This window comes from Candidatus Kosakonia sp. 282A-S69, assembly GCF_029433855.1.
Lineage (GTDB): Bacteria > Pseudomonadota > Gammaproteobacteria > Enterobacterales > Enterobacteriaceae > Kosakonia > Kosakonia cowanii_A.
Genome location: NZ_JAROAU010000004.1, coordinates 1,458 through 232,143 on the forward strand (window position 1 = coordinate 1,458; position 230,686 = coordinate 232,143).

203 protein-coding genes, 1 pseudogene, 1 riboswitch and 1 other annotated feature are annotated in these 230,686 nt (G+C 56.6%); of the genes and pseudogenes, 131 read left to right on the forward strand and 73 right to left on the reverse strand.

Annotation, left to right across the window (positions count from 1 at the left end; translation table 11 throughout):
- Positions 1-345 precede the first annotated feature (345 nt).
- The 12 genes from PU683_RS19730 (at position 346) to deoD (ending at position 11,296) form a co-directional block, all read left to right on the forward strand.
- Complete coding sequence (locus tag PU683_RS19730; protein ID WP_277174345.1) at positions 346-759, forward strand: DNA polymerase III subunit psi; 414 nt, start codon at positions 346-348, stop codon at positions 757-759.
- A complete protein-coding gene (gene rimI / locus PU683_RS19735; RefSeq protein ID WP_277174346.1) occupies positions 728-1,168 on the forward strand; it encodes a ribosomal protein S18-alanine N-acetyltransferase in 441 nt (146 codons plus the stop codon). Before PU683_RS19730 ends, rimI begins: the two co-directional genes overlap by 32 nt.
- An 18-nt stretch (positions 1,169-1,186) precedes the next feature.
- Complete coding sequence (yjjG, locus tag PU683_RS19740; RefSeq protein ID WP_277174347.1) at positions 1,187-1,864, forward strand: pyrimidine 5'-nucleotidase; 678 nt, start codon at positions 1,187-1,189, stop codon at positions 1,862-1,864.
- Between the two features lie 91 nt (positions 1,865-1,955).
- Positions 1,956-3,545, forward strand: a complete 1,590-nt coding sequence (prfC, locus tag PU683_RS19745) for a peptide chain release factor 3 (RefSeq protein ID WP_277174348.1) — start codon at positions 1,956-1,958, stop codon at positions 3,543-3,545.
- A gap of 378 nt (positions 3,546-3,923) precedes the next feature.
- A complete protein-coding gene (osmY, locus tag PU683_RS19750) occupies positions 3,924-4,541 on the forward strand; it encodes a molecular chaperone OsmY (RefSeq protein ID WP_023480446.1) in 618 nt (205 codons plus the stop codon).
- 126 nt (positions 4,542-4,667) lie between these two features.
- Positions 4,668-4,829, forward strand: coding sequence for a DUF1328 domain-containing protein (locus PU683_RS19755; protein WP_023480205.1), 162 nt, complete (start codon positions 4,668-4,670; stop codon positions 4,827-4,829).
- 118 nt (positions 4,830-4,947) lie between these two features.
- A complete protein-coding gene (locus PU683_RS19760; RefSeq protein WP_277174349.1) occupies positions 4,948-6,018 on the forward strand; it encodes a patatin-like phospholipase family protein in 1,071 nt (356 codons plus the stop codon).
- Positions 6,015-6,806: a TatD family hydrolase gene (locus PU683_RS19765; protein ID WP_277174350.1), complete on the forward strand. Its 792-nt coding sequence runs from the start codon at positions 6,015-6,017 to the stop codon at positions 6,804-6,806. The genes PU683_RS19760 and PU683_RS19765 overlap by 4 nt, the downstream gene beginning before the upstream one ends.
- A 249-nt stretch (positions 6,807-7,055) precedes the next feature.
- Positions 7,056-7,835 carry a deoxyribose-phosphate aldolase gene (deoC, locus tag PU683_RS19770; protein ID WP_277174351.1) on the forward strand — a complete coding sequence of 260 codons (780 nt, stop codon included), beginning with the start codon at positions 7,056-7,058 and terminating at the stop codon, positions 7,833-7,835.
- Positions 7,836-7,920: 85 nt separating this feature from the next.
- The gene (gene deoA / locus PU683_RS19775; protein WP_277174352.1) at positions 7,921-9,243 is read left to right on the forward strand and encodes a thymidine phosphorylase; all 1,323 of its coding nucleotides are present in this window, start codon (positions 7,921-7,923) and stop codon (positions 9,241-9,243) included.
- A 51-nt stretch (positions 9,244-9,294) separates the two neighbouring features.
- Positions 9,295-10,518 (forward strand): phosphopentomutase, encoded by a 1,224-nt coding sequence (deoB, locus tag PU683_RS19780; protein WP_277174353.1) that lies wholly within the window; start codon positions 9,295-9,297, stop codon positions 10,516-10,518.
- Positions 10,519-10,576: 58 nt separating this feature from the next.
- Entirely contained in the window at positions 10,577-11,296 is a 720-nt protein-coding gene (gene deoD / locus PU683_RS19785) for a purine-nucleoside phosphorylase (protein WP_277174354.1), read from the forward strand.
- A gap of 157 nt (positions 11,297-11,453) precedes the next feature.
- On the opposite strand, the gene lplA is transcribed toward deoD, so the two are convergent.
- Both lplA and PU683_RS19795 read right to left on the reverse strand, forming a co-directional pair.
- Positions 11,454-12,470 carry a lipoate--protein ligase gene (lplA, locus tag PU683_RS19790; protein WP_277174355.1) on the reverse strand — a complete coding sequence of 339 codons (1,017 nt, stop codon included), beginning with the start codon at positions 12,468-12,470 and terminating at the stop codon, positions 11,454-11,456.
- A 50-nt stretch (positions 12,471-12,520) separates the two neighbouring features.
- A complete protein-coding gene (locus PU683_RS19795; RefSeq protein ID WP_277174356.1) occupies positions 12,521-13,165 on the reverse strand; it encodes a YtjB family periplasmic protein in 645 nt (214 codons plus the stop codon).
- Between the two features lie 118 nt (positions 13,166-13,283).
- Between PU683_RS19795 and serB the strand changes: the two genes are divergently transcribed.
- The 3 genes from serB to nadR are packed head-to-tail and all read left to right on the forward strand — an operon-like array spanning position 13,284 to position 16,902.
- Complete coding sequence (gene serB, locus PU683_RS19800) at positions 13,284-14,255, forward strand: phosphoserine phosphatase (RefSeq protein ID WP_277174357.1); 972 nt, start codon at positions 13,284-13,286, stop codon at positions 14,253-14,255.
- An 8-nt stretch (positions 14,256-14,263) separates the two neighbouring features.
- Positions 14,264-15,646 (forward strand): DNA repair protein RadA, encoded by a 1,383-nt coding sequence (gene radA / locus PU683_RS19805; RefSeq protein WP_277174358.1) that lies wholly within the window; start codon positions 14,264-14,266, stop codon positions 15,644-15,646.
- Positions 15,647-15,675: 29 nt separating this feature from the next.
- The gene (nadR, locus tag PU683_RS19810) at positions 15,676-16,902 is read left to right on the forward strand and encodes a multifunctional transcriptional regulator/nicotinamide-nucleotide adenylyltransferase/ribosylnicotinamide kinase NadR (protein WP_277174359.1); all 1,227 of its coding nucleotides are present in this window, start codon (positions 15,676-15,678) and stop codon (positions 16,900-16,902) included.
- Here nadR and PU683_RS19815 read toward each other — a convergent pair.
- Positions 16,852-17,436: a helix-turn-helix domain-containing protein gene (locus tag PU683_RS19815; protein ID WP_277174360.1), complete on the reverse strand. Its 585-nt coding sequence runs from the start codon at positions 17,434-17,436 to the stop codon at positions 16,852-16,854. The genes nadR and PU683_RS19815 overlap by 51 nt on opposite strands.
- Positions 17,437-17,755: 319 nt before the next feature.
- Positions 17,756-19,423, reverse strand: a complete 1,668-nt coding sequence (ettA, locus tag PU683_RS19820; RefSeq protein ID WP_124969935.1) for an energy-dependent translational throttle protein EttA — start codon at positions 19,421-19,423, stop codon at positions 17,756-17,758.
- Between the two features lie 215 nt (positions 19,424-19,638).
- Here ettA and sltY point away from each other — a divergent pair, with 215 nt between their 5' ends.
- On the forward strand, positions 19,639-21,579 hold the full coding sequence (gene sltY / locus PU683_RS19825; protein ID WP_277174361.1) for a murein transglycosylase: 1,941 nt from the start codon (positions 19,639-19,641) through the stop codon (positions 21,577-21,579).
- A gap of 76 nt (positions 21,580-21,655) precedes the next feature.
- The gene (gene trpR / locus PU683_RS19830) at positions 21,656-21,985 is read left to right on the forward strand and encodes a trp operon repressor (RefSeq protein ID WP_277174362.1); all 330 of its coding nucleotides are present in this window, start codon (positions 21,656-21,658) and stop codon (positions 21,983-21,985) included.
- On the opposite strand, the gene yjjX is transcribed toward trpR, so the two are convergent.
- A complete protein-coding gene (gene yjjX / locus PU683_RS19835; protein ID WP_277174497.1) occupies positions 21,976-22,491 on the reverse strand; it encodes an inosine/xanthosine triphosphatase in 516 nt (171 codons plus the stop codon). The two genes, trpR and yjjX, sit on opposite strands and share 10 nt — an antisense overlap.
- Positions 22,492-22,588: 97 nt before the next feature.
- Here yjjX and gpmB point away from each other — a divergent pair, with 97 nt between their 5' ends.
- Complete coding sequence (gpmB, locus tag PU683_RS19840; protein ID WP_277174363.1) at positions 22,589-23,236, forward strand: 2,3-diphosphoglycerate-dependent phosphoglycerate mutase GpmB; 648 nt, start codon at positions 22,589-22,591, stop codon at positions 23,234-23,236.
- Here the strand turns inward: gpmB and robA are convergent.
- Entirely contained in the window at positions 23,233-24,105 is an 873-nt protein-coding gene (gene robA, locus PU683_RS19845; protein WP_277174364.1) for an MDR efflux pump AcrAB transcriptional activator RobA, read from the reverse strand. The two genes, gpmB and robA, sit on opposite strands and share 4 nt — an antisense overlap.
- Before the next feature lie 217 nt (positions 24,106-24,322).
- Here robA and creA point away from each other — a divergent pair, with 217 nt between their 5' ends.
- The 4 genes from creA to creD are packed head-to-tail and all read left to right on the forward strand — an operon-like array spanning position 24,323 to position 28,358.
- Positions 24,323-24,796: a protein CreA gene (creA, locus tag PU683_RS19850; RefSeq protein WP_277174365.1), complete on the forward strand. Its 474-nt coding sequence runs from the start codon at positions 24,323-24,325 to the stop codon at positions 24,794-24,796.
- Between the two features lie 11 nt (positions 24,797-24,807).
- On the forward strand, positions 24,808-25,497 hold the full coding sequence (creB, locus tag PU683_RS19855; RefSeq protein WP_277174366.1) for a two-component system response regulator CreB: 690 nt from the start codon (positions 24,808-24,810) through the stop codon (positions 25,495-25,497).
- Complete coding sequence (gene creC, locus PU683_RS19860; protein ID WP_277174367.1) at positions 25,497-26,921, forward strand: two-component system sensor histidine kinase CreC; 1,425 nt, start codon at positions 25,497-25,499, stop codon at positions 26,919-26,921. The genes creB and creC overlap by 1 nt, the downstream gene beginning before the upstream one ends.
- A gap of 57 nt (positions 26,922-26,978) precedes the next feature.
- Positions 26,979-28,358, forward strand: a complete 1,380-nt coding sequence (gene creD, locus PU683_RS19865) for a cell envelope integrity protein CreD (protein WP_277174368.1) — start codon at positions 26,979-26,981, stop codon at positions 28,356-28,358.
- Positions 28,359-28,398: 40 nt separating this feature from the next.
- Here creD and arcA read toward each other — a convergent pair whose 3' ends face one another.
- Positions 28,399-29,115 (reverse strand): two-component system response regulator ArcA, encoded by a 717-nt coding sequence (gene arcA, locus PU683_RS19870; protein WP_023480336.1) that lies wholly within the window; start codon positions 29,113-29,115, stop codon positions 28,399-28,401.
- 94 nt (positions 29,116-29,209) lie between these two features.
- Here arcA and yjjY point away from each other — a divergent pair, with 94 nt between their 5' ends.
- The 6 genes from yjjY to thrC all read left to right on the forward strand — a co-directional run bounded on the left by yjjY (position 29,210) and on the right by thrC (position 35,474).
- Positions 29,210-29,350: a YjjY family protein gene (gene yjjY, locus PU683_RS19875; RefSeq protein WP_086870418.1), complete on the forward strand. Its 141-nt coding sequence runs from the start codon at positions 29,210-29,212 to the stop codon at positions 29,348-29,350.
- Positions 29,351-29,746: 396 nt separating this feature from the next.
- Positions 29,747-30,433, forward strand: coding sequence for a tRNA/rRNA methyltransferase (locus PU683_RS19880; protein WP_277174369.1), 687 nt, complete (start codon positions 29,747-29,749; stop codon positions 30,431-30,433).
- 209 nt (positions 30,434-30,642) lie between these two features.
- Positions 30,643-30,711, forward strand: coding sequence for a thr operon leader peptide (thrL, locus tag PU683_RS19885; protein WP_124971581.1), 69 nt, complete (start codon positions 30,643-30,645; stop codon positions 30,709-30,711).
- Positions 30,650-30,767: a sequence feature (Thr leader region), on the forward strand. Its footprint overlaps the gene before it by 62 nt.
- Before the next feature lie 23 nt (positions 30,768-30,790).
- Positions 30,791-33,253 carry a bifunctional aspartate kinase/homoserine dehydrogenase I gene (thrA, locus tag PU683_RS19890; RefSeq protein ID WP_277174370.1) on the forward strand — a complete coding sequence of 821 codons (2,463 nt, stop codon included), beginning with the start codon at positions 30,791-30,793 and terminating at the stop codon, positions 33,251-33,253.
- A 1-nt stretch (position 33,254) separates the two neighbouring features.
- On the forward strand, positions 33,255-34,184 hold the full coding sequence (gene thrB, locus PU683_RS19895; protein ID WP_277174371.1) for a homoserine kinase: 930 nt from the start codon (positions 33,255-33,257) through the stop codon (positions 34,182-34,184).
- A 3-nt stretch (positions 34,185-34,187) separates the two neighbouring features.
- Positions 34,188-35,474 carry a threonine synthase gene (thrC, locus tag PU683_RS19900; protein WP_042713419.1) on the forward strand — a complete coding sequence of 429 codons (1,287 nt, stop codon included), beginning with the start codon at positions 34,188-34,190 and terminating at the stop codon, positions 35,472-35,474.
- A 42-nt stretch (positions 35,475-35,516) separates the two neighbouring features.
- Here the strand turns inward: thrC and yaaA are convergent, their stop codons facing one another.
- Complete coding sequence (yaaA, locus tag PU683_RS19905; protein WP_277174372.1) at positions 35,517-36,290, reverse strand: peroxide stress protein YaaA; 774 nt, start codon at positions 36,288-36,290, stop codon at positions 35,517-35,519.
- Between the two features lie 74 nt (positions 36,291-36,364).
- Entirely contained in the window at positions 36,365-37,801 is a 1,437-nt protein-coding gene (locus PU683_RS19910; RefSeq protein WP_277174373.1) for an alanine/glycine:cation symporter family protein, read from the reverse strand.
- A 299-nt stretch (positions 37,802-38,100) separates the two neighbouring features.
- On the opposite strand from PU683_RS19910, the gene tal reads away from it, so the two are divergent.
- The 3 genes from tal to PU683_RS19925 all read left to right on the forward strand — a co-directional run bounded on the left by tal (position 38,101) and on the right by PU683_RS19925 (position 41,162).
- The gene (gene tal / locus PU683_RS19915) at positions 38,101-39,054 is read left to right on the forward strand and encodes a transaldolase (RefSeq protein ID WP_277174374.1); all 954 of its coding nucleotides are present in this window, start codon (positions 38,101-38,103) and stop codon (positions 39,052-39,054) included.
- 106 nt (positions 39,055-39,160) lie between these two features.
- Positions 39,161-39,748: a molybdopterin adenylyltransferase gene (gene mog, locus PU683_RS19920; RefSeq protein WP_277174375.1), complete on the forward strand. Its 588-nt coding sequence runs from the start codon at positions 39,161-39,163 to the stop codon at positions 39,746-39,748.
- Positions 39,749-39,869: 121 nt separating this feature from the next.
- A complete protein-coding gene (locus PU683_RS19925; protein ID WP_277174376.1) occupies positions 39,870-41,162 on the forward strand; it encodes an MFS transporter in 1,293 nt (430 codons plus the stop codon).
- A gap of 49 nt (positions 41,163-41,211) precedes the next feature.
- Here the strand turns inward: PU683_RS19925 and satP are convergent, their stop codons facing one another.
- On the reverse strand, positions 41,212-41,778 hold the full coding sequence (gene satP / locus PU683_RS19930; RefSeq protein WP_042715340.1) for an acetate uptake transporter: 567 nt from the start codon (positions 41,776-41,778) through the stop codon (positions 41,212-41,214).
- 299 nt (positions 41,779-42,077) lie between these two features.
- Between satP and dnaK the strand changes: the two genes are divergently transcribed.
- The 4 genes from dnaK to nhaR all read left to right on the forward strand — a co-directional run bounded on the left by dnaK (position 42,078) and on the right by nhaR (position 47,481).
- On the forward strand, positions 42,078-44,003 hold the full coding sequence (gene dnaK / locus PU683_RS19935) for a molecular chaperone DnaK (protein WP_277174377.1): 1,926 nt from the start codon (positions 42,078-42,080) through the stop codon (positions 44,001-44,003).
- 85 nt (positions 44,004-44,088) lie between these two features.
- Positions 44,089-45,228: a molecular chaperone DnaJ gene (gene dnaJ / locus PU683_RS19940; RefSeq protein WP_277174378.1), complete on the forward strand. Its 1,140-nt coding sequence runs from the start codon at positions 44,089-44,091 to the stop codon at positions 45,226-45,228.
- Positions 45,229-45,394: 166 nt separating this feature from the next.
- On the forward strand, positions 45,395-46,564 hold the full coding sequence (gene nhaA / locus PU683_RS19945; protein ID WP_277174379.1) for a Na+/H+ antiporter NhaA: 1,170 nt from the start codon (positions 45,395-45,397) through the stop codon (positions 46,562-46,564).
- A gap of 17 nt (positions 46,565-46,581) precedes the next feature.
- Entirely contained in the window at positions 46,582-47,481 is a 900-nt protein-coding gene (nhaR, locus tag PU683_RS19950) for a transcriptional activator NhaR (protein ID WP_277174380.1), read from the forward strand.
- Positions 47,482-47,529: 48 nt separating this feature from the next.
- On the opposite strand, the gene rpsT is transcribed toward nhaR, so the two are convergent.
- Positions 47,530-47,793 carry a 30S ribosomal protein S20 gene (gene rpsT / locus PU683_RS19955; protein ID WP_277174381.1) on the reverse strand — a complete coding sequence of 88 codons (264 nt, stop codon included), beginning with the start codon at positions 47,791-47,793 and terminating at the stop codon, positions 47,530-47,532.
- Positions 47,794-47,882: 89 nt separating this feature from the next.
- On the opposite strand from rpsT, the pseudogene PU683_RS22385 reads away from it, so the two are divergent.
- The 15 genes and pseudogenes from PU683_RS22385 (at position 47,883) to folA (ending at position 65,066) form a co-directional block, all read left to right on the forward strand.
- A pseudogene (locus PU683_RS22385) lies at positions 47,883-48,112 on the forward strand (DUF2575 domain-containing protein).
- 7 nt (positions 48,113-48,119) lie between these two features.
- On the forward strand, positions 48,120-49,061 hold the full coding sequence (gene ribF / locus PU683_RS19960; RefSeq protein WP_277174382.1) for a bifunctional riboflavin kinase/FAD synthetase: 942 nt from the start codon (positions 48,120-48,122) through the stop codon (positions 49,059-49,061).
- A gap of 45 nt (positions 49,062-49,106) precedes the next feature.
- The gene (ileS, locus tag PU683_RS19965) at positions 49,107-51,920 is read left to right on the forward strand and encodes an isoleucine--tRNA ligase (RefSeq protein WP_277174383.1); all 2,814 of its coding nucleotides are present in this window, start codon (positions 49,107-49,109) and stop codon (positions 51,918-51,920) included.
- Positions 51,920-52,420 (forward strand): signal peptidase II, encoded by a 501-nt coding sequence (gene lspA, locus PU683_RS19970; RefSeq protein WP_277174384.1) that lies wholly within the window; start codon positions 51,920-51,922, stop codon positions 52,418-52,420. The genes ileS and lspA overlap by 1 nt, the downstream gene beginning before the upstream one ends.
- Positions 52,421-52,527: 107 nt before the next feature.
- On the forward strand, positions 52,528-52,998 hold the full coding sequence (gene fkpB, locus PU683_RS19975) for an FKBP-type peptidyl-prolyl cis-trans isomerase (RefSeq protein ID WP_023480425.1): 471 nt from the start codon (positions 52,528-52,530) through the stop codon (positions 52,996-52,998).
- On the forward strand, positions 52,979-53,929 hold the full coding sequence (gene ispH, locus PU683_RS19980) for a 4-hydroxy-3-methylbut-2-enyl diphosphate reductase (RefSeq protein ID WP_277174385.1): 951 nt from the start codon (positions 52,979-52,981) through the stop codon (positions 53,927-53,929). Before fkpB ends, ispH begins: the two co-directional genes overlap by 20 nt.
- A gap of 75 nt (positions 53,930-54,004) precedes the next feature.
- A complete protein-coding gene (gene rihC / locus PU683_RS19985; protein WP_277174386.1) occupies positions 54,005-54,919 on the forward strand; it encodes a ribonucleoside hydrolase RihC in 915 nt (304 codons plus the stop codon).
- A gap of 35 nt (positions 54,920-54,954) precedes the next feature.
- A complete protein-coding gene (locus PU683_RS19990) occupies positions 54,955-55,584 on the forward strand; it encodes an alanyl-tRNA editing protein (protein WP_277174387.1) in 630 nt (209 codons plus the stop codon).
- 148 nt (positions 55,585-55,732) lie between these two features.
- On the forward strand, positions 55,733-56,554 hold the full coding sequence (gene dapB, locus PU683_RS19995) for a 4-hydroxy-tetrahydrodipicolinate reductase (protein ID WP_277174388.1): 822 nt from the start codon (positions 55,733-55,735) through the stop codon (positions 56,552-56,554).
- A 456-nt stretch (positions 56,555-57,010) separates the two neighbouring features.
- Positions 57,011-58,159 (forward strand): glutamine-hydrolyzing carbamoyl-phosphate synthase small subunit, encoded by a 1,149-nt coding sequence (gene carA, locus PU683_RS20000; protein WP_277174389.1) that lies wholly within the window; start codon positions 57,011-57,013, stop codon positions 58,157-58,159.
- A 17-nt stretch (positions 58,160-58,176) separates the two neighbouring features.
- Complete coding sequence (gene carB, locus PU683_RS20005) at positions 58,177-61,401, forward strand: carbamoyl-phosphate synthase large subunit (protein WP_277174390.1); 3,225 nt, start codon at positions 58,177-58,179, stop codon at positions 61,399-61,401.
- 242 nt (positions 61,402-61,643) lie between these two features.
- Positions 61,644-61,877, forward strand: coding sequence for a YgdI/YgdR family lipoprotein (locus tag PU683_RS20010; protein WP_042715383.1), 234 nt, complete (start codon positions 61,644-61,646; stop codon positions 61,875-61,877).
- A 129-nt stretch (positions 61,878-62,006) separates the two neighbouring features.
- Positions 62,007-62,537: a glutathione-regulated potassium-efflux system oxidoreductase KefF gene (gene kefF / locus PU683_RS20015; protein ID WP_277174391.1), complete on the forward strand. Its 531-nt coding sequence runs from the start codon at positions 62,007-62,009 to the stop codon at positions 62,535-62,537.
- A complete protein-coding gene (gene kefC / locus PU683_RS20020) occupies positions 62,530-64,392 on the forward strand; it encodes a glutathione-regulated potassium-efflux system protein KefC (RefSeq protein ID WP_277174392.1) in 1,863 nt (620 codons plus the stop codon). Before kefF ends, kefC begins: the two co-directional genes overlap by 8 nt.
- 194 nt (positions 64,393-64,586) lie before the next feature.
- On the forward strand, positions 64,587-65,066 hold the full coding sequence (gene folA / locus PU683_RS20025) for a type 3 dihydrofolate reductase (protein ID WP_139966656.1): 480 nt from the start codon (positions 64,587-64,589) through the stop codon (positions 65,064-65,066).
- Positions 65,067-65,100: 34 nt separating this feature from the next.
- Here the strand turns inward: folA and apaH are convergent, their stop codons facing one another.
- From apaH to lptD, 6 genes are read right to left on the reverse strand one after another with little or no spacing between them, the layout of a single operon-like run.
- The gene (gene apaH, locus PU683_RS20030; RefSeq protein ID WP_277174393.1) at positions 65,101-65,949 is read right to left on the reverse strand and encodes a bis(5'-nucleosyl)-tetraphosphatase (symmetrical) ApaH; all 849 of its coding nucleotides are present in this window, start codon (positions 65,947-65,949) and stop codon (positions 65,101-65,103) included.
- Between the two features lie 3 nt (positions 65,950-65,952).
- Positions 65,953-66,330 carry a Co2+/Mg2+ efflux protein ApaG gene (apaG, locus tag PU683_RS20035; protein WP_277174394.1) on the reverse strand — a complete coding sequence of 126 codons (378 nt, stop codon included), beginning with the start codon at positions 66,328-66,330 and terminating at the stop codon, positions 65,953-65,955.
- A gap of 3 nt (positions 66,331-66,333) precedes the next feature.
- On the reverse strand, positions 66,334-67,155 hold the full coding sequence (gene rsmA, locus PU683_RS20040) for a 16S rRNA (adenine(1518)-N(6)/adenine(1519)-N(6))-dimethyltransferase RsmA (protein WP_277174395.1): 822 nt from the start codon (positions 67,153-67,155) through the stop codon (positions 66,334-66,336).
- Positions 67,152-68,141, reverse strand: a complete 990-nt coding sequence (gene pdxA, locus PU683_RS20045; RefSeq protein ID WP_277174498.1) for a 4-hydroxythreonine-4-phosphate dehydrogenase PdxA — start codon at positions 68,139-68,141, stop codon at positions 67,152-67,154. The genes rsmA and pdxA overlap by 4 nt, the downstream gene beginning before the upstream one ends.
- Positions 68,138-69,424, reverse strand: a complete 1,287-nt coding sequence (surA, locus tag PU683_RS20050) for a peptidylprolyl isomerase SurA (RefSeq protein ID WP_277174396.1) — start codon at positions 69,422-69,424, stop codon at positions 68,138-68,140. The genes pdxA and surA overlap by 4 nt, the downstream gene beginning before the upstream one ends.
- Before the next feature lie 53 nt (positions 69,425-69,477).
- Positions 69,478-71,820, reverse strand: a complete 2,343-nt coding sequence (gene lptD / locus PU683_RS20055) for an LPS assembly protein LptD (RefSeq protein ID WP_277174397.1) — start codon at positions 71,818-71,820, stop codon at positions 69,478-69,480.
- Between the two features lie 195 nt (positions 71,821-72,015).
- On the opposite strand from lptD, the gene djlA reads away from it, so the two are divergent.
- Positions 72,016-72,840 (forward strand): co-chaperone DjlA, encoded by an 825-nt coding sequence (gene djlA / locus PU683_RS20060; RefSeq protein ID WP_277174398.1) that lies wholly within the window; start codon positions 72,016-72,018, stop codon positions 72,838-72,840.
- A 36-nt stretch (positions 72,841-72,876) separates the two neighbouring features.
- Here the strand turns inward: djlA and rluA are convergent, their stop codons facing one another.
- The 6 genes from rluA to araB form a co-directional block, all read right to left on the reverse strand.
- On the reverse strand, positions 72,877-73,536 hold the full coding sequence (rluA, locus tag PU683_RS20065) for a bifunctional tRNA pseudouridine(32) synthase/23S rRNA pseudouridine(746) synthase RluA (RefSeq protein WP_277174399.1): 660 nt from the start codon (positions 73,534-73,536) through the stop codon (positions 72,877-72,879).
- A gap of 16 nt (positions 73,537-73,552) precedes the next feature.
- Complete coding sequence (gene rapA, locus PU683_RS20070; RefSeq protein WP_277174400.1) at positions 73,553-76,459, reverse strand: RNA polymerase-associated protein RapA; 2,907 nt, start codon at positions 76,457-76,459, stop codon at positions 73,553-73,555.
- 146 nt (positions 76,460-76,605) lie between these two features.
- On the reverse strand, positions 76,606-78,963 hold the full coding sequence (gene polB, locus PU683_RS20075; RefSeq protein WP_277174401.1) for a DNA polymerase II: 2,358 nt from the start codon (positions 78,961-78,963) through the stop codon (positions 76,606-76,608).
- Between the two features lie 74 nt (positions 78,964-79,037).
- Positions 79,038-79,733, reverse strand: a complete 696-nt coding sequence (araD, locus tag PU683_RS20080; RefSeq protein WP_277174402.1) for an L-ribulose-5-phosphate 4-epimerase — start codon at positions 79,731-79,733, stop codon at positions 79,038-79,040.
- Positions 79,734-79,871: 138 nt separating this feature from the next.
- Positions 79,872-81,374, reverse strand: coding sequence for an L-arabinose isomerase (gene araA / locus PU683_RS20085; protein WP_277174403.1), 1,503 nt, complete (start codon positions 81,372-81,374; stop codon positions 79,872-79,874).
- 10 nt (positions 81,375-81,384) lie between these two features.
- Positions 81,385-83,085 (reverse strand): ribulokinase, encoded by a 1,701-nt coding sequence (gene araB, locus PU683_RS20090; protein WP_277174404.1) that lies wholly within the window; start codon positions 83,083-83,085, stop codon positions 81,385-81,387.
- 337 nt (positions 83,086-83,422) lie between these two features.
- Between araB and araC the strand changes: the two genes are divergently transcribed.
- A complete protein-coding gene (gene araC / locus PU683_RS20095) occupies positions 83,423-84,268 on the forward strand; it encodes an arabinose operon transcriptional regulator AraC (protein WP_042718368.1) in 846 nt (281 codons plus the stop codon).
- Positions 84,269-84,394: 126 nt separating this feature from the next.
- Positions 84,395-85,165 carry a DedA family protein gene (locus tag PU683_RS20100; RefSeq protein WP_277174405.1) on the forward strand — a complete coding sequence of 257 codons (771 nt, stop codon included), beginning with the start codon at positions 84,395-84,397 and terminating at the stop codon, positions 85,163-85,165.
- On the opposite strand, the gene thiQ is transcribed toward PU683_RS20100, so the two are convergent.
- From thiQ to sgrR, 4 genes are all read right to left on the reverse strand, one after another.
- The gene (gene thiQ, locus PU683_RS20105) at positions 85,159-85,860 is read right to left on the reverse strand and encodes a thiamine ABC transporter ATP-binding protein ThiQ (RefSeq protein WP_277174406.1); all 702 of its coding nucleotides are present in this window, start codon (positions 85,858-85,860) and stop codon (positions 85,159-85,161) included. The genes PU683_RS20100 and thiQ overlap by 7 nt on opposite strands.
- Entirely contained in the window at positions 85,844-87,454 is a 1,611-nt protein-coding gene (gene thiP / locus PU683_RS20110) for a thiamine/thiamine pyrophosphate ABC transporter permease ThiP (protein WP_277174407.1), read from the reverse strand. The genes thiQ and thiP overlap by 17 nt, the downstream gene beginning before the upstream one ends.
- The gene (gene thiB / locus PU683_RS20115; RefSeq protein ID WP_277174408.1) at positions 87,430-88,413 is read right to left on the reverse strand and encodes a thiamine ABC transporter substrate binding subunit; all 984 of its coding nucleotides are present in this window, start codon (positions 88,411-88,413) and stop codon (positions 87,430-87,432) included. Before thiB ends, thiP begins: the two co-directional genes overlap by 25 nt.
- A gap of 29 nt (positions 88,414-88,442) precedes the next feature.
- Positions 88,443-88,543: riboswitch (TPP riboswitch) on the reverse strand.
- Positions 88,544-88,579: 36 nt separating this feature from the next.
- Positions 88,580-90,235 (reverse strand): HTH-type transcriptional regulator SgrR, encoded by a 1,656-nt coding sequence (gene sgrR, locus PU683_RS20120; protein WP_277174409.1) that lies wholly within the window; start codon positions 90,233-90,235, stop codon positions 88,580-88,582.
- 246 nt (positions 90,236-90,481) lie between these two features.
- Between sgrR and PU683_RS20125 the strand changes: the two genes are divergently transcribed.
- The gene (locus PU683_RS20125; protein WP_277174410.1) at positions 90,482-91,660 is read left to right on the forward strand and encodes a sugar efflux transporter; all 1,179 of its coding nucleotides are present in this window, start codon (positions 90,482-90,484) and stop codon (positions 91,658-91,660) included.
- A gap of 163 nt (positions 91,661-91,823) precedes the next feature.
- On the opposite strand, the gene leuD is transcribed toward PU683_RS20125, so the two are convergent.
- The 5 genes from leuD to leuL all read right to left on the reverse strand — a co-directional run bounded on the left by leuD (position 91,824) and on the right by leuL (position 96,690).
- The gene (leuD, locus tag PU683_RS20130; RefSeq protein ID WP_277174411.1) at positions 91,824-92,429 is read right to left on the reverse strand and encodes a 3-isopropylmalate dehydratase small subunit; all 606 of its coding nucleotides are present in this window, start codon (positions 92,427-92,429) and stop codon (positions 91,824-91,826) included.
- 10 nt (positions 92,430-92,439) lie between these two features.
- Positions 92,440-93,843: a 3-isopropylmalate dehydratase large subunit gene (gene leuC / locus PU683_RS20135; RefSeq protein WP_277174412.1), complete on the reverse strand. Its 1,404-nt coding sequence runs from the start codon at positions 93,841-93,843 to the stop codon at positions 92,440-92,442.
- Between the two features lie 2 nt (positions 93,844-93,845).
- Positions 93,846-94,937, reverse strand: coding sequence for a 3-isopropylmalate dehydrogenase (gene leuB / locus PU683_RS20140; RefSeq protein WP_277174413.1), 1,092 nt, complete (start codon positions 94,935-94,937; stop codon positions 93,846-93,848).
- The gene (leuA, locus tag PU683_RS20145; RefSeq protein ID WP_277174414.1) at positions 94,937-96,511 is read right to left on the reverse strand and encodes a 2-isopropylmalate synthase; all 1,575 of its coding nucleotides are present in this window, start codon (positions 96,509-96,511) and stop codon (positions 94,937-94,939) included. The genes leuB and leuA overlap by 1 nt, the downstream gene beginning before the upstream one ends.
- A 92-nt stretch (positions 96,512-96,603) precedes the next feature.
- Entirely contained in the window at positions 96,604-96,690 is an 87-nt protein-coding gene (leuL, locus tag PU683_RS22480; RefSeq protein WP_124971575.1) for a leu operon leader peptide, read from the reverse strand.
- A gap of 479 nt (positions 96,691-97,169) precedes the next feature.
- On the opposite strand from leuL, the gene leuO reads away from it, so the two are divergent.
- The 23 genes from leuO to mutT all read left to right on the forward strand — a co-directional run bounded on the left by leuO (position 97,170) and on the right by mutT (position 124,466).
- Entirely contained in the window at positions 97,170-98,132 is a 963-nt protein-coding gene (gene leuO / locus PU683_RS20150; RefSeq protein ID WP_277174415.1) for a transcriptional regulator LeuO, read from the forward strand.
- A gap of 386 nt (positions 98,133-98,518) precedes the next feature.
- On the forward strand, positions 98,519-100,243 hold the full coding sequence (gene ilvI, locus PU683_RS20155; RefSeq protein WP_277174416.1) for an acetolactate synthase 3 large subunit: 1,725 nt from the start codon (positions 98,519-98,521) through the stop codon (positions 100,241-100,243).
- Between the two features lie 2 nt (positions 100,244-100,245).
- On the forward strand, positions 100,246-100,737 hold the full coding sequence (gene ilvN / locus PU683_RS20160; RefSeq protein ID WP_007373137.1) for an acetolactate synthase small subunit: 492 nt from the start codon (positions 100,246-100,248) through the stop codon (positions 100,735-100,737).
- A 177-nt stretch (positions 100,738-100,914) separates the two neighbouring features.
- Entirely contained in the window at positions 100,915-101,919 is a 1,005-nt protein-coding gene (cra, locus tag PU683_RS20165; protein ID WP_187801305.1) for a catabolite repressor/activator, read from the forward strand.
- Between the two features lie 620 nt (positions 101,920-102,539).
- A complete protein-coding gene (gene mraZ, locus PU683_RS20170; protein ID WP_277174417.1) occupies positions 102,540-102,998 on the forward strand; it encodes a division/cell wall cluster transcriptional repressor MraZ in 459 nt (152 codons plus the stop codon).
- 2 nt (positions 102,999-103,000) lie between these two features.
- A complete protein-coding gene (gene rsmH, locus PU683_RS20175; protein WP_023480357.1) occupies positions 103,001-103,942 on the forward strand; it encodes a 16S rRNA (cytosine(1402)-N(4))-methyltransferase RsmH in 942 nt (313 codons plus the stop codon).
- Positions 103,939-104,304, forward strand: coding sequence for a cell division protein FtsL (ftsL, locus tag PU683_RS20180; RefSeq protein WP_277174418.1), 366 nt, complete (start codon positions 103,939-103,941; stop codon positions 104,302-104,304). The genes rsmH and ftsL overlap by 4 nt, the downstream gene beginning before the upstream one ends.
- A gap of 25 nt (positions 104,305-104,329) precedes the next feature.
- A complete protein-coding gene (locus PU683_RS20185) occupies positions 104,330-106,096 on the forward strand; it encodes a peptidoglycan glycosyltransferase FtsI (protein WP_277174419.1) in 1,767 nt (588 codons plus the stop codon).
- Entirely contained in the window at positions 106,083-107,570 is a 1,488-nt protein-coding gene (murE, locus tag PU683_RS20190; RefSeq protein ID WP_277174420.1) for a UDP-N-acetylmuramoyl-L-alanyl-D-glutamate--2,6-diaminopimelate ligase, read from the forward strand. Before PU683_RS20185 ends, murE begins: the two co-directional genes overlap by 14 nt.
- Positions 107,567-108,925: a UDP-N-acetylmuramoyl-tripeptide--D-alanyl-D-alanine ligase gene (gene murF / locus PU683_RS20195; protein WP_277174421.1), complete on the forward strand. Its 1,359-nt coding sequence runs from the start codon at positions 107,567-107,569 to the stop codon at positions 108,923-108,925. The genes murE and murF overlap by 4 nt, the downstream gene beginning before the upstream one ends.
- Positions 108,919-110,001 carry a phospho-N-acetylmuramoyl-pentapeptide-transferase gene (gene mraY, locus PU683_RS20200; protein WP_023480302.1) on the forward strand — a complete coding sequence of 361 codons (1,083 nt, stop codon included), beginning with the start codon at positions 108,919-108,921 and terminating at the stop codon, positions 109,999-110,001. Before murF ends, mraY begins: the two co-directional genes overlap by 7 nt.
- Before the next feature lie 2 nt (positions 110,002-110,003).
- Positions 110,004-111,320: a UDP-N-acetylmuramoyl-L-alanine--D-glutamate ligase gene (gene murD / locus PU683_RS20205; protein WP_277174422.1), complete on the forward strand. Its 1,317-nt coding sequence runs from the start codon at positions 110,004-110,006 to the stop codon at positions 111,318-111,320.
- The gene (gene ftsW / locus PU683_RS20210) at positions 111,320-112,561 is read left to right on the forward strand and encodes a cell division protein FtsW (RefSeq protein ID WP_277174423.1); all 1,242 of its coding nucleotides are present in this window, start codon (positions 111,320-111,322) and stop codon (positions 112,559-112,561) included. Before murD ends, ftsW begins: the two co-directional genes overlap by 1 nt.
- The gene (gene murG, locus PU683_RS20215) at positions 112,561-113,628 is read left to right on the forward strand and encodes an undecaprenyldiphospho-muramoylpentapeptide beta-N-acetylglucosaminyltransferase (RefSeq protein WP_277174424.1); all 1,068 of its coding nucleotides are present in this window, start codon (positions 112,561-112,563) and stop codon (positions 113,626-113,628) included. The genes ftsW and murG overlap by 1 nt, the downstream gene beginning before the upstream one ends.
- Positions 113,629-113,686: 58 nt before the next feature.
- On the forward strand, positions 113,687-115,159 hold the full coding sequence (gene murC / locus PU683_RS20220) for a UDP-N-acetylmuramate--L-alanine ligase (RefSeq protein ID WP_277174425.1): 1,473 nt from the start codon (positions 113,687-113,689) through the stop codon (positions 115,157-115,159).
- Positions 115,152-116,072: a D-alanine--D-alanine ligase gene (locus tag PU683_RS20225; protein ID WP_277174426.1), complete on the forward strand. Its 921-nt coding sequence runs from the start codon at positions 115,152-115,154 to the stop codon at positions 116,070-116,072. The genes murC and PU683_RS20225 overlap by 8 nt, the downstream gene beginning before the upstream one ends.
- A 1-nt stretch (position 116,073) precedes the next feature.
- Positions 116,074-116,925: a cell division protein FtsQ gene (gene ftsQ / locus PU683_RS20230; RefSeq protein WP_277174427.1), complete on the forward strand. Its 852-nt coding sequence runs from the start codon at positions 116,074-116,076 to the stop codon at positions 116,923-116,925.
- Positions 116,922-118,178 (forward strand): cell division protein FtsA, encoded by a 1,257-nt coding sequence (gene ftsA / locus PU683_RS20235; RefSeq protein WP_023480191.1) that lies wholly within the window; start codon positions 116,922-116,924, stop codon positions 118,176-118,178. The genes ftsQ and ftsA overlap by 4 nt, the downstream gene beginning before the upstream one ends.
- Before the next feature lie 114 nt (positions 118,179-118,292).
- Positions 118,293-119,441, forward strand: coding sequence for a cell division protein FtsZ (gene ftsZ, locus PU683_RS20240; protein WP_007373153.1), 1,149 nt, complete (start codon positions 118,293-118,295; stop codon positions 119,439-119,441).
- Positions 119,442-119,541: 100 nt separating this feature from the next.
- Positions 119,542-120,459, forward strand: a complete 918-nt coding sequence (gene lpxC / locus PU683_RS20245; RefSeq protein ID WP_023480366.1) for a UDP-3-O-acyl-N-acetylglucosamine deacetylase — start codon at positions 119,542-119,544, stop codon at positions 120,457-120,459.
- A 281-nt stretch (positions 120,460-120,740) separates the two neighbouring features.
- Positions 120,741-121,244, forward strand: a complete 504-nt coding sequence (secM, locus tag PU683_RS20250; protein ID WP_277174428.1) for a secA translation cis-regulator SecM — start codon at positions 120,741-120,743, stop codon at positions 121,242-121,244.
- 55 nt (positions 121,245-121,299) lie between these two features.
- Positions 121,300-124,005: a preprotein translocase subunit SecA gene (gene secA / locus PU683_RS20255; protein WP_277174499.1), complete on the forward strand. Its 2,706-nt coding sequence runs from the start codon at positions 121,300-121,302 to the stop codon at positions 124,003-124,005.
- A 59-nt stretch (positions 124,006-124,064) separates the two neighbouring features.
- Positions 124,065-124,466, forward strand: coding sequence for an 8-oxo-dGTP diphosphatase MutT (gene mutT, locus PU683_RS20260; protein WP_277174429.1), 402 nt, complete (start codon positions 124,065-124,067; stop codon positions 124,464-124,466).
- A 24-nt stretch (positions 124,467-124,490) separates the two neighbouring features.
- On the opposite strand, the gene yacG is transcribed toward mutT, so the two are convergent.
- Genes yacG through coaE form a run of 3 tightly spaced genes read right to left on the reverse strand, consistent with a single transcriptional unit; the run spans position 124,491 to position 126,058 of the window.
- Positions 124,491-124,685: a DNA gyrase inhibitor YacG gene (gene yacG, locus PU683_RS20265; protein ID WP_277174430.1), complete on the reverse strand. Its 195-nt coding sequence runs from the start codon at positions 124,683-124,685 to the stop codon at positions 124,491-124,493.
- A 9-nt stretch (positions 124,686-124,694) separates the two neighbouring features.
- Positions 124,695-125,438 (reverse strand): cell division protein ZapD, encoded by a 744-nt coding sequence (zapD, locus tag PU683_RS20270; protein ID WP_277174431.1) that lies wholly within the window; start codon positions 125,436-125,438, stop codon positions 124,695-124,697.
- The gene (gene coaE, locus PU683_RS20275; protein WP_277174432.1) at positions 125,438-126,058 is read right to left on the reverse strand and encodes a dephospho-CoA kinase; all 621 of its coding nucleotides are present in this window, start codon (positions 126,056-126,058) and stop codon (positions 125,438-125,440) included. The genes zapD and coaE overlap by 1 nt, the downstream gene beginning before the upstream one ends.
- A gap of 319 nt (positions 126,059-126,377) precedes the next feature.
- Here coaE and PU683_RS20280 point away from each other — a divergent pair, with 319 nt between their 5' ends.
- Complete coding sequence (locus tag PU683_RS20280; protein WP_277174433.1) at positions 126,378-127,421, forward strand: GMP reductase; 1,044 nt, start codon at positions 126,378-126,380, stop codon at positions 127,419-127,421.
- A gap of 39 nt (positions 127,422-127,460) precedes the next feature.
- On the opposite strand, the gene hofC is transcribed toward PU683_RS20280, so the two are convergent.
- The 4 genes from hofC to nadC all read right to left on the reverse strand — a co-directional run bounded on the left by hofC (position 127,461) and on the right by nadC (position 131,562).
- The gene (gene hofC, locus PU683_RS20285; protein ID WP_277174434.1) at positions 127,461-128,663 is read right to left on the reverse strand and encodes a protein transport protein HofC; all 1,203 of its coding nucleotides are present in this window, start codon (positions 128,661-128,663) and stop codon (positions 127,461-127,463) included.
- On the reverse strand, positions 128,653-130,047 hold the full coding sequence (gspE, locus tag PU683_RS20290) for a type II secretion system protein GspE (protein ID WP_277174435.1): 1,395 nt from the start codon (positions 130,045-130,047) through the stop codon (positions 128,653-128,655). The genes hofC and gspE overlap by 11 nt, the downstream gene beginning before the upstream one ends.
- 9 nt (positions 130,048-130,056) lie before the next feature.
- A complete protein-coding gene (gene ppdD, locus PU683_RS20295) occupies positions 130,057-130,491 on the reverse strand; it encodes a prepilin peptidase-dependent pilin (RefSeq protein ID WP_277174436.1) in 435 nt (144 codons plus the stop codon).
- A gap of 177 nt (positions 130,492-130,668) precedes the next feature.
- Entirely contained in the window at positions 130,669-131,562 is an 894-nt protein-coding gene (gene nadC / locus PU683_RS20300) for a carboxylating nicotinate-nucleotide diphosphorylase (RefSeq protein WP_277174437.1), read from the reverse strand.
- A 129-nt stretch (positions 131,563-131,691) separates the two neighbouring features.
- Between nadC and ampD the strand changes: the two genes are divergently transcribed.
- Both ampD and ampE read left to right on the forward strand, forming a co-directional pair.
- Positions 131,692-132,255 carry a 1,6-anhydro-N-acetylmuramyl-L-alanine amidase AmpD gene (gene ampD / locus PU683_RS20305; protein WP_023480445.1) on the forward strand — a complete coding sequence of 188 codons (564 nt, stop codon included), beginning with the start codon at positions 131,692-131,694 and terminating at the stop codon, positions 132,253-132,255.
- Entirely contained in the window at positions 132,252-133,106 is an 855-nt protein-coding gene (ampE, locus tag PU683_RS20310; protein WP_277174438.1) for a beta-lactamase regulator AmpE, read from the forward strand. The genes ampD and ampE overlap by 4 nt, the downstream gene beginning before the upstream one ends.
- A gap of 15 nt (positions 133,107-133,121) precedes the next feature.
- Here ampE and PU683_RS20315 read toward each other — a convergent pair whose 3' ends face one another.
- The 3 genes from PU683_RS20315 to aroP all read right to left on the reverse strand — a co-directional run bounded on the left by PU683_RS20315 (position 133,122) and on the right by aroP (position 137,021).
- Positions 133,122-134,072 carry a glycoside hydrolase family 43 protein gene (locus PU683_RS20315; RefSeq protein ID WP_277174439.1) on the reverse strand — a complete coding sequence of 317 codons (951 nt, stop codon included), beginning with the start codon at positions 134,070-134,072 and terminating at the stop codon, positions 133,122-133,124.
- Positions 134,072-135,478 carry a glycoside-pentoside-hexuronide (GPH):cation symporter gene (locus PU683_RS20320; RefSeq protein ID WP_277174440.1) on the reverse strand — a complete coding sequence of 469 codons (1,407 nt, stop codon included), beginning with the start codon at positions 135,476-135,478 and terminating at the stop codon, positions 134,072-134,074. Before PU683_RS20320 ends, PU683_RS20315 begins: the two co-directional genes overlap by 1 nt.
- Before the next feature lie 172 nt (positions 135,479-135,650).
- Positions 135,651-137,021, reverse strand: a complete 1,371-nt coding sequence (gene aroP / locus PU683_RS20325) for an aromatic amino acid transporter AroP (RefSeq protein WP_277174441.1) — start codon at positions 137,019-137,021, stop codon at positions 135,651-135,653.
- Between the two features lie 538 nt (positions 137,022-137,559).
- Here aroP and pdhR point away from each other — a divergent pair.
- The 10 genes from pdhR to yacL all read left to right on the forward strand — a co-directional run bounded on the left by pdhR (position 137,560) and on the right by yacL (position 151,764).
- Positions 137,560-138,324: a pyruvate dehydrogenase complex transcriptional repressor PdhR gene (gene pdhR / locus PU683_RS20330; protein WP_023480248.1), complete on the forward strand. Its 765-nt coding sequence runs from the start codon at positions 137,560-137,562 to the stop codon at positions 138,322-138,324.
- A gap of 175 nt (positions 138,325-138,499) precedes the next feature.
- Positions 138,500-141,163: a pyruvate dehydrogenase (acetyl-transferring), homodimeric type gene (gene aceE, locus PU683_RS20335; protein WP_023480311.1), complete on the forward strand. Its 2,664-nt coding sequence runs from the start codon at positions 138,500-138,502 to the stop codon at positions 141,161-141,163.
- A 14-nt stretch (positions 141,164-141,177) separates the two neighbouring features.
- Positions 141,178-143,079, forward strand: a complete 1,902-nt coding sequence (gene aceF / locus PU683_RS20340; RefSeq protein ID WP_277174442.1) for a pyruvate dehydrogenase complex dihydrolipoyllysine-residue acetyltransferase — start codon at positions 141,178-141,180, stop codon at positions 143,077-143,079.
- 202 nt (positions 143,080-143,281) lie between these two features.
- Positions 143,282-144,706: a dihydrolipoyl dehydrogenase gene (lpdA, locus tag PU683_RS20345; RefSeq protein WP_023480442.1), complete on the forward strand. Its 1,425-nt coding sequence runs from the start codon at positions 143,282-143,284 to the stop codon at positions 144,704-144,706.
- 281 nt (positions 144,707-144,987) lie between these two features.
- The gene (traT, locus tag PU683_RS20350; protein ID WP_270221317.1) at positions 144,988-145,719 is read left to right on the forward strand and encodes a conjugal transfer complement resistance protein TraT; all 732 of its coding nucleotides are present in this window, start codon (positions 144,988-144,990) and stop codon (positions 145,717-145,719) included.
- Positions 145,720-145,880: 161 nt separating this feature from the next.
- On the forward strand, positions 145,881-147,305 hold the full coding sequence (locus PU683_RS20355; RefSeq protein WP_277174443.1) for a hypothetical protein: 1,425 nt from the start codon (positions 145,881-145,883) through the stop codon (positions 147,303-147,305).
- A 273-nt stretch (positions 147,306-147,578) separates the two neighbouring features.
- A complete protein-coding gene (acnB, locus tag PU683_RS20360; protein ID WP_277174444.1) occupies positions 147,579-150,176 on the forward strand; it encodes a bifunctional aconitate hydratase 2/2-methylisocitrate dehydratase in 2,598 nt (865 codons plus the stop codon).
- A gap of 167 nt (positions 150,177-150,343) precedes the next feature.
- Positions 150,344-150,667, forward strand: coding sequence for a DUF3289 family protein (locus PU683_RS20365; protein ID WP_277174445.1), 324 nt, complete (start codon positions 150,344-150,346; stop codon positions 150,665-150,667).
- 81 nt (positions 150,668-150,748) lie between these two features.
- Positions 150,749-151,210: a DUF943 family protein gene (locus tag PU683_RS20370; protein WP_277174500.1), complete on the forward strand. Its 462-nt coding sequence runs from the start codon at positions 150,749-150,751 to the stop codon at positions 151,208-151,210.
- Between the two features lie 191 nt (positions 151,211-151,401).
- A complete protein-coding gene (gene yacL / locus PU683_RS20375) occupies positions 151,402-151,764 on the forward strand; it encodes a protein YacL (RefSeq protein ID WP_277174501.1) in 363 nt (120 codons plus the stop codon).
- A gap of 30 nt (positions 151,765-151,794) precedes the next feature.
- On the opposite strand, the gene speD is transcribed toward yacL, so the two are convergent.
- The 3 genes from speD to PU683_RS20390 form a co-directional block, all read right to left on the reverse strand.
- Positions 151,795-152,589 carry an adenosylmethionine decarboxylase gene (gene speD, locus PU683_RS20380; protein ID WP_023480253.1) on the reverse strand — a complete coding sequence of 265 codons (795 nt, stop codon included), beginning with the start codon at positions 152,587-152,589 and terminating at the stop codon, positions 151,795-151,797.
- Between the two features lie 20 nt (positions 152,590-152,609).
- Complete coding sequence (speE, locus tag PU683_RS20385) at positions 152,610-153,470, reverse strand: polyamine aminopropyltransferase (RefSeq protein ID WP_277174446.1); 861 nt, start codon at positions 153,468-153,470, stop codon at positions 152,610-152,612.
- Between the two features lie 86 nt (positions 153,471-153,556).
- On the reverse strand, positions 153,557-153,904 hold the full coding sequence (locus PU683_RS20390; RefSeq protein WP_023480277.1) for a YacC family pilotin-like protein: 348 nt from the start codon (positions 153,902-153,904) through the stop codon (positions 153,557-153,559).
- Positions 153,905-154,048: 144 nt separating this feature from the next.
- Here PU683_RS20390 and cueO point away from each other — a divergent pair, with 144 nt between their 5' ends.
- On the forward strand, positions 154,049-155,614 hold the full coding sequence (cueO, locus tag PU683_RS20395; protein WP_277174447.1) for a multicopper oxidase CueO: 1,566 nt from the start codon (positions 154,049-154,051) through the stop codon (positions 155,612-155,614).
- A gap of 219 nt (positions 155,615-155,833) precedes the next feature.
- Here cueO and PU683_RS20400 read toward each other — a convergent pair whose 3' ends face one another.
- Entirely contained in the window at positions 155,834-158,224 is a 2,391-nt protein-coding gene (locus PU683_RS20400) for a glucose/quinate/shikimate family membrane-bound PQQ-dependent dehydrogenase (RefSeq protein ID WP_277174448.1), read from the reverse strand.
- A gap of 206 nt (positions 158,225-158,430) precedes the next feature.
- Between PU683_RS20400 and hpt the strand changes: the two genes are divergently transcribed.
- On the forward strand, positions 158,431-158,967 hold the full coding sequence (gene hpt / locus PU683_RS20405) for a hypoxanthine phosphoribosyltransferase (RefSeq protein WP_277174449.1): 537 nt from the start codon (positions 158,431-158,433) through the stop codon (positions 158,965-158,967).
- Between the two features lie 26 nt (positions 158,968-158,993).
- Here hpt and can read toward each other — a convergent pair whose 3' ends face one another.
- Positions 158,994-159,656, reverse strand: coding sequence for a carbonate dehydratase (gene can, locus PU683_RS20410; protein WP_187801342.1), 663 nt, complete (start codon positions 159,654-159,656; stop codon positions 158,994-158,996).
- A gap of 107 nt (positions 159,657-159,763) precedes the next feature.
- Here can and PU683_RS20415 point away from each other — a divergent pair, with 107 nt between their 5' ends.
- Both PU683_RS20415 and PU683_RS20420 read left to right on the forward strand, forming a co-directional pair.
- Positions 159,764-160,690 carry an ABC transporter ATP-binding protein gene (locus tag PU683_RS20415; protein ID WP_277174450.1) on the forward strand — a complete coding sequence of 309 codons (927 nt, stop codon included), beginning with the start codon at positions 159,764-159,766 and terminating at the stop codon, positions 160,688-160,690.
- Positions 160,687-161,457: an ABC transporter permease gene (locus PU683_RS20420; protein WP_034813337.1), complete on the forward strand. Its 771-nt coding sequence runs from the start codon at positions 160,687-160,689 to the stop codon at positions 161,455-161,457. Before PU683_RS20415 ends, PU683_RS20420 begins: the two co-directional genes overlap by 4 nt.
- Positions 161,458-161,576: 119 nt before the next feature.
- Here PU683_RS20420 and PU683_RS20425 read toward each other — a convergent pair whose 3' ends face one another.
- Positions 161,577-161,900 (reverse strand): hypothetical protein, encoded by a 324-nt coding sequence (locus PU683_RS20425; protein ID WP_277174451.1) that lies wholly within the window; start codon positions 161,898-161,900, stop codon positions 161,577-161,579.
- A 452-nt stretch (positions 161,901-162,352) separates the two neighbouring features.
- On the opposite strand from PU683_RS20425, the gene PU683_RS20430 reads away from it, so the two are divergent.
- Positions 162,353-163,597 (forward strand): polysaccharide deacetylase family protein, encoded by a 1,245-nt coding sequence (locus tag PU683_RS20430; protein ID WP_277174452.1) that lies wholly within the window; start codon positions 162,353-162,355, stop codon positions 163,595-163,597.
- 4 nt (positions 163,598-163,601) lie between these two features.
- On the opposite strand, the gene panD is transcribed toward PU683_RS20430, so the two are convergent.
- From panD to sfsA, 8 genes are all read right to left on the reverse strand, one after another.
- Positions 163,602-163,982 carry an aspartate 1-decarboxylase gene (gene panD / locus PU683_RS20435; protein WP_277174453.1) on the reverse strand — a complete coding sequence of 127 codons (381 nt, stop codon included), beginning with the start codon at positions 163,980-163,982 and terminating at the stop codon, positions 163,602-163,604.
- Positions 163,983-164,086: 104 nt separating this feature from the next.
- A complete protein-coding gene (gene panC / locus PU683_RS20440; protein ID WP_277174454.1) occupies positions 164,087-164,944 on the reverse strand; it encodes a pantoate--beta-alanine ligase in 858 nt (285 codons plus the stop codon).
- A gap of 11 nt (positions 164,945-164,955) precedes the next feature.
- Entirely contained in the window at positions 164,956-165,747 is a 792-nt protein-coding gene (gene panB / locus PU683_RS20445) for a 3-methyl-2-oxobutanoate hydroxymethyltransferase (protein WP_277174455.1), read from the reverse strand.
- A gap of 108 nt (positions 165,748-165,855) precedes the next feature.
- Complete coding sequence (folK, locus tag PU683_RS20450) at positions 165,856-166,335, reverse strand: 2-amino-4-hydroxy-6-hydroxymethyldihydropteridine diphosphokinase (RefSeq protein ID WP_054802815.1); 480 nt, start codon at positions 166,333-166,335, stop codon at positions 165,856-165,858.
- Positions 166,332-167,729 carry a polynucleotide adenylyltransferase PcnB gene (gene pcnB, locus PU683_RS20455; protein ID WP_277174502.1) on the reverse strand — a complete coding sequence of 466 codons (1,398 nt, stop codon included), beginning with the start codon at positions 167,727-167,729 and terminating at the stop codon, positions 166,332-166,334. The genes folK and pcnB overlap by 4 nt, the downstream gene beginning before the upstream one ends.
- Before the next feature lie 58 nt (positions 167,730-167,787).
- Positions 167,788-168,684, reverse strand: coding sequence for a tRNA glutamyl-Q(34) synthetase GluQRS (gene gluQRS, locus PU683_RS20460; RefSeq protein ID WP_277174456.1), 897 nt, complete (start codon positions 168,682-168,684; stop codon positions 167,788-167,790).
- A 90-nt stretch (positions 168,685-168,774) separates the two neighbouring features.
- Positions 168,775-169,230, reverse strand: a complete 456-nt coding sequence (dksA, locus tag PU683_RS20465; protein WP_007373199.1) for an RNA polymerase-binding protein DksA — start codon at positions 169,228-169,230, stop codon at positions 168,775-168,777.
- A 172-nt stretch (positions 169,231-169,402) separates the two neighbouring features.
- On the reverse strand, positions 169,403-170,107 hold the full coding sequence (gene sfsA / locus PU683_RS20470; RefSeq protein ID WP_277174457.1) for a DNA/RNA nuclease SfsA: 705 nt from the start codon (positions 170,105-170,107) through the stop codon (positions 169,403-169,405).
- Between the two features lie 114 nt (positions 170,108-170,221).
- Between sfsA and PU683_RS20475 the strand changes: the two genes are divergently transcribed.
- Positions 170,222-170,734 (forward strand): DUF6622 family protein, encoded by a 513-nt coding sequence (locus PU683_RS20475; protein ID WP_277174458.1) that lies wholly within the window; start codon positions 170,222-170,224, stop codon positions 170,732-170,734.
- Here the strand turns inward: PU683_RS20475 and thpR are convergent.
- On the reverse strand, positions 170,721-171,254 hold the full coding sequence (thpR, locus tag PU683_RS20480) for an RNA 2',3'-cyclic phosphodiesterase (protein WP_277174459.1): 534 nt from the start codon (positions 171,252-171,254) through the stop codon (positions 170,721-170,723). The genes PU683_RS20475 and thpR overlap by 14 nt on opposite strands.
- A 72-nt stretch (positions 171,255-171,326) precedes the next feature.
- Between thpR and hrpB the strand changes: the two genes are divergently transcribed.
- From hrpB to fhuB, 6 genes are all read left to right on the forward strand, one after another.
- Positions 171,327-173,756 carry an ATP-dependent helicase HrpB gene (hrpB, locus tag PU683_RS20485; RefSeq protein ID WP_277174460.1) on the forward strand — a complete coding sequence of 810 codons (2,430 nt, stop codon included), beginning with the start codon at positions 171,327-171,329 and terminating at the stop codon, positions 173,754-173,756.
- Positions 173,757-173,873: 117 nt separating this feature from the next.
- Entirely contained in the window at positions 173,874-176,393 is a 2,520-nt protein-coding gene (mrcB, locus tag PU683_RS20490) for a bifunctional glycosyl transferase/transpeptidase (protein ID WP_277174461.1), read from the forward strand.
- A gap of 252 nt (positions 176,394-176,645) precedes the next feature.
- The gene (fhuA, locus tag PU683_RS20495; protein WP_277174462.1) at positions 176,646-178,895 is read left to right on the forward strand and encodes a ferrichrome porin FhuA; all 2,250 of its coding nucleotides are present in this window, start codon (positions 176,646-176,648) and stop codon (positions 178,893-178,895) included.
- Positions 178,896-178,944: 49 nt separating this feature from the next.
- Positions 178,945-179,742 (forward strand): Fe3+-hydroxamate ABC transporter ATP-binding protein FhuC, encoded by a 798-nt coding sequence (fhuC, locus tag PU683_RS20500; protein WP_277174463.1) that lies wholly within the window; start codon positions 178,945-178,947, stop codon positions 179,740-179,742.
- Positions 179,742-180,632 (forward strand): Fe(3+)-hydroxamate ABC transporter substrate-binding protein FhuD, encoded by an 891-nt coding sequence (gene fhuD / locus PU683_RS20505; RefSeq protein ID WP_277174464.1) that lies wholly within the window; start codon positions 179,742-179,744, stop codon positions 180,630-180,632. Before fhuC ends, fhuD begins: the two co-directional genes overlap by 1 nt.
- Positions 180,629-182,611, forward strand: a complete 1,983-nt coding sequence (fhuB, locus tag PU683_RS20510; RefSeq protein ID WP_277174465.1) for a Fe(3+)-hydroxamate ABC transporter permease FhuB — start codon at positions 180,629-180,631, stop codon at positions 182,609-182,611. The genes fhuD and fhuB overlap by 4 nt, the downstream gene beginning before the upstream one ends.
- A 221-nt stretch (positions 182,612-182,832) precedes the next feature.
- On the opposite strand, the gene hemL is transcribed toward fhuB, so the two are convergent.
- Positions 182,833-184,113, reverse strand: a complete 1,281-nt coding sequence (gene hemL / locus PU683_RS20515) for a glutamate-1-semialdehyde 2,1-aminomutase (RefSeq protein WP_277174466.1) — start codon at positions 184,111-184,113, stop codon at positions 182,833-182,835.
- A gap of 168 nt (positions 184,114-184,281) precedes the next feature.
- Here hemL and clcA point away from each other — a divergent pair, with 168 nt between their 5' ends.
- Both clcA and erpA read left to right on the forward strand, forming a co-directional pair.
- Complete coding sequence (gene clcA / locus PU683_RS20520) at positions 184,282-185,688, forward strand: H(+)/Cl(-) exchange transporter ClcA (protein WP_277174467.1); 1,407 nt, start codon at positions 184,282-184,284, stop codon at positions 185,686-185,688.
- Positions 185,689-185,769: 81 nt separating this feature from the next.
- Complete coding sequence (gene erpA / locus PU683_RS20525; protein ID WP_023480429.1) at positions 185,770-186,114, forward strand: iron-sulfur cluster insertion protein ErpA; 345 nt, start codon at positions 185,770-185,772, stop codon at positions 186,112-186,114.
- A gap of 41 nt (positions 186,115-186,155) precedes the next feature.
- On the opposite strand, the gene PU683_RS20530 is transcribed toward erpA, so the two are convergent.
- The 3 genes from PU683_RS20530 to mtnN are packed head-to-tail and all read right to left on the reverse strand — an operon-like array spanning position 186,156 to position 188,285.
- Positions 186,156-186,779, reverse strand: a complete 624-nt coding sequence (locus tag PU683_RS20530; protein ID WP_277174468.1) for a TRIC cation channel family protein — start codon at positions 186,777-186,779, stop codon at positions 186,156-186,158.
- Between the two features lie 14 nt (positions 186,780-186,793).
- Positions 186,794-187,594, reverse strand: a complete 801-nt coding sequence (gene btuF / locus PU683_RS20535; protein ID WP_277174469.1) for a vitamin B12 ABC transporter substrate-binding protein BtuF — start codon at positions 187,592-187,594, stop codon at positions 186,794-186,796.
- Positions 187,587-188,285: a 5'-methylthioadenosine/S-adenosylhomocysteine nucleosidase gene (gene mtnN, locus PU683_RS20540; RefSeq protein ID WP_277174470.1), complete on the reverse strand. Its 699-nt coding sequence runs from the start codon at positions 188,283-188,285 to the stop codon at positions 187,587-187,589. The genes btuF and mtnN overlap by 8 nt, the downstream gene beginning before the upstream one ends.
- A 106-nt stretch (positions 188,286-188,391) precedes the next feature.
- Between mtnN and dgt the strand changes: the two genes are divergently transcribed.
- The 3 genes from dgt (at position 188,392) to cdaR (ending at position 192,798) form a co-directional block, all read left to right on the forward strand.
- On the forward strand, positions 188,392-189,906 hold the full coding sequence (gene dgt / locus PU683_RS20545) for a dGTPase (protein WP_277174471.1): 1,515 nt from the start codon (positions 188,392-188,394) through the stop codon (positions 189,904-189,906).
- A gap of 135 nt (positions 189,907-190,041) precedes the next feature.
- A complete protein-coding gene (gene degP, locus PU683_RS20550) occupies positions 190,042-191,478 on the forward strand; it encodes a serine endoprotease DegP (RefSeq protein ID WP_277174472.1) in 1,437 nt (478 codons plus the stop codon).
- Positions 191,479-191,640: 162 nt separating this feature from the next.
- Positions 191,641-192,798 (forward strand): DNA-binding transcriptional regulator CdaR, encoded by a 1,158-nt coding sequence (gene cdaR, locus PU683_RS20555; RefSeq protein WP_023480257.1) that lies wholly within the window; start codon positions 191,641-191,643, stop codon positions 192,796-192,798.
- 130 nt (positions 192,799-192,928) lie between these two features.
- Here the strand turns inward: cdaR and PU683_RS20560 are convergent, their stop codons facing one another.
- The 4 genes from PU683_RS20560 to map form a co-directional block, all read right to left on the reverse strand.
- Positions 192,929-193,318, reverse strand: a complete 390-nt coding sequence (locus tag PU683_RS20560) for a DUF3461 family protein (protein WP_023480393.1) — start codon at positions 193,316-193,318, stop codon at positions 192,929-192,931.
- 120 nt (positions 193,319-193,438) lie between these two features.
- Positions 193,439-194,263 carry a 2,3,4,5-tetrahydropyridine-2,6-dicarboxylate N-succinyltransferase gene (gene dapD, locus PU683_RS20565; protein WP_023480482.1) on the reverse strand — a complete coding sequence of 275 codons (825 nt, stop codon included), beginning with the start codon at positions 194,261-194,263 and terminating at the stop codon, positions 193,439-193,441.
- A gap of 34 nt (positions 194,264-194,297) precedes the next feature.
- Positions 194,298-196,973, reverse strand: coding sequence for a bifunctional uridylyltransferase/uridylyl-removing protein GlnD (gene glnD / locus PU683_RS20570; protein WP_277174473.1), 2,676 nt, complete (start codon positions 196,971-196,973; stop codon positions 194,298-194,300).
- Between the two features lie 153 nt (positions 196,974-197,126).
- Positions 197,127-197,918: a type I methionyl aminopeptidase gene (gene map / locus PU683_RS20575; RefSeq protein ID WP_023480350.1), complete on the reverse strand. Its 792-nt coding sequence runs from the start codon at positions 197,916-197,918 to the stop codon at positions 197,127-197,129.
- Between the two features lie 310 nt (positions 197,919-198,228).
- Between map and rpsB the strand changes: the two genes are divergently transcribed.
- The 20 genes from rpsB (at position 198,229) to tilS (ending at position 221,796) form a co-directional block, all read left to right on the forward strand.
- Positions 198,229-198,954, forward strand: a complete 726-nt coding sequence (gene rpsB / locus PU683_RS20580) for a 30S ribosomal protein S2 (protein ID WP_023480483.1) — start codon at positions 198,229-198,231, stop codon at positions 198,952-198,954.
- A gap of 140 nt (positions 198,955-199,094) precedes the next feature.
- Positions 199,095-199,946: a translation elongation factor Ts gene (gene tsf / locus PU683_RS20585; protein ID WP_023480457.1), complete on the forward strand. Its 852-nt coding sequence runs from the start codon at positions 199,095-199,097 to the stop codon at positions 199,944-199,946.
- A gap of 145 nt (positions 199,947-200,091) precedes the next feature.
- The gene (gene pyrH / locus PU683_RS20590) at positions 200,092-200,817 is read left to right on the forward strand and encodes a UMP kinase (protein WP_277174474.1); all 726 of its coding nucleotides are present in this window, start codon (positions 200,092-200,094) and stop codon (positions 200,815-200,817) included.
- A 150-nt stretch (positions 200,818-200,967) separates the two neighbouring features.
- On the forward strand, positions 200,968-201,525 hold the full coding sequence (gene frr, locus PU683_RS20595; protein WP_023480286.1) for a ribosome recycling factor: 558 nt from the start codon (positions 200,968-200,970) through the stop codon (positions 201,523-201,525).
- A gap of 97 nt (positions 201,526-201,622) precedes the next feature.
- Positions 201,623-202,819 carry a 1-deoxy-D-xylulose-5-phosphate reductoisomerase gene (gene ispC, locus PU683_RS20600; protein ID WP_277174475.1) on the forward strand — a complete coding sequence of 399 codons (1,197 nt, stop codon included), beginning with the start codon at positions 201,623-201,625 and terminating at the stop codon, positions 202,817-202,819.
- Between the two features lie 186 nt (positions 202,820-203,005).
- On the forward strand, positions 203,006-203,764 hold the full coding sequence (ispU, locus tag PU683_RS20605; protein ID WP_023480217.1) for a (2E,6E)-farnesyl-diphosphate-specific ditrans,polycis-undecaprenyl-diphosphate synthase: 759 nt from the start codon (positions 203,006-203,008) through the stop codon (positions 203,762-203,764).
- Positions 203,765-203,776: 12 nt separating this feature from the next.
- Positions 203,777-204,634, forward strand: a complete 858-nt coding sequence (gene cdsA, locus PU683_RS20610; RefSeq protein WP_277174476.1) for a phosphatidate cytidylyltransferase — start codon at positions 203,777-203,779, stop codon at positions 204,632-204,634.
- An 11-nt stretch (positions 204,635-204,645) separates the two neighbouring features.
- Positions 204,646-205,995 (forward strand): sigma E protease regulator RseP, encoded by a 1,350-nt coding sequence (gene rseP / locus PU683_RS20615; RefSeq protein ID WP_277174477.1) that lies wholly within the window; start codon positions 204,646-204,648, stop codon positions 205,993-205,995.
- Positions 205,996-206,026: 31 nt separating this feature from the next.
- Positions 206,027-208,441 carry an outer membrane protein assembly factor BamA gene (bamA, locus tag PU683_RS20620; protein ID WP_277174478.1) on the forward strand — a complete coding sequence of 805 codons (2,415 nt, stop codon included), beginning with the start codon at positions 206,027-206,029 and terminating at the stop codon, positions 208,439-208,441.
- Between the two features lie 116 nt (positions 208,442-208,557).
- On the forward strand, positions 208,558-209,052 hold the full coding sequence (skp, locus tag PU683_RS20625; protein ID WP_277174479.1) for a molecular chaperone Skp: 495 nt from the start codon (positions 208,558-208,560) through the stop codon (positions 209,050-209,052).
- Positions 209,053-209,055: 3 nt separating this feature from the next.
- Positions 209,056-210,084 carry a UDP-3-O-(3-hydroxymyristoyl)glucosamine N-acyltransferase gene (gene lpxD, locus PU683_RS20630; RefSeq protein WP_277174480.1) on the forward strand — a complete coding sequence of 343 codons (1,029 nt, stop codon included), beginning with the start codon at positions 209,056-209,058 and terminating at the stop codon, positions 210,082-210,084.
- A 173-nt stretch (positions 210,085-210,257) separates the two neighbouring features.
- Positions 210,258-210,713, forward strand: coding sequence for a 3-hydroxyacyl-ACP dehydratase FabZ (gene fabZ / locus PU683_RS20635; RefSeq protein ID WP_023480493.1), 456 nt, complete (start codon positions 210,258-210,260; stop codon positions 210,711-210,713).
- 3 nt (positions 210,714-210,716) lie between these two features.
- Complete coding sequence (lpxA, locus tag PU683_RS20640) at positions 210,717-211,505, forward strand: acyl-ACP--UDP-N-acetylglucosamine O-acyltransferase (protein ID WP_023480511.1); 789 nt, start codon at positions 210,717-210,719, stop codon at positions 211,503-211,505.
- Positions 211,505-212,653: a lipid-A-disaccharide synthase gene (gene lpxB, locus PU683_RS20645; protein WP_277174481.1), complete on the forward strand. Its 1,149-nt coding sequence runs from the start codon at positions 211,505-211,507 to the stop codon at positions 212,651-212,653. Before lpxA ends, lpxB begins: the two co-directional genes overlap by 1 nt.
- Positions 212,650-213,246: a ribonuclease HII gene (gene rnhB, locus PU683_RS20650; protein ID WP_277174482.1), complete on the forward strand. Its 597-nt coding sequence runs from the start codon at positions 212,650-212,652 to the stop codon at positions 213,244-213,246. The genes lpxB and rnhB overlap by 4 nt, the downstream gene beginning before the upstream one ends.
- Positions 213,247-213,283: 37 nt before the next feature.
- On the forward strand, positions 213,284-216,766 hold the full coding sequence (gene dnaE, locus PU683_RS20655; RefSeq protein WP_277174483.1) for a DNA polymerase III subunit alpha: 3,483 nt from the start codon (positions 213,284-213,286) through the stop codon (positions 216,764-216,766).
- Between the two features lie 12 nt (positions 216,767-216,778).
- Entirely contained in the window at positions 216,779-217,738 is a 960-nt protein-coding gene (gene accA / locus PU683_RS20660) for an acetyl-CoA carboxylase carboxyl transferase subunit alpha (protein WP_187801378.1), read from the forward strand.
- A 112-nt stretch (positions 217,739-217,850) separates the two neighbouring features.
- Positions 217,851-219,989 carry a lysine decarboxylase LdcC gene (locus PU683_RS20665; RefSeq protein ID WP_277174484.1) on the forward strand — a complete coding sequence of 713 codons (2,139 nt, stop codon included), beginning with the start codon at positions 217,851-217,853 and terminating at the stop codon, positions 219,987-219,989.
- 58 nt (positions 219,990-220,047) lie between these two features.
- Positions 220,048-220,437, forward strand: coding sequence for a VOC family protein (locus tag PU683_RS20670; RefSeq protein WP_187801380.1), 390 nt, complete (start codon positions 220,048-220,050; stop codon positions 220,435-220,437).
- Between the two features lie 63 nt (positions 220,438-220,500).
- Positions 220,501-221,796 carry a tRNA lysidine(34) synthetase TilS gene (gene tilS / locus PU683_RS20675; RefSeq protein WP_277174485.1) on the forward strand — a complete coding sequence of 432 codons (1,296 nt, stop codon included), beginning with the start codon at positions 220,501-220,503 and terminating at the stop codon, positions 221,794-221,796.
- A 25-nt stretch (positions 221,797-221,821) separates the two neighbouring features.
- On the opposite strand, the gene rof is transcribed toward tilS, so the two are convergent.
- A complete protein-coding gene (gene rof, locus PU683_RS20680; RefSeq protein WP_277174486.1) occupies positions 221,822-222,082 on the reverse strand; it encodes a Rho-binding antiterminator in 261 nt (86 codons plus the stop codon).
- Positions 222,069-222,269, reverse strand: a complete 201-nt coding sequence (locus tag PU683_RS20685) for a YaeP family protein (RefSeq protein ID WP_277174487.1) — start codon at positions 222,267-222,269, stop codon at positions 222,069-222,071. The genes rof and PU683_RS20685 overlap by 14 nt, the downstream gene beginning before the upstream one ends.
- A gap of 194 nt (positions 222,270-222,463) precedes the next feature.
- Between PU683_RS20685 and PU683_RS20690 the strand changes: the two genes are divergently transcribed.
- From PU683_RS20690 to nlpE, 3 genes are read left to right on the forward strand one after another with little or no spacing between them, the layout of a single operon-like run.
- Positions 222,464-223,009, forward strand: coding sequence for a YaeQ family protein (locus PU683_RS20690; RefSeq protein ID WP_277174488.1), 546 nt, complete (start codon positions 222,464-222,466; stop codon positions 223,007-223,009).
- The gene (gene arfB / locus PU683_RS20695; protein WP_277174489.1) at positions 223,006-223,431 is read left to right on the forward strand and encodes an alternative ribosome rescue aminoacyl-tRNA hydrolase ArfB; all 426 of its coding nucleotides are present in this window, start codon (positions 223,006-223,008) and stop codon (positions 223,429-223,431) included. Before PU683_RS20690 ends, arfB begins: the two co-directional genes overlap by 4 nt.
- 31 nt (positions 223,432-223,462) lie before the next feature.
- Complete coding sequence (gene nlpE, locus PU683_RS20700; protein ID WP_277174490.1) at positions 223,463-224,158, forward strand: envelope stress response activation lipoprotein NlpE; 696 nt, start codon at positions 223,463-223,465, stop codon at positions 224,156-224,158.
- Positions 224,159-224,207: 49 nt separating this feature from the next.
- Here the strand turns inward: nlpE and proS are convergent, their stop codons facing one another.
- From proS to metN, 6 genes are all read right to left on the reverse strand, one after another.
- Positions 224,208-225,926 (reverse strand): proline--tRNA ligase, encoded by a 1,719-nt coding sequence (gene proS / locus PU683_RS20705; protein WP_277174491.1) that lies wholly within the window; start codon positions 225,924-225,926, stop codon positions 224,208-224,210.
- A 109-nt stretch (positions 225,927-226,035) separates the two neighbouring features.
- Positions 226,036-226,743, reverse strand: coding sequence for a tRNA (N6-threonylcarbamoyladenosine(37)-N6)-methyltransferase TrmO (gene tsaA, locus PU683_RS20710; protein ID WP_277174492.1), 708 nt, complete (start codon positions 226,741-226,743; stop codon positions 226,036-226,038).
- The gene (rcsF, locus tag PU683_RS20715; protein ID WP_277174493.1) at positions 226,740-227,147 is read right to left on the reverse strand and encodes an Rcs stress response system protein RcsF; all 408 of its coding nucleotides are present in this window, start codon (positions 227,145-227,147) and stop codon (positions 226,740-226,742) included. Before rcsF ends, tsaA begins: the two co-directional genes overlap by 4 nt.
- A gap of 107 nt (positions 227,148-227,254) precedes the next feature.
- The gene (locus tag PU683_RS20720) at positions 227,255-228,070 is read right to left on the reverse strand and encodes a MetQ/NlpA family lipoprotein (protein ID WP_277174494.1); all 816 of its coding nucleotides are present in this window, start codon (positions 228,068-228,070) and stop codon (positions 227,255-227,257) included.
- Between the two features lie 40 nt (positions 228,071-228,110).
- Positions 228,111-228,764, reverse strand: a complete 654-nt coding sequence (locus tag PU683_RS20725; RefSeq protein ID WP_042713899.1) for a methionine ABC transporter permease MetI — start codon at positions 228,762-228,764, stop codon at positions 228,111-228,113.
- Positions 228,757-229,788: a methionine ABC transporter ATP-binding protein MetN gene (gene metN, locus PU683_RS20730; RefSeq protein ID WP_277174495.1), complete on the reverse strand. Its 1,032-nt coding sequence runs from the start codon at positions 229,786-229,788 to the stop codon at positions 228,757-228,759. Before metN ends, PU683_RS20725 begins: the two co-directional genes overlap by 8 nt.
- A gap of 192 nt (positions 229,789-229,980) precedes the next feature.
- Here metN and gmhB point away from each other — a divergent pair, with 192 nt between their 5' ends.
- Positions 229,981-230,547, forward strand: coding sequence for a D-glycero-beta-D-manno-heptose 1,7-bisphosphate 7-phosphatase (gene gmhB / locus PU683_RS20735; protein ID WP_277174496.1), 567 nt, complete (start codon positions 229,981-229,983; stop codon positions 230,545-230,547).
- The last annotated feature ends 139 nt before the right edge of the window (positions 230,548-230,686 follow it).

The following is a 230,686-nucleotide window of genomic DNA, read 5'->3' on the forward strand; positions in this document are numbered from 1 at the left end:
CTTACTCTTGTAAGCTCCTGGGGATATTCATCCTTGCCGCCTCGACGCAGCACGAATGATTTTGTGTAACACGTTATTCTTCGCGTTGCCTCATTGTTGGCTGCGTCTTCATACCCCAGTCACTTACTCTTGTAAGCTCCTGGGGATATTCATCCTTGCCGCCTCGACGCAGCACGAATGATTTTGTGTAACACGTTATCCTTCGCGCTGCTTCATTGTTGGCTGCGTCTTCATACCCCTTTCAGCGCTCTTCACCCTATGACAATGACTTTGCCACCTGTGTGTTGATGGCGCATTTTCGACGAGTTTGTTATATTTGCGCGCCTGATACAGGAGTGTTTCACGATGACTTCCCGACGCGACTGGCAATTACAGCAGCTGGGCATTACCCAGTGGACCCTGCGCCGCCCGACGGCGTTACAGGGCGAGATCGCCATTTCGCTGCCCGCGCATGTTCGTCTGGTGATGGTCTCGCCGACGCTGCCTGCATTAAACGATCCGCTTGTCACCGACGTGCTGCGCGCCCTGACCGTAACGGCAGATCAGGTACTGCAACTCACCCCGGATCGCGTCGCGATGCTGCCGCCCGAGAGCCATTGCAACAGCTGGCTGCTGGGCATTGATGCGCCGCTGCCGCTGTCGGGCGCGCAACTCTTGACGCCCGCAGTTGATGAGCTACGCGCAAACCCTGCGGCACGCGCCGCGTTATGGCAACAAATCTGCGAACATGAACACGATTTCTTCCCTCAGCACGACTGATCTGCCCCGCGCTTACGAAATAGAGACCCGGGCGCACGCCTTTCCCTGGAGCGAAAAAACGCTCGCCAGTAACCAGGGGGAGCGCTACCTCAACTATCGGCTGATGGTGGGCAATGAGATGGCAGCTTTCGCCATCACGCAGGTGGTGCTTGATGAAGCCACGCTGTTCAATATCGCCGTCGATCCCGCCTGGCAGCGCCAGGGGCTGGGCCGCCAGCTGCTTGAACATCTGATTCGCGAGCTGGAAAAGCGTGATGTGTTGACGCTGTGGCTGGAGGTTCGCGCCTCTAACCAGCCTGCCATCGCGCTGTATGAGAGTTTAGGTTTTAACGAAGCGACCATTCGGCGCAACTACTATCCCACGGCCCACGGGCGTGAGGATGCCATCATCATGGCGCTTCCTCTGTAATTGAATAAAGGTGATGTAATGAAATGGGACTGGATACTCTTTGACGCTGATGAAACGCTCTTCACCTTCGACGCGTTTGGCGGCTTACAACGGATGTTTCTTGACTATAGCGTGACATTCACCGATCAGGATTTCGCAGAATATCAGTCTGTTAACAAGCCTTTATGGGTGGATTACCAGAACGGCGCGATCACCGCCCTGCAGTTGCAGCATAAGCGTTTTCAGAGCTGGTCCGAGCGGCTGGATGTGCCACCGGGCATGCTTAATGAAGCGTTCCTCAACGCGATGGCAGAAATCTGCGCGCCGCTGCCGGGCGCGGTTTCACTGCTCGACAGCCTGAAGGGCAAAGTAAAAATCGGCATCATCACCAACGGTTTTACCGCGTTGCAGCAAATTCGCCTGGAACGTACCGGCCTGCGCGACTATTTTGATCTGTTAGTGATTTCTGAACAGGTTGGCGTTGCCAAACCGGATCCGCGGATCTTTGAGTACGCGCTGAAGCAGGCTGGTAACCCACACCGCGATCGCGTATTGATGGTTGGCGACACGGCGGAGTCGGATATTCTGGGCGGCATCAACGCCGGGCTTTCGACCTGCTGGCTTAATGCCCATAACCGCGCGCTGCCTGAAGGGATCAACCCGACCTGGACGGTGACGTCCCTGAACGAACTGGAGCAACTCCTGTGTAAACATTGATTGTCTGCACTCAACCGTTGAGTACAATAGCCGCATTTTTCGTCTTTAACGCGGGGCTCAGTGCCGCGCAATTACACAGAAGATCTCAATTATGACGTTGTCTCCTTATTATCAAGAGGTGGCTAAGCGCCGCACGTTCGCTATCATCTCGCACCCCGATGCCGGTAAAACCACCATCACCGAAAAGGTGCTGCTGTTCGGACAGGCGATCCAGACCGCCGGTACTGTAAAAGGCCGTGGCTCCAGCCAGCATGCAAAATCTGACTGGATGGAGATGGAGAAGCAGCGTGGTATCTCCATCACCACCTCGGTGATGCAGTTCCCTTACCGTGAGAACCTGGTCAACCTGCTCGACACCCCGGGGCATGAAGACTTCTCCGAAGATACCTACCGCACTTTAACCGCCGTCGACTGCTGTCTGATGGTGATCGATGCGGCGAAGGGCGTCGAAGACCGTACCCGCAAGCTGATGGAAGTCACCCGTCTGCGTGATACGCCGATCCTCACCTTTATGAACAAACTCGACCGTGACATCCGCGATCCGATGGAGCTGCTGGATGAGGTGGAGAGCGAACTGAAGATCGCCTGTGCGCCGATCACCTGGCCGATTGGCTGCGGTAAGCTGTTCAAAGGGGTTTACCACCTCTATAAAGATGAAACCTACCTTTATCAGACGGGTAAAGGCCACACCATCCAGGAAGTGCGCATCGTCAAAGGGTTGAACAACCCGGAGCTGGATGCCGCCGTGGGCGAGGATCTGGCCCAGCAGCTGCGCGATGAGCTGGAACTGGTGCAGGGCGCCTCCAACGAGTTCGATCAGGAGCAGTTCCTGAGCGGCGCGCTGACGCCGGTCTTCTTCGGCACCGCGCTCGGTAACTTTGGCGTTGATCATATGCTGGATGGCCTGGTGGAATGGGCACCGGCGCCGATGCCGCGCCAAACCGACGTGCGCGAAGTGAAAGCCGACGACGAGAAGTTCACCGGTTTTGTCTTTAAGATCCAGGCCAACATGGATCCGAAGCACCGCGACCGCGTTGCTTTTATGCGCGTGGTTTCCGGGCGCTACGAAAAAGGGATGAAGCTGCGCCAGGTGCGTACCGGTAAAGATGTGGTGATCTCCGATGCGCTGACCTTTATGGCGGGTGATCGCTCACATGTTGAAGAGGCCTACCCGGGCGACATCATCGGTCTGCACAACCATGGCACCATTCAGATTGGCGACACCTTCACGCAGGGTGAGATGATGAAGTTCACCGGCATCCCGAACTTTGCCCCTGAGCTCTTCCGCCGTATTCGCCTGCGCGATCCGCTGAAGCAGAAACAGCTGCTTAAAGGCCTGGTTCAGCTTTCAGAAGAGGGCGCGGTGCAGGTCTTCCGCCCGATTGCCAACAACGATCTGATTGTCGGCGCGGTCGGTGTGCTGCAGTTTGATGTGGTGGTGGCGCGTCTGAAGAGCGAGTACAACGTCGAAGCGGTCTATGAGTCCGTCAACGTGGCAACAGCGCGTTGGGTAGAGAGCAGCGACGTGAAGAAGTTCGAAGAGTTTAAGCGTAAGAATGAGATCCAGCTGGCGCTCGATGGCGGCGATAACCTGACCTATATCGCGCCGACTATGGTTAACCTCAACCTGACGCAAGAGCGTTACCCGGAAGTGACCTTCCACAAAACCCGCGAACACTAATCCCTCTACGGAGCGCGGCAGGCGCTGCGCTCCGGCCTCTTTTCCACCCTGGCGTTTCTTGCGGAAAGTTCTTAAAACCCTCGCTTTTTCTGCCTGTTGCTCGCTTTTTACGCACTCCAACAGGATCTTTGTCGATAGTGATCTATATTTAACAAAGTGATGACAAGGTGTGTGGCCGAAAGTACTGCTCAATGCGTGTTTAATGGTCTTTTATCCACTCAACCCATCACAAGATAACATTAACAACTGCATCAGCGCAGCGATTTGCCGGAATGTGATCGCAACCATTGACGTTGATACGGTGAGTTTCACCGCAGCAGTTGGCAGCTTCTTGCTGCATCAGCCCAAATGGTGGGCAAACATACAGGAATAACATCGATGACTATGACAAAGCTGACTCTTTCTAAAACCCTGCTGGCTATCACACTGGGCTCTGTTCTGACCACGGGCTCTGCCCTGGCGGCGGAAACCACCACGGATAAAGCGCAGAGCACCGCGTCCAGCGCAGGGGACAAAATTGATAGCTCTATGAATAAAGTCGGTGGATTCATGGACGACAGTACCATTACTGCAAAAGTTAAAGCAGCACTGGTCGATCATGAAAGCATTAAAAGCACCGATATCTCCGTGAAAACGGACAAAAAAGTGGTAACCCTGAGCGGTTTCGTCGAAAGCCAGAAACAGGCTGAAGAGGCGGTTTCCGTGGCGAAAGGTGTAGAAGGTGTGGCTTCTGTAAGCGACAAACTGCACGTTCGCGATGCGAAAGAGAGCACTGCAAAAGGTTACGCGGGTGATACCGCTACCACCAGCGAAATCAAAGCGAAGCTGCTGGCCGATGAGAACGTCCCGTCACGTATGGTGAAAGTGGAAACCACTGACGGCGTTGTTCAGTTATCCGGCACGGTAGAATCCAAGGCTCAAAGTGAGCGCGCTGAAAGCATCGCCAAAGCAGTCGACGGCGTGAAAAGCGTGAAGAACGACCTGAAAGTTAAATAAGAGTACGTGAAAATCCGTGCCTGGCGACGTCCGGGCGCGATAGATACTTAGCAGGAAACATCGCGGATGGGCATCCTGAGAGCCCATCATTTGCGGTCGACATTAACTATGGTTAAGGAGAGTTTTATGTTTCGTTGGGGCATTATTTTTCTGGTTATCGCGTTAATTGCCGCCGCACTGGGCTTTGGTGGTTTGGCAGGTACAGCAGCGGGTGCGGCGAAAATCGTCTTCATCGTTGGTATCGTTCTGTTCCTGGTCAGCCTGTTCATGGGTCGTCGGCGCCCGTAGCGTTTAACACGCTTAAACTTCGGTTACATTAAAGCCAGTCCTCGTGACTGGCTTTGCTGTTTCAGGGTCGTAAATATTGCGCTACTTTGTTGTGACGATTGCTTAAAAGGAAAACGAAGTGGGGCAACATATTCCCATCACGCTCGGCAATATTGCGCCGCTGGCACTTAAACCCTTCAGACCGGGACGCCTGGCGCTGGTCTGCGAAGGCGGTGGTCAGCGCGGTATCTTTACCGCGGGCGTGCTGGATGAGTTTATGCGCGCCGATTTTAACCCTTTCGATCTCTTCTTTGGCACCTCTGCCGGGGCGCAGAATCTGTCGGCATATGTCTGTAACCAGCCGGGTTACGCGCGTAAAGTGATTATGCGCTATACCACGCGACGGGAATTTTTCGACCCGCTGCGCTTTGTGCGCGGGGGCAACCTTATCGATCTTGACTGGCTGGTGAACGCGACTGCCACCGAGATGCCGCTGGCGATGGATCATGCCGTACGCGCTTTTGAGGGTGGTAAAGCCTTTTACATGTGCGCCTGCCGCCAGGATGATTATTCGGCAGAGTATTTTGTACCCAACCACCAGACGTGGCTCGATCTGATCCGCGCCTCAAGCGCCATTCCAGGGTTTTATCGCACCGGTGTCGCGCTGAGCGGCGTGAACTATCTGGACGGCGGCGTCAGCGACGCCATACCCGTGCAGGAAGCGGCGCGGCGCGGGGCCGACACTATCGTGGTGATCCGCACCGTACCGTCGCAGATGTACTACACGCCGCAGTGGTTTAAGCGTATGGAGCGCTGGCTGGGTGAAAGCAGCCTGCAGTCGCTGGTCAACCTGGTGCAGCATCATGAGAAGAGCTACCTTGCCACGCAGCAGTTTATTGAATCCCCGCCCGGTAAGCTGCGCATCATCGAAATCTATCCGCCGAAGCTGTTAAAAAGCATGGCGCTCGGCAGCCGTTTACCGGCGCTGCGGGAAGATTATAAAATTGGCCGCCTGTGCGGGCGCTACTTCCTGGCGACGGTGGGCAAACTGCTGGCAGAGTCCCCACCGCTGCTGCGCTATACGCCGGTTGTCGCGCCGACAACGCGCGTGGTGCCCCCTGCCGGGGTGGCAAACGACGCGCTTGACCTGCCGCTGGTGACCGTGCCGGAGGCCAATGATATTTCGCTTAATAACGAGGACAGCGCGTGAGCTTCCGCTTTATCGATACCCACTGTCATTTCGATTTCGCACCCTTTAAAGGGGATGAAGTGGCCAGTATCGCCCGCGCGGCAGAGGCGGGCGTAGAGCGCATCATCGTGCCTGCTATCGCCGCCCGCTATTTTGACCGCGTCTGCAACCTTGCGCAGCAGCATCACGCCCTCTATGCCGCGCTGGGTCTGCACCCGATAGTGGTGGAGGAGCATACCCAGCAGAGCCTCGACCAGCTGGATATGCTGCTCGCCTCCCGGCCTGAGAAGGTGATCGCCATTGGCGAAATCGGCCTCGATCTCTATCGTGATAATCCGCAGTTTGAACGCCAGCAGGCGCTGCTTGATGCGCAGCTAAAAATGGCGAAGCGCTATGATTTGCCGGTTCTTCTTCACTCTCGTCGCACCCATGACAAGCTGGCGATGCAGCTGAAAAAACATAACCTGCCGCGAACCGGCGTGGTGCACGGTTTTGCCGGCAGCCTACAACAGGCGCAGCGCTTTATCGATCTTGGCTACTCTATCGGCGTTGGCGGCACCATCACCTATCCGCGCGCCAGCAAAACCCGCGGTGTGATGGCGCAGTTGCCACTCTCCTCGCTGCTGCTTGAAACTGACGCGCCCGATATGCCGCTCAACGGTTTTCAGGGGCAACCCAACCGCCCTGAGCGGGCGGCAACGGTTTTTGCAACCCTCTGTGAGCTCCGCCCGGAAGCGCCGGATGTGATTGCTCACGCGCTGTTTCACAATACGCAACGGCTCTTCGCACTCCCTGATTCGCGGCTGTAGCGCTTTTTCGTCGGCAGGCAGACTCTCCTGTGTTAAAATTCTCACATTCAAATGGCGTGGGCTTGCCGTGTTATTTTCCCGCGTCGCTGCCTTACTGTGGCGAAATAATTTGATCAATGTCGCGTTGCTGTTATGCAAGTATGAGCAAACTTTTTGCTAACTGTGATGCGTGTCGAAGAGTAATCGTGGGTGAATGTTAGAATACTCACAAAACCGAACTGAAACCGGCACTCTGCCGTCGGAGAGAATATGACTGATTTAACTGCCAGCAGCCTGCGCGCGCTGAAACTGATGGACCTGACCACCCTGAATGATGATGACACCAATGAAAAAGTCATTGCGCTGTGTCATCAGGCGAAAACCCCGGTTGGCAACACCGCCGCAATCTGTATCTATCCGCGTTTTATCCCGATTGCGCGTAAGACCCTGAACGAGCAGGGTACGCCGGAGATCCGCATCGCCACCGTTACTAACTTCCCGCACGGTAATGATGATATCGGGATTGCGCTGGCGGAAACCCGCGCGGCCATCGCCTACGGCGCGGACGAAGTTGACGTCGTTTTCCCTTACCGCGCGCTGATCGCCGGCAACGAGCAGGTCGGTTTCGATCTGGTGAAAGCGTGTAAAGAGGTCTGTGCGGCGGCAAATGTCTTGCTGAAAGTGATTATTGAAACCGGTGAGCTGAAAGAGGAAGCATTGATCCGCAAAGCCTCTGAAATCGCCATCAACGCCGGGGCTGACTTTATTAAAACCTCTACCGGTAAAGTGCCGGTCAACGCCACGCCTGAGAGCGCGCGCATCATGCTGGAAGTGATCCGCGATATGGGCGTTGAAAAAAGCGTTGGTTTTAAACCCGCAGGCGGCGTGCGTACGGCGGAAGATGCGCAGCAGTACCTGGCGATTGCCGATGAGCTCTTTGGTGCCGACTGGGGCGATGCGCGTCACTACCGCTTTGGCGCGTCCAGCTTGCTGGCGAGCCTGTTGAAAGCGCTGGGTCACGGCGACGGTAAAAGCGCGAGCGCTTACTGATGATCGTCTGATGGCGCTGCGCCATCATTAGCCATATTGCCGGGCTGAACCCTTGCCCGGCCCTCTCTATCCTCAGGGGGTTACCTTGTTTCTCGCTCAAGAAATTATTCGTAAAAAACGCGATGGCATCGCGCTGAGTGATGAAGAGATCCGCTTCTTTATCAACGGAATTCGCGATAACACCGTTTCTGAAGGGCAAATCGCCGCGCTGGCGATGACCATTTTCTTCCATGATATGAGCATGCCGGAGCGTGTCTCGCTGACCATGGCGATGCGCGATTCCGGTACCGTACTCGACTGGAAAAGCCTCGATCTTAATGGCCCGGTAGTGGATAAGCACTCCACCGGCGGCGTTGGCGATGTGACATCGTTGATGCTCGGCCCGATGGTAGCGGCCTGCGGTGGCTATATTCCGATGATTTCCGGGCGCGGCCTCGGCCATACGGGCGGCACGCTCGATAAGCTGGAAGCGATTCCGGGCTTTGATATTTTCCCCTCCGACCAGCGTTTTCGCGACATTATCAAAGAGGTTGGCGTGGCGATTATCGGTCAGACCAACTCGCTGGCACCGGCAGATAAACGCTTCTACGCCACACGCGATATAACCGCGACCGTTGACTCCATCCCGCTCATCACCGCGTCGATCCTGGCCAAAAAACTGGCGGAAGGGCTCGATGCATTGGTGATGGATGTGAAGGTTGGCAGCGGAGCGTTTATGCCGACTTATGAGCGCTCAGAACAGCTGGCGGAAGCGATTGTGGGCGTTGCCAACGGCGCAGGCGTGCGCACGACCGCGCTGCTGACCGATATGAATCAGGTGCTGGCATCGAGCGCCGGTAACGCGGTGGAAGTGCGCGAAGCGGTGCAGTTCCTGACGGGTGAATACCGCAATCCGCGCCTGTTTGAAGTGACGATGGCGCTCAGCGCCGAAATGCTCATCTCCGGCAAACTGGCGAAAGATGACGCTGACGCGCGCGCGAAGCTGCAAGCGGTGCTGGATAACGGTAAAGCCGCCGAGATTTTCGGGCGCATGGTGGCGGCGCAGAAAGGCCCGCATGATTTTGTTGAGAACTACGATCGCTATTTACCGACGGCGACCCTGAGCAAAGCGGTTTACGCCGACGATGAAGGGTTTGTCAGCGCGATGGATACCCGTGAGCTGGGTATGGCGGTGGTCTCTTTAGGCGGCGGTCGTCGTCAGGCGTCCGATAGCATTGATTACAGCGTTGGTTTAACCGACATGGTGCGCCTCGGTGAGCAGGTTGACGGCCAACGTCCGCTCGCCATTATTCACGCCAAAGATGAAGCCAGCTGGCAGAGCGCTGCGCAGGTGGTGAAAGCGGCGATAAGTGTGAGCGACCGCGCACCAAAAGAGACCCCGACGGTCTATCGCCGCATAACTGAATAGCGGTATACTGATCTGATCGCTTTTTTTCAAAGCACAAGGTACGGAGAACATATGAAACGTGCATTTATCATGGTGCTGGACTCTTTCGGCATCGGCGCGACAGAAGACGCGGATCGCTTCGGCGACGCGGGTTCCGACACTCTCGGCCACATCGCTGAAGCCTGTGCGAAAGGTGAAGCAGATACCGGGCGCAAAGGTCCGCTTAATCTACCGAATCTCACTCGCCTCGGGCTTGCGAAGGCCCACGAAGGCGCAACCGGCACGATCCCTGCCGGTATGGATGGCAACGCCGGGATCATTGGCGCGTATGCCTGGGCGCATGAACTCTCTTCCGGGAAAGATACGCCGTCGGGCCACTGGGAAATCGCCGGTGTACCCGTGCTGTTCGACTGGGGCTACTTCAGCGATACCGAAAACAGCTTCCCGCAGGCGCTGCTGGATAAGCTGGTCGAGCGCGCTAATCTGCCGGGTTATCTCGGCAACTGCCACTCCTCCGGGACGGTCATTCTTGACCAGCTCGGCGAAGAGCATATGAAAACCGGGAAGCCGATTTTCTACACCTCCGCCGACTCGGTGTTCCAGATTGCCTGCCACGAAGAGACCTTCGGTCTCGATAAGCTCTATGAACTGTGCGAAATTGCCCGCGAAGAGCTGACCGAAGGCGGTTATAACATTGGCCGCGTTATCGCGCGTCCGTTTGTCGGCGACAAAGCGGGTAACTTCCAGCGTACCGGCAACCGTCACGATCTGGCCGTGGAGCCGCCGTCCGCGACGGTGCTGCAAAAACTGGTCGATGAGAAGGGTGGGCAGGTGGTATCCGTGGGTAAAATCGCCGATATCTATGCCAACTGCGGTATCACCAAAAAAGTGAAAGCTACCGGCCTCGACGCGCTGTTTGATGCCACTATCACCGAGATGAAAGAGGCGGGTGACAAGACCATTGTCTTTACCAACTTCGTCGATTTTGACTCATCCTGGGGTCATCGCCGCGATGTCGCCGGTTATGCGGGCGGGCTGGAGCTGTTTGACCGCCGTCTGCCGGAGCTGATGGAGCTGGTGGGCGAAGATGATATCCTGATCCTCACCGCCGACCACGGCTGCGATCCGACCTGGAAAGGCACCGATCATACCCGCGAACACATTCCGGTACTGATCTACGGCCCGAAAGTAAAAGCAGGCTCGCTGGGACACCGCGAGACCTTCGCTGATATTGGTCAGACGATCGCCCGCTACTTCGGCGTCTCTGATATGGAGTATGGCAAAGCCATGTTCTGATGTTTTTGGGCGGGGTCTTTCCCGCCCTCCATTTTCTAACAAGTCAAAGGAAGTAACGATGGCAACCCCACATATCAATGCAGAAATGGGCGATTTCGCGGACGTCGTACTGATGCCGGGCGACCCGCTGCGCGCAAAGCACATCGCCGAAACGTTTCTCGAAGATTATCGTGAAGTGAACAACGTACGCGGCATGCTGGGCTACACCGGCACCTACAAAGGCCGCAAAATCTCTGTAATGGGTCACGGTATGGGTATCCCATCCTGCTCCATCTACACCAAAGAGCTGATCACCGATTTTGGCGTCAAAAAGATCATCCGCGTCGGCTCCTGCGGCGCCGTGCGTATGGATGTGAAACTGCGTGACATCGTGATCGGTATGGGTGCCTGCACCGACTCCAAAGTGAACCGCATGCGTTTCAAGGATCATGACTTTGCAGCGATTGCGGATTTCGACATGGTGCGTAACGCGGTTGATGCGGCGAAGGATCTTGGCGTCGATGCGCGCGTGGGTAACCTCTTCTCTGCCGATCTCTTCTACTCCCCGGACGGCGAGATGTTCGATGTGATGGAGAAGTACGGTATCCTCGGCGTTGAGATGGAAGCCGCCGGTATCTACGGCGTTGCGGCAGAGTTCGGTGCGAAAGCGCTGACCATCTGCACCGTTTCCGACCATATCCGCACCCACGAGCAGACCACCTCCGATGAGCGTCAAACCACGTTCAACGACATGATCAAAATCGCGCTGGAATCTGTCCTGCTGGGCGACAACGCGTAATTCTGCCTGCCGGGCGGCGGTAAGCTCGCCCGGATTTTAACCCGCACTATCTAGTCATCTTTTCCTGCATATCTGAATCTTTCTCTTTTGAAATCAAAAGATAGTGATTGAGAATCTATTCAGACCTGATACGCGCAGCGCCAGCAGGCGTACTGCTTTATCGCACAGCTTGTACGATCCAGGCCGACAGTTCGCGCAGCTCCTGTTGCTGCTGCGGGAAATCCACCCGTAGCGCATCGCACGCCTGCGCCAGCGTATCGGCGCGATAGAGGCAGCCCTGCAAACGCGCCGCCAGCGCTTCCAGCGGTGCCGGGTTCAGGCTGTCGGTAAAGATCTGCGCGCGAGTGATGTGCCCCTTTTCGACATCAAAGTGCAGCTCCACGCCGCCCCAGGTAAAACGTTCATCCAGTAAATGGCTGAACGCAGGAGCCTGACCGAAGTTCCACGCCCAGCTGCTCTGACGGGCAAAGGTCTCGGCAAAGTTCGGCAGGTCCGGGGTGTTATCCGGCGAGATAACCTCGGCCTCGACATATTCGTCATAGTGCTTAAAGAAGGCTTCGGTAACGGCGGCGCAAATCTGCGCATGGGTGATGCCCGGCAGCAGATCGACCAGATTCGCCACCCGGCCGCGCACCGAGGTGATGCCTTTGGCCTGCAACTTCTTCTTATCCGGATTGAGATAGTTCGCCAGCCGGCTGAGATCGGCGTTAAGCAGCAGCGTTCCGTGATGAAAGCCGCGATCCGGCGTTTCGCGATAGGCCGAGCCGGAGATTTTTCGATCCCCCTCGGCGGTCTTCACCACCAGGTCGTTGCGCCCGGAAGCTTCCGCGTTAATGCCCAGCGTTTGTAACGCATTAAGCACAATGGCGGTGGAGACGGTTTTGTCATACTCCGGTTTGCCGGCCATAAAAGTAAAACAGGTGTTGCCGAGATCGTGGAACACCGCGCCACCGCCACTGCTGCGCCTTGCCAGCCGCACGTTATCCTCTTCCATGCGGCGAGTGTTGCACTCCTTCCACGGATTCTGCGCCCGGCCAATCACCACCGTATCGGCGTTGCGCCAGAGAAACAGCACCCGCTGTGTGGCGGGCATCTGGCGGAAAATCGACTCCTCAACCGCCAGGTTAAACCAGGGATCGTAAGAGTCGGAGATAAGAAGACGAAGCGTCGACATAGGCGATATCCTTTCTAAAAAATCAGGGAGCGTACGGGAAGCCGCTGCGGCTACTCTCTCTTTTCCTGCTCATCCTCTTCCGGTACCGCTTTGTTCGCCGTCAGCAGGAAGGGGGATTGCTGCCAGCGGGTGCGTTTGCCCTGCAACAGCGTGCGCGTCAGTACCACACCGATCGCCAGTGAGAGCAGCAGCATCAGACGCAGAATATTGGTGGTGTTATCCACCTGTTTGGCTTCCGTCGCCAGCGTGTGGGTATCCAGCGTTAGGCGCAGGTAACCCAGCGGGCCGCTTTTGCCCTGGATCGGCTCAACGATCTGCTGATTAAAGTAGGCACCCGCTTTTTTACCATCCAGCGCCAGCCGGTCGCGCACCTCAATACTCTCACCGGCGCGCGCTACCAGGTCGCCCTGGGCATCATAGACGCCGGCATCCAGAATGCGGCTCTCTTCCGTCAGCGGGTTTAAGATGGCAGATATGCGTTTTTCATCAGGCGTTTCGGTGCGCATCAGCGGGGTAAGATTGATCGTAACCTGGCGCGCCAGGGTTCTCGCCAGCTCTTCAAACTGCGGATTTCGCTGGCGTTGATGCTTCTGACTGAACCAGGAAGCCCCCTGCATCAGCGCCACCAACAGCGCCAGACAGATAAGGACAATCACGGCGCGATGCAGCCGGAATTTAAGTTTTGCGCGACTCATGTGCCACCTGTTGTAAATTTGATGCTTAATGTTGCCAGAAGCGTTGATTACAAGGTAGCCTCTTGCGTTATTTTCCCCTCCGGTGCTTTCTGGCGCGAACGTTTTTACAGGAGCTTTAATGCCTAACAGTCTGACCTGGTGCGATCTGCCCGATGATGTTTCTCAGTGGCCGGGATTGCCGCTCTCTCTCAGTGGTGATGAGGTGATGCCTCTGGATTATCACGCTGGTCGCAGCGGCTGGCTGCTCTATAGCCGGAGCCTTGATAAGCAGCGTCTGACAACCTATCAGCGCAAGCTGGGTGCCGCGATGGTGATTGTTTCAGCCTGGAGCGTGGATGAGTATCAGGTGATTCGTCTGGCAGGCTCGCTGACGCCGCGCGCAACGCGCCTGGCGCACGATGAGGGCATGGATGTCGCGCCGCTCGGTAAAATCCCGCATCTGCGCTCGCCGGGGCTGCTGGTGATGGATATGGACTCCACAGCGATCCAGATTGAGTGCATTGATGAGATCGCCAAACTGGCCGGTACCGGCGAACAGGTCGCCGAAGTGACCGAGCGCGCGATGCGCGGCGAACTCGATTTTACCGCCAGCCTGCGCAGCCGCGTGGCAACGTTAAAGGGCGCGGATGCTGCTATCCTGCATCAGGTGCGCGAAAATCTGCCGCTGATGCCGGGCCTGGTACAGCTGGTGTTAAAACTGGAAACCCTCGGCTGGAAAGTGGCGATTGCCTCCGGCGGCTTCACCTTCTTTGCCGATTACCTGCGCGACAAACTGCATTTGACGGCGGCGGTCGCCAATCAGCTGGAGATCGTCGACGGTAAATTTACCGGCCAGGTGCTGGGGGATATCGTCGACGCGCAGTACAAAGCAAAAACGCTGAAGCTGCTGGCTGAAGAGTATGAGATCGCCGCGGATCAGACCGTGGCGATTGGCGATGGCGCCAACGATCTGCCAATGATCAAATCCGCCGGGCTGGGCATCGCATTTCACGCCAAACCGACTGTGAATGAGAAGGCGGAAGTGATCATTCGTCACGCCGACCTGATGGGCGTATTTTGTATCCTTTCCGGCAGTATTAATAAGAAGTAGAGGTGAATGTGGCGAAAGCTCCAAAACGTGCGTTTGTCTGTAATGAGTGCGGCGCTGATTATCCGCGCTGGCAGGGGCAATGTAGCGCCTGTCACGCCTGGAACACCATTACCGAAGTGCGCGTGGCCGCTTCGCCAACCGTTGCGCGCAACGAGCGCCTCTCCGGCTACGCGGGGAGCGCGGGCGTGTCGAAGTTGCAAAAGCTCTCCGATATCAGCCTGGAGGCGCTGCCGCGCTTCTCCACCGGTTTTAAAGAGTTTGACCGCGTACTCGGCGGCGGTGTGGTGCCCGGCAGCGCCATTCTGATCGGCGGTAACCCAGGTGCCGGGAAATCGACGCTGCTGTTACAGACGCTCTGCAAGCTCGCCGAGCAGATGAAAACCCTCTATGTCACCGGCGAAGAGTCATTGCAGCAGGTGGCAATGCGCGCGCACCGTTTAGGGCTGCCGACCGCTAACCTGAATATGCTCTCGGAAACCAGCATTGAGCAGATCTGCATGATTGCTGAAGAGGAGAAGCCGCGCCTGATGGTGATCGACTCCATTCAGGTGATGCACATGGCAGATATTCAGTCCTCGCCGGGCAGCGTCGCGCAGGTGCGCGAAACCGCCGCGTACCTTACCCGCTTTGCCAAAACCCGCGACGTGGCGATTGTGATGGTCGGCCACGTGACGAAAGATGGATCGCTGGCGGGGCCGAAAGTGCTTGAACACTGTATCGACTGTTCAGTTCTGCTCGACGGCGATGCTGACTCCCGCTTCCGCACGCTGCGCAGCCATAAAAACCGCTTTGGCGCGGTCAACGAACTGGGCGTTTTCGCCATGACCGAGCAGGGGCTGCGCGAAGTGAGCAACCCGTCGGCCATCTTCCTCAGCCGCGGGGATGAAGTGACCTCCGGCAGTTCGGTGATGGTGGTCTGGGAAGGGACACGCCCGCTGCTGGTGGAGATCCAGGCGCTGGTCGATCACTCGATGATGTCGAACCCGCGCCGCGTGGCGGTAGGGCTGGAGCAGAACCGGCTGGCAATTTTACTCGCGGTGCTGCACCGCCACGGTGGTTTGCAGATGGCAGACCAGGATGTGTTTGTGAATGTGGTCGGTGGGGTGAAAGTGACGGAAACCAGCGCCGACTTAGCGCTGCTGCTGGCGATGGTCTCCAGCCTGCGCGATCGCCCGCTACCGCAGGATTTGGTGGTCTTCGGCGAAGTTGGGCTGGCCGGTGAGATCCGTCCGGTGCCGAGCGGCCAGGAGCGTATCTCGGAAGCCGCGAAACACGGTTTTCGCCGGGCAATTGTTCCGGCGGCAAACGTGCCGAAAAAAGTGCCGGAAGGTATGCAGATCTTTGGCGTGAAAAAGCTCGCCGATGCGCTAAGCGTCTTTGACGACTTATAATTGGCTTATCACTTTTGCAGGAGGCAACGATGTCGTCATTCGACTACTTAAAAACCGCCATTCGCCAGAAGGGCTGCACGCTGCAGCAGGTCGCGGATGCCAGCGGCATGACCAAAGGCTACTTAAGCCAGCTGCTGAATGCCAAAATTAAAAGCCCCAGCGCGCAAAAGCTGGAGGCGCTGCACCGTTTCCTCGGGCTGGATTTTCCGCGTCGCGAGAAAAATATCGGCGTGGTGTTCGGCAAGTTTTACCCGCTGCACACCGGGCATATCTATCTGATCCAGCGCGCCTGCAGCCAGGTTGACGAGCTGCATATCATCCTCGGCTATGACGAAACCCGCGACCGCGCGCTGTTTGAAGAGAGTGCGATGTCGCAGCAGCCGACGGTGAGCGATCGTCTGCGCTGGCTGCTGCAAACCTTTAAGTATCAGAAAAATATCCGCATTCATGCGTTCAACGAAGAGGGGATGGAGCCTTATCCTCACGGTTGGGATGTCTGGAGTAAAGGCATCAAAGCTTTTATGGCGGAAAAGGGCATTACGCCGAACTGGATCTACACCTCTGAAGCAGCGGATGCCCCGCAATATTTGCAGCATCTCGGCACGGAAGCGGTGCTGGTCGATCCCGAGCGCACCTTTATGAACATCAGCGGCTCACAAATTCGTGAGAACCCGTTCCGCTACTGGGAGTACATTCCGACGGAAGTGAAGCCCTTCTTTGTGCGCACGGTGGCGATCCTCGGCGGTGAGTCGAGCGGGAAATCGACGCTGGTGAACAAGCTTGCCAATATCTTCAATACCACCAGCGCCTGGGAGTATGGCCGCGATTATGTCTTCTCCCACCTCGGTGGGGATGAGATCGCGCTGCAATATTCCGACTACGACAAAATCGCTCTTGGTCATGCGCAATACATCGATTTCGCGGTGAAGTACGCCAATAAAGTCGCCTTTATCGATACCGACTTTGTTACCACCCAGGCCTTCTGTAAAAAGTATGAGGGGCGCGAGCACCCCTTTGTGCAGGCGCTTATCGATGAGTATCGCTTTGATCTGGTGATCCTGCTGGAAAATAACACGCCGTGGATCAACGACGGCCTGCGTAGCCTCGGCAGCTCTGTCGATCGCCGTGAGTTTCAGAACCTGCTGGTCTCAATGCTGGAGGCGAATAATATCGACTATGTTCGCGTTGAAGAGGCCGATTACGACTCACGCTTCCTGCAGTGCGTTGACCTGGTAAAACAGCTGATGGGCGCGTAGGGCATTTTCTCTGGCCGGTCTGGCGCATGCGCTCTCTGGCCAGAAACAGCGCAAATGAGAAAGCGTTTTCCAGCGCCTGTGCACCTGCGCCAGCGCGGCAACCGAGCGCAGGTTCACTTTGCGCAGCAGGTTATATTTGTGGGTGCTCAGGGTTTTGCTGCCCAGCTCGCCATAATCAAAAATCCCGTTTTGATATTCACTGTTCATCACATAAGTCAGCAGCGCCCGCTCTTTGCGCGTGAGGGGCAGTGACGGCGGCGTATATTTACGCTGGCGCCAGGGGCGATATTTCAACTGAAGCGGTAATGCATTTATTGCGATGCGCTTTTCAATTTTAAAAAAGGGCTGTAATAAAAAATGCTCGAAGGATTGATCGCCAGACATAATCGTTTTTAACGTCGGCAGCGTGGTAATAATCAGAAAGTGATTATCAAAATCGACTATCGCATCCTCTTCGGCAAGATTAAGTAGCCCCTGATCAACCAGCGCCCGTAGCCCACACGCGAGGAAGCTATCGTCCGTAATGATGTGCATGAGAGGGCTTCCTTTACTGCTTGTTGCGAGGAAGCAAAATGGTAGCGATTGGGTGTAGCGTTATTCAAGATGCGGCTTTTTTAGCGAAAGCTAAAACAGATATTCTGCCGATATTTATTGCACAGTTATTTCTGCTGCGCCTTAGCTCTGCCTGATGCCATTTATTTTTATTTTATTTCTATGGCGAATATAACGAGATGGCTTATTCGGCCTGAATAACAGAGAAACAAAAATACTTTTTTAGCACGGGAAAGAAGAGGAATTTGCTGAGTGTTTGCGGGAAAAGAGAGCGAATGGGTTTCCCCATTCGCTCTGTCTGTTACTTGGTAATACGTTTGTACTTGATACGCTTCGGCTCCAGCGCTTCGGCACCCAGCGTGCGTTTCTTGTACTCTTCGTATTCGGTGAAGTTCCCTTCGAAGAACTCCACTTTACCCTCATCCTGGTAATCCAGAATGTGGGTGGCGATACGGTCAAGGAACCAACGGTCATGGGAGATAACCATCGCGCAGCCCGGGAACTCCAGCAGGGCGTTTTCCAGCGCGCGCAGGGTTTCGATATCCAGGTCGTTGGTCGGTTCATCGAGCAGCAGCATGTTGCCGCCAACCTGCAGCAGCTTCGCCAGGTGCAGACGACCGCGCTCACCGCCGGAGAGTTCGCCAACGCGTTTGCCCTGGTCGGTGCCTTTAAAGTTAAAGCGGCCAACGTAGGCGCGGCTTGGCATCTCGGTGTTGCCGATACGCATGATATCCAGCCCGCCGGAGACCTCCTCCCAGACGGTCTTGTTGTTATCCATCGCGTCACGGAACTGGTCAACAGAGGCCAGTTTCACCGTTTCACCGAGCGTGATCGTACCGGCATCAGGCTGCTCCTGACCGGACATCATGCGGAACAGCGTCGATTTACCGGCGCCGTTCGGGCCGATAATGCCGACGATGGCTCCTTTCGGTACGGAGAAGGAGAGGTTATCGATCAGCTGGCGGTCGCCATAGGCTTTGCACAGGTTGCTGACCTCGACCACTTTATCGCCCAGACGCGCGCCTGGCGGAATAAAGAGTTCGTTGGTTTCGTTACGTTTCTGGTACTCGGTGCTGTTAAGTTCTTCGAAGCGTGCCAGACGGGCTTTGCCCTTCGATTGACGGCCTTTCGCGCCCTGACGAACCCACTCCAGCTCTTTCTCAATGGATTTGCGACGAGCCGCTTCCTGAGAGGCTTCCTGCGCCAGACGCTGATCTTTCTGCTCCAGCCAGGAGGAGTAGTTGCCTTCCCACGGAATGCCTTCGCCACGGTCAAGCTCAAGGATCCAGCCCGCAACGTTATCAAGGAAGTAACGGTCGTGGGTAATTGCCACTACAGTGCCTTCGAAGTCGTGCAGGAAGCGTTCCAGCCAGGCGACAGATTCGGCATCCAGGTGGTTGGTCGGTTCGTCGAGCAGCAGCATGTCCGGCTTTTCCAGCAGCAGACGGCACAGCGCGACGCGGCGGCGTTCACCCCCGGAGAGATTGGCGATTTTCGCATCCCAGTCCGGCAGACGCAGCGCATCGGCCGCGCGCTCAAGCTGTACGTTCAGGTTGTGACCGTCGTGGGCCTGGATGATCTCTTCCAGCTTGCCCTGCTCAGCGGCGAGTTTGTCGAAATCCGCCTCTGGCTCAGCGTAGAGTGCGTAAACTTCATCCAGACGTTTCAGCGCGTTAACCACTTCAGAAAGGGCTTCTTCAACCGATTCACGAACCGTCTGCTCAGGATTGAGCTGCGGCTCCTGCGGCAGGTAACCGATTTTTATACCCGGTTGCGCGCGCGCTTCCCCTTCGATGTCGGTATCAATACCGGCCATGATGCGCAGCAGCGTCGATTTACCGGCACCGTTAAGGCCGAGCACGCCGATCTTTGCGCCAGGGAAGAAACTGAGGGAGATATTTTTCAGAATATGACGTTTCGGCGGAACAACCTTGCCGACACGGTGCATGGTATATACGAATTGAGCCACGGTGGACTTCGCCTCTTTGTTATGAGTAGTGCATTTAACAGCGGAGTGTAGCCGTTTTCGCGCGCTAATCCCAGCCAGCGACGCTCACACTGTTAAATCACACCAGAAAGGTAAAAAAGTGTGCGTAACGTGGCGCGTTACGGGATGCCCGGTTAGCATTAACTCCTGTATGCGGCATGATGCTGTAAAAATGTGACAGATAAGAGGAAAGAGCTGTGCAGAGAGCTAAACATGCCGCCTGGCGGTTAGCGGCGGCCTGCGTGTGTTTGCTGTCTTTCAGCAATGCGGCGCGGGCAGACTCACTGGATGAACAACGCGAGCGGTATGCGCAAATCAAAAGCGCCTGGGACAATAACCAGATGGACGTTGTGCAGCAGCTAATGCCGACGCTGCAAACCTATCCCCTTTACCCCTACCTGCAATACCGGCAGATCACCGATGATTTGATGAGCGAACCGGCGCTCACTGTCACCCAGTTTGTGCAGCAGTATCCGACGCTGCCCGCTGCGCGAACGCTGAAAAACCGCTTTGTGAATGAGCTGGCGCGGCGTCAGGACTGGCAGGGTTTGCTGGCATTTAGCCCGGACAAACCGACGACCACCGAGGCGCAGTGCAACTACTACTTTGCCAAATGGAACAGCGGCCAGGCGGATGAAGCCTGGGCGGGTGCGAAAGATCTCTGGCTGAGCGGTAAAAGCCAGCCGAACGCCTGCGATCAGCTGTTTGGTGCCTGGCGGGCGTCGGGTAAACAGGATCCGCTTGCTTACCTGGAACGTATTCGCCTGGCGATGAAAGCGGGTAATACGCGGCTTGTCACGCTGCTGGCCAGCCAGATGCCGTCCGATTACCAGACTATCTCGTCGGCAATTGTGACGCTCGCCAACGATCCAATGACGGTGATGAGCTTCGCCACCACCACCGGGGCGACGGACTTTACGCGCCAGATGGCGGCAGAAGCGTTTGAAAGCGTGGCGCGACAGGATGTGGAAAATGCGCGGCTGATGATCCCCTCTCTGGTACAGGCGCAAAAACTCAACGAGGAGCAGGCGCAGCAGCTGCGCGAGACGGTGGCGTGGCGTCTGATGGGCAATAGTGTGACCAGCGAGCAGGCGCGCTGGCGCGACGATACGATTATGCGTTCGCAATCCGTTTCACTGCTGGAGCGACGCGTGCGCATGGCGCTCAGCAATGGCGATCGCCGCGGGCTGAATACCTGGCTTTCACGCCTGCCGATGGAGGCGAAAGAGAAAGATGAGTGGCGCTACTGGCAGGCAGATCTTCTGCTGGAGCGCGGGCGTGAAAATGACGCCAGGGAGATCCTGCATGCGCTGATGCAGCAGCGCGGCTTCTACCCGATGGCCGCCGCGCAGCGTCTGGGCGAAGCGTATCAGTTGCAGATTGATAAAGCCGATGGCAACGTCGAACCAACCCTGTTGCAGAGCGCAGAGATGGCGCGCGTGCGTGAGCTGATGTACTGGAAGATGGATAACACCGCGCGCGGCGAGTGGGCGAATCTGGTCTCCAGCCGCAGCCAGCAGCAGCAGGCGCAGCTGGCGCGCTATGCCTTTGAGCAGCAGTGGTGGGATCTGAGCGTGCAGGCGACGATCAGCGGCAAGCTGTGGGATCAGTTAGAGGAGCGCTTCCCACTGGCGTATCGCGATCTCTATACGCGCTATACCGGCGATAAGGAGATTTCACCGAGTTATGCGATGGCTATCTCCCGCCAGGAGAGTGCCTGGAACCCGACAGCGCGCTCGCCGGTCGGTGCGAGCGGGCTGATGCAGATTATGCCCGCCACCGCCACGCATACGGTGAAGATGTTCTCTATCCCCGGCTACAGCAATGCCAGCCAGCTCTTCGATCCGGAAACCAATATCAAGATCGGCACCAGCTATTTGCAGTATGTCTATCAGCAGTTTGGCAATAACCGTATTTTCGCCTCGGCGGCCTATAACGCCGGGCCGGGGAGGGTGCGTAGCTGGCTGAATAGCAGCGGCGGCAAGCTCGATGCGGTGGCTTTTATCGAGAGCATTCCCTTTTCTGAAACGCGCGGTTATGTGAAAAACGTGCTGGCTTATGATGCCTACTACCGTTACTTCCTGCAGGGCGAGAAGCCGACCATCCTCAGTGACGCTGAATGGCAGCGCCGTTACTGATTAGTGTGGTTTATGCTATGCTGCGTACTCATGCACGAGTACGCAGCATAAAACCCCCTTACACGGCGAAAAAACTATGACTCAGCAATCCCCCTATTCAGCGGCGATGGCCGAACAGCGCGAGCAGGAGTGGCAACGCTTTGTTGAGCTGCTCAGACAGGCGTACGACAACGAACTGCATATCCCGTTGCTTAACCTGATGCTTACGCCGGACGAGCGTGAAGCGCTGGGGACGCGGGTGCGTATTATCGAAGAGCTGCTGCGCGGCGAGATGAGCCAGCGCGAGCTGAAAAATGAGCTTGGCGCGGGCATTGCGACCATCACGCGCGGCTCAAACAGCCTGAAGGCCGCGCCGACGGATTTGCGTCTGTGGCTGGAAAAAGCGTTACTTAATGCTCAGCGATAAACGGCGTTATGGAACGGGCTGAGCGCCAGTATCACCGCCTGGTGATAGACGCTTTCGCGGGTCAGCGCCCCGGCGGTAAAGACGCCGATGGCTCCCTCTTTGCGGCCTATCTCATCAATGCCGGTGTAGCGTGACATCACTGGCCCCAGCGCCTCGCCGGCGTTAACATCGCGCAAAATTACCTCCGGCAGCGGCAGCGTTGCCGAGCGGGACTCCCCGGTTAACTCGCCATTTTCAATCACCACCCAACTGAAGGTGCTTCCTTCATCAATACCCGCTTCGATAGCGACCCAAAAATCCGCGTTCGGCTGCGCCGCGCGCGCGTTTCGCACGCGGTTTCGTGCGCCAGTTCGCGTTTCTTCACTGCCGAAGGGTTGTTCCGGGACGCCGCTCTCGACGGAAATAGCGGCAATATGGCAGCATCCTTCGCCGAAAATCTGGTTAAAAGCGTGCAGAATCGCCCGAATTTTAGCGGGATTGGTGGTAGCGCAGACAACTTGGTGCATAATCATCTAAGGCATGTCCGGGAGGAAACTGCTTTCCCATGCGGACTTGAGCCTTCCTCAGAGAATAAATTCATCGCAGTATAATGGATAACAATACATGTTACAGGTATACCTTGTTCGCCACGGTGAAACCCTTTGGAACGCCGAGCGTCGTATTCAAGGCCAGTCCGACAGTCCTTTAACCGATAAGGGCGAAACACAGGCCCGACAGGTGGCGGAACGCGCGAAAGCACTGGGCATCACCCACATTATCACCAGCGACCTGGGGCGTACGCGCCGCACGGCGGAGATTATTGCTGACATTTGCGGCTGCGACGTGAGGCTGGAACCGCGCCTGCGCGAGCTGGATATGGGCGTGCTGGAGCGACGTCATCTTGACTCGTTGACCGAAGAGGAAGAGGGGTGGCGTCGTCAACTGGTCAACGGCACCGCAGATGGCCGCATTCCTGAAGGCGAGTCGATGCAGGAGCTGAGCGAGCGTATGCACGCCGCGCTGGCGACCTGTCTGGAGCTGCCACAAGGCAGCCGACCGCTGCTGGTAAGCCACGGCATGGCGTTGGGGTGTCTGGTGAGTACCATTCTTGGCCTGCCAGCGTACGCCGAGCGCCGTTTGCGCCTGCGCAACTGTTCCATCTCGCGCATCGACTACCAGCAAAGCCCATGGCTTGCGTCTGGCTGGGTGGTGGAAACCGCAGGCGACGTCTCGCATCTGGACGCACCTGCGCTGGATGAGATGCAGCGTTAACGGCGGATAGGGATCAGATACTCGCAGCGGATGTGCGTCGGCGGTTCGCGATCGTTGGCGGCGTTGTGCTGCGGGTAGAAGTGTTCAATATCCTGGCCTTTACGGCGCGTCAGCTGAAGCATCGGCATGCAGGTGCCGTAGACGGTCAGGATAAACTCCTGCAACCCTTCCGGCGCACCATCATAGGAGAAAGCAACATAATCTCCCCCCTCCAGCACAACTGGCTGAGCGTTACTCAGGTAACCATTCGCCTGCTCCGGCGTCAGCGCGGTGGTATAAAAGACTTCCTGCTCGTCATCTTTTTCCTGGCTTGGCCGCGGCTCGTGCAGACCATACAGCTCATCCGGAATGGTTGGCGCATTGCTTAAAAACTCGCGCCAGAACTGGATACGCATCTGGTTACGAAAATCGGAGATCTCCTCCAGCGCGCAGGTGTAACTTTGTGTGGTGCCGATAAGCTTCATTGGCGGCAGCGTGACAAAGTTGTGCGTTGGTAAGGCAAACTCGCCCAGACGCAGCGGCGGTCGAATGCCAAATGAGTTCCAGTCCGGTGAACGGCGATAGAGCGCAGGCGTGACGGCAAACTGTTTTTTAAACGCGCGGGTAAAGGTTTGTTGGGAGTCGAAGCGATACTGTAGCGCGATATCAAGAATCGGGCGGGCGGTGAGGCGCAGCGCGACGGCGGATTTCGACAAACGACGGGCGCGAATATAGGCGCCAATAGCGTGGCCTGTGACATCCTTGAACATCCTTTGCAAATGCCACTTGGAATAGCCCGCTTTTGCCGCCACATTATCTAACGACAGCGGCTGATCGAGATGGCCTTCCAGCCAGGCAAGTAAGTCGCGAATGATGCCAGCCTGATCCATAAATATCCTCTTCCATAGCACAGCAGCGGTGAACGCTTGATATCAGGGAAGGGATAATAGCGGGTTTTAAGAGGTTTAGCATGCAGTGTTTTTTTTGTGCTTGCCCGCGCATTGTGACTGATTTTAATAATAAATTTTGTAAATGGGTGATCTGCAAACAGTTTCTCATATGAAAACTGAATAGTTGCGTAACGTAATATTCAAAAATGGTAACAATATGAAATATATAAAGTTTGTCATTCCTGCTCTTCTGTTGACCTCGTTGGGTTCTGCGCAGGCGGAGCAGATTGGATCGGTGGATACGGTGTTCAAGATTTTCGGGCCCGATCACAAAATCGTGGTGGAGGCGTTCGACGATCCCGATGTGAAGAATGTCACCTGCTATATCAGCCGGGCGAAGACCGGCGGCATCAAAGGCGGATTAGGGTTAGCGGAGGATACCTCCGATGCGGCGATCTCCTGCCAGCAGGTAGGGCCGGTTGAGCTGAGCGATAAAATCAAGAATGGCAAAGCGCAGGGCGACGTCGTTTTCCAGAAGCGAACCTCATTAGTTTTCAAAAAGTTACAGGTAGTTCGTTTCTATGATGCCAAACGTAACGCGCTGGCCTATTTAGCTTACTCCGATAAAGTGGTCGAAGGTTCGCCGAAAAACGCAATCAGCGCAGTGCCGATCATGCCGTGGGGTAAATAAGCAAAGTGTCTATGCCGCAACCGCTGATTTGGCTGGTGGAAGATGAAGCCAGTATCGCTGAAACCTTAATCTATATGCTGCAACAGGATGGGTTTGTCGTCACCGCGTTTGAGCGGGGTTTACCGGTACTGGATGCAGCGGCGCAGCGGTTGCCCGAATTGGTCATCCTTGATGTCGGGCTGCCGGATATCAGCGGCTTTGAGTTGTGTCGGCGTCTGCTGGCGCGCGCGCCCGCACTGCCGGTGCTGTTTCTGACCGCGCGCAGCGAGGAAGTGGATAAGCTGCTGGGTCTGGAAATGGGCGCGGATGACTATATCGCCAAACCCTTCTCACCGCGCGAAGTGTGCGCCCGCGTGCGCACAGTGCTACGCAGGCTGCAGAAAGCGTCGTTGCAGAGCGACCGCATTCGCGTCGGAGAGTTTGAGCTGGATGAAACGGCGGCGGTGATCCTCTGGTGCGGCGAAACGCTGAGTCTGACTCGGTATGAGTTCCTGTTAATGAAAACATTATTGCAGGCGCCGGGCAGGATCTTCTCGCGCCAGCAGTTGATGGACCAGGTATGGTGCGATGGGCAAGAGAGCTTCGATCGTACCGTCGATACCCATATCAAAACGCTGCGCGCCAAGCTGCGCGCAATCAATCCCGAACTTGCCCCCATCAATACCCATCGCGGCATGGGTTACAGCCTGGGGCTGCGCTGATGCGTATCGGCATGCGCCTGCTGCTGGGCTACTTTCTGATCGTGGCGGTGGCCGCCTGGTTTGTGCTGTTTATCTTTGTGCAGGAGATCAAACCCGGCGTGCGTCGCGCGACGGAAGGCACACTGATTGATACCGCGACATTGCTGGCCGAGTTTGCCCGCGAAGATCTGCGCAGCGGGCATCCGCAGGATGGGCGGCTGGCGCAGGCCTTCTCCACGCTCCATCAGCACCCGATCAACGCCCATATCAACGGCATCCACAAAGTCCGCAATGAGTACCATGTCTATATGACTGATGCGAGCGGGCGCGTGGTGTTTGATTCAACGGGCAAGGATGTGGGCGGGGACTACTCGCGCTGGAACGATGTCTGGTTAACGCTGCGCGGGCAGTATGGCGCGCGCAGCTCACCGGCGGTGGCGGGCGACCCGCAAAGCACGGTGATGTATGTCGCCGCGCCGGTGACAGATGCAGGGCGGATCATCGGCGTGGTGAGCGTCGGTAAACCCAATAGCGCAATGGAACCGGTGATAAAACGCAGCGAACGGCGCATATTGTGGGCCGGTGGTGCGCTGCTCGGCATTGCGCTGCTGATTGGCGGTGCGATGGTCTGGTGGATCAACCGCGCGATTGGCAAGCTCGCCCGGTATGCTGATTCGGTAACCGAAGACCGCCCGGTGCCGCTGCCTGAACTGGGCAGCAGCGAACTGCGTAAACTGGCGCAGGCGCTGGAGAGCATGCGCGTCAAGCTGGAAGGGAAAAACTACATTGAGCAGTATGTTTACGCCCTGACTCATGAGCTGAAAAGCCCGCTGGCGGCAATCCGCGGTGCGGCGGAGATCCTGCAGGAACACCCTCCGCAGCCAGTCGCGACCCGCTTCACGGAGAGTATTCTTGCGCAGAATAGCCGTATGCAGTGCCTGGTCGAGAAGTTGCTGTACCAGGCGAAGCTGGAGAACCGTCTGGAGATCGCCTTTGCGCCTGTGGAGATGGCTGCGCTTTTTCAGCAATTGCAGGAGGAGCGAAGCGCGGTGGCCGCGGCGAAGGGGTTGAACATTGCCTGCGAAGCCAACGACGCGGTGGTCGCCGGTGATAAAGAGCTGCTGGCGCAGGCGGTGGGTAACCTGCTGGATAATGCCATCGACTTTACGCCTGCCGGGGGCAATATTGTGCTGCGCGCCATGGAGGAAGCTGACAAGGTGGTGATTACGGTGAGCGACAGCGGCACGGGTATTCCTGACTATGCGCTGCCGCGCGTTTTTGAGCGCTTCTACTCCTTGCCGCGCGGGACTGGGCAGAAGAGCAGTGGGTTAGGGCTGGCATTTGTCCAGGAGGTCGCGCGCCTGCATCACGGCGCTATCACCGTTTCCAACCGTGCGGAAGGGGGGTGTGAGGCTCGTCTGGCACTTCACCCTCACTTCACATAACTTCAAATGCTTCACACATAGCCTCGTTATGCTGCGCGCATCACTAAGGAGAGCGCTATGTTGAAATCCCCCCTGTTCTGGAAAATGGCTACACTGGCAAGTTGCCTGTGTGTATTACTTATCCCGCTGACCACGCTCAGCAGTCTGATTAGCGAGCGCGCCGATTATCGACATGAAGTGACCGATACGCTGCGCCAGAGCAGCGCCGGCTCGCAAAAGCTGATTGGGCCGCTGATCGCCATCCCGGTGACGGAAACCACTGTTTCGCTGGAGAGCAACGGCGAAAATGAACCACCGAAAGAGATACGCCGTAAGCAGAGTTTCATCCGCTTATGGCTGCCGGAATCCCTGATGATCAACGGCAATCAGCAGGTTGAAACACGCAAAATCGGTATCTACGACGGGCAACTCTGGCATAACAACATCGATATTAACGCCGAGTTCGACCCGAAGCGGCTGGATATTAAACCCACGGAAAATGTGACGCTTGGCGAGCCGTTTATCGTGCTGGCAGTGAGCGATTCACGCGGCATTGGCCTGGTGCGGAGCACAAGCGTGAATGGCGAAGCGCTACGCGTCGAGCCAGGGACAGGTTTGATGAGCGATCTGCAGGGCGTACATATGCCGCTGGCGATGGAAAATCTGCAAAAACCGCTCAGGCTGGCGATGTCGTTTAATCTGAGTGGAACCGGTGAGTTTTCCGTAGTGCCGCTTGGCCGCAATAGCGAAATGGCGCTAAAAGGCGACTGGCCGCACCCGGGTTTTATGGGTGATTTCCTGCCGGAGAAGCGTGAAGTGAGCGAGAGCGGATTTCAGGCGCACTGGCAGAGCAGCTGGTTTGCCAACAATATGGACAGCAAAGTGCGCGATACGGCGGTGCTTTCCAGTAAGAACAACCGGGAACTGCCGGCGTTTAGCGTCAATATTGTCACTCAGGCCGATCAGTATCAGCTTACCGACAGAGCGATAAAGTACGCCATCTTGCTGATCGTGCTTACGTTCCTGGCCTTCTTCGTGTTTGAAAGCCTCACCGCGCGGCAGATGCACCCGATGCAATATCTGCTGGTTGGCTTGTCGCTGGTGATGTTTTATCTGGTATTACTGGCGCTCTCTGAGCACACCGGATTTACCGTCGCGTGGATTGTCGCCAGCCTGCTCGGTGCGCTGTTGAATGGTTTCTATCTGCAGGGTGTGATGAAAAGCTGGCGCGCCAGTCTTGGTTTTACCGCTGCGCTCCTGCTGCTTGATGCGGTCATGTGGGGGCTGCTCAATTCTGAGGATAATGCGCTCTTACTGGGAACCGACGTGCTGTTTGTGGCACTGACAGCGGTGATGTTCCTCACGCGTAAGTTTGACTGGTACGCGCTCTCGGCGGCAGGGAAAAAGCGGATCGCAGCAGAGCCTGCGGTGGGAGAGGAGTTACGGCTCTGGAAATAAAAAAAGCGGCGCACTGCGCCGCTTTTTCATTTGCGTTCGTTTATTCCTGCAGATCGCCGCAGAAGCGGTAACCTTCGCCATGAATAGTGGCGATAATTTCTGGCGTATCCGGCGTTGATTCAAAGTGCTTACGGATACGGCGGATGGTGACATCCACGGTACGATCGTGCGGTTTCAACTCACGTCCGGTCATTTTTTTCAGCAGCTCAGCACGCGACTGAATCTTGCCCGGGTTTTCGCAGAAGTGCAGCATCGCGCGGAACTCACTGCGCGGCAGCTTGTACTGTTCGCCGTTCGGACTAATCAACGAGCGACTGTTGATATCAAGCTCCCAACCATTGAATTTGTAGCTATCGACGCTGCGGCGCTCTTCGCTGATGGTACCCAGATTCATGGTACGGGACAGCAGGTTGCGCGCGCGGATAGTCAATTCACGCGGGTTAAAGGGTTTGGTGATGTAATCGTCAGCGCCAATTTCAAGGCCGAGAATCTTATCGACTTCGTTGTCGCGACCGGTCAGGAACATCAGCGCGACGTTCGCCTGCTCACGCAGCTCACGCGCCAATAAGAGACCGTTTTTACCCGGCAGGTTGATATCCATAATCACCAGGTTTACATCATGTTCAGAAAGGATCTGATGCATTTCAGCGCCATCAGTCGCTTCAAAGACATCGTAGCCTTCTGCTTCGAAAATGCTTTTCAACGTGTTGCGTGTTACCAACTCGTCTTCAACAATAAGAATGTGCGGGATCTGCATGTTTGCTACCTAAATTGCCAACTAAATCGAAACAGGAAGTACAAAAGTCCCTGACCAGCCTGGTGCATGTCGAAAATTAACATGACGGCATAACATGACTAAAGTACGTAATTGCGTTCTTGATGCACTTTCCATCAACGTCAACAACATCATTAGCTTGGTCGTGGGCACTTTCCCTCTGAACCCGACAGTGTCAAAAACGGCTGTCATCCTAACCATTTTAACAGCAACATAACAGGCTAAGACGCAAATGACACCCAATAAAACTACTCTTCGTTGACATATATCAAGTTCAATTGTAGCACGTTAACACTTTAGCGAAATTCTGATATCTAGCTGCTAGCTTCTATCACAAATTTTCAATAAACCAAGTAGTTGCGTGCGCTAATTGATAAATAGCCTGAATCCAACACAGGCAGACATTTCTGTATTAAAATGCCAATAATAAACAGAGGGATATGCCCGTTCTGTTAACATCTTAACAGGTAATATTGCTGATAAACAGTTTAGCTTTTTTTAAGCGTAGAGACCGGTCAGATCAGTGATTGGTGTTATGTAATTGTAAATTCGCACCGCGTAATATGTTGATTGATGTCACATTTCTTCCGCGGGCATGAAAAAGAAGGTTTTAATGCAACTGGCAATTGTTCTTGTCTCCCCCGCGCGAGCGGAAAACGTTGGCGCCGCAGCACGTGCCATGAAAACGATGGGCTTTACTGATTTACGTATCGTCGACAGTGAGGCGCATTTGCAGGAAGCTGCACGACGCGTCGCGCACGGTTCGGGTGACATTCTTGATAACGCGAAGCACTACGCCACGCTCGCCGAAGCGCTGGCCGATATTCCTTTCACCATAGCCACTACCGCGCGCAGTCGGGCGAAATTCCACTATTACGCGACACCTGAGCAGCTTGTACCGTTATTACAGGAAAAAAGCGCCTGGCTTAGCGGCGCGGCGCTGGTTTTTGGGCGTGAGGATTCCGGTCTGACTAATGATGAGTTGGCGCTGGCAGATATTTTAACCGGTGTGCCGATGGCGTCAGATTACCCTTCACTCAATCTTGGCCAGGCGGTGATGGTATTCTGCTATCAATTATCTGCATTAATGCAAAGTGCGCCGCAAACCTTTTCTCAGGTTGATAATAACCAGCTAAGCGCATTGCGTTTGCGGGCACATAATTTACTTGAAAAATTAGGCGTGGTTGACGACATCAAAATGGTCGACTGGCTGGATCAGCGGCTGGGCTTGCTGGAGCAGCGCGACACCGCGATGTTGCACCGTTTGCTTCACGATATCGAAAAAAAGCTTATCGAGTAACCGTCTGTAATAAGATTCTTTTATAGCTGAAGATGCTGCGATATCGGCTCCTCATCGCCCTAATCGGGCTGTATACGGCTCCGCTTTTAGCGCAGACGGGAATTGAATAAACGCTGCATAAATAAAAAATAAATTGACTTAAGCAGGCAGATACTTTAACCAATATAGGCATACAGCACAGACAGATAATAATACAGAGCACAACATCCATGGCACGCATCTGCACGATTACCACTATTACAACCATCACCATTACCACAGGTAACGGTGCGGGCTGACGCGTACAGGAAATAATGAAAAAAGCCCGCACCTGAACAGTGCGGGCTTTTTTTTCGAGCAGAAATCAAGGGGTAGAGCATGAGAGTGTTGAAGTTCGGTGGTACATCAGTGGCAAATGCGGAGCGTTTCCTGCGTGTTGCCGATATTCTGGAAAGTAATGCCAGGCAGGGGCAAGTCGCAACCGTACTCTCTGCCCCCGCAAAAATTACCAACCATCTTGTCGCAATGATCGAGAAAACCATCTCCGGACAGGATGCCATTCCCAACCTTAGCGATGCGGAGCGTATCTTCTCCGAGCTGTTGCAGGGGCTTTCAGAAGCTCAGCCCGGTTTTCCGCTCGCACAACTCAAAACTGTCGTTGATGCTGAATTCGCGCAGATCAAACATGTCCTCCATGGCATCAGCCTGCTGGGCCAATGTCCGGACAGCATCAACGCTGCGCTCATCTGCCGGGGTGAAAAACTCTCGATCGCGATTATGGCCGGTCTGCTGGAAGCTCGCGGTCATAACGTGACGGTTATCGATCCGGTCGAAAAATTACTCGCTGTCGGGCACTATCTTGAATCGACGGTCGATATTGCTGAATCCACACGCCGTATCGACGCCAGCCGTATTCCGCAGGATCACATGGTGCTGATGGCCGGTTTCACCGCGGGCAATGAGAAGGGCGAACTGGTGGTTCTCGGGCGTAACGGCTCCGATTACTCTGCCGCCGTGCTGGCCGCATGTTTACGCGCCGACTGTTGTGAAATCTGGACGGATGTCGACGGCGTATATACCTGCGACCCGCGCCAGGTGCCAGACGCCAGGCTGCTGAAGTCGATGTCCTATCAGGAAGCCATGGAGCTCTCCTACTTCGGCGCTAAAGTTCTTCATCCCCGCACTATTACTCCCATCGCCCAGTTCCAGATCCCATGCCTGATTAAAAACACCGGCAATCCGCAAGCACCCGGTACGCTGATTGGGGCCACCTCAGATGATGACGCTTTGCCGGTTAAGGGCATCTCCAATCTTAACAACATGGCAATGTTCAGTGTTTCAGGTCCGGGAATGAAAGGCATGGTCGGCATGGCCGCGCGCGTCTTCGCGACCATGTCGCGTAACGGCATTTCCGTCGTGTTGATCACCCAATCTTCATCCGAGTACAGCATCAGCTTCTGTGTGCCACAATCCGACTGCGCCCGTGCGCAACGCGCAATGAATGAAGAGTTCTACCTTGAACTGAAAGAGGGGTTGCTGGAGCCGCTCGCCGTGATGGAACGGCTGGCGATTATCTCCGTTGTCGGGGATGGCATGCGCACCTTACGCGGCATCTCGGCGAAATTCTTTGCCGCACTGGCACGCGCCAATATCAATATCGTGGCGATTGCCCAGGGCTCCTCCGAGCGCTCGATCTCCGTTGTGGTCAGCAATGACGACGCCACCACCGGCGTACGCGTCACTCACCAGATGTTGTTCAACACCGATCAGGTGATTGAAGTCTTTGTGATTGGCGTCGGTGGCGTCGGCGGCGCCTTACTGGAACAGCTGAAGCGCCAGCAAACATGGCTGAAGAATAAACATATCGATCTGCGCGTCTGCGGCGTTGCCAACTCGAGAGCGCTGCTGACCAATGTGCACGGGCTGAACCTGGATAACTGGCAGGCAGAACTTGCTGAAGCGAAGGAGCCGTTCAACCTGGGCCGACTGATTCGTCTGGTGAAGGAGTACCACCTGCTGAACCCGGTGATCGTCGATTGCACCTCAAACCAGGCGGTGGCCGATCAGTATGCTGACTTCCTGCGCGAAGGTTTCCACGTCGTCACACCTAACAAAAAAGCGAATACCTCATCGATGGATTACTACCATCAGCTGCGTCGCGCCGCAGAGAAATCGCGCCGCAAATTCCTTTATGACACCAACGTTGGCGCGGGTCTGCCGGTTATTGAAAACCTACAGAATCTGCTTAACGCCGGTGATGAGCTGCAACGCTTCTCAGGTATTCTCTCCGGCTCCCTCTCTTTTATTTTCGGTAAGCTTGACGAAGGGATGAGCCTGTCAGAAGCAACAAAAGTAGCGCGCGAGATGGGCTACACCGAGCCGGATCCGCGTGACGATCTCTCCGGCATGGATGTCGCACGCAAGCTATTGATCCTGGCGCGTGAAACCGGGCGTGAACTGGAGCTTGCCGATATCGTGATCGAGCCAGTATTACCCGCGAGCTTCGATGATTCCGGTGATGTCGACAGCTTTATGGCGCGTCTGCCATCGCTGGATGATGAGTTTGCCAGCCGCGTGGCGAAGGCCCGTGACGCCGGCAATGTGCTGCGTTACGTTGGCAACATTGAAGAGGATGGCACCTGCCGGGTGAAAATCGCCGAAGTCGACGGCAACGATCCGTTGTATAAGGTGAAAAACGGCGAGAACGCGCTGGCGTTTTACAGCCACTACTACCAGCCGCTGCCGCTGGTGCTGCGCGGTTACGGCGCAGGTAATGATGTCACGGCGGCGGGCGTGTTTGCCGACCTGCTGCGTACGCTTTCGTGGAAGTTAGGGGTCTGAGATGGTGAAGGTGTATGCGCCGGCGTCTAGCGCCAATATGAGCGTAGGGTTTGATGTCCTTGGCGCGGCGGTGACGCCGGTCGATGGCACGCTGTTAGGCGACACTGTGTCGGTGGAAGCCGCCGATCAATTTAGTTTGCAAAACAGAGGGCGTTTCGCCAGCAAATTACCGAGCGAAGCGCGGGAAAATATCGTTTATCAATGCTGGGAGCTCTTTTGCCAGGAAATTGGCAAGCAGGTGCCGGTAGCGATGACGCTGGAAAAAAACATGCCGATTGGCTCCGGGCTTGGCTCCAGCGCTTGCTCAGTCGTCGCGGCGCTGGTGGCGATGAACGAGTTCTGCGGTAAACCGCTTGATGAGACACGCATGCTGGCGCTGATGGGCGAGCTGGAAGGGCGTATCTCCGGCAGTGTGCATTACGACAACGTTGCGCCTTGCTACCTCGGCGGCATGCAGTTGATGATCGAGGAAGGCGGCATTATCAGCCAGCAGGTGCCATGCTTTGATGAGTGGTTATGGGTGCTTGCCTACCCGGGCATTAAAGTCTCGACGGCGGAAGCGCGCGCCATTTTACCGGCGCAGTATCGCCGTCAGGAGTGTATTGCTCATGGGCGTCACCTGGCTGGATTTATTCATGCCTGTTACTCCCGCCAGCCTGCGCTGGCGGCGAAATTGATGAAAGATGTGATTGCCGAACCCTACCGCATGAAGCTGCTGCCTGGCTTTGAGCAGGCGCGTCAGGCGGTGGCGGATATCGGCGCACTGGCTTGCGGTATCTCCGGTTCGGGTCCAACGCTGTTTGCGTTGTGCGACAAGCCGGATACCGCGCAGCGCGTGGCCGACTGGCTCGGCAAACACTATCTGCAAAATCAGGAAGGCTTCGTTCATATTTGCCGGCTGGACACGGCGGGCGCAAGGGTAGTGGGATAACCAATGAAACTCTACAACTTAAAAGATCACAATGAGCAGGTCAGCTTCGCGCAGGCCGTCACACAAGGGCTTGGCAAAAATCAGGGGCTCTTCTTCCCGCACGATCTGCCGGAATTCAACCTGACAGAAATCGACGAGATGCTGGAGCAGGACTTCGTCAGCCGTAGCGCGAAGATCCTCTCTGCCTTCATCGGTGATGAGATCCCGCAGGAGGCGCTGGAGGCCCGCGTGCGTGCCGCCTTCGCCTTCCCTGCACCGGTAAAACCGGTCGAGAACGACATTGGCTGCCTGGAGCTGTTTCACGGGCCAACGCTGGCGTTTAAAGATTTTGGCGGGCGCTTTATGGCGCAGATGCTGAGCGCTATCAGCGGCGACAAACCGGTCACCATTCTGACTGCGACCTCCGGCGACACCGGCGCGGCCGTTGCGCATGCCTTCTACGGCATGAAGAATGTTCGCGTGGTGATCCTCTATCCGCAGGGCAAAATCAGCCCGCTGCAGGAGAAGCTCTTCTGTACGCTGGGTGGAAATATCGAAACGGTGGCCATCGATGCTGACTTCGACGCCTGCCAGGCGCTGGTGAAACAGGCCTTTGACGATGAAGAGCTGAAAAGCGCGCTGGGCCTTAACTCCGCTAACTCGATTAACATCAGCCGCCTGCTGGCGCAGGTGTGCTACTACTTCGAAGCGGTGGCGCAGCTGCCGCAAGAGGCGCGCAATCAGCTGGTGGTGTCGGTGCCTAGCGGCAACTTCGGCGATCTGACCGCGGGGCTGCTGGCGAAGTCACTCGGCCTACCGGTGAAACGCTTTATCGCTGCCACCAACGCCAACGACACCGTGCCGCGTTTTCTGAAAGAGGGCGAGTGGCAGCCAAAAGCGACGCAGGCGACCCTGTCAAACGCGATGGATGTCAGCCAGCCGAACAACTGGCCGCGCGTCGAAGAGCTGTTCCGGCGTAAAATCTGGCGTCTGAATGAGCTGGGTTACGCGGCTGTGGATGATGAAACGACTAAAGCGACAATCGTTGAACTGAAGGAGAAGGGCTACGTCTCCGAGCCTCACGCCGCAATTGCTTACCGCGCCCTGCGCGATCAGCTCCATCCGGGTGAATATGGCCTGTTCCTTGGCACGGCACATCCGGCGAAGTTCAAAGAGAGCGTGGAGGCGATCCTCGGCGAAACGCTGCCGCTGCCGAAAGAGCTGGCCGACCGCGCGGATCTGCCGCTGCTCTCTCACTCCCTGCCTGCGGATTTTGCGGCGTTACGCCAGCTGATGATGCAAAAAGCGTAATCTTAAACGTCCTCCACCCGTTGGTGGAGGACGCTCTTCGGCTTACTGTTCGTGGCGCTTAAATACCAGCTCGTCTGGCGTTGAGGCTGCCTCATCAAAGACGTACCCTTCGCTGCTAAACTCCGTTAGCTGCTCCGGCTTTGTCAGACGCTGCTCAATGATGTAGCGGCTCATCAGGCCGCGCGCTTTTTTGGCGTAGAAGCTGATAACCTTAAACGTGCCGTTTTTCTCGTCGAGGAACACCGGTTTGATGATGCGCGCATTGAGCTTTTTCGGCTTCACAGCCCGGAAATACTCATCGGACGCCAGGTTAACGACAATCTCATCGCCCTGTTCGGTCAGCGCTTCATTCAGCGTATCGGTGATGATATCACCCCAGAACTGGTAGAGATCTTTGCCTCTCTCATTCTCAAAACGAATGCCCATCTCCAGACGATACGGCTGCATCAAATCGAGCGGACGCAGCACGCCATACAGGCCGGATAGCATGCGCAGATGCTGCTGGGCGAAGTCAAAATCCGCGTCGCTGAAGGTCTCTGCCTGCAGGCCGGTATAAACATCGCCTTTAAACGCGAGTAATGCCTGACGCGCGTTTTCAGGCGTGAAATCGGGCTGCCAGTCGTGAAAACGGGTGGCGTTGAGGTCGGCGAGCTTATCGCTAATCCCCATTAGCTTTTTAATCTGCGGCGCGGAAAGCGTGCGTGCGGTCTTAATCAGCTGTTGAGAGTGCGCCAGCAAGGCTGGCTGGGTGTAGCGCTCGGTTGCCAGCGGGCTCTGGTAATCGAGCGTTTTGGCAGGTGAAATCAAAATCAGCATGCTCACTCCTTGCTGTGTGAGAAATTTCCGCTGACTTTAACAAAAAAATCACCAGGCTTGATCGATAGTTGCGATTACCGAGACGAAGGGGGAAGCGAGTCCCAACTGCCTGGCGCAAGCTGACGCTGAATCTCCGGGTAACGCTGCGGATTAAACACCGGCTCGACGCCGAGCTTACGCTGGCGCAGATAGTCGCCCGCCAGCAGTTTAACCACCGGCGATAGCAGCAGGATGGCCGTCAGGTTAATCATCGCCATTAGCGCCATCACCACATCGGCGATATGCCAAATCAGCGGTACGCTGACTAACGAACCACACAGCACCATTAACACCACGATGCCCCGCAGCAGCAGGAGGTTGCTACGGCTGTTGCGGCCTAAAAAGATCAGGTTGTTTTCGGCATAGAGGTAGTTCGCAATAATTGAGGTAAAGGCGAACAGCAGCACAACCAGCGCGATAAACCCGGCGCTCCAGCTACCTGCAAGAGAGACCATCGCCTGCTGCATCAGCTGAATGCCGATAAGGCTGCTCTCTGCCGGCCCGCTACCTGCCAGCAGCAGCATCATCGCGCTGGCGGTACAGACCAAAAAGGTATCTGTCAGCACACCAATCATCTGCACAATGCCCTGCGCAACGGGGTGGGGCGGGGAGGAGGCTGCCATCGCCGCGGCATTCGGCGAGGAGCCCATGCCGGCTTCGTTGGTCGACATGCTGCGCTGAAACCCGCTGGTCATGGCCTGGCTCAGCGTCCAGGCCATGGTGCCGGTCGCCGCCTCTTGCCAGCCAAAAGCGCTTCTGAAAATGGTGATGAAGACCTCCGGTAGGAGGGTGGCATGCCAAAGGCTGATGCTGAAACTCACCGCGATCCATGCCAGCGCAATCAGCGGTACCATCCACTGCATCAGACGGGAGAGTACCGCCAGGCCGCGCGGCATAAACAGCAGGCAGCCCACCGCCAGCACCAGACCGGTAAGCGTGCCCGGCACCTGCCAGGCGAAGTGAACGGCGCGCGTCGCCACGCTCGATTGTATCGTGTTAAACACCAGCCCGTAGGCGAGGAGCAGGAAGATGGAGAAGAGCACGCCCATCCAGCGCATGCCGAGGCCGCGGGCCATATACCAGGCCGGGCCGCCGCGCAATCGGTTATTGGCATCGCGCTCTTTATAGAGCTGGGCCAGCGCGCACTCGGCGAAGCTGGTTGCCATGCTGATAAGCGCCGCGACCCACATCCAGAAAATTGCGCCCGGGCCACCGGCGGTAAGGGCAAACGCTACACCCGCCAGGTTGCCGCTGCCTAATCGCGTCGCCAGGCTCAGGCAGAGCGCCTGCCATGAGGTGAGGGCGCCAGGCGGCACGCTGCGACCGCTTTTCAGACTTTTGCCAAAGTCGCGGAAAAAACGAAAGGGAACAAACAGGCTGCGAAATGCAAACCAGATACCCGCCGCTGCCAGCAGGTATACCATCAGCGATCCCCACAGGATCTCACTGATAAAAGAGAAAAATTCTGGCATTAACAACCCTCTTGTCGATGCCGGGGAAGGGAACCTGCAATGGCACTTGTATAACTGACTTATCACTTCGCAGGCAATTAATCATGGAGTTTATCATACAATGCCCCCTGCATTGTCTGCGGTTGCGCTGACAGGGCGTCGTGTTATCATCTTGCCAGACCGGTTACATCCCCCTAACAAGTATACTCGTCATACTTCTCGTTCAGGTGCGCTGGCAGCCTTTGCGCCCGACAAGCCATAAAGGCGTCATCGGTCTCGACGTGATTTATTCAGGGTATCGTTTAAAGAGAAACATTATCATGACGGATAAATTGACCTCCCTGCGTCAGTACACAACAGTCGTGGCTGATACCGGAGATATCGCGGCAATGAAGCTCTATCAGCCGCAGGATGCAACAACCAACCCTTCTCTGATCCTCGGGGCAGCCCAAATTCCGGAATACCGTAAGCTGATTGACGAAGCTGTGACCTGGGCGCGTAGCCAGAGCAGCGACCGCGCGCAGCAAGTGGTTGATGCAACTGACCGCCTGGCCGTTAACATCGGTCTGGAAATCCTCAAACTGATCCCGGGCCGTATCTCCACTGAAGTTGACGCGCGCCTCTCTTACGACACCGAAGGCTCCATCGCCAAAGCTAAACGCCTGATCAAAATGTATAACGATGCGGGCATCAGCAACGATCGTATTCTGATCAAGCTGGCCTCCACCTGGCAGGGCATTCGCGCAGCAGAACAGCTGGAAAAAGAGGGCATCAACTGTAACCTGACGCTGCTCTTCTCCTTCGCGCAAGCGCGTGCGTGTGCCGAAGCGGGTGTTTACCTGATCTCCCCGTTCGTGGGCCGTATTCTCGACTGGTACAAAGCCAACACTGACAAGAAAGAGTACGCACCGGCAGAAGATCCGGGCGTGGTCTCCGTGAGCGAAATCTACCAGTATTACAAAGAGCATGGTTATGAAACCGTGGTGATGGGCGCAAGCTTCCGCAACACCGGCGAAATCATTGAGCTGGCTGGCTGCGACCGTCTGACCATCGCTCCGGCACTGCTGAAAGAGCTTTCAGAAAGCGAAGGCGCGCTGGAGCGCAAACTGGTTTACACCGGCGAAGTGAAAGCGCGTCCGGAGCGCATCACTGAAGCGGAATTCCTGTGGCAGCACAACCAGGATCCGATGGCGGTGGATAAACTGGCGGACGGTATCCGCAAGTTTGCCGTTGACCAGGAAAAACTGGAAAAAATGATCGGCGATCTGCTGTAATCACCAGGCGTGGCCGGGCTCCCGGTCACGCTTCTTCTCTCCACTCTGTTTGCCTCTCCCTTCAGCGTGTATCATTCCGTAAACGGTTTTTCGCAACGGAATAATTATGGACACACTACGTATTGGTTTAGTTTCGGTTTCCGATCGCGCCTCCAGCGGCGTTTATGAAGACAAAGGTTTACCCGCGCTTGAAGCGTGGCTGGCATCAGCCTTAACCACCCCTTTTCATATCGAAACGCGCCTTATCCCTGACGAGCAGACCATCATCGAGCAGACCCTGTGTGAACTGGTGGATGAGATGAGTTGTCATCTGGTGCTGACCACCGGCGGAACCGGCCCGGCACGACGCGATGTAACACCCGATGCCACTCTTGCCGTTGCCGATCGCGAGATGCCGGGCTTTGGCGAGCAGATGCGCCAAATTAGCCTCAACTTTGTCCCAACGGCTATCCTTTCGCGCCAGGTGGGGGTGATCCGTAAACAGGCACTGATCCTCAACCTGCCGGGCCAGCCGAAATCGATTAAAGAGACGCTCGAAGGGCTAAAAAGCGAGAGTGGTGAAGTGAAAGTGGCGGGGATTTTTGCCAGTGTACCGTATTGTGTACAGCTTCTTGATGGCCCCTATGTGGAAACCAATCCGCAAATGGTAGCAGCTTTTCGCCCTAAAAGCGCAAGGCGCGAAACTTTATCCTGAAAGTAGCGCTTTCTGACATATGCGATCCCGACGGTGGCGTATTGATATTTTTACGGTATAGTCATTTTTACTTTACATAAGCTTTAAAAATACAATCGTTCACTCTTATCAACGGTTCGCTATGTCACATTACACACGCCCTCTGAATAAACAGGATTATAAAACCCTGACCCTCGCCGCCCTCGGCGGGGCGCTGGAGTTTTACGATTTCATCATTTTCGTCTTCTTCGCCGCCGTGGTCGGGGAGCTCTTCTTCCCGGCTGATATTCCCGAGTGGCTGCGCCAGGTGCAGACCTTTGGTATTTTTGCCGCCGGTTATCTGGCGCGTCCGCTGGGCGGCATTGTGATGGCGCACTTCGGCGATCTGGTCGGGCGCAAGAAGATGTTCACCCTTAGTATTCTGCTGATGGCGCTGCCCACGCTGCCGACCTATGCCTCAATGGGCATTGTCGCGCCGCTGCTGCTGCTGTTGATGCGCGTGTTGCAGGGCGCAGCGATTGGAGGCGAAGTGCCAGGGGCATGGGTATTTGTCGCCGAGCATGTTCCGGCGCGTCGCATTGGTATCGCCTGCGGCACGCTGACGGCGGGCTTAACGGTCGGCATCCTGCTGGGGTCGGTGGTTGCCACGCTGGTCAATACCAGCATGACGCAGCAAGCGATCCACGATGGCGGCTGGCGTCTCCCCTTCCTGCTCGGCGGTGCGTTCGGGCTGGTGGCAATGTATTTACGCCGTTGGTTGCGTGAGACCCCCATCTTCCTTGAGATGCAGCAGCGCAAAGCGTTGGCGCAGGAGCTGCCGGTAAAAGCGGTGGTGTTGAAGCACAAAAAAGCGGTGGTGGTCTCGATGCTGCTGACCTGGCTGCTCTCGGCCGGGATTGTGGTGGTGATTCTGATGTCGCCAGTCTGGCTACAAAAGCAGTATGGTTTCGCGCCCGCTCTGACCTTACAGGCAAACAGCATCGCCACGGTTATGCTCTGTTTCGGATGCCTCGCGGCCGGCCTGTTAGTCGATCGCTTCGGTGCCAGCCGCACCTTTATTGTCGGTAGCCTGCTGCTCGCCGCGGCCAGCTGGCTCTTCTATCACCGCGTGGGCAGCCACCCGGAACAACTCTTTATGCTTTATGGTCTGGTCGGGTTATGCGTCGGCGTTGTGGGCGCTGTGCCCTATGTGATGGTGCGCGCTTTTCCGGCGGAAGTGCGTTTTACCGGCATCTCCTTCTCCTACAACGTCTCTTATGCCATCTTCGGCGGGCTGACGCCGATTGCGGTCACGATGTTGATGAGCGTCTCGCCGATGGCACCAGCCTGGTACGTGCTGGCACTCTCATTAATGGGGCTGGGCTTAGGCATATGGCTGCGTCAGGATCTGCATCACGCCGATAGCGTGGCGGAGACTCCGCTGCAATCGTTATAAAAAAACGGAGCCTGAAGGCTCCGTTTTTTAATGCGCTCACTTAATAAAATCAGTGTTTTTCGCCAATTGGCAGCACGGTGCGGCCAAATTGTTCGTTCAGCACTTCGCCCATCGCCAGGTAGATAGCGCTGGCACCGCAGACGAGGCCAATCCAGCCTGCGATATGGACGATGTTTTCGTTATCCGCCAGATGTCCCACCGCCAGCAGCGCAAACAGCACCGTCAGGCTCAGGAAGACAAACTGCAGCATGCGCGCGCTCTTCAGCGTGCCGAAGAACATGAACAGGGTAAAGACACCCCAGATGGCTAAATAGACGCCGAGGAAGTGGCCGTTGGTCGCCTCCGTCAGCCCCATTTTCGGGAACAACAGAATCGCTACCAGCGTCAACCAGAAAGAACCGTAAGAGGTAAAGGCCGTTAAACCGAAGGTGTTGCCTTTTTTGTACTCAAGCAGGCCGGCAAAAATCTGTGCGATACCACCATAGAAAATGCCCATCGCCAGGATAATGACATCCATCGGGAATAAACCAATATTATGCAGGTTAAGCAGAATAGTGGTCATGCCGAAGCCCATTAAGCCCAGCGGAGCCGGATTAGCCAACTTAGTGTTGCCCATAATTCCTCAAAAGAATCAATTGATAAAGGGGAGAAATAATTACCCCGCGGGCGTTTTCTGCAAGCGGGGCGCGGCATCATAAATAGCGCTACCTGGCCTGTCTATGATCTGAACAGGTGGAAATTAAAAAATTTTTTATTGCCTCCCCCCTTGATGCGCGGCGCGGCGACCCCATCTTGTAGTCAACCGCATTTTGTGGGCCTGCAAAAAAATCAATACAGGGCAGTTGAAACCGTGAGGTTTGCCCTTATTACAGGTTCACAACCAGCTGATGACGAATTTTTAGTGGAGACGTTTAGATGGGTAAAATTATTGGTATCGACCTTGGGACAACCAACTCTTGTGTAGCCATCATGGACGGGGCTCAGGCGCGCGTGCTTGAGAACGCTGAGGGCGATCGCACCACGCCTTCCATTATTGCGTACACACAGGATGGCGAGACTCTGGTAGGTCAGCCGGCTAAACGTCAGGCAGTGACGAACCCGCAAAACACGCTGTTTGCGATCAAGCGCCTGATTGGCCGTCGCTTCCAGGACGAAGAAGTCCAGCGTGACGTATCTATCATGCCTTACAAAATCATGGCAGCCGACAACGGCGACGCCTGGATTGATGTGAAAGGCAACAAAATGGCACCGCCGCAGATCTCTGCTGAAGTGCTGAAAAAAATGAAGAAAACAGCGGAAGATTACCTGGGTGAACCGGTAACTGAAGCCGTTATCACCGTTCCGGCTTACTTTAACGATGCGCAGCGTCAGGCGACCAAAGACGCCGGCCGTATCGCGGGCCTGGAAGTAAAACGTATTATCAACGAACCGACAGCGGCAGCGCTGGCTTACGGTCTGGATAAAGAGACCGGTAACCGCACTATCGCGGTATACGACCTGGGCGGCGGTACCTTCGATATCTCCATCATTGAAATCGACGATGTTGATGGCGAAAAAACCTTCGAAGTACTGGCGACTAACGGTGATACCCACCTCGGTGGTGAAGATTTCGACAGCCGTCTGATTAACTACCTGGTGGAAGAGTTCAAGAAAGATCAGGGTATCGATCTGCGCAACGATCCGCTGGCAATGCAGCGCCTGAAAGAAGCGGCAGAGAAAGCAAAAATCGAGCTCTCTTCAGCACAGCAGACCGACGTGAACCTGCCGTACATCACCGCAGACGCGACCGGTCCGAAACACATGAACATCAAAGTGACTCGCGCGAAACTGGAAAGCCTGGTCGAAGACCTGGTAAGCCGTTCTATCGAGCCGCTGAAAGTTGCGCTGCAGGATGCGGGCCTCTCCGTTTCTGACATCAACGACGTGATTCTGGTCGGTGGCCAGACCCGTATGCCGATGGTGCAGAAAAAAGTGGCTGAGTTCTTCGGCAAAGATCCGCGTAAAGATGTGAACCCGGATGAAGCAGTGGCTATCGGTGCTGCGGTTCAGGGCGGCGTTCTGACCGGTGAAGTTAAAGACGTTCTGCTGCTGGACGTTACCCCGCTGTCGCTGGGTATCGAAACCATGGGCGGCGTGATGACTCCGCTGATCAACAAAAACACCACCATCCCGACCAAGCACAGCCAGGTGTTCTCTACTGCGGAAGACAACCAGTCTGCGGTAACCATCCATGTACTGCAGGGTGAGCGTAAACGCGCCTCCGATAACAAATCGCTGGGCCAGTTCAACCTCGATGGTATTAACCCGGCGCCGCGCGGCATGCCGCAGATCGAAGTGACCTTCGATATCGACGCCGATGGTATTCTGCACGTCTCTGCGAAAGACAAGAATACCAACCGTGAGCAGAAGATCACCATCAAGGCATCTTCTGGTCTGAACGAGGATGAAATCCAGAAAATGGTACGTGACGCGGAAGCGAACGCCGAGTCTGACCGTAAGTTCGAAGAGCTGGTACAGACCCGTAACCAGGGCGATCATCTGCTGCACAGCACCCGCAAGCAGGTTGAAGAAGCAGGCGACAAACTGCCGGCTGAAGATAAAACGGCAATCGAGTCCGCGCTGAGCGAGCTGGAAACCGCGCTGAAAGGCGAAGACAAAGCGGCCATCGACGCCAAAATGCAGGCGCTGGCTCAGGTTTCCCAGAAACTGATGGAAATCGCCCAGCAGCAGCACGCACAGCAGCAGGCAGGCGGCGCTGACGCTTCTGCGAACAACGCCAACGCGGCGAAAGATGACGACGTAGTTGACGCCGAGTTCGAAGAAGTTAAAGACAAAAAATAATCGCCCTTATGCAGGGTAGATAACCAGCACGGGCGTCGGAGTTTTCTCCACGCCCGTGCTCGTATGTTAAGGGGCAGATAAACCGATGGCGAAGCAAGATTATTACGAGATTCTCGGCGTGTCGAAAACCGCCGAAGAGTCTGAGATCAAAAAGGCCTACCGACGCCTGGCCATGAAATTTCACCCGGACCGCAACCAGGGCGATAAAGAGGCCGAAAGCAAATTCAAAGAGATCAACGAAGCCTATAAGGTTCTGACCGATCCCCAGAAACGCGCGGCGTACGATCAGTACGGCCATGCGGCCTTTGAGCAGGGCGGCGGCGGCGGTGGGTACGGCGGCGGCTTTGGCGGCGGTGCCGACTTTAGCGACATCTTTGGCGATGTCTTTGGCGACATCTTCGGTGGCGGTCGTGGCCGTCAACGCGCGGCGCGTGGCGCCGACCTGCGTTACACCATGGAGCTGACGCTGGAAGAAGCGGTACGCGGTGTAACGAAAGAGATCCGCATTCCGACGCTGGAAGAGTGTGACATCTGCCACGGCAGCGGCGCAAAAGCGGGTACGCAGCCGCAGACCTGTCCGACCTGTCACGGCTCCGGTCAGGTTCAGATGCGCCAGGGCTTCTTTGCCGTACAGCAGACCTGTCCACACTGTCAGGGCCGCGGTACGCTGATTAAAGATCCGTGCAATAAATGCCACGGCCACGGCCGCGTTGAGAAATCCAAAACCCTCTCCGTGAAGATCCCGGCAGGGGTGGACACCGGCGATCGTATTCGTCTGAGCGGCGAAGGCGAAGCGGGCGAGCACGGCGCGCCGGCGGGCGATCTCTACGTTCAGGTGCAGGTGAAACAGCACCCGATCTTTGAGCGCGAAGGTAATAACCTCTACTGCGAAGTGCCGATCAACTTTGCCATGGCGGCGCTGGGCGGCGAAATCGAAGTGCCGACGCTGGATGGTCGCGTGAAGCTGAAAGTGCCGAGCGAAACGCAAACCGGCAAGCTGTTCCGCATGCGCGGTAAAGGCGTGAAATCCGTGCGTGGCGGCGCGCAGGGCGATCTGCTGTGCCGCGTAGTCGTAGAGACACCGGTCGGCCTGAACGAGAAACAGAAGCAGCTGCTGCAGGATCTGCAGGACAGCTTTGGTGGCCCGACGGGGGAAAATAATAGCCCGCGCTCCAAAAGCTTCTTCGATGGCGTCAAAAAATTCTTCGACGATCTGACGCGCTAAGCGTCCCGCATCTACTCTCTTTATCAAACCCGGCGTTGCCGGGTTTTTTTTGCCCGCTCGCATGCCTCGGAAAAACAGAGCTGATAAGCAACAATAATCTGTTTTTAACGAAGAGTAACCGGGCGTAAGATAGCCGCCACGACGTTACAGGGAGTGGGAGAATCCGATGAAGTTTTTACACCGTTTTTTAAATAGCGATGCCTCAGGTGGCATTGTGCTGATTTTGGCCGCCGCGTTGGCCATGCTCTGCGCTAACCTCGGCGCGACGCAGGCGCTTTACAGCTCCTTCTTACAGACTCCGGTCCAGCTGAAAGTGGGATCGCTTGAGATTAACAAAGACATGCTGTTGTGGATTAACGATGCGCTGATGGCGATCTTTTTCCTGATGGTCGGTCTGGAAGTGAAATATGAGCTGGTTGAGGGAACGCTCGCCAGCCGCCAGCAGGCGGTATTCCCGGTGATTGCCGCGCTGGGGGGCATGGTCGCACCCGCGCTGATCTTCCTGCTATTTAATGGTCATAACCCGCTGGCAAGCCACGGCTGGGCCATTCCTACCGCGACAGATATTGCTTTTGCCCTTGGCGTGCTGGCGCTGTTAGGTAACCGCGTCCCGCCGGTACTAAAAGTGTTTTTGATGGCGCTGGCGATCATTGACGATCTCGGCGCGATTGTGATTATTGCGCTGTTCTACACCAGCGATCTCTCGACCCTCGCGCTGGGGGTTGCCGCGACCGCTATCGCCGTGCTGGCAATCATGAACGCGCTCAACGTGCGCCGCATCGGTATCTATATGTTAGTGGGCGTCGTGCTGTGGACGGCGGTGCTGAAATCCGGGGTGCATGCCACGCTTGCGGGCGTTATCGTCGGCTTCTTTGTGCCGCTGAAGAAAGAGAATGGCGTGTCGCCGTTACATCAGTTGAGCGATGCGATCAGCCCGTGGGTCGCCTGGCTTATTCTACCGCTGTTTGCTTTTGCTAACGCCGGGGTCTCTCTCAACGGTATGTCGCTCTCCGGCCTGACTGATGTGCTGCCGCTGGGGATTATTGCCGGTCTGGTGATCGGTAAACCGCTCGGCATTTCGCTCTTCTGCTGGCTGGCGCTGCGTCTGAAACTGGCGAAGCTGCCGCACGGCGCGGTGTTTAAGCAGATTATGGCGGTTGGCGTGCTGTGCGGCATTGGCTTTACCATGTCGATCTTTATCTCGTCACTCGCCTTTGGCGATGCCCATGCCGATATGATCGCCTGGAGCAAGCTGGGCATTCTCGCCGGCTCGGTTATCTCGGCCGTGGTGGGTTACTGCTTGCTGCGCACGCGCATTCTCCGCCCGGCGCAGTAACGCAGAGGTAAAGCGCCATGTCATATATCAATTACAACCACCTGTACTACTTCTGGCATGTCTATCGGGAAGGCTCCGTCGTTGGCGCGGCGGAGGCGCTTTACTTAACGCCGCAGACGATCACCGGGCAGATCAAAGCGCTGGAGGAGCGGCTACAGGGCAAGCTTTTTAAACGCAAAGGGCGAGGGCTGGAGGCCACCGAACTGGGTCAGCTGGTATTTCGCTATGCCGATAAGATGTTCGCGTTAAGCCAGGAGATGCTCGATATCATCAACTACCGCAAAGAGGCGAACCTGCTGTTTGATGTCGGCGTGGCAGATGCGCTCTCAAAGCGGCTGGTGAGCGGTATTCTTGATGCGGTCGTACAAGAGGGCGAGCCAATTCACCTGCGCTGTTTTGAATCGACGCACGAGTTGCTGCTGGAGCAGTTAAGCCAGCATAAGCTCGATATGATTATCTCTGATTGTCCTATCGACTCTGCCCAGCATGAGGGGCTCTTTTCGGTGAAGATTGGCGAGTGCAGCGTCAGCTTCTGGAGCAGCAGCCCGGCGCCGGAGCTGACGTTTCCCGCCTCCCTTGAAACGCGTCGGTTATTAATCCCCGGTCGCCGCTCAATGCTTGGTCGTAAGCTGATGAACTGGTTTCATGTGCAGAATCTGCAGGTAGAGATCCTTGGCGAATTTGATGATGCCGCGCTGATGAAGGCCTTTGGCGCGAAACACAACGCCATCTTTGTGGCACCGACCTCTTATGGCGACGACTTCTATGCTGATGCGCGAATGGTGGAGATCGGCCGGCTCGACAATGTGCAGGAGGAGTATCACGCGATTTTTGCTGAACGAATGATCCAGCATCCGGCGGTGCAGCGCATCTGCAATCGCGACTACTCGGCGCTCTTCGCGCTACACCAGAAATGAAAAAACCCGCCGAAGCGGGTTTTTTTTACAAAGCGAACAGCGTAGCGATTAAGCCAGGCTGTTGATACGCGCGGTCAGGTTAGCCTTATGACGCGCTGCTTTGTTTTTGTGGATCAGACCTTTAGCGGCCTGACGATCCACGATCGGTTGCATTTCGTTAAATGCATTCTGCGCAGCGGCTTTGTCGCCAGCTTCAATTGCTGCGTATACTTTCTTGATGAAAGTACGCATCATTGAGCGACGGCTAGCGTTGTGCTTGCGAGCCTTTTCAGACTGAACGGCGCGCTTCTTAGCTGATTTGATATTAGCCAAGGTCCAACTCCCAAATATGATCTTTATGGACAATTCAAAGGCCGGGGAATATGCCCTTTTAGCCTTCTTTTGTCAATGGATTTGTGCAAATAAGCGCCGTTAAGCAACAACGCTCGTTACGTAGTGATGGCGCAGGATTCTAACAGCTTGCGTGTCGCGAATACAGCTTTTCCACCAGAAAAATCGTGCATAACGGCAGATTCTCACCAGAGCCAGCGGTAGCCTGATGAAAAGCGTCTCCTTTCTGGCGCGATAAGGCAATCGCCGGTTAACGTTGCCCGCTGTACAAGGTATAATCCGACGATTTTCACTGTTTTGAGCCAGACATGAAGCTGATACGCGGCATACATAACCTCAGTCATGCACCGCACGGGTGTGTGCTGACTATTGGTAATTTCGACGGCGTACATCGCGGTCATCAGGCGTTGCTACAGGGGCTGGGCGCAGAAGGGCGCGCGCGCGGCCTGCCGGTAGTAGTGATGATTTTTGAACCGCAGCCGCTGGAGCTGTTCGCCGGGGAAAAATCTCCCGCGCGGCTGACGCGTCTGCGCGAGAAGCTTCGCTTGCTGGCCGAATGCGGTGTGGACTATGTCCTCTGCCTGCGCTTTGACAGGCATTTTGCAGCGCTGACCGCACAAACCTTTGTCAGTGATCTGCTGGTCGACCGCCTCGGTGTGAAATTTCTCGCAGTCGGTGACGATTTCCGTTTTGGCGCTGGTCGCCAGGGGGATTTCTTGTTATTACAGAAGGCTGGCGAAAAATATGGCTTTGACGTCACCAGCACGCAAACTTTCTGCGAAGGCGGCGTGCGGGTGAGCAGCACCGCGATTCGCCAGGCGCTGGCGAACGACGACCTGGCGCTTGCCGGGAATCTCCTTGGCCGCCCGTTCACCATCTCCGGGCGCGTTGTCCATGGCGATGCGCTGGGACGCACCATCGGTTTTCCGACCGCTAACGTGCCCCTGCGCCGCCAGGTCTCCCCGGTGAAAGGGGTTTACGCCGTTGAAGTCGCCGGGCTCGGCGATAGGCTGCTGCCGGGCGTCGCCAACATTGGTACCCGCCCGACAGTGGCGGGTATTCGCCAGCAGCTGGAAGTGCATCTGCTGGACGTTGCAATGGACCTCTATGGTCGCCATATAGACGTAGTACTGCGTAAGAAAATACGTAATGAACAGCGTTTTGCTTCCCTCGATGAACTGAAGGCGCAAATCGCCCGAGATGAGGTAGCGGCCCGTGAATTTTTTGGGCTATCTAAACCGGCTTCTTAAGGCCTGGTGGTATTAATCAAACCGAAATACGGAACCGAGAATCTAATGAGTGACTATAAATCTACCCTGAATTTGCCGGAAACAGGGTTCCCAATGCGTGGCGATCTCGCCAAACGCGAACCGGGAATGCTGGCGCGTTGGACTGATGATGACCTCTACGGCATCATCCGTGCGGCGAAAAAAGGCAAAAAAACCTTCATTCTGCATGATGGCCCTCCATATGCGAATGGCAGCATTCATATTGGTCACTCGGTTAACAAGATTCTGAAAGACATTATTGTGAAGTCCAAAGGGCTCGCAGGTTATGACTCGCCTTATGTTCCAGGTTGGGATTGCCACGGTCTGCCGATCGAACTGAAAGTTGAGCAGGAGTACGGCAAGCCGGGTGAGAAGTTTACCGCCGCCGAATTCCGCGCCAAGTGCCGTGAATATGCCGCCACGCAGGTGGATGGGCAGCGCAAAGACTTTATCCGCCTGGGCGTGCTCGGCGACTGGTCGCACCCCTATCTGACCATGGACTTCAAAACTGAAGCCAATATCATCCGCGCGCTGGGCAAAATCATCGGTAACGGCCACCTGCTGAAAGGGGCTAAGCCGGTGCACTGGTGCGTCGACTGCCGCTCCGCGCTGGCGGAAGCGGAAGTTGAGTATTACGACAAAACGTCACCTTCTATCGACGTTGCCTTCCAGGCCGTCGATCAGCAGGCGGTAAAAGCGAAATTTGGCGTTGACACCGTTGGCCCGGTTTCGCTGGTTATCTGGACGACTACGCCGTGGACACTCCCTGCTAACCGCGCTATCTCCCTCTCTCCGGAGTTTGAGTATGCGCTGGTGCAGGTTGATGGTCAGGCGGTGATCCTGGCGAAAGATCTGGTTGAGAGCGTGATGAAACGCACCGGCATCAGCGATTATCGCGTGCTGGCTACGGTCAACGGCGCCGAGCTTGAGCTGATGCGCTTCAAACACCCGTTCCTTGATTTCGACGTTCCGGCGATCCTCGGCGATCACGTTACGCTGGATGCGGGTACCGGCGCGGTGCATACCGCCGGTGGCCACGGCCCGGACGACTACACCATCAGCCAGAAGTATGGTCTGGAAATTGCCAACCCGGTTGGCCCGGACGGTCGCTATCTGCCGGGAACCTACCCGACGCTCGACGGTATTAACGTCTTCAAAGCGAACGATATTATCGTGGCGCTGCTGACCGAAAAAGGCGCGCTGCTGCACGTCGAAAAGATGCAGCACAGCTATCCGTGCTGCTGGCGTCACAAGTCACCGATCATCTTCCGCGCTACGCCGCAGTGGTTCGTCAGCATGGATCAAAAAGGGTTGCGCGCGCAGTCGCTGCAGGAGATCAAAGGCGTGCAGTGGATCCCGGACTGGGGCCAGGCGCGTATCGAATCGATGGTCGCTAACCGTCCTGACTGGTGTATCTCCCGTCAGCGCACCTGGGGCGTGCCGATGTCGCTGTTCGTCCATAAAGATACCGAAGAGCTGCACCCGCGTACGCTGGAACTGATGGAAGAGGTAGCAAAACGCGTCGAAGTTGACGGCATTCAGGCCTGGTGGGATCTCGACCCGCGCGACATCCTTGGCGATGACGCCGACAGCTATGTCAAAGTGCCGGATACGCTGGATGTCTGGTTTGACTCCGGTTCAACTCACGCTTCCGTGGTCGACGTTCGCCCGGAGTTCGCGGGCCACGCGGCAGACATGTATCTGGAAGGCTCGGATCAGCATCGCGGCTGGTTTATGTCCTCCCTGATGATCTCGACAGCGATGAAGGGCAAAGCGCCTTATCGTCAGGTACTGACCCACGGTTTCACCGTCGACGGTCAGGGCCGCAAGATGTCGAAATCTATCGGTAACACCGTTTCGCCGCAGGATGTGATGAACAAACTCGGCGCGGATATCCTGCGTCTGTGGGTGGCATCCACCGATTACACCGGTGAAATGGCGGTCTCCGACGAGATCCTGAAGCGTGCTGCCGACAGCTATCGTCGTATCCGTAACACCGCGCGCTTCCTGCTGGCAAACCTCAATGGTTTCGATCCGGCGAAAGATATGGTGAAACCGGAAGAGATGGTGGTGCTGGATCGCTGGGCCGTTGGCTGCGCGAAAGCGGCGCAGGAAGATATCCTGAAAGCCTACGAATCCTACGACTTCCATGAAGTGGTGCAGCGCCTGATGCGCTTCTGCTCCGTGGAAATGGGCTCCTTCTACCTCGACATCATTAAAGACCGTCAGTACACCGCAAAAGCGGAGAGCCGCGCGCGTCGCAGCTGTCAGACTGCGCTGTATCACATCTGTGAAGCGCTGGTGCGCTGGATGGCACCGATCATGTCCTTCACCGCGGATGAGATCTGGGGTTACCTGCCGGGCGAGCGCGAGAAGTATGTCTTCACCGGCGAGTGGTACGAAGGCCTGTTTGGTCTGGCAGACAGCGAAGCAATGAACGACGCCTACTGGGCCGAGCTGCTGAAAGTGCGCGGTGAAGTCAACAAGGTGATTGAGCAGGCGCGTGCCGATAAGAAAGTAGGTGGCTCCCTTGAAGCGGCGGTAACGCTGTTCGCGCAGCCGGAGCTGGCGGCGAAACTGACAGCGCTGGGCGATGAATTGCGATTTGTCCTGTTGACCTCAGGCGCGCAGGTTGCGGATTATGCCAGCGCTTCTGCGGATGCGCAGCAGAGCGAACTGCTCCAGGGGCTGAAAGTAGCGCTGAGCAAAGCCGACGGTGAGAAGTGCCCGCGTTGCTGGCATTACACCCATGATGTCGGTCAGGTGGCGGAACACGCAGATATTTGCGGACGCTGTGTTAGCAACGTCGCCGGTGACGGCGAAAAACGTAAGTTTGCCTGATGAGTAAACCGATCTTTTCAACAGGGCTGCGCTGGCTATGGCTGGTTGTGGCGGTGCTGATTATCGATCTGGGCAGTAAATACCTGATCCTCCAGAACTTCGCTCTGGGGGAGACGGTCTCGCTGTTCCCGTCGCTAAACCTGCACTATGCGCGTAACTACGGGGCGGCATTCAGCTTCCTCGCCGACAGCGGCGGCTGGCAACGCTGGTTCTTCGCGGGTATCGCTATCGGTATCTGCGTAGTGCTGACGGTGCTGATGTACCGCGCCAAAGCATCGCAAAAGCTGAATAACATCGCCTATGCGCTGATTATTGGCGGCGCGTTGGGTAACTTGTTCGACCGTCTGTGGCATGGCTTCGTCGTCGATATGATCGATTTTTATATGGGCGACTGGCATTTTGCTACCTTTAACCTTGCTGATACCGCAATCTGTATCGGCGCGGCGCTGATCGTGCTGGAAGGGTTCTTGCCCTCCGCCGCAGTGAAAAAAGAGGCGTAAGCCATAAAGCGTTGTAGGCCCGGTTCGCAGGCCGGATAAGCGTAGCGCTATCCGGCATGTAATATGCGCCCGGGCTCTACATTCGCTATCACATAAGAGCAACCTGCATGTCTAAATCCGTACAGAGTGACAGCGCAGTGCTGGTGCACTTCACGCTCAAACTCGAAGATGGTTCACTTGCCGAATCCACACGTAACAACGGTAAGCCGGCGCTGTTTCGCCTTGGCGACGGTTCCCTTTCCGAGGGCCTGGAGCAACATCTGCTTGGCCTGAAGGCCGGGGAGAAAAAGGTCTTTTCCCTTGAGCCGGACGCCGCCTTCGGTACGCCGAGCCCGGATCTGATCCAGTACTTCTCGCGCCGTGAATTTATGGATGCCGGCGAGCCAGAGATCGGCGCGATTATGCTCTTTACCGCAATGGATGGCAGCGAAATGCCGGGCGTGATCCGTGAAATCAACGGCGATTCGATTACCGTCGATTTCAACCATCCGCTGGCGGGCAGAACCGTCCACTTTGATATCGATGTGCTGGAAGTCGATCCGGCACTGGAGGAGACAAATGCAGATCCTGTTGGCTAACCCGCGCGGTTTTTGCGCTGGCGTTGACCGCGCTATCAGCATTGTTGAAAACGCGCTGGCGATTTACGGCGCGCCAATTTACGTGCGTCACGAAGTGGTGCATAACCGCTATGTGGTCGACAGCCTGCGCGAGCGCGGCGCCATTTTTATCGAGCAGATAAGCGAAGTGCCGGACGGCGCGATCCTTATCTTCTCGGCGCATGGCGTGTCGCAAGCGGTGCGCAACGAAGCAAAAAGCCGTGATTTAACGGTTTTCGATGCCACCTGCCCGCTGGTCACGAAAGTGCATATGGAAGTGGCGCGCGCCAGCCGTCGTGGCGAAGAGGCGATCCTGATTGGTCACGCCGGTCACCCGGAAGTGGAAGGCACCATGGGGCAGTACAGCAACCCAAAAGGGGGCATGTACCTGGTCGAGTCGCCGGACGATGTCGCGACACTTGCGATCAAAGATCCGGGCAAACTCTCGTTCATGACCCAGACCACGCTCTCCGTCGACGATACCTCTGACGTCATTGACGCTCTGCGCGTGCGTTTCCCGCAGATCGTCGGGCCGCGTAAAGATGATATCTGCTACGCCACCACTAACCGTCAGGAAGCGGTGCGCGCGCTGGCTGAACAGGCGGAAGTGGTACTGGTGGTGGGCTCCAAAAACTCCTCCAACTCTAACCGGCTCGCCGAACTGGCGCAGCGGATGGGCAAAGCGGCCTATCTGATTGATGATGCCTCTGATATCCAGGAGAGCTGGGTGCAGGGTATTGCCTGCGTTGGCGTCACGGCAGGCGCGTCCGCACCGGATATTCTGGTGCAGAACGTGATTGCCCGCCTGCAGGAGCTGGGCGGCGGCGAAGCTATCCCGCTCGAAGGGCGCGAAGAGAATATCGTCTTTGAAGTGCCAAAAGAGCTGCGGGTCGAGGTTCGCGAAGTCGAGTAACCTTTTTCCCGATGGTTATGCGAAGATGCCAGACTGAGTCTGGCATTTTTTTTGACCATTTTTCGTGGAGGGACTATGGGGCTGCCAATCATTCTCGACACCGATCCCGGTATTGATGATGCCGTGGCGATTGCCGCCGCGCTGTTCGCACCTGAGTGCGATCTGAAACTGATCACCACCGTTGCCGGTAATGTTTCGCTGGAGAAAACGACCCGTAACGCGCTGCAACTGCTTCACTTCTGGCAGGCGGAAATACCGCTGGCGCAGGGAGCCGCCACGCCCCTGCTGCGCTCGCTCTATAGCGCGGCAGATGTGCATGGTGAATCGGGGCTGGATGGCTACGACTTTATTGAACACGCGCGCCAGCCGCTGGCCATCCCGGCCTTTCAGGCTATCCGCGACACGCTGCTGGCCTCGCCTGAACCGGTCACGCTGGTGACCATCGGCCCGCTGACCAATATCGCGCTGCTGCTTACCCACTATCCCGAATGCCAGTTCAACATCCGTCGGCTGGTGATGATGGGGGGCTCCGCCGGGCGTGGTAACTTTACGCCGAGCGCCGAGTTTAATATCGCCGTCGATCCCGACGCTGCGGCGCGCGTTTTTGCCAGCGGGCTGGATATCGTGATGTGCGGCCTGGATGTCACCAACCGCGCGACCCTTGCGCCAGCTTTTTTAGCTACGCTTCCTGGCCTTAACCGCACCGGCAACATGTTGCATGCCCTTTTTAGCCACTACCGCAGCGGCAGCATGGCGACGGGGCAGCGCATGCATGACCTTTGCGCTATCGCTTACCTGGCCCGCCCGGAACTCTTTACTCTCAAACCCTGCTTTGTGGCAGTTGAGACGCAGGGGCAGTTCACCACGGGGGCGACGGTGGTGGATATTGACGGCAAGCTGGGGCTGCCCGCCAATGCACAGGTGGCGCTGGATATTGATGTAGAAGGTTTTCGTACCTGGTTCGCCGGGGTGCTGGCGCTGGCCCCCTAATATTGATGAATGCGATGACAAAGAGAGAAGACGTGATGACTGAACGACTCTACTACACCAGCGATGCGCTTGAAGGCCGCGCCCGCGTGCTGCGTTGCACAGAACAGGCCGATGGCCGTTATGCGATCGTGCTCGATCGCACCCTTTTTCACCCGCAGGGCGGCGGTCAACCGGCTGATAAAGGCTGGATCAACAGCATCGAGGTCGAAGGTGTGACACAGCAAGACGATGAGGTGATTCATCTACTGGCGCAGCCGCTGCCGGTGGGCGAGGTGGAGCTGAAAATAGATGCTGAGGCCCGCGCATTACACACCCAGCTGCACTCCGCCGGGCATCTGATTGGTTATGCGGGAGAAGCCGCGGGCTGGCGGCCGGTCAAAGCACATCACTGGCCGGGAGAGGGGCGAATCACCTTCACACCGGGAGAGGAGGCCGCAGAGCCTGAGGCTGCGACCTTCACCCACGCGATTACGCAGTGGCAATCCGCTGCGCTGGCGCGGGTCATCGCATTTGACGCGGGGCGTAGAATGGTGCGTTTTGGCGATCTTCCTGCCTATGGCTGCGGCGGAACACACGTGCGCTCGCTGTCTGAACTTAAAGAGGTGGTGATCAGCAACGTCAAAGTGAAGAAAGGGCAGCTGATTGTTAACTATACGGTGGCATAGCGCGTCGCCTCCCGTTATGCCTTTTACTGATATTTCCTGATGTATATCATTAATTTCTAATTATCGGCGTTTTCGGCTGGTGGCTCTGAGATGAGCTGGTTAATCTGGAAACGATTTTTACGCATTTAATTAACAAAAGAGCACAACTATGCATGATGCAGCAATCCGCGTAGCCATCGCGGGCGCTGGCGGTCGAATGGGCCGACAGCTGATTCAGGCCGCGCTGGCCATGGAGGGCGTTGCCCTTGGTGCGGCGCTGGAACGTGAAGGATCATCTCTGCTGGGAAGCGATGCAGGTGAACTTGCGGGCGTGGGCCAAAGCGGCGTGACAATTCAGAGCAGCCTTGAGGCGGTAAAAGAGGATTTTGATGTATTCATCGATTTCACCCGCCCGGAAGGGACGCTGCACCATCTCGCGTTTTGCCGCCAGCACCATAAAGGTATGGTCATTGGTACCACCGGCTTTGATGAAGCAGGTAAACAGGCCATCAGCGATGCGGCGCAGGATATTGCCATTGTCTTTGCCGCCAACTTTAGCGTCGGCGTGAATGTCATGCTGAAGCTGCTGGAAAAAGCGGCAAAGGTGATGGGCGACTACACCGACATTGAAATTATCGAAGCGCATCACCGCTATAAGGTGGATGCACCGTCAGGCACGGCGCTGGCAATGGGTGAAGCGATCGCCAGCTCACTGAATAAAGAGTTAAAAGAGTGCGCAGTGTATTCACGTGAAGGCCATACCGGCGAGCGCGTTCCCGGCACGATTGGCTTTGCTACCGTTCGAGCCGGGGATATCGTCGGCGAACATACGGCGATGTTCGCCGATATTGGCGAACGTGTCGAGATTACACATAAAGCGTCGAGCCGCATGACCTTTGCTAATGGCGCGGTGCGTTCCGCTTTATGGCTTAAAGATAAGGAAGGTGGCCTTTTTGATATGCGAGATGTTCTGGATCTCAACAATTTGTAAGCTTTTTTACCCTTCGTGATGTGGTTGTTGCAGTCGTAGTTGCTTGATTGCAAAGGGCAATAATTTATTGCCCTTCTGTTTTTTTAGGTTATGGTTAGTTTTTTTGCTTAAATGGGTGAATTACCCGTTTATGTGAGTGTTTTTTGTTTCTAAAATGTAAAATTTGACCATCTGGTCTGGTTTTATGCCCTCATCGCTCTTTCGTTGCAGTTTTCTTGCCGCGCAAGCGTTTTCCCCGCTCTGCTTATCTTATTTTTTTATCTCTTAAACCCTGTAAAACCAGGCAGTGGCGTAAAAGAGAAAGAAAAAGAGGCGTCATAAGTTGACTTTTACCCCACATCTCTCCAGAATGCCGCCGTTTGCCAAAAATCCACGGCCAGCAAATTTGCATTGATTCATCATCCTGATATGAATTAATATGCAAATAAAGTGAGTGAATATTCTCTGGAGGGTGTTTTGATTAAGTCAGCGCTATTGGTTCTGGAAGACGGAACCCAGTTTTACGGTCGGGCCATAGGGGCAACAGGCACGGCGGTTGGGGAAGTCGTTTTCAATACTTCAATGACCGGTTATCAAGAAATCCTCACTGATCCTTCCTATTCCCGCCAAATCGTCACTCTTACTTATCCTCATATCGGCAATGTCGGCACCAACGCGGCTGACGAAGAGTCCTCTCAGGTGCATGCGCAGGGTCTGGTCATTCGCGACCTGCCGCTGATTGCCAGCAACTACCGCAGCACTGAAGATCTCTCTTCCTACCTGAAACGCCATAACATCGTGGCGATTGCCGATATCGATACCCGCAAGCTGACCCGCCTGTTGCGCGAAAAAGGTGCGCAGAACGGCTGCATCATCGCGGGCGAAAACCTCGACGAGGCCGTGGCACTGGAGAAAGCGAAAGCCTTCCCGGGGCTGAACGGGATGGATCTGGCGAAAGAGGTGACGACCCAGGAGAGCTACAGCTGGACGCAGGGTAGCTGGACGCTTGCGGGCGAGCTGCCGGAAGCGAAACAAGAGAGCGAACTGCCTTACCACGTTGTGGCCTATGATTACGGCGCAAAACGTAACATTCTGCGCATGCTGGTGGATCGCGGGTGCCGCCTGACGGTAGTACCGGCACAAACCCCGGCCGCAGAGGTGCTGAAAATGAATCCGGACGGCATCTTCCTCTCTAACGGCCCCGGCGACCCGGCACCGTGCGACTACGCCATCGATGCCATTAAAGCTTTCCTTGAGACCGACATTCCGGTGTTCGGCATCTGCCTCGGCCACCAGCTGCTGGCGCTGGCAAGCGGCGCGAAAACCGTGAAGATGAAGTTTGGTCACCACGGCGGTAACCACCCGGTCAAAGATATCGACAACAATACGGTGATGATCACCGCGCAGAACCACGGCTTTGCCGTTGACGAGGCGTCGATGCCTGCGAACCTGCGCGTCACGCATAAATCACTGTTCGACGGCACGCTGCAGGGCATTCACCGCACCGATAAGCCGGCCTTCAGCTTCCAGGGGCACCCGGAAGCCAGCCCTGGCCCGCACGACGCTGCGCCGCTGTTTGACCACTTTATTGAATTGATTGAGCAGTATCGTCATACCGCCAAATAATCAGGAGAAAAAGAGCCATGCCAAAACGTACAGACCTAAAAAGCATCCTGATCCTTGGCGCTGGCCCGATTGTTATCGGCCAGGCGTGTGAATTCGACTACTCCGGCGCGCAGGCGTGTAAAGCGCTGCGCGAAGAGGGTTACCGCGTTATCCTGGTGAACTCCAACCCGGCGACTATCATGACCGACCCGGAAATGGCGGACGCCACCTATATTGAGCCAATCCACTGGGAAGTGGTGCGCAAGATTATCGAGAAAGAGCGCCCGGACGCGGTGCTGCCGACAATGGGCGGCCAGACCGCGCTCAACTGCGCGCTGGAGCTTGAGCGTCAGGGCGTGCTGGAAGAGTTCGGCGTGACGATGATTGGTGCCACCGCAGATGCGATTGATAAAGCGGAAGATCGCCGCCGTTTCGATATCGCGATGAAGAAAATTGGCCTCGATACCGCGCGTTCCGGCATTGCGCACACCATGGACGAAGCGCTGGCCGTGGCGGCTGACGTCGGCTACCCGTGCATTATCCGCCCCTCCTTTACCATGGGCGGCACCGGCGGCGGCATCGCTTATAACCGTGAAGAGTTTGAAGAGATTTGCGCCCGCGGCCTCGATCTCTCGCCAACCAAAGAGCTGCTGATTGATGAGTCGCTGATTGGCTGGAAAGAGTATGAGATGGAGGTGGTGCGCGATAAGAACGACAACTGCATCATCGTCTGCTCAATTGAAAACTTTGACGCCATGGGCATCCACACCGGTGACTCCATCACCGTGGCTCCGGCGCAGACGCTGACCGACAAAGAGTACCAAATCATGCGTAACGCCTCGATGGCGGTACTGCGTGAAATCGGTGTTGAGACCGGCGGCTCCAACGTGCAGTTCGCGGTTAACCCGAAAAACGGTCGTCTGATTGTGATTGAGATGAACCCGCGTGTTTCCCGCTCTTCGGCGCTGGCCTCGAAAGCGACCGGCTTCCCGATTGCGAAAGTGGCGGCGAAGCTGGCGGTAGGTTACACGCTGGATGAGCTGATGAACGATATCACCGGTGGGCGTACCCCGGCATCGTTCGAACCCTCTATCGACTATGTCGTCACCAAAATCCCGCGCTTCAACTTCGAAAAATTTGTCGGTGCGAATGACCGCCTGACCACGCAGATGAAATCCGTTGGCGAAGTGATGGCGATTGGCCGCACCCAGCAGGAGTCGCTGCAAAAAGCGCTGCGCGGCCTCGAAGTGGGCGCGACCGGTTTCGATCCGAAAGTGAGTCTTGAGGATCCGGAAGCGCTGACCAAAATCCGCCGCGAGCTGAAAGACGCGGGCGCGGATCGTATCTGGTACATCGCTGACGCTTTCCGCGCCGGTCTCTCCGTCGATGGCGTCTTCAACCTGACCAATATTGACCGCTGGTTCCTGGTGCAGATTGAGGAGCTGGTGCGTCTGGAAGAGCAGGTTGCCGCGCAGGGTATTAACGGCCTGAACGCCGATTTCCTGCGCCAGCTGAAACGCAAAGGCTTCGCCGATGCGCGTCTGGCGACGCTGGTTGGCGTGCGCGAAGCGGAGATCCGCAAGCTGCGTGACCAGTACAACCTGCACCCGGTCTACAAGCGCGTTGATACCTGCGCCGCGGAGTTCGCTACCGACACCGCGTATATGTACTCCACCTATGAAGAGGAGTGCGAAGCGAACCCGAATCAGGATCGGGAAAAAATTATGGTGCTGGGCGGTGGTCCAAACCGTATCGGCCAGGGGATTGAGTTCGACTACTGCTGCGTCCACGCCTCGCTGGCGCTGCGTGAAGATGGTTACGAGACCATTATGGTCAACTGTAACCCGGAGACCGTCTCCACCGATTACGACACCTCTGACCGCCTCTACTTCGAGCCGGTCACGCTGGAAGATGTGCTGGAGATCGTGCGCATCGAGAAGCCAAAGGGCGTGATCGTGCAGTACGGCGGCCAGACACCGCTGAAACTGGCGCGCGAGCTGGAAGCGGCGGGTGTACCGGTTATCGGTACCAGCCCGGATGCGATTGACCGCGCGGAAGACCGCGAACGTTTCCAGCAGGCGGTAGAGCGCCTGAAGCTGCTGCAACCGGCTAACGCCACGGTTACGGCACTGGAACAGGCGGTAGAGAAAGCAAAAGAGATCACCTATCCACTGGTGGTGCGTCCCTCCTATGTCCTGGGCGGCCGCGCGATGGAGATTGTTTACGACGAAGCCGACCTGCGCCGCTACTTTATGACCGCGGTCAGCGTCTCGAACGATGCGCCAGTGCTGCTGGATAAGTTCCTCGATGACGCGGTAGAAGTGGATGTCGACGCGATTTGCGACGGTGAAAATGTGCTGATTGGCGGCATTATGGAGCATATCGAGCAGGCAGGTGTTCACTCCGGTGACTCCGCCTGTTCGCTGCCAGCCTATACGCTCAGCCAGGAGATTCAGGATGTAATGCGCCAGCAGGTGCAGAAACTGGCCTTTGAGCTGCAGGTGCGCGGTCTGATGAACGTGCAGTTCGCGGTGAAGGATAACGACGTCTACCTGATTGAGGTGAACCCGCGTGCGGCGCGTACCGTACCGTTTGTCTCGAAAGCGACGGGCGTTCCGCTGGCGAAAGTGGCGGCGCGTGTGATGACCGGTCAGACCCTTGCTGCACAGGGCCACACCAGCGAAATTATTCCACCGTACTACTCGGTGAAAGAGGTGGTGCTGCCGTTCAACAAATTCCCTGGCGTTGACCCGCTGTTAGGGCCCGAAATGCGCTCGACCGGGGAAGTGATGGGCGTCGGTCGCACCTTTGCTGAAGCGTTTGCCAAAGCGCAGCTCGGCAGTAACTCCACCATGCAGAAGCGCGGTCGTGCGCTGCTGTCGGTACGTGAAGGGGATAAAGAGCGCGTCGTTGACCTCGCCGCGAAGCTGCTGAAACAGGGCTTCGAGCTGGATGCCACCCACGGCACGGCGATTGTGCTCGGCGAAGCAGGCATCAACCCGCGTCTGGTAAACAAGGTGCATGAAGGGCGTCCGCACATTCAGGATCGTATTAAGAATGGCGAATATACCTACATCATCAATACCACCGCAGGTCGCCAGGCGATTGAGGACTCTAAACTGATTCGCCGCAGCGCGCTGCAGTATAAGGTGCATTACGACACCACCCTGAACGGCGGCTTTGCCACCGCGATGGCGCTGAATGCCGACGCCACCGAGAAGGTGATCTCCGTGCAGGAGATGCACGCGCAGATCAGCAAGTAACAGAGCGGGCCGGTTTACCGGCCCGAATTTTTTGTATTTGTACTATTTGTTGTAGGCCGAAACACGTAGGCCTGATTAGCGCAGCGCCATCAGGCATTGTTGACGGATAGCGGCTACGCCTTATCCGGCCTACCGCTCCCCGCCCACCTTCAGAGTCCTCTGTATTTTCCTCATCCCTCAGCAAGTTACCCTACACTTACTGCGAAGAAGCTTAAAATTGACTGCAAAACAGGGAGAGAACCATGAAAACTAAACTTCTGCTCACATCCGTAATGACTGCCGCTGCGCTGTTTACCGTTGCCGGTTGCTCCTCAAACCAGGCTGTAGAGACGACCGATGGTAAAACCATTGTTACCGACGGCAAACCGCAGGTAGATAAAGATACCGGCATGGTCTCCATTAAAAATGCCGAGACCGGTAAAACGCAGCAGATCAACCGCGACCAGGTTAAAGGGATGAGCGAGCTGGATAACTAATCCGCTACGCTCAGGGTGCGGTGGCGCTTGCCGCCGCACGACCACACTAATTCCCCTACAGATTGCTACTGTTAGCTAATCGATTAACTGTCTACACTCTCTGAAAAATATCAGTGAAACAGGTAATCGATGATCCTCATTATTTACGCCCACCCCTATCCGCAGCACTCTCATGCCAATAAGCGCATGCTTGAGCAGGTTGAGACCCTGGATGAGGTGGAGATCCGCTCCCTTTACGACCTCTATCCCGATTTTAATATCGACATTGCCGCCGAGCAGCGGGCGCTGGCGCGTGCCGATCTCATCATCTGGCAACACCCGATGCAGTGGTATAGCGTCACGCCGTTACTCAAACTCTGGATCGATAAAGTGCTGGCTCACGGCTGGGCATATGGTCAGGGCGGCACCGCGCTGCGCGGTAAAAGTGTGATGTGGGCGGTCACTACCGGCGGTGGCGAGCATCATTTTGACCTGGGCGAACACCCAGGCTTTGAGGTGCTCGCCCAGCCTCTACAGGCCACGGCGCTCTACTGCGGGCTGACCTGGCTGCCGCCTTTTGCCATTCACCGCACCTTTGTTTGCGATGATGAAACCCTGCAAGCGCAGGCACGACAATATAAACAGCGTTTGCAGACATGGCTGGAGGTGCGGCGTGGATAGTCACTCAATGATTCAGGCATTGATCTACCTGGGCGCGGCGGCGCTGGTGGTACCCATCGCGATGCGCCTCGGGCTTGGTTCGGTGCTTGGCTACCTGATTGCCGGCGGCATTATCGGCCCGTGGGGATTACGGCTGGTTACCGATGCGCAATCTATTCTCCATTTCGCCGAAATCGGCGTGGTATTGATGCTGTTTATTATCGGCCTGGAACTCGATCCGCAGCGGTTGTGGAAACTGCGCGCCTCGGTGTTCGGCGGCGGCGCGTTGCAGATGGGCAGCTGTGGCCTGTTGCTCGGCGGCTTCTGCCTGCTGCTTGGGCTTCCGTGGCCGGTTGCGCTGTTGATTGGCCTTACGCTGGGGCTCTCATCTACCGCTATCGCCATGCAGGCGATGAATGAGCGTAACCTTACCGCCTCGCAGATGGGGCGCAGCGCGTTTTCAGTGCTGCTGTTTCAGGATATCGCCGCTATTCCACTGGTGGCGATGATCCCGCTGCTGGCCGCCAGCGGCGGAGCAATGACCCTGAGCGCCTTTTTATTATCTGCGCTAAAAGTGGTGGCGGCGCTGACGCTGGTGGTGCTGATTGGGCGCTATGTCGCGCGTCCGGCGCTGCGCTTTGTGGCCCGCTCTGGCCTGCGCGAAGTCTTCTGCGCCGTAGCGCTGCTGCTGGTGTTCGGCTTCGGTTTGCTGCTGGAAGAGGCCGGGCTGTCGATGGCGATGGGCGCGTTCCTCGCCGGGGTGCTGCTTGCCAGCTCCGAGTATCGTCACGCGCTGGAGAGCGATATCGAGCCGTTTAAAGGGCTGCTGCTCGGGCTCTTCTTTATCGGCGTCGGCATGTCGATCGATTTCGGTACCCTGGTAAGCCATCCGCTGCGCATTCTGCTTCTGCTGGGCGGTTTTCTGCTGATTAAAACCGGGGTGCTGTGGCTGATTGCGCGTCCTTTAACGGTGCCGCGCAAGCAGCGTTGGTGGTTCGCGGCGCTGCTGGGGCAGGGGAGTGAGTTTGCCTTCGTGGTGTTTGGCGCCGCACAAACGGCGCAGGTGCTGGATAGCGAATGGGCAAAAGCGTTAACCCTCACCGTGGCGCTGTCGATGGCGGCAACGCCGCTGCTGCTGGTGCTGCTCGCCCGCCTGGAAGCGGGCGGCGGCGCTCGGGAGCAGGAAGCCGATGCGATCGATGAAGAGGAGGCGCGGGTGATTGTCGCCGGCTTTGGCCGCTTCGGGCAGATCTCAGGGCGTCTGCTGCTCTCCAGCGGCGTGAAGATGGTGATCCTCGATCACGATCCCGACCATATCGAGACACTGCGTAAGTTTGGCATGAAGGTCTTTTACGGTGACGCGACCCGTGTCGATCTGCTGGAGTCTGCGGGCGCGGCGCGGGCGGAGGTATTGATTAACGCGATTGACGATCCCGAAGCCAGCCTGCACTTAACGGAGCTGGCGAAGGAGCACTTCCCGCACCTGCGCATTATTGCCCGCGCCCGCGATGTCGATCACTACATTCGCCTGCGTCAGATGGGCGTCGAGGATCCTGAGCGTGAAACCTTCGAAGCGGCGCTGAAAACCGGGCGTCTGGCGCTCGAAGGATTGGGGCTGGGAGCCTATGAGGCGCGCGAGCGCGCCGATCGCTTCCGCCGCTTTAATCACGACATGATTGAAGAGATGGCAGAAGCAGAAGATGGTGGTCAGGGACGCGTTGCGGTATTTAAGCGCACCAGCGCCATGCTGACGGAGATTATCGCCGAAGATCGGGCGCATCTCTCCGTTACGCAGCGACATGGCTGGCAGGGGACGGAAGAGGGGCGACATACTGACGATCCGGCAGATGAACCAGCGGTGAAACCGCAACCCTGATTGCGCGGCCTGTTAAGGCTGCTTGACGGCTAACGGCTTGATAGATCAGGCATGGAAAGCTGGCGGTGCGGATATGCGCAAGGTCACCGCCAGCAGAACAGAAATTTTTCTTCTTCTTTACCATGCGCACCGTCGACGAAAGATTGTGCTTTCCGTATAGTGGCGACAATTTTTTGTATCCAGGAAATGAATGAATGATCAGTCTGATTGCGGCGTTAGCAGTGGATCGCGTCATCGGTATGGAGAATGCCATGCCGTGGGATCTCCCTGCCGATCTCGCCTGGTTTAAACGCAACACCCTAAATAAACCTGTTGTAATGGGCCGCCTGACATGGGAATCCATCGGTCGCCCGCTGCCGGGGCGGAAAAACATTGTCATCAGCAGCCAGCCCGGCACCGACGATCGCGTTGAGTGGGTAAAGTCCGTTGAGGATGCGCTGGCGGCGTGCGGCGATGCGCAGGAGATCATGGTGATCGGTGGCGGCCGCGTGTACGAGCAGTTCCTGCCGAAAGCGCAGCGCCTCTATCTGACGCATATTGATGCGGAAGTGGAGGGCGATACCCACTTCCCGGATTACGATCCGGACGAGTGGGAGTCGGTCTTCAGTGAATTCCACGACGCGGACGCGCAGAATTCACACAGCTACTGCTTCGAAATCCTCGAGCGTCGCTAAAAGCAAAATCCCCGGCATGCCGGGGATTTTCATATCAGGAGGCGATGGCTTCACCATCACCCAAATCCATCTGGCGATTCGACGGCTGCGTGAAGATCTGCTTATCTTCCCAGCGCAGGCAGGTGAGATCCCCGCCCCAGCAGCAGCCGGTATCCAGACCGTAAATCCCCTCCGGCGTACCTTCGCCTTCAAGCGACGCCCAGTGGCCAAAGACGATGCTGTAGGCCTGCGCGACCGGACCCGGAATCGAGAACCAGGGTTTCAGTGGTGCAGGTGCGTTCTGCGGCGTATCTTTGCAGTACATATCCAGCTGCCCGTTCGGGAAGCAGTAACGCATCCGCGTAAAGGCGTTGGTGATAAAGCGCAGACGTGCGAGACCGCTCAGCTCCGGCGACCAGTGGTTTGGCAAATCGCCATACATCGCATCAAGGAACAGCGGATAGGAGTCGCTCGCCAGCACCGCTTCAACATCGCGGGCGCAGCTTTTCGCCGTGTCGAGATCCCACTGTGGGGTGATGCCGGCATGAGCCATCACCACCTTTTTCTCTTCATCGATTTGCAGCAGCGGCTGGCGACGCAGCCAGTTAATCAGCTCGTCGGCGTCGGGCGCTTCCAGCAGCAGGTTAAGCCGATCTTTCGGCTTATTGCGGCTGATACCGGCAAAGACTGCCAGCAGATGCAGATCGTGGTTGCCGAGCACAATGCGCGCGCTGTCGCCAAGGGATTTAACGTAGCGCAGCACATCAAGCGAACCCGGGCCGCGCGCCACAAGGTCGCCGGTCAGCCAGACGGTGTCTTTTTCCGGTGAAAACTCCACCTGGTTTAACAGCGCGATCAGTTCATCAAAGCAACCGTGAACGTCGCCAATAAAGTATGTAGACATTGATTAATGGATCACTATTGGAACGGCGAGTCGGAAGACCGGGATAGCGACGCGGAAGGCGTTGCCCTGCGCATCGACCATGTCGTAATGGCCCTGCATAGTGCCGAGCGGCGTTTCAATCACCGCACCGCTGGTGTACTGAAATTCGCCGCCTGGCTCGATATGGGGCTGCTCGCCGACCACACCTTCGCCCTGAACTTCCGTTTCGCGGCCATTTCCATTGGTGATCAACCAGTAGCGACTGAGCAACTGGACGGCGCTTCGCCCCAGGTTCCGGATGGTAACGGTGTAAGCAAAGACATAGCGTTCATGGTCGGGTTGCGACTGTGATTCGATATAGAGGCTTTGTACCTGCACAGAGACGCGGGGCGAATTGATCATGGGTTAACTCTCCTTCGGCGGCGCATTATCCGTCAGGTAGTTGGCTAACTGACAATATTGCGCAACAGAGATATTTTCTGCGCGCATCGTCGGATCGATGCCCAACGATGAAAGCACGTCGACGGTAAACACATTGCCGAGACTGTTGCGGATCGTCTTGCGGCGCTGGTTGAATGCTTCGGTGGTAATGCGGCTCAGGGTACGAACCTCTTTTACCGGGTATGGCATAGTGGTATGCGGCACCAGACGCACCACGGCGGAATCGACCTTTGGCGGCGGCGCGAAGGCTGTCGGCGGCACTTCAAGCACCGGGATCACCTGGCAATAGTACTGCGCCATGACGCTCAGTCGTCCATATGCCTTACTGTTCGGCCCTGCAACCAGGCGGTTTACCACCTCTTTTTGCAACATAAAGTGCATGTCGGCAATGGCATCAGTATAGCTAAACAGATGAAACATCAACGGGGTCGAGATGTTGTAGGGCAGGTTGCCGAAAACGCGCAGCGGCTGGCCGAGGGTTTGCGACAGCTCGCCAAAGTTCATGGTCATCGCATCCTGCTGATAAATCGTCAGCTTCGGTGCGAGGAACGGATGCGTTTGCAGACGAGCCGCCAGATCGCGGTCAAGCTCGATGACCGTCATTTTATCCAGACGATCGCCGACCGGTTCGGTCAGCGCACCAAGGCCGGGGCCGATTTCGACCATGGCCTGACCCTTCTGCGGGTTGATGGCAGAAACGATGCTGTCGATCACGAACTGGTCGTGGAGGAAGTTTTGCCCGAAGCGCTTGCGGGCTAAGTGGCCCTGATGGACGCGAGTATTCATTGAGTATTAACAATCATCTTGATGGCGAGATTAAGCGCCGTAATAAAACTGCCGACCTCCGCCGTTCCCTGTCCCGCCAGTTCAAGGGCGGTACCGTGGTCAACGGAGGTGCGAATAAAAGGTAAACCGAGGGTAATATTCACCCCGCGGCCAAAGCCCTGGTATTTTAGCACGGGCAGGCCTTGATCGTGGTACATCGCCAGCACCGCATCGGCGTTATCGAGGTACTTCGGCTGAAACAGGGTGTCTGCCGGGAGCGGACCGCTCAACTGCATGCCTTCGCGGCGCATCGTCTCCAGCAGCGGAATAATCGTATCGATCTCTTCCGTGCCCATATGACCGCCTTCGCCCGCGTGGGGGTTGAGGCCGCAGACGAGAATATGCGGATTGCGGATGCCAAACTTCTGCCGTAAATCGCCGTGCAGGATGGTGATCACTTCACGCAGCAAATCGGGCGTGATGGCATCAGCCACCTCTCTGAGCGGAAGATGCGTCGTCGCCAGCGCGACGCGCAGACTCTCCGTTGCCAGCATCATCACCACTTTGTCGGCGTGGGCGCGCTGCTCGAAGAACTCCGTGTGCCCGGTAAAGGGCGTCCCCGAATCGTTAATCACCCCTTTATGCACCGGGCCGGTGACCAGCGCGGCAAACTCACCGTTCAGGCAACCATCGCAGGCGCGGGCAAGGGTAGAGACGACGTAAGCGCCGTTTTGCGGATTAAGACGGCCGGCGACAACCGGCGCGCTCAGCGCAACGGGCAGTAGGGTAAGGGTTCCGGCCTGTTGCGGCACCGCTGCGTACCCGGGAGCGTACTCCCGAAGCGTCAGCGGCAGACCGAGCAGGGCTGCCCGGTCGCTTAACAGCGTCGCATCGCTACAGACAACCAGTTCCACAGGCCAGTCGCGCTGGGCGAGCTGCACTACCAGATCCGGGCCAATCCCGGCGGGCTCGCCGGGCGTGATAACGATGCGCTGCGTGTTCATCAGTTGCTCAGAATTTTGACGTAAGCGCTGGCGCGTTGTTCCTGCATCCAGGTTGCCGCCTCTTCAGAGAACTTACGGTTCATCAACATCCGGTAGGCGCGATCTTTCTGCGCGGCATCGGTTTTGTCGACGTTACGCGAATCGAGCATTTCGATCAGGTGCCAGCCGAAGGAGGAGTGCACCGGGCCGCTCATCTGGCCGCGTTTCAGCTTCATCAGCGCATCGCGGAAAGCGGGATCGTAGATATCCGCAGACGCCCAGCCGAGGTCACCGCCCTGGTTGGCTGAACCCGGATCCTGCGAGAACTCTTTCGCCGCATTAGCGAAGGTGGTGCGACCGCTCTTAATGTCGGCAGCAATCTCTTCCAGCTTGGTGCGCGCCTGGTCATCGGTCATGATCGGCGACGGTTTCAGCAGGATGTGGCGGGCATGCACTTCAGTCACGGAGATGCTCTTCGACTGACCGCGCAGATCGTTCACTTTAAGGATGTGGAAACCGACACCGGAGCGGATCGGGCCCAGCACGTCGCCTTTTTTCGCCGTGCTCAGCGCCTGCGCGAAGACGCTCGGCAGCTCCTGGATACGGCCCCAGCCCATCTGGCCGCCTTTCAGCGCCTGCTGGTCGGCAGAGTAGGTGATCGCCAGCTTGCCAAAGTCAGCGCCGTTACGCGCCTGCTCGATGATCGAGCGCGCCTGGGCTTCTGCTTCGTTAACCTGCGCGGAGGTCGGGTTTTCTGACAGCGGGATCAGGATGTGGCTCAGGTTCAGTTCGGTGCTGGCGTCATTCTGATTGCCAACCTGCTGCGCCAGTGACTCCACTTCCTGCGGCAGTACCGTCACGCGACGACGCACTTCGCTGTTACGCACTTCGGAGATGATCATCTCTTTGCGGATCTGGCTACGATAGGTGCTGAAATTCATCCCGTCGTAGGCCAGACGGCTGCGCATCTGATCCATCGTCATGTTGTTCTGTTTCGCAATATCCGCGATAGCGGCATCGAGCTGTTCGTCAGTCACTTTGACGCCCATCTTCGTGCCCATCTGCAAAATGATCTGATCCATGATCAGTCGCTCCAGGATCTGATGGCGCAGAGTGGCGTCATCCGGCAACTGCTGCCCTGCCTGACCAGCGTTCGCTTTGACGGACTGCATCAAACCATCAACGTCACTTTCGAGCACGACGCCGTTATTCACCACGGCGGCGACTTTATCGACAACCTGAGGCGCGGCAAAACTGGTATTCGCAACCATAGCGATACCGAGAAGCAGCGTTTTCCAGTTCTTCATACCTTTTCCATTTCAATTAACCGCAGTGCGGATTACGTTGCAAATCAAACAGATCACAGTGAGCTACGGTACGGCAGGATGTTCGAGCGCAGCATCTCTTGCGTACCCAGGCCATAGTTGGAACTCAGGCCGCGAAGCTCAATGTTGAAACCGATAACTTTTTCATACTTGCTCTGGTCGTTCTCCCAGCCGTTAAGTTTGCGTTCCCAACCGAGGCGAATCGCATAACAGCAGGAGTTATACTGCACGCCAACCATCTGATCCGCTGGCTTGTGGGTATTGGTATCAAGATAGTACGCACCAACAAGAGACCAGCGATCGGCAATCGGCCAGCTCGCTGCGGTACCCACCTGCGAAATCCCTCTTTTATACTGCTCGGACGTCGCGAAGTTTGGCAGTGTCGCCTGGATATACTCCGGGCTCGCATAACGATAGCTCAACTGCAGCAGACGGTTTTCGTCGCGGCGATACTCCAGCGCGGAGCTGCTGTTAGCGATGTTATTCAGACGCGTATCGTACTGAACCCCGCCACGCAGACCCCAACGATCGGAGATGCGCCAGTAGGTATCGCCCGCCCACACCAGCGAACCGGTTTTGTTGTCCTTCTCCCACTTGATATTGTCATCACCGGTGCGGGACTCGGTGAAATAGTAGATTTGACCAACAGAAACGTTAAAACGTTCAACCGCCGCGTCATCATAAATGCGCGAGGTAAGACCGGTGGTGACCTGGTTGGCTGACGCGATGCGGTCGAGACCGCCATAGGTACGGTCACGGAACAGGCCGCTGTAGTCCGACTGCAGCAGGGAGGAGTCATAGTTGTTGATATGGCTCTGATCGCGGTAGGGCACATAGAGATATTGCGCGCGCGGCTCCAGCGTCTGGGTGTAGCCAGCCGCCCAGTCCATATCGCGTTCGAAGACCAGTTTGCCGTCGGCTTTAAATTGCGGCATCACACGGTCAACAGACTCGCGGTAATCAGTGCCGTTACGGGCGTTATAGGTGTCGATATTGGTCTGCTGGTAATGGGTCGCCAACAGTTTGACTTCGGTATTGAGGCTGCTCCAGCCGTTGGAAACCGGCAGGCTCAACGTCGGTTCGATATGGTAACGCGTCGACTCTGGGTTGTTTTTGTTAGTGTTAACAAAGTTGACCGCCTGGCCGTAGACGCGGAAATCGAACGGACCGAGATCGTTGTGGTACCAGTTCACATCCACCTGCGGTTGCGCAGAGTAGGAGTTACTGTTGTTACGGTTAAACACCTGGAACTGCTTGGTGGAGACCGTGGCGTCAAAGTTTTCGACCGCATAGCCGACGCTGAGGATCTGCGTGGCGTAACCGTCGGTACTGGAACCATATTTTGACGAAAAGTCGTTAAAGTAGTTCGGATCGCTGACTTTGGTGTAGTTGGCGTTAAAACGCCACACTTTATCCAGCACCCCGGCATGCTGCCAGAAGAAGAGCCAGCGATGGCGATCGCCCTCGGTGGGATGCTCATCTTCATAGACTTTATCGGAGGGCAGATAGTCAAACTCAATCAGGCCCTGGCCCGCCTGCGACAGGTAGCGGAACTCATTCTGCCACTGGGTGTTGCCGCGCTTATGGATATAGTGCGGCGTGATCGTCGCATCCATATTGGGCGCGATGTTCCAGTAGTAGGGCAGATAGAATTCAAAATAGTTGCTGGTTGAGTACTTGGCGTTCGGGATCAGGAAACCTGAACGGCGCTTATCACCAATCGGCAACTGCAAATAGGGGCTATAGAAGACCGGAACCGGGCCGAGCTTAAAACGGGCGTTCCAGATCTCGGCGACCTGCTCTTCGCGATCCTGAATCACCTCGCTTCCCACCACGCTCCAGGTATTGGAGCCGGGCAGACAGGAGGTGAATGTCCCGTTATCCAGAATGGTGTAGCGGTTCTCGCCGCGCTGTTTCATCACATCGGCAGTACCCCGACCCTGACGATCCACCATCTGGTAGTCACCGTCCCAGATATTGGTGTCTTTGGTGTTCAGGTTCGCCCAACCTTTCGGACCTTTCAGGATGACCTGATTGTCGTCATAGTGCACATTACCGAGCGCATCCACCGTTCGTACAGGTTCCGTCTGACCTTCCGGTTGCTGTTGATGAACCTGAACCTCATCGGCCTGCATGCGGCTATTACCCTGATTAATATCAACATTGCCGGTAAAAACGGCGTCGTCAGGGTAGTTGCCTTTAGCATGATCGGCGTTAATCGTTACCGGTAAGTTATTGGTATCGCCTTTAATCAGGGGGCGGTTATAGCTGGGAACGCCAAGCATACACTGCGAGGCAAGATCGGCTGCCATCCCCTGCTGACTGTAAAGGGCGTAGCCAATCATGGTGGCCAGGAGGGTGGGGATACGTTTTTTCATACGTTTTATGTGTTGTTCCGTCATCTGTGGCTTTACGCTGGCAAACGGTCTGAGACTAACTTACTCGCCTTTGCAACGCTAGTTTTAATCCTGCCCGCGTTCGAGCCAGAAGGAGAGCCTGCGCCTGTGCACGGCATAGAATGACGGGTATGATAAAGCAAATTTTAGCCGACGGCATGACGATTTGGGGAGTATATGCAGTATTGGGGGAAAGTGGTTGGAGTGGTCGTTGCCCTTTTCGTAGGCGGCGGCTTTTGGGGCGCCGTGCTGGGGCTGATTATTGGGCATCTTTTTGACAAATCACGCAGCCGTAAAATGGCGTGGTTTGCCAACCAGCGCGAGCGCCAGACGCTCTTTTTCGCCACCACCTTTGAGGTGATGGGGCATTTAACCAAATCGAAGGGGCGCGTGACGGAAGCCGATATCCAGGTCGCAAGCCTGTTTATGGATCGTCTGAGCCTGCACGGCGAGTCGCGCACCGCGGCGCAGCACGCATTTCGCGTCGGCAAAACGGATAACTACCCGTTACGCGACAAGATGCGTCAGTTTCGCAGCGTCTGTTTCGGCCGCTTTGATTTGATTAGGATGTTTCTGGAAATTCAAATCCAGGCAGCGTTTGCGGACGGTACGCTCCACCCGAGCGAACGTCAGGTCCTGTACGTCATTGCTGAAGAGCTCGGCATCTCTCGCCAGCAGTTCGATCAGTTCCTGCTGATGATGCAGGGCGGGGCGCAATTTGGCGGCGGCTTTAACAACTCACAGCAGCAGGCGGGCGGTGGCGGATGGCAGCAGGCGCAACGCGGCCCGACGCTGGAAGATGCCTGTAACGTGCTGGGAGTGAAAACCACCGACGACGCGACAACCATTAAGCGCGCCTATCGCCGTTTAATGAGCGAGCATCACCCGGACAAGCTGGTGGCAAAAGGCTTACCGCCGGAGATGATGGAGGTGGCGAAGCAGAAAGCGCAGGATATCCAGAAAGCCTACGAACTGATTCGCGAACAGAAAGGGTTTCGCTAATAAAAACGTCCCCGACCGCAAGATCGGGGCGCGTTCTCAAAAATCGACCGGCGCCCTGAACGTCATGCTGTTGCCAAACGCCGGATGGGTAATGGTCAATATTTCGGCATGGAGCTGTAAACGCGGCGCCATCGCCAGCGCTTCTGGCGTTGCATAAAAGCGGTCGCCAAGGATCGGATGACCCAGCGCCAGCATATGTACCCGCAGCTGGTGCGAACGGCCGGTGATCGGCTTCAGGCGCACCCGCGCGCTGCCATCCTCATCATACGACAGCACTTCATACTCCGTCTGCGCCGCCTTGCCGGTTTCAAAACAGACCTTCTGCTTCGGCCGGTTTGGCCAGTCGCAAATCAGCGGCAGATCCACCAGCCCTTGCGCTTTTTCCGGGTGACCCCAGATGCGCGCCAGGTACTGCTTTTTCGGCTCGCGTTCGCGGAACTGGCGCTTTAATTCACGCTCGGCCGCTTTGGTGAGTGCCACCACAATCACGCCGCTGGTGGCCATATCCAGCCGGTGCACCGACTCTGCCAGCGGAGAGTCGCGCTGAATGCGCGTCATCACGCTGTCTTTGTGCTCATCAAGACGGCCCGGCACCGACAACAAGCCGCTGGGCTTGTTGACGACCATAATGTGCTCATCCTGATAGAGAATCACCAGCCAGGGATCCTGCGGCGGGTTGTAGGGCTCCATCACCATTGCGGGCTCCGTTCCGTTATTGATGCGTGACGACAATCAGACGCAGCGCGTCGAGACGCCAGCTTGCCTGCGCCAGGCTCTCCATTACCTGCAGGCGGTTGCTCTCGATCGCTTCCAGTTCGTCATCACGAATGTTCGGGTTGACGGCTTTCAGCGCTTCCAGACGCGCCAGCTCAGCAGAGAGCTTCTCATCGGCTTCGCGGCGCGCAGATTCAATCAGCGCCTTCGCAGCGTCAGCCACCTGGGCTTCACCTTTTTGCAGGATGGTATGCACTTCCTGCTGGACGGCGTTGACCAGTTTGCTGCCCGTGTGGCGGTTTACCGCGCTCAGCTGACGGTTAAAGGTCTCAAACTCCACTTGCGCAGCGAGGTTGTTACCGTTTTTATCCACCAGCAGACGGATCGGCGTCGAGGGCAGGAAGCGGTTGAGCTGCAGCTGCTTCGGTGCCTGCGCTTCGACCACATAGATCAGCTCTACCAGCAGCGTGCCGACCGGTAAGGCTTTATTCTTCAGCAGTGAAATGGTGCTGCTGCCAGTGTCACCGGAGAGGATCAGATCCAGACCGTTACGGATGATGGGATGCTCCCAGGTGACAAATTGCGCATCTTCGCGCGTCAGCGCCACATCACGCTCAAAGGTGATGGTGCAGCCATCTTCCGGCAGCCCGGGGAAGTCCGGCACCAGCATATGATCTGACGGTGTCAGGACGATCATGTTCTCGCCGCGATCGTCCTGGTTTATGCCGACGATATCAAACAGGTTCATGGCGAAGGCGATAAGCGCGGTGTCGTCATCCTGCTCGGCGATGCTGTCGGCCAGCGCCTGCGCTTTTTCGCCGCCGTTGGAGTGGATCTCCAGCAGGCGGTCGCGGCCCTGCTCCAGCTGCGCTTTCAGCTCATCATGCTGCGCGCGGCACGTTTTAATCAGATCGTCAAAACCTTCGCTGTTTTCCGGCGCGGCCAGGTAGTTAATCAGCTCGCCGTGCACGCTGTCATAGATCGCGCGACCGGTCGGGCAGGTGTGTTCAAACGCGTCCAGCCCTTCGTGGAACCAGCGCACCAGCACCGACTGCGCGGTTTTCTCAAGGTACGGCACGTGGATCTGGATGTCGTGCGCCTGGCCAATACGATCCAGACGGCCGATACGCTGCTCAAGCAGATCCGGATTGAAGGGGAGGTCGAACATCACCAGATGGCTGGCGAACTGGAAGTTACGCCCTTCAGAACCGATTTCGGAGCAGAGCAGCACCTGCGCGCCGCTATCCTCTTCCGAGAACCATGCCGCGGCGCGGTCGCGTTCAATAATTGACATCCCTTCATGGAACACCGCTGCACGGATGCCTTCGCGCTCGCGCAGAACCTGTTCCAGTTGCAAAGCGGTCGCCGCTTTGGCGCAGATCACCAGCACCTTCTGCGAGCGGTGGCTGGTGAGGTAGCCCATCAGCCACTCGACGCGCGGATCGAAGTTCCACCAGGTGCCGCTGTCGCCTTCAAACTCCTGGTAGATCTGCTCCGGGTAGAGCATGTCGCGGGCGCGCTCTTCCTGGCTTTTACGCGCACCCATAATGCCGGAGACCTTAATCGCCGTCTGGTACTGGGTCGGCAGCGGCAGCTTCACCGTGTGCAGTTCGCGTTTCGGGAAGCCCTTCACCCCGTTACGGGTGTTGCGGAACAGCACGCGGCTGGTGCCGTGGCGATCCATCAGCATGGCGATCAGCTCCTGGCGCGCATCGGCAGCGCCGTCGCGATCGCTGTTCGCAGTTTGCAGCAGAGGCTCGATATCCTGCTCGCCCACCAGCTCGCTCAGCATATTGAGATCGTCATTGCTCAGGCGCTCGCCCGCCAGCAGCAGCGCGACGGCATCGGCCACCGGACGGTAGTTCTGTTGCTCTTCAACAAACTGGGCGAAATCATGGAAACGGTTCGGATCGAGCAGGCGCAGACGCGCAAAGTGGCTCTCCATACCGAGCTGTTCCGGCGTCGCGGTCAGCAGCAGAACGCCCGGCACGCGCTCGGCCAGCTGTTCAATGGCGAGGTATTCACGGCTCGCCTCTTTTTCGCTCCACACCAGGTGGTGTGCTTCATCGACCACCAGCAGATCCCACTCGGCATCGCAGAGGTGTTCAAGGCGCTGCTTGCTGCGGCGCACGAAATCAAGGGAGCAGATCACCAGCTGTTCGGTTTCGAACGGGTTATCGCTATCGTGCTGCGCTTCGGCATAACGATCGTCATCAAACAGCGCAAAGCGCAGGTTGAAGCGGCGCAGCATCTCAACCAGCCACTGGTGTTGCAGGGTTTCCGGCACCACGATCAGCACACGCTCGGCGGCACCCGCCAGCAGCTGCTGATGCAGGATCATCCCGGCTTCAATGGTTTTGCCCAGCCCCACTTCATCGGCCAGCAGCACGCGCGGCGCATGGCGACGGCCCACGTCATGGGCGATGTGCAACTGGTGCGGAATCAGATTCGTACGCTGCCCGCGCAGGCCGCTCCACGGCATGCGGTACTGCTCACTCTGGTATTTCCGCGCGCGGTAGCGCAGCGCGAAACGGTCCATGCGATCAATCTGCCCGGCGAAAAGGCGATCCTGCGGCTTGCTGAACACCAGCTTGCTGTCGAGCAGCACTTCACGCAGCACCACGTTGCTCTCCCCGGTATCAAGACGTGTACCGGTATAGGCGAGCAGACCGTTCTCTTCGTTGACTTCATCAATAGTGAGCTGCCAACCGTCGTGACTGGTGATGGTGTCACCGGGATTGAACATAACGCGCGTGACCGGAGAGTCGCTGCGGGCATAGAGGCGATTTTCACCGGTGGCGGGGAAAAGCAGGGTGACCGTGCGCGCGTCCATCGCAACGACAGTACCAAGTCCAAGCTCGCTTTCCGTATCGCTGATCCAGCGTTGACCAAGTGTAAAGGGCATAAATGAACTCTAATCTCTAATTGCAGGCAATAGTTCGTCACCGCCTGGCGACAGGCGGGCGGATAAATTTGGGACCAGAAAAAGGAAGGGCGCTATGGTACTGGAACCAACTTCGTTCGTATAGACCGATTCGTGCAGCACCACGGTCAGAATAGCCCCAGCTGCCCTGTCATCAGTGTAGCAAAGTCATCGTCAAGGAAAGGGAGGATCCCATCGGCGACCGGCTGCAACTGCTTCGTTAAATAGTGATCGTAATCGAGCGGCGAGCGCTGGTAATCGACCGGTTCCGGGCCACTGGTGGTCCAGAGATACTTAATCGTGCCGCGATTCTGATACTGCGGTGCGCGCCCGCGCTTCTGGTTCTCCTCGTCGGCAAGACGGGCGGCGCGCACGTGCGGCGGCACATTGCGCTCATACTCCGCCAGTGGGCGGCGCAGGCGCTTGCGGTAGACCAGCTGTGCGTCAAGCTCGCCCGCCATCAGGCTGGCGATGGTCTCGCGGACATAATCCTGATACGGCTCGTTGCGAAAAATACGCAGATAGAGCGACTGCTGAAACTGCTGCGCCAGCGGCGTCCAGTCGGTGCGCACCGTCTCAAGACCCTTAAACACCATGCGCTGCGTATCGCCCTCCTGAATCATCCCGGCGTAGCGCTTTTTGCTTCCCTGATCCGTACCGCGAATGGTCGGCATCAAAAAGCGACAAAAATGGGTTTCGAACTCCAGCTCCAGCGCGCTCTCCAGCCCTTGCTGTTGCAGATGCGACGTCCACCAGCGGTTAACCGTTTCGACCAGATGCTGGCCAATTTCCGCCGCCGCCTCTTCACTGTGCTGATGCTTAAGCCAGACGAAGGTGGAGTCCGTATCGCCATAGATCACGTCATACCCTTCGGCTTCAATCAGCGCTTTGGTTTGCAGCATGATCTGGTGCCCGCGCATGGTGATCGACGAGGCGAGCCGCGGATCAAAGAAGCGACAGGCGGTGGTACCGAGCACGCCGTAGAAGGCGTTCATAATGATCTTCAGCGCCTGCGACAGCGGCTTATTGCCCTGCCGCTTTGCCTCATCGCGCCCGTGCCAGATCTGCCCGACAATCTCCGGCAGGCAGTGCTTCTGCCGTGAAAACCACGCGCCGAGAAACCCCTCGGTGCTGTGCGCCGCGTCAGGCTGCGCCAGCCCCTCAATCAGGCCGACCGGATCGATAAGATAGGTGCGGATAATCGACGGGTAGAGGCTTTTGTAATCCAGCACCAGGACCGAATCATAGAGGCCCGGACGCGAATCCATCACATAGCCGCCGGGGCTGGCCTGCGGTGCGACATCGCCGAGATTCGGTGCCACGTAACCGGCGCGGTGCATGCGCGGAAAATAGAGGTGGCTAAAGGCGGCGACCGAGCCGCCGTGGCGGTCGACGGGCAGGCCGTTGACCGTTGCGCGTTCCAGCAAGAAGGGCATGATCTCCGTCTTGTGGAAGATGCGTGTTACCAGCTCGCAATCCTTCAGGTTATAAGTGGCGAGCGCGGGCTTATCTTCGGCGAAGCGGCGATTGATCTCATCCATACGATCCCACGGGTTGTCGATCGCTTTCCCCTCGCCGAGCAGCTCGCGCGATACCGATTCCAGCGAGAAGGAGGAGAAGCTCCAGAAGGCGGACTTCAGTGCGTCGATGCCGTCAATAATCAAGCGTCCCGGTGCCTGGGCAAAGAAGACGCCGTTTTTAAAGCCGTGCTCGCGCCACTCCAGCTCGCTGCCGTTGCGCCCGAGGGTCAGCGGCACGCGGTAACGCTCGGCGCTCTTTTGCAGCACTTTCAAATCGAACTGCACCACATTCCAGCCAATCAGCACGTCGGGATCGTGCTCGGCAAACCAGGCGTTAAGCTTCTCCAGTAGCTGCGGGCGGCTGGCGACGTAGATAAGATCGAAATCGAGCCCCTGCGCATCGCCATTCTCCGGGCCGAGCATGTAGACCGTGCGCTGGCCGCACCCCTCAAGGCCGATGCAGTAGAGCTCGCCGTGGCGGGTGGTTTCAATATCCAGCGACACCCACTTCAGGGGCGGGCGATAGTGCGGGCTCGGTTTCAGGCGCGCATTGACCAGCGCGTTACCGCGCCGTTCGCCCTCAACCCATACCGGGGCGGTGATAAAGCGCTCCATCAAATAGCGCTCCGGCGGGCGGACATCGCCTTCATAGAGAGTGACGCCGCCTTCGCGCAGCAGCTTCTCAAAACGCATTAATTGACGATGGGCGCGGCAGTAGAGACCCATTACGGGCCGACGGTGAAAATCGTTAAGGGAGAGCGGAGTTAAGCGCCAGTTGTGCTCATCGCGCAGCAGCGCGCGGGCTTTGTCGGCCTGCTCAGCGGGAATAAAGGCAACGGACTCCTGCGGCGGTAGCACCACACGCAACGGGCCGTTGTCGGTGGCGAGCCAGAGTTCGATCTCCGTCCCGTCCGGCGTATCCCGCCAGTGACGGGTTAAAATAAAGCCTTCTTGCGCCTGCGCCACAGTGTGCTCTCACTCAACCAAAACCAGGCGAGATTATAGCCTGGTTCGGTAGGTGATGCTGTGGTTTTATACAGCTATTGTCCGTAATAGGCCTTCGCGCCATGTTTACGTAAATAGTGCTTATCCAGCAGCGTCTGCTGCATGGCGGGCAGCTGCGGATTGAGCTGGCGGCTGAAAATCCCCATGTAGGCGACCTCTTCCAGCACAATGGCGTTATGCACCGCGTCATCGGCGTTTTTCCCCCAGGCAAACGGCCCGTGAGAGTGCACCAGCACACCGGGCATCTGCGCCGCGTCGATACCCTTTTTCTCGAAGGTTTCAACAATCACATTACCGGTTTCCCACTCATATTCACCGTTGATCTCCTCATCGCGCATTTTGCGCGTACAGGGGATCTCGCCATAAAAGTAGTCAGCGTGGGTGGTGCCGGTTGCCGGAATAGGTTGCCCGGCCTGCGCCCAGATGGTGGCGTGGCGCGAATGGGTGTGGACAATGCCGCCAATGGTCGGAAACGCCTGGTAGAGCAAGCGGTGGGTAGGGGTATCGGAAGAGGGCTTTTTCGTCCCCTCGACCACCTCGCCGGTGGCGATATCGACCACTACCATATCCTCGGCAGTCATCACGCTGTAGTCGACACCGGAGGGTTTGATCACCAGCACACCGCGCGTGCGGTCGACGGCGCTGACGTTGCCCCAGGTCAGAGTGACCAGATTATGTTTTGGCAGTGCCAGGTTGGCTTCCAGCACCTGCCGTTTGAGATCGTCGAGCATCGGTTTCTCCTGTATCGCCGGATAGCGCAGTGCTTATCCGGCCTACGGGTTCGTTTCATCTGTATCGCCGGATGGCGCTGCGCTTATCCGGCCAGTGGGTGTGTAGGCCCGGTAAACGGCGTGGTACCGGGCATGGGCTTAGCGTTTAGAGCCGTAATAGAGCTCGTTCCAGCGCAACGCATCTTTAAACGCCGGCAGGCGGGTATCGTTGTCGATCACCGTCAGCTCAATGCCGTGCAGCTCGCTGAACTGGCGCATATCATCAAGCGTCAGCGCCTGGCTGAAGACGGTATGGTGCGCGCCACCGGCGAGGATCCACGCTTCGGAGGCTGTGTTGAGATCCGGCAGCGCTTTCCACAGGGCATTCGCCACCGGCAGGTTCGGCAGATCGTGCGGCGTTTTCACCGCCTCAACGCAGTTCACCAGCAGGCGGAAGCGATCCCCCAGATCGATCAGGCTGGCGTTGATCGCCGGACCCGTTTTGGTGGAGAAGATAAGACGTGCCGGATCGGCCTTGCCGCCGATGCCGAGATACTGCACATCCAGCGTCGGTTTTTCGTCGAGAGCGATAGAAGGGCACACTTCCAGCATATGCGAGCCGAGCACCAGGTCGTTGCCATTCTCAAAGTGGTAGGTGTAATCCTCCATAAAGGAGGTACCGCCGTTCAGCCCGCCGGACATCACCTTCATAATGCGCAGCAGGGCTGCGGTCTTCCAGTCGCCTTCGCCGGCAAAGCCGTAGCCCTGCTGCATCAGGCGCTGCACCGCCAGGCCCGGTAGCTGTTTCAGGCCATGCAGATCTTCAAAAGTGGTCGTGAAGGCGTGGAAGCCGCCCTCTTCTAAGAAGCGTTTCAGGCCAAGCTCAATACGCGCGGCATCAATCACGTTCTGGCGTTTATCGCCGTTTACCTGCGCGGCCGCGGTCAGGCGGTAGCTGCTCTCATACTCATCGACCAGCGCATTGATATCGCCGTCGCTCACGGCATTCACCACCTGCACCAGATCGCCAACGCCCCAGGTGTTCACCGAGAAGCCGAACTTGATCTGCGCGGCCACTTTATCGCCGTCGGTCACCGCCACTTCGCGCATGTTGTCGCCAAAGCGCACCACTTTCAGGTGACGGGTATCCTGTTTGGAAACCGCCTGGCGCATCCACGCGCCGATGCGGGCATGAGCCTGTTTATCCTGCCAGTGGCCGGTAACCACGCTGTGCTGCTGACGCATACGTGCGCCGATAAAGCCAAATTCGCGGCCGCCGTGCGCGGTCTGGTTCAGGTTCATAAAGTCCATATCGATGCTGTCCCACGGCAGGGAGGCATTGAACTGGGTATGGAACTGCAGCAGCGGTTTGTTGAGGATCGCGAGGCCGTTGATCCACATTTTCGCCGGCGAGAAGGTGTGCAGCCACACCACCAGCCCGGCGCATTTATCGTCATAGTTGGCATCGCGGCAGATGGCGGTGATCTCATCCGGCGTCGTTCCCAGCGGTTTCAGCGTCAGTTTGCAGGGCAGTTTCGCCTCTGCGTTGAGGGCGTTAACCACCTGCTCGGCATGATGCGTCACCTGCTTCAGGGCTTCCGGCCCGTACAGGTGCTGGCTGCCAATAACGAACCAAATTTCATACTTGTCGAAAATAGTCATGATCGTGTCCTTAATGGGTTAACGCGGCCGGCGAAACTGTCGCGGCTGAAGGGAGATAGTGCTGCTCGGCGCTGACGGCCCACTGCTGATAGCGGCGATAGAGCCGTTCAAACTGCTGCGCCTGTCCCGAAGGCTGGAGCGTTTTCTCGATGGCGCTCGCCATCTTCTGCTGCGCAGCCGGGATATCTGCGTGCACTTCGGCGGCGACGGCGGCGAAGATGGCCGCGCCCAGCGCACAGCACTGTTCAGAAGCAACGACCTGCAACGGGCGGTTGAGCACATCGCAGCAGGCCTGCATCACGCCGAGGTTTTTACGCGCGATGCCGCCAAGCGCCATCACGTTGTCAACGGCAATACCCTGTTCGGTAAAGCACTCCATAATGGCGCGGGCACCGAAGGCGGTGGCGGCAATCAGCCCGCCGAACAGCGCCGGGGCGTCGGTGGCGAGATTCAGATCGGTGATCACCCCTTTCAGGCGCTGGTTCGCGTTTGGCGTGCGGCGACCGTTGAACCAGTCGAGCACGACCGGCAAGTGATCGAGAGAGGGATTTTTCACCCATGCGGCGGTAAGCGCCGGCAGGAGCTCTTTCTGGCTGGCTTTGATCTGCTCTTTCAGTTCCGGGTGCTGCTGTGCCAGCTGTGCCAGCTGTTCCAGCGGCCAGCCAAGGATGCGGCCAAACCAGGCGTAGATATCGCCGAAGGCAGATTGCCCCGCTTCGAGGCCGATAAAGTCCGGCACTACGCTGCCATCAACCTGGCCGCAGATACCTTTCACCGCGCGGTCGCCGACGCTCTGTTTATCGGCAATGAGAATGTCGCAGGTGGAGGTGCCGATCACTTTCACCAGCGTATTAGGCTGTGCACCCGCGCCGACGGCGCCCATATGGCAGTCAAACGCGCCGCCCGAGATCACCACCGATTGAGAAAGCCCGAGGCGCTGTGCCCACTCGGCGGTCAGCGTGCCCACCGGGCGGTCTGCGGTAAAGGTTTCGGTAAAGAGCGGCCAGCGCAGGTGTTTATTGATAATCGGATCGAGTTCATCAAAGAAGGCTGCGGGGGGTAAACCGCCCCAGCTTTCATGCCACAGGGATTTATGCCCGGCGCTGCAACGCCCGCGGCGGATCGCTTCCGGGCGCGTGGTGCCGGAGAGCAGGGCAGGCACCCAGTCGCACAGCTCGATCCACGAGGCGGCGGCCTGCGCCACGGCGCTGTCGGCGCGGGTAACGTGCAGGATCTTCGCCCAGAACCATTCGCTGGAGTAGATGCCGCCAATGTAGCGCGAGTAGTCGGTTTTACCTGAGGTGTGGCACAGGCGGGTGATCGCTTCCGCCTCTTCAACGGCGGTGTGATCTTTCCACAACACGAACATGGCGTTCGGGTTGTCGGCAAACTCCGGGCGCAGCGCCAGCACGCGGCCTTCGGCATCAATCGGTGCAGGGGTGGAGCCGGTGCTGTCCACGCCAATGCCTTTGATCTCTGCGCGCTGGGCGTCGCTTAACGCTGCCAGTACGCTTTTGAGCGCCGCTTCCATCGATTCGATGTAATCGCGCGGGTGATGGCGAAACTGGTTATGCGGCGCGTCGCAATAACGGCCCTCCTGCCAGCGCGGATACCACTCGACGCTGGTGGCGATCTCCGCCCCGGATGTGCAGTCTACCGCCAGCGCACGTACTGAATCGCTGCCGAAATCGAGGCCAATCGTGATTGCCATGCTTAGTGCTCCATAAGAATAACCGTTAGAAAAACGATAGAGATCGGCGGCGAAAACCGTCAGGCAGGATTCGCTAATCTTATGGACGAAATTGCTATGGCATCGCAAAGTGTGACGCCGTGCAAAAATTCGATGTGGACATTTCTGTCACCTTTATAGACACTTTCGTTATCCGTTTTAGCCCCGCTTTAAGGCGTTAAAAAGGGCTTATCGCTTTTGTCTTGCGGCATCGCGTGATGACAATATTGACGCGCTCTGCCCGCCATTAGCCGGGAAATAACGGGAATGACAATATGGACAATTGGTTTCCTTGTCGGGTAGGGGAGTAATGCGTTTTATGGCCGAATCTCAAAATGATCCACTGCTGCCCGGGTACTCGTTTAATGCGCACCTGGTGGCGGGACTGACGCCGATTGAATCGGAAAGCTATCTCGACTTTTTTGTTGATCGACCGCTGGGGATGAAGGGCTATATCCTCAACCTGACGGTGCGCGGTGAAGGTGTGGTGATGAACCAGGGTAAACAGTTTGTCTGCCGCCCCGGCGACATCCTGCTCTTTCCCCCCGGCGAGATTCACCACTATGGCCGCCATCCTGACGCCGAGGCGTGGTATCACCAGTGGGTCTACTTCCGTCCGCGCGCCTACTGGCAGGAGTGGCTAAACTGGCCGACGCTCTTCGCACAAACCGGTTTTTATCGCCCGGATGATGCGCATATGGATCGCTTTCGCGATCTTTTCGCGCAAATTATTGATGCCGGGCAGAGTGCCGGGCGCTACGCCGAACATCTGGCGATCAACCTGCTCGAACAGCTGCTGCTGCGGCGCATGGAGGCGATTAACGAATCCCTTAATCCACCGCTTGATAACCGCGTGCGTGACGCCTGCCAGTACATCAGCGACCATCTTTCCGATAACCATTTTGATATCGCCAGCGTCGCGCAGCACGTCTGCCTCTCGCCGTCGCGCCTGTCGCATCTCTTTCGCCAGCAGCTGGGCGTGAGCGTGCTGAGCTGGCGCGAAGATCAGCGTATCAGCCAGGCGAAACTGCTGCTCAGCACCACCCGGATGCCGATTGCCAGCGTCGGGCGCAACGTCGGCTTTGACGATCAGCTCTACTTTTCCCGGGTATTTAAAAAATGTACCGGTGCCAGCCCGAGCGAGTTTCGTGCTGGATGTGAATGAAGCGTAAAGAATGGAAATAATCTGATCTTCAATCTGACATAAGTGGTAAAGATTCAGATAATTGAAAGCTTGACGGTGGCGGAGGGGCTCCGCAGAATCCGGCGTTCAATCTGAACAGGACCCTTTATGGAAGCATTGCTGGAACACTTTATTACCCAGTCAGCCATGTACTCACTGGTGGCGATTGCGCTGGTCGCTTTTTTTGAGTCGCTGGCGCTGGTGGGGCTAATCCTCCCCGGCACGGTGATGATGGCGGCGCTGGGCGCCTTGATTGGCAGCGGGGAAGTTAATTTCTGGCATGCGTGGCTGGCGGGCATTGTCGGCTGCCTGCTCGGCGACTGGATCTCCTTCTGGCTCGGCTGGCGCTTTAAAAAGCCGCTGCACCGCTGGTCTTTCCTGAAAAAGCATAAAGCGCTGCTCGATAAGACCGAACATGCGCTGCATGAGCACAGCCTGTTTACCATTCTGGTCGGGCGTTTTGTCGGCCCGACGCGCCCGCTGGTGCCGATGGTGGCCGGGATGCTCGATCTGCCGATCCGCAAATTTTTACCGCCGAATATCATTGGCTGCCTGCTGTGGCCGCCGTTCTACTTTCTGCCGGGCATTCTCGCCGGTGCGGCGATCGATATTCCTGCCGATATGCAGAGCAGCAGCTTTAAATGGCTGCTGCTGCTGACGGCAGTTGTGCTCTGGCTGGCCTGTTGGCTCTGCTGGCGCCTGTGGCGGGTGGGAAAATCGGGCAGCGATCGCTTAACGCCCTACCTGCCGCGCCAGCGCCTGCTCTGGGTCGCGCCGGGTACGATGGTAATGGCGATCGCCGCAGTGGTGATGCTGGCGAAGCACCCATTGATGCCGATCTATCTCGATATTCTCGCTAAAGTGGTCCGCGGTCACTGAGGGTGAATGCCGAGCAGGGCAGAGACCGGCGCGTTGCCGCGCAGCAGCGTGTCGGTTGCGCCATCCCAGGCGATACGCCCCTCGGCCACCACCAGCGCGCGTTCGGCGATGCGTGCAGCATCCTCCACGCTGTGCGACACCATCAACAGCGTTAACTGCTGGCGGCGGCAGACGTTCTGCACCAGCGCCAGCATCTCCTGACGCAGCGCGGGATCGAGCGCGGAAAAGGGCTCATCCAGCAGCAGTAGCGGCTGCTCGCGCACCAGACAACGCGCTAAGGCCACACGCTGGCGCTGACCGCCGGAGAGCTGATCCGGCAACCGTTCCAGCAGTGCTTCCAGCCCCATAGTGGCGGCAATCTCATTAAGCTTCTCCCGCTGCGCGGCGTTGAGCTTCAATCCTGGATGCAAACCAAGGCCGATATTCTGCCGCACCGTCAGGTGGGTGAAGAGGTTATTCTCCTGAAACAGCATCGACACCGGACGGCGCGCGGGCGGCGTGCGGGTGTGATCCTCATCGCCAAGTAAAATCGTGCCGCTGGCCGGGGGGATAAATCCGGCAATCAGGTTCAGCAATGTGCTCTTTCCCGCGCCGCTGGGGCCGAGAATGGCAATCTGCTCACCCCGTTCGGCAGCGAGGGTAAAGCGCATCGGCAGATGTTCGTAAAGCCAGGTGACATCAATCAGTCTTAGCATGGCGGCCCGGTAGTTTTTCAATCACAGTAAAAAGTAAAAAGCAGAGCAGCAGCAGGATCAGCGCGGTGACGGCTCCATCCTGGCTGCGGTAAGCGCCAATTTGTTGGTAGAGATAGAAGGGTAGCGTGCGGAAATCCTCATTGCCAAACAGCGCCACCACGCCGAAATCGCCAATCGACAGCACGCAGGCAAAAGCCAGCGCCTGCGCAAGCGGGCGTTTCAGCGCGCGCAGCTCCACCACCCACAGGCGGCGGAAACCGGCAATATCGAGTGACTGGCAGAGCAGCGCATACCGCGCGGTAAGATCGCGCATCGGGTTTTCCAGCACCTTTAAGGCATAGGGGATCGCCATCAGCGCGTTGGTGAACATCACAATGCCGTCGGCAGAGTCGGGCAGGCCGATGGTGTTATTGAGCAGCAGGAAAAAGCCGGTTGCCAGCACAATGCCCGGCATCGCCAGGATCAGCATGCCGCTCAGTTCGAGCGCCTGCCCGGCTGCTGCCTGGTTGCGCGCGCGCAGTTCGCGGCTGCTCCACAGCAGCATCATGGTCAGCCCTACGCAGAGCAGCCCGGCGACCAGCGCGATGCGCAGCGAGGTCCACACCGCCTGCCACAGCACCGGCTCTGCCAGCACCTTCAGCAAACGCATATTGAGCCCATCGACAATCACCGCCAGCAGCGGCGGCAGCAGGAGCAGCAGCGCCAGCATGATTAACAGCGTATCGGCGATGCGGCTAAACCAGCGGCTCTCCGGGTCACGCCAGCCCTGAATGTGATGGCTACCGACGGCGAAGGCTTTACTCATTCGCTGGCTCAGCAGCACCAGCCCAAGACAGCAGATCATCTGAATCAGCGCCAGCATCGCCGCGCGGGCGGGATCGAAATCAAAGCTGAGCGCCTGGTAGATGGCCAGCTCAATGGTGGTGGCCTGCGGGCCTCCGCCCAGCGACAGCACGGTGGCGAAACTGGCGAAGCAGAGCATAAAGATCAGCGCCGCCACCGGCGGGATCTGGCGGCGCAGCCAGGGCCACTCGACAAAGCGGAAGAAGGTCCAGCCGCGCATCCCGAGCTGTGCCGCCAGCTGGCGTTGCTCACCGGGGATCTGCTCCAGCGCCTGTAGCAGCAGGCGCGAGGCCATCGGCAGGTTAAAAAAGAGGTGCGCCAGCAGGATGCCCTTCAGGCCGTAGGGCGAGAAGGTCCACTCAATGCCGAGCGTCTGGCAGAGGGCGGCGAGCCACCCCTGGCGACCATAGACGCTGAGGATGCCAAACACCGCCACCAGCACCGGCAGGATCAGCGTCATCGCGCATAAGCGCAGCAGCAGCTGACGGCCGGGAAAACGACGGCGGTAGAGCGCACGGGCAAGGAAAATGGCGGGCACCACGGAGAGCAGGGCAGAGAGAAAAGCCTGCCAGAAGGAGAAACGCACCACGTGCCACAGGTAGCTGTCCGACAAGAAACCGGAGAGGCCCGAAGCCGGTGCGTTTTGCCACAGCGCGAAAAAGGCCGCCAGCGCCACCGCCACCATCAGCGTGGCGGCGGTGAGGCCAGGTAGCAGCCAGCCGGGGATCAGCGGCTGACGGCGCGTTGCCACGAGGCTATCCATGCTGCGCGCTGGGTGGCCACCTCTTGCGGCGAGAATTGCAGCGAGGTTTGCGGTTTCTCAAGCTGGTCAAAACCGGCGGGCAGCGTGACGTTGCTTACCGGATACATCCAGTTGCCCGTTGGGATGGTGTTCTGGAAGGCGGGTGAAACCATAAATTTAAGGAATTTTTCCGCCAGCTCAGGCTGTTTGCTGGCGGCGGTGCGCGCCGCGACTTCAACCTGCAAGTAGTGGCCTTCACTAAAGTTCGCCGCCGCGTAGTGCTCTTTCTTCTCTTCAATGATGTGGTAGGCAGGCGAGGTGGTGTAGCTCAATACCAGATCGCTCTCGCCTTTCAAAAAGAGGCCGTAGGCTTCGCTCCACCCTTTGGTGACAGTCACGGTTTTGCCCGCCAGCTTTTGCCAGGCTTCCGCAGCCTTATCGCCATAGACTTTCTGCATCCACAGCAGCAGGCCGAGCCCGGGCGTGCTGGTACGCGGATCTTCATAAATGACGCGCCACTTTTCATCGCTCTCGACCAGCTCTTTCAGGCTTTTCGGCGGGTTTTTCAGCCTGGTTTTGTCATAGACAAAGGCGAACCAGCCGTAATCGAAGGGCACAAAGGTGTCATTGCTCCAGCCGCCAGGCACCTTAAGCGCGTTAGCTGGCACGCCGCTTTTGGCGAAGAGTTTGGTCTGGGTAGCGGCTTCCAGCAGGTTGTTATCGAGCCCGAGCACGACGTCAGCTTTGCTCTTTTTGCCCTCCATGCGCAGACGGTTGAGCAGCGAGACGCCATCTTCCAGCGCCACGAACTTCAGCTCGCAGTTGCAGTCGGCTTCAAAGGCTTTTTTTACCGCAGGGCCTGGCCCCCATTCGGCGGCAAAGGAGTCGTAGGTGTAGACGGTCAGGACGGGTTTAGCGAAAACGGGCGCGGCAATCAGCAGCAGCAGTGACAACGATTTTTTTAACACTTTGCACCTCATAAATGGGTGGCAAAGGATTTTGAGAGAGCCTCAAATCCCTTCGCCGGCGTTATCCGGATCAGGTTCGACGGGTATTTTCTCAGCACGCGCGTGAAGCGCAGCACCCCGTTGAGAACGGCGCTATTGTAATGATTTGGTAAACAATCTGAAAGCATTACGGATCCGGCGGCGCAAACCAGGCCGATTTGAAGTCAAACCAGCCGAGGGTGTTCATGCGCAGTCCGCGCATGGTGCGCTGCCCCTGAATGCGAAGCCAGTGGTGGATCAGCGGCACAATCGCTTTACTCGCCAGCAACTGCTGCGACCACATCGCCAGATTCATCTCCCCGGCGCGCCAGCGCGCGGCGTCTGCCTGCCAGTCGCGCGGAATACAGTGTTGCAGCAACGGCACTTCATAGAGGTTGGCGAAGACCGAAAAGTCCAGCGGCAGGGTGAAGTTGGCGCTGTTAAGCCAGATATCGCTCTCTGTCTCGCCGCGGTGCCAGGCATCGTAATCGACTTCCTGAATCAGCAATTTAACGCCGTGCTCCGCCAGTAGTGTGCTGATGGTGTGGGCGATCGCCTGGTGCTCGTTATGCTCGCGGTAGAAGGTGAGCGTCAGCGTCTCCAGCCCTGCGGGCTTTTCACCGCCGCCGGGCCGCGCATGGTGCCAGCGCGGCAGTAACCCGTAGGCGGGAAACCAGTAGCGCTGGTTCTGTTCGCTGGCGTGCCACAGAAGATTGGTTGGCGAAAGGATGCGGCTTACCCACTCGCGCACCGCCGGGTTTGCGCCGCGGCTGGAGCGCGCATCAAACAGCAGGTAGTAGCAGCCCTCTTCAAGACGGCTCTCTACTGCCTTTTCGCCCTCCGTTGGGCCCTCCAGCGTCAGGCCACAGGTGGTCTCATCCCCGATATCCGGCAGCACCCAGACATTGACTTCATCAATCAGAGCGCGAAAGCCGAAGTAATCCTCAAAGGCGTGGATTTTTAGCTGGTTTCGCGTGTTGCGTATTACCGCGTAAGGGCCGGTGCCAATCGGCTGGCTGGCGAAGTTTGCCCGCGTCTCCCACTCCTGCGGCAGGATCATCGCCGGTACATGCCCCATCAGCCAGGGTAGCCAGCTATCAGGCTGCGAGAGGTGGATATCGAGCGTCCACGGTGTCGGCGAAACAATATCGCGGATATGGGAGTAGAGCGGCAGGGCGCTGGCGCGCCGCAGGGAGGCGATAACATCTGCCATCTCCAGCTCGCGACCGTGGTGAAAGTGGATGCCAGGGCGCAAATAGAAGCGCCATTGCAGAGGAGAGATCGCTTTCCAGTGATGAGCGATATCGGCTTCCAGTTCCCCGTTTTCCTCATTTATGCGCGTCAGAGTGCTAAAGATTTGCCGTGCCATATGGGTTTCGGAGCGGCGCAGCGGCGAGCCGGGCAGCAGATTGCGCAACGGGCGGTAGTAGAGCACGCGCAGGATATGCCGCCCCTGGCGGAAACTGCGGCCGAGATGTGACACCAACATCTGGCGCACGGCGGCTTTATCCCCCACCAGCTGCACCAGTTGATCGATGCGATCCTGCTCAAGCAGATCTTCCGCCCGCTGCTGCTGCAATGCCAGGCCGGTGTAGAGGAAGGTGAGGCGTGAGCGTTTACCGCGTCCGGCCTCCGCTTCCCAGGTGAGCCAGCCGCGCGTCTGCATGGCATTGAGCAGGGTACGCATATGGCGGCGGGAGCAACTGAGCAGCTCCGCCAGCTCGTTGAGCGTGGTTTCCTGAGATTTTCCATCGCAGCATTGCCACAGACGGATGAACTGTTGTTGCAGGCGACCAGAGGACATAAAAGAGGAACTCCCGGCAAAAACTCAGCAATTTATTTATCCCTATATTAAGCCGATACTTCTCTGCGATGAAAGCGAGGAGGCGCATAGCGAAGTGGGGAATGACGACGCTTATGGAAAAACTGACTCGCCCGAATCATGTGTGACTGAGTATTAAGTGCGAATGCACCCGCCAGCAAAATGTTTTTGCTGGCTTTTTTCGTTTAAGCTTGCATCGCTTTTTTCCGCTTTCAACAAGGAAATCTCATGCTCTGGTTGATGACGATGGGGCGCCGTATGAATGGCGTCTACGTCGCGTTTATGATCGTTGCCTTTATGATGGGCGTCGCCGGTGCGGTACAGGCACCGACGCTGAGCCTGTTTCTCAGCCGCGAAGTGGGCGCAGAGCCCTTCTGGATCGGGCTGTTCTACACCGTCAACGCCATTGCCGGGATCCTCGTGAGCCTGGCGCTGGCAAAACGATCCGACAGCCAGGGCGATCGGCGTAAGCTGATCCTCTTTTGCTGCCTGATGGCGGTGGGTAACGCGCTGCTGTTTGCGTTTAACCGCCACTATCTGACGTTAATTACCTGCGGCGTGCTGCTGGCCTCGCTTGCCAGCACTGCGATGCCGCAGCTTTTCGCGCTGGCGCGTGAGTATGCCGACAGCTCGGCGCGGGAAGTGGTGATGTTCAGTTCGATCATGCGCGCGCAACTCTCACTGGCGTGGGTTATCGGGCCGCCGCTGGCGTTTATGCTGGCGCTTAATTATGGCTTTGTTGCCATGTTCTCTATCGCCGCCGGGCTGTTTATTGTCAGCCTGGTGCTGATTGCCTTCTGGCTGCCGTCGGTGCCGCGGGTTGAGCAGCCTGCTGATGTGGCCGTCACGCAGGTGAGCGGCTGGCGCGACAGCAATGTGCGCATGTTGTTTATCGCCTCGACGCTGATGTGGACCTGCAACACCATGTACATCATTGATATGCCGCTGTGGATAAGCCTTGAACTGGGGCTGCCGGATAAGCTGGCGGGCATTTTGATGGGCACTGCCGCAGGCCTTGAGATCCCGGCGATGATCCTCGCGGGCTACTTCGTGAAGCGTTTCGGTAAGCGGCTGATGATGCTGATTGCCGTCGCAGCTGGCGTGCTGTTCTATATCGGCCTGCTCCTTTTCCATAGCCAGACGGCACTGCTGCTGTTGCAGTTTTTCAACGCGGTGTTTATCGGCATTGTCGCCGGGATCGGCATGCTCTGGTTCCAGGATTTGATGCCGGGGAGGGCAGGTTCGGCGACCACGCTCTTTACCAACAGTATCTCCACCGGCGTGATTCTGGCAGGCGTTATTCAGGGCGCGCTGGCGCAAAGTTTTGGTCACGGCTCGGTGTATTGGGGAATCGCAGGACTGTCGGTAGTGACGCTGCTGCTCACTGGCCGGGTGAAGGATGTGTAAGGCTCGGTGCGGCGAGGAGAGTGCCTGATGGCGCTAACGCTTATCCGGCCTACGCTTCGCGCGTGCATTGTTACCCGTAGGCCGGATAAGGCAACGCCGCCAGCCGGCAAAAAACGCACCTTACCGATTGCCGGATAACCATCCGGCAATCAGCGGCAGGCTATCACCCCATAAACGCGGGTTGTTTCGCTTCGTAGGCAGCGATCGCCTCTTCGTGCTGCAGCGTCAGGCCGATGCTGTCCAGACCGTTCAGCATGCAGTGACGGCGGAAGGCGTCGAGCGTAAAGCGGTAGGACTTCCCGCCCGCATTCACCACCTGCGCCTGCAGATCCACCTCAAAAGTGATGCCCGGGTGGCTCTGTACCAGCGCAAACAGCTCATCCACCTCTTCGTCGCTCAGCGTCACTGGCAGCAGCTGGTTGTTAAAGCTGTTGCCATAGAAGATGTCGGCAAAGCTCGGCGCAATCACCACTTTGAAGCCGTAATCTGTCAGCGCCCAGGGGGCATGCTCGCGCGAGGAGCCGCAGCCAAAGTTCTCCCGCGCCAGCAAAATCGACGCGCCTTTGTACTCGGGAAAGTTGAGCACAAACTCCGGGTTCGGCTGCTCGCCTTTATCGTCAAGGAAACGCCAGTCGTTAAACAGATGCGCGCCAAAACCGGTGCGCGTCACCTTCTGCAAAAACTGCTTCGGGATAATGGCGTCGGTATCGACATTAGCGGCATCCAGCGGAACCACCAGCCCGGTATGTTGGGTAAATTTCTCTGCCATGGTGATCTCCTTAAGCCTGCAAATGACGAATATCAGCGAAACGACCGGTTACCGCCGCAGCGGCAGCCATTGCCGGGCTGACCAGATGGGTACGTCCACCGCGGCCCTGACGCCCTTCAAAGTTACGGTTACTGGTGGAGGCGCAGCGCTCGCCCGGATTCAGGCGGTCGTTGTTCATCGCCAGGCACATGGAGCAGCCAGGCAGACGCCACTCAAAACCGGCGTCGATAAAGATCTTATCCAGACCTTCCGCTTCCGCCTGCGCTTTCACCGGGCCGGAGCCGGGAACGACGAGCGCCTGTACGCCCGGTGCCACTTTACGACCTTTGGCAATGGCCGCCGCGGCGCGTAAATCTTCGATGCGCGAGTTGGTGCAGGAGCCGATAAAGACCTTGTCGATCGCCACGTCCGTCAGCGGCACGCCCGGTTTCAGCCCCATATAGGCCAGCGCCTTTTCTGCCGAGGCACGCTCGACCGGATCGGCGAAGGAGGCCGGATCGGGAATGATCTCGGTGACCGAGATCACCTGGCCTGGGTTGGTGCCCCAGGTAACCTGCGGAGCAATCTCTTCTGCCTGCAGGGTGACAACGCGGTCAAAGTGGGCCCCTTCATCCGTGTGCAGCGTCTTCCAGTAAGCCACCGCTTCGTCAAAATCTTTGCCCTTCGGCGCATGCAGGCGACCCTGCACGTAGTTAAAGGTGGTCTCATCCGGCGCGACCAGACCGGCTTTCGCGCCCATCTCAATCGCCATATTGCACAGCGTCATGCGGCCTTCCATGCTGAGCGCGCGAATCGCGTCGCCGCAGAACTCCACCACGTGACCGGTGCCGCCGGCGCTGCCGGTTTTGCCGATGATCGCCAGCACAATATCTTTGGCGGTGATGCCCGGCGCGGCGGTGCCGTTAACTTCGATCTTCATGGTTTTGGCGCGCCCCTGCTTCAGGGTCTGCGTCGCCAGCACATGTTCCACCTCTGAGGTGCCAATGCCGAACGCCAGCGCGCCAAACGCGCCGTGCGTCGCGGTATGGGAGTCGCCGCAGACGATGGTCATACCCGGCAGTGTGATGCCCTGTTCTGGCCCCATCACGTGCACAATCCCCTGATAGGGGTGGTTCAGGTCATACAGCTCGACGCCAAACTCTTTACAGTTCTTAATCAACTCCTGCATCTGAATGCGCGCCATCTCGCCGGAGGCGTTGATATCTTTAGTCTGCGTCGAGACGTTGTGATCCATCGTCGCAAAGGTTTTGCCCGGCTGACGCACCGGGCGATTGTGCGCACGCAGGCCGTCAAATGCCTGCGGAGAGGTGACTTCATGCACCAGATGGCGGTCGATATAGAGCAGCGGGGTTTCGTTCGGCGCTTCATAGACCACATGGGCGTCAAATAACTTTTCGTACAAACTCTTAGCCATGATTACACCCCTTCTGCGACATAACGAGCGATGATATCGCCCATCTCATCGGTGCTGACTGCGGACGCGCCACGCGCTAAATCGCCGGTGCGAACGCCCTCTTCTAATGCCCGGTTAATGGCCTGTTCAATCGCCGTTGCTGCCTCGTCCGCATCCAGGCTGTAGCGCAGCAGCAGTGCCAGCGACAGGATCTGCGCGATTGGGTTGGCGATATTTTTGCCGGCGATATCCGGTGCGGAGCCGCCAGCGGGTTCGTACAGGCCGAAGCCCTGCTCATTCAGGCTGGCTGAGGGCAGCATGCCCATTGAGCCAGTGATCATCGCGCACTCGTCGGAGAGAATATCGCCGAACAGGTTGGAGCAGAGCAGCACGTCGAACTGAGAAGGATCTTTAATCAACTGCATCGTGGCGTTATCGATATACATATGCGCCAGTTCAACGTCCGGGTACTGACCCGCAATCTCATTGACAATTTCACGCCACAGCAGCGAGGTTTGCAGCACGTTGGCTTTATCGATGGAGTGGACTTTTTTGCCGCGTTTGCGCGCCGACTCGAAGGCGATACGCGCAATACGCTCGATTTCAAAGCGGTGATAAATCTCGGTGTCGTACGCTTTCTCATGCTGGCCGCTGCCTTCGCGCCCTTTCGGTTGGCCAAAGTAGATGCCGCCGGTCAGCTCGCGCACGCACAGGATATCGAAACCGTTCGCGGCGATATCTTCGCGCAGCGGGCAGAAGGCTTCCAGCCCGGCATAGAGCTTAGCCGGACGCAGGTTGCTGAACAGCTTGAAGTGTTTACGCAGCGGCAGCAGCGCGCCGCGCTCCGGTTGCTGCGCCGGCGGCAGATTTTCCCATTTCGGGCCGCCGACGGAGCCAAACAGAATCGCATCGGCCTGCTCGCAGCCTTCGACCGTCGCCTGCGGCAACGGGTTGCCGTGGCGGTCGATGGCGATACCGCCAACATCGTAATGGCTGGTGGTAATACGCATCGCGAAACGGCTACGCACGGCTTCCAGTACTTTCAGCGCTTGCGCCATCACTTCCGGGCCAATGCCGTCTCCCGGCAGCACGGCAATATGGTAACTTTTCGACATCACACGGTTTCCTTGTTGTTCTCTTTGTTCTGCGCTTTACGTTGCAACTCTTTTTCCACTTCCGCGGCGCGCCAGATGGTGTTCAGCACGTTGACCATCGCTTTGACGGAGGACTCAACGATATCCGTCGCCAGGCCAATGCCGTGGAAGCGGCGGTTGTTGTAATTGACGACGATATCGACCTGGCCCAGCGCGTCTTTCCCGTGGCCTTTCGCAGTCAGGCTATATTTCACCAGCTCGATGTCATATTCGGTGACGCGGTTGATCGCCTGGTAGACGGCGTCGACCGGTCCGTTGCCGTTGGCGGCTTCGGCTTTGATCTCTTCGCCGCAGGCCAGTTTCACCGAGGCGGTGGCGATATCGTTCGAGCCGGACTGCACATTGAAGTACTCCAGGCGGAAGTGCTCCGGCTCTTCCTGCTGTTTATTAATAAAGGCCAACGCTTCCAGATCGTAATCAAAGACCTGACCCTTTTTATCTGCCAGCTTCAGGAAGGCGTCGTACAGGTTGTCCAGGTTGTAGTCGCTCTCCTGATAACCCATCTCTTCCATACGGTGCCTGACCGCTGCGCGACCGGAGCGTGAAGTCAGGTTCAGCTGCACCTGGTTCAGGCCGATCGACTCCGGGGTCATGATTTCGTAGTTTTCACGGTTTTTCAGTACGCCATCCTGATGGATGCCGGAGGAGTGGGCGAACGCGCCGGTGCCGACAATCGCTTTGTTGGCCGGAATCGGCATATTACAAATCTGGCTGACGGTCTGGCTGGTGCGCCAGATCTCATGATGGTTAATACGCGTATGCACATTCATAATGTCTTTGCGTACTTTTATCGCCATGATCACCTCTTCCAGCGAGCAGTTACCGGCACGTTCGCCGATGCCGTTCATGGCACCTTCCACCTGGCGAGCGCCTGCATGTACTGCGGCAATGGCGTTACCAACGGCCAGGCCTAAGTCATCATGGGTGTGGACAGAGATGATAGCTTTATCAATGTTAGGAACGCGGTCATACAGCCCGGTGATGATATTGGCGAACTCGAAGGGCATGGTATAGCCAACAGTGTCCGGAATATTGATGGTTTTCGCTCCGGCATTAATGGCCGCTTCGACGACGCGCGCCAGGTCTTCAATCGGCGTACGCCCGGCATCTTCACAGGAAAACTCGACATCATCGGTATAGTTACGCGCACGTTTTACCATATAGATCGCGCGCTCAATCACTTCATCCAGCGTGCTGCGCAGCTTGGTGGCGATATGCATAGGCGAGGTAGCGATAAAGGTGTGAATACGGAACGCTTCAGCGACTTTCAGCGACTCTGCGGCGACATCAATATCTTTCTCAACGCAGCGTGCCAGGGCGCAGACACGGCTGTTTTTTACCTGGCGGGCGATGGTCTGCACGGACTCAAAATCGCCCGGCGACGAGACCGGAAAACCGACTTCCATCACATCAACACCCATGCGCTCCAGTGCCAGGGCGATCTGCAGCTTCTCTTTCACACTCAGGCTTGCCTGCAATGCCTGTTCACCATCACGTAAGGTGGTATCGAAAATTACGACTTGCTGCTGGCTCATGGTTTAGATCCTTGTTCGCTTTGGCCGCCTCGCTACGAGCATAAAAAAACCCGCGCCAAGGCGCGGGTTCTTAGTCTTAACAGGAAGACGATTCAGTTCTGAGTGTCGTCCACCGGTCTACCGCGCACAGTTAATGCGTTTAGTAGTAGTAGACCAGCGAAACGAACGTGACGAATCATGAATCTTGCTCCCGTGAAAATCGATATGCTTTTAGTGGTACTGGATACGCACTTTGATGTCAACCCCTCGATGAAAAGTGGCTACGTTGAAGCGCAAATCATCGCGCCGCGTTTTAGTTTAATCTGCTGTCTAATTAGCGGGATCGCGACATTCTTGCTTGTTGGGCTCATGAGACTTTTCGTAAGAAAAAGCGAAGGGTAGGCGGCAGAAATTAATAATCCTTTTCGGGAAGATGTTAAAGAAAATGGTAGGTAGGACGATCAACTTATGATTATCGTTACAAAACAGCTATAGAAATGAAAATATTAAAAAGTAATTTATATTACAGCGCTGAGTAATGCTTTTTTAAATTTGCTCCAGGAAATTAAATGTAAGCTTTATATATTCCTAAATTTTCACACTGCGCTTCTAATAATGCTATATGCGTGATAAATCATCTTCCTGAATATTATTATTACACAAGTCAAGGGAGTTTATCATGACGACGGATTGCAATTTTCCCGGGGAAAGTATTTATAATCAAAAAGTTAGTGACGGCGAGAAGCCGCAATTGCGTTCGGTAGATCTCAATTTACTGACCGTTTTTGACGCCGTTATGCAGGAGCAAAACATTACGCGTGCAGCCCATGCGTTGGGTATGTCTCAGCCTGCTGTGAGTAATGCAGTTGCACGTCTTAAGGTGATGTTTAACGACGAACTTTTTGTTCGTTATGGGCGAGGTATTCAACCAACCGCGCGTTCGTATCAGCTTTTTGGTGCCATAAGACAGGCGCTGCAGTTGGTACAAAATGAACTGCCTGGCTCCGGTTTTGATCCACAAAGCAGCGAGCGTATTTTTAATCTTTGCGTATGCAGTCCACTCGATAATTTCTTGACTTCGGTTATTTACAATAATGTGAAAACCGTCGCACCAAATATAAAACTGATATTTAAATCTGATCTCAATCACAGTACCGAGCATCAATTGCGCTATCAGGAAATAGAATTTGTGATCGGCTATGAAGAATTCCGTCGTCCGGAATTTTCCTGCGTCCCGCTGTTTAAAGATGAAATGGTGCTGGCAGTGAGCCAGCACCATCCGCGCATCGCTGAACTGACGACGGAAAGCCACATCTTTAACGAGCAGCACGCCGTTGTTTCGCTGGAGCGCTACGCCTCTTTCAGCCAGCCCTGGTACGACACGGTCGAAAAGCGCAACCGTATTGCCTATCAGGGAATGGCGCTGCCCAGCGTATTAAACGTCGTCTCTCAAACCCATCTGGTTGCCATTGCGCCGCGCTGGCTGGTGGAGCGCTTTGCCGGCGGGCTGGCGCTGCATTCACTGCCATTACCGCTTACGCTTAATAGCCGAACCTGCTGCCTCTCGTGGCACGAATCCGCCGGGCGTGATAAGGGGCACCAGTGGATGGAGGAGTTGCTGGTGTCGGTCTGTAGCCATTAAGTACCGTGCAGAATAAACCGGGTGGCAGATTTCTGGTTTATTCTGCCTTTGTTGAAATAAGTACTATTTTATTCTGATTTACTCCGGTAGCGAATCTCTGCACGACGTTAAAAATGCATGAATTACTAAACATTCCCTTATCACAGCGATCAATGGTCATCGTCGCGGCTTATCACAGACGTTTTCACCAGCTCTTCATTTAAGACCTCCTGTTTCTGCTTTTCCTGAGACTTTTCCGCGCCTGAGGTCGGATTGCCTGCCAGATTTTGAGCGGTTATGGTAACTGCCATTCATAATCAGAAAGCAGGATGTCCTGTTCTGAACAGAGCGACAGTGCAGACATGAGTTCTGCCGTCAGTCGTCAAACGTAAGCCTGGAGGCAAAGCATGGAGATGTTGTCTGGAGCCGAGATGGTCGTCCGATCGCTCATCGATCAAGGCGTAAAGAAGGTGTTCGGCTACCCCGGGGGCGCAGTACTTGATATCTACGACGCCCTGCATACCGTCGGCGGCATCGAACATGTGCTGGTGCGCCACGAGCAGGCGGCCGTTCATATGGCAGACGGGCTGGCGCGCGCGACAGGTGAAGTGGGCGTGGTACTGGTCACTTCCGGTCCCGGCGCGACGAATGCGATTACCGGTATTGCGACAGCCTATATGGACTCCATCCCTCTGGTAGTGCTCTCCGGTCAGGTAGCGACCTCGCTGATTGGTTACGACGCCTTCCAGGAGTGCGACATGGTGGGCATCTCCCGCCCGGTGGTGAAACACAGCTTTCTGGTGAAACAGACGGAAGACATCCCCGGCGTTTTAAAAAAGGCCTTCTGGCTCGCCGCCAGCGGACGCCCCGGGCCGGTAGTGGTGGATCTGCCGAAAGATATTATGAACCCCGCGAATAAGTTGCCCTACCTCTGGCCGGAGTCGGTCAGCATGCGCTCCTATAACCCAACAACGCAGGGACATAAAGGGCAGATCAAACGCGCGTTGCAGACCCTGGTTGCCGCCAAAAAGCCGGTGTTTTATGTGGGTGGCGGCGCCATTACCTCTGCCTGCGACGCACCGCTGCGCCAGCTTGCGGAAGCACTGAATGCGCCGGTGGTCTCTTCATTAATGGGGCTGGGCGTCTTCCCGGCTTCCCATCGCCAGTCGCTCGGCATGCTTGGGATGCACGGCACGTATGAAGCGAATATGACGATGCACCACGCTGATGTGATCTTTGCGGTCGGCGTGCGTTTTGACGATCGCACCACCAATAACTTGCTGAAGTACTGCCCTGACGCGACCGTGCTGCATATCGATATCGATCCCACTTCTATCTCTAAAACCGTGCAGGCGGATGTGCCGATTGTCGGCGATGCGCGCCAGGTTCTTGAGCAGATGCTGGAGTTGCTGGAGCAGGAGCGTGCGTCGCAGTCGCACGATGAGATCCGCGACTGGTGGCTGCGCATTGAGCAGTGGCGCGCGCGCCACTGCCTGAAATATGACACGCAAAGCGAAAGCATTAAGCCGCAGGCGGTGATTGAAGCGGTCTGGCGTTTGACCAATGGCGACGCTTACGTCACCTCTGATGTTGGTCAGCATCAGATGTTTGCCGCACTCTATTACCGCTTTGATAAACCGCGCCGCTGGATCAACTCCGGCGGGCTCGGCACCATGGGCTTTGGCTTGCCCGCCGCGTTAGGCGTAAAAATGGCGCTGCCGGATGAGACAGTGATCTGCGTCACCGGCGACGGCAGTATCCAGATGAATATCCAGGAGCTTTCTACAGCATTGCAATATGAGCTGCCGGTGCTGGTTCTCAATCTGAACAACCGCTATCTCGGCATGGTGAAGCAGTGGCAGGACATGATTTATTCCGGACGTCACTCGCAATCCTATATGGAGTCTTTACCGGATTTTGCCCGTCTCGCCGAAGCGTATGGCCATGTCGGCATTCGCATTACCCGCCCGGAGGAGCTGGAGGTGAAGCTCGCCGAGGCGCTGGAGCAGGTAAAAAACAATCGTCTGGTATTCGTTGACGTCACCGTTGACGGAAGTGAACACGTTTATCCGATGCAGATCCGCGGCGGCGGCATGGATGAGATGTGGTTAAGCAAAACGGAGAGAACCTGATTATGCGCCGGATACTGTCTGTCTTACTGGAAAACGAATCGGGGGCGTTGTCGCGCGTCATCGGCCTCTTCTCACAGCGTGGCTACAACATTGAGAGCCTGACGGTCGCGCCAACGGACGATCCAACGTTGTCGCGGATGACGATCCAGACCGTGGGCGATCAAAAAGTCCTCGAACAGATCGAGAAGCAGCTGCACAAGCTGGTTGACGTACTGCGCGTTAACGAGCTGGGGCAGGGGGCCTACGTTGAGCGTGAGATCATGCTGGTGAAGATCCAGGCCAGCGGCTATGGAAGGGAAGAGGTGAAACGCAACGCGGAGATCTTCCGTGGGCAGATTATTGACGTCACACCGTCGATTTACACGGTTCAGCTCGCCGGCACCAGCGACAAGCTGGATGCGTTTCTCGCCACAATTCGTGATGTGGCGAAGATTGTTGAAGTGGCGCGATCCGGCGTGGTCGGCTTATCACGCGGCGATAAAATCATGCGCTGATGCGAACAAGGTTCCACATTTTTAAGCCCGGCTGATTATGCCGGGCTTTTTTTTGCGAAATCAGCCGGAAGCAGAGAGAAAAGCGGTTGCCGCAGTTACCTTTCTGCGCTTAGATGTTATGGAAATTAACCTATATCCCTAAAAAGGTTATGGTGCGCATCATTTTAAGGGGCAATTGTGAAACTGGATGAAATCGCCCGGCTCGCCGGCGTCTCACGAACCACGGCAAGCTACGTCATCAACGGAAAGGCGAAGCAGTATCGTGTCAGCGATAAAACCGTTGAGAAAGTTATGGCGGTCGTTCGTGAGCATAACTACCACCCGAACGCGGTGGCGGCTGGGTTACGAGCAGGACGCACCCGATCGATTGGACTGGTCATTCCCGATCTGGAAAACACAAGCTATACCCGTATCGCCAACTATCTGGAGCGGCAGGCGCGGCAGCGTGGCTACCAGCTGCTGATCGCCTGCTCTGAAGATCAGCCCGATAACGAGATGCGTTGCATCGAACATCTGCTGCAACGGCAGGTGGATGCGATCATCGTCTCGACCTCGCTTCCACCGGAACATCCTTTCTATCAGCGCTGGGCTAACGACGCCTTCCCGATTGTCGCGCTCGATCGCGCGCTGGATCGTGAACACTTCACCAGCGTCGTGGGTGCCGATCAGGAGGATTCAGAGATGCTGGCGGCGGAGCTGCGCAAAATGCCGGCAGAGCGCGTGCTCTATTTAGGCGCACTGCCGGAGCTCTCAGTGAGCTTCCTGCGCGAGCAGGGTTTCCGCACCGCCTGGAAAGACGATCCGCGTGAAGTGAAGTACCTCTACGCCAATGGCTACGAGCGTGAAGCCGCCGCCCAGTTATTTGAAAAGTGGCTGGAAACGAACGAAATGCCGGAAGCGATGTTTATCACCTCTTTTGCCCTGCTACAGGGTGTGCTGGATGTGACGCTGCGCCGCGATGGCAAACTGCCGTCCAATCTGGCGATTGCCACCTTTGGCGATCATGAGCTGCTCGATTTCCTGCAGTGTCCGGTGCTGGCGGTCGCGCAGCGTCACCGTGACGTCGCTGAGCGGGTGCTGGAGATTGTGCTGGCAAGCCTCGATGAACCCCGTAAGCCGAAGCCGGGATTGAGCCGTATTCGACGTAATCTCTATCGCCGGGGCATATTAAGCCGCGTATAAATAAAGGCAATTAAGGCAGCGCGAGCTGCCTTTTCCTTTTCACCATTTCGCCTTAATCAAAATAGTGCTTTTTAACTCATCAGATAAATCCTTAATTTACGAAGATGCTCTGATTTATTATTTCTTTAAGTTTCTTTACTTCCGATTTGTACTCGCCCGTTAAGAAGTTACTGATGATGATTTCTGTATTGAATTGTTACATCTACTGAACACATTCGATTAATTAACAACCACTTTCGATGAAGGGATCTTCGCCTTAGCGAAACCAGGGCTAAGTAAGTGCCAGGAGCTGCATCTGGCGCTGTTAAGTCGCGCCGTTATGCCTTAAAATGCCGCCCGCGTCGCAAACTGACACTTTATATTTCGCGTACAGAAACGGAATGGTCTGAAACCCCGGACCCTATATTCCCCCCTTTTTTCTTGCAAATATTCATGACGTTAATTTGCCTCGTAAGCTGAGCACTATTTCACCGACGCTGATATTGATTACGAATAAGGGATCTTTTGTTCTTGTTGGCCTTTGCGCTGGCTTGACAAGCTTTTCCTCCGCTCCGTAAACTCCCTCGGTGGGGATTTGTGGGATAAAGTGGTGGAAATGATCATGCGGGGGTAAACCGGACATGTTCCGTGGCGCGACGTTAGTCAATCTCGACAGCAAAGGGCGGTTATCCGTTCCGACCCGTTATCGGGATTCGCTGCAGGAGAGTGCCTCCGGTCAGATGGTCTGTACCATAGATATTCGCCACACATGCCTGCTGCTTTACCCTCTGCCCGAATGGGAAATTATCGAGCAAAAACTGTCGTGGCTGTCGAGCATGAACCCGCTTGAGCGGCGCGTACAACGTTTATTGCTGGGGCATGCCAGCGAGTGCCAGATGGATAGCGCCGGTCGCATCTTAATTGCGCCTGTCTTACGGCAGCACGCCGGGCTAACCAAAGAAGTGATGCTGGTCGGACAGTTCAATAAGTTTGAGCTGTGGGACGAAACGACCTGGTATCAACAGGTCAGGGAAGATATTGACGCTGAGCAATCCGGTTCCGAAGGACTTTCGGATCGGTTGCAGGATTTGTCTCTTTAATGATGATGGAAAATTTTAAACACACAACGGTGCTGTTGGATGAGGCCGTTAACGGCCTGAATATTCGTCCGGATGGCATTTACATTGATGGCACTTTTGGTCGCGGTGGTCACTCGCGCCTGATCCTCTCCCAACTGGGGGCGGAAGGCCGCTTGCTGGCAATCGACCGCGATCCGCAGGCAATTGAAGTTGCGAAGACCATTAATGACCCGCGCTTCTCCATCATTCATGGACCCTTTTCTGCGCTCGCTGATTATGTCAGCGAGCGCGATCTTATTGGCAAGATCGACGGTATTCTTCTCGATCTTGGCGTCTCTTCACCGCAGCTTGACGATCCGGAACGCGGCTTCTCCTTTATGCGAGACGGTCCGCTGGATATGCGTATGGATCCGACGCGCGGCCAGTCTGCCGCCCAGTGGCTGCAAACCGCAGACGAGGCGGATATCGCCTGGGTGCTGAAAACCTTCGGCGAAGAGCGCTTTGCGAAACGCATCGCCCGTGCCATCGTCGAGCGCAACCGCCTCGATCCGATGACCCGCACCAAAGCGCTGGCGGAAGTGGTAGCAGCGGCGACGCCGATAAAAGATAAGTTTAAACATCCCGCGACCCGTACCTTCCAGGCGGTGCGCATCTGGGTGAACAGTGAACTGGAGGAGATAGAGCAGGCGCTAAAAAACTCGCTCGATGTGCTGGCCCCGGGAGGCCGGCTTTCTGTCATTAGCTTCCACTCGCTGGAAGATCGCATTGTGAAGCGCTTTATGCGTGAGCAAAGCCGTGGCCCGCAGGTTCCTGCCGGGCTGCCGATGACCGAAGCGCAACTCAGCAAGCTGGGTGGCCGTCAACTGCGAGCCTTAGGAAAAATGATGCCGGGCGAAGAAGAAGTGGCGGAAAACCCACGCGCCCGTAGTTCAGTTCTGCGTATTGCAGAGAGGACGAACGCATGATCGGCAGAGTGTCAGAGACCCTCAGCAAAGTTAAGGGATCGTTAGGAAGCAGCGAGCGCCATGCCTTGCCTGGCGTGATCGGCGACGATCTTTTGCGGTTCGGGAAACTGCCACTCTGCCTGTTCATTTGCATCATCATGACGGCCATTACGGTCGTCACCACCGCGCACCATACCCGTTTGTTGACCGCACAGCGCGAACAACTGGTGATTGAGCGCGATGCGCTGGATATCGAATGGCGCAACCTGATTCTTGAAGAGAACGCCCTCGGCGATCATAGCCGGGTCGAACGGATTGCCACTGAGAAGCTGCAGATGCAGCACGTCGATCCTTCCCAGGAAAATATTGTGGTGCAGAAATAGCGATGAAAAAGGAACAACCCAGCGCATGAAAGCCGCGGCGAAGATGGTGAAAGCGAAACGCCAGGAAGAGCAGGCCAACTTTATTAGTTGGCGTTTTGCGTTGCTTTGCGGCTGTATTTTATTGGCGCTGGGCTTCCTGGTTGGCCGCGTCGCGTATCTGCAAATCATCAACCCCGATATGCTGGTGCGCCAGGGCGATATGCGCTCGCTGCGCGTGCAGGAAGTGGCGACCTCACGCGGGATGATCACCGACCGTTCCGGGCGTCCGCTGGCGGTCAGCGTGCCGGTCAAAGCGATCTGGGCTGACCCGAAAGAGCTGCACGATGCAGGCGGCGTGACGCTGGATAATCGCTGGAAAGCGCTCTCCGATGCGCTCAACATGCCGCTCGATCAGCTCGCCTCACGCATCAACGCCAACCCGAAGATGCGCTTCATCTATCTTGCCCGCCAGGTCAATCCGGATCTGGGGGACTACATCAAAAAACTCAAGCTTCCCGGCATTCATCTGCGCGAAGAGTCGCGCCGCTACTACCCGTCCGGCGAAGTGACCGCTCACCTGATTGGCTTTACCAACGTCGACAGCCAGGGGATTGAAGGGGTCGAGAAGAGCTTTGATAAGTGGCTTACCGGGCAGCCGGGCGAGCGTATTGTGCGTAAAGATCGCTATGGCCGCGTGATTGAGGATATCTCCTCGACCGACAGCCAGGCGGCGCACAACCTTGCGCTGAGCATTGACGAACGTTTGCAGGCGCTGGTTTACCGCGAGCTGAACAACGCCGTGGCGTTTAACAAAGCCGAGTCCGGCAGCGCCGTGCTGGTGGATGTCAACACCGGCGAAGTGCTGGCTATGGCTAACAGCCCCTCCTATAACCCGAACAACTTCTCCGGCACCTCCAAAGATTCGATGCGTAACCGCGCCATCACCGACGTTTTTGAACCCGGTTCAACAGTGAAACCGATGGTGGTGATGACCGCTCTGCAACGCGGTGTGGTGAACCCAAATACGGTGCTCAACACCGTGCCTTACCGAATTAACGGTCACGAAATCAAAGACGTGGCGCGCTATAGCGAATTGACCCTCACCGGGGTGCTGCAGAAGTCGAGTAACGTCGGCGTATCCAGGCTGGCGTTAGCGATGCCCTCCTCAGCGTTAGTAGATACTTACTCACGTTTTGGACTGGGAAAAACGACCAATTTGGGGATGGTCGGAGAACGCAGTGGCTTATTTCCTCAAAAACAACGGTGGTCTGACATAGAGAGGGCCACCTTCTCTTTCGGCTACGGGCTAATGGTAACGCCGTTACAGTTAGCGCGAGTCTACGCAACCATTGGCAGCTATGGCATCTATCGCCCGCTGTCGATTACCAAAGTCGACCCACCGGTACCGGGTGAGCGCGTCTTCAACGAATCCATCGTCCGCACCGTGGTGCACATGATGGAGAGCGTGGCGCTGCCGGGCGGCGGCGGGGTCAAAGCGGCCATCAAGGGCTATCGCATCGCGATCAAAACCGGTACGGCGAAAAAAGTCGGGCCGGATGGGCGCTACATCAACAAATACATTGCATACACTGCGGGCGTCGCGCCTGCCAGCCGGCCGCGCTTTGCGCTGGTGGTGGTCATTAACGATCCGCAAGCGGGCAAATACTACGGTGGCGCGGTCTCTGCGCCGGTCTTCGGTGCCATCATGGGCGGCGTACTGCGCACCATGAATATCGAACCGGATGCGCTGACCACGGGCGAAAAAAGTGAGTTTGTAATTAATCAAGGCGAGGGATCAGGTGGCAGATCGTAATTTGCGCGACCTTCTCGCTCCGTGGGTACCGATGCTACCTGCGCGAGCACTACGAGAGATGACACTCGACAGCCGTGTGGCTGCGTCGGGCGATCTCTTCGTGGCGGTGGTCGGTCATCAGGCGGACGGGCGTCGTTATATCCCGCAGGCGATTGCGCAAGGTGTTGCTGCCATTATTGCTGAAGCGAAAGACGAGGCAAATGACGGTGAAATTCGTGAAATGCACGGTGTGCCGGTGGTTTATTTAAGCCAGCTGAACGAGCGCCTCTCTGCGCTGGCGGGCCGCTTCTACGGCGAGCCGTCAGACCAGTTGCGCCTGATCGGCGTCACCGGTACTAACGGTAAAACCACGACTACGCAGCTGTTAGCGCAGTGGAGCCAGCTGCTGGGTGAAACCAGCGCGGTGATGGGCACGGTCGGTAATGGCTTGCTCGGTAAAGTGGTGCCGACGGAGAACACCACCGGTTCCGCAGTTGATGTCCAGCATGTGATTGCCGGTCTTGCGGAGCAGGGCGCTACGCTTGCCGCGATGGAGGTCTCCTCCCACGGTTTAGTTCAGCATCGCGTTGCGGCCCTCAAATTCGCTGCCTCGGTATTCACCAATTTAAGCCGCGATCACCTCGATTATCACGGTGATATGACCCATTACGAAGCTGCCAAATGGCTGCTCTTCTCCTCGCACCACTATGGTCAGGCGATCATCAACGCCGATGACGAAGTGGGCCGCCGCTGGCTGGCAAACTTGCCGGATGCGGTTGCAGTGTCGATGGAAGGCCATATCAACCCGGATAGCCACGGGCGCTGGCTGAAGACCCTGAGCGTCGCTTACCACGACAGCGGGGCGACAATCCGCTTCGACTCCAGCTGGGGCGAAGGCGAAATCGAAAGCCGCCTGATGGGCGCGTTTAACGTCAGTAACCTGCTGCTGGCACTGGCAACGCTGCTGGCGCTCGGCTATCCGCTTAGCGATCTGCTGAAAACCGCAGCCCGTCTGCAACCCGTTTGTGGCCGGATGGAGGTGTTCAGCGCGCCGGGCAAACCGACGGTGGTGGTTGATTATGCCCACACGCCGGATGCGCTGGAAAAAGCGCTGCAGGCCGCGCGCCTGCACTGCACCGGGAAACTGTGGTGCGTCTTTGGCTGCGGCGGCGATCGCGACAAGGGCAAACGTCCGCTGATGGGCGCGATTGCCGAAGAGTTTGCCGATGTGCCGGTCGTCACCGATGACAACCCGCGCACCGAAGAGCCGCGCGCCATCATCAATGACATTCTCGCCGGCATGCTCGACGCCAGCCGTGCGCATGTCGTCGAGGGCCGCGCCGAAGCGGTGACCAACGCCATTATGCAGGCCAAAGAGAATGATGTGGTGCTGCTGGCAGGTAAGGGCCATGAAGATTATCAGATTGTCGGCACGCACCGTCTGGATTATTCAGACCGTGTCACCGCCGCGCGTCTGCTGGGGGTAGTAGCATGATTAGCGTAACGCTCAGCCAGCTTGCCGGCACGCTGCGTGGTGAACTCCATGGCCAGGACGTCACGATTGACGCCGTGACCAGCGATACCCGCAAGCTGACGCCGGGTTGCCTGTTTGTGGCGCTGAAAGGCGAACGTTTCGACGCTCACGATTTCGCTGAACAAGCTAAAGCGGGCGGCGCTGGCGCACTGCTGGTGAGCCGCAAGCTGAATAGCGATCTGCCGCAGCTGGTGGTGAATGACACCCGTCAGGCCTTTGGCGAACTGGCTGCGTGGGTGCGCCAGCAGGTGCCGACGCGCGTCGTTGCGCTGACCGGCTCCTCCGGTAAAACCTCGGTGAAAGAGATGACTGCCGCCATTCTCGGCGAGTGCGGCAACACGCTCTACACCGCGGGCAACCTGAACAATGACATCGGCGTGCCGATGACCCTGCTGCGTCTGACCAAAGAGCATCAGTACGCGGTGATTGAGCTGGGCGCTAACCACCAGGGCGAAATCGCCTGGACCGTCAGCTTGACCCGCCCGGAGGCAGCATTGGTCAATAATCTGGCCGCCGCGCATCTGGAAGGGTTCGGATCGCTGGCGGGCGTGGCGAAGGCAAAAGGTGAAATCTACACCGGCCTGCCGGTAAACGGTATCGCCATCCTCAATGCCGATAACAATGACTGGCTGAACTGGCAGAGCATTATCGGCAATCGCAAAGTATGGCGCTTCTCGCCTAACGCGGCGAACAGCGATTTTACCGCGACCAACGTGCATATCACGTCGCACGGCACCGAGTTCACGCTGCAAACCCCGACCGGCAATGCAGAGGTGATTTTGCCGCTGCCGGGACGTCACAACATTGCTAACGCGCTGGCAGCGACCGCGCTGGCAATGGCGGTTGGTGCATCTCTTGATGCGGTGAAACAGGGGCTGGCGAAGCTGAAAGCGGTGCCAGGCCGTCTGTTCCCGGTGCGCCTCGGCGAAAACCAGCTGCTGCTGGATGACACCTATAACGCAAACGTCGGTTCGATGACCGCCGCAGCGCACGTGCTGGCAGAGATGCCCGGCTACCGCGTAATGGTGTCAGGCGATATGGCTGAGCTGGGCGACGAGAGCGAAGCCTGCCACGTTCAGGTCGGCGAAGCGGCGAAAGCTGTCGGTATCGACAAAGTGCTGAGTGTTGGCACATTCAGTAAAGCGCTCAGCGACGCCAGCGGTGTTGGCGAGCATTTCAACGATAAAGCTGCGGCCACGGCGCGTTTAAAAGCGCTGATTGCCGAGCACCCAATGATTACCATTTTAGTGAAAGGTTCACGTAGCTCCGCCATGGAAGAGGTGGTACGCGACTTACAGGAGAACGGGACATGTTAGTTTGGCTGGCCGAGCATTTGGTCAAATATTATTCCGGCTTTAACGTCTTTTCCTATCTGACGTTTCGCGCCATTGTCAGCCTGCTGACCGCGCTCTTCATCTCGTTGTGGATGGGGCCGCGCATGATTGCCCGCTTGCAGAAACTCTCTTTTGGCCAGGTTGTGCGTAACGATGGCCCGGAATCGCACTTCAGTAAACGCGGTACCCCGACGATGGGTGGGATCATGATCCTCACCGCGATTGTTGTCTCCGTGCTGCTGTGGGCTTACCCCTCCAACCCCTACGTCTGGTGCGTGCTGGTGGTGCTGGTGGGTTACGGCATCATCGGCTTTGTCGATGATTACCGCAAAGTGGTACGCAAAGATACTAAAGGGCTGATCGCGCGCTGGAAGTACTTCTGGATGTCGGTGATTGCGCTGGGCGTCGCCTTTGCCCTCTATCTCGCCGGCAAAGATACTCCCGCCACCGAACTGGTGGTGCCGTTCTTTAAAGATGTGATGCCGCAGCTTGGCCTCTTCTATGTGCTGCTCGCCTACTTTGTGATCGTCGGCACCGGTAACGCCGTCAACCTGACGGATGGCCTCGACGGGCTGGCGATTATGCCGACCGTCTTTGTTGCAGGCGGCTTCGCGCTGGTGGCCTGGGCGACCGGTAACATGAACTTTGCCAACTACCTGCACATTCCTTATTTGCGTCACGCGGGTGAGCTGGTGATCGTCTGTACGGCGATTGTCGGCGCAGGGCTCGGTTTCCTGTGGTTTAACACCTATCCGGCTCAGGTCTTTATGGGCGATGTCGGATCGCTGGCGCTCGGCGGCGCGCTCGGCATTATCGCCGTGCTGCTGCGTCAGGAGTTCCTGCTGGTGATCATGGGGGGCGTCTTTGTGGTGGAGACGCTGTCGGTGATTTTGCAGGTTGGCTCGTTCAAACTGCGCGGCCAGCGCATTTTCCGTATGGCACCGATTCACCACCACTATGAATTGAAAGGCTGGCCGGAGCCGCGCGTGATTGTGCGTTTCTGGATTATTTCGCTGATGCTGGTGCTGATTGGCCTGGCAACGCTGAAGGTACGTTAATCATGGCAGATTACCAGGGTAAAAAAGTCGTCATTATCGGTTTAGGCCTGACGGGCCTTTCCTGCGTGGACTTTTTCCTCGCGCGCGGCGTCACGCCAAAAGTGATGGATACCCGCACGTCGCCGCCGGGGCTGGATAAGCTGCCGGAAACGGTCGAGCGCCATCTTGGTAGTCTTAACGATAGCTGGTTACAGAGCGCCGATCTGATTGTCGCAAGCCCTGGTATGGCGCTGGCGCACCCGTCGCTCAGCGCGGCGGCGGAGGCGGGCGTCGAGATTGTCGGTGATATCGAACTCTTCTGCCGTGAAGCGCAGGCGCCAATCATCGCCATTACCGGTTCGAATGGTAAAAGTACCGTCACCAAACTGGTGGGTGAAATGGCGGAAGCGGCCGGTAAAAATGTTGGCGTTGGCGGCAATATTGGCCTGCCGGCGCTGATGCTGCTGGATGAGGCGCGCGAGCTGTATGTGCTGGAACTCTCCAGCTTCCAGCTGGAAACGACCTCCAGCCTGCACGCCGTGGCGGCAACCATTCTCAACGTTACTGAAGATCATATGGATCGCTACCCGTTTGGCCTGCAGCAGTACCGCGCCGCCAAACTGCGTATCTATGAAAACGCCAAAGTGTGCGTGGTCAATGCCGATGATGCCCTGACCATGCCGGTTCGCGGTGCCGATGAGCGCTGCGTCAGCTTTGGTGTGGACGTCGGTGATTATCACCTCAACCGCCAGCAGGGCGAAATCTGGCTGCGGGTAAAGGGTGAGAAGGTGCTGAACGTCACAGAGATGAAACTGAGCGGCCAGCACAACTACACCAACGCGCTGGCGGCGCTGGCGCTGGCGGACGCGGCCGGTTTACCGCGCGCCAGCAGCCTGAAGGCGCTGACCACCTTTGGCGGGCTGGCGCACCGTTTCCAGCTGGCTTTCGAGCATAACGGTGTGCGCTGGATCAATGACTCCAAAGCGACCAACGTCGGCAGCACCGAAGCGGCGCTTAATGGCCTGCAAGTGGAAGGTACGCTGCATCTGCTGCTGGGTGGTGATGGTAAATCGGCTGACTTCTCGCCGCTGAAGCGCTACCTGGGTGGCGAGCGTATCCGTCTTTACTGCTTCGGACGCGATGGCGCTGAGCTGGCTGCCCTACGCCCGGATGTGGCTGAGCAGACTGAAACACTGGATCAGGCGATGCGCTTAATTGCCGCGCGCGTGCAGCCGGGCGATATGGTGCTGCTGTCGCCGGCCTGTGCCAGCCTCGATCAGTTTAAGAATTTCGAACAACGGGGTGACCAGTTCACCCGTCTGGCGCAGGAGTTAGGCTAATGCGTTTAACGCTTCCCCGCCCGAGAATGCCGCGTCTGCCAGGTTATGGGATCCTGGCGTGGCTGTTTGCGGCATTGAAAGGCTGGGTCATGGGCTCGCGACAGAAAGATACCGACAGCCTGGTGATGTACGACCGCACGCTGCTGTGGTTGACGCTGGGCCTGGCGGCGATCGGCTTCATCATGGTGACCTCGGCGTCGATGCCGGTTGGTCAGCGGCTGACGGACGATCCCTTCTTCTTCGCCAAACGCCACGGGCTCTATCTGTTCCTGTCGTTCTGTATGGCGATGATCACGCTGCGCCTGCCGATGGAGTTCTGGCAGAAGTACAGCTCGGTGATGCTGATCGCCGCAATCATTATGTTGTTAGTGGTGCTGGTGGTCGGGAGCTCGATTAACGGTGCGTCGCGCTGGATTGACCTCGGGATCATGCGCTTCCAGCCTGCGGAGTTCACCAAGCTGTCGCTCTTCTGCTACCTGGCGAACTACCTGGTGCGCAAAGTGGATGAGGTGCGTAATAACCTGCGCGGCTTCTTAAAACCGATGGGAGTGATCCTGGTTCTGGCGATCCTGCTGCTGGCGCAGCCTGACCTCGGTACAGTGGTGGTGCTGTTTATTACCACGCTGGCGATGCTGTTCCTCGCGGGTGCGAAGCTGTGGCAGTTCATCGCCATTATCGGTATGGGTATCTCGGCGGTAGTGCTGCTGATCCTCGCCGAACCCTATCGTATTCGCCGCGTAACCTCTTTCTGGAACCCGTGGGAAGATCCGTTTGGCAGCGGTTATCAGTTAACCCAGTCGCTGATGGCGTTTGGCCGCGGCGAGCTGTGGGGGCAGGGGCTCGGCAACTCGGTGCAGAAGCTGGAGTATCTGCCGGAAGCGCACACCGACTTTATCTTCTCCATCATCGGCGAAGAACTCGGTTATATCGGTGTGGTAGCCGCACTTTTAATGGTATTCTTCGTCGCTTTCCGCGCCATGTCCATCGGCAGAAAAGCGCTGGAGATTGACCACCGCTTCTCCGGTTTCCTTGCCTGCTCTATAGGTATCTGGTTTAGCTTCCAGGCGCTGGTTAACGTCGGTGCGGCAGCGGGTATGCTGCCGACCAAAGGCTTAACCCTGCCGCTGATCAGTTATGGCGGCTCCAGTTTATTGATTATGTCAACGGCGATTACGCTGTTACTACGGATAGATTATGAAACGCGTCTGAAGAAAGCTCAGGCGTTTACACGAGGTGTGTGATGAGTGGTCAACCTAAGCGGTTAATGGTGATGGCAGGCGGAACCGGCGGGCATGTTTTCCCCGGTCTCGCCGTGGCGCACCATTTGATGGATCAAGGCTGGCAAGTACGCTGGCTCGGAACCGCCGATCGTATGGAGGCTGACCTGGTGCCGAAACACGGCATTGATATCGACTTCATCCGCATCTCCGGCCTGCGCGGTAAAGGGCTGAAAGCGCTGCTGCTCGCGCCGGTGCGGATCTTTAACGCCTGGCGTCAGGCGCGCGCGATTATGCAGCGCTTCAAGCCGGACGTGGTGCTGGGCATGGGCGGATATGTCTCCGGCCCCGGCGGTCTTGCCGCCTGGTCGCTCGGTATCCCGGTAGTCCTGCATGAGCAGAACGGTATTGCAGGCTTGACCAACAAGTGGCTGGCGAAGATCGCCACCAAAGTGATGCAGGCGTTTCCCGGCGCATTTCCAAAAGCGGAAGTCGTGGGTAACCCGGTACGCGTCGATGTGCTGGCGCTGCCGCTGCCGCAGATGCGCCTGCCGGGCCGCGAAGGGCCAATTCGCGTGCTGGTGGTTGGCGGATCGCAGGGCGCGCGCGTGCTCAACCAGACCATGCCGCAGGTAGCGGCTAAACTGGGCGCGGCGTTTACCATCTGGCATCAGAGCGGGAAAGGTGCGCAGCAGGACGTTGAACAGGCGTATGCCACTGCGGGTCAGGCGCAGCATAAAGTTACTGAATTTATTGACGATATGGCTAAAGCCTACGCGTGGGCGGATGTGGTCGTTTGCCGCTCCGGCGCGCTGACGGTGAGCGAAATCGCCGCTGCCGGTCTGCCAGCGCTGTTTGTGCCGTTTCAGCATAAAGACAGACAGCAGTACTGGAATGCCCTGCCGCTGGAGAAAGTGGGCGCGGCGAAGATCCTCGAACAGCCGCAGTTTACCGTTGATGCCGTAGCAGCAACGCTTGCGGGCTGGGATCGTGAAGCATTAAGAGAGATGGCGGAACGCGCGCGCGCGGCAGCCATCCCCGACGCTACCGAGCGGGTAGCGCATGAAGTGAGCCTTGCGGCTCAAGGGTAAATCGTGGCGACGCCTGTTTGCGTCGCGCCAATTTTTAGAAGTTGATGGCGTTTAGAAAATGAATACACAAGAACTTGCGAAACTGCGTTTAATCGTGCCCGAGATGCGTCGCGTCCGGCACATTCACTTCGTTGGCATCGGCGGTGCCGGCATGGGCGGTATTGCCGAAGTGCTGGCCAACGAAGGCTACCAGATTAGCGGTTCTGATTTAGCGCCAAACCCGGTGACGCAGCAGCTGACGTCCCTTGGTGCCACCATCTACTTCAACCATCGCCCGGAAAATGTGCTTGATGCGAGCGTTGTTGTGGTCTCCAGCGCGATCTCTGCCGATAACCCGGAGATCGTTGCCGCACAGGAAGCGCGTATCCCGGTGATCCGCCGCGCGGAGATGCTGGCTGAATTGATGCGTTTTCGTCACGGCATCGCTATCGCCGGGACGCACGGAAAGACGACCACTACCGCTATGGTCTCCAGTATCTACGCGGAAGCGGGCCTGGATCCGACCTTCGTCAACGGCGGGCTGGTAAAAGCGGCCGGGGTGCACGCGCGCCTGGGCCATAGCCGTTATCTGATTGCGGAAGCGGATGAGAGTGATGCCTCTTTCCTGCATCTGCAACCGATGGTGGCGATTGTGACCAATATCGAAGCTGATCATATGGATACTTACCAGGGCGACTTCGAGAATTTGAAAACGACGTTTATCAACTTCCTGCACAACCTGCCATTTTATGGCCGTGCGGTGATGTGTGTTGACGATCCGGTGATCCGCGAGCTGCTGCCGCGCGTCGGACGTCAGATCACCACCTATGGATTTAGCGACGACGCGGATGTGCGAGTCGAAGAGTACCGCCAGCAGGGGCCGCAGGGCCACTTTACGCTGGTGCGCCAGGATAAACCTGCGCTGCGCGTGACGCTCAACGCGCCGGGGCGCCACAATGCGCTGAATGCCGCAGCGGCGGTTGCCGTGGCGACGGAAGAGGGGATTGACGACGAGGCGATTCTGCGCGCGCTGGAGAGCTTCCAGGGCACCGGCCGCCGCTTCGATTTCCTCGGCGAGTTCCCGCTGGAAGCGGTGAATGGCAACAGCGGCAGCGCGATGCTGGTTGATGATTACGGCCACCATCCAACGGAAGTGGACGCGACGATCAAAGCTGCGCGCGCCGGCTGGCCGGATAAAAATCTGGTGATGATTTTCCAGCCTCACCGCTATACGCGTACCCGCGATCTCTATGACGATTTCGCCAACGTGCTGACGCAGGTGGATAAGCTGCTGATGCTGGAAGTTTACCCGGCGGGCGAAACGGCGATCCCGGGAGCTGATAGCCGCTCGCTGTGCCGCACGATCCGCGGTCGCGGCAAGATCGACCCGATCCTTGTTTCCGATCCGGAACAGGTGGCGGCGATGCTGGCGCCGGTGCTGACCGGCAACGATCTGATCCTGATTCAGGGTGCAGGCAATATCGGCAAGATCGCCCGCAGCCTCGCGCAGTGCAAACTGGTACCGCAGAGCGAGGAGGTGCAGCGTGGCTGAGAAAGTTGCCGTTCTGCTGGGTGGCACTTCCGCCGAGCGCGATGTATCGCTTAATTCAGGCGCGGCGGTGCTTGCCGGGTTGCGTGAAGGCGGCGTTGACGCCCACGCGATCGATCCGCGCGAGGTTGACGTAACCCGCCTGAAAGAGATGGGCTTTAGTAAAGCGTTTATCGCGCTGCACGGCCGCGGCGGTGAAGATGGCACCCTGCAGGGGCTGCTGGAGCTGACCGGCATGCCCTACACCGGCAGCGGCGTGATGGCGTCTGCGATTTCAATGGATAAACTGCGCAGCAAACTACTGTGGCAGGGCGCAGGTTTACCGGTTGCCCCGTGGGTTGCGCTGACGCGCGATGAGTTTGAAACAGGCTTACAAGCGACTGATATTGAAAGCATTGCAGCGTTGGGCCTGCCCCTGATTGTGAAGCCAGGCCGTGAAGGCTCCAGCGTCGGGATGTCGAAGGTCAACGAAAGTAGCGATCTGGATGCGGCTTTAGCACTTGCTTTTCAACACGATGATGAAGTTCTGATCGAAAAATGGCTCAGTGGCCCGGAATTTACCGTCGCGTTGCTTGGAAATGAAATTTTACCGTCGATTCGCATTCAACCGGCGGGAATCTTCTATGATTATGAGGCGAAGTATCTCTCTGATGAGACGCAGTATTTCTGTCCATCAGGTCTGGAAGCAGAGCGGGAAGCGGCTTTACAGGCGCTGATCGCCAAAGCGTGGCAGGTTTTAGGCTGCCGCGGCTGGGGGCGAATCGATGCAATGCTCGACAGCGATGGTCAATTTTATCTGCTGGAAGCGAATACCTCGCCGGGTATGACCAGCCATAGCCTGGTGCCGATGGCGGCGCGTCAGGCTGGGCTGAGCTTCACCCAGCTTGTGGTTCGTATTCTGGAACTGGCGGAGTGATATGTCTCAGGCTGCGCTGAACACGCGAAATCGCGAAGCGGAGGCGGTAACTACCTCCCGCCGCAACAATGGAACGCGCCTTGCCGGCATTGTGTTCCTGTTGACGGTACTGTGCACCGTGTTGGTGAGTGGCTGGATCGTACTCGGCTGGATGGATGACGCGCAGCGGTTGCCGCTGTCGAAGCTGGTGTTAACCGGCGATCGTCACTACACGCGCAATGATGATATTCGCCAGTCCATTCTGGCACTTGGCGCACCCGGGACCTTTATGTCTCAGGATGTGAATATCATTCAGAGCCAGATTGAGCGCCTGCCGTGGATCAAGCAGGCGAGCGTAAGAAAGCAGTGGCCGGACGAATTGAAGATTCATCTGGTTGAATATGTGCCCATAGCGCGGTGGAATGACCAGCATATGGTTGATGCGGACGGCAACGCCTTTAGCGTACCGGCGGAACGCACCAGCAAGCAGATACTGCCGATGCTGTATGGTCCGGAAGGCAGTGAAAACGAAGTGCTGCAGGGATACCGTGATATGGGACAGGTGCTGGCAAAGGACAAGTTCACGCTGAAAGAAGCGGCGATGACCGCGCGGCGCTCCTGGCAGGTAACGTTGAGCAATGATATCAAGCTCAACCTGGGCCGTGGCGATACGATGAAACGTCTGGCGCGCTTTGTTGAACTCTACCCGGTGCTGCAGCAGCAGGCCCAGACGGATGGCAAAGAGATAAATTACGTGGATTTGCGCTATGACTCAGGCGCGGCGGTAGGCTGGAAGCCTGCCCCTGTACAGGAACAACCGGATCAGCAGCAAAATCAGGCACAACAGAATCAGGCACAGGCAGAGCAACAATGATCAAGGCGACGGACAGAAAACTGGTAGTTGGACTGGAGATTGGCACCGCGAAGGTCGCCGCTTTAGTAGGGGAAGTTCTGCCCGACGGTATTGTGAATATCATTGGCGTAGGCAGTTGCCCATCCCGTGGGATGGACAAAGGCGGAGTGAACGATCTGGAGTCGGTGGTGAAGTGCGTACAGCGCGCTATCGATCAGGCCGAACTGATGGCCGATTGCCAGATCTCCTCGGTCTACCTTGCGCTCTCGGGGAAACACATTAGTTGCCAGAACGAAATTGGTATGGTGCCGATTTCAGAAGAAGAAGTGACGCTGGAAGATGTGGAAAACGTGGTGCATACCGCGAAATCAGTCCGCGTACGCGATGAACATCGCGTGCTGCACGTGATTCCGCAGGAGTACGCCATTGACTACCAGGAGGGGATTAAAAACCCGGTAGGCCTTTCCGGCGTGCGCATGCAGGCGAAAGTACACCTGATTACTTGCCATAACGATATGGCGAAAAACATCGTTAAAGCCGTTGAACGATGTGGTTTGAAAGTTGACCAACTTATCTTTGCCGGGCTGGCATCCAGCTATTCGGTATTGACGGAAGATGAACGCGAACTGGGCGTCTGCGTCGTTGACATTGGCGGTGGTACAATGGACATGGCCGTGTATACCGGCGGCGCGCTACGTCACACTAAAGTGATCCCTTACGCAGGGAACGTGGTGACCAGCGATATCGCCTACGCCTTCGGCACACCGCCGAGCGATGCGGAAGCGATTAAAGTTCGCCACGGTTGCGCGCTGGGATCGCTGGTGGGTAAAGATGAGAGCGTTGAAGTGCCGAGCGTAGGCGGTCGACCGCCGCGCAGCCTGCAGCGCCAGACGCTGGCAGATGTGATTGAGCCGCGTTATACCGAGCTGCTCAACCTGGTCAACGACGAAATATTGCAGCTGCAGGAGCAGCTTCGCCAGCAGGGAGTGAAACATCATCTTGCGGCGGGGATTGTATTAACCGGCGGCGCGGCGCAGATTGAAGGTCTGGCGGCCTGCGCGCAACGTGTGTTCCATACGCAGGTGCGTATTGGTGCACCGCTTAATATTACTGGCTTAACTGATTATGCCCAGGAGCCGTATTACTCTACGGCGGTTGGGTTGCTGCACTACGGGAAAGAGACCCATTTAAGTGGTGAAGCGGAAGTGGAAAAGCGGACGTCAGTCGGTTCGTGGTTCAAACGAATCAACAGCTGGCTGCGAAAAGAGTTTTAATTTTTTTCAGAGACCGTAGAAAATTAGCGGTTTCAGGCGACAGGCACATACGCCAATCCTGATAAGCGGCCCACGGGCTGTCCGGTGGATGAGGCGTAAAGACGGAGAGAGATTATGTTTGAACCAATGGAATTAACCAACGACGCGGTGATTAAAGTCATCGGCGTCGGTGGCGGCGGCGGTAATGCCGTAGAGCATATGGTGCGCGAGCGCATCGAAGGGGTTGAGTTCTTCGCAGTGAATACCGACGCCCAGGCGTTGCGTAAAACGGCGGTAGGGCAGACTATCCAGATCGGTGGCGGTATCACCAAAGGTCTGGGCGCAGGGGCTAACCCTGAAGTGGGTCGTAATGCGGCTGAAGAAGATCGTGAAGCGCTGCGCGCTGCGCTTGAAGGCGCTGACATGGTCTTTATCGCAGCGGGCATGGGTGGCGGTACCGGTACCGGTGCGGCACCTGTGGTAGCTGAAGTCGCTAAAGACTTAGGCATTCTGACCGTTGCGGTGGTGACCAAGCCGTTCAACTTTGAAGGCAAGAAGCGCATGGCTTTTGCAGAGCAGGGTATTACTGAGCTCTCAAAACATGTCGATTCCCTGATCACTATCCCGAACGATAAGCTGCTGAAAGTGCTGGGTCGCGGTATCTCTCTGCTCGACGCCTTCGGCGCGGCAAACGACGTGCTGAAAGGCGCGGTGCAGGGTATTGCCGAGCTGATTACCCGTCCGGGTCTGATGAACGTTGACTTCGCCGATGTGCGCACCGTGATGTCCGAAATGGGCTACGCGATGATGGGCTCCGGTGTGGCAAGCGGTGAAGATCGTGCGGAAGAAGCGGCAGAAATGGCGATCTCCAGCCCGCTGCTGGAAGATATCGACCTCTCTGGCGCGCGTGGTGTGCTGGTTAACATCACCGCGGGCTTCGACCTGCGTCTGGATGAGTTTGAGACCGTCGGTAACACTATCCGTGCGTTCGCTTCTGACAACGCGACGGTGGTTATCGGTACTTCTCTTGACCCGGATATGAACGACGAACTGCGTGTGACCGTTGTTGCCACCGGTATTGGTATGGACAAGCGTCCTGAGATCACGCTGGTAACTAACAAGCAGGCGCAGCAGCCAGTGATGGATCGCTACCAGCAGCACGGCATGCAGCCGATGCAGCAGGAGCAGAAGCCGGCGAAAGTGGTTAACGACAATACGCCGCAGACCACAAAAGAGCCCGATTATCTGGATATTCCGGCGTTTCTGCGTAAGCAGGCGGACTAAGAATTTACTGGAAGTTGGGCATGTTCGCTCTTTGTGCTAAACTGGCCCACCCATTGTGTTATACAATTTGGTTGGATTGGTAATAAGGCGAGATTATACGATGATCAAACAAAGGACTCTTAAACGTATCGTTCAGGCGACTGGTGTCGGTTTACATACCGGCAAGAAAGTCACACTGACGTTGCGCCCTGCGCCGGCAAATACCGGGGTCATCTATCGTCGCACTGACTTAAATCCACCGGTAGACTTTCCGGCTGATGCTAAATCTGTGCGTGATACTATGCTCTGTACTTGTCTGGTCAACGAGCATGACGTGCGGATTTCCACCGTCGAGCACTTAAATGCGGCTCTGGCGGGGCTGGGTATCGACAATATTATTGTCGAAGTCGATGCACCGGAAATTCCAATTATGGATGGCAGTGCAGCACCGTTCGTATACCTGTTGCTTGACGCAGGGGTCGAGGAGCTGAACAGCGCCAAGAAATTCGTTCGCATCAAAGAGACGGTACGCGTTGAAGATGGCGATAAGTGGGCCGAGTTTAAACCGCATAACGGTTTTACACTCGATTTCACCATCGACTTTAACCACCCGGCGATTGATGCCAGCACGCAACGCTACGCGATGAACTTCTCTGCCGACGCATTTATGCGCCAGATTAGCCGCGCGCGTACCTTCGGTTTCATGCGCGATATCGAATACCTTCAGTCCCGCGGCCTGTGCCTGGGCGGAAGCTTCGATTGTGCCATCGTAGTTGACGATTATCGCGTACTGAACGAAGATGGCCTGCGTTTCGAAGATGAGTTCGTGCGCCATAAAATGCTGGATGCAATCGGCGACCTCTTTATGTGTGGTCACAACATTATCGGTGCGTTTACCGCCTATAAATCCGGTCATGCGCTGAACAACAAACTTCTGCAGGCTGTGCTGGCAAAACAGGAAGCCTGGGAATATGTGACCTTCGAAGACGAAGCTGAACTGCCGCTGGCATTCAAAGCACCTTCAATGGTTCTGGCATAACGCCATAACCTAAAAAATCGACTGGTTAACCTGGCACTCTCTCCGGTCAGGGGAACCAGTCGTTTTTCTTTTTGCGCGCCGCAAAAACCTCTCTTCACGATCGATCTTCCCGGAAAGCTTTTCAACGCCGAAAGTCTGCGTTTGATTGCTGCTTTCCTCGCCAGTTTTAACACGCGTCAGCCCTGTTTCCTGCTGTGTGGCGGCCGCATTAGTGATAAGATTTGTGCGCAATCGACTTTCATAGACGCAAAATCAAGGACGCGTCTTTTTTGGTGGAGCAAGTGAGCGGAATTCTGACGCGTTGGCGACAATTTGGCAGACGCTATTTCTGGCCGCATCTCTTATTAGGGATGGTCGCGGCAAGTTTTGGCTTGCCCGCGCTCGTCAGTAATACCGAAACTCATGCCACGCGCGAAACGACGCGCAATCACGATTCGGCGACTACGGCGAATTTTACCAGCCTCGCGCTGCTGGAAGCGAAACGCCGCCCGAACTTCACCGTCGATTACTGGCATCAGCACGCTATCCGCACAGTTATTCGTCATCTTTCGTTCGCCATGTCACCGCAAACGCTGGCCGCTGCAACGGAAGAGCCTTTACCGATTCAGGCACACCATCTTGCCCTGCTCGATACGTTAAGCGCGCTACTTAACGTTGAAAGCAAGCCGCCGGCGATTGTACGCCTTGCGGCTCGCCTCGCCTCTACACCTTACACAACGTTCAGTGTCTCCAACTGGATTAGCCAGGCGCAGGGTATCCGCGCCGGGCCATACTCCCTCAGCTAAAAAGAACATTCATCCATTTTTTTTCGCTTCGCTGAGCGGAGTATCAGAGATTTTTATCATGCTAAATTTGTTAACAAAAGTATTCGGTAGCCGCAACGATCGTACGCTGCGTCGTATGCGTAAAACCGTCAACCAGATCAACGCCATGGAACCGGCCCTTGAGAAGCTCAGCGATGATGAGCTGAAAGGCAAGACGGTAGAGTTCCGCGCGCGTCTTGAAAAGGGCGAAAGCGTCGATTCCCTGCTGCCAGAAGCCTTTGCGGTCGTACGCGAAGCCAGTAAACGTGTCTTCGGTATGCGCCACTTTGATGTGCAGCTGCTCGGCGGTATGGTGCTCAACGATCGCTGCATCGCCGAGATGCGTACCGGTGAAGGTAAAACCCTGACCGCAACCCTGCCGGCTTATCTGAACGCGCTGAGCGGCAAAGGCGTGCACGTGGTGACCGTCAACGACTATCTGGCGCAGCGTGATGCCGAAAACAACCGTCCACTGTTCGAATTCCTCGGCCTGACCGTCGGCATCAACCTGCCGGGCATGCCGTCTGTTGCCAAACGCGAAGCTTATGCTGCTGATATCACCTACGGCACCAATAACGAATATGGCTTCGACTACCTGCGTGACAACATGGCGTTCAGCCCTGAAGAGCGCGTCCAGCGTAAGCTGCACTATGCGCTGGTGGATGAGGTGGACTCCATCCTGATCGATGAAGCGCGTACGCCGCTTATCATCTCTGGTCCGGCGGAAGATAGCTCCGACCTCTACAAAAAAGTGAACAAAATCATCCCTCACCTGGTGCGCCAGGAGAAAGAGGATTCTGACACCTTCCAGGGCGAAGGCCACTTCTCAGTCGACGAGAAAGCGCGTCAGGTTACCCTGACTGAGCGCGGTCTGGTGCTGATTGAAGAGCTGCTGGTGAAAGAGGGCATCATGGAGGAGGGGGAGTCCCTTTACTCTCCGACCAACATCATGCTGATGCATCACGTTACCGCCGCGCTGCGCGCCCATGTGCTCTTTACTCGCGATGTTGACTACATCGTTAAAGAGGGTGAAGTGATCATCGTTGATGAGCACACCGGCCGTACCATGCAGGGCCGCCGCTGGTCCGATGGCCTGCATCAGGCCGTTGAAGCCAAAGAAGGCGTAGAGATCCAGAATGAAAACCAGACTCTGGCTTCCATCACTTTCCAGAACTACTTCCGTCTGTATGAAAAGCTGGCCGGTATGACCGGTACGGCAGATACCGAAGCGTTCGAATTCAGCTCTATCTACAAACTGGATACGGTGGTTGTGCCGACCAACCGCCCAATGATCCGTAAAGATATGGCGGATCTGGTCTATATGACCGAAGCGGAAAAAATTCAGGCGATCATCGAAGATATCAAAGAGCGTACCGCCAATGGTCAGCCGGTGCTGGTCGGCACCATCTCGATTGAAAAGTCAGAAGTGGTATCGAATGAGTTAACCAAAGCGGGCATCAAACACAACGTTCTGAACGCCAAATTCCACGCCAAAGAGGCGGATATCGTAGCGCAGGCCGGTTATCCGGGCGCGGTCACTATTGCCACTAACATGGCGGGCCGTGGTACTGATATCGTGCTTGGCGGCAGCTGGCAGTCTGAGCTGGCCGAGCTTGTGGATCCGACTCCTGAACAGGTTGCACAACTGAAAGCCGAGTGGCAGAAACGCCATGACGCGGTGCTGGCATCGGGCGGTCTGCACATCATTGGTACCGAGCGCCACGAATCACGCCGTATCGATAACCAGCTGCGCGGCCGTTCCGGCCGTCAGGGCGATGCGGGCTCTTCCCGTTTCTACCTCTCGATGGAAGATGCGTTGATGCGTATTTTCGCCTCCGATCGTGTCTCCGGCATGATGCGCAAGCTTGGCATGAAGCCGGGCGAAGCGATTGAGCATCCGTGGGTAACAAAAGCGATTGCCAACGCACAGCGTAAAGTTGAAAGCCGCAACTTCGATATTCGTAAGCAGCTGCTGGAATATGATGATGTAGCGAACGATCAGCGTCGCGCAATCTACACCCAGCGTAATGAACTGCTGGATGTGACTGATGTGAGCGAAACCATCAACAGCATTCGTGAAGATGTCTTCAAAGCAACCATCGACGGGCATATTCCGCCGCAGTCCCTGGAAGAGATGTGGGATGTTCCTGGCCTGCAGGAGCGTCTGAAAAACGATTTCGACCTCGATTTGCCGATTGCCGAATGGCTGGATAAAGAGCCCAACCTGCATGAAGAGACGCTGCGTGAGCGTATTCTGCAGAGCGCGGTAGAGACCTACCAGCGTAAAGAGGAAGTGGTTGGCGCGGAGATGATGCGTCACTTCGAAAAAGGCGTCATGCTGCAAACCCTCGACTCCCTGTGGAAAGAGCACCTGGCGGCGATGGATTATCTGCGCCAGGGGATCCATCTGCGCGGCTACGCGCAAAAAGATCCGAAGCAGGAGTACAAGCGTGAATCCTTCGCCATGTTCGCTGCGATGCTGGAGTCGCTGAAGTATGAAGTGATCAGCACCCTGAGTAAGGTACAGGTGCGTATGCCGGAAGAGGTGGAAGCGATGGAGCAGCAGCGCCGCGAAGAAGCCGAACGTCTGGCCCAGATGCAGCAACTGAGCCACCAGGATGATGAAGCCGCCGCTGCGGCTGCACTTGCCGATCAAACTGGCGAGCGCAAAGTTGGCCGTAACGATCCTTGCCCGTGCGGTTCCGGTAAGAAATATAAACAGTGCCATGGCCGTCTCGCATAACGGCTAATTAACAGATAAAAAGGCGCAGATCTCTGCGCCTTTTTTATGGAGTCAGCAGCATGAAAATACTCAATATCGCCGTCGGTATTATTCGTAACCCGCAGGGCGACATCTTTATTACCCGGCGTGGGGCCGATGCGCATATGGCAAACATGCGCGAATTTCCCGGCGGTAAAATCGAAGCGGGCGAAACGCCGGAGCAGGCGATGATCCGTGAGCTACAGGAAGAGGTGGGCATCACCACGCAAAGTGCCACGCTGTTCGATAAGCTGGAGTATCAATTCCCCGACCGCCATATTACGCTCTGGTTCTGGCTGGTGGAGAAATGGCAGGGCGAGCCATGGGGTAAGGAGGGGCAGCCGGGCGAATGGATTGCGCAAAGCGCGCTGAAAGCAGAAGATTTTCCCCCGGCTAACGAACCGGTCATTACAAAACTGATTCAGCAGAGCCAGACCCGCTGACTTCAGCCAGCGGGCCGCCAGAGATTACTGTTGCTCTTCGCTCCACTCATCGCTGTCAGAGAGATCGCCCGCGCTGGGGATACGTTTCTCTTCCGCAGCCCATTCGCCGAGGTCAATAAGCTGGCAGCGTTTGCAGCAAAAAGGGCGAAATGGGCTCTCTTCGCCCCATACCACTGGTTTGCCGCAGGTCGGGCAATTCACAATTGTCTTTTCAGTCATCAGGGTTCCTTAACAGCAGGCTAATTCAAAATCGAGCCGCTCCGGCACCGTGCCGTGTTCGCTGTCGAGGGGCATAAAACGAATGGCAAAGCGGCTTTTATGGCCGGAGATTTGCGGGTAGAGCCGCGCCTCAAGCGGTAGTTGCAGACGCAGCAGATCGGCATCATCACCGTTATCCTGGTAAAAACCGTTCAGGCTGGTCTGGCGGCGATAGGGGGCAGCATTGCGGATCAGATCGAGGATTAACGTCAGGGTAGCGCGCAGCGGCTCAAGGCTCTCCAGCCAGTAACTTACCTGCGCATCACGCTGCTCCTGCGGTAAGTGTAACCACATATGCAGCGTCGGCAGATCGAAGCTACAGCAGCCGCCGGGAATGCTTAAACGCTGGCGTACCAGCGCGATCAGCCGATCCTCACGTAACATCTGACCGATGCGCGGAGCACTCATCAGCACCGCTCCGCTTCCTTTGAGTTGTTGGCGGATCTCTTCAATACGATTGGGATCCACGCCCGGCACTTCGCTCCAGGCTTGCAGCTTACGTTGCTGGCGCTCCAGCTCTTTCAACAGTTCAGTGCGGGTATCTCCGCGCTCGAATACATCCAGCAGATCGCCCACGTTGCGGAAGAGGTGCAGCGCGCCCGCATGGTCGCTAACGGGCAAATGGACGGAGAGTTGTTGCAGTAAGAACTCAACACGCAGCCAGGTGCGCATCTTTTCATTTAGTGGATGTTCAAAAAGGACGTGGGTGTGCATTACGGTTTTTCCTGTGATACGGCCTGCGCGCCGAGAGCGAGATAGTGCGCGTGCAGGCGGGCAACATCCGATGCGATTGCATCTGGTGCGCCATTATTGTCAATGACATCATCCGCGACGGCAAGCCGCGCATCGCGCGTGGCTTGCGCGGCGAGGATCTGTTCAGCATGTTCGCGGGTCACGCCGTCACGGCGCATGGTGCGTAAAATTTGTGTCTCAACCGGAACGTCAATGACTAATACCCGATCGGCTTTGTGATAAAGCTGGTTCTCTACCAGCAGCGGAACGACCCACAATACATAAGGTGATGTCACCCGGGCCATCTGACGCTCGGTCTCTTGTTGAATCAGCGGGTGCAGCAAGCCGTTGAGCCAGCGCTTATCAACGTCAGAGGCAAATATATGTTCGCGCAGTAAGCGACGATTGAGTGAACCGTCCGCGAGGATCATTTCATCGCCGAACTTTCCGGCGATAGCGCGTAGCGCAGGGGTGCCAGGTTCGACTACCTGGCGGGCAATAACGTCCGCGTCGATAACGTTAACGCCCTGTTTGGCGAAAGCATCCGCCACGGTACTTTTACCGCTGCCAATACCGCCCGTTAACGCGACTTTATACTTCATAACGCTTAATCCTGTAAGGGGCTGCCAGACTCATTCTCTGCTCTTATTTTCGCCACTCATCACAACGAAACCGCAGCAGACTTAGCGTGAAAAAAAGCAAAGCCACTCTTTTTTTATTTATAGGAATCAGTAAGTTGAAAATCAATCAGACAATAAAGAAATCAATTAACTGAAACTGGCATATTCACCAGGTAAATTTATAGGATTGTAGCGTAAAAAAAGAGATTTTCGCAGTCTTGCGCGGACCTTATTAGTGCGTATGATAGCGTCACTGGAGTTGTGAGTTTGTCTTAGCGCCATTAACCCCAGGAATCCCTACATGCGTATCGAAGAAGATTTGAAGTTAGGTTTCAAAGACGTTCTTATCCGCCCTAAACGTTCCACTCTTAAAAGTCGTTCCGATGTTGAACTGGAGCGCGAATTTACTTTCAAGCACTCAGGAATGCGCTGGTCTGGCGTACCGGTTATCGCTGCCAATATGGATACCGTAGGGACATTCGCCATGGCGAAAGCGCTCGCCTCGTTCGATATCCTGACTGCTGTACATAAACACTACTCTGTTGAGGAGTGGCGAGGTTTTGTGCAGGCGCAGCCCGACACTGTGCTGCGCCATGTGATGGTGTCAACCGGCACATCCGATGCCGATTTCGAAAAAACCAAACAGATCCTTGTGCTGCATCCATCCCTTAATTTTGTCTGCATTGACGTTGCTAACGGCTACTCCGAACACTTCGTGCAGTTTTTGACGAAGGCGCGAGAAGCCTGGCCGGACAAAACCATCTGCGCGGGCAACGTCGTAACCGGCGAGATGTGCGAAGAGCTGATCCTCTCTGGTGCCGATATCGTCAAAGTGGGCATTGGCCCCGGTTCTGTCTGCACGACGCGCGTGAAAACCGGCGTCGGTTATCCGCAGCTCTCTGCGGTTATTGAGTGTGCCGATGCGGCGCACGGCCTCGGCGGGCAGATCGTCAGCGACGGCGGTTGCACCGTGCCGGGTGACGTTGCCAAAGCGTTTGGCGGCGGCGCAGACTTCGTGATGCTCGGCGGTATGCTGGCTGGCCATGAAGAGAGCGGCGGCACGCTGATGGAAGAGAACGGCGAGAAGTTTATGCTCTTCTACGGCATGAGTTCTGAATCCGCCATGAACCGTCACGTTGGTGGCGTGGCAGATTACCGTGCGGCTGAAGGTAAAACCGTCAAACTTCCGCTGCGTGGCCCGGTTGAAAACACCGCGCGCGATATTCTCGGTGGTTTACGTTCCGCCTGCACTTACGTTGGCGCCTCACGGCTGAAAGAGCTGACCAAACGCACCACCTTTATTCGCGTTCAGGAACAGGAAAACCGCGTTTTCAACAGCCTCTAATCGGCAGGCGGTAAACGCGAGTAACGTGTTGTACCGCTATCAACCTGTACCGCCCATCGCATCGCCAAGATGAAAGATGGGCAGGTACATCGCCACCACCAGCACGCCAATAATGACCCCTGTCGCCACCAGCATTAGCGGCTCCAGCACCGCCGCCAGCCCATCGGCCTGGCGCTGCGTCTGTTCACTGTGATACTGCGCCAGGTTATCCAGCATGCTGTCGAGCGCGCCGGAGAGTTCCCCTGTTCGCACCAGCTGTATGCAGAGCGGTGGAAATTCACCGCTCGCTTTCAACGCGGCAAATATCGGTGTGCCCTCGGTTATCTCCCGCTGCGCCCGCACCAGGAGATCACGCCAGTAGGGGCAGACCACCGTTTCGGTCACGCTCTCCAGCCCCTGTAAAAACGCAATACCGGCACGCTGGGTGAGCGACAAGACGGTAAAAATCTGGCTCAGGCGCTGCCCGCGTACCAGCGGCCCAATAACCGGGCTGGCAAGCAACATCCGCTGACAGGCACGTCGCCAGTTGTCGTTATTACGTAGCCGCAGCAGCACCGCACCTGCCAGCACGCTAAACAGCAACAAAGGCAGCGCGCCCTGTTTGATTAGCCCGGCACCCGCAATGACGCCGCGCGTTAATGCCGGCAACGGCGTATTAAAGGTCTGGTAGATCGCGGCGAACTCCGGCAGCACCAGGTAGATCATCGCCAGCACCACTGCGGCAGTCAGCGACAGAATAATCAGCGGGTAGCGCAGCGCCTTTTTTACCTTCAGCTTCAGTTCATGCTGCGCTTTTTGTTGCGCAGCGAGTCTGAAGCAGCACTCGTCCAGCTTGCCGGTGAGTTCACCTGTGCGGATCATCGCCTGCCAGAGCGGCGGAAATACCTCTGGCCACTGGCGCAGCGCCGCGGAGAAAGTTTCGCCCTGTTCGAGCGCCGCTGACAGGCTGCGCAGCAGTGCCTGCCATTGTCTGGCCGGATGCTGCTCCGCCATCAGCTGTAACCCTTCCGGCAGTGTCAGCCCGGCCTGTAGCAGGGTGGCGAGCTGGTTGAGCAGCGGCGTACTCTGTTCAGGGCCCCACAGACGCGCGCGAACCGGACGACGTTTTAGCGTCAGCGGATGGCATTGTTGCTGTAGCAGGCACAATACCGCCGCTGCGCGGCTTTCGCTCCAGAGCAGCCCCGCTTGTCGTTCACCGTTATCATCCAGCCCGGACCATTGCCAGAGTTGCTTACTCGCCATGCGGGTAACCCAATATCCGTACCAGCTCCTCAAAGGTCGTCAGACCCTCTTCAACCGCATGGCAGCCATGGTGGAAAAGCGTTGTCATGCCTTGTTCACGCGCGCACTGCTCAATCTCATTTACGCTCATGCCTCTGGCTATCGCCTGGCGTATCGGTGGTGTGATGTTAAGGACCTCAAACAGCGCCACCCGGCCATAAAAACCGTGATAACAGGCTTCGCACCCCTGAGCGCGCCAGCGCGGTAGCGGACGCGTCCAGATGTTATCCGGCAGATGAATACTCTCCGTTGCCAACTTGCGGCAGTGGGGGCAGAGCTTACGCACCAACCGCTGGGCAACCACCAGCGATAACGCTGAAGAGATCATCCAGCGCGCCACGCCCATCTGCTCAATCCGCACCAATGTTTCGCTGGTGGAGTTGGTATGCAGTGTCGACAGCACCAGGTGACCCGTCTGCGCGGCCTTGATAGCAATCTCGGCAGTTTCGCCATCGCGGATCTCGCCGACCATAATGACGTCGGGATCCTGACGCAGCAGGGCTCGCAGCACGCTCTGAAAAGTGAGCCCGGCGCGCGGGGCTATCTGCGTTTGATTCAGACCGGCAAGCGGGATCTCGACCGGATCTTCTACACTGCAAAGATTAACCTCCGGTTTATTACGCGCCTGCAACGCGCTGTAGAGCGTGACGGTTTTTCCGCTGCCAGTCGGGCCGGTTACCAGCAGTAAACCTTGCGGCTGTGCCAGCGCGGCATTGAACTGCGCCAGCTGCGCCTCGGTCATGCCGAGCGCCGGCAGCGCCAGCGCCTGGTTTACCTGGTGCAGCAGCCGCAGCACCACTTTTTCGCCGTGGCGGCAGGGCAGCGTGGCAATACGAAACGACACCGGCTGATCGGCGAGGGTGACGGTGAACTGCCCATCCTGCGGCAGGCGCCGCTCGGCGATGTCCAGATTGCCCATCACTTTTAACCGGGCGGTCAGGGTATCGGAGAGGGCGCAGGGCAGGGGCGACAGCGGATGCAGAACGCCATCCACCCGCAGGCGAATAACGTAGTGCATCTCGCCTGGCTCGAAATGGATATCCGATGCGCGCAGCATCAGCGCCTGCTGAAGCGTGTGGTTGATGATCTCCACCGCCGATCCGCTCTCCTCGCTGAGGGCAGCATGCGTCGCAGGTAGCGCCTGTGCGGCGAGTTGTTGATGCTTTTCCATTTCATCCTGTGTCCAGCAGCGAATATCAACGCGCTGTTGGGCAACGAAGCTGAGTGATTCCATTAGCTCCATGCTCGGGCTGCCAACAACAGCGATAACCAGCGCTTCATCATCTTTGCTCAGTAAGACCGCGTTATGGCGGCGGCACAGCGCCTCGAGTTTGTTCTCTTTCATCAGAGCTCCTTATCGACCGGTACGGAAAACGTCTTCACACGCCTGCTGCAGGGCGCTGTCAGCCTCGGTGTTGCAGCTGCGTGCCCAGCCCTGGATGCCCCCGGCGCTGCTCCACTGCGGTGTCATCACCACGCTCAACCCGTTAAGGCTCTCCTGGCCGGTGAGCGAAACCACGCCTTTAACAACGCTGAGCGCGGCGACGTAACGCGTCGTCGTCGATGCAGGGATGCCATTGCTGCTGGCGTCGCAGTTATCGACGCCGCCGCGCTCCAGCGCACAGAGCTCAACGGCGGTACGGTAGGGTACAAAGGTTTGCAGCATGTCGGTGAGTGCCGCTTTGCGCAGGTAGTTTTGGTAGGCGGGGATGCCGATAGCGCTCAGAATGGCGACGATGCCAATCACTACCATCAGCTCAATGAGGGTAAATCCGTGTTGTCTGTTCATGGACGGCTCCTTATGCAGAGCCGTTACTGTGTCAGGCAGATATAAGTGGGGCGAGGGGAAAAAGAGCAGCCCGGAAAGCCGCTTCCGGCTTTTTTATCGCGGTTGCACAACAGCGCAGCTTTGCTGCGGGATACGCCGCAAAAAAACGGGCCAGCGGCCCGTGAGAGTAGATGCGGATCAGCGAAAACGCATCGAGAGATCGAGGGCGCGGACATGCTTTGTCAGCGCGCCAACAGAGATGTAATCCACGCCGGTTTGCGCAAATTCGCGCAGCGTCTGCTCGGTGACATTGCCGGAGACTTCCAGTTTTGCCTGGCCATTGGCCCGTTTTACCGCTTCGCGCATCTGCTCTGGCGCGAAGTTATCCAGCATGATGATATCGGCACCCGCTTTCAGTGCGTCGTCAAACTCTTCCAGCGTCTCGACTTCGACCTCGACCGGCACATCCGGGTGCAGCCAGAAGGCCTTCTCCACCGCATTACGCACCGAGCCTGCGGCGATAATGTGGTTCTCTTTAATGAGGAATGCATCGGAAAGCCCAAGGCGATGATTCGCACCGCCGCCGCAAAGAACCGCATATTTCAGCGCCGTGCGCAGGCCTGGCAGGGTTTTACGCGTATCGAGCAGCTCGGTTTTGGTGCCCTCCAGCAGGGCGACATAGTTGCGCACCGCACTGGCGACACCGGAGAGCGTCTGGACGAAATTGAGCGCCGTACGTTCGCCGGTTAAAAGCACGCGCGAGGGGCCATCCAGCTCAAACAGCGGCTGATCGGCGTGCACCGTATCGCCATCCGCCACGTGCCAGGTGAGCGTCACGTCGTCGCCCGCCAGCTGAATAAACACCTCCTCAACCCAGCGTTTACCGCAGAACACCCCCTCTTCACGGGTGATCACCACCGCATGGGAGCGATTCTCTGGCGGTAATAATTGCGCGGTAATGTCGTTATTCGCATCGACTTCTCCACCCAGATCTTCACGCAGTGCCAGCGCGACGGCGGCAGGAATATCCAGTTCAATGCGTTTGAGCAACGCGTCACGGCGAAGGTCGGGGTTATAGCGGCGAGGCGGCATGATAGGCTCCAAAAAGTGTAACGAATCACAAAGTTAGCGTTTGGTTGTGCAGCTCCGGCATTACGGGAGGCGGCCTAAGCATGCTACTCTGAAGCGTGTTTCAGCACCATCCTCTATAAGGAGTTCCTTATGCAGTTACGCAAGGGTTGGCTCGTGGAGGCGCGGCATGTGCCCTCTCCGCACTATGATTGCCGCCCGGACGATGAGTCGCCATCACTGTTAGTCGTTCATAATATCAGTCTGCCTCCCGGCGAGTTTGGCGGCCCGTGGATTGACGCACTCTTTACCGGCACGCTGGACCCCAGCGCCGATCCCTATTTTGCCGGCATTGCTCATCTTCGCGTATCTGCGCACTGTCTGATTCGCCGCGACGGAGAAATAGTGCAATATGTGCCTTTCGATAAGCGCGCCTGGCATGCGGGCGTCTCCTCTTATCAGGGGCGCGAGCGCTGTAACGATTTCTCAATCGGTATTGAGCTTGAGGGAACGGACGACCTGGCGTATACCGACGCGCAGTACCGCCAACTGGCGGCGGTGACACGAACGGTGATTGAGCTTTACCCGGCGATTGCCGACAATATGACCGGACATAGCGATATCGCGCCTGAACGTAAGACCGACCCCGGCCCTGCGTTTGACTGGGCCAAATTTCGTGCCCTGGTCGCCGCGTTGTCAGAAAAGGAGATGCCATGACGTTATTCACCATGCTGCTGGTACTGGCAGCGGAGCGGCTGTTTAAACTGGGAGAGCACTGGCAGCTGGATCACCGGCTGGAGGTGCTGTTCCGGCGCATCAAGCGCTATTCGATGCTGAGAACGCTGTTAATGACGGCGTTAGCCATGCTGGTGACCTTCCTGATTCTTCGTGCGCTGCTGGGGCTGTTTTTCAACGTCCCGCTGCTGGTGGTGTGGATCCTGATTGGCCTGCTGTGTATCGGCGCGGGGAAGGTGCGGTTGCACTACCACGCCTACCTGAAAGCGGCGGTGCGTAACGACAGCCGCGCCCATACGGCGATGGCCAGTGAGCTGACGCTGATTCACGGCGTGCCGCCCGGTTGCGATGAGCGTGAGTTCCTGCGCGAGTTGCAGAATGCGCTGCTGTGGATCAACTTCCGCTTCTACCTCGCGCCGCTGTTCTGGTTTGTGGTGGGGGGCCCGTGGGGGCCGGTATTGCTGGTTGGATACGCCTTTTTGCGTGCCTGGCAGTACTGGCTGGCGCGCTTCCAGACGCCGACCGAGCGCCAGCAATCGGGCATCGACGCCATTTTACATCTGCTGGATTGGGTGCCGGTGCGCCTTGCGGGCGTGGTCTATGCGCTGATCGGCCATGGTGAGAAAGCGCTGCCTGCCTGGTTTGCCTCCCTCGGCGATACCCACACCTCGCAATACCATGTGTTAACGCGGCTGGCGCAGTTCTCGCTGGCGCGCGAGCCGCATCATGATAAGGTCGCCACGCCGAAAGCGGCGGTATCAATGGCGAAGAAGACCTCGTTTGCCGTGGTCGTGGTGGTAGCGTTACTGACGATTTACGGCACGCTGATGTAACCGCGTGCCGCTGGTTTAGTGATTATCCGCCGCCGGGATGCCGAAGTCAGGCATCCCGTTTTCCTGCCAGCGAATCGTTTTCAGGCGCGTATGGCGGTTGGGATCGTAGAGTGGGTCGCCCTCAATTTCGGTGTAGTTACGCGCGTGGTACACCAGGACATCTTCCCCCTCCGGAGTCTGTGTAAAGCTGTTGTGTCCAGGGCCATACTGGCGATTTTCATAACTGGTTTTAAACACCGGCGCTGGCGATTTATGCCAGTTTTCTGGCTCAAGCGGGTTGGCATCAATCGCGATCCACAGCAGACCCATGCAGTAGTTCTCGTCCGTCGCGCTGGCGGAGTAGCTGATAAAGAGTTTATCCTGGTGAAACAGCACCGCCGGGCCTTCGTTAACCAGAAAGCCACGGCACTCCCACTCATACTCCGGTTTGCTTAGCATCACCGGCTCGCCTTTCAGCGTCCACGGGTTTTCCATCTCTGCCAGATAGAGATTGGAGTTGCCGGCAATATCTGGCGCTTTTTGCGCCCACAAATACCAGCGCTTACCCTGATGAACAAAGGTGGTGGCATCCAGCGCAAAGGTGTCGAATGGCGTCTTAACCTGGCCTCTTTCAACCCACTCGCCGCTGAGCGGGTCGTCATCTGCGCACTCAAGCACAAACATGCGATGCTGGAACATATTCAGCTTGTCGAGCGCCCTGGTTCCGGCAGCGGCAAAGTATAAATACCATTTGCCATCAATGTGATGCAGTTCCGGTGCCCAGATAAGCTCGCTCATCGGCCCGCTTTGTGGCTTGCGCCACACCACCACGCCCTCTGCGCTGCGCAGCCCGTCGAGGGTTGTGGCGCGGCGGATCTCCAGGCGATCGTACTCCGGCACCGAGGCGACAAAGTAGTAATGTTCCTGATGGCGCAGAATAAACGGGTCTGCGCGCTGTTCAATAAAGGGATTCGGCCACGTTTTCATTATGCATTCCTTACGTTTTTCACCGCCGGTACGCTCTGGCTGTCACTCAGCTCATGATAGTTAATGCGGCGTTTTTCCAGATCCGCCTGGATCTGTTTCATCAATTCACGGTCGACTTTTAACAGGCGAACCACGCCTGCGGTGATGAGATAACCGACGCCCGGGATCACGGTAAACAGCAGCATGATGCCGTTGATCGCACTGGCGCTCTGCTGTTTGGCCCCAGCATCGTAGCCATACCAGGAGAGCAGGAAGCCGACCATCGCGCCCGCCACCGCCAGACCCACTTTCAGGAAGAAGAGATTGCCGGAAAAGCTGATACCGGTAATACGTTTGCCGGTTTTCCACTCGCCGTAGTCATCCACATCGGCCATCAGTGACCAGTGCAGTGGGGAGGGGATCTGGTGCAGGATGTTCAGCAAGAAGTAGAGCACCGCAATCATCACCGTCGCGCGTGGGTCGAGGAAGTAGAAGCCGCAGGAGAAGATCGCCAGCGCGATATTGGTCCAGAAGAAGACTTTCAGTTTGCACCAGCGGTCGGTCAGCACTTTTGCCAGCATGCTGCCGAACATCATGCCGACCACGCCCAGGCTGATAAACAGCGTGGCGAAGTGGGTGCTCTCCTGCATCACCCAGGTGACGTAATACATGGTGGCAGCCATACGGATAAAGCCGGGGCAGACGTTGCACAGCGTCAGCAGCAGAATGCGCACCCACTGATCGTTTTTCCACACGTCCCTGAAATCTTTCTTCAGATCGTCATTGGTCGGCACCGCCGGGCGCACGCGTTCGCGCACCGTAGCAAAGCAGAACAGGAACATACACATGCCGATAAACGCCAGAACCGTCATCGCCATCTGATACCCTTTGGCTTTATCCGCGCCGCCGAACCACTCCGCCATCGGCAGCAGCGTCAGCGACAGCAGCAGCGTCGCGATGCCGACCATCACAAACCGGTAGGACTGGCAGGCCACGCGCTCTTTCGGATCGTTGGTGATGACGCCGCCCAGTGAGCAGTAGGGGATGTTAATGGCGGTATAGGTGAGTGAGAGCAGGAAGTAGGTGACGAAGGCATAGATAACTTTGCTGCTATAGGTCCACTCCGGCGTGGTGAACATCAGCACGCTGAAGAGTGCGTAGGGCACGGCAATCCACAGTAGCCATGGGCGAAAACGACCATATTTGCTCTGCGTGCGGTCGGCCAGTGCGCCCATTAACGGGTCGGTAATGGCATCAATAACGCGAATCGACAGCAGCAGCACGCCGACCAGCGCGGGAGCCAGACCGAAGATATCGGTATAGAAATAGTTAACAAACAGCATGATGGCGCCAAAGATGATGTTGCATCCGGCGTCGCCCATGCCATAACCGATCTTCTCTTTAACAGACAGTTTATTGGTGTCCATCGACGGGTCTCCCTCTAAGGTATGAGTTCGATTATTCGCCCGTATATTTTTATTTGCGTAGCAGGATCACGCCGCAGTGATGGACAAAATGGCTACGTAAAGGAAAGTGTGAGGAAGATAACATTGGTTTAACAACCCTCTCCCGGACGGGAGAGGGCAGAGGCAAACTCAATCAGTGCGCTTTTACCGCTTTTGCATTTTTCTGTCGTACCAGGTAGCCGACGCCAAGAATGGCAATCCAGACCGGGATGAGCCACACGGAGATCGCCATACCCGGCGTCATCACCATGATAACCAGCACCGCCGCCATGAAGATCAGGCAGATCCAGTTCCCCAGCGGGTAGAAGAGCGCCGGGAAGCGCGGTTTCACGCCCTGTTGCTGCTTCGCGCGGCGAAAACGCATATGCGCGAGGCTAATCATCGCCCAGTTAATCACCAGCGCGGAGACCACCAGCGCCATCAGCAGCCCAAAGGCGGATTCCGGGGCGAGGTAGTTAATCAGCACGCAGAGGGCGGTGAAGAGCGCAGAGACCAGAATGGTGTTAACCGGCACGCCGCGCTTGTCGGTTTTTTGCAGCATTTTCGGCGCGTTGCCCTGTTTGGCCAGGCCAAACAGCATGCGGCTGTTGCAGTAAACGCAGCTGTTATAGACCGACAGCGCTGCCGTCAGCACCACAATATTCAGCGCGTTGGCCACCAGGGAGTCGCCCAGTTCATGGAAGATCAGCACAAATGGGCTGGTATCAGCCGTTACGCGGGTCCATGGCAGCAGGGAGAGCAGCACCGCTAGCGAGCCGATATAGAAGATCAGAATGCGGTAGATCACCTGGTTGGTCGCTTTGGGAATGCTCTGCTCCGGGTTATCCGCTTCCGCCGCGGTGATACCGACCAGCTCCAGCCCACCGAAAGAGAACATGATAATCGCCATCATCATCACCAGGCCGCCGATGCCGTGCGGCAGGAAGCCGCCCTGTTCCCATAAGTTGCGTACTGTCGCCTGCGGGCCTGCGCTGCCGCTAAACAGCAGCCAGCCGCCGAAGAGGATCATCGCCACCACGGCCACCACTTTGATAATGGCAAACCAGAACTCCATCTCGCCGAACACTTTTACGTTGGTCAGGTTGATGGCGTTGATAACGACAAAGAAGACGGCAGCAGAGACCCAGGTTGGGATCTCCGGCCACCAGAACTGGACATATTTACCGACCGCCGTGAGTTCCGCCATGGCGACCAGCACATAGAGCACCCAGTAGTTCCAGCCGGAAGCGAAGCCGGCAAAACTGCCCCAGTATTTATAGGCGAAGTGGCTGAAGGAGCCGGCAACCGGCTCTTCAACCACCATCTCACCAAGCTGGCGCATAATCAGAAATGCGATAAAACCGGCAATCGCGTAGCCGAGAATAATGCCGGGCCCGGCCGACTGGATGACTGACGCGCTGCCCAGAAACAGCCCAGTCCCAATAGCACCGCCCAGCGCGATAAGCTGTATATGGCGGTTCTTAAGGCCGCGCTTTAGCTGATCGCCGTGCTGTTGACCTTCCATTATGAAACCTCGTGTGTGGTTATTATGTTTACGCTATGGTGAGCGTGTAAGGAATAAGTTCCATTTATATGTATTATTTGCTTTACGAAACGGCAGGGTAATTTTAACTTGAGACCTTTCGCATGCCAAAGAATAGTGGTAAGCGAAGGGGAATGCATCTGCTTTATGATGCCTTAATGACGAGCTGATGAAAAAAAGAGCGCGCGTCACTACCCCTCATACCCCTCCATCCATTCCCACACTTCTTTTTATGCATACAAAGTGAATAAAAAAGCAGCTGGTGGAAAACTGAATCGGTTCAGATTCAGTAATTTGCGTTTCGGGAAAGAGAGAGCTCACTCTAAAGGGGTAAACGAGTCATTTATGTAAGGTTACATCTTTGAAACGCCATTTCTGTTTAGTTGTTAAAATGTGCGTGGTTTCCTGATTTCAATCAAAACCTGTATGGACAGAAGGTGAATACTTTGTTACTTTAGCGTCAACAATATGAAATTGGTAAGACCAATTTACTCCGGGCGAGTGGCAGAGACAGGGAACAATGGCCTACAGCAAAATCCGCCAACCTAAACTTTCCGATGTGATTGAGCAGCAACTGGAGTTTTTGATTCTCGAAGGGACGCTCCGTCCCGGTGAAAAGCTTCCTCCAGAACGCGAACTGGCCAAACAGTTCGACGTTTCTCGTCCTTCACTGCGCGAGGCCATCCAGCGTCTCGAAGCGAAAGGCCTGCTTCTCCGTCGCCAGGGTGGCGGAACCTTTGTCCAAAGCAGTCTGTGGCAGAGCTTCAGCGATCCGCTGGTTGAGCTTCTGACCGATCATCCCGAATCCCAATTTGATCTTCTCGAAACGCGCCATGCACTGGAAGGCATTGCTGCTTATTATGCGGCGCTGCGCAGTACCGACGAAGACAAAGTGCGGATTGGCGAACTGCATCGCGCCATTGAGCTGGCCCAACAGTCAGGCGATCTGGACGCCGAGTCCAGCGCGGTAGTGCAGTATCAAATCGCCGTAACGGAAGCTGCACATAATGTAGTCCTGCTTCATCTGCTACGCTGCATGGAGCCGATGCTGGCGCAGAACGTTCGTCAAAACTTCGAATTGCTCTACGCCCGCCGCGAGATGCTTCCGCTGGTCAGCAACCATCGCGCGAGCATCTTCGCCGCAATCATGGCTGGCAAACCGGAAGAGGCGCGTGAAGCGTCGCACCGCCATCTGGCGTTTATTGAAGAGATTTTGCTGGATCGCAGCCGTGAACAGAGTCGTCGTGAACGCTCTCTGCGTCGGCTGGAGCAGCGTAAGAATTAGAATTTTCTGGCGCAATTTGTGCCGGAAGAGTTGTAACAACAGCGCCAACTTTTAGAGCGCGGCAACTAAACGCAGAACCTGTCTTATTGCACTTTTACGAACCTTTACAGGCCGTCAGAGTGCAATGGGACAGGTTCCAGACAATCAACGATTAGATAGATAAGGAATACCCCCCATGTCAGAACGTTTACAAAATGACGTGGATCCGATCGAAACTCGCGACTGGCTACAGGCGATCGAATCGGTCATCCGTGAAGAAGGTGTTGAGCGTGCTCAGTATCTGATTGACCAGCTCCTTTCTGAAGCCCGCAAAGGCGGTGTGAAAGTGGCAGCTGGCACAGGGGCGAGCAACTACGTAAACACTATTGCCGTTGAAGATGAACCGGAATACCCGGGCAATCTGGAACTGGAACGCCGTATTCGTTCAGCTATCCGCTGGAACGCAATCATGACGGTTCTGCGTGCGTCTAAAAAAGACCTCGAGCTGGGCGGTCACATGGCCTCCTTCCAGTCCTCCGCAACCATTTACGAAGTCTGCTTCAACCACTTCTTCCGCGCTCGTAACGAGAAAGATGGCGGCGATCTGGTTTACTTCCAGGGCCACATCTCTCCGGGCGTGTACGCACGTGCATTTGTTGAAGGTCGTCTGACTGAAGAGCAAATGAACAACTTCCGTCAGGAAGTGCACGGTAAAGGCCTCTCCTCTTACCCGCACCCGAAACTGATGCCGGAATTCTGGCAGTTCCCGACCGTTTCCATGGGTCTGGGCCCGATTGGTGCGATCTATCAGGCGAAGTTCCTGAAATATCTGGAACACCGTGGTCTGAAAGATACCTCTGAGCAGACCGTTTACGCCTTCCTCGGCGACGGCGAGATGGATGAGCCAGAATCCAAAGGTGCGATCACTATCGCCACCCGTGAGAAACTGGACAACCTCTGCTTCATCATCAACTGTAACCTGCAGCGTCTTGATGGCCCGGTCACCGGTAACGGCAAAATCATCAACGAACTGGAAGGCATCTTCGCAGGTGCTGGCTGGAACGTAATCAAGGTGATGTGGGGCTCTCGTTGGGACGAGCTGCTGCGTAAAGATACCAGCGGTAAACTGATCCAGCTGATGAACGAAACCGTTGACGGCGACTACCAGACCTTCAAATCGAAAGATGGTGCGTACGTTCGCGAACACTTCTTCGGGAAATACCCGGAAACCGCCGCACTGGTTGCAGACTGGAGTGATGAGCAGATCTGGGCTCTGAACCGCGGTGGTCACGATCCGAAGAAAATCTACGCTGCACTGAAAAAAGCGCAGGAAACCAAAGGCAAAGCAACTGTCATCCTGGCCCACACCGTTAAAGGTTATGGCATGGGCGACACCGCCGAAGGTAAAAACATCGCCCACCAGGTGAAGAAAATGAACATGGACGGCGTGCGTTATATCCGCGACCGCTTCAATGTTCCGGTGACCGATGAGCAAGTTGAAAAACTCTCTTACCTTACCTTCGCTGAAGGCTCTGAAGAGCACAAATATCTGCACGAACGTCGCCAGGCGCTGAAAGGCTACCTGCCGTCTCGTCAGCCGAACTTCACCGAAAAACTGGATCTGCCTGCGCTGGAAGACTTCTCTCAGCTGCTGGAAGAGCAGAACAAAGAGATCTCCACCACCATCGCCTTCGTTCGTGCCCTGAACGTGATGCTGAAGAACAAGTCGATCAAAGATCGCCTGGTGCCGATCATCGCCGATGAAGCGCGTACCTTCGGTATGGAAGGTCTGTTCCGTCAGATTGGTATTTACAGCCCGAACGGCCAGCAGTACACCCCGCAGGACCGTGAGCAGGTTGCTTACTACAAAGAAGACGAGAAAGGTCAGATCCTGCAGGAAGGTATCAACGAACTGGGTGCGGGCGCATCCTGGCTGGCGGCTGCGACCTCTTACAGCACCAACAACCTGCCGATGATCCCGTTCTACATCTACTACTCCATGTTCGGGTTCCAGCGTATCGGTGACCTGTGCTGGCAGGCAGGCGACCAGCAGGCTCGCGGCTTCCTGGTAGGTGGTACTTCTGGTCGTACGACCCTGAACGGCGAAGGTCTGCAGCACGAAGATGGTCACAGCCACATTCAGTCGCTGACTATCCCGAACTGTATCTCTTACGATCCGTCTTACGCTTACGAAGTTGCGGTCATCATGCATGACGGTCTGCAGCGCATGTACGGCGAGAAACAAGAGAACGTTTACTACTACATCACCACGCTGAACGAAAACTACCACATGCCGGCAATGCCGGAAGGTGCTGAGGAAGGTATCCGTAAAGGTATCTACAAACTCGAAACCGTTGCGGGTAACAAAGGCAAAGTTCAGCTGCTGGGCTCCGGTTCTATCCTGCGTCACGTACGTGAAGCCGCGCAGATCCTGGCCAACGACTACGGCGTAGGTTCTGACGTTTATAGCGTCACCTCCTTCACCGAACTGGCGCGTGATGGCCAGGATTGTGAACGCTGGAACATGCTGCACCCGCTGGAAACTCCGCGCGTTCCGTACATCGCTCAGGTGATGAACGACGCTCCGGCTGTAGCATCTACTGACTATATGAAACTGTTCGCCGAACAGGTTCGTACTTATGTACCGGCTGATGATTACCGCGTACTGGGTACCGATGGCTTCGGTCGTTCCGACAGCCGTGAAAACCTGCGTCACCACTTCGAAGTGGATGCTTCTTACGTGGTGGTAGCAGCCCTGGGCGAACTGGCTAAACGTGGCGAAATCGACAAGAAAGTGGTGGCGGAAGCGATCACCAAATTCAACATCGATGCAGATAAAGTTAACCCGCGTCTGGCGTAAGAGGTAAAGAGAGAATGGCTATCGAAATCAACGTACCGGACATCGGGTCTGATGAAGTAGAAATCACCGAGATTCTGGTCAAAGTGGGCGACAAAGTTGAAGCAGAACAGTCGCTGATCACCGTAGAGGGCGACAAAGCCTCTATGGAAGTTCCGTCTCCGCAGGCTGGCGTCGTTAAAGAGATTAAAGTCTCTGTCGGCGACAAAACCGAGACCGGTAAACTGATCATGATTTTCGATTCCGCCGACGGTGCAGCTGATGCTGCACCTGCTCAGGCAGAAGAGAAGAAAGAAGCCGCGCCGGCAGCTGCCGCTCCGGCCGCTGCAAGCGCGAAAGACGTTCACGTGCCGGATATCGGCGGTGATGAAGTCGAAGTGACCGAAATTCTGGTGAAAGTGGGCGACAGCGTGACCGCTGAGCAGTCCCTGATCACCGTGGAAGGCGACAAAGCCTCCATGGAAGTCCCGGCCCCGTTCGCCGGCACCGTAAAAGAGATCAAAGTGAACACTGGCGACAAGGTCTCCACCGGTTCGCTGATCATGGTCTTCGAAGTAGCGGGCGCTGCACCAGCCGCTGACGCGAAACCGCAGGTCAAAGAAGAGGCCGCTTCTGCTCCGGCAGCGGCTGCGGGCGCGAAAGACGTTAACGTACCGGATATCGGCGGTGACGAAGTTGAAGTGACCGAAGTGATGGTCAAAGTTGGCGACAAAGTCTCTGCTGAGCAGTCTCTGATCACCGTTGAGGGCGACAAAGCCTCAATGGAAGTCCCGGCACCGTTCGCGGGCGTGGTGAAAGAGTTGAAAGTGAACGTGGGCGACAAAGTCTCCACCGGCTCGCTGATCATGGTCTTCGAAGTGGAAGGCGCTGCGCCTACGGCTGCTCCGGCAGCGAAGCAGGAAGCGGCACCGGCACCGGCTGCAAAAGCAGAGAAACCGGCTGCTGCTCCGGCTCCGGCCAAAGCAGAAGGCAAATCTGACTTCGCAGAGAACGATGCTTACGTCCACGCAACTCCGCTGATCCGCCGCCTGGCGCGCGAATTTGGCGTTAACCTGGCGAAAGTGAAGGGCTCTGGTCGTAAAGGCCGTATCCTGCGCGAAGACGTTCAGGCCTACGTGAAAGACGCGGTGAAACGCGCGGAATCTGCGCCAGCTGCCGCTTCCGGCGGTGGTCTGCCGGGCATGCTGCCGTGGCCGAAAGTGGACTTCAGCAAGTTCGGCGAAATCGAAGAAGTGGAACTGGGCCGTATCCAGAAAATCTCTGGTGCTAACCTGAGCCGTAACTGGGTGATGATCCCGCACGTTACCCACTTCGACAAAACCGATATCACCGATCTGGAAGCGTTCCGTAAACAGCAGAACGCCGAAGCAGAGAAACGTAAACTGGACGTGAAATTCACCCCAGTGGTCTTCATCATGAAAGCCGTTGCCGCGGCCCTTGAGCAGATGCCACGTTTCAACAGCTCCCTGTCCGAAGATGGTCAGCGTCTGACGCTGAAAAAATACATCAACATCGGTGTGGCGGTTGATACCCCGAATGGCCTGGTGGTTCCGGTCTTTAAAGACGTGAACAAGAAGAGCGTGACCGAGCTGTCCCGCGAACTGACCACCATCTCCAAAAAAGCGCGTGATGGTAAGCTGACTGCCGGCGAAATGCAGGGCGGCTGCTTCACTATCTCCAGCATCGGCGGCCTGGGTACCACCCACTTCGCACCGATTGTGAACGCGCCGGAAGTGGCTATCCTGGGCGTCTCCAAGTCCGCGATGGAGCCGGTGTGGAACGGTAAAGAGTTCGTTCCGCGTCTGATGATGCCGATTTCGCTCTCCTTCGACCACCGTGTGATTGACGGTGCTGATGGGGCGCGCTTTATCACCATCATCAACAACATGCTGTCCGACATTCGCCGTCTGGTGATGTAATCGAGAAGCCGGCCTGACGGCCGGCTTTTTTCTGCTAATCTCATAGCGCTTTTGGGGTTATCAGGGGCAAAGGACAATTCGTTAGCCGTTTGTTGTTTCAAAAATGTTAACAATTTTGTAAACTGCGGGCGGATAGAACGTCCCGGTGGATGAAGGGCGACATGAAGTACCCCTGACCGCCGGAAATCAATAAGAGGTCATGATGAGTACTGAAATCAAAACTCAGGTCGTGGTACTTGGGGCAGGCCCGGCAGGTTACTCTGCTGCCTTCCGTTGCGCTGATTTAGGTCTGGAAACCGTCATCGTTGAACGCTACAACACCCTCGGCGGTGTATGTCTGAACGTAGGTTGTATCCCTTCTAAAGCGCTGCTGCACGTCGCGAAAGTGATCGAAGAAGCTAAAGCGCTGGCCGAGCACGGCATCGTTTTCGGCGAACCGCAGACCGACATCGACAAAATCCGTACCTGGAAAGACAAAGTGATTAACCAGCTGACCGGCGGCCTCGCAGGTATGGCGAAAGGCCGTAAGGTCAAAGTGGTTAACGGTCTGGGTAAATTTACCGGGGCGAACACCCTGGAAGTGGAAGGCGAAAACGGCAAAACCGTGATCAACTTTGACAACGCCATCATCGCGGCGGGTTCCCGTCCGATTGAACTGCCGTTCATTCCGCATGAAGATCCGCGCGTGTGGGATTCCACCGGCGCGCTTGAGCTGAAATCCGTACCGAAGCGTATGCTGGTCATGGGTGGCGGCATCATCGGTCTGGAAATGGGCACCGTCTACCATGCGCTGGGTTCAGAGATTGACGTGGTTGAGATGTTCGACCAGGTGATCCCGGCTGCCGACAAAGATGTGGTGAAAGTCTTCACCAAACGCATCAGCAAGAAGTTTAACCTGATGCTGGAAACCAAAGTGACCGCCGTTGAAGCCAAAGAAGACGGTATCTACGTTACGATGGAAGGCAAAAAAGCCCCGGCTGAACCGCAGCGTTACGACGCCGTGCTGGTCGCCATTGGCCGTGTGCCGAACGGTAAAAACCTCGACGCCGGTAAAGCGGGCGTGGAAGTGGACGACCGTGGCTTTATCCGCGTCGACAAACAGCTGCGCACCAACGTGCCGCACATCTTCGCTATCGGCGATATCGTCGGTCAGCCGATGCTGGCGCACAAAGGCGTACATGAAGGCCATGTTGCCGCAGAAGTTATCGCCGGTAAGAAGCACTACTTCGATCCGAAAGTGATCCCGTCTATCGCCTATACCGAGCCAGAAGTGGCATGGGTAGGTCTGACCGAGAAAGAAGCGAAAGAGAAAGGCATCAGCTACGAAACCGCCACCTTCCCGTGGGCAGCTTCTGGCCGTGCTATCGCTTCCGATTGCGCAGACGGTATGACCAAACTGATTTTCGACAAAGAGACGCACCGTGTTATCGGTGGCGCGGTTGTCGGCACCAACGGCGGCGAGCTGCTGGGTGAAATCGGTCTGGCTATCGAAATGGGCTGTGATGCAGAAGATATCGCGCTGACCATCCATGCGCACCCGACGCTGCACGAATCTGTTGGCCTGGCCGCAGAAGTGTTCGAAGGCAGCATCACCGACCTGCCGAACCCGAAAGCGAAGAAGAAATAAGCCTCTTCACGCCGCGTGTGCGTTCCAGAATAAAGCAGCCTTTATGGCTGCTTTTTTTATATCTGCCGCAGAACCACCACATTTAGTAGGTAATTAGCCCTCAACCAATTGATAACGAAGCCGATAACTCCCTTAAGAATAGTGTTGGCACGCTCGCCTCAGGCGGGTGGCCTGGCGTCGTCATGACATGGACTTTGTCACTTATCCGCGTTTCATCGCTCCCGTCCTGCCTTTGCCGCATTTGTTGTTCTTCTGGTGTACGAAATATAAAGGAATCGTTAATGTCTATTAAAAAACTTGCTGTCGTCGGTATGGTTCTGGCGGCATTTACCCTCTCGGGCTGTGGCGCGATGACGACCGCTATCAAAAAACGCAATCTGGACGTGAAAACCCAGATGAGCCAGACCATCTGGCTGGAGCCTGCCTCTGAGAAAACCGTCTTTATTCAGGTGAAAAATACCTCTGATAAAGACATGAGTAACTTGCAGAGCCTGCTGGCAAAAGAGCTGAGCGATAAAGGTTATAAAGTGACCTCCTCTCCGGATACGGCCTACTACTGGATCCAGGCGAACGTGCTGAAAGCGGACAAAATGGATCTGCGTGAAACCCAGGGCTACCTGAAAAGTGGTTACGAAGGCGCGGCGATTGGTGCTGGTCTGGGTGCCGGTATCACCGCTTATAACAGCAACTCCTCCGGTGCCGCGCTGGGCGTGGGTCTGGCGGCTGGCCTGATTGGTCTGGCGGCAGACGCGATGGTGGAAGATGTGAACTTCACGATGATCACCGACCTGCAGATCTCCGAGCGCAGCAAAGCGAAAGTGACCACCGATAATATCGCCGCACTGCGTCAGGGTACCTCCGGTATTAAGCTGCAGACCAGCACCGAAGAGGGTAACCGCGCGAAGTATCAGACCCGCGTGGTCTCTAACGCCAACAAAGTAAACCTGAAATTCGAAGAGGCGAAACCGGCTCTCGAAGCGCAGCTGGCAAAATCTGTCGCCAACATCATGTAAGTGGATTACTGGCAGCTAAAAAAGCGGGCTCAGGCAACTGGCCCGCTTTTTTTATGCACAAAAGTGACGGATGCCTGCTTTTCAGGCAAAAGCGATAAACCTTCGCTGCACGCTGCCGATGTTACCTGTTTACCATTTCGGTGAGAGGGAGTTTCATCGCCATGATTAACGGCCTTAACCTTACTGCGCTGTTGCCATCAACCGCGCGGGTCAGTACCTCTGCACGGGTCGGCACTGCCGCACCCCTATCCGTAAACAAAGCATCCCCCGGGGATGATGCCTCGACAAAAGTGATGTTCGGCAGCCAGACGCCGGAGATTGCCGCCGTCTATTCGCTGATGCCTAAGAAAGTGAACCCGGCGATTGCAGAGCAGCAGCATAGCCAGATTCAAGGGCTGATGGGGCTGGCCTCCGGCGGCACCTCCGTCTCCGCTTTCGCCACGCTCGGCAGCACGTTGCTGAGCAACCTGAATGATAACCGTGGCGATGTGGTGCAGACGCTGCACGGTGCGGAGATGGGCATTGCCCGCGCGCCGTTCGATTCGGCAATCACGATGGATATCGTCACCCAGTCCGGCACCAAAGTGCAGCTGGTGATGAGCCAGCAGGATGATGGCATGACCGTCCAGCTAAAAACCGACGGCGAGGCGCTCAATGATGATGAAGCAGCGGCCATCGCTGGCCTTGGTAAAGCGTTAGGGGAGACCCTGAGCGGCCTCGGCAAACAGCAGCCGCAGCTTGATATCAGCGGCTTGACCCAGTTTGATACTCGCCTGTTGAAATCGGTGGATCTGAAAACTGACCTGCGTAACGACGACAGGTCGCTACAGTCACTCAATTTCCATGCGGATAACAAAACGCGCTCTACGGCTTATGAAGATGGCGAGTTCTCGCTGAAAATGAGCAGCGACATGGCGCACTCCGCCTTCGCCGGCAACGCCGCGCAGCAGCAATCCGCCTTAAGCGCGTGGGAGAGCAAATTCGACAAAGCGCGCAGTGCAGGGCAGGGCAATTATGAGCAGATGGCGGCGCTGAAGGCGGTCTTCCGGGCGCTTAACAGTAATACCAGCGCCGAAAAAATGCCTGTCGTGGCGACGAATGCGATCCGCATCGGCGATAACGGTGCGTCACAGCTGAGTGGTTTGCATGATTTTTCACTCTCACTGACGCAGACGGAGAAGTCGGTTAATCCCGCGAAGTTGCAGGAGAAAGATCGCTTTGCCTACAGCGCCTCGCAGTCAACGGAAGCCAATACCCACAGCGACAGCACGAAGAGCGTGAAGCAGACAACGCGAAGCCAACTGAGCGCCGCCTGGCACCAGGCGATCGATCCGTCGATTCCGCTGGCGCTGGGCACGCAGCGATCCTCACAAAACTACTATTATCACGTGGTTGAAAATAGCGAGGAGAACAGCACCACGCTCAACTACAACGGACGCGGTCAACTGGCAAACGTTGCGCACCATCAGCAGGTGGATAATCGTGAAACGGTGAGAAAGTATCTGCTGGGCAAACTGGTGGATGAGAGCCTGAACCCGGAGAAATTCAGCCGTAGCTGGGGGCTGGATATCCTCGGCAAGCTTTAACATTGTCTTAACGTAACGGCTCTGCGGAGCCGTTTGTTTTATCGTCGGTTCGAGGATTATTTTTCGCGAAACCCTTCTGCACTCTGCTTTATGCCATCTGTAACGATTCAGCCGGGATTTAATGTTGCTTTTTTGTAAACAGATTAACACCCCCTGAAATTCCTGCTATGCTGCCCGGCGCGGTTCGCGGATTTACCCTACAAACTGCTGTCTCACAGGAGCGTGAAGAGAAACGCCTGCCGCATTATGACAATGAGAGCGAGGAGAACCGTCGTGCTAGAAGAATACCGTAAGCACGTAGCTGAACGTGCCGCTGAGGGGATTGCGCCAAAACCATTAGATGCAACCCAAATGGCCGCGCTTGTCGAGCTGCTGAAAAGTCCGCCTGCTGGCGAAGAAGAATTCCTGTTAGACCTGCTGGCTAACCGTGTCCCGCCCGGTGTTGATGAAGCCGCCTATGTGAAAGCGGGTTTCCTTGCAGCTGTCGCCAAAGGCGAAGCAACCTCCCCACTGGTTAGCCCTGAAAAAGCCGTAGAACTGCTGGGCACCATGCAGGGCGGCTATAACATCCATCCGCTGATTGAAGCGCTGGATAACGACGCGCTGGCACCGATTGCTGCCAAAGCCCTCTCCCACACCCTGCTGATGTTCGACAACTTCTACGACGTAGAAGAGAAAGCGAAAGCGGGCAACGCCTACGCCAAACAGGTGATGCAATCCTGGGCTGAGGCTGAATGGTTCCAGAGCCGTCCGCCGCTGGCCGAGAAGATCACCGTTACCGTCTTTAAAGTGACCGGCGAAACCAACACCGATGATCTCTCACCGGCACCGGATGCCTGGTCGCGCCCGGATATTCCGCTACACGCGCTGGCGATGCTGAAAAACGCCCGTGAAGGGATCGAACCGGATCAGCCGGGCAGCGTTGGCCCGATTAAACAGATCGAGGCTCTGGCGCAGAAAGGCTTCCCGCTGGCCTACGTCGGCGACGTCGTCGGTACCGGCTCTTCGCGTAAATCCGCCACCAACTCGGTGCTGTGGTTTATGGGCGACGACATTCCGAACGTGCCGAACAAGCGCGGCGGCGGTCTGGTGCTCGGTGGCAAAATCGCCCCTATCTTCTTCAACACCATGGAAGATGCTGGTGCGCTGCCGATCGAAGTCGACGTCTCTGACCTGAACATGGGCGACGTGATTGATGTTTACCCGTTCAAAGGCGAAGTGCGCAACCACGAAACCGGCGAACTGCTGGCGACCTTCGAACTGAAAACCGACGTGCTGATTGATGAAGTGCGTGCCGGTGGCCGTATCCCGTTGATTATCGGTCGTGGCCTGACCACCAAAGCGCGTGAATCGCTGGGTCTGCCGCCGAGCGAGATCTTCCGTCAGGCGAAAGACGTGGCGGAAAGCAGCCGCGGCTACTCGCTGGCGCAGAAAATGGTAGGCCGTGCCTGTGGCGTCGACGGTGTTCGTCCGGGCGCGTACTGCGAACCGAAGATGACCTCCGTCGGCTCGCAGGACACCACCGGCCCGATGACCCGTGATGAGCTGAAAGACCTGGCGTGCCTCGGCTTCTCTGCCGATCTGGTGATGCAGTCCTTCTGCCACACTGCGGCCTATCCGAAGCCGGTTGACGTGACCACGCACCATACGCTGCCGGACTTCATTATGAACCGTGGCGGCGTGTCGCTGCGTCCGGGCGATGGTGTTATCCACTCCTGGCTGAACCGCATGCTGCTGCCGGATACCGTTGGTACCGGCGGTGACTCCCACACCCGTTTCCCGATTGGTATCTCCTTCCCGGCGGGCTCCGGCCTGGTGGCGTTTGCCGCTGCGACCGGCGTGATGCCGCTGGATATGCCGGAATCGGTGCTGGTGCGCTTCAAAGGCAAAATGCAGCCGGGCATCACGCTGCGCGATCTGGTTCACGCCATTCCGCTCTACGCCATCAAACAGGGTCTGCTGACCGTTGAGAAGAAGGGTAAGAAAAACATCTTCTCTGGTCGCATCCTGGAAATTGAGGGCTTGCCGGATCTGAAAGTTGAGCAGGCGTTCGAGCTGACCGATGCCTCCGCTGAGCGTTCTGCCGCGGGTTGTACCATCAAGCTGAACAAAGAGCCGATTATCGAGTACCTGACCTCCAACATCGTGCTGCTGAAGTGGATGATTGCCGAAGGTTATGGCGACCGCCGTACGCTGGAGCGCCGTATCCAGGGCATGGAGAAATGGCTGGCGGATCCGCAGCTGCTTGAAGCAGACGCGGATGCAGAGTACGCGGCGGTGATCGATATCGATCTGGCCGAAATCAAAGAGCCGATCCTCTGCGCGCCGAACGATCCGGACGATGCGCGTCTGCTCTCTGATGTGCAGGGCGAGAGCATCGATGAGGTGTTCATCGGCTCCTGCATGACCAACATCGGCCACTTCCGCGCCGCCGGTAAGCTGCTGGATAGCCACAAAGGCCAGCTGCCGACCCGCCTGTGGGTGGCGCCGCCAACGCGTATGGACGCCGCACAGCTGACCGAAGAGGGCTACTACAGCGTCTTTGGCAAGAGCGGTGCGCGTATCGAAATCCCGGGCTGCTCCCTGTGCATGGGGAACCAGGCGCGCGTGGCAGACGGTGCGACAGTGGTGTCGACCTCGACCCGTAACTTCCCGAACCGTTTAGGTACCGGCGCGAACGTCTTCCTGGCCTCTGCGGAGCTGGCAGCCGTGTCGGCGCTGATCGGTAAACTGCCGACGCCGCAGGAGTATCTGACCTTTATGGATCAGGTGGATAAAACCGCCGTGGATACCTACCGCTATCTCAACTTTGACCAGCTTGATCAATACACCGATAAAGCTGAAGGCGTGATATTCCAGACCGCCGTCTAAAGCAGAAAGCCACTCTTCGGAGTGGCTTTTTTTCCGTTATGTCTTTAAAAAAAGTTAAATTCCGAATTATATATATGTAACCCTGCATCAACTTAACCTCCAACTTTTATCGCTTTATTCTTCCTGGGCAAGTTTCGCCAAAGGATGATAATAAATGGAGGTGTTCGATGGTCGCGCACGTTTTTCCCACTCTGATCTTTAAAACGCAAAAAACGATGGATGATTATGGTGCACCTGATATGCGCTATGGTGATTTATCTGAGCGTTATTTAAAGAGTAATCTTCACATGCTGGACATATCATCTCGAATAAATCCCTATACCTTGCAGGAGATAAGCCCGCTTAATCAATCTTTATCTATGCATTATGGTTCCCGACGTGAAGGACGTCACGTCACCCTGCAAGAGTGCGCGGCTATACTCTTTGATGAGTTCCGATTTTTATCTGGCACCTTTTCAATTTACGGTAATAATCAATATCTCATTAAGTAAATGATTACTCATATGCAGACAGGCAATGGATTGCCTTTTTGTAATACAGTTCAGCCACTATTGAAATTACCGGAGGGCGAAATGAAATTTTATAACAGGTTCGCTTATAGCGTGATTATTTCAATTTTAATTTTGTCCGGTTTATTCATCTGGCTTACACAGCGTCCGGTAAAAATCATCGCTGTTCATGAAGATGGCCATTATAGTTCCGTGCTGGTGGAACATTTCCCCATCACTGATAAAGGAAAAATAAATTGGTGGGTGCAAAATAAAAATATTCTGCAAAAAATATACGGTATTCCAAATCCGTCAACCTGGGGATATTTCAATGTTATGTTCTGGGATTTTGGCGATGGTTATAAAAATCAGGATAAATATGATCGGTTGTGCTTCGATGATATGAAGACAGAAAAACGGTGTGTCGATAAGAATAAGATTTTTAGCGTTGAGCGCGATCGTAACGGAGATACTTTATTTACCGTCAATGATGGACGATATCGAATGAATGAAAACGGAGAGGTCGTGCGGTTAAGTGATGAGTAATATCTGAGCAGGGTAGATAGTCAATAAGATGAGCATCGCCAGAAAACGGTTTCGGATTTAGGGTTCCAGCCAGCACGTTCAGGTTTATCTGTAAGAATTTTTCACGACTTCCCGTCCCCGCGCTTTTTTTCCTGTATTGTGCTGCGATAATTAAAGCACTGGCGGCTATCTGGCCCCCATGAGGAGCAATGATGGATTACGAATTTCTGCGCGATGTCACCGGCGGCGTCAAAGTGCGCATGTCGATGGGGCACGAAGTGATCGGCCACTGGTTCAACGAAGAGGTGAAAGAGAACCTCGCCCTGCTGGATGAAGTGGAGCAGGCGGCACACACGGTGAAGGGCAGCGAGCGCTCATGGCAGCGCGTCGGCCATGAATATACGCTGTGGCTGGATGGCGAAGAGGTGATGATCCGCGCCAACTTGCTGGAGTTTACCGGCGACGAGATGGAAGAGGGGATGAACTACTACGACGAGGAGAGTTTATCGCTCTGCGGCGTGGAGGATTTTCTTCAGGTGGTCGCGGCCTATCGGCAATTTCTCAGGCAGCGCTAATCGGGGAGCGTCCCTGCTCCCGCTGCGCATTTACACGGCCGGGATGTTGCGGCCGTAGTAGATCTCGCGCATCTCTTTCCACAGCGCTTCCGTGATCTCTTTCCGCTCCTGCGGCGTCAAATCTTCCGGTTTGGTATGGAACATGTAGTGCTTAAGGTCGAACTCCTTAAGCAACATTTTGGTATGGAAGATGTTTTCCTGGTAAACATTCACATCCATCATGTCATACAGTGATTTCATATCGTCAGACATAAAGTTCTGGATCGAATTAATCTCGTGGTCGATGAAGTGCTTCATGCCATTCACGTCACGCGTGAAACCGCGCACGCGGTAGTCGACGGTCACGATATCCGACTCAAGCTGATGGATAAGGTAGTTCAGCGCTTTCAGCGGCGAAATTACCCCGCAGGTCGAGACTTCAATATCGGCGCGGAAGGTGCACAACCCGCCTTCGGGATGGCTTTCCGGGTAGGTGTGCACGCAAATATGGCTCTTATCCAGATGCGCGACAACCGCTTCCGGCAGCGGCCCCGGATGTTCGGTTTTGTCGATCAGGTGCGGGTCGACCGGCTCTTCGCTCACCAGGATCGTCACGCTCGCACCCTGCGGCTCGTAGTCCTGACGGGCAATATTCAAAATGTTAGCGCCAATGATGTTGCAGGTCTCCGTCAGGATCTCCGTCAGGCGGTTGGCGTTATAGAGTTCATCAATATAGGCAATATAGCCGTCGCGCTCTTCGGCGGTTTTGGCGTAGCAGATATCGTAGATACAAAAACTCAGGCTTTTGGTCAGGTTGTTAAAGCCATGTAGTTTAAGCTTTTTCAATTTTTCTCACCCCCTTAGCGTCACTGTGCAGACAGTGCATCGTGTAGATATTGTGGCAGAGCGAATGCTGCCGTATGGATTGCCGGATTGTAGTAACGGCAGGTCAGTGCGGCGGTGTGGAAACGCGCAGCGATAATCTCCGTAGAGAGTGTGCGCAACGCTTCGTTATCCGTCGCCCAGGCAAAGGTCATAATGCCGCCGTAATAGGTCGGGATTGCCGCCTGGTAGAAGCTGACATCGGCAAAATAGTGCCCCAGTTTGCGATGGCTACCGACGGCTTCCTCCTGCTGTAAGAAGCAGACGCCGTTCTGCGCGACAAAAATCCCGCCGGGATTGAGGCAGCGCTTGCACCCTTCATAAAATGCCGAGGTGAAGAGGCTCTCGCCCGGACCGACGGGATCGGTACAGTCAGAGATAATCACATCGAAGGTTTTTTGCGTGTGGTTGACGAAGTTGACGCCATCATCAATCACCAACTCAAAACGCGGATCGTCGTAGGCACCGGCATTGTGTTTTGGCAGGTACTGGCGGCAGAAAGAGACGACGCCTGCGTCAATCTCTACCATGGTGATGGTTTCAATATTTTTGTGGCGGGAGACTTCGCGTAGCATCGCACCGTCGCCGCCGCCGATGATCAGCACATGCTTTGCCTGACCGTGCGCCAGCAGGGGGACGTGAGTCATCATCTCATGATAGATAAACTCATCGCGCTCTGTGGTCTGTACCACGCCATCCAGCGCCATCACGCGGCCAAAGGCGGCGTTTTCGAAGATAATCAGATCCTGATGGTCGGTCTTCTCGTGGTAAAGCACCTTATCAACGGCAAAGTACTGACCAAAGTTGTCGTGCAGCGTTTCTTGCCAAATGGTGTTGTCGGCCATTCGTCGCTCCTTTGTTAACATCCGTGAAAAACGGGCGCAACATGATAGCCAACTCTGGCGAACGATGCACGGTCAAAAGATAAGCGCTATTTGACGTAGGCGAGCAGGCTCAACGAGTCACGGGCAAGAGCCTTGCACTTTTTAGCCGTTGGAATGCCGATGCCGCTCAGATCGCGGTAGCTCTCTTCGCCCAGCGCCTTCATGTTCCAGCTATCGTAGTTGCTGAGATCCCACTGGTTTTGCTGGGCAAAAAAGACCAGCGCACGGCGGATCTGCCCGTTAGGTAAGTTGTTATAACCGCAGTCATTTTTCAGAAAAACAAACACCGCCGTCAGATCGGCCATGTCTTCAGCTTCAGATTCACTCAGGGCATAACTATTGGCGGAGACAGCGAGCAGGCTGCCAAGGATGATACTTCTGAAAAACGTTTTCATTCTCTCTACCACGGCGTAACGGAAATTAAACGTTAGCACAGTCCAGTTAACGCGACGATATTTATTATCATCTGCTTTCTTGACCTTCCGGCAGGGGAAAGGTTTACGCTTAATGCACCGCCGACTCTTGATAAGGACATACCCATGCAACGTCGAGATTTTCTTAAATATTCCGCGCTCCTGGGGGCCACCAGCGCGCTACCGCTTTGGAGCCGCTCGCTCTTCGCCGCCACCCACCCCCCGTTACCGATTCCGCCGCTGCTGGCGCCTGATGCGCAAAGCCGCATCGTCTTAACGGTGCAGGCGGGAGAGAGCCAGTTTGCGCAGAAAAGCGCGACAACCTGGGGTTATAACGGCGCGCTGCTGGGGCCGGCCATTCAGTTGCGGCAGGGGAAAGCGGTGACAGTGGATATCCGCAATCAGCTTGCCGAAGAGACTACCGTGCACTGGCACGGTCTCGAAGTAGCAGGGGAGGTCGACGGCGGGCCGCAGGGCGTCATCAAGGCGGGGGGGAGCCGGGCGGTGACCTTTACCCCGATGCAGCAGGCCGCCACCTGCTGGTTCCACCCTCATCAGCATGGCAAAACCGGGCGTCAGGTCGCGATGGGGCTGGCCGGGCTGGTGCTGATCGAAGATGAGAACAGCCGCAAGCTACGCCTGCCGCAGCAGTGGGGCATTGATGATGTGCCGGTGATCGTGCAGGACAAAAAATTTACCGCGCAGGGGCAGATTGATTACCAGCTCGATGTGATGAGCGCGGCGGTAGGCTGGTTTGGCGATACGCTGCTCGCCAACGGGGCTGTCTACCCGCAGCATGCGGCTCCACGCGGCTGGTTGCGTCTGCGCCTGCTCAACGGGTGTAACGCGCGCTCGCTCAATCTTGCCACCAGCGATAAGCGCCCGCTCTATGTCATCGCCAGCGACGGCGGGCTGTTAAGTGAGCCGGTTAAGGTGGCTGAACTGCCGATGTTGATGGGCGAACGGTTTGAGGTGCTGGTGGATATCAGCGATGGTAAGGCTTTCGATCTTGTGACGCTGCCGGTTAAGCAGATGGGGATGACCGTTGCGCCATTCGACCAACCGGTGCCGGTACTGCGCATTCAGCCGCTGCTGGTGACCGCCTCGGGCGATCTACCGGATACGCTGGCTTCGCTGCCCGCCCTGCCTGCGCTTGCGGGACTTACCCAGCGCACCTTGCAGCTGTCGATGGATCCGATGCTCGATATGATGGGTATGCAGGCGCTACAACAGAAGTATGGCGATGGCGCGATGGCGGGCATGGCGATGCATCATGGCGATATGCATGGCATGCACGGGATGCAGATGGATCATGGTCATATGGATCACGACAGCCAGGGTTTTGATTTCCACAATGCCAACCGAATTAACGGCAAAGCGTTTGATATGGTGACGCCGCAATTCGCGGTGCAAAAAGGGCAGTATGAGCGCTGGACGATCTCCGGGGAGGGAGACATGATGCTGCATCCGTTCCATATTCACGGTACGCAGTTCCGCATTCTTTCCGAAAACGGTAAGCCACCGGCGGCGCATCGCGCAGGCTGGAAAGATACGGTCAATGTGTATGGTGCGCGCAGTGAAGTGCTGGTGCGCTTTGATCACACGGCAGCGAAAGAGTCTGCCTATATGGCGCACTGCCATCTGCTGGAGCATGAGGATACCGGCATGATGCTCGGCTTTACCGTCGCCTAAACTGCTCCCGGCAAAAATGCCTGATGGCGCTGCGCTTATCAGGCCTGGTTTCTGTGGTCGGTTTCGGGATTTTGTAGGCCGGATAAGGCGTCAGCCGCCATCCGGCAATGCGTCGCGATTTCACATTAAAAAAGCCCGGCTGCGTTATGCATGCCGGGCTTTATTTTGTCCGCCGGACAGGGCGTTAGCCGCCATCCGGCAATAGAGCAGGGAGCTTAATTACTTCGCGTCATCCGGCAGAGCAAATGCCACGATGTAGTCGCCCATTTTGGTCCCGAACGAACCGTGACCACCGGCGGAGATGACAACATACTGCTTGCCATTCACCTCATAGGTCATCGGCGTTGCCTGACCACCCGCTGGCAGACGACCTTCCCACAGTTTGTCACCGTTGGTCATGTTGTACGCGCGCAGGTAGTTATCCGCTGTACCGGCAATAAACAGCACGTTACCGGCAGTGGAGATCGGGCCGCCGAGCATCGGCATACCGAGGGTAAACGGCACTTTAATTGGCATCGGGAACGGCAGGCTATCCTGCGGCGTACCGATACGTTTTTTCCATGCCACCTGGTTGGTTTTCAGATCCAGCGCAGAGATATAACCCCAGGCTGGCTGTTTGCACGGCAGGCCAAACGGAGAGAGGAACGGGTTCAGCGTGACGCCAAACGGTACACCGTACTGCGGCTGAATACCGGATTCTGAACCGGTGCCTTTCGCATCTTTCGGCGGCTCCATCGGGTTATTTGGACCACGCGGGATCAGCTTCGAGACAAACGGCAGCGCCATCGGGTTGGCAATTGCCACCTGGCGGTTTGGATCGACAGAGATACCGCCCCACTCAAACATGCCGAGGTTACCCGGGAAGACCAGCGTACCCTGCTCAGACGGCGGGGTGAAAATACCTTCATAGCGCAACTGGTGGAACATCACGCGGCACACCAGTTGGTCAAACATGGTGGCGCCCCACATATCCGCGCCGCTCAAATCTTTCTTCGGACGGAAGCTCAGATCGGAGAAGGGTTGGGTTTTGGTGACGTAATCGCCTTTCGCTGCGCCCTGCGGAACCGGTTTTTCCGGTGCCGGCACAACCAGCTCGCCGTTACGGCGATCGAGCACGAAGATGTTACCGGTTTTCGCCGGGGCATAAATCACCGGGACTTTCTTACCGTTCACATCGATATCCGCCAGCGTCGGCTGGGACGGCATATCCATATCCCACAGATCGTGGTGTACGGTCTGATAGCTCCACACCAGCTTACCGGTGGTCGCATTCAACGCAACAATGGAACTGGCATAACGCTCCTGCTCCGGCGTACGGTTACCGCCCCAGATATCTGGCGTGGTAACGCCCATCGGCAGGTAGACCATATCCAGTTTGGCGTCGTAGGCCGCAGGTGCCCAGGAGTTCGGCGAGTTAAGGGTGAAGTGGTGTTCATCCGCCGGGATCGCATTTGGATCTTTCGCGCCCGGATCGAAGGCCCACAGCAGCTTACCGGTGTTGATGTCGAAACCACGAATGACACCAGACGGCTCACGGGTGGAGAAGTTATCCGTTACCGCACCGGCAATGATAATCATTTTATCGGTGACAATCGGCGGTGAAGTCGGCTCATACATCCCCGGCGTGGTGACCGGCATGTTGGTTTGCAGGTTGAGGATACCTTTGTTAGCAAAGGAGTCACACAGCTTGCCGTTGTCAGCGTTTACCGCGAACAGGCGACCGTCGTTGACCGGCAGAATGATGCGGCGCGGGCAGTTAGCTACCACGTCCGGGCTGGCGTTTTCCGCCGTCGCTTCGTGGTAAGAGACACCACGACAGGTGACATGCTGGAAGGAGGGGTCCGCGTTCAGCTGCGGATCGAAGTGCCACTTCTCTTTACCGGTTGCCGCATCGAGGGCGAACAGACGCTGGTGAGCGGTGCAGAGGAAGAGCGTGTCGCCTACTTTAATCGGCGTCACTTCGTTGGTGATTTCACCCGGATCGTTTGGCAGCTTCAGGTCGCCGGTGCGGAACACCCAGGCTTCCTTCAGGTTTTTAACGTTATCCGCGTTAATCTGCTTCAGCGGGGAGTAACGTTGACCTTCCTGGTTACGGCCATAGGCCGGCCAGTCACTATCGGCAACATTGGAGATCGGTGCAGCAGGCGTTGCATCGGCGCTCAGGGTGCCGTTGATCTCCTGCGGGTCATTAAAGCCGGCCCAGGTCAGGATACCGCCGCTAATCAGCAGTACCGCTAACAGCGCAGCAACCGCGCCGCGGGCAGGAATAATCAGGCGACGCCAGACGAACGGCAGGATCAGCCAGATACCGAAGAATACGAGGATATCGCTACGCGGCGTCAGCGCCCAGAAGTCGAAGCCAACTTCCCACACGCCCCACAGCATGGTAGCCAGCAGCAGTGCCGCGTAAAGCCATAGCGCGGAACGCTTCTCTTTCCACAGCAGCCAGGTTACGCCAAGCATCACCAGGCCAGCGATGGGGTAGTACCAGGAGCCACCGATGGAGACCAGCCAGACACCACCGATTAAAAGATACAGCCCGCAGAAGGCTGCAAAGATCGTCGTCAGCATGATCAATAGCCGCGACCGTTGCGATTTTGTTTCTGCCATAAAAGGGTTACTCATCAGTTTGTTAAATTTTTGATAGCAACTAATTATAGGTGTTAACAAGTGTGATCGTCATCACAAATCGAGCTTTCTCGATGCATGCCCACCTGAATTGGTTTTGCTGGTATACTTCACGGCTTGCGTTTCAATCACCGGTTTAAGCGATTGGTGTTGAATTATTTGCTTCTAAAATCATATGGTTAGTTAATATGAAACACAAAGTTGAAGTGATGATCCCGGAAGCGGAGATCAAAGCACGCGTCGCCGAACTGGGTCGTCAAATCACTGAACGTTACAAAGATAGCGGCAGCGAGATGGTGCTGGTGGGGCTGCTGCGCGGCTCGTTTATGTTTATGGCCGATCTCTGCCGTGAAGTGCAGGTCTCCCATGAAGTCGATTTTATGACCGCCTCCAGCTACGGCAGCGGCATGTCATCGACCCGCGATGTGAAAATTCTCAAAGATCTGGATGAAGATATTCGCGGCAAAGATGTATTGATTGTTGAAGACATTATCGATTCTGGCAACACGCTGTCGAAAGTGCGCGAGATTCTGCGCCTGCGCGAACCAAAGTCGCTGGCGATCTGTACCCTGCTGGATAAACCGTCGCGACGCGAAGTGGAAGTGACCGTCGAGTATGTCGGTTTCTCGATCCCGGATGAGTTTGTGGTGGGCTACGGAATTGACTACGCTCAGCGCTATCGCCATTTGCCCTATGTCGGCAAAGTGGTCATGCTGGACGAATAAAAAATCGGGGCCGACGGCCCCGATTGTTATTTGTGATTAATGTGCTTCTGGCTGATGTTCTGGACACCTGTGCGATAACGCTGTTCCAGCGTTTCGCGGTTGGTGGCAGTCACCTCCAGATCGCGCAGCAGGCCGTCGTGGATGCCGTAAGCCCAGCCGTGAATCGTCACGTTCTGGCCGCGTTTCCAGGCGGATTGCATAATCGTTGAGTGGCCAAGGTTATAAACCTGCTCCATGACGTTCAGTTCGCACAGCGTATCGAGACGACGTTCTGGCGGCATTTCGCCGAGCAGCGAGCTATGTTTAAACCAGATGTCGCGAATGTGCAGCAGCCAGTTGTTGATAAGACCCAGCTCCGGGTTTTCAACCGCTGCCTGAACACCGCCGCAGCCGTAGTGGCCGCAGATGATGATGTGTTCAACTTCCAGCACATCAACGGCGTATTGCACAACGGAGAGGCAGTTTAAGTCGGTATGGATGACCAGGTTGGCCACGTTACGGTGAACAAACAGCTCGCCGGGTTCAAGGCCAGTCAGGCGCTCAGCCGGAACGCGTGAGTCTGAACAGCCAATCCACAGAAAGCGCGGCTTTTGTGCCTGCGCCAGCGTTTCAAAAAATCCTGGATCTTCCTCGACCAGCATTTTTGACCATAGTGCGTTGTTGCTGATGAGTGTATCTATGTCTTTCATAGCGCTTTGCGACCTGTAAGCAAAATAAGTGCGAGGCCTAATATAGGTCAACTCTTTCTCTTTTAAAACCACACATCGAGTGTAAGAAAATAGGTAAGTGATAATACATGACCATTGCACTGGAGCTTGAGCAGCTTAAAAAAACCTATCCTGGCGGCGTTCAGGCGCTGCGCGGAATCGATCTGAAAGTCGAGGCGGGAGACTTCTACGCCCTGCTTGGGCCAAACGGCGCGGGCAAATCGACGACCATCGGCATTATCAGCTCGCTGGTGAATAAAACCTCTGGCCGGGTCAGCGTTTTCGGCTATGACCTGGAAAAAGATGTGGTGAACGCCAAACGCCAGCTTGGGCTGGTGCCGCAGGAGTTCAACTTCAACCCGTTTGAAACGGTGCAGCAGATCGTCGTTAACCAGGCGGGCTACTACGGTGTCGATCGCAAAGATGCGCTAGCACGCAGCGAAAAGTATCTTAACCAGCTCGATCTGTGGGGAAAACGCAATGAACGCGCGCGCATGCTCTCCGGCGGGATGAAGCGCCGTCTGATGATTGCCCGTGCGCTGATGCATGAGCCAAAACTACTGATCCTCGATGAGCCAACGGCGGGCGTCGACATCGAGCTGCGCCGCTCAATGTGGGGTTTTTTGAAGGATCTGAACGACAAAGGCACCACCATTATTCTCACCACCCACTATCTGGAAGAGGCGGAGATGCTGTGCCGCAATATCGGCATCATCCAGCATGGCGAACTGGTGGAGAACACCTCGATGAAATCGCTGCTCGCCAAGCTCAAATCAGAGACGTTTATCCTCGATTTGGCGGCGAAAAGCGCGCTGCCGAAGCTGGAAGGGTATCAATATCGCCTGGTGGATACTTCAACGCTTGAGGTTGAGGTACTGCGCGAGCAGGGCATCAACAGCGTCTTTAGCCAGCTCAGCGCGCAGGGGATTCAGGTATTAAGTATGCGTAACAAAGCCAACCGCCTCGAAGAGCTGTTCGTTACGCTGGTGCATGACAGGAAAGGAGAGGGCGCATGATGCAGCTTTATTGGGTGGCGCTGAAGAGTATCTGGTACAAAGAGATCCAGCGTTTTATGCGTATCTGGGTGCAGACACTGGTGCCGCCGGTGATCACCATGACCCTCTACTTTATTATTTTCGGCAACCTGATTGGCTCGCGTATCGGTGAAATGCACGGCTTCACCTATATGCAGTTTATCGTCCCGGGGCTGATCATGATGGCGGTGATCACCAACGGCTACGCCAACGTTGCCTCCTCCTTCTTTAGCGCCAAGTTTCAGCGCAACATTGAGGAGTTGCTGGTGGCGCCGGTGCCGACGCACGTCATTATCGTTGGTTATGTTGGCGGCGGCGTGGCGCGCGGGCTCTGCGTGGGCGTGCTGGTGACGGCGGTGTCGCTCTTCTTCGTGCCTTTCCAGGTGCACTCATGGCTGTTTGTCGGGTTGACGCTGTTGCTCACCGCAGTGCTCTTCTCGCTGGCTGGTCTGTTGAATGCGGTGTTCGCCAAAACTTTCGACGATATCAGCCTGATCCCGACCTTTGTGTTGACCCCTCTGACCTATCTCGGCGGCGTCTTCTACTCCCTGACGCTGCTGCCGCCGTTCTGGCAGGCGCTGTCGCACCTGAACCCGATCGTCTACATGATTAGCGGCTTCCGCTTCGGCTTCCTCGGGATTAGCGATGTACCGCTCGTCACCACGGTCGGCGTGCTGGTGGTCTTTATCCTCGGCTTCTATCTGACCTGCTGGTATTTAATTCAGCGTGGACGCGGGCTGCGTAGCTAACGGCTCTGGGGGGCTTTCTGCCGGAGGGTGCTAACGCCTATCCGGCTATTTTAGCCGTGCTTAAAAAATACTAAGATCGCTGTGGCGATCTTAGTGTCAGGCAAACTCAGCAATGAAAACTATTTCAAAGACATTCTTATTTGATCGCCCGTTTCTAATCGGTAATCACAATAAGTGAGCCCATTGTTTTTCGTTGGCTGATTACGCGCATTTAAGAGTTCTTTCACCTTACTGCCAATTATGGCCATGGGGTCGAATCCTTTCCATTTACAGTTAGTGGCTGATGGAGAGCAATACACCATGCTCGAAATCCCATCACTGTCCGTTTCCACTCCCGTTGGCGTTATGCTTGTTTTTGCAGGGCATTGTCCCGCTACAGCAACGCCTGAAACGGATGAAAAACCTAAAAGCAGAGAGAGAATGATAGCTTTATCCATGTTCATGATGATCCCTTAGTCCATTATTAAGGTGCAATTGCAGAGTAAAAATACACCAGGAAAGGAGCAATGCAAAATTCGAATGGCAGATGATTATTTTGCTGGGTTATCTTTAACGACAAATTTGCAGTATATAAATCCATAATGTAATGCATGATGGTTTTAATATCTGGACGTGTCCCATTCACCCCTGAATTTAAAGCTGAAGCTATCTGCCCACCCTTCGCGCAAAATTATTCGATTGCTGAAATATCTGAATGAGCAGGAGTATAGGCACATGCGCTTTATAAAGGCTGCCAGCGAATCATCTTCGATGACATTGACGTGTTATGTGCCGAACCCGACGCCACCTGAGCCAAAACAATCCGCCGAGTTAGCCCACTTTTTGACCTAAACAAAGCCATTAACTCCCTCAGGTTTTGTTACAATCACGCCACTTTCCTAACGCGGTTCGTCTCATGTCTCGTTTGATTGCCTTTCTGTTTCTCTTGCTGGCCGGCAGCGCCTCTGCCGCGATCATCAGCGAACAAGCTGTTCCTGCACGTTATCTGCAAACTACTGAAGATGCTGACATCTGGGCGCAGGTGGGTGATAACGTCATTACCGTCGGCAATATTCGCGCCGGGCAGCTCATCGGCGTGGTGCCGGGCGAGGAGGATTACTACGCCTTTCGCTTCGGTTTTGGCTCGGGGTTTATTGATAAAGGCCATCTCGGCCCGGTGACGGGCAACAAGCGCGTGCAGGATAGCCTCGGCGATCTTAACAAGCCGCTCAGCAATCAGAATCTCATCACCTGGCAGGATACGCCGCTCTACAACGCGCCGGATAAAACCAGCCCGCAGTTTGGCACGCTGGCGAAAAACCTGCGCTACCCGATTATTGATAAGCTTAAAGACCGCCTGAATCAGACCTGGTTTCAGATCCGCATCGGCAATCGGCTGGCGTGGGTCAGCAGCCTCGATGCGCAGGAGGATAACGGCCTGCCGGTGCTGACCTACCATCACATTTTGCATGACGAAGAGAACACCCGATTCCGTCATACCTCTACCACCACCTCGGTACGCGCCTTCACCAACCAGATGACCTGGCTGCGTGACCAGGGTTACGCCACGCTGTCGATGTACCAGTTAGAAGGGTATGTGCGTAACCGTATGAACCTCCCCGCGCGCGCGGTGGTGATCACCTTTGATGATGGGCTGAAATCCGTCAGCCGCTACGCCTACCCGATCCTGCATCAGTATGGGTTTAAAGCGACAGCGTTTATTATCTCGTCGCGTATCAAGCTGAAGCCACAGAAGTGGGATGCAAAATCGCTGCAGTTCATGAGCGTTTCGGAACTTAACGGCATTCGTGATGTGTTCGATGTGCAGTCGCACACCCACTTTTTGCACCGGGTTGACGACGCGCGCCATCCGATCCTCTTTAGCCGCAGCTATCACAATATTCTGTTTGATTTTAAACGTTCGCGCCGCGCGCTGGCGCAGTTCAACCCGCATGTGCTCTATCTCTCCTATCCGTTTGGCGGCTATGACGATAAAGCGGTGAAAGCGGCGAATGACGCCGGTTTCCATATGGCGGTCACCACGGTGCGCGGGAAGGTGAAGCCGGGGGATAATCCCTTCTTGTTGAAACGGCTCTATGTCTTACGGACGGATTCGCTGGAAACGATGTCGCGGCTGATCAGCAATCAGCCGCAGGGGTAGGGCATCAGGCAACCTGAACCGGCACGGCTTTCGCAGTGCGTTTCATCTCGTTGTCGCCGTCAAAATAGGCCACTTTCGGCTGCCAGCTGCGCGCCGTCTCATCGGGCATGGTGACGTAGCTGGCGATAATCAGGATATCGCCAACATCCGCACAGTGCGCCGCCGCGCCGTTAACGGAGATAATGCGTGAGCCGCGCTCGCCGGCAATCGCATAGGTCGAGAAGCGCTTACCGTTGGTGACGTTGTAGATATCAATGGCTTCATATTCAAGGATACCGGCCGCCTCCAGAAAATCCTGGTCGATGGCGCAGGAGCCTTCGTAATGCAGGTCGGCCTGCGTCACTTTGACGCGGTGAAGCTTGCCTTGCAGCATAGTGCGAATCATAAGTTGAACCTTCGTTACTGAGAGTAAAGCCGAAACGGGGAGACGGCTCCCTGCTAACCCCGTCTGTTGTTACCGCGCCTTAACCGGCGCGGCGTTCTGCCAGATTATTTCTGGGTTAATTCAACCACTTTGTTGTCGATAAGCCGTGCCTGGCCGAGCCATGCCGCCATCAGAATTACCGCGCGCTGGCTGCTCTCGGTCACTTCAAGCAGCGTGTCCGCATCACGGATCTGAATATCATCGGCGCGGAAACCGGCCTCGTTAACCTGCTGCTCCGCCAGCGCTACCAGCTCTTCAACATCGCGCTCGCCCGTCAGTAACTTATCGGCGATAGCATTCATGACCTTGCTCATTCCCGGCGCGATTTTACGCTGATCGGCGGTGAGATAGCCGTTACGCGAACTGAGCGCCAGGCCATCTTTCGCACGCACGGTCGGTACGCCGACAATTTCGATGTCGTAACCCATATCCGCCACCATTTTGCGGATCAGCTGCAGTTGCTGATAATCCTTCTCGCCGAAGCAGGCGATATCGGGCTGCACCAGGTTAAACAGCTTGCTGACGATGGTGGAGACGCCGCGGAAGTGGCCTGGACGGCTGGCACCTTCCAGCATCGTCGAGATACCCGGAACGTCAACGTACGTCTGGCCTTCTGTGCCCTGCGGATAGATATCCGCAGGCGCGGGGGCAAAGACGAAATCGACTTTGCGTTTATTCAGCTTTTCACAATCTTCCTGCAAGGTACGCGGGTAGCGCGCCAGGTCATCCTGGCGGTCAAACTGCATCGGGTTAACAAAGATGCTCACCACCACCACATCGGCGCGCAGTTTCGCTTCGTCGACCAGCTTCATATGACCGTCATGCAGGTTGCCCATGGTCGGCACCAGCGCAATGCGTTTTCCTTCCTGACGCAGGCGGCGAATATGCTGGCGCAGCAGCGGCAGGGTTTCAATAATCAACACAACAAGGCTCCTTAATGGAAACTGTGCTCTTCGCCCGGATAGGCTCCGGACTCGACTTCAGCCACATACTGCCTGACCGCGGCACGCATGTCGCCTGCTTCATTGAGGAAATTTTTAGCAAATTTTGGAATATGTCCACCGGTAATGCCGAACGCGTCATGCATCACCAGAATCTGTCCGTCAGTCACATTGCCTGCGCCAATACCAATCACCGGAATGGTTAACGCCCCGGTAATACGCTGCGCCAGCTCAACCGGCACGCACTCCAGCACCAGCAGCTGCGCGCCTGCCGCCTCCAGCGCGAGCGCATCCTCATACAGGCCCTGCGCCGCATCGCCGCGCCCCTGTACTTTATAGCCGCCGAAAATGTTGACCGATTGCGGGGTTAAACCGAGGTGACCACACACCGGTACCGCGCGTTCGGTGAGCATTTTCACCGTCGGTGCCAGCCAGCGGCCGCCTTCGATTTTCACCATATTGGCACCCGCACGCATCACCGCTGCCGCGTTCTCAAACGCCTGTTCGGGCGTGGCGTAGGTCATAAACGGCAGATCGGCGAGCAGCAGGCAAGCCGGTGCGCCGCGACGAACCGCCTGGGTGTGATAAGCGATATCGGCCACCGTCACCGGCAGCGTGGAGTCGTGCCCTTGTACCGTCATGCCTAACGAATCGCCGACCAGCATCACGTTGATCCCCTCTTCGGCAAAGAGTTTGGCAAAGCTGTAGTCATAGGCGGTGATGGTGGCAAAGCGGCGCTTCTCCTGCTTACATTTCAGCAGCCACGAGAGGGTGGTCGGTTTCATAGCGTTTCCTGATAGTCGAAGGCGAATCTGGCGCATTCTAAGCAGCAACATTCAGGGGGGCAATGGTTTTAGGCAACCCGTTGAGGCAGGTCACCTTTTCAGGCGGGTTTACCAGGCGTGAGGTTTTGGCGCGTTTAGCCGCGTCAGCACTGCCTGCAACGATTCGCCATCGGGGAAGTGCAGGTCAGGGGCGATCTCAAACAGTGGCCACAGCATAAAGCCACGGTTTTTCATGTCGTAATGGGGAATGGTCAGCCGCGCGGTCTGCACCGTCATCTCGCCAAACAGCATGATATCGAGATCGAGGGTGCGCGGCCCCCAGCGTTCGGCTTTGCGCACGCGCCCCTGCTGTAGCTCAATGCGCTGCGTATGGTCGAGCAGGGCTTCCGGCGCAAGCGTCGTTTCCAGCGCTACGGCGGCATTGAGATAGTCAGGCTGATCCGGCGGGCCGAGCGGGGGAGTGCGGTAAAGAGAGGAGCACGCCACGATCCGACTGTCGGGGATCTCTCCCAGCGCGGCTATCGCGGCGTTAACTTGATCGAGCGGCGAGGCAAGATTGCTGCCCAGCGCGATAAACGCCAGCGTCACGCACTGCCCTCACGGCGCGGCGCACGCTTGCGCGGACGGCGATGACGACGGCGCTCGGCAGGCTCTTCGCCTAAATCATCAAGCATATGTTTTTGCGCCGGCGGTGCGGAGACCTGGAACTCGCCCCACCATTTTGTCAGGCGCTGCAGTTCGGCGTTATTCTCCGCGTCGGCGCGCAGCGCCAGCAGATCGTAAGAGGCGCGGAATTTAGGATGCTCCATCAGCTTCCAGGCGCGTTTACCCTGGCGACGGGACATGCGCAGCTGTAGCTGCCAGATATCGCGCACCAGCGTAGTGATGCGTTTCGGGATCGCCAGCGAGCGGCACGCTTCGTCGAGCACATCGTTCATCGCCAGCGCGAAAGCGTCGTAATAGGCCAGCCCGCCCTCCTGGGTGATACGCTGCGCGTTCTCCAGCAGCGGATACCAGAACATGGCGGCAAAAAGGAACGCCGGGTTAACGCGCATATCGTTGTGAATGCGGTTATCGGTGTTCTTCAGCACCTGGGCAATGATGCGCTCCATCGGGCTATCGCCGCGCTCGGTAAAGCAGCGGGTGATGATCGGGAAGAGCGGCTGGAATAGGCCATATTCGCACAGCAGCTGGTAGGTATCGTAACCGTAACCGGCCTGCAGCAGCTTAAGAGACTCTTCAAACAGACGCGCCGGCGGCACGTCGTTAATTAAGGTTGCCAGACGCGGGATCGGCTCGGCAGTCTCTTCGCTGATCTGCATCCCCAGCTTGGCGGCGAAACGCACCGCGCGCAGCATGCGCACCGGATCTTCACGGTAGCGGGTTTCCGGGTTGCCGATCAGGCGGATGGTGCCCTCTTGCAGATCGCGCATGCCGCCGACGTAATCACGCACGGTAAAGTCGGCAACGCTGTAATAGAGGCTGTTAATGGTGAAGTCACGACGCTGGGCATCTTCTTCAATCGAGCCAAAGATGTTGTCGCGTAGCAGCATGCCGTTCTGGCCGCGCTGGGAGATGGTGCGATCGGTTTGCTGATCGTCATGATGACCACGGAAGGTCGCCACCTCGATAATCTCCGGCCCGAACATCACGTGCGCGAGGCGGAAACGGCGACCTACCAGGCGGCAGTTGCGGAACAGCTTACGCACCTGATCCGGCGTCGCGTTCGTGGTGACATCAAAATCTTTTGGTTTTTTGCCCAGCAACAAGTCGCGCACACCGCCGCCTACCAGGTAAGCTTCATAGCCCGCTTTATTCAGACGATAGAGCACTTTGAGCGCATTTTCGCTGATATCTTTGCGGGAAATAGCGTGCTGCTCACGCGGAATAACCGTCATTTGCGGTTTGGTCATTGCCTCAACGGCCATGCTCTCTTCGCGGCTCAGCACCTTGCGGCAAAAATTAGCGACTCGGGTAAAAATAGTACACCTCGGTAGTGTCAGACGTCATCGGGACAAAAAAATAGCGGCTAATCATAGCTCAGCGCGAAGCATTTGAGAATGCTGTATTCGCATCGCCTGTTACAGGTACGCGTGAAAGCGACCACTTCGCCACCGCCTTTTCCAGCAGATGCTCAAGGGTGAGATCCTGCCACTCTTTTGTTACATCCTGGTTCAGAAATTGTAAAGCACGGATCAACACAGGACGCGGATCCCCCTCTGGCAGAGCGGGTGCATGGTTCTGTTTGGAGAGCTTATCTCCTTGTTCATTAAGGGCTAATGGCAGATGAACATACTCAGGTGCCGGCCAGCCTAATTGTTGATAGAGGGAGATGTGCCGCACCGTCGGCGCAATCAGATCCGCCCCGCGCACGATCTCCGTCACACCCTGAAAATGGTCATCGACCACCACGGCAAGGTTATAAGCAAATAAGCCATCGCGGCGGTGAATAATAAAATCTTCGCGCGCCAGTTTCTCTTCGGCGACGATGCGTCCCCGCAGGCGGTCGGTAAATTCCAGCACCGGTCGGTGTTGCAGCAGGCGGACCGCGGCGTTTTCCGGGCCATGATTCAGGGTGCGGCAGTGACCATCGTAGAAACCGCCGACGCTTTGAATGCGCGCGCGTGTGCAGGTGCAGAAATAGCTCAGCCCTTCACGGTGCAGCCGTGCCAGCACTTCGCGGTAGGCATCATGCCGGCGGGACTGCCACAGCACTTCGCCGTCCCACTGCAGGCCGTAGTGTTCCAGCTGGCGCAAAATCCTCTCTGCCGCGCCGGGCACTTCACGAGGAGGATCGATATCTTCAATCCGCACGCGCCAGATACCACGCTGCGCGCGGGCTTGCAGATAGCTGCCGAGAGCGGCGATTAACGAACCAAAATGCAGTTCACCGGATGGGGATGGCGCAAAGCGCCCGATATAGTGTGATTCAGGCATAGGGACAGGCAAAAACATACAGAGCGGGCGCGTTCGCCGCCATATAAGAGACGCCCCGCATCAGCGGGGCGTCTTGAGGAATGCCGGGTGTTAGCCCGCCATCTGTTTTTCGCGGATTTCCGCCAGGGTTTTGCAGTCGATGCACAGGTCGGCAGTCGGACGCGCTTCCAGACGACGGATACCAATTTCAACGCCACAGGATTCGCAGAAACCGAAATCTTCGTCTTCTACTTTTTTCAGCGTTTTTTCGATCTTCTTAATCAGCTTGCGCTCGCGATCGCGGTTACGCAGTTCGAGGCTGAACTCCTCTTCCTGAGCAGCACGGTCAACCGGGTCCGGGAAGTTAGCCGCTTCGTCCTGCATGTGCGTAACGGTGCGATCGACTTCATCCCTAAGTTGATTGCGCCATGCTTCAAGAATCCGCTTGAAGTGCGCCAGCTGGGCTTCGTTCATATACTCTTCGCCCGGCTTCTCTTGATACGGCTCCACCCCAGCGATGGCGAGAATACTCAGGGACGATGTTTTACGGTTTTGCCCTTCTTGCATGTTGCTTCTCCTTAACACGCACTATCGATCCCCGTACGGGGGAAAAATCAGGCCGCTATAAATAGCAGATGCTTTTACGGTTGGCAAATATCCATACGTAACACTTGACAACCCTGTGAAGAAAAGCGTATTTGCGCACGCGACCAAATCACTTATTCGTCAGGCGCTTGCCTTAAAGCGAGAACGGTAGCGGCAAGCTAAGACTCATATTATCGGCAGAAAGTTCCGCTTTATAAGCAATAACTTCCACCCCCTTTTGTTGCGCTTCACTCAATAATCGTGCGTATTCCCCATCAATATGGCGCGCGGGTGCGAAATGTTCAACGGCAGAGTGCAGAATGGCGAACAAGATCACCGCACGGTCACCGTTGGCCGCAACGCTCATCAACTCCCGTAAATGCTTCTGCCCGCGCAGTGTGACCGCATCCGGGAAATAGCCTGACTGCTGCTCGGCGAGCGTGACCGATTTCACTTCAATATAGCAGTTGCGGCGATCCTCTGCCTGTAACAGAAAATCAATTCTGCTGCGCTCCGCACCATATTTCACTTCGCTTTTCAGCGCGCTATAGCCCGTTAACTCAGGCAGGCGATCCGCGATAATGGCCTCTTTCGTCAACATATTTGCCCGCTGAGTATTAACGCAAATAAACGCGCCCTGCTGCGTTTCAGTTAATTCCCAGGTGTGGGCATATTTGCGCTTGAGATTGGTTGAGGTGGAGTACCAGACCCGATCGCCAGGCGTCGCGCAGCCGGTCATCGCGCCGGTATTGGGGCAGTGCAGCGTCAGGGTTTCGCCTTCGGGCGTCACCACATCCGCCAGAAAACGCTTATAGCGCGTCACCAGCGTGGCGGATTGTAACGGCGGGGTGAATTCCATATCTCTTCCTTAATGTTTGTGGCTTGCTAAGCGGCGTCTTGCAGCGTGAAGATGCTCTGGCTCGTGCGCCGCGTATTCACACGCAGCGAAAGACTCTATAACCCGGAGCATGATATGTCAGCTTTTACGCTCGTCAGACACACCCCGATATGGGTGTGGGTGCTTTTTCTCTTCCTTATTAAGCGCGGCATCAGCGCGCTCTCCGATCGGCAAATGTCGCTCAGACGCCTTTTTCTGTTGCCCCTGCTGTTTCTGGTCTGGGGCATCTGGAGCCTGCGCCAGGAGTTTCACTTAAGCGCTGCCTCCATAAGCGGGCTGGCCGCAGGGCTGCTGATCGGTACGGCCGCGGGCTGGATGCTGTGGCGCAACCAGCCGCGCTTACAGAACGCGGCGGATAAGCATCAGATTATTCGGCCCGGTACGCCGTTGACCCTGATTCTGATTGTTATCGCCTTTAGCGTGAAGTATGGCCTGACGGCGTGGCTTTTTATGCACCCGCAGCTGCATCAATCGGCGACGTATAGCCTGCAATTTGGGTTTATCACCGGTGTATTGGACGGCCTTTTCTGGGGGGGAACGCTGAATCTCTTCCTCGCCTGGCGGCGCGAGGCCGTTACTCGCCGCTAAGGGACCAGCGCTTGAGGGCGGTGTAACGGGTGCGCCCATTAAGAAACTGCGACTCATAGAGCGCGAACTCAGTGACCGGAAATGACCAGCGAAAACCCGGCGGCGGCAGCGAGACCGCGTGGCTGGCGTCGCGCAGCAGCGTGATGTGCGGGTGAAAAGGCTGCGGGCTTTGATAGCAGCCGCTGCGGGCTGCCTGCGCGCGCAGCATATCTGCAAGTTGTAATAATCCGCGCGGCGGCTGGCGGGAACCGAGCCACACCACGCGCGAGCGCAGCCACTGCCCGGCATCATCCAGCGTCAGCGTAAAGCCGGGCTGGCGAATGCGCCCGGCAAGCGTCTCCAGCGCCTTCTGTTTCTCAGCGCTGATATCGCCCAGAAAGGCCAGCGTCAGATGCAAATTGGCGGCGGCGATTGGCCGTCCCGCTTGCGGGGCGAAGTGCTGCGCGCGCCACTGCACCAGTTGGGTCTGGAGATCGGCGGGCAGTTCAATGGCAAAAAAGAGCCTTTTTGATGCGGGCATAGTGTGCTCGAAGTCAAGAATATGTGGGGATGGTATACTGCGGCTCCTCTTCTGTTAACCCCTGGAGCGTTTGTGTCCTTACTGCCGGTTGCCGCCGTTCTGCCCGATCTTCTCTCTGCGCTGAAAAAGGCGCCCCAGGTGCTGCTGAGCGCCCCGACCGGTGCCGGGAAATCGACCTGGCTGCCGCTGCAACTGCTGCAACAGGGCGCGGTCGAAGGAAAAATCTTGCTGCTCGAGCCGCGACGGCTGGCGGCGCGCAACGTTGCCCAACGGTTGGCGGAACTTCTTAATGAGCAACCCGGTGACACCGTGGGTTACCGCATGCGCGCCGACACCTGCGTCGGCCCGAATACCCGCCTTGAAGTGGTCACCGAAGGGATCCTTACTCGCCTGATCCAACACGATCCGGAGCTTAACGGTGTCGGGCTGGTGATTCTGGATGAGTTTCATGAGCGCAGCCTGCAGGCCGATCTTGCGCTGGCGCTGCTGCTTGATGTGCAGCAGGGGCTGCGGGACGATCTGAAACTCCTGATTATGTCCGCGACACTGGATAATGACCGCCTACAGTCGCTGTTGCCGGACGCACCAGCGATCGTCTCCGAAGGGCGCGCGTTCCCGGTTGAACAGCGCTACCAGTCGCTGCCCGCTCATCAGCGCTTCGATGAAGGGGTGGCGCAGGCCACGGCTGAGCTGTTGCGCAGCGAGTCCGGTTCGCTGCTGCTCTTTTTGCCGGGTGTCGGCGAGATCCAGCGCGTGCAGGAGCAGCTCGCTTCGCGCATCGGCAGCGATGTGCTGCTCTGCCCACTGTATGGCGCGCTGCCGTTAAGCGAACAGCGCAAAGCGATTCTGCCTGCGCCTGCTGGCAAGCGAAAAGTGGTGCTGGCGACCAATATTGCCGAAACCAGCCTGACCATCGAAGGGATCCGGCTGGTGGTGGACAGCGCGCAGGAGCGCGTTGCCCGTTTTGATGCCCGCAGCGGCTTAACGCGCCTGGTTACTCAGCGCATCAGCGTGGCGTCGATGACCCAGCGTGCCGGACGCGCCGGGCGTCTGGAGCCGGGCATTTGTCTGCATCTGATCGCCAAAGAGCAGGCGGAGCGCGCAGCGGCGCAGAGCAGCCCGGAGATCGTCAATAGCGATCTCTCCGGCCTGTTGATGGAGTTGTTACAGTGGGGCTGCCAGGATGCTGCGCAGCTCACCTGGCTGGATCAGCCGCCTGAGGCTAACCTGGCGGCGGCGCGCAGGCTGCTGACGCAACTGCGTGCGCTGGAAGAGGGGCGTTTAACCCCGTTTGGTATGAAAATGGCGACGCTCGGTAACGATCCGCGTCTGGCGGCAATGCTTTCGGCCGCGCGGGGAGATGATGAGATTGCCACCGCGGCGAAGCTGGCGGCGATCCTCGAAGAGCCGCCGCGCGGCGGTAATAGCGATTTGAGCGCCGCCTTTTCGCGCCAGCAGGGGAACTGGCAGCAGCGCGCGCGCCAGCTGGCACGCAGGCTGAAGAGCAGCAGCGGCGAAGCGGATAACCGCGCAATGGCCCCACTTCTGGCCTGCGCATTTGCCGATCGTATCGCGCGCCGACGCGGTCAGCAGGGGCGGTATCAATTAGCGAATGGCTTAGGCGCGACGCTGGATGCCGATGATGCGCTAAACCGACACGAATGGCTGCTCGCGCCATTGCTGTTGCAGGGGAGCCAGTCGCCGGATGCGCGTATTTTACTGGCCCTGCCGCTGGATATCGACGCGCTTGTTGCCCAATCTCCGCAGCTGGTTACCCACTCCGACAGCGTCGAGTGGGACGAAACGCTCGGCACCCTGAAAGCATTTCGCCGTCGGCAGATCGGGCAACTGACGCTGAGCGCCCAGCCGCTGGCGAAGCCCTCTGAAGAGGAGCTGCACCGGGCGATGCTAAACGGTATTCGCGAAAAAGGATTGCGGGTGCTGAACTGGACAAGCGAAGCGGCGCAGTATCGTTTACGCTTACTCTGCGCCGCGAAATGGCTGCCGGAGTTCGACTGGCCCGCCGTTGATGACGCATCGCTGCTCAACACTCTTGAGGAGTGGCTGCTGCCGCAAATGGGCGGCATTCGTTCCCTGCGCGATTTGCAGACCCTTGATGTAGGGCAGGCGTTGCAGCAGGCGCTGCCGTGGTCGTTGCGTCAACGGCTGGATAGTGAGCTGCCTGGGCATTACACTGTGCCGACCGGAAGCCGGATAGCCATCCGATATCATGAAGATAACCCGCCTGCGCTGGCGGTGCGGATGCAGGAGATGTTCGGCGAAGCCACCACCCCAACGATTGCGCAGGGGCGTGTGGCGCTGGTGCTGGAGCTGCTTTCGCCTGCCCAGCGGCCCCTGCAAATTACGCGTGATTTAGGCGCGTTCTGGGCCGGAACCTACCGCGAGGTGCAAAAAGAGATGAAGGGGCGCTATCCCAAACATGTCTGGCCGGACGATCCGGCGAACACCGCGCCGACGCGGCGAACGAAAAAGTATTCATAGTGCTGATGCGTATAGCGTCTTTCAGCAGTGGTATAAATTGAGAGAGTTCTTCTTCTGCCTGTGGGCCGAAGAGCTGAGAATCGGGCCCTTGCGCCTGAACGTTGCGGAGAGTAAAGCATGGCGGGGAATGACCGCGAGCCAATTGGACGCAAGGGGAAACCTGCGCGCCCGGCAAAAGAGAAAATCAGTCGTCGTCGCGTTCGTGATGAAGAGTATGACGAATACGATGATGAAGAGGAAAACGCAGTGCCGAAAAAGGGAAGAGGCAGAGGCAAAAAGCCCCGCGGTAAACGCGGCTGGTTCTGGCTGCTGCTGAAAATTTTCATTGTTTGCGCAGTGCTGTTTGCCATTTATGGCGTCTATCTGGATCAGAAAATCCGCGCCCGTATCGACGGTAAAGTGTGGCAGCTGCCCGCCGCGGTCTATGGCCGTATGGTCAACCTCGAGCCGGATATGGCCATCAGCAAAAATGAGATGGTCAAGCTGCTGGAGGCGACACAGTACCGCGAAGTGACGAAGATGACGCGTCCCGGTGAGTTCACCGTGCAGGCGAAAAGCATCGAGATGATCCGTCGTCCCTTTGATTTCCCGGACAGCAAAGAGGGCCAAGTGCGCGCGCGTCTGACCTTTGACGGCGATCGCCTGGAGACGATTGAGAATATGGACAGCAACCGCCAGTTCGGTTTCTTCCGCCTCGATCCGCGCTTGATTACCATGCTCTCTTCGCCGAACGGCGAGCAGCGCCTGTTCGTGGCGCGTAACGGCTTCCCGGATCTGCTGGTCGACACGCTGCTGGCGACGGAAGACCGCCACTTCTACGAGCATGACGGCATCAGCTTCTACTCGATTGGCCGTGCGGTGCTGGCGAACCTCACCGCAGGGCGTACGGTGCAGGGGGCAAGTACGCTGACCCAGCAGCTGGTGAAAAACCTCTTCCTGAGCAGCGAGCGCTCCTACTGGCGTAAAGCCAACGAAGCCTACATGGCGCTGATCATGGATGCCCGCTACAGCAAGGATCGCATCCTTGAACTCTACATGAACGAGGTTTACCTCGGTCAGAGCGGCGATAACGAAATCCGCGGTTTCCCGCTGGCGAGCCTCTACTACTTTGGCCGTCCGGTTGAAGAGCTGAGTCTCGATCAGCAGGCGCTGCTGGTGGGGATGGTAAAAGGGGCGTCGATCTACAACCCGTGGCGTAACCCGAAACTGGCTCTTGAGCGCCGTAACCTGGTGCTGCGTCTGCTGCAGCAGCAGAGCGTGATTGACCAGGAGCTGTATGACATGCTCAGCGCGCGTCCGCTCGGCGTACAGCCGCGCGGCGGGGTGATCTCACCTCAGCCAGCGTTTATGCAGATGGTGCGCCAGGAGTTGCAGAGCAAACTTGGCGATAAGGTAAAAGATCTCTCCGGCGTGAAGATCTTCACCACCTTTGACTCGGTGGCGCAGGATGCTGCCGAAAAAGCGGCGGTGGAAGGTATTCCGCTGTTGATCAAACAGCGCAAGCTGTCGGATCTGGAAACCGCGATGGTGGTGGTCGATCGCTACACCGGTGAAGTGCGCGCGATGGTGGGCGGTGCGACACCGCAGTTTGCCGGTTATAACCGTGCCATGCAGGCGCGTCGCTCTATCGGCTCGCTGGCGAAACCGGCGACCTACCTGACGGCGCTGAGCCAGCCCAACACCTATCGCCTGAACACCTGGATTGCGGATGCGCCGATTTCGCTGCGCCTCTCCAACGGCCAGGTGTGGTCGCCGCAGAACGACGATCGCCGCTTCAGCGGTCAGGTGATGCTGGTGGATGCGCTGACGCGCTCAATGAACGTACCGACCGTTAACCTCGGCATGGCGGTAGGCTTACCGGCCGTCACGGAGACCTGGGAGAAACTCGGTGCGCCGAAGAACCAGCTGAACGGCATGCCGTCAATGCTGCTGGGTGCGCTCAACCTGACGCCGATTGAAGTGGCACAGGCCTTCCAGACCATCGCCAGCGGCGGTAACCGCGCGCAACTCTCCGCGCTGCGTTCGGTGATTGCTGAAGATGGTACGGTGCTCTATCAGAGCTACCCGCAGGCGGAACGTGTGGTGCCTGCTCAGGCGGCATACATGACGCTGTGGACCATGCAGCAGGTGGTCCAGCGCGGAACGGGTCGCCAGCTTGGCGCGAAGTATCCGGGTCTGCACCTGGCGGGGAAAACGGGTACGACCAACAACAACGTCGATACCTGGTTTGCCGGCATCGACGGGCGTGAAGTGACCATCACCTGGGTTGGCCGCGATAATAACCAGCCGACCAAGCTGTATGGTGCCAGCGGCGCAATGGCGATTTACCAGCGTTATCTGCAAAACCAGTCGCCGATCCCGCTGGATCTGACGCCGCCGGAGGACATCACCAACATGGGCGTTGATGATATGGGTAACTTTATCTGCGGCGGCGGCGGTGTACGTCAGTTGCCGGTCTGGACTACCAATCCGGATGCGCTGTGTCAGCAAAGCCAGATGATGCAGCCGCAAACGGGCAACCCGTTCGATCAGTCGACGCAACCGCAACAGCAGCAGCCGCAACAACAACAGCCGCAGCAGGAGCAGAAGAGCGATGGTGTAGCGGGCTGGATTAAAGAGATGTTCGGCAGCAACTAGTGATAAAAAACCCCGGTTCAGCAGACCGGGGTTTTTTATTTTGTTCTTTCTGACACATTCAAATAACGCTGCGTTAAATTCCTTTCTTCATGCAATTAACATCCTGCTTTTTCACCGCATAATTCTTCTCTCTGAAGCCCCGCCGGGCGGCTTTACGCTTGCTATGCACGGAGCGCTTCGCATATTATTCTGCGGTCATAATAATAATTCTCGTTTACGTTAACGTTCACTTATTGAATCAGAGATACACTCATGGCGCGTCCAACAACTGCTCAGCCAGTCACTTTTACGCTGCGTACCGTCGCAGTCGTAGTAGCCACAGCGGTTAGCGGCATGTCTGTTTATGCACAGGCTGCTACCTCCTCGAAAGAAGACACCATCACCGTGACCACCGCCGCGCCGCAAGAGAGTGCGTGGGGGCCAGCGGCGACCATCGCGGCGAAACATACCGCGACCGCGACAAAAACGGATATACCGCTGGAAAAAACGCCGCAGTCCATTTCTGTCGTTACGGCCGAAGAGATCGCGCTGCATCAGCCGAAATCGGCGAAAGAGGCCCTGAGTTACACACCTGGCGTCAGCGTGGGCACGCGCGGCGCTTCCAATACTTACGATCAGCTCATCATCCGCGGTTTTGCCGCCGATAACCAGAGCCAGAATAACTACCTCGACGGCCTGAAGTTGCAGGGCAACTTCTATAACGACGCGGTGATCGATCCCTATATGCTGGAACGCGTTGAGTTGCTGCGCGGGCCAACGTCCGTGCTCTACGGAAAAAGCAGCCCGGGTGGCCTGATGAATATGGTCAGCAAGCGCCCGACCACCATGCCGCTGCATGAGATTCAGTTTAAAGCGGGCACCCACAGCCTGTTCCAGACCGGGTTTGATTTCAGCGACGCGCTGGATGATGACGGTGTTTACTCGTATCGCCTGACCGGCCTGGCGCGCTCTGCCAATGCACAGCAGGACGGGAAAAAAGAGCAGCGTTATACCATCGCCCCCTCATTTAGCTGGCGGCCGGATGATAAAACCAACTTCACCTTCCTCTCCTATTTCCAGAATGAGCCGGACACCGGCTATTACGGCTGGTTGCCGAAAGAGGGAACCGTCGAACCGCTGCCGAACGGCAAGCGTCTGCCGACCAGTTTCAACGAAGGCGCGAAGAACAACACCTACTCCCGTAACCAGAAGATGGTCGGTTACAGCTTCGAGCATGCTTTCGACGACACCTTTACCGTGCGCCAGAACCTGCGCTACGCCGAGAACAAAACCTCGCAAAACAGCGTCTACGGCTACGGCATGTGCTCTGATCCGCTCTACACCGCCGAACCGAGTAAAAGCCCCTGCGCCAGTATCGCGCCGTCGCAGTGGAACCACTACCTGACGCGTCAGTATGTGATTGACCATGAGAAATTACAGAACTTCTCGGTCGATACGCAGCTGCAAAGCGCGTTTGCTACCGGCTCTGTCGACCATACGCTGCTGACCGGCGTCGACTTTATGCGTATGCGTAACGACATCGACTCATGGTTTGGCTATGCGGGATCTGTTGCGCCATCGGATATCTATAACCTCGATCGCGGTGACTTCGATTTCGCTGCCCATGCTGGCCCGTCTGGTGCTTACCGCATTCTTAACCGGCAAAAACAGACTGGCCTCTATGCGCAGGATCAGGCGCAGTGGGAGAAGGTGCTGGTTACGCTGGGCGGCCGTTACGACTGGGCGAAACAGAGCGCGTTTAACCGCGAGACCGGTATCACCACCACCCGTGACGACAGGCAGTTTAGCTGGCGTGGCGGCGTTAACTATCTGTTTGATAATGGCGTGACGCCATACTTCAGCTACAGCGAATCTTTCGAACCGTCGTCAACCGCCGGTGAGAAGGGCGCGATCTTCGCCCCGTCGAAAGGCAAGCAGTACGAAGCCGGTGTGAAATACAGCCCGGGCGATCGGCCGATTGTGCTGACCGGCGCGCTCTATCAGCTGACCAAGAGCAACAACCTGATGGCCGATCCTGCCGGATCTGTCTGGTCAGTTGAGGGCGGCAAAGTGCGCTCGCGCGGCGTGGAGCTGGAAGCCAAAGCGGCGCTCTCTGCCAACCTGAACGTAGTCGGCTCCTACACCTATACGCAAGCGGAATACACTACCGACACCACACTGAAAGGTAACACCCCGGCGCAGGTACCAAAACATATGGCTTCGCTGTGGGGCGATTACACCTTCTATGATGGCGCGCTCTCCGGCCTGACGCTGGGTACAGGCGCGCGCTTTACCGGCTCGAGCTTCGGCGATCCGGCGAACTCCTTTAAAGTCGGTAGCGCCACCGTCGTTGATGCGCTGGTGCGTTACGATCTGGCGCGCCTGGGTATGGCGGGCTCCAGTGTCGCTTTACACGTCAATAACCTCTTCGATCGTGAATATGTCGCCAGCTGCTTTAACAGCTACGGCTGCTTCTGGGGCGCTGAACGTCAGGTGACGGCAACCGCAACCTTCCGCTTCTAATCTTTCTCTTCGGGCACGGTTCGCCGTGCCCTCTGACAAGTTGGCAACCATGCAGGAAAACAAAACGCTTCCCGATACCACCTTTCAACTCGACGATGTCACTTTCCGCGTGCCGGGACGCACGCTGCTGCATCCGCTGTCGTTGACCTTCCCGAGCGGGAAAGTGACCGGCCTGATTGGTCATAACGGCTCGGGTAAATCGACGCTGCTGAAGATGCTCGGCCGCCATCAGGCACCCTCTGCGGGCAATATTCTGCTCGACGGGCAGCCGCTGGAGAGCTGGAGCAGCAAAGCGTTCGCCCGCAAAGTCGCCTATCTGCCGCAGCAGCTGCCGCAGGCGGAGGGGATGACCGTGCGCGAACTGGTAGCGATTGGGCGTTATCCGTGGCACGGGGCGCTGGGGCGTTTTGGCGTGGCTGACCGGGAGAAAGTGGAGGAGGCGATTGCGCTGGTCGGTTTAAAACCGCTGGCGCACCGGCTGGTGGATAGCCTCTCTGGCGGTGAGCGTCAGCGCGCGTGGATTGCCATGCTGGTGGCGCAGGATAGCCGCTGCCTGCTGCTTGATGAGCCGACCTCGGCGCTCGATATCGCCCATCAGGTCGATGTGCTGGCGCTGGTGCACCGCTTAAGCCAGCAGCGTGGGCTGACAGTGATTGCCGTGCTGCACGATATTAATATGGCGGCGCGCTACTGTGACTATCTGGTGGCGCTGCGCGGCGGCGAGATGATCGCCGAAGGGGCACCGGAGGCCTTAATGCGCGCCGAGACGCTGGAGCAGATTTACGGTATCCCGATGGGGATCCTGCCGCACCCGGCCGGTGCCGCGCCCGTGAGCTTTGTCTACTGATGGCCGGTATACCTGAAATCAGCCGTCGGCGTTTACTGACGGCGATGGCGCTGTCGCCGCTGCTCTGGCAGATGCGTGGCGCAAAGGCTGCGGGCGTCGATCCGCAGCGCGTTGTGGCGCTTGAGTGGCTGCCGGTCGAGCTGCTGCTGGCGCTGGGCGTGGCGCCCTACGGCGTCGCCGATGTGCAAAATTACAATACCTGGGTCAACGAACCGTCGCTGCCGGCGTCGGTGATTGATGTTGGTTTGCGTACCGAACCCAACCTCGAACTGCTGACGCAGATGAAGCCGTCGCTGCTGGTCTGGTCGGCGGGCTATGGCCCCTCCGAGGCGAAGCTGGCGACCATTGCGCCGGGGCGCGGGTTTACCTTTAGCGACGGCAAAAAGCCGCTGGCGATGGCCCGACGCTCGCTGAACGAGATGGCGCAGTTGCTTAACAAAGAGGCGCAGGCGCGTCAGCATCTTGCGCAGTTCGATGCGCTGATGAGCGCTACAAAGCCGCGCTTTGTCCGGCGCGGCGACCGCCCGCTGCTGATGATTACCCTGCTCGATCCGCGCCATGTGCTGGTGTTTGGCGCCAACTGCCTGTTTCAGGAAGTGCTTGATACCTTCGGCATCCGTAACGCCTGGCAGGGCGAGCAGACCTTCTGGGGCAGCGTGGCGGTCGGCATCGACCGGCTTGCCGCCTATAAAGATGTCGATGTGATCTGCTTCGATCACAACAATGAACAGGATATGCAAAACGTGATGGCGACACCGCTCTGGCAGGCGATGCCATTTGTGCGCCAGGGGCGTTTTCAGCGCGTGCCGGCAGTCTGGTTCTACGGCGCGACGCTCTCTGCCATGCATTTCACCCGCGTGCTGGATAACGCGCTGGGAGGCCGGGCATGATCCGTCGCTTCTCCCTCTCATCGGTGCTGCTGCTGGCGGTGCTGTTTATCGTGGCGGCCGGGTTAACCTGGTACAACCTGACCCTTGCCCTGCCGCGCGCTCAATGGGCGCAGGCACTGTTTGCGCCGAATATCGACCATATCGATCAGATGCTGTTTCACTACAGCCTGCTGCCGCGCCTGGTGATATCGCTGCTGGTCGGGGCCGGACTTGGGCTGGTGGGCGTGCTGTTCCAGCAGGTGTTGCGTAACCCGCTGGCGGAGCCGACCACCCTTGGTGTGGCGACCGGCGCGCAGCTCGGGATCACCATCACTACGCTTTGGGCGATCCCGGGCGTCATGGCATCGCAGTTTGCGGCGCTGCTTGGTGCCTGCGCCGTTGGCGCGCTGGTGTTTGGCGTGGCGTGGGGAAAACGACTCTCCCCGGTAACCTTAATTCTTGCGGGCCTGGTGGTGAGCCTCTACTGCGGGGCGATCAATCAGCTGCTGGCACTGTTTCACCACGATCAGCTGCAAAGTATGTTTTTATGGAGCACCGGTACGCTGACGCAGACCGACTGGAGCGTAGTGCAACGTCTCTGGCCGCAACTGCTGGGCGGCACGGTGTTAACGCTGCTGCTGCTGCGCCCGTTGACCTTAATGGGGCTGGATGATGGCGTGGCGCGCAACCTTGGGCTGGCGCTGTCGCTGGCGCGGCTGGCGGCGTTAACGCTGGCGATTGCCCTCAGTGCGCTGCTGGTGAACGCGGTTGGTATTATCGGCTTTATCGGCCTCTTCGCGCCGCTACTGGCGAAGATGCTCGGCGCACGGCGTCTGCTGACGCGCCTGATGCTGGCACCGCTGATTGGCGCGCTGATCCTCTGGCTCTCCGATCAGGTGATCCTCTGGCTGACGCGCGTCTGGATGGAGGTCTCTACCGGGTCGATGACGGCGCTGATTGGCGCACCGCTGCTGCTGTGGCTGCTGCCGCGCCTGCGCAGTATGAGCGCACCGGCGATGGATGGCGGGGATAAGATCCGTCCCGAGCGCGGACATGTGTTGGGGTTTGCGCTGGGCGGCCTGTTATTACTGCTGCTGGCAATGTGGGCAGCACTCAGTTTTGGCCGCGATGCCCACGGCTGGCAGTGGGCCAGCGGCGCGCTGCTGGATGAACTGCTGCCCTGGCGCTGGCCGCGCATTATTGCTGCGCTGACTGCCGGGATGATGCTGGCGGTGGCCGGATGCATTATCCAGCGTCTGACCGGTAATCCGATGGCCAGCCCGGAAGTGCTGGGCATCAGCTCCGGCGCGGCGTTTGGCGTGGTGTTGATGCTCTTCTTTGTGCCAGGCAACGCCTTTGGCTGGCTGCTGCCTGCCGGAAGTCTTGGCGCGGCGGCAACGCTATTGATCATTATGCTGGCCGCCGGTCGCGGCGGCTTTTCGCCGCACCGCATGCTGCTGGCTGGGATGGCGCTCAGCACCGCCTTTACCATGCTGCTGATGATGCTCCAGGCGAGCGGCGATCCGCGCATGGCAACGATACTGACCTGGATCTCCGGCAGCACTTATCACGCTTCCGGTGAGCTGGTGGTGCGCAGCGCGGTGGTGATGGTGGTGCTGCTGGCATTAACCCCGCTGTGCCGCCGCTGGCTGATGATCCTGCCGCTCGGCGGGGAGAGCGCGCGCTCGGTAGGGATGGCGCTGACCTCGTCGCGTATTGTGCTGCTGCTGCTGGCAGCAGCGCTGACAGCGGCGGCGACGATGACCATCGGGCCGCTCAGCTTTGTCGGGCTGATGGCACCGCATATCGCGCGCATGATGGGTTTTCGCCGCACGATGCCGCATATGGTTATCTCCGCGCTGGTGGGGGGCGTGTTGCTGGTGTTCGCCGACTGGTGCGGGCGGATGGTGCTGTTTCCGTTCCAGATCCCGGCGGGGCTGCTCTCGACCTTTATTGGCGCGCCGTACTTTATCTACCTGTTGAGAAAGCAGAGCCGCTAAAAAAATGCCCGGTGGCGTTAACGCTTACCGGGCCTACTAAGGCTGAGAACACAATTTTGTAGGCCGGATAAACGTAGCGCCACCCGGCATTTCCCGATGACATCGCGGTTTTTGTAGGCCGGATAAGCGTAGCGCCATCCGGCATTTCCCGATGACATCGCGGTTTTTTGTAGGCCGGATAAGCGTAGCGCCATCCGGCATTTCCCTATGGCGGCAAGATATTACAGCTTCATGAAGGCGCGCTTCGCGGCGTCGATGGTGTTATCGATATCTTCAACGCTGTGGGCAACGGACATAAAGCCCGCTTCAAAGGCAGACGGCGCAAGGTAAACCCCTTCCTCCAGCATCAGATGGAAGAAGCGCTTAAAGCGCTCAACGTCGCACTTCACCACATCCTGATAACGGGTCACGCTCTGCGCATCGGTAAAGAAGAGACCAAACATCCCGCCGACGTGGTTAACTACCAGCCCAATACCGGCTTCCTGCGCCGCTTCCAGCAGGCCTTCCGCAAGGCGGGTAGTCAGATCGGTCAGGGTGGCGTGAATGCCTGGCTGCGCCACTTCATTCAGACAGGCGAAGCCCGCGGCCATCGCAATCGGGTTACCGGAGAGGGTGCCCGCCTGGTAAACCGGCCCGGTTGGTGCCAGCGCTTCCATCACCTCGCGGCGACCGCCGAAGGCACCTACCGGCATTCCGCCGCCGATGATTTTGCCAAGGCAGGTCAGATCCGGCACCACATCGTAGTAGGCCTGTGCGCCCGCCAGCGCGACGCGGAAGCCGGTCATCACCTCATCGATAATCAGCAGGGCGCCAAACTCGTCGCACAGCGCGCGCAGGCCCGGCAGGAACTCCGGCAGCGGCGGGACGCAGTTCATGTTGCCTGCGACCGGCTCAACGATGATACAGGCGATATCCTGCGGATACTGCTCGAACGCCGCGCGTACCGAGGCGAGATCGTTATAGGTGCAGGTGAGAGTGTGTTTGGCAAAATCCGCCGGTACACCGGGTGAGTTCGGCTGACCGAGGGTTAACGCGCCGGAACCCGCTTTCACCAGCAGGCAGTCGGCATGGCCGTGGTAGCAGCCCTCGAATTTGATGATTTTGTCGCGATGGGTAAAGCCGCGTGCGAGGCGGATGGCGCTCATCGTCGCTTCGGTGCCGGAGTTGACCATGCGTACCATATCCATGGTCGGAACCAGTTCGGTCACCAGCTCCGCCATTTTCACTTCCATCTCGGTCGGCGCGCCGAAGCTCAGGCCGCGGCTGGCCGCTTCAATTACCGCATTGCGGATCGCCGGGTGGTTGTGGCCCAGCACCATCGGTCCCCAGGAGCCAACATAGTCGATATAGGCTTTGCCGTCGGCATCGTACAGATAAGCTCCGTCAGCGCGCTCGATAAACAGCGGTGTACCGCCAACGCCGGTGAAGGCGCGTACCGGTGAATTGACCCCGCCAGGGATAAGCTGTCGCGCTGTATTAAAGAGGTTTTCAGACTTACTCATGCTTTCATTCCTGGTTGCTGGAAAAAATCGTTGCCGGTCATTCTATGTGATTAGCGGAAGCGGATGAAAGTTTTGCCGGGAAGAAGGACATATTTTGCAGGGATTTTGCCCGCGACGCGGCGGCAAGGGGTGGCTACAATACTTCTTTTGTATGACGTATCAGAGCCGATGTCAGAAAACACTCCCTCATTTGAACAGCAGCAGGTTGAACGACGCCGACGCAGAGATATTCTGCGTCAGATGCTGCAACGTGATAAAACGCCGCTGGCGATCCTCATTGTGGCCGCCGTTGCGGGAACGCTTACCGGGCTGGTGGGCGTCGCCTTTGAAAAGGCGGTAAATGCGGTGATCAACCTGCGCATCGGCGCGCTGGCGCAGGTAGCGAACAGCGCTGTCGTCTGGCCGCTGGCCTTTATCGCCTCGGCGCTGCTGGCGATGACTGGCTACTTTTTAGTGCGCCGCTTCGCGCCGGAAGCGGGCGGCTCCGGTATTCCGGAGATTGAAGGCGCGCTGGAAGAGCTGCGCCCGGTGCGCTGGTGGCGCGTACTGCCGGTGAAGTTTTTCGGCGGCATGGGGACGCTGGGCGCGGGCATGGTGCTGGGGCGCGAAGGGCCAACGGTGCAGATTGGCGGTAACGTTGGGCGGATGGTGTGCGATCTCTTTCGCCTGCGCAGCGGCGAAGCGCGCCACACTCTGCTGGCAACCGGCGCGGCGGCGGGGCTCTCCGCGGCCTTTAACGCGCCGCTGGCGGGTATCCTCTTTATCATCGAAGAGATGCGCTCGCAGTTTCACTACAACCTTATCTCCATCAAAGCTGTCTTTACCGGCGTGATTATGTCGAGCATCGTCTTTCGCCTGTTTAACGGCGAAGCGGCGGTCATTGATGTCGGTAAGCTAAGTAACGCGCCGGTGAACACCCTGTGGCTCTACCTGCTGCTGGGGATGGTGTTTGGCTGTATCGGCCCGCTGTTTAACACCCTGGTGCTGCGTACCCAGGATCTGTTTTTGCGCCTGCACGGCGGGAAGACCGGGAAATGGGTGCTGATAGGCGGCCTGATTGGCGGAACCTGCGGCGTGCTCGGCCTGATGGCGCCTGCGCTCTCCGGCGGCGGTTTTGCGCTGATCCCGATTGCTTCTGCCGGCAATTATGGCGTCAGCGCGCTGCTGTTTATTTTTCTTATCCGCGTGGCGATGACGCTGCTCTGCTTTAGCTCCGGCGCACCGGGCGGAATTTTTGCGCCGATGCTGTCATTAGGCACGGTGCTCGGCATGGCGTTTGGCTCGGCGAGCATGGCGATTTTCCCCCATTATCAACTTGATGCCGCGACCTTTGCCGTTGCCGGAATGGGGGCGTTACTCGCTGCCTCGCTGCGCGCGCCGTTGACCGGAATTGTGCTAGTTTTGGAAATGACTGACAATTATCAGCTTATTTTGCCAATGATCATTACCTGCCTTGGTGCGACACTGTTAGCCCAGTTTTTGGGCGGTAAACCGCTCTATTCCGCCATCCTGGCACGTACGCTTGCCAGGCAAGAGGCCGCCGCTGACCATGCGCTGCCGCGGGAGAATACTTGAACGATTTACTACCCTATTGGATAATAGCCGCCATGATCGGGTCAATATTTGCCCAGGTCGACGTATTAACGGGAGCAAGACATGAGTGATGACGTAGCGCTGCCGCTGCAGTTTACCGACGCAGCAGCCAATAAAGTAAAAAGCCTGATCGCGGACGAAGAGAACCCTAATCTGAAACTGCGTGTCTACATCACCGGTGGTGGTTGCAGCGGCTTCCAGTACGGTTTTACCTTTGACGATCAGATCAACGACGGCGATATGACCATTGAGAAGCAGGGGGTTGGCCTGGTGGTCGACCCGATGAGCCTGCAATATCTGGTGGGCGGTTCGGTCGATTACACCGAAGGTCTGGAGGGATCCCGCTTCGTGGTGACCAACCCGAACGCGACCAGCACCTGCGGCTGCGGCTCGTCGTTCAGCATCTGATTACCTGAAATGCCGGGTAATACCGGCATTGATCCCGCCGTTTAACGTCCCGATTCATCCAGCGCAAACGTCGGCAGCTTCAGGTGCCAGCGGATCGCCGCCAGGCGGATCGCCAGCGTGACCCCCATTCCTGTCATACTCGCTGACTCCAGCGGTACGGCAAAAACGTAGAACGCCGTTGCATGAACGATGCCGCCCGCTATACAGGCGGTGGCGTAAATTTCAGTACGCAGGATCATCGGGATTTCACGTGCCAGCACATCACGGATAATCCCGCCGCCAACGCCTGTCACCACGCCCATACAGATCGCCACCAGCGGGCCGGTACCCGCAAGAAACGCTTTATTGACGCCGATACCCACAAACACCGCCAGACCGACCGCATCCAGCACCGGCAATATCCACTTCGGTAAACGGCGGGGCTGGCGCACCAGAATAATGGTTAACATGCAGGTAACCATCGCCACCACAAGATCGGTGGGATCTTTCACCCAGAAGACCGGCCCGTGCGCCAGCGCCATATCGCGAATGGTGCCGCCGCCGACCGCGGTCACCACCCCCAGCACCAGCACGCCGAAAGGGTCCATCCGCAACTTTCCGGCAAGCAGAACGCCTGAGATGGCGAAAACGGCGGTGCCGATAATATCCAGCCAGTAGACCAGCATGGTTTATTCCCCGGTTATTTCACCTGCGCAAGGGCAGAACAGAGTTGTTGAGCGGCGAGGATAATACGCGGGCTCGCCCGTTCAAACCAGTCATCGTGCAGAGAAATAATCGGCACATTCAGCTGGTCTCCCCAGAACTGTTTCACTCGCGCTTGCGCCTTCTCTTCCCCTGCGAGGATAATTGCCTGCGGATGGCGTGCCAGCACCTGTTCACGGCTCACCTGCGGCCACGGCACACGGCTTTCGGCAAAGATGTTCTCCCCACCACACAGCTCCACCACCTGGTGTTGAATCGATCCTTTCCCGCTGGTGAAGAGTGGCTGCGTGCCGAACTGCATAAAAACGCGTTTTTTCTGCTGCGCCGCGTAGCGGGACGTTAACGTCTCATACCCCGCCATCAGCTGTTGTGCGGCCCGCTCAGCCTGCGCGGGCTGCGGGCTATAAGGGGCGAGCTGGCGCAGCGTCTGCGCGACCTCTTCAATAGAGATAGCGTCGATCCACATCACGCGGATGCCGAACTTTTTCAGCTGATCGACCTGACGCTCTGCGTTACCTCCGCGCCAGGCCAGCACCAGGTCGGGCTTCAGGGCGATAATGCGTTCGAGGTTAATCCCTTGCCAGCTGGCAACCTGCTCAATCTGCGCGGCGGCGGGGGGATAGTCAGAGTAACTGCTAACGGCGACGGGCGTGATACCGGCAGCGAAAGCCAGTTCGGTATTGGCCGGAGAGAGTGAAATAACACGCGGCGCAGCGAAGAGCCACGCCGGCAGAAGTAGAAGCAGGGCGGCGAGCGCCCTGAAACGGGGATTACCCACGTGCCAGTTTCTGCACCAGGGTTTCAACCATCAGGCTGGACTGTTTTGCCGCCACCACCAGGAACTCATCAAAGCTCAGGTGAGACTGCTGGTCCGCCACGTCGGAGATGGCGCGAACCACCACAAACGGCACGCCAAAGTTGTGGCAGACGTGAGCGATAGCGGTCGCTTCCATCTCAACGGCAACCGCCTGCGGGAAGTTGTGGCGAATTTTTGCCAGGCCTACGGAACCGTTAATGAAGGCGTCGCCGCTGACAATCAGCCCGCGCACTGCGTTCAGATTCAGCTCACCGATGCAGGCTTCGGCCGCAAGCACCAGCTTCTCATCGGCTTTAAAGCCCGCCGGGCAGCCCGGCAACTGGCCATACTCATAACCAAAGGCGGTGACGTCGGCATCGTGATAACGCGCTTCATCAGAGACCACGATATCACCCACTTTCAGAGTCGGTGCCAGGCCGCCCGCGGAGCCGGTATTGATAATTACATCCGGCTTGCAGTGCTCCAGCAGCAGGGTCGCGCCCATTGCGGCGGCCACTTTGCCAATCCCGGACTTGAGCAGGGCCACTTCTGTGCCATTCAGCGTACCGGTGTAAATTTCGCTTCCGCCAATATTCAGGGTCTGGCGGTTTTCGATTTTGTCACGCAACAGCGTAACTTCTTCTTCCATTGCACCAATGATGCCAATTTTCATGGAGATACTCGCTAATGTGATAAGGCAGGAACAGGTTTACAGGGCATAGTCTATCATGGCATACACAATTGCATGACACCCCATGCGCCTGCGTAGAGGAGAGGAAATGGACGACATCGATTTTCGCAACAAGATCAACTGGCATCGCCGGTATCGCTCGCCGCAGGGCGTGAAAACCGAACATGAGATCCTGCGGATCTTCGAAAGCGATCGCGGACGTATTATCAACTCCGCCGCCATCCGCCGTTTGCAGCAGAAAACCCAGGTCTTTCCTCTTGAGCGTAACGCGGCGGTTCGCACGCGTTTAACGCACTCTATGGAAGTTCAGCAGGTCGGGCGCTATATCGCCAAAGAGATTTTAAGCCGGCTAAAAGAGCAGCGCCTGCTGGAAAAGTATGGGCTGGATGAGTTAACCGGGCCGTTTGAGAGCATTGTCGAGATGGCCTGCCTGATGCACGACATCGGTAACCCGCCGTTCGGCCACTTTGGCGAAGCGGCGATTAACGACTGGTTCCGCCAGCGGCTGGCGCCCGATGATGCTCTCGGCGAGCCGCTTACCGAGGATCGCTGCGAAGTGATGGCCCTGCGCCTGCGCGAAGGGGAGGAGACGCTCAACGCGCTGCGCAGTAAAGTGCGCCACGACTTAAGCCACTTTGAAGGGAACGCGCAGGGTATTCGCATGGTGCATACCCTGATGCGCATGAATCTGACCTGGGCGCAGGTCGGCTGTATTTTGAAATATACCCGCCCTGCGTGGTGGGTCGGCGACCCGCCCGCGTCTCACAGCTATTTAATGAAAAAGCCGGGCTACTATTTCTCCGAAGAGGCGTACGTTGAGCGGCTGCGTAAAGAGTTAAACCTCAATACCTATAGCCGTTTTCCATTGACCTGGATAATGGAGGCCGCGGATGACATCTCCTATTGCGTGGCCGATCTCGAAGATGCGGTCGAGAAGCGTATATTTTCCGCCGAGCAGCTCTATCAGCATCTTTACGAGGCGTGGGGCGAGCATGAAAAAGGATCGCTGTTTGCTCAGGTTGTCGAAAATGCGTGGGATAAATCGCGCGCTAATTCGATGAGCCGCAGCGCTGAAGATCAATTCTTTATGTATTTGCGCGTCAATACGCTTAATAAGCTGGTGCCTTATGCCGCCCAGCGCTTTATTGACAACCTGCCGCAAATCTTCCGCGGCGAATTCAACCACGCGCTGCTGGAAGATGACAGCAGTTTCAGCCAGCTGCTTGAATTGTATAAAAACGTCGCCATTAAACAGGTATTCAGCCACCCCGATGTGGAGCAACTGGAGTTACAGGGCTACCGCGTCATCAGTGGGCTGCTGGAAATTTATCGACCCTTGTTGCAATTATCGCTGGCGGACTTTACCGAGCTGGTGGAAAAAGAGCGTCTGCGCCGTTTTCCGATTGAATCGCGCCTGTTTCAGAAACTGTCGACGCGCCACCGGTTAGCCTACGTCGAAGCGGTAAGCAAATTATCGCCCGATGACGAAGCCTATTCGGTGCTGGAGTATTATCACCGTTGTCGATTAATTCAGGACTATATTAGCGGAATGACGGATCTATATTCATGGGATGAATATCGTCGTTTAATGGCGGTGGAATAATCCCGCTGAATTGTAAAGAACGACAATATTTTTTTACTTTTTCCAGAGGTTTAAGGCCTGAACTTCACGCTATAAATCGACTCTGAGTGACACATACACAGCAGTTCGCGTTAATCAGAAAAGAGATTGAGAGAGATGAAAAAAACGACGTTAGCAATGAGTGCACTGGCTTTAAGTTTAAGTTTTGCGCTGTCTCCTCTGTCTGCGACGGCAGCAGAAACAGCCTCATCAACCACCGCAACATCGCAGCAGATGCCAAGCCTTGCACCGATGCTGGAAAAGGTGATGCCGTCAGTCGTGAGCATTAACGTTGAAGGCAGCACCACGGTGAACACCCCGCGCATGCCGCGCAACTTCCAGCAGTTCTTCGGTGATAACTCACCCTTCTGCCAGGAGGGTTCGCCGTTCCAGAGCTCCCCCTTCTGCCAGGGAGGCGGTGGCCCGGATGGGCAGGGCGGTGGCCAGCAGCAGAAATTTATGGCGCTGGGCTCCGGCGTCATCATCGACGCGGCGAAAGGCTACGTCGTCACCAACAACCACGTGGTCGACAATGCCAGCACCATCAAAGTGCAGCTCAGCGACGGGCGCAAATTTGACGCCAAAGTGGTGGGTAAAGATCCGCGTTCCGATATCGCGTTGATCCAGATTCAGGATCCGAAAAATCTCACCGCCATTAAGCTTGCCGACTCCGATGCGCTGCGCGTTGGTGATTACACGGTGGCGATTGGTAACCCGTTCGGTCTTGGCGAAACCGTCACCTCCGGGATTGTCTCGGCGCTGGGTCGAAGCGGCCTGAACGCGGAAAACTATGAAAACTTTATTCAGACCGATGCCGCCATCAACCGCGGTAACTCCGGCGGCGCGCTGGTTAATCTCAACGGCGAGCTGATTGGGATTAACACCGCGATCCTCGCGCCGGACGGCGGCAATATCGGTATCGGTTTTGCTATCCCGAGCAATATGGTGAAAAACCTTACCAGCCAGATGGTGCAGTACGGTCAGGTGCGCCGCGGCGAACTGGGGATTATGGGCACCGAGCTGAACTCTGAGCTGGCGAAAGCGATGAAAGTCGATGCCCAGCGCGGAGCATTTGTCAGCCAGGTGATGCCGAACTCCGCCGCTGCGAAAGCGGGCGTCAAGGCGGGTGATGTCATTACCACGCTGAACGGCAAAGCGATCAGCAGCTTTGCGGCACTGCGGGCAGAAGTGGGCTCGATGCCGATTGGCAGCAAAGTTGCGCTGGGGATGCTGCGCGATGGCAAACCGGTCAACGTAACCCTTGAACTGCAGCAGAGCAGCCAGAACCAGGTTGAATCCAGCACCATCTTCAGCGGTATCGAAGGGGCGGAGATGAGCAACAAAGGGAAAGATGGCGGCGTAGTGGTGAATGCGGTGAAACCGAATAGCCCGGCGGCGCAAATCGGCCTGAAAAAAGGCGATGTGATCCTCGGTGCGAACCAGCAGCCGGTGAAAAATATCGCTGAACTGCGCAAAATTCTCGACAGCAAACCGTCAGTGCTGGCGCTGAACATCCAGCGTGGCGACACCTCAATCTACCTGCTGATGCAGTAATCCTCTGTAAAACCCTCTTCCCCGCAGCGGGGAAGAGGGGCATCCCGCCCTTTTTGTGAAGCCTTCCACAACTCCACACTTCTCACTGCCGCTTTGTGCATCCGCACAATGCGCGGGTAAATTTTCTGCCATATGCTTGGCCTCTGCACCGGGGAGGGTTACATGGCTGGCTGGCATCTTGATACCAAAATGGCACAGGATATCGTGGCGCGTACCATGCGTATCATCGATACAAACATCAACGTGATGGATGCGCGCGGCCGGATTATTGGCAGCGGCGATCGCGAGCGCATTGGTGAATTGCACGAAGGCGCGCTGCTGGTGCTTTCGCAGGGGCGGGTGGTTGATATCGACGATGCAGTGGCGCGCCATCTGCACGGCGTGCGTCAGGGCATCAACCTGCCACTGCGCCTCGAAGGGGAGATTGTCGGCGTCATCGGCCTGACCGGCGAACCTGAAACGTTGCGCAAATATGGCGAGCTGGTCTGTATGACGGCGGAGATGATGCTGGAGCAGTCCCGGTTGATGCATCTGCTGGCGCAGGATAGCCGCCTGCGCGAAGAGCTGGTGATGAACCTGATTCAGGCGGAGGAGCACACGCCAGCGCTGACCGAATGGGCGCAGCGTTTAGGCATCGATCTTAACCAGCCGCGCGTGGTGGCAGTGGTGGAGGTTGATAGCGGTCAGCTGGGGGTCGACAGCGCAATGGCTGAACTTCAGCAGCTACAAAACGCCCTGACAACGCCGGAGCGCAATAACCTCATCGCCATCGTCTCCCTGACCGAAATGGTGGTGCTGAAACCTGCATTGAACCCGTTTGGCCGCTGGGACGCGGAAGATCACCGCAAACGCGTTGAGCAGCTGATTACGCGGATGAAAGAGAATGGCCAGCTGCGTTTTCGCGTCGCGTTGGGCAACTACTTTACCGGCCCTGGCAGCATTGCGCGATCCTACCGTACGGCGCGTACCACCATGATGGTCGGTAAACAGCGGATGCCGGAGAGCCGCAGCTACTTCTATCAGGATTTGATGTTGCCGGTGCTGCTCGACAGCCTGCGCGGCGGCTGGCAGGCCAATGAACTGGCGCGTCCGTTAACGCGGCTGAAAGCGATGGACAATAATGGCTTACTGCGCCGCACGCTCACTGCCTGGTTTCGTCATAATGTCCAGCCGCTGGCGACATCGAAAGCGCTGTTTATCCACCGCAATACGCTGGAGTATCGCCTGAACCGTATCTCGGAGCTGACCGGGCTGGATCTTGGGAATTTTGATGACAGATTACTGCTCTATGTGGCGTTGCAGCTGGATGAGCAGCATTGAGGTTTGTTTTTTTGCCGGATGGCGCTGCGCCTATCCGGCCTACGCGATCGTGCCGGTTTGATACAGGTGAGGCGCTTACCTGGCCTACGTGGCTGTGCAGTCACGTAGGCCAGAGGGCGGCTGATAAAACTTATTTCCCGCGCGTCAGCTTCTCAAGATCCGATTCGATTTCACTGATCTTGTTGGTAACAACGCTTTCAAGATGGCGCAGATCGTCAAGGATCTTACGCTTCAAATCCACTTCAGTGCGATCGCGCTGGCAGATCTGATCCAGCTCATCAATCACGTAACGCAGGTTAGGGCTGATCTCCTGCACCTCTTTGTACCCCTGGCCGACGCCATCGGCGACCACGGTTTTGCGCTGACGCGGATATTTGAACTTGACGCTCTTGGCGAAGAACTCGCCCCGGTCTTTATGAAAATAGATTTTCAGGATGTCGTTATTCGCTTCCTGGCGGAGGCTATAGCGATCGATTTCATCGGGATTGGTAATGCCTAAACTTTTAAGATTGTCGTACATAGCGGACCCTTAAGCTCAACATAACCTATGAATAATTAACGAAAAAATCTATTTTCGCCACTGACGTATGCAAAAAAGCGGGATATATCACCCTCTCCCGGGCAGGGAGAGGGAAAAGGCTTAGTCGATGGTGCGCAGCAGTTCGTTGATGCCGACTTTGCCGCGGGTTTTCGCATCTACTTTTTTCACGATAACCGCACAGTAGAGGCTGTATTTACCATCTTTCGATGGCAGGTTGCCCGACACCACCACTGAGCCTGCCGGTACGCGGCCATAATGCACTTCGCCCGTTTCGCGATCGTAAATACGGGTGCTTTGGCCAATATAAACACCCATCGAAATAACCGAACCCTCTTCAACGATCACGCCTTCAACCACTTCGGAGCGCGCGCCGATGAAACAGTTATCTTCAATAATAGTCGGATTTGCCTGCAGTGGTTCCAGTACGCCGCCGATACCCACGCCGCCGGAGAGGTGAACGTTTTTACCGATCTGCGCGCAGGAGCCGACGGTGGCCCATGTGTCTACCATTGAGCCTTCATCGACATAAGCGCCGATATTGACATAAGAGGGCATCAACACCGTGTTACGGGCGATATACGCGCCCTGACGCACTGCCGCTGGCGGTACTACGCGGAACCCCTCTTTCTGGAAACGCGCTTCGTCGTAATCAGCGAACTTCATCGGCACTTTATCGAAGTAGCGGCTCTCTGCACCGTCGATAACCTGGTTATCGTTAATGCGGAAAGAGAGCAGAACCGCTTTTTTCAGCCACTGGTGGGTAACCCACTGGCCGTCGATTTTTTCTGCGACACGCAGCGCGCCGGAGTCAAGCAGGGCGATAACCTGGTTGACCGCTTCACGGGTCACGGTATCGACATTGGCCGGGGTAATCTCTGCGCGGCGCTCGAAAGCGGCTTCAATAACGTTCTGTAACTGCTGCATTGTTAAACTCTTTCCATCTTGTGTAAAAAAATAATCACCCTTTATCGTTTGGATTGAGGGCCTCTGTCAACCGTTGTTGCACCTCCTTTTGCAGCACATTATTAAGGCCACGCCGGTCGGCGGTAGCGATTATGAATAAATCTTCTACTCGCTCGCCAATGGTTGTAATTCTTGCGCCGTGCAGCGAGATTCCAAGGTCGGCAAAAATCTGCCCGACCCGCGCCAGCAGCCCTGGCTGGTCAAGCGCAATCAATTCCAGGAACGATTTTCTGTCCGTATGGGTCGGCAGGAAGTTCACTTCGGTATCGACAGTAAAATGACGCAGCTTGGCAGGTTGACGACGCGGCTGCGGCGGTTGCCAGGTATGTTGGGTGATCGCCTGCTTCAGCCCGAAACAGATCGCCTCGTGGCGATCGGCAGAGAGCGGGCTGCCGTCCGGCTCCAGCACAATAAAGGTATCCATCGCCATGCCGTCGCGGGTGGTAAAGACCTGCGCGTCATGCACACTGAGATTGCGGCGATCCAGCTCGGCGCAGACGGCGGCAAAGAGATAGGGGCGGTCCGGGCTCCAGATAAAGATCTCGGTTCCCCCGCGCGTCGCCTGCGGGCTCAGTAAAATCAGCGGTGTTGTCAGATCGTGTTGCAGCAGATGGCGCGCGTGCCAGGCGAGCTGGTTTGGGCTGTGGCGGACAAAGTAGTTAGCACGACAGCGCGCCCAAATCTGATGCAGCCGCTCCTCATTAATATTGTCCATGCGCAGCAGTGCCAGCGCCTGCAGCTGATGGTGGCGTACGCGCTCGCGCATATCCGGCGTGTTCTGCATCCCGCGGCGCAGCTGTTTTTCCGTGGCGAAGTAGAGTTCACGCAACAGGCTCTGCTTCCAACTATTCCACAATGTTTCATTGGTCGCGCAGATATCGGCGACCGTCAGGCAGACCAGGAAGCGCAGACGGTTCTCCGTTTGCACCTCTTCGGCGAACTGCTTGATCACCTCCGGATCCTGAATATCACGGCGCTGAGCGGTGACCGACATCAGCAGGTGGTGGCGTACCAGCCAGGCGACCAGCTGCGTTTCCCGCGAATTCAGACCGTGAAGTTCAGCGAACTTCAGGACATCCTGCGCGCCCAGCACCGAGTGGTCGCCGCCGCGCCCTTTGGCGATATCGTGAAACAGTGCCGCAATCAGAATCAGCTCCGGGTGCGTCAGGCGCGGCCAGAGTTCCACACAGAGCGGGTGCTTGCTGCGCGTCTCCTCTTTGGCAAAACTCTCCAGCTTCAGTAACACGCGAATGGTGTGCTCATCGACGGTATAGGCATGGAACAGGTCGAACTGCATCTGACCGACAATATGCGACCACTGCGGCATATAGGCCCACAGCACGCTGTGGCGATGCATCGGCAACAGCCCACGACTTACCGCGCCCGGATGGCGCAGCATACTGAGGAATATGGTGCGCGCTTCCGGAATGTAGCAGAGTGGCTGGGTTAAATGGCGGCGCGCATGGCGCAGATGGCGCAGGGTCGTGGAGTAGATGCCGGTAATGGCGCTGTTACGCACCATAATTGAGAACATGCGTAAAATCGCCTGCGGCTCGCGGATAAAGAGCATCTCATCGCGCAGATCGATAAGCGTGCCGCGCAGTTGAAACTCGTCATCAATCGGACGCGGTTTTTCATCAGGCGTCAGGGCGAGGATCGCCTCATCGAAGAGCTGCAGCAGCATATGGTTGAGTTCCGATACGCGACGCGTGACGCGAAAGAAATCCTTCATCATATGCTCAACGGGCTGATTGCCATCGCCGACGTAGTTGAGACGCTGCGCCACGCTGAGCTGGCGGTCAAACAGCAGGCGGTTATCGTAGCGCGTCACCTCCAGATGCAGGGCGAAGCGAATGCGCCACAGCAGGTGCAGGCACTCATTCAGTTCGTTGCGTTCAGCTTCGGTCAGAAAGCCGAAGCCAACCATCTCATTGAGCGAGGTGGCGCCAAAATGGCGGCGCGCGACCCACTGCAGGGTATGAATATCGCGCAGACCGCCTGGGCTGCTTTTAATATCGGGCTCCAGGTTGTAGCTGGTGCCGTGATAGCGCTGATGACGTTCATTCTGCTCCGCCACTTTCGCCGGGAAGAAGGTCTCCGAGGGCCAGAAATTGTCGCTGAAGATATGTTTTTGCAGTTCCAGAAACAGCGCGACATCGCCGACCAGCAGACGTGATTCAATAAGGTTAGTGGCAACCGTGAGCTCCGATAGCCCCTCCTGCAGACACTCATCAAGCGTACGCACGCTGTGCCCCACTTCCAGCTTCACATCCCACAGCAGCGTCAGCAATTCGCCAATCTTTTGCGCCTGCTCATCCGGCAACGTATTGCGGCTGAGGATCAGCAGATCGATATCGGATAAGGGGTGCAGCTCGCCGCGACCATAGCCGCCGACGGCCACCAGTGCGGTATCACCCGCATCGCCAAAGCCATACTGCAGCCACAAGCGCTGCAAAAGCTGATCGATAAATTCGGTGCGTGCCTCAATTAGTTGCTCGGCCGAGATCCCGGCATCAAACACTTGCCCCAGCCACTGCTGAAAAGCATCGATTCGCGCCTTGATGGTGGCACAGTGCAGCTCCTCTGCGGGCCACACTCCAGGGTGTTCAGGCTGGCCGGGAAGGGTGGGCTGAACGCTGCTGACAAATTGTTCGGAAGAGATATTGCTCATGATTAGCCACCCAGTTGGCGTGCGGATCCACTGCAAGACAAAGTAAAAGAGATGGATGGAAATGAAAAGTCGTTTATATGTATGACCCGGCCGGGAAGCGGGCAAAAAAAACGGCCCGCGAAGCGGACCGTTATGGCAGGCTGACAGGCGATATCAGGCGGCGGTCAGCACAGCCTCGATGGTGTCATCTTTACGCAGCGTGAGGATCTCACAGCCGGTTTCGGTGACGACAATCGTATGCTCATATTGCGCGGAGAGGCTGCGATCCTTGGTTTTCACCGTCCAGCCATCTTTCATGGTGCGAATGCGGTAATCGCCGGCATTGACCATCGGCTCGATGGTAAAGGTCATACCGGCTTTCAGCACCACACCACCGTCATCAGCGTCGTAATGCAGCACTTGCGGCTCCTCGTGGAAGCCGCGACCAATGCCGTGACCGCAATATTCGCGCACCACGGAGAAGCCTTCGCCCTCAACATATTTCTGGATAGCCGCACCGAGGGTACGCAGGCGAATGCCCGGTTTCACCATCCGTAGCGCCAGGTAGAGGCTGTCCTGGGTCACGCGGCAGAGGCGCTCGCCCAGAATGGTCGGTTTACCAACGATAAACATTTTCGAGGTGTCGCCGTGATACTCATCTTTGATAACCGTGACGTCGATGTTGACCACATCGCCATCTTTCAGCAGTTTTTCGTCATCCGGAATGCCGTGGCAAACGACTTCATTAATTGAGATACAGACCGATTTCGGGAAGCCGTGATAGCCCAGGCAGGCTGAAACAGCGTGTTGTTCATTGACGATGTAATCGTTACAGATGCGGTCCAGTTCGCCGGTGCTGACGCCCGGTTTGATGTGCGGTTCGATCATTTCGAGCACTTCGGCGGCGAGACGGCCGGCGACGCGCATTTTTTCAATTTCTTCGGGTGTTTTAATAGAGATAGCCATGAGAAGTGTCCATCAGTGTCGATTTTTTTCGACTATACCAGGAGTAGTGCTGTCAATGGTAACAGTCGGGCAAGCGTTGTGCCAAATTGAGAATCGTTAACAGCACGCTGCGGCAACAACTATTGGTGTCCTGTTCGCTTTTGTGATATAAAGCGCGCCGGACTTCCGTTCCTGTTTCGGGATGGGAGCCACAAATCTCACTTTGTGTAATAACACACACGTATCGGCACATATTCCGGGGTGCCCTTCGGGGTCGGTAATATGGGATACGTGGAGGCATAACCCCAACTTTTATATAGAGGTTTTAATCATGGCAACTGTTTCCATGCGCGACATGCTCAAGGCTGGTGTTCACTTCGGTCACCAGACCCGTTACTGGAACCCGAAAATGAAGCCGTTCATCTTCGGTGCGCGTAACAAAGTTCACATCATCAACCTTGAGAAAACTGTACCGATGTTCAACGAAGCCCTGGCTGAGCTGAACAAGATCTCTGCTCGTAAAGGCAAGATCCTGATCGTTGGTACTAAACGCGCTGCAAGCGAAGCGGTGAAAGAAGCAGCTCAGAATTGCGATCAGTTCTTCGTGAACCATCGCTGGCTGGGCGGCATGCTGACTAACTGGAAAACCGTTCGTCAGTCCATCAAACGTCTGAAAGACCTGGAAACTCAGTCTCAGGACGGCACCTTCGACAAGCTGACCAAGAAAGAAGCGCTGATGCGCACTCGTGAGCTGGACAAGCTGGAAAACAGCCTGGGCGGTATCAAAGACATGGGCGGCCTGCCGGACGCACTGTTTGTTATCGACGCTGACCACGAGCACATCGCAATCAAAGAAGCAAACAACCTGGGCATCCCGGTATTTGCTATCGTTGATACCAACTCCGATCCGGACGGCGTTGACTTCGTTATCCCGGGTAACGACGATGCAATCCGTGCTGTTAGCCTGTACCTGAATGCCGTTGCTGCTACCGTTCGTGAAGGCCGTTCTTCTGATCTGGCTACTCAGGCGGAAGAAAGCTTCGTAGAAGCTGAGTAATAAGGCACGCTCTCTGAGCCCCTTATTGAGCAGGTAGTACCGAGTTTGGTTAGGGGGCCTGTTTATGGCCCCCTTTTTCACTTTCAAGCCTGTTTGGTTCCTGGAACCGGGCAGGTCATATCTCTCCCGAGGATTAAAGAATGGCTGAAATTACCGCATCCCTGGTAAAAGAGCTGCGTGAACGTACTGGCGCAGGCATGATGGACTGTAAAAAAGCGCTGACCGAAGCAAGCGGCGACATCGAGCTGGCAATCGAGAACATGCGTAAGTCCGGTGCGATCAAAGCGGCGAAAAAAGCGGGCAACGTTGCTGCTGACGGCGTGATCATCACCAAAATCGATGGCACCTACGGCATCATTCTGGAAGTTAACTGCCAGACTGACTTCGTTGCTAAAGATGCTGGTTTCCAGGCATTTGCTAACAAAGTTCTGGACGCTGCTGTTGCTGGCAAAATCACCGACGTTGAAGTTCTGAAAACGCAGTTCGAAGAAGAGCGCGTTGCACTGGTTGCTAAAATCGGTGAGAACATCAACATCCGTCGCGTCTCTTCCCTGGAAGGCGAGGTTCTGGGCTCTTACCAGCACGGCGCGCGTATCGGTGTTCTGGTTGCGGCGAAAGGCGCTGATCAGGAGCTGGTTAAGCAACTGGCTATGCACGTTGCTGCAAGCAAGCCGGAATTCGTTAAGCCGGAAGACGTTTCCGCTGAAGTGGTTGAGAAAGAGTACCAGGTTCAGCTGGACATCGCCATGCAGTCTGGCAAGCCGAAAGAGATCGCAGAGAAAATGGTTGAAGGCCGCATGAAGAAATTCACCGGCGAAGTTTCTCTGACCGGCCAGCCTTTCGTTATGGACCCGAGCAAAACCGTTGGCCAGCTGCTGAAAGAGCACAACGCTGACGTGACTGGCTTCATCCGCTTCGAAGTGGGCGAAGGCATCGAGAAAGTTGAGACTGACTTCGCAGCAGAAGTTGCTGCCATGTCCAAGCAGTCTTAATCAATAAAAGGAGCCGCCTGAGGGCGGCTTCTTTTTATGTCCTTCATCTGAAAAACAGCCGGCACACTAGTGTTAGCGCTGACAGGCGACGTATCATAGCGCCAGATTAAACCCGTCTAATTGTTCACAGTCTCAGGAAAGAAACATGGCTACCAATGCAAAACCCATCTACAAACGCATTCTGCTTAAGCTGAGTGGCGAAGCGCTTCAGGGCTCTGAAGGTTTCGGTATCGACGCGAGCATTCTTGACCGTATGGCGCAGGAAATTAAAGAGCTGGTTGAACTGGGTATTCAGGTTGGCGTGGTCATTGGCGGGGGTAACCTGTTCCGTGGTGCGGGCCTGGCGAAAGCGGGCATGAACCGTGTTGTGGGCGATCACATGGGTATGCTGGCAACAGTGATGAACGGCCTGGCAATGCGTGATGCTCTGCATCGTGCCTATGTGAACGCGCGCCTGATGTCTGCATTCCCGTTAAACGGCGTATGTGACAACTACAGCTGGGCGGAAGCGATCAGCCTGTTACGTAACAATCGCGTCGTCATTTTCAGCGCCGGTACCGGTAACCCATTCTTCACCACCGACTCCGCAGCCTGCCTGCGCGGTATCGAAATCGAAGCCGATGTGGTGCTGAAAGCGACTAAAGTTGACGGCGTATTTACCGCCGATCCGGTGCTGGATCCGACCGCCACCCTCTGCGAGCGCCTCTCTTATACTGAAGTGCTCGACAAAGAGCTGAAAGTGATGGATCTGGCCGCCTTCACCCTCGCCCGCGACCATAAATTACCGATTCGCGTGTTCAATATGAACAAACCTGGCGCGCTGCGCCGTGTGGTAATGGGCGAAAAAGAGGGCACATTGATTACGGAATAATTCCCGTAAGCAATAAATAAAGGTAAGATTCCGCTTTAATTTATCCAGCAGAGCGTTCCGGTATCTTTACGATGCCATCACAGGAACAGGGCTATACTTAGCACAACCGCCGTATGGCCTGTCTGCGACAAGATTTCAAGGATCCGTAACGTGATTAGCGATATCAGAAAAGATGCTGAAGTGCGCATGGAAAAATGCGTAGAATCGTTCAAAACCCAAATCAGCAAAGTGCGTACCGGCCGCGCTTCTCCGAGCCTGCTGGACGGCATCGTTGTGGAATATTACGGTACGCCGACGCCGCTGCGTCAGCTGGCCAGCGTAACGGTAGAAGACTCTCGTACTCTGAAAATCAACGTCTTCGATCGCTCGATGAGCCCGGCCGTTGAAAAAGCGATCCTCACCTCCGATCTGGGGCTGAACCCAAGCTCTGCGGGCAGCGATATTCGCGTTCCGCTGCCGGCACTGACCGAAGAACGTCGTAAAGATCTGATCAAAGTGGTGCGTGGCGAAGCTGAGCAGGCCCGTGTTGCCGTGCGCAACGTGCGCCGTGACGCTAATGACAAAGTGAAAGCGCTGCTGAAAGACAAAGAGATCAGCGAAGATGATGATCGCCGTTCTCAGGATGACGTGCAGAAGCTGACCGATGCTGCGATCAAGAAAGTTGACGCGGCGCTGGCGGATAAAGAAGCGGAACTGATGCAGTTCTGATTCGATACTAACCGATAAAAACGCCGTCCAGAGAGCCGTGCAAGCGGCTTGCTGACGGCGTTTTTGCTTTCCCCTCTTGCAACGTTGCGAGCGTTTCATGAAGCATTTAACTCTTCTGGGCTCAACGGGTTCCATAGGTTGCAGCACGCTTGCTGTGGTTCGTCATAATCCCGATCGTTTCACCGTCACCGCGCTGGTCGCGGGAAAAAATGTCGCTCGCATGGTTGAGCAGTGCCTTGAGTTCTCTCCGCGCTATGCGGTGATGGATGACGCCGCCAGCGCGCAGCAGTTACAGCGTACCCTGAGCGAGCATGGCAGCCGCACGCAAGTGCTGAGCGGTCAGCAGGCCGCCTGTGAGATGGCGGCGCTTGATGAGGTCGACCAGGTGATGGCTGCTATCGTTGGCGCGGCTGGATTATTACCCACGCTTGCCGCTATTCGTGCTGGTAAAAGCGTGCTGCTTGCCAATAAAGAGTCACTCGTTACCTGCGGCCGCCTGTTTATGGAAGCGGTGAAAGAGAGCAGGGCGCAGCTGCTGCCGGTCGATAGCGAGCATAATGCGATTTTTCAGAGTTTGCCGGAACCAATCCAGCATAACCTGGGGTACGCTGATCTCGAACAGAATGGCGTATCGTCTATTCTGCTTACCGGGTCTGGTGGCCCATTCCGGGAGACGCCGATGGCGGATCTGGCACTGATGACGCCGGATCAGGCTTGTCGCCATCCGAACTGGTCAATGGGGCGTAAAATCTCCGTTGATTCCGCCACCATGATGAATAAAGGTCTGGAATACATTGAAGCACGCTGGTTGTTTAATGCCGCTGCCCGCCAGATGGAAGTGCTGATTCACCCGCAATCGGTGATCCACTCCATGGTGCGTTATCAGGATGGCAGTGTGTTGGCGCAGTTGGGTGAGCCGGATATGCGAACACCCATTGCACACACGATGGCCTGGCCGGAGCGCGTGTCGTCTGGTGTTGACGCGCTTGATTTCTGCAAGCTGAGCGCATTGAGTTTTGCCGCCCCCGATTTCGATCGTTACCCCTGTCTGAAGCTGGCGATTGATGCCTCCAGCGAGGGCCAGGCGGCGACAACCGCGCTAAACGCAGCTAATGAGGTGGCCGTTTCGGCTTTCCTGGCATCCGCTATTCGTTTCACTGATATTGCCGCTCTCAATCTCTCTGTACTTGAACAGATCGATTTACGCGAACCGCAGAGTATTGATGACGTTCTGGCCGTCGATGTACTGGCACGAGAGATTGCGCAAAAACAAGTGATGCGCTTCGCAAGCTAGTGATAATGCTGTCCGGAGTGACGGTGCTATTTGTTAGCGTAGGGCTTCAGTGATATAGTCTGCGCCACAAAATTGCCGCTTTCTATTATGGCGAATTGTGTAAGCCGTGGTTTGCGCGGCTTTTTTGTGTAAAGGCTTTTGTATTCCTGAGTACCGCTAAATCCTTTTCAGGGACTAAAACGCGTTATGTTGTCTGCTAACCAACCGATAAGCGAAAATTTGCCAACGCATGGCTGCCGCCATGTAGCGATAATTATGGATGGCAATGGTCGCTGGGCAAAAAGGCAGGGGAAACTCCGTGCTTTTGGACACCGAGCGGGAGCGAAATCCGTTCGCCGCGCAGTCTCTTTTGCCGCCAATAATGGTATCGACGCGCTGACGCTGTATGCTTTTAGTAGCGAAAACTGGAACCGTCCGGCGCAGGAGGTGAGCGCGCTGATGGAACTGTTTGTGTGGGCGCTGGATAGCGAAGTAAAAAGCCTGCACCGCCATAATGTTCGTTTACGCATTATTGGCGATACCAGCCGGTTTAATGCGCGTTTGCAGGAGCGAATCCGCAAAGCGGAAGCGTTAACCGCCCAGAACAGCGGGCTAACGTTAAATATCGCCGCCAACTACGGTGGGCGCTGGGATATTGTTCAGGGAGTTCGGCATTTAGCTGAGCAAGTGCAGGAAGGGCTGTTGCGCCCGGACGAAATAGATGAAGAGACGCTGAACAAGCAAGTCTGCATGCATGAGCTGGCTCCCGTTGATTTAGTGATTAGGACGGGCGGCGAACATCGCATAAGTAATTTTTTACTTTGGCAAATTGCCTATGCCGAACTTTACTTTACTGATGTTCTTTGGCCTGATTTTGATGAACAAGACTTTGAAGGTGCGCTGAATGCCTTTGCTAATCGAGAGCGTCGTTTCGGTGGTACCGAGCCTGGTGGCGACAAAGCCTGATGGGGGTTGCTTTTGCTGAAGTATCGCCTGATTTCTGCGTTTGTATTGATACCCATTGTTATCGCAGCGCTCTTTTTGCTGCCACCGGTGGGCTTTGCGATTATCACTCTCGCCGTCTGCATGCTCGCCGCGTGGGAATGGGGTCAGCTGAGCGGCTTAACCTCGCGCACGCAGCGCGTCTGGCTGGCGGTGCTCTGCGGGCTGCTATTGGCGCTAATGCTGTTTACGCTGCCGGAGTATCATCACAACGTTCACCAGCCGCTGGTTGAGGGTTCGCTGTGGGCCTCTCTGGTCTGGTGGCTGGCGGCATTGGGGTTGGTGCTGGGTTATCCTGCTTCAGCGGCGCTATGGCGGAACTCTAAAGCGCTGCGCCTGCTGTTTGGCGTGCTTACCATCATCCCCTTCTTCTGGGGCATGCTGGCGCTGCGCGTCTGGCACTATGAGGCCAACCCCTACAGCGGGGCTATCTGGTTGCTCTATGTCATGATCCTTGTCTGGGGCGCGGACTCGGGCGCTTATATGTTTGGCAAACTGTTTGGCAAACATAAGCTGGCACCGAAAGTGTCTCCCGGTAAAACCTGGCAAGGTTTCCTCGGTGGATTGCTGACCGCAGGCATCATCTCCTGGGGCTATGGCGCATGGGCCAACCTTGAAGTGGCACACTCTACGCTGCTGATCTGCTCCGTGGTAGCCGCGCTTGCCTCGGTGCTGGGCGATTTAACCGAGAGCATGTTCAAGCGCGAAGCCGGCATTAAAGATAGTGGTCATCTTATTCCAGGCCACGGCGGTATACTGGATCGCATTGACAGCCTGACGGCGGCGGTTCCCGTATTTGCCTGTCTGTTACTGCTGGTTTTCAGGACGATTTGACGGAAGGTTTTATGCTGAGCATTCTCTGGAATCTGGCGGCGTTCATTATTGCGCTTGGTGTTTTGATCACGGTGCATGAATTTGGCCATTTCTGGGTTGCTCGTCGCTGTGGCGTCCGCGTCGAGCGCTTCTCCATTGGTTTTGGTAAAGCGCTGTGGCGCCGCTTCGATAAACAGGGTACCGAATTTGTTATCGCCCTGATTCCGCTGGGCGGCTACGTCAAAATGCTCGATGAGCGTGTCGAGCCGGTCGCCCCGGAGATGCGCCACTTCGCGTTTAACAACAAAACCGTTGGCCAGCGTGCCGCAGTGATTGCGGCGGGTCCCATCGCCAACTTCATCTTCGCTATCTTCGCTTACTGGCTGGTGTTTATCATCGGCGTCCCTGGCGTTCGCCCGGTAATTGGTGAAATAACGCCCAACTCTATCGCTGCAAGCGCGCAAATTACACCCGGCACGGAACTTAAAGCCATTGACGGTATCGAAACGCCTGATTGGGATGCAGTGCGCTTACAGCTGGTGTCAAAGATCGGTGACAGTCAGACGACCGTCAGCGTGGCACCTTTCGGCAGTAACAATCGACAAGATAAAGTGCTGGACCTGCGGCACTGGACCTTTGCGCCAGACAAAGACGATCCGGTGATGTCGCTGGGGATTCGGCCGCGCACTGCGCAGCTGGAACCGGTGCTCGCTGAAGTCCAGAGCGGTTCCGCCGCCAGTAAAGCAGGTTTGCAAGCAGGCGACAGGATCGTTAAAGTCGAGGGTCAGCAGCTAACGCAGTGGACGACCTTTGTCACGCTGGTGCGGGACAACCCCGGTAAGGCGTTAGCGTTAGAAGTGGACAGACAGGGGACTCCCTTGTCTTTGACACTGATACCGGATACGAAACCCGGTAACAAGGCAGAGGGTTTTGCGGGCGTTGTGCCCAAAATTATCCCGCTGCCGGATGAATATAAGACAGTACGCCAGTACGGGCCATTCAGCGCCATCGCCGAAGCCACGGGTAAAACCTGGCAGTTGATGAAGCTGACGGTCAGTATGTTGGGGAAATTGATCACCGGTGATGTAAAACTGAACAACCTCAGTGGGCCGATCTCTATCGCCCAGGGGGCTGGGATGTCAGCAGAGTTCGGGTTGATTTACTACCTGATGTTCCTCGCTTTGATCAGCGTGAACTTAGGCATTATTAACCTGTTCCCGCTCCCCGTTTTAGACGGTGGACATCTGCTGTTTTTGGCGATTGAGAAGCTGAAAGGCGGACCGGTATCCGAGCGAGTTCAAGACTTTAGTTATCGCATTGGCTCTATTTTGCTGGTGTTGTTAATGGGGCTTGCACTTTTCAATGATTTCTCTCGCTTGTAAGAGAGTTTGTTAGGAAGAACGCATAATAACGATGGCGATGAAAAAGTTGCTCATAGCGTCGCTGCTGTTTAGCAGCGCCACCGTATACGGTGCTGAGGGGTTCGTAGTGAAGGATATTCATTTCGAAGGCCTACAGCGTGTCGCCGTTGGTGCGGCCCTCCTCAGTATGCCAGTACGTCCAGGCGATACGGTGAATGATGAAGATATCAGTAACACCATTCGCGCACTGTTTGCCACTGGCAACTTTGAGGATGTTCGTGTCCTGCGTGATGGCGATACCCTTCTCGTTCAGGTGAAAGAACGCCCGACAATCGCCAGCATCACCTTCTCCGGCAACAAGTCGGTGAAAGATGACATGCTGAAACAGAACCTTGAGGCTTCTGGCGTGCGTGTTGGCGAATCACTGGATCGCACCACCCTCTCCGATATTGAAAAAGGGCTGGAAGATTTCTACTACAGCGTCGGTAAATACAGCGCCAGCGTCAAAGCTGTCGTCACGCCGCTGCCGCGTAACCGCGTCGATTTGAAACTGGTCTTCCAGGAGGGCGTCTCCGCGCAGATCCAGCAGATCAATATCGTCGGTAACCACGCGTTCTCGACCGAACAGCTGATCTCTAACTTCCAGCTGCGCGATGAAGTGCCATGGTGGAACGTAGTCGGCGATCGTAAATATCAGAAGCAGAAGCTGGCGGGCGATCTTGAAACCCTGCGCAGTTACTATCTGGATCGCGGTTATGCCCGTTTCAACATTGATTCGACGCAGGTTAGCCTGACGCCGGACAAAAAAGGCATCTACATTACCGTTAACGTCACCGAAGGCGATCAGTACAAGCTCTCTGGCGTGCAGGTTGCCGGCAATCTGGCGGGCCACTCAGCGGAAATTGAAGGCCTGACCAAAATTGAGCCGGGTGAGCTCTACAACGGCACCAAAGTGACCAAAATGGAAGACGATATTAAAAAGCTTCTGGGCCGCTATGGTTATGCCTATCCGCGCGTACAGTCTCAGCCTGAGATTAATGACGCCGATAAGACCGTTAAGCTGCATATCAACGTCGATGCAGGTAACCGTTTCTACGTGCGTAAGATCCGCTTTGAAGGCAATGACACCTCGAAAGATACCGTTCTGCGTCGCGAAATGCGCCAGATGGAAGGGGCATGGCTGGGCAGCGATCTGGTCGATCAGGGTAAAGAGCGTCTGAACCGTCTCGGCTACTTTGAAACCGTCGATAGCGAAACGCAGCGTGTTCCGGGCAGCCCGGATCAGGTTGACGTGGTCTACAAAGTCAAAGAGCGTAACACCGGTAGCTTCAACTTTGGTGTCGGTTACGGCACGGAGAGCGGCGTCAGCTTCCAGGTCGGCGTGCAGCAGGATAACTGGTTAGGTACCGGTTACTCTGTCGGCATCAGCGGCACCAAAAACGACTACCAGACCTATTCGGAACTCTCGGTCACCAACCCGTATTTCACGGTTGATGGCGTGAGCCTCGGCGGTCGTCTGTTCTATAACGACTTTAAAGCCGACGACGCGGATCTCTCATCCTATACCAACAAAAGTTATGGTCTGGATGGCACGCTCGGGTTCCCGATCAACGAGTACAATACGCTGCGCACCGGCTTAGGCTACGTGCACAACAGTCTGTCGAAGATGCAGCCGCAGATCGCCATGTGGCGTTATCTCGATTCCGTGGGGCAGAACGCCAGCACCAGGGATGACAGCAACGGCTACTCGGCGGATGATTTCACCTTCAACTATGGCTGGACGTATAACAACCTTGACCGCGGTTACTTCCCGACGAAAGGTTCACGCGTCAACCTGAACGGTAAAGTGACGATTCCGGGCTCTGATAACGAGTTCTATAAAGTCACTGTCGATACCGCGTCCTACTTCCCGATTGACGACGATCACAAATGGGTGGTTCTGGGTCGTACACGTTGGGGCTATGGCGACGGTATCGGTAGCAAAGAAATGCCGTTCTATGAGAACTTCTATGCAGGTGGTTCCAGCACCGTGCGCGGCTTCCAGTCCAACAACATTGGTCCGAAAGCGGTTTACTACGGCGGCAGTGGCCTGGAAAACTGTAACACTACCACATCGAAATTCTGTAAGTCTGACGATGCGGTGGGCGGTAACGCAATGGGCGTTGTCAGCGCCGAGCTGATCACCCCGACGCCGTTTATCAGCGAAAAGTATGCTAACTCTGTACGCACCTCCTTCTTCTGGGATGCGGGCAGCGTATGGGATACGAACTGGCAAAATACCGCAGAGATGAAAGCGCTGGGTATTCCGGATTATAGCGATCCGAGCAATATCCGCATGTCTGCCGGTATCGCACTACAATGGATGTCCCCATTGGGGCCGTTGGTCTTCTCCTACGCCCAGCCGTTTAAAAAGTACGATGGAGACAAAGCGGAGCAGTTCCAGTTTAACATCGGTAAAACCTGGTAACGCCGCACCGCAACGGAATGCGCAAGCAGTGTAGTGATGGCTGCGGCTTCGACAAGAAGCCCAGCCTCGCAAAGAGCTGTACCTCCGGGTACAAACGGGATGGTAAGGAGTTAATTGTGAAAAAGTTGTTATTAGCTGCAGGTTTAAGTCTGGCAATGGCCGCGTCGGCTCAGGCTGCTGACAAAATTGCGATTGTTGATATGGGTAACCTGTTACAACAGGTCGCACAGACTTCTGGCGTTTCTCAGACCATGAAAAACGAATTCGGCGGCCGTGCCAACGAACTGCAGAGCATGGAGTCCGACCTGCAAGCAAAAGCACAGCGTTTGCAGCGTGACGGTTCTACCATGAAAGCGAGCGAGCGCAACAAGCTGGAAAAAGATATCGCTTCCGGTCGCCAGGCATTCGCTCAGAAAGCGCAGGCTTTTGAGCAGGACCAGGCGCGCCGCTCTAATGAAGAGCGCGGCAAGCTGGTCACTCGCATCCAGACCGCAGTGAAGAAAGTCGCTGCTGATCAGGGTGTGGATCTGGTTATCCCTGCCAATGCCGTTATTTACAACAGCAATGATGTGAAAGACATCACCGCTGATGTACTGAAACAGGTTAAATAAGTAATGCCTTCAATTCGACTGGCTGATTTAGCTCAGCAGTTGGATGCAGAGTTACACGGTGATGGCGATATCGTCATCACCGGCGTTGCGTCCATGCAATCTGCCGAAGCAGGTCACATCACTTTCATGGTGAATCCTAAATACCGTGAACACCTGGCCGCATGCCAGGCCTCTGCCGTTGTAATGACGCAGGACGATCTTCCTTTTGCCCACAGCGCCGCACTGGTCGTGAAGAACCCCTATCTGACCTACGCGCGTATGGCACAAATTCTTGATACCACGCCGCAGCCTGCGCAAAACATTGCGCCCGGAGCCGTTATCGATCCGAGTGCGACGCTTGGCAACAATGTCTCCATCGGCGCGAACGCGGTGATTGAGTCCGGGGTGACCCTCGGCGACAACGTCGTGATCGGCCCGGGCTGCTTCGTGGGAAAAAATACGAAAATTGGTACGGGATCGCGCCTTTGGGCCAACGTATCTATTTACCATGAGATTGAGATCGGTGAAAACTGCCTGATCCAATCGGGGACGGTAATAGGTTCGGATGGCTTTGGTTATGCTAACGATCGCGGTAATTGGGTGAAAATCCCGCAACTTGGTCGCGTAATCATCGGCAATAACGTCGAAATTGGCGCATGTACTACCATCGACCGTGGCGCACTTGACGACACCCGTATCGGGAATGGCGTAATTATTGATAACCAGTGCCAGATTGCACATAACGTTGTGATTGGCGACAATACCGCCGTTGCCGGTGGCGTCATCATGGCAGGCAGCCTGAAAATTGGCCGCTACTGCATGATTGGCGGAGCCAGCGTAATCAACGGGCATATGGAAATTTGCGACAAGGTTACGGTAACGGGGATGGGTATGGTGATGCGTCCTATCACTGAGCCAGGCATTTATTCTTCCGGCATTCCGTTACAACCCAATAAAACGTGGCGAAAAACCGCAGCCCTGGTGATGAATATCGACGAGATGAGTAAGCGTTTGAAAGCTGTCGAGCGCAAGATAAATCAACAAGACGAATAATTCATTCACCTGACGCTTGTACACCAAAGCGTTCGGGTTAACAGAAAAAGCGACAAAACGCCTCTGCAACTCGACGCATAAAGTGTATATACTCCCCGGCCTGTTGGCATTCTCAGGAATGTCGCGGGCCGTGTTATTATTGCTTTTTTGTATATTTAGACAGGAAGAGTATTTTGACTACTGACACTCATACTCTGCACATTGAAGAGATCCTGGAGCTTCTGCCGCACCGCTACCCGTTCTTACTGGTAGACCGTGTGCTGGATTTTGAAGAGGGTCGTTTTCTGCGCGCAGTCAAAAATGTTACGGTAAACGAACCGTTTTTCCAGGGCCACTTCCCTGGCAAACCGATTTTCCCGGGCGTGCTGATCCTCGAAGCAATGGCGCAGGCAACCGGTATTCTGGCGTTTAAAAGCGTTGGTAAACTGGAACCGGGTGAGTTGTACTACTTCGCCGGCATCGACGAAGCGCGCTTTAAGCGCCCGGTTGTGCCTGGCGATCAGATGATCATGGAAGTCACGTTCGAGAAAACGCGCCGTGGCGTGACCCGCTTTAAAGGGGTTGCTATGGTTGACGGTAAAGTTGTTTGTGAAGCTACTATGATGTGTGCACGTAGCCGGGAGGCCTGATACGTGATTGATAAAACCGCCTTTATTCATCCTACCGCCATTGTTGAAGAGGGTGCCGTCATTGGCGCCAACGTTCATATTGGCCCGTTTTGTATTGTGGGACCCCACGTCGAAATCGGCGAAGGTACCGTACTGAAATCTCACGTTGTTGTTAACGGCCACACCAAAATTGGCCGTGATAACGAGATTTATCAGTTCGCCTCCATCGGTGAAGTGAACCAGGATCTGAAATATGCTGGTGAGCCGACCCGCGTGGAAATTGGCGATCGCAACCGCATTCGCGAAAGCGTCACCATCCATCGTGGCACAGTACAGGACGCTGGACTGACGAAGGTGGGCAGCGATAACTTACTGATGATCAACTCGCACGTTGCGCATGACTGCATTATCGGTAACCGCTGCATCCTCGCGAATAATGCAACGCTGGGCGGCCACGTCACAATCGGTGATTATGCGATCATTGGTGGCATGACGGCGGTGCACCAGTTCTGCATTATTGGCGAGCACGTAATGGTTGGCGGCTGCTCCGGCGTCGCGCAGGACGTACCGCCTTATGTCATTGCTCAGGGCAACCATGCCACGCCGTATGGCGTGAACATTGAAGGCCTGAAACGCCGTGGCTTCAGCCGCGAAGCGCTTGTGGCTATTCGTAACGCGTACAAATTGCTCTATCGCAGCGGTAAAACGCTTGATGAAGCAAAACCCGAGATCGCCGAGCTTGCCGCGAAGCACCCGGAAGTTGATGCGTTTATGCAGTTCTTTGAGCGCTCAACGCGTGGCCTGATCCGTTAATGGTCGACAAGCGTCCGCTTACGATAGCCCTTGTCGCCGGAGAAACCTCCGGCGATATTCTTGGTGCCGGTCTTATCCGCGCACTGAGAGCACGCGTGCCCAACGCCCGTTTTGTCGGCGTTGCCGGCCCGCGTATGCAGGCTGAAGGATGTGAAGCCTGGTATGAGATGGAAGAGCTGGCGGTGATGGGGATCGTCGAAGTGCTTGGCCGTCTGCGTCGTCTGCTCCATATCCGCGCTGATTTGACCCGTCGGTTCAGCGAGCTGCAACCCGATGTCTTTGTCGGGATTGATGCACCGGACTTTAACATTACCCTTGAGGGTAATTTAAAAAAACGCGGCATCAAAACCATTCACTACGTCAGCCCGTCAGTCTGGGCGTGGCGTCAAAAGCGCGTTTTCAAAATTGGTAAAGCGACCGATCTGGTATTGGCGTTTCTCCCTTTCGAAAAAGCGTTTTACGACAAGTTTAATGTTCCATGCCGCTTTATCGGGCACACCATGGCCGATGCCATGCCGCTCGATCCCGATAAAAATGCGGCGCGCGCGCACCTGGGGATTAGCCCGCAGGCGCGCTGCCTGGCGCTGCTGCCCGGCAGTCGTGGTGCAGAAGTCGAGATGCTCAGCGCGGACTTTTTGCGTACCGCGCAGCTGCTGCGTGAGCGCTACCCGGAACTGGAGGTGGTGGTTCCACTGGTTAATGCGAAACGCCGCGAGCAGTTTGAGCAGATCAAAGCGGAAGTCGCGCCCGATTTGCCGGCGCATCTGCTTGATGGCCAGGCGCGGGAAGCGATGATCGCATCCGATGCCGCGCTGCTTGCCTCCGGTACCGCGGCGCTGGAGTGCATGCTGGCGAAATGCCCGATGGTGGTCGGCTACCGTATGAAGCCCTTCACTTTCTGGCTGGCGAAACGGCTGGTGAAAACGCCCTGGGTTTCTCTGCCGAACCTGCTCGCCGGACGTGAAGTGGTTAAAGAACTGTTGCAGGAAGAGTGCCAGCCGCAGGCGCTGGCCGCCGCACTGGAACCGCTGCTGGCGAACAGTGAAACCCGCCATGAAATGCATGAACTGTTTCGCGAGCTGCATCAGCGCATCCGTTGTAATGCCGATGAACAGGCGGCGGGCGCGGTACTGGAGTTAGCAAAATGATTGAGTTCGTTTATCCACACACGCATCTTGTGGCGGGTGTGGATGAAGTAGGCCGCGGCCCGCTGGTGGGCGCGGTCGTGACGGCAGCGGTGATCCTCGATCCCGCACGGCCGATTGTGGGTCTCAACGACTCCAAGAAACTTTCCGAAAAACGCCGTTTGGCGCTCTTTGATGAGATCAAAGAGAAGGCGCTGGCCTGGAGTCTGGGCCGCGCGGAGCCGCACGAGATCGATGAGCTTAATATTCTGCACGCCACAATGCTGGCGATGCAGCGTGCGGTTGCCGGGCTTGCCATCACGCCGGAGTATGTGCTGATTGACGGCAACCGTTGCCCAACGCTTGCTATGCCATCTATGGCTGTGGTGAAAGGCGACAGCCGCGTGGCGGAAATCAGCGCGGCGTCGATTATCGCCAAAGTCACGCGCGATGCCGAAATGGCCGCGCTGGATGCGATCTTCCCGCAGTATGGCTTTGCACAACATAAAGGCTATCCCACGGCTTTTCATCTGGAAAAGCTGACGGAGCATGGCGCAACCGAGCATCACCGACGCAGCTTTGCGCCGGTCAGGCGCGCGTTGGGCGTCGTCTCCTGACTCTTAAAAACGTGACACGACAGGCTGGAATTGAATAATGGCTGAACCACGTTTCGTACACCTGCGGGTGCATAGCGACTACTCCATGATTGACGGGCTGGCGAAAACCGGGCCGCTGGTGAAGAAGGCGGCCGCCCTTGGCTCGCCCGCGCTGGCGATCACCGATTTCACCAACCTCTGCGGTCTGGTGAAGTTCTACGGAACGGCGCACGGCGCCGGGATCAAGCCCATCGTCGGCGCTGACTTCCACGTGCAGTGCGATCTGATCGGTGACGAGCTGACCCAACTTACCGTCCTCGCCGCCAACAATACCGGCTACCAGAACCTGACGCTGTTGATTTCGCGCGCCTATCAGCGTGGCTACGGCGCGGCGGGACCCTGGATCGATCGCGACTGGCTGATTGAGCTTAACGAAGGGCTGATCCTGCTTTCCGGCGCGCGCATGGGTGACGTCGGGAAAAGTCTGCTGCGCGGTAACAGCGCGCTGGTGGAGCAGTGCCTCGATTTCTATAAAACCCACTTCCCGGATCGCTATTATCTTGAGCTGATTCGCACCGGTCGTCAGGACGAAGAGAACTACCTGCACGCGGCGGTCGCGCTGGCGGAAGCGCAGGGGTTACCGGTTGTCGCCACCAACGATGTCCGTTTCCTGGAGCCGGGCGACTTTGACGCCCATGAGATTCGCGTTGCGATCCACGACGGCTTTACCCTCGACGATCCCAAACGTCCGCGTCACTATTCGGCGCAGCAATATATGCGCAACGAAGAGGAGATGTGCGAACTCTTCTCCGATATTCCGGAAGCGCTGGAGAACAGCGTTGAAATCGCTAAACGCTGTAACGTCACCGTGCGCCTGGGCGAGTACTTCCTGCCACAGTTCCCGACCGGGGATATGACCACTGAAGATTTCCTGGTGGTGAAATCGAAAGAGGGGCTGGAAGAACGACTTGAATTCCTCTTCCCCGATCCGGCAGTACGTGCTGAGAAGCGCCCGCCTTATGACGAGCGCCTCGACGTTGAGCTCCATGTGATCAACCAGATGGGGTTCCCGGGCTACTTCCTGATCGTTATGGAGTTTATCCAGTGGTCAAAAGATAACGGCGTCCCCGTTGGGCCTGGCCGTGGTTCCGGTGCCGGATCGCTGGTCGCCTATGCGCTGAAGATCACCGATCTCGACCCGCTGGAGTTTGACCTGCTGTTCGAACGCTTCCTTAACCCGGAACGTGTCTCCATGCCCGACTTCGACGTCGACTTCTGCATGGAGAAACGCGACCAGGTGATTGAGCACGTGGCGGATATGTATGGCCGCGACGCGGTATCGCAGATCATCACCTTCGGTACTATGGCGGCGAAAGCGGTTATCCGCGACGTTGGTCGCGTGCTGGGTCACCCCTATGGCTTTGTTGATCGTATCTCCAAGCTGGTGCCGCCCGATCCGGGCATGACGCTGGCGAAAGCGTTTGAAGCGGAACCGCAGCTGCCGGAGATCTACGAAGCCGACGAAGAGGTGCGAGCGCTGATCGACATGGCGCGCAAGCTGGAAGGCGTAACGCGCAACGCCGGTAAACACGCCGGTGGTGTGGTGATCGCACCAACTAAAATTACCGATTTTGCACCGCTTTATTGCGATGAAGCCGGCCAGCATCCGGTTACCCAGTTTGATAAGAACGATGTGGAATACGCGGGCCTGGTGAAGTTCGACTTCCTCGGCCTGCGTACGCTGACCATCATCAACTGGGCGCTGGAGATGATCAACGCCCGCCGCGAGAAGCAGGGCGAGCCGCCGCTGGATATCGCCGCCATTCCGCTTGAAGACAAGAAGAGCTTCGACATGCTGCAACGCTCGGAGACCACGGCGGTCTTCCAGCTGGAATCCCGCGGCATGAAGGATCTGATTAAGCGTCTGCAGCCGGACTGCTTCGAAGATATGATCGCGCTGGTCGCGCTCTTCCGCCCGGGGCCGCTGCAGTCGGGCATGGTAGATAACTTTATCGACCGTAAGCACGGGCGCGAAGAGATCTCCTATCCGGACGTGCAGTGGCAGCATGAGAGCCTGAAGCCGGTGCTGGAGCCGACCTATGGCATTATCCTGTATCAGGAACAGGTCATGCAGATCGCCCAGGTGCTCTCCGGTTATACCCTCGGCGGCGCGGATATGCTGCGTCGTGCGATGGGTAAGAAGAAACCCGAAGAGATGGCCAAGCAGCGCTCTATCTTTGAAGATGGCGCGAAGAAAAATGGTATCGACGGCGAGCTGGCGATGAAAATCTTCGACCTGGTGGAGAAATTCGCCGGGTATGGATTTAACAAATCGCACTCCGCCGCCTATGCTTTGGTTTCCTATCAGACCCTGTGGCTGAAAGCGCACTATCCGGCCGAGTTTATGGCGGCGGTCATGACTGCCGATATGGACAACACCGAGAAAGTGGTCGGGCTGGTGGACGAGTGCTGGCGTATGGGGCTGAAGATCCTGCCACCGGACATTAACTCCGGGCTCTACCATTTTCACGTCAATGACGATGGCGAGATCGTCTACGGTATTGGCGCGATCAAAGGCGTGGGCGAAGGGCCGATCGAAGCGATCATCGAAGCGCGTAACAACGGCGGCTATTTCCGCGAGCTTTTTGACCTCTGTGCGCGTACCGATATCAAAAAGTTGAATCGACGGGTGCTGGAAAAGCTGATTATGTCCGGGGCGTTTGACCGCCTTGGCCCGCACCGCGCCGCGCTGATGAACTCGCTGGGCGATGCGTTGAAAGCCGCCGATCAGCACGCGAAAGCGGAAGCGATAGGTCAGGCAGATATGTTCGGTGTGCTGGCAGAAGAGCCGGAGCAGATCGAGCAGTCCTACGCCAGCTGCCAGCCGTGGCCGGAGCAGGTTCAGCTTGAGGGCGAGCGGGAGACGTTGGGGCTCTACCTGACGGGACACCCGATCAACCAGTATTTAAAAGAGATAGAGCGCTATGTCGGAGGCTACAGGCTGAAAGACATGCATCCGACCGAACGTGGGAAGGTCACCACGGCGGCCGGGCTCGTCATTGCTGCGCGGGTTATGGTCACCAAGCGCGGCAATCGTATCGGCATCTGTACGTTGGATGACCGTTCCGGGCGTCTGGAAGTGATGTTGTTCACTGACGCGCTGGATAAATACCAGCAGCTGCTGGAAAAAGACCGCATACTCATCGTCAGCGGACAGGTCAGCTTTGATGACTTCAGCGGCGGGCTTAAAATGACCGCCCGTGAAGTCATGGACATTGACGAGGCCCGTGAAAAATATGCCCGCGGGCTTGCTATATCGCTGACGGACAGGCAAATTGATGACCAGCTTTTAAACCGACTCCGTCAGTCTCTGGAACCCCACCGTTCGGGAACCATTCCAGTACATCTCTATTACCAGAGGGCGGATGCGCGCGCGCGGTTACGCTTCGGCGCAACCTGGCGTGTCTCTCCGAGCGATCGTTTACTCAACGATCTGCGTGGCCTCATTGGTTCGGAGCAGGTGGAACTGGAGTTTGACTAATACAGGAATACTATGAGTCTGAATTTCCTTGATTTCGAACAGCCGATTGCTGAGCTGGAAGCGAAAATCGATTCTCTGACCGCCGTTGGCCGTCAGGATGAAAAACTGGATATTAACATCGACGAAGAGGTGCATCGTCTACGTGAAAAGAGCGTAGAGCTGACACGTAAAATCTTTGCCGATCTCGGTGCCTGGCAGGTTGCACAGTTAGCCCGCCACCCGCTGCGTCCATACACCCTGGATTATGTTCGCCTGGCGTTCGACGAGTTTGACGAGCTGGCCGGCGACCGCGCCTATGCTGACGATAAAGCCATCGTTGGCGGCATCGCGCGTCTGGATGGTCGCCCGGTGATGATCATTGGTCATCAGAAAGGCCGTGAAACGAAAGAGAAGATTCGCCGCAACTTCGGTATGCCGGCACCGGAAGGGTATCGTAAAGCGCTGCGTCTGATGGAGATGGCGGAACGCTTTAATATGCCGATCATCACCTTCATCGACACGCCGGGTGCTTATCCGGGCGTTGGCGCGGAAGAGCGCGGCCAGTCTGAAGCGATTGCCCGCAACCTGCGTGAAATGTCTCGTCTGAACGTGCCGGTTATCTGCACCGTGATTGGCGAAGGCGGCTCCGGTGGCGCGTTGGCCATTGGCGTTGGCGACAAGGTCAATATGTTGCAGTACAGCACCTACTCGGTGATCTCCCCGGAAGGCTGTGCCTCGATCCTGTGGAAAAGCGCTGACAAAGCACCGCTGGCGGCCGATGCAATGGGCATCATCGCACCGCGTCTGAAAGAGCTGAAACTGATCGACTCTATCATTCCGGAACCGCTGGGCGGCGCGCACCGCAACCCGGAAGCGATTGCTGCTTCACTGAAAGCACAGCTGCTGGCGGATCTCGCCGATCTGGAAGGGCTGAGCAAAGAAGATCTGCGCAACCGCCGCTACCAGCGTCTGATGAGCTACGGCTACGCCTGATAGCGAAGCGCGCTGTATAAATGCAATAATGAGCCGCACCTCAGGTGCGGCTTTTTTTATACCTGCTGTTTACCTCAACTATGCTTAGCTAAGGTTTTTAACGGAGGTAGTTGTGAATATTATTGCCATCATGGGACCCCATGGCGTTTTCTACAAAGATGAGCCTATCAAGGAGCTGGAGCAGGCCTTACAGGCGCAGGGTTTTCAGATCATCTGGCCAAGAAACAGCACCGACTTACTGAAGTTTATCGAACACAACCCCCGCATCTGCGGCGTGATCTTTGACTGGGACGAGTACAATCTCGACCTGTGCTGTGAGATCAACCAGCTTAACGAATACCTCCCGCTCTACGGTTTTATCAACACCCACTCGACGATGGATGTCAGCGCCCAGGATATGCGTATGGCGCTGTGGTTCTTCGAATATGCACTGAGCGTGGCGGATGATATTGCGACGCGCATCGCGCAATACACTAAAGAGTACCTGGAGAACATTACGCCCCCCTTTACCCGGGCGCTGTTTACCTATGTAAAAGAGGGGAAGTATACCTTCTGTACGCCAGGCCATATGGCGGGCACTGCTTACCAGAAAAGCCCGGTCGGCTGCCTCTTCTATGACTTCTTCGGCGGCAATACGCTGAAAGCGGATGTCTCGATCTCAGTGACAGAACTCGGATCGCTGCTCGATCACACCGGCCCTCACCTTGAGGCGGAGGAGTATATCGCCCGCACTTTCGGCGCTGAGCAGAGCTATATGGTGACGAACGGCACCTCAACGTCGAATAAGATCGTCGGCATGTACGCTGCACCCACCGGCAGCACGCTGCTTATCGACCGCAACTGCCATAAATCACTGGCGCACCTGCTGATGATGAGTGATGTCACGCCGCTGTGGCTGAAACCGGGGCGCAACGCGCTGGGCATTCTTGGCGGCATTCCGCGCCGTGAGTTTAGTTCGGTCAGCATTGAGCAGAAGATCGGTGCTACGCCAGGCGCAAGCTGGCCGGTGCACGCGGTGATAACCAACTCCACCTATGACGGCCTGCTCTACAACACCGACTGGATCAAGAAGACGCTGGATGTCCCGTCGATTCACTTCGACTCCGCCTGGGTGCCCTATACCAACTTCCACCCCATCTACGCCGGGAAAAGCGGCATGAGCGGCGATCGCGTGCCGGGGAAAGTCTTCTATGAAACGCAGTCGACGCACAAAATGTTGGCTGCTTTCTCGCAGGCGTCACTGATTCATATCAAAGGTGAATATGACGAAGATGCATTCAACGAAGCCTTTATGATGCATACCACGACTTCGCCGAGCTACCCTCTTGTTGCCTCCATCGAAACGGCGGCGGCGATGCTGCGCGGCAATCCCGGCAAGCGGCTGATTAACCGCTCAGTAGAGCGCGCGCTTCACTTCCGTAAAGAGGTACAGCGGCTGAAAGAGGAGGCCGATGGCTGGTTCTTTGATATCTGGCAGCCGGAAGAGATTGATGAAGCGGAGTGCTGGCCGGTGGCACCTGGCGCAGAGTGGCACGGTTTTCGTGAAGCCGATGAGGATCATATGTTCCTCGATCCTGTGAAGGTAACGATCCTGACGCCGGGCATGGATGAGCTCGGCAATATGGGCGATGAGGGGATCCCGGCGGCGCTGGTGGCGAAGTTCCTTGATGAGCGCGGCGTGGTAGTGGAGAAAACCGGCCCTTATAACCTGCTGTTTCTTTTCAGTATAGGCATTGATAAAACGCGGGCTATGGGCTTGTTGCGCGGCTTGATGGAGTTTAAGCGCGCCTACGATCTCAATCTGCGGGTGCGCAATATGCTGCCGGATCTCTACGCAGAAGATCCCGACTTCTATCGAAACATGCGCATTCAGGAGCTGGCGCAGGGGATCCACAAGCTGATCCGTCAGCACGATCTGCCGCGCCTGATGTTGCAGGCCTTCGACGTGTTGCCGGAGATGAAGCTGACGCCGCATCAGGCGTGGCAGCGCCAGGTGCGTGGCGATGTCGAAACGGTAGCGCTGGAAGCGCTTATCGGCCGCGTTTCCGCCAATATGATCCTGCCCTATCCGCCGGGCGTGCCGCTGGTGATGCCGGGCGAGATGATCACCGAACAGAGCCGGGCGGTGCTCGATTTTCTGCTGATGCTCTGCGCCATTGGCCGCCACTACCCGGGTTTCGAAACGGATATTCATGGTGCAAAACGAGACGAAGAGGGGGGGTATTACGTCAGAGTCCTAAAAACGCGCTGAATGGTTGCGGGCATTTCGCGGCGGGCGTAACGTTCTGGCATCAAAAAAAGGAGAAATTATGCTGGGTTTAAAACAGGTTCACCATATCGCTATCATCGCGACGGATTATGCGAAGAGTAAAGCCTTCTACTGCGACATCCTCGGCTTTACGCTGCTCAGTGAAGTCTATCGCGAAGCGCGCGACTCATGGAAAGGCGATTTGGCGCTCAACGGGCAGTACGTTATCGAGTTGTTCTCGTTTCCGTTTCCGCCCGCCCGCCCCAGCCGGCCAGAAGCCTGCGGGCTGCGCCACCTGGCGTTCAGCGTAGAGGATATTGACCAGGCGGTTGCGCATCTCACCGCACAGGGCGTGGCGTGTGAGGAGATCCGCATCGACCCTTGCACCGATAAACGCTTCACCTTTTTTAACGATCCCGATGGACTGCCGCTGGAGCTATACCAGCAGTAAGGCTTGCCACTTCTGTGAATGCCCGGTAACGTGCCGGGCATTGTTCCCGTATCAACACTCACTATGACCACGCCACTGCTTCTCTCCTTGCCGACCGATTCACGCCAGTTTCTGGTGGCGTTCAGCGGCGGGCTCGACTCCACCGTTTTGCTGCATCAGCTGCGGCTCTGGCGTGGCGATCACCCCGATGTGCAGCTGCGCGCTATTCACGTGCATCATGGCTTAAGCCCGAATGCCGACCGCTGGGCGGCGCATTGCGAATCACTGTGTGAAAGCTGGCGGATCCCGCTATTAACTGTTCGTGTCACGCTGGTGGATGAAGGGAAGGGGATAGAGGCGCAGGCGCGTAGCGCGCGCTATCAGGCATTTCGTGATGCGCTACTACCGGGTGAAGTGTTGCTCACTGCGCAGCATCTTGACGATCAGTGCGAGACGGTGCTGCTAGCGCTTAAACGCGGCAGCGGGCCTGCCGGGCTGGCCGCGATGCCGCAGATTTTGCCGTTTGGCAATACGCAGCTGATCCGTCCGTTGCTCAACCAGAGCCGGGCGTCGCTTGAGCAATGGGCGTGCGATCATCATCTGAGCTGGATCGAGGATGAGAGCAACACCGACACGCGCTTCGACCGCAATTTTCTGCGTCAGGATGTTCTTCCTCTGTTAAACGCCCGCTGGCCCTGTTTTGCCGACGCGGCGGCGCGCAGTGCCGCACTGTGCGGTGAACAAGAACAGTTGCTGGATGAACTGCTGGCAGAGACATTAGCAACCGTGACTACCGCAGAGGGGGCGCTGACGATTGCGCCTCTCACCGCTTACAGCGGTGCCCGACGGCGGGCGCTTTTGCGCCGCTGGCTGGCGCAGCGCGGGGCGGCAATGCCATCGCGGGCGATGCTCGATCGCCTGTGGGAGGAGGTCGCACTTGCCAGGGAAGATGCGGTACCGTGTCTGCGCATTGGCGACGATGAGATGCGGCGCTATCAGGGGTGTTTATGGTGGGTGAAGCGCACCGCGCATCCGCGTGATACCGAAATTGCGTGGCCTGCGCCCTTCGCCATGCTCAGTTTGCCGCAGGGGCTGGGCTCTCTGTCGTTGATTTCCGGCGGTGAGTTACGTGCGCCCGCTATCCATGAAACGGTTTCCGTGCGCTTTCAGGCACCCGGCCTGATCCACATTGTCGGTCGTCACGGCGGGCGTAAGCTGAAAAAACTGTGGCAGGAGCAGGGCGTTCCCCCCTGGCAGCGCGATGCCACGCCGCTGCTCTTTTATGGCGATACGATGATTGCGGCGGCCGATCGGTTTGTAACGCAGGAAGGGGTGAAAGAGGCGGGGCAAACGGGGGTGCGTCTGGTGTGGCAAAGGTAACGGGCAGCGATGCTGCCCGCGGGGTTCAGGACTCGCTCACCACAACGGTGCCGATTTCGGGATGGCTGAAGCTGGCGATTCTGTCCAGACGCAGTTCACGGGTCTCCCCGGCGGCATCAATCACCAGATACTCAACGTTTTTACGCAACAGCAGATCGTTCGCTTTGGCGCTGATGATCTCGCCATCTTTCATTTCCAGCTTCAATAAAAGATGATGCTGGCAGGCGAGTTCAAGATTGTCATAATCATCACAATTGATGGGTTGATAGGCATCATTTATTGACATAATCGCTCACCAGTAAGTTCGCGGCAGCCCAGGCTGCCTTATCCCTGACCGACTCTGAAAGGGTGTCATCCGACGCCATTTCATTCAAGACTTTCAATACGCATCCCAGCGCGTCCGGGATATACCCTACCTCTCCGCTGGCGATTTCCGCATAACGTTTGCGCACTAGCTCACAATAATTATCCACATCACCTCCTGCCAGTCTCCCGGCGTTACTGTGAGATAACCCTAAGCCTACGAAGTTAACCTCTGTTTAGCAAGGTGACTATACCACAGCTTGTTTACCATTATCAGAGTGATGAATAACGCTCTCGGCAAGAGATAACAGCGCTTTATGCTTATTTTCGCTACAATAGCGGCCATTTTATGAAGGAGGATGTAATGGCGTTAAAAGCGACAATTTATAAGGCGACGGTTAATGTGGCCGACCTGGATCGGAACCAGTTTTTAGATGCCGCCCTGACGCTGGCCCGTCACCCTTCTGAAACCCAGGAGCGCATGATGCTGCGCCTGCTGGCCTGGATAAAGTATGCTGACGATCGTTTGCAGTTTACGCGTGGGCTGAGCGCGGATGATGAGCCGGAAGCGTGGCTGCGCAACGACTACCTCGGGATCGATCTGTGGATCGAGCTCGGCCTGCCTGATGAGAAGCGGCTGAAGAAGGCGTGCACCCAGGCAAAAGAGGTGGCGCTTTTTACCTATAACTCACGGGCGGCAAACATCTGGTGGCAGCAAAACCAGGCGCGCTGTGCAACCTTCAGCAACCTCAGTATCTGGTATCTGGATGACGTCCAACTTGCAGCGCTCAGCGCATTCGCTGACGATCGCACCATGAACCTGCAGGCGACGCTGCAGGATGGCGCGATCTGGCTCTCTGATGCAGCGCAAAATGTGGAGTTCCATTTTGAAACCTGGCAGCAACCATGATTGAGATCTCCCGCTCCGTCTCCCTGCCTGAGGATGAGCTGGAGATCACCGCCGTACGCGCACAGGGGGCAGGCGGGCAGCACGTCAATAAAAGCTCAACCGCTATTCATCTGCGTTTTGACATTCGCGCCTCAAGCCTGCCAGAGTATTACAAGGTGCGTCTGCTTGACGTGTCGCACCATTTGATAAGCCAGGATGGCTGGATTGTTATCAAAGCGCAGGAGTACCGCAGCCAGGAGATGAATCGCGAAGCGGCAATAGCCCGTCTGGTCGCGCTGATTAAAGAATTAACGGTAGTGCAGAAAAGCCGCCGGGCCACGCGCCCGACCCGCGCCTCGAAAGAGCGGCGGTTATCGACAAAGTCACAAAAGTCGACGGTCAAGGCGCTACGTGGCAAGGTCCGTCGTCATGACGGCGGATAAAGATAATGGAAACAAAGATAAGGAATCGAGTGTGAACAGAGCAATTTTAGCCGTCGCGGCAGGGTGCACCCTCTTTGCGCTTTTCGGCTGTAACAACCGTAACGAGACGGAGATGGTGCAGCCGACCCAGGTCGAAGAGCTGAAACCGATGCAGCAGAGCTGGCGCGGTGTGTTGCCCTGCGCGGATTGTGAAGGTATTGAAACGTCGCTGTTTCTGCAAAAAGATGGCAGCTGGGTAATGAACCAGCGTTACCAGGGCGGGAAATCGCCATCACTATTCGGCTCGTATGGCAACTGGGCGCGCACGGCGGACAAATTAGTCCTTACCGATAGCCATGGCGAAAAGATCTGGTTCCGTGCGAAGGGTGAAGCACTGGAGATGCTGGATCAGGAGGGCAACCCAATTAAGTCATCGCTCAACTACACCCTGCAGCCGGTGAGCGCACCACTGCCGACCACACCAATGGCGATGCGTGGCATGTATAAATATATGGCTGATGCGGCGGTCTTTACCGATTGCGCGACCGGAAAAGAGGTGGCAGTTGCCAGCAATGCGCAGCTGGAGCGCGATTATGCGGCGGCGCGTGGCACGGAGCTGAAGCCTATTCTGCTGGTGGTGGAGGGGCATTTTGCCCTGGAGCCAAACCCGGATACCGGTGCGGCGCAGAAAGTGCTGGTGACCAATAACAAAGGCAAATTCAGCGCGGACAAAGCCTGCGATGAGTAGCCTCTGACAGCATAAAAAAGCCCCGTTAAACGGGGCTTTTTTTATTGGCTTAGCCTTTGATGGCTTTTACCAGATAGTCCAGCACATCGCCGGTTTTGATCATCTGCTTCTCGCCGCTGCGACGATATTTGTATTCGATATCATCGTTATCGAGGTTGCGATCGCCGATCACCACGGTGTGCGGGATACCGATCAGTTCCATATCGGCAAACATCACGCCCGGACGCTCTTTGCGATCGTCCATCAGCACTTCAATACCCTGCGCGCGCAGATCGGCATACAGTTTTTCCGCCAGTTCCTGCACACGGTAGGATTTGTGCATATTCATCGGCAGAATGGCAACCTGGAACGGAGCAATTGCGTCCGGCCAGATGATGCCGCGATCGTCGTGGTTCTGCTCAATGGCAGCCGCGACAACGCGCGTCACGCCGATGCCGTAGCAGCCCATGGTCAGGATCTGGTTACGGCCATCTTCACCCTGCACGGCAGCATTCAGCGCCTGCGAGTATTTGGTGCCGAGCTGGAAGATATGACCCACTTCGATACCGCGTTTAATCAGCAGGGTGCCTTTGCCATCCGGGCTTGGATCGCCTGCGACCACGTTACGGATATCTGCCACTTCCGGCGTCGCCACGTCGCGATCCCAGTTGATGCCAAAGTAGTGTTTGCCATCAATGTTCGCGCCGGCTGAGAAGTCACTCATGGCGGCAACGGTACGGTCAATCACCACCGGGATCGGCAGGTTAACCGGGCCGAGCGACCCCGGGCCTGCGTTGACCAGCGCGCGGATTTCTGCTTCGGTCGCGAAGGTCAGCGGGCTTGCGACCTGCGGCAGTTTCTCCGCTTTGACTTCGTTAAGCTCATGATCGCCACGCACCAGCAGCGCAATCAGCGGCGCGCTGGCACCTTCTGCGGCTTTCACCAGCAGGGTCTTAACGGTCTTCTCGATCGGCAGGTTGAACTGCTCAACCAGCTCGCTGATGGTCTTCGCATTCGGCGTATCAACCAGCGTCATCTCCTGCGTGGCGGCAGCACGCGGTGCTTTCGGTGCCAGCGCTTCGGCAAACTCAATGTTGGCGGCGAAATCGGAGGAGTCAGAGAAGATCACATCATCTTCACCGCTCTGGGCCAGCACCTGGAACTCGTGGGAAGCGCTACCGCCGATGGAGCCGGTGTCTGCCTGCACCGCGCGGAAGTCGAGGTCCATACGGCTGAAGATTTTACTGTAGGCAGCATACATCGCGTCATAGGTCTCTTGCAGCGACTCCTGAGAGGTATGGAACGAGTAAGCATCTTTCATCAGGAACTCGCGCGAGCGCATAACGCCGAAACGCGGGCGCACTTCATCACGGAACTTGGTCTGGATCTGGAAGAAGTTCAGCGGCAGCTGTTTGTAGGAGTTCAGCTCGTTGCGGATCAGATCGGTAATCACCTCTTCGTGGGTCGGACCGAGCACGAACGGGCGCTCGCCGCGATCGACAAAACGCAGCAGTTCCGGACCGTACTGCTCCCAGCGACCGCTCTCTTGCCACAGGTCGGCTGGCTGCACGACCGGCATGGACACCTCAATCGCACCGGCGTTGTTCATCTCTTCACGCACGATGTTTTCGACTTTTTTCAGGACGCGCAGACCGGTCGGCAGCCAGGTGTACAACCCGGAGGCCAGTTTGCGGATCATCCCGGCGCGCAGCATCAGCTGGTGGCTGATCACTTCGGCGTCGGCAGGCGTCTCTTTCAGAGTAGAGAGCAAGTATTGGCTAGTACGCATGTTGTTACGGTTCCATTTGGACAATTGGAGCAGGCCGGACGCGGCCTGACACAAAAAAGTGGTTTAGTTTATCAGCCCGGCAGAGATGCCAAAAGAGAGGGGCTCAAAATTAGCGTGCTTCAAGGGCAAACACTTCAAAACCGCCGTCGACAACGCGCCAGCGGACATTCACATCATGCAGCCAGACGGCGTAGGTTTTCCCCGGCTCCTCCTCTTTGCGGTAGGCCGGGCGCGGATCCTGCGACAACACCTCCTGCACAAACGCGGCAAAGTGCGGAAAGCGCTTTTCCAGCAGGGCGAGCGCCGGGGCAAGCTCTGGTGCAAAAGTCACGGCGAGAGTCGCAGCAGGGGCGTGCTGCGCATAGCTGGCCTGCGCGTCGGGCAGCGCTTCTGCAAAGGGGAGATAGGGTTTGATATCGACCACTGGCGTGCCATCGACCAGATCGAGACTGCCGAGTTGCAGGATCACCTGATCTTTATGGCAGCGAATACCCTTAAGCTCAACCAGCGACATGCCGATCGGATTGGGGCGAAACGTTGAGCGGGTGGCAAACACCCCCATGCGGGCATTGCCGCCGAGTCGCGGGGGGCGCACCGTCGGGCGCCAGCCGCCTTCCATCGTCTGATGGAAAACAAACAGCACCCAAAGGTGGCTGAACGCCTCCAGGCCGCGAACCGCATCGGGCTGGTTATATGGCGCCAGCAAGTGAAGCTCGCCGTCGCCGTGCTTCACCAGGCCTGGCTGGCGCGGTACAGCGAACTTCTCTTTATAGGGTGAGCGAATAACGCCGATTTGCTCGAAAGCAAAATGACTCATTTGGTCGAGATATTCAGGGCAGAGCCAACGCAGAGCGCCTGGCGGTAGCAGCCTGGTGTGCCACTGGTGACTTCGCAGTTATGCAGCAGGACGGCATTCGCTTTGGCTTTTTTCGAGGCGTTGATCTGCAGGCGTTTACGGGCGGTAGGGATGTTCGGCGGTGAATCCTGGTTGCTGGCCTGGCATGATTCGCCGGTCACTTCACCGAGATCGCGGAACGGTTTACCGACCAGCTCTTCTGCGTTAGTAATGATGCGAACGGGAGCGGCGCGCGAGACTTTCGCTTTTTGCGGCTCTGCTTTGGGTTCCGCTGCGGTGCTCTGCACGGGTTCGACAGGTGATCTGCTTAGCAACGAACAGCCGCTCAGCGTGAGTGCTAATAGACAGATCGGGAAAGCACGCATAAAAGTATCCTCACAAAAATTTTCTTAACGCCGTATTGAAACAAGGGCGTGCCCAAATGACAAGGCGGGCTTTCGCCCGCCCTGAATGATATTACAGACTGATGAGATTACCAGCCTTTCACCGCGCCGCCGTTAAAGACTTTGTTCGCGGCGTCGCTGACTTCGTCAGAGTGGAACGCCTGCACAAATTTCTTCACGTTTTCCGCGTCTTTATTATCTTCACGCGCGACGATCAGGTTAACGTACGGGGAGTCTTTGTCTTCAACAAAGATACCGTCTTTCTCCGGGGTCAGGCCAATCTGGCTGGCGTAAGTGGTATTGATCACCGCCAGCGCAATCTGCGCATCGTCCAGTGAGCGCGGCAACTGCGGGGCTTCCAGCTCTACGATCTTCAGGTTTTTCGGGTTTTCAGTGACGTCCAGCACCGTCGGCATCAGGCCAACGCCATCTTTCAGTTTGATCAGACCCTCTTTCTGCAGCAGCAGCAGCGCACGGCCAAGGTTGGTCGGATCGTTAGGAACGGCAACCTGAGAGCCATCCTGCAGCTCGGAGATCGCTTTGATCTTTTTCGAATAACCAGCGATCGGATAGACAAAGCTGTTGCCAACCGGCACCAGTTTAAAGCCGCGGTCTTTGATCTGCTGATCGAGGTAGGGCTTATGCTGGAAGGCGTTAACGTCGATATCACCTTTGCTCAGCGCTTCGTTCGGCAGCACGTAGTCGTTAAAGGTGACCAGTTCGACATCGAGGCCATATTTCTCTTTTGCTACTTTCTGCGCCACTTCCGCAACTTGCTGCTCAGCGCCGACAATCACGCCCACTTTAATGTGATTCGGATCTTTTTCATCCGGGCCGCAGCCAACCAGCGCCAGAGAGCCGATCAGCGCGCCAACGGCGGCAAAGGTCTTGAAGTTAAAAGCCATCAGTTATTCCTTACTATCAGAGTCGTTATGTTGTGTAACGTTATTTGTGCGTCACAGCCTGGACGATACGATCGCCCGCAAATTGAATTAAGTAAACCAAAACCACAAGCAACACTAAAACGGTGTTCATCACCAGTGGGTTATAGGTGACATAGCCGTACTGAATCCCTAACTGGCCAAGACCGCCCGCGCCAACGGCACCGCCCATTGCCGAGTAGCCGACCAGCGTGATAAGCGTAATGGTTGCGGCATTGATTAGCCCTGGTAATGCTTCCGGCAGCAATACTTTACGGATGATCTGCATCGGCGTGGCGCCCATCGCGCGTGATGCTTCAATCAGACCTGCCGGCAGTTCAAGCAGGGCGTTCTCTACCATACGGGCGATAAACGGTGCCGCGCCAACGGTCAACGGCACGATCACTGCGTAAAGACCTATCGAGGTACCAACAATGACGCGGGTAAAAGGGATCATCCACACCAACAGAATAATGAAGGGGATGGAGCGGAAGATATTTACCAGCGCGGAGATCACGCGGTACAGGCCTGGGTTCTGCATAATCTGGCCGGGACGGGTGACGTAGAGCAGTACGCCAAACGGCAGACCGACGGCAAAACCGAGCAGGCCGGAGGCAAAGGTCATAAACAACGTTTCCCAGATGCTGCGGGCGAAGAGCCAAATCATTGCCTCAGACATAACCGAGTACCTCTACTTTTACATGGTGTTCTTGCAGCCAGGCGATGGCCGCCTGCGTATCCTGCGCGGTGCCGTGCATCTCGGTCAGCATAATGCCGAACTTCACGCCGCCAGCGTAATCCATCTGCGCGCTGATAATATTGTTATTCACATTGAAACGGCGGGCGGTTTCCGACAGTAGCGGCGCGTCTACCGACTGACCGGTAAACTCCATGCGCAGCATCGGTACGCTATCCGCCTGCTGCTCAGGCTGCAAACGCTGTAAATAGTCCTCCGGGATATCCAGATGCAGCGTCGACTGAATAAACTGCTGCGCCAGCGGCGTTTTCGGGTGGGAGAAGACTTCGCTGACGGTATCCTGCTCAATCAATTCGCCGTTACTAATCACTGCCACGCAGTCGCAGATGCGCTTAACGACGTCCATCTCATGGGTGATCAACAGAATGGTCAGGCCCAGGCGACGGTTAATGTCTTTCAATAATTCAAGAATTGAGCGCGTGGTTGCCGGATCGAGGGCGCTGGTGGCTTCGTCACACAGCAGCACTTTGGGATTGCTGGCCAACGCGCGGGCAATGGCAACACGCTGTTTCTGCCCGCCGGAGAGGTTGGCCGGGTAGCTGTCGTGCTTATCGCCGAGGCCTACCAGGTCGAGCAGCTCTTTAACGCGACGGTTAATCTCTTCGCGCGGGGTATTATCCAGCTCTAGCGGCAGCGCCACGTTGCCAAACACTGTGCGGGAAGCGAGCAGGTTGAAGTGCTGGAAGATCATGCCGATTTGGCGGCGCGCTTTGGTTAGTTCCGCTTCAGAGAGCTGGGTCAGATCCTGACCATCAACCAGCACACTACCTTGTGACGGGCGCTCAAGCAGGTTTACACAGCGAATCAGCGTGCTTTTTCCCGCGCCGGATGCGCCAATCACGCCATAAATTTGGCCAGCAGGTACGTGCAGACTGACGTTGTTTAACGCCTGAATGTTGCGGTTTCCCTGCTGGAACACCTTGGTGATATTCGAAAGTTTAATCATTAGATTATTTTTATCGTATAAGAGTGAGCCGTGGCATTTTGTTCTGCCGGTTACGGGAAAGAGCCGTAAACAGAGCGGATGGTAAGGCATCCAGACGTCTAAATCAATGTCGCGCTGTTATGATGAGCACTTTCATGCGTAGCGAAACATGAGATACTACGCCGCAACACGGCCTTTATCAGGAGCAAACCTTTGGCAACTTTAGTACCCGCTATTTTTCTCGATCGTGACGGCACGATTAACGTCGATCACGGCTATGTCCATGAGATTGATAACTTCGAGTTTATTGATGGCGTCATCGATGCCATGCGTGAGTTAAAAGCGATGGGTTATGCGCTAGTGCTTGTCACCAACCAGTCCGGTATTGCGCGTGGCTTATATAGTGAAGAGCAATTTGAAACGCTGACCGAATGGATGGACTGGTCTCTTGCCGATCGCGATGTCGATTTTGATGGTATCTACTATTGCCCGCATCATCCTGAGGCGAGCGTAGAGGAGTATCGCCAGGTGTGTGATTGCCGTAAGCCGCAACCCGGCATGCTGATCTCGGCGCGTGACTTCCTGCATATTGATATGGCCGCTTCTTATATAGTGGGCGACAAAATGGAAGATATGCAGGCGGGTGCGGCAGCAAACGTCGGCACGAAAGTACTGGTGCGTACCGGGAAGCCGGTTACGCCAGAGGCGGAAAAGAGTGCAGATTGGGTGCTAAATAGCCTTGCGGAGCTGCCTGCGGCCATTAAAAAGCGCCAAAATTAGCCGTTATGTTGAAAAGATGAGCGGTTGAAATAAAAATGCATTTTTCCGCTTGTCATTCCTCGCTGGCTCCCTATAATGCGCCTCCATCGACACGGCGCTAAGCAAACAACAGCTTGCAGCGACGTTAAGTCGGAAGAGA

Excerpts from the sequence above, each read along its gene's own strand:
- PU683_RS20320 (WP_277174440.1), bottom strand. The coding sequence starts at position 135,478 with ATGGACACCAATAAACTGTCTGTTAAAGAGAAGATCGGTTATGGCATG.
- tsaA (WP_277174492.1), bottom strand. The coding sequence starts at position 226,743 with ATGAGTCATTTTGCTTTCGAGCAAATCGGCGTTATTCGCTCACCCTAT.
- murC (WP_277174425.1), top strand. The coding sequence starts at position 113,687 with ATGAATACACAAGAACTTGCGAAACTGCGTTTAATCGTGCCCGAGATG.
- thrA (WP_277174370.1), top strand. The coding sequence starts at position 30,791 with ATGAGAGTGTTGAAGTTCGGTGGTACATCAGTGGCAAATGCGGAGCGT.
- creB (WP_277174366.1), top strand. The coding sequence starts at position 24,808 with ATGCCGCAACCGCTGATTTGGCTGGTGGAAGATGAAGCCAGTATCGCT.
- djlA (WP_277174398.1), top strand. The coding sequence starts at position 72,016 with ATGCAGTATTGGGGGAAAGTGGTTGGAGTGGTCGTTGCCCTTTTCGTA.
- PU683_RS20400 (WP_277174448.1), bottom strand. The coding sequence starts at position 158,224 with ATGGCAGAAACAAAATCGCAACGGTCGCGGCTATTGATCATGCTGACG.
- fhuD (WP_277174464.1), top strand. The coding sequence starts at position 179,742 with ATGGCCGGTATACCTGAAATCAGCCGTCGGCGTTTACTGACGGCGATG.
- bamA (WP_277174478.1), top strand. The coding sequence starts at position 206,027 with ATGGCGATGAAAAAGTTGCTCATAGCGTCGCTGCTGTTTAGCAGCGCC.
- satP (WP_042715340.1), bottom strand. The coding sequence starts at position 41,778 with ATGGGCAACACTAAGTTGGCTAATCCGGCTCCGCTGGGCTTAATGGGC.
- zapD (WP_277174431.1), bottom strand. The coding sequence starts at position 125,438 with ATGCACACCCACGTCCTTTTTGAACATCCACTAAATGAAAAGATGCGC.
- yaaA (WP_277174372.1), bottom strand. The coding sequence starts at position 36,290 with ATGCTGATTTTGATTTCACCTGCCAAAACGCTCGATTACCAGAGCCCG.
- aceE (WP_023480311.1), top strand. The coding sequence starts at position 138,500 with ATGTCAGAACGTTTACAAAATGACGTGGATCCGATCGAAACTCGCGAC.
- pyrH (WP_277174474.1), top strand. The coding sequence starts at position 200,092 with ATGGCTACCAATGCAAAACCCATCTACAAACGCATTCTGCTTAAGCTG.
- PU683_RS19755 (WP_023480205.1), top strand. The coding sequence starts at position 4,668 with ATGTTTCGTTGGGGCATTATTTTTCTGGTTATCGCGTTAATTGCCGCC.
- arcA (WP_023480336.1), bottom strand. The coding sequence starts at position 29,115 with ATGCAGATCCCGCACATTCTTATTGTTGAAGACGAGTTGGTAACACGC.
- ispC (WP_277174475.1), top strand. The coding sequence starts at position 201,623 with ATGAAGCATTTAACTCTTCTGGGCTCAACGGGTTCCATAGGTTGCAGC.
- map (WP_023480350.1), bottom strand. The coding sequence starts at position 197,918 with ATGGCTATCTCTATTAAAACACCCGAAGAAATTGAAAAAATGCGCGTC.
- mtnN (WP_277174470.1), bottom strand. The coding sequence starts at position 188,285 with ATGAAAATTGGCATCATTGGTGCAATGGAAGAAGAAGTTACGCTGTTG.
- can (WP_187801342.1), bottom strand. The coding sequence starts at position 159,656 with ATGAAAGACATAGATACACTCATCAGCAACAACGCACTATGGTCAAAA.
- ftsW (WP_277174423.1), top strand. The coding sequence starts at position 111,320 with ATGCGTTTAACGCTTCCCCGCCCGAGAATGCCGCGTCTGCCAGGTTAT.
- araB (WP_277174404.1), bottom strand. The coding sequence starts at position 83,085 with ATGGCAATCACGATTGGCCTCGATTTCGGCAGCGATTCAGTACGTGCG.
- sgrR (WP_277174409.1), bottom strand. The coding sequence starts at position 90,235 with ATGTCCTCTGGTCGCCTGCAACAACAGTTCATCCGTCTGTGGCAATGC.
- murG (WP_277174424.1), top strand. The coding sequence starts at position 112,561 with ATGAGTGGTCAACCTAAGCGGTTAATGGTGATGGCAGGCGGAACCGGC.
- yacL (WP_277174501.1), top strand. The coding sequence starts at position 151,402 with ATGGATTACGAATTTCTGCGCGATGTCACCGGCGGCGTCAAAGTGCGC.
- lptD (WP_277174397.1), bottom strand. The coding sequence starts at position 71,820 with ATGAAAAAACGTATCCCCACCCTCCTGGCCACCATGATTGGCTACGCC.
- fkpB (WP_023480425.1), top strand. The coding sequence starts at position 52,528 with ATGTCTAAATCCGTACAGAGTGACAGCGCAGTGCTGGTGCACTTCACG.
- prfC (WP_277174348.1), top strand. The coding sequence starts at position 1,956 with ATGACGTTGTCTCCTTATTATCAAGAGGTGGCTAAGCGCCGCACGTTC.
- lpxB (WP_277174481.1), top strand. The coding sequence starts at position 211,505 with ATGGTCGACAAGCGTCCGCTTACGATAGCCCTTGTCGCCGGAGAAACC.
- apaG (WP_277174394.1), bottom strand. The coding sequence starts at position 66,330 with ATGATCAATTCGCCCCGCGTCTCTGTGCAGGTACAAAGCCTCTATATC.
- creD (WP_277174368.1), top strand. The coding sequence starts at position 26,979 with ATGTTGAAATCCCCCCTGTTCTGGAAAATGGCTACACTGGCAAGTTGC.
- dnaJ (WP_277174378.1), top strand. The coding sequence starts at position 44,089 with ATGGCGAAGCAAGATTATTACGAGATTCTCGGCGTGTCGAAAACCGCC.
- PU683_RS20125 (WP_277174410.1), top strand. The coding sequence starts at position 90,482 with ATGCTCTGGTTGATGACGATGGGGCGCCGTATGAATGGCGTCTACGTC.
- trpR (WP_277174362.1), top strand. The coding sequence starts at position 21,656 with ATGACTCAGCAATCCCCCTATTCAGCGGCGATGGCCGAACAGCGCGAG.
- PU683_RS20690 (WP_277174488.1), top strand. The coding sequence starts at position 222,464 with ATGGCGTTAAAAGCGACAATTTATAAGGCGACGGTTAATGTGGCCGAC.
- leuL (WP_124971575.1), bottom strand. The coding sequence starts at position 96,690 with ATGATTCGTCACGTTCGTTTCGCTGGTCTACTACTACTAAACGCATTA.
- metN (WP_277174495.1), bottom strand. The coding sequence starts at position 229,788 with ATGATTAAACTTTCGAATATCACCAAGGTGTTCCAGCAGGGAAACCGC.
- rseP (WP_277174477.1), top strand. The coding sequence starts at position 204,646 with ATGCTGAGCATTCTCTGGAATCTGGCGGCGTTCATTATTGCGCTTGGT.
- rsmA (WP_277174395.1), bottom strand. The coding sequence starts at position 67,155 with ATGAATACTCGCGTCCATCAGGGCCACTTAGCCCGCAAGCGCTTCGGG.
- nadC (WP_277174437.1), bottom strand. The coding sequence starts at position 131,562 with ATGCCGCCTCGCCGCTATAACCCCGACCTTCGCCGTGACGCGTTGCTC.
- accA (WP_187801378.1), top strand. The coding sequence starts at position 216,779 with ATGAGTCTGAATTTCCTTGATTTCGAACAGCCGATTGCTGAGCTGGAA.
- ilvN (WP_007373137.1), top strand. The coding sequence starts at position 100,246 with ATGCGCCGGATACTGTCTGTCTTACTGGAAAACGAATCGGGGGCGTTG.
- tsf (WP_023480457.1), top strand. The coding sequence starts at position 199,095 with ATGGCTGAAATTACCGCATCCCTGGTAAAAGAGCTGCGTGAACGTACT.
- mrcB (WP_277174461.1), top strand. The coding sequence starts at position 173,874 with ATGGCGGGGAATGACCGCGAGCCAATTGGACGCAAGGGGAAACCTGCG.
- PU683_RS19990 (WP_277174387.1), top strand. The coding sequence starts at position 54,955 with ATGACTGAACGACTCTACTACACCAGCGATGCGCTTGAAGGCCGCGCC.
- PU683_RS20415 (WP_277174450.1), top strand. The coding sequence starts at position 159,764 with ATGACCATTGCACTGGAGCTTGAGCAGCTTAAAAAAACCTATCCTGGC.
- tal (WP_277174374.1), top strand. The coding sequence starts at position 38,101 with ATGACGGATAAATTGACCTCCCTGCGTCAGTACACAACAGTCGTGGCT.
- mraY (WP_023480302.1), top strand. The coding sequence starts at position 108,919 with ATGTTAGTTTGGCTGGCCGAGCATTTGGTCAAATATTATTCCGGCTTT.
- arfB (WP_277174489.1), top strand. The coding sequence starts at position 223,006 with ATGATTGAGATCTCCCGCTCCGTCTCCCTGCCTGAGGATGAGCTGGAG.
- thrC (WP_042713419.1), top strand. The coding sequence starts at position 34,188 with ATGAAACTCTACAACTTAAAAGATCACAATGAGCAGGTCAGCTTCGCG.
- lplA (WP_277174355.1), bottom strand. The coding sequence starts at position 12,470 with ATGTCGACGCTTCGTCTTCTTATCTCCGACTCTTACGATCCCTGGTTT.
- dksA (WP_007373199.1), bottom strand. The coding sequence starts at position 169,230 with ATGCAAGAAGGGCAAAACCGTAAAACATCGTCCCTGAGTATTCTCGCC.
- PU683_RS20355 (WP_277174443.1), top strand. The coding sequence starts at position 145,881 with ATGATTAACGGCCTTAACCTTACTGCGCTGTTGCCATCAACCGCGCGG.
- gspE (WP_277174435.1), bottom strand. The coding sequence starts at position 130,047 with ATGAAAGAGAACAAACTCGAGGCGCTGTGCCGCCGCCATAACGCGGTC.
- creC (WP_277174367.1), top strand. The coding sequence starts at position 25,497 with ATGCGTATCGGCATGCGCCTGCTGCTGGGCTACTTTCTGATCGTGGCG.
- nhaR (WP_277174380.1), top strand. The coding sequence starts at position 46,582 with ATGTCATATATCAATTACAACCACCTGTACTACTTCTGGCATGTCTAT.
- dnaE (WP_277174483.1), top strand. The coding sequence starts at position 213,284 with ATGGCTGAACCACGTTTCGTACACCTGCGGGTGCATAGCGACTACTCC.
- pdhR (WP_023480248.1), top strand. The coding sequence starts at position 137,560 with ATGGCCTACAGCAAAATCCGCCAACCTAAACTTTCCGATGTGATTGAG.
- PU683_RS19910 (WP_277174373.1), bottom strand. The coding sequence starts at position 37,801 with ATGCCAGAATTTTTCTCTTTTATCAGTGAGATCCTGTGGGGATCGCTG.
- ppdD (WP_277174436.1), bottom strand. The coding sequence starts at position 130,491 with ATGAACAGACAACACGGATTTACCCTCATTGAGCTGATGGTAGTGATT.
- aroP (WP_277174441.1), bottom strand. The coding sequence starts at position 137,021 with ATGGAAGGTCAACAGCACGGCGATCAGCTAAAGCGCGGCCTTAAGAAC.
- yjjX (WP_277174497.1), bottom strand. The coding sequence starts at position 22,491 with ATGCACCAAGTTGTCTGCGCTACCACCAATCCCGCTAAAATTCGGGCG.
- ftsQ (WP_277174427.1), top strand. The coding sequence starts at position 116,074 with ATGTCTCAGGCTGCGCTGAACACGCGAAATCGCGAAGCGGAGGCGGTA.
- deoD (WP_277174354.1), top strand. The coding sequence starts at position 10,577 with ATGGCAACCCCACATATCAATGCAGAAATGGGCGATTTCGCGGACGTC.
- fhuA (WP_277174462.1), top strand. The coding sequence starts at position 176,646 with ATGGCGCGTCCAACAACTGCTCAGCCAGTCACTTTTACGCTGCGTACC.
- lpdA (WP_023480442.1), top strand. The coding sequence starts at position 143,282 with ATGAGTACTGAAATCAAAACTCAGGTCGTGGTACTTGGGGCAGGCCCG.
- PU683_RS20370 (WP_277174500.1), top strand. The coding sequence starts at position 150,749 with ATGAAATTTTATAACAGGTTCGCTTATAGCGTGATTATTTCAATTTTA.
- clcA (WP_277174467.1), top strand. The coding sequence starts at position 184,282 with ATGTCAGAAAACACTCCCTCATTTGAACAGCAGCAGGTTGAACGACGC.
- PU683_RS20365 (WP_277174445.1), top strand. The coding sequence starts at position 150,344 with ATGGTCGCGCACGTTTTTCCCACTCTGATCTTTAAAACGCAAAAAACG.
- hofC (WP_277174434.1), bottom strand. The coding sequence starts at position 128,663 with ATGGCGAGTAAGCAACTCTGGCAATGGTCCGGGCTGGATGATAACGGT.
- PU683_RS20185 (WP_277174419.1), top strand. The coding sequence starts at position 104,330 with ATGAAAGCCGCGGCGAAGATGGTGAAAGCGAAACGCCAGGAAGAGCAG.
- deoB (WP_277174353.1), top strand. The coding sequence starts at position 9,295 with ATGAAACGTGCATTTATCATGGTGCTGGACTCTTTCGGCATCGGCGCG.
- rof (WP_277174486.1), bottom strand. The coding sequence starts at position 222,082 with ATGTCAATAAATGATGCCTATCAACCCATCAATTGTGATGATTATGAC.
- rluA (WP_277174399.1), bottom strand. The coding sequence starts at position 73,536 with ATGGTGATGGAGCCCTACAACCCGCCGCAGGATCCCTGGCTGGTGATT.
- leuB (WP_277174413.1), bottom strand. The coding sequence starts at position 94,937 with ATGTCGAAAAGTTACCATATTGCCGTGCTGCCGGGAGACGGCATTGGC.
- PU683_RS19880 (WP_277174369.1), top strand. The coding sequence starts at position 29,747 with ATGCAACTGGCAATTGTTCTTGTCTCCCCCGCGCGAGCGGAAAACGTT.
- proS (WP_277174491.1), bottom strand. The coding sequence starts at position 225,926 with ATGCGTACTAGCCAATACTTGCTCTCTACTCTGAAAGAGACGCCTGCC.
- speE (WP_277174446.1), bottom strand. The coding sequence starts at position 153,470 with ATGGCCGACAACACCATTTGGCAAGAAACGCTGCACGACAACTTTGGT.
- aceF (WP_277174442.1), top strand. The coding sequence starts at position 141,178 with ATGGCTATCGAAATCAACGTACCGGACATCGGGTCTGATGAAGTAGAA.
- deoC (WP_277174351.1), top strand. The coding sequence starts at position 7,056 with ATGACTGATTTAACTGCCAGCAGCCTGCGCGCGCTGAAACTGATGGAC.
- PU683_RS20280 (WP_277174433.1), top strand. The coding sequence starts at position 126,378 with ATGCGTATCGAAGAAGATTTGAAGTTAGGTTTCAAAGACGTTCTTATC.
- rsmH (WP_023480357.1), top strand. The coding sequence starts at position 103,001 with ATGATGGAAAATTTTAAACACACAACGGTGCTGTTGGATGAGGCCGTT.
- panD (WP_277174453.1), bottom strand. The coding sequence starts at position 163,982 with ATGATTCGCACTATGCTGCAAGGCAAGCTTCACCGCGTCAAAGTGACG.
- panB (WP_277174455.1), bottom strand. The coding sequence starts at position 165,747 with ATGAAACCGACCACCCTCTCGTGGCTGCTGAAATGTAAGCAGGAGAAG.
- coaE (WP_277174432.1), bottom strand. The coding sequence starts at position 126,058 with ATGAAGTATAAAGTCGCGTTAACGGGCGGTATTGGCAGCGGTAAAAGT.
- hemL (WP_277174466.1), bottom strand. The coding sequence starts at position 184,113 with ATGAGTAAGTCTGAAAACCTCTTTAATACAGCGCGACAGCTTATCCCT.
- degP (WP_277174472.1), top strand. The coding sequence starts at position 190,042 with ATGAAAAAAACGACGTTAGCAATGAGTGCACTGGCTTTAAGTTTAAGT.
- yjjG (WP_277174347.1), top strand. The coding sequence starts at position 1,187 with ATGAAATGGGACTGGATACTCTTTGACGCTGATGAAACGCTCTTCACC.
- glnD (WP_277174473.1), bottom strand. The coding sequence starts at position 196,973 with ATGAGCAATATCTCTTCCGAACAATTTGTCAGCAGCGTTCAGCCCACC.
- kefF (WP_277174391.1), top strand. The coding sequence starts at position 62,007 with ATGATCCTCATTATTTACGCCCACCCCTATCCGCAGCACTCTCATGCC.
- tilS (WP_277174485.1), top strand. The coding sequence starts at position 220,501 with ATGACCACGCCACTGCTTCTCTCCTTGCCGACCGATTCACGCCAGTTT.
- araC (WP_042718368.1), top strand. The coding sequence starts at position 83,423 with ATGGCCGAATCTCAAAATGATCCACTGCTGCCCGGGTACTCGTTTAAT.
- ftsL (WP_277174418.1), top strand. The coding sequence starts at position 103,939 with ATGATCGGCAGAGTGTCAGAGACCCTCAGCAAAGTTAAGGGATCGTTA.
- thiQ (WP_277174406.1), bottom strand. The coding sequence starts at position 85,860 with ATGCTAAGACTGATTGATGTCACCTGGCTTTACGAACATCTGCCGATG.
- PU683_RS19730 (WP_277174345.1), top strand. The coding sequence starts at position 346 with ATGACTTCCCGACGCGACTGGCAATTACAGCAGCTGGGCATTACCCAG.
- gpmB (WP_277174363.1), top strand. The coding sequence starts at position 22,589 with ATGTTACAGGTATACCTTGTTCGCCACGGTGAAACCCTTTGGAACGCC.
- leuO (WP_277174415.1), top strand. The coding sequence starts at position 97,170 with ATGACGACGGATTGCAATTTTCCCGGGGAAAGTATTTATAATCAAAAA.
- PU683_RS20670 (WP_187801380.1), top strand. The coding sequence starts at position 220,048 with ATGCTGGGTTTAAAACAGGTTCACCATATCGCTATCATCGCGACGGAT.
- PU683_RS20010 (WP_042715383.1), top strand. The coding sequence starts at position 61,644 with ATGAAAACTAAACTTCTGCTCACATCCGTAATGACTGCCGCTGCGCTG.
- traT (WP_270221317.1), top strand. The coding sequence starts at position 144,988 with ATGTCTATTAAAAAACTTGCTGTCGTCGGTATGGTTCTGGCGGCATTT.
- creA (WP_277174365.1), top strand. The coding sequence starts at position 24,323 with ATGAAATATATAAAGTTTGTCATTCCTGCTCTTCTGTTGACCTCGTTG.
- apaH (WP_277174393.1), bottom strand. The coding sequence starts at position 65,949 with ATGTCTACATACTTTATTGGCGACGTTCACGGTTGCTTTGATGAACTG.
- folA (WP_139966656.1), top strand. The coding sequence starts at position 64,587 with ATGATCAGTCTGATTGCGGCGTTAGCAGTGGATCGCGTCATCGGTATG.
- surA (WP_277174396.1), bottom strand. The coding sequence starts at position 69,424 with ATGAAGAACTGGAAAACGCTGCTTCTCGGTATCGCTATGGTTGCGAAT.
- ftsZ (WP_007373153.1), top strand. The coding sequence starts at position 118,293 with ATGTTTGAACCAATGGAATTAACCAACGACGCGGTGATTAAAGTCATC.
- PU683_RS20475 (WP_277174458.1), top strand. The coding sequence starts at position 170,222 with ATGTCAGCTTTTACGCTCGTCAGACACACCCCGATATGGGTGTGGGTG.
- nhaA (WP_277174379.1), top strand. The coding sequence starts at position 45,395 with ATGAAGTTTTTACACCGTTTTTTAAATAGCGATGCCTCAGGTGGCATT.
- dapD (WP_023480482.1), bottom strand. The coding sequence starts at position 194,263 with ATGCAGCAGTTACAGAACGTTATTGAAGCCGCTTTCGAGCGCCGCGCA.
- erpA (WP_023480429.1), top strand. The coding sequence starts at position 185,770 with ATGAGTGATGACGTAGCGCTGCCGCTGCAGTTTACCGACGCAGCAGCC.
- robA (WP_277174364.1), bottom strand. The coding sequence starts at position 24,105 with ATGGATCAGGCTGGCATCATTCGCGACTTACTTGCCTGGCTGGAAGGC.
- ispU (WP_023480217.1), top strand. The coding sequence starts at position 203,006 with ATGTTGTCTGCTAACCAACCGATAAGCGAAAATTTGCCAACGCATGGC.
- PU683_RS20390 (WP_023480277.1), bottom strand. The coding sequence starts at position 153,904 with ATGAAAACGTTTTTCAGAAGTATCATCCTTGGCAGCCTGCTCGCTGTC.
- cueO (WP_277174447.1), top strand. The coding sequence starts at position 154,049 with ATGCAACGTCGAGATTTTCTTAAATATTCCGCGCTCCTGGGGGCCACC.
- PU683_RS20100 (WP_277174405.1), top strand. The coding sequence starts at position 84,395 with ATGGAAGCATTGCTGGAACACTTTATTACCCAGTCAGCCATGTACTCA.
- gluQRS (WP_277174456.1), bottom strand. The coding sequence starts at position 168,684 with ATGCCTGAATCACACTATATCGGGCGCTTTGCGCCATCCCCATCCGGT.
- hpt (WP_277174449.1), top strand. The coding sequence starts at position 158,431 with ATGAAACACAAAGTTGAAGTGATGATCCCGGAAGCGGAGATCAAAGCA.
- dapB (WP_277174388.1), top strand. The coding sequence starts at position 55,733 with ATGCATGATGCAGCAATCCGCGTAGCCATCGCGGGCGCTGGCGGTCGA.
- ilvI (WP_277174416.1), top strand. The coding sequence starts at position 98,519 with ATGGAGATGTTGTCTGGAGCCGAGATGGTCGTCCGATCGCTCATCGAT.
- fhuC (WP_277174463.1), top strand. The coding sequence starts at position 178,945 with ATGCAGGAAAACAAAACGCTTCCCGATACCACCTTTCAACTCGACGAT.
- PU683_RS20725 (WP_042713899.1), bottom strand. The coding sequence starts at position 228,764 with ATGTCTGAGGCAATGATTTGGCTCTTCGCCCGCAGCATCTGGGAAACG.
- ispH (WP_277174385.1), top strand. The coding sequence starts at position 52,979 with ATGCAGATCCTGTTGGCTAACCCGCGCGGTTTTTGCGCTGGCGTTGAC.
- lpxD (WP_277174480.1), top strand. The coding sequence starts at position 209,056 with ATGCCTTCAATTCGACTGGCTGATTTAGCTCAGCAGTTGGATGCAGAG.
- PU683_RS19925 (WP_277174376.1), top strand. The coding sequence starts at position 39,870 with ATGTCACATTACACACGCCCTCTGAATAAACAGGATTATAAAACCCTG.
- mog (WP_277174375.1), top strand. The coding sequence starts at position 39,161 with ATGGACACACTACGTATTGGTTTAGTTTCGGTTTCCGATCGCGCCTCC.
- mutT (WP_277174429.1), top strand. The coding sequence starts at position 124,065 with ATGAAAATACTCAATATCGCCGTCGGTATTATTCGTAACCCGCAGGGC.
- mraZ (WP_277174417.1), top strand. The coding sequence starts at position 102,540 with ATGTTCCGTGGCGCGACGTTAGTCAATCTCGACAGCAAAGGGCGGTTA.
- lspA (WP_277174384.1), top strand. The coding sequence starts at position 51,920 with ATGAGTAAACCGATCTTTTCAACAGGGCTGCGCTGGCTATGGCTGGTT.
- rcsF (WP_277174493.1), bottom strand. The coding sequence starts at position 227,147 with ATGCGTGCTTTCCCGATCTGTCTATTAGCACTCACGCTGAGCGGCTGT.
- osmY (WP_023480446.1), top strand. The coding sequence starts at position 3,924 with ATGACTATGACAAAGCTGACTCTTTCTAAAACCCTGCTGGCTATCACA.
- leuA (WP_277174414.1), bottom strand. The coding sequence starts at position 96,511 with ATGAGCCAGCAGCAAGTCGTAATTTTCGATACCACCTTACGTGATGGT.
- ribF (WP_277174382.1), top strand. The coding sequence starts at position 48,120 with ATGAAGCTGATACGCGGCATACATAACCTCAGTCATGCACCGCACGGG.
- PU683_RS19795 (WP_277174356.1), bottom strand. The coding sequence starts at position 13,165 with ATGAGTCGCGCAAAACTTAAATTCCGGCTGCATCGCGCCGTGATTGTC.
- murD (WP_277174422.1), top strand. The coding sequence starts at position 110,004 with ATGGCAGATTACCAGGGTAAAAAAGTCGTCATTATCGGTTTAGGCCTG.
- PU683_RS20430 (WP_277174452.1), top strand. The coding sequence starts at position 162,353 with ATGTCTCGTTTGATTGCCTTTCTGTTTCTCTTGCTGGCCGGCAGCGCC.
- PU683_RS20315 (WP_277174439.1), bottom strand. The coding sequence starts at position 134,072 with ATGAAAACGTGGCCGAATCCCTTTATTGAACAGCGCGCAGACCCGTTT.
- PU683_RS20720 (WP_277174494.1), bottom strand. The coding sequence starts at position 228,070 with ATGGCTTTTAACTTCAAGACCTTTGCCGCCGTTGGCGCGCTGATCGGC.
- PU683_RS19815 (WP_277174360.1), bottom strand. The coding sequence starts at position 17,436 with ATGCACATCATTACGGACGATAGCTTCCTCGCGTGTGGGCTACGGGCG.
- thpR (WP_277174459.1), bottom strand. The coding sequence starts at position 171,254 with ATGCCCGCATCAAAAAGGCTCTTTTTTGCCATTGAACTGCCCGCCGAT.
- rapA (WP_277174400.1), bottom strand. The coding sequence starts at position 76,459 with ATGCCCTTTACACTTGGTCAACGCTGGATCAGCGATACGGAAAGCGAG.
- lpxC (WP_023480366.1), top strand. The coding sequence starts at position 119,542 with ATGATCAAACAAAGGACTCTTAAACGTATCGTTCAGGCGACTGGTGTC.
- sfsA (WP_277174457.1), bottom strand. The coding sequence starts at position 170,107 with ATGGAATTCACCCCGCCGTTACAATCCGCCACGCTGGTGACGCGCTAT.
- leuC (WP_277174412.1), bottom strand. The coding sequence starts at position 93,843 with ATGGCTAAGAGTTTGTACGAAAAGTTATTTGACGCCCATGTGGTCTAT.
- dnaK (WP_277174377.1), top strand. The coding sequence starts at position 42,078 with ATGGGTAAAATTATTGGTATCGACCTTGGGACAACCAACTCTTGTGTA.
- yjjY (WP_086870418.1), top strand. The coding sequence starts at position 29,210 with ATGACTAAAGTACGTAATTGCGTTCTTGATGCACTTTCCATCAACGTC.
- PU683_RS20530 (WP_277174468.1), bottom strand. The coding sequence starts at position 186,779 with ATGCTGGTCTACTGGCTGGATATTATCGGCACCGCCGTTTTCGCCATC.
- araD (WP_277174402.1), bottom strand. The coding sequence starts at position 79,733 with ATGCTCGACGATCTCAAACGGCAGGTGCTGGAAGCCAACCTGGCACTG.
- dgt (WP_277174471.1), top strand. The coding sequence starts at position 188,392 with ATGGACGACATCGATTTTCGCAACAAGATCAACTGGCATCGCCGGTAT.
- ampE (WP_277174438.1), top strand. The coding sequence starts at position 132,252 with ATGACGTTATTCACCATGCTGCTGGTACTGGCAGCGGAGCGGCTGTTT.
- PU683_RS20420 (WP_034813337.1), top strand. The coding sequence starts at position 160,687 with ATGATGCAGCTTTATTGGGTGGCGCTGAAGAGTATCTGGTACAAAGAG.
- araA (WP_277174403.1), bottom strand. The coding sequence starts at position 81,374 with ATGACTATTTTCGACAAGTATGAAATTTGGTTCGTTATTGGCAGCCAG.
- ampD (WP_023480445.1), top strand. The coding sequence starts at position 131,692 with ATGCAGTTACGCAAGGGTTGGCTCGTGGAGGCGCGGCATGTGCCCTCT.
- cdaR (WP_023480257.1), top strand. The coding sequence starts at position 191,641 with ATGGCTGGCTGGCATCTTGATACCAAAATGGCACAGGATATCGTGGCG.
- carB (WP_277174390.1), top strand. The coding sequence starts at position 58,177 with ATGCCAAAACGTACAGACCTAAAAAGCATCCTGATCCTTGGCGCTGGC.
- murF (WP_277174421.1), top strand. The coding sequence starts at position 107,567 with ATGATTAGCGTAACGCTCAGCCAGCTTGCCGGCACGCTGCGTGGTGAA.
- fhuB (WP_277174465.1), top strand. The coding sequence starts at position 180,629 with ATGATCCGTCGCTTCTCCCTCTCATCGGTGCTGCTGCTGGCGGTGCTG.
- leuD (WP_277174411.1), bottom strand. The coding sequence starts at position 92,429 with ATGGCAGAGAAATTTACCCAACATACCGGGCTGGTGGTTCCGCTGGAT.
- PU683_RS20425 (WP_277174451.1), bottom strand. The coding sequence starts at position 161,900 with ATGAACATGGATAAAGCTATCATTCTCTCTCTGCTTTTAGGTTTTTCA.
- rimI (WP_277174346.1), top strand. The coding sequence starts at position 728 with ATGAACACGATTTCTTCCCTCAGCACGACTGATCTGCCCCGCGCTTAC.
- PU683_RS20560 (WP_023480393.1), bottom strand. The coding sequence starts at position 193,318 with ATGTACGACAATCTTAAAAGTTTAGGCATTACCAATCCCGATGAAATC.
- rpsB (WP_023480483.1), top strand. The coding sequence starts at position 198,229 with ATGGCAACTGTTTCCATGCGCGACATGCTCAAGGCTGGTGTTCACTTC.
- rihC (WP_277174386.1), top strand. The coding sequence starts at position 54,005 with ATGGGGCTGCCAATCATTCTCGACACCGATCCCGGTATTGATGATGCC.
- ileS (WP_277174383.1), top strand. The coding sequence starts at position 49,107 with ATGAGTGACTATAAATCTACCCTGAATTTGCCGGAAACAGGGTTCCCA.
- yacG (WP_277174430.1), bottom strand. The coding sequence starts at position 124,685 with ATGACTGAAAAGACAATTGTGAATTGCCCGACCTGCGGCAAACCAGTG.
- serB (WP_277174357.1), top strand. The coding sequence starts at position 13,284 with ATGCCTAACAGTCTGACCTGGTGCGATCTGCCCGATGATGTTTCTCAG.
- thrB (WP_277174371.1), top strand. The coding sequence starts at position 33,255 with ATGGTGAAGGTGTATGCGCCGGCGTCTAGCGCCAATATGAGCGTAGGG.
- rnhB (WP_277174482.1), top strand. The coding sequence starts at position 212,650 with ATGATTGAGTTCGTTTATCCACACACGCATCTTGTGGCGGGTGTGGAT.
- ftsA (WP_023480191.1), top strand. The coding sequence starts at position 116,922 with ATGATCAAGGCGACGGACAGAAAACTGGTAGTTGGACTGGAGATTGGC.
- nadR (WP_277174359.1), top strand. The coding sequence starts at position 15,676 with ATGTCGTCATTCGACTACTTAAAAACCGCCATTCGCCAGAAGGGCTGC.